Annotated in this window: 163 protein-coding genes, 2 tRNA genes, 2 other RNA genes, 14 pseudogenes and 3 other annotated features; of the genes and pseudogenes, 23 read left to right on the top strand and 158 right to left on the bottom strand. The window is 47.3% G+C overall.

The genetic code is table 11. The features are described 5' to 3' along the window. Positions 1-624 precede the first annotated feature (624 nt). The 20 genes and pseudogenes from DXA13_RS04605 to DXA13_RS04520 all read right to left on the bottom strand — a co-directional run bounded on the left by DXA13_RS04605 (position 625) and on the right by DXA13_RS04520 (position 26,177). A complete protein-coding gene (locus DXA13_RS04605) occupies positions 625-1,185 on the bottom strand; it encodes a YdeI/OmpD-associated family protein (protein WP_118242142.1) in 561 nt (186 codons plus the stop codon). 99 nt (positions 1,186-1,284) lie between these two features. After that, positions 1,285-3,695, bottom strand: a pseudogene (gene leuS / locus DXA13_RS04600) (leucine--tRNA ligase). Between the two features lie 146 nt (positions 3,696-3,841). Next, positions 3,842-4,121, bottom strand: a binding site (T-box leader). 90 nt (positions 4,122-4,211) lie between these two features. After that, positions 4,212-5,360: a lactaldehyde reductase gene (gene fucO, locus DXA13_RS04595; protein WP_118242122.1), complete on the bottom strand. Its 1,149-nt coding sequence runs from the start codon at positions 5,358-5,360 to the stop codon at positions 4,212-4,214. Between the two features lie 217 nt (positions 5,361-5,577). Next, positions 5,578-6,129: a TetR/AcrR family transcriptional regulator C-terminal domain-containing protein gene (locus DXA13_RS04590; protein WP_118242121.1), complete on the bottom strand. Its 552-nt coding sequence runs from the start codon at positions 6,127-6,129 to the stop codon at positions 5,578-5,580. A gap of 23 nt (positions 6,130-6,152) precedes the next feature. After that, positions 6,153-6,800: a GntR family transcriptional regulator gene (locus tag DXA13_RS04585; RefSeq protein ID WP_118242120.1), complete on the bottom strand. Its 648-nt coding sequence runs from the start codon at positions 6,798-6,800 to the stop codon at positions 6,153-6,155. A gap of 179 nt (positions 6,801-6,979) precedes the next feature. Further along, positions 6,980-7,141, bottom strand: a complete 162-nt coding sequence (locus DXA13_RS20900; protein ID WP_181995530.1) for an FxsA family protein — start codon at positions 7,139-7,141, stop codon at positions 6,980-6,982. Further along, entirely contained in the window at positions 7,123-8,838 is a 1,716-nt protein-coding gene (locus DXA13_RS04580) for a TRAP transporter permease (RefSeq protein WP_118242119.1), read from the bottom strand. The genes DXA13_RS20900 and DXA13_RS04580 overlap by 19 nt, the downstream gene beginning before the upstream one ends. Next, positions 8,835-9,890 carry a TAXI family TRAP transporter solute-binding subunit gene (locus DXA13_RS04575; RefSeq protein WP_118242118.1) on the bottom strand — a complete coding sequence of 352 codons (1,056 nt, stop codon included), beginning with the start codon at positions 9,888-9,890 and terminating at the stop codon, positions 8,835-8,837. Before DXA13_RS04575 ends, DXA13_RS04580 begins: the two co-directional genes overlap by 4 nt. A 101-nt stretch (positions 9,891-9,991) precedes the next feature. Next, a complete protein-coding gene (locus DXA13_RS04570) occupies positions 9,992-11,338 on the bottom strand; it encodes an FAD-dependent oxidoreductase (RefSeq protein WP_118242117.1) in 1,347 nt (448 codons plus the stop codon). Between the two features lie 229 nt (positions 11,339-11,567). After that, positions 11,568-12,542 (bottom strand): CPBP family glutamic-type intramembrane protease, encoded by a 975-nt coding sequence (locus DXA13_RS04565; RefSeq protein WP_118242116.1) that lies wholly within the window; start codon positions 12,540-12,542, stop codon positions 11,568-11,570. 361 nt (positions 12,543-12,903) lie between these two features. After that, positions 12,904-13,728, bottom strand: a complete 825-nt coding sequence (locus DXA13_RS04560) for a TRAP transporter large permease subunit (protein WP_181995529.1) — start codon at positions 13,726-13,728, stop codon at positions 12,904-12,906. After that, the gene (locus DXA13_RS04555) at positions 13,728-14,930 is read right to left on the bottom strand and encodes a TRAP transporter fused permease subunit (RefSeq protein ID WP_118242114.1); all 1,203 of its coding nucleotides are present in this window, start codon (positions 14,928-14,930) and stop codon (positions 13,728-13,730) included. Before DXA13_RS04555 ends, DXA13_RS04560 begins: the two co-directional genes overlap by 1 nt. Positions 14,931-14,963: 33 nt before the next feature. After that, a complete protein-coding gene (locus DXA13_RS04550; protein ID WP_118242113.1) occupies positions 14,964-16,067 on the bottom strand; it encodes a TAXI family TRAP transporter solute-binding subunit in 1,104 nt (367 codons plus the stop codon). Between the two features lie 124 nt (positions 16,068-16,191). Next, positions 16,192-17,580, bottom strand: a complete 1,389-nt coding sequence (locus DXA13_RS04545; protein WP_118242112.1) for an FAD-dependent oxidoreductase — start codon at positions 17,578-17,580, stop codon at positions 16,192-16,194. Between the two features lie 248 nt (positions 17,581-17,828). After that, complete coding sequence (locus DXA13_RS04540; RefSeq protein ID WP_118242111.1) at positions 17,829-18,677, bottom strand: AraC family transcriptional regulator; 849 nt, start codon at positions 18,675-18,677, stop codon at positions 17,829-17,831. 101 nt (positions 18,678-18,778) lie between these two features. After that, positions 18,779-19,974, bottom strand: a pseudogene (locus DXA13_RS04535) (glycosyl hydrolase family 18 protein). 206 nt (positions 19,975-20,180) lie between these two features. Next, positions 20,181-21,374, bottom strand: a complete 1,194-nt coding sequence (locus DXA13_RS04530; RefSeq protein ID WP_347559695.1) for an MATE family efflux transporter — start codon at positions 21,372-21,374, stop codon at positions 20,181-20,183. Positions 21,375-21,504: 130 nt separating this feature from the next. After that, positions 21,505-23,550, bottom strand: a complete 2,046-nt coding sequence (locus tag DXA13_RS04525) for a response regulator (protein WP_118242110.1) — start codon at positions 23,548-23,550, stop codon at positions 21,505-21,507. Positions 23,551-23,704: 154 nt separating this feature from the next. Continuing rightward, on the bottom strand, positions 23,705-23,845 hold the full coding sequence (locus DXA13_RS20895; protein ID WP_181995528.1) for a hypothetical protein: 141 nt from the start codon (positions 23,843-23,845) through the stop codon (positions 23,705-23,707). 229 nt (positions 23,846-24,074) lie between these two features. Then, on the bottom strand, positions 24,075-26,177 hold the full coding sequence (locus DXA13_RS04520; protein WP_118242109.1) for an elongation factor G: 2,103 nt from the start codon (positions 26,175-26,177) through the stop codon (positions 24,075-24,077). A 225-nt stretch (positions 26,178-26,402) separates the two neighbouring features. Between DXA13_RS04520 and aroF the strand changes: the two are divergent. From aroF to DXA13_RS04500, 4 genes and pseudogenes are all read left to right on the top strand, one after another. Continuing rightward, a pseudogene (aroF, locus tag DXA13_RS04515) lies at positions 26,403-27,415 on the top strand (3-deoxy-7-phosphoheptulonate synthase). 1 nt (position 27,416) lies between these two features. After that, positions 27,417-28,511 carry a prephenate dehydrogenase gene (locus tag DXA13_RS04510; protein ID WP_118242108.1) on the top strand — a complete coding sequence of 365 codons (1,095 nt, stop codon included), beginning with the start codon at positions 27,417-27,419 and terminating at the stop codon, positions 28,509-28,511. 50 nt (positions 28,512-28,561) lie between these two features. Continuing rightward, a complete protein-coding gene (gene aroA, locus DXA13_RS04505) occupies positions 28,562-29,845 on the top strand; it encodes a 3-phosphoshikimate 1-carboxyvinyltransferase (protein ID WP_118242107.1) in 1,284 nt (427 codons plus the stop codon). A 138-nt stretch (positions 29,846-29,983) separates the two neighbouring features. Continuing rightward, positions 29,984-30,733, top strand: a complete 750-nt coding sequence (locus DXA13_RS04500) for a GntR family transcriptional regulator (protein ID WP_181995527.1) — start codon at positions 29,984-29,986, stop codon at positions 30,731-30,733. Positions 30,734-30,893: 160 nt separating this feature from the next. Here the strand turns inward: DXA13_RS04500 and DXA13_RS04495 are convergent, their stop codons facing one another. The 8 genes and pseudogenes from DXA13_RS04495 to DXA13_RS21505 all read right to left on the bottom strand — a co-directional run bounded on the left by DXA13_RS04495 (position 30,894) and on the right by DXA13_RS21505 (position 37,251). Next, positions 30,894-31,595: a DUF2848 family protein gene (locus tag DXA13_RS04495; RefSeq protein ID WP_243008973.1), complete on the bottom strand. Its 702-nt coding sequence runs from the start codon at positions 31,593-31,595 to the stop codon at positions 30,894-30,896. A 72-nt stretch (positions 31,596-31,667) separates the two neighbouring features. After that, positions 31,668-32,435: a creatininase gene (locus DXA13_RS04490; RefSeq protein WP_118242104.1), complete on the bottom strand. Its 768-nt coding sequence runs from the start codon at positions 32,433-32,435 to the stop codon at positions 31,668-31,670. A gap of 87 nt (positions 32,436-32,522) precedes the next feature. Further along, the gene (locus DXA13_RS04485) at positions 32,523-33,437 is read right to left on the bottom strand and encodes an NAD(P)-dependent oxidoreductase (protein ID WP_118242103.1); all 915 of its coding nucleotides are present in this window, start codon (positions 33,435-33,437) and stop codon (positions 32,523-32,525) included. A gap of 30 nt (positions 33,438-33,467) precedes the next feature. Beyond that, on the bottom strand, positions 33,468-34,709 hold the full coding sequence (locus DXA13_RS04480) for an APC family permease (RefSeq protein WP_181995526.1): 1,242 nt from the start codon (positions 34,707-34,709) through the stop codon (positions 33,468-33,470). 2 nt (positions 34,710-34,711) lie between these two features. Further along, positions 34,712-34,870, bottom strand: coding sequence for a hypothetical protein (locus DXA13_RS20890; RefSeq protein ID WP_181995525.1), 159 nt, complete (start codon positions 34,868-34,870; stop codon positions 34,712-34,714). Between the two features lie 266 nt (positions 34,871-35,136). Beyond that, positions 35,137-36,135 carry a penicillin-binding transpeptidase domain-containing protein gene (locus DXA13_RS21515; protein ID WP_243008972.1) on the bottom strand — a complete coding sequence of 333 codons (999 nt, stop codon included), beginning with the start codon at positions 36,133-36,135 and terminating at the stop codon, positions 35,137-35,139. Next, on the bottom strand, positions 36,057-36,659 hold the full coding sequence (locus DXA13_RS21510) for a hypothetical protein (RefSeq protein ID WP_243008969.1): 603 nt from the start codon (positions 36,657-36,659) through the stop codon (positions 36,057-36,059). The genes DXA13_RS21515 and DXA13_RS21510 overlap by 79 nt, the downstream gene beginning before the upstream one ends. 26 nt (positions 36,660-36,685) lie before the next feature. After that, a pseudogene (locus DXA13_RS21505) lies at positions 36,686-37,251 on the bottom strand (biosynthetic peptidoglycan transglycosylase). Between the two features lie 544 nt (positions 37,252-37,795). Beyond that, positions 37,796-38,043, top strand: a binding site (T-box leader). A gap of 102 nt (positions 38,044-38,145) precedes the next feature. On the opposite strand from DXA13_RS21505, the gene DXA13_RS04470 reads away from it, so the two are divergent. The 3 genes from DXA13_RS04470 to DXA13_RS04460 are packed head-to-tail and all read left to right on the top strand — an operon-like array spanning position 38,146 to position 40,957. Continuing rightward, positions 38,146-39,246 carry an ABC transporter substrate-binding protein gene (locus tag DXA13_RS04470; protein WP_118242101.1) on the top strand — a complete coding sequence of 367 codons (1,101 nt, stop codon included), beginning with the start codon at positions 38,146-38,148 and terminating at the stop codon, positions 39,244-39,246. A 57-nt stretch (positions 39,247-39,303) separates the two neighbouring features. After that, on the top strand, positions 39,304-40,191 hold the full coding sequence (locus DXA13_RS04465; protein WP_118242100.1) for an ABC transporter permease: 888 nt from the start codon (positions 39,304-39,306) through the stop codon (positions 40,189-40,191). Then, complete coding sequence (locus DXA13_RS04460; RefSeq protein WP_118242099.1) at positions 40,184-40,957, top strand: ATP-binding cassette domain-containing protein; 774 nt, start codon at positions 40,184-40,186, stop codon at positions 40,955-40,957. The genes DXA13_RS04465 and DXA13_RS04460 overlap by 8 nt, the downstream gene beginning before the upstream one ends. A 183-nt stretch (positions 40,958-41,140) precedes the next feature. Here DXA13_RS04460 and DXA13_RS04455 read toward each other — a convergent pair whose 3' ends face one another. From DXA13_RS04455 to DXA13_RS04345, 26 genes and pseudogenes are all read right to left on the bottom strand, one after another. Further along, positions 41,141-41,713 (bottom strand): manganese efflux pump MntP family protein, encoded by a 573-nt coding sequence (locus DXA13_RS04455; protein ID WP_118242098.1) that lies wholly within the window; start codon positions 41,711-41,713, stop codon positions 41,141-41,143. Positions 41,714-41,914: 201 nt separating this feature from the next. After that, a complete protein-coding gene (locus DXA13_RS04450; RefSeq protein WP_118242097.1) occupies positions 41,915-42,712 on the bottom strand; it encodes an ABC transporter ATP-binding protein in 798 nt (265 codons plus the stop codon). After that, complete coding sequence (locus DXA13_RS04445; protein ID WP_118242096.1) at positions 42,712-43,629, bottom strand: ABC transporter permease; 918 nt, start codon at positions 43,627-43,629, stop codon at positions 42,712-42,714. Before DXA13_RS04445 ends, DXA13_RS04450 begins: the two co-directional genes overlap by 1 nt. A 234-nt stretch (positions 43,630-43,863) precedes the next feature. Then, a complete protein-coding gene (locus DXA13_RS04440) occupies positions 43,864-44,922 on the bottom strand; it encodes an ABC transporter substrate-binding protein (RefSeq protein ID WP_118242095.1) in 1,059 nt (352 codons plus the stop codon). Positions 44,923-45,097: 175 nt separating this feature from the next. Beyond that, complete coding sequence (locus tag DXA13_RS04435; protein WP_118242094.1) at positions 45,098-45,928, bottom strand: hypothetical protein; 831 nt, start codon at positions 45,926-45,928, stop codon at positions 45,098-45,100. Beyond that, positions 45,909-46,481 carry an RNA polymerase sigma factor gene (locus DXA13_RS04430; protein WP_118242093.1) on the bottom strand — a complete coding sequence of 191 codons (573 nt, stop codon included), beginning with the start codon at positions 46,479-46,481 and terminating at the stop codon, positions 45,909-45,911. Before DXA13_RS04430 ends, DXA13_RS04435 begins: the two co-directional genes overlap by 20 nt. A gap of 143 nt (positions 46,482-46,624) precedes the next feature. Next, positions 46,625-46,819, bottom strand: a pseudogene (locus tag DXA13_RS04425) (hypothetical protein); the annotation flags it as partial. A gap of 17 nt (positions 46,820-46,836) precedes the next feature. Continuing rightward, a complete protein-coding gene (locus tag DXA13_RS04420; RefSeq protein WP_118242092.1) occupies positions 46,837-47,400 on the bottom strand; it encodes a chromate transporter in 564 nt (187 codons plus the stop codon). Further along, positions 47,397-47,984, bottom strand: a complete 588-nt coding sequence (locus DXA13_RS04415) for a chromate transporter (protein ID WP_118242091.1) — start codon at positions 47,982-47,984, stop codon at positions 47,397-47,399. The genes DXA13_RS04420 and DXA13_RS04415 overlap by 4 nt, the downstream gene beginning before the upstream one ends. A gap of 10 nt (positions 47,985-47,994) precedes the next feature. Further along, a complete protein-coding gene (locus tag DXA13_RS04410) occupies positions 47,995-49,299 on the bottom strand; it encodes an MFS transporter (protein WP_181995524.1) in 1,305 nt (434 codons plus the stop codon). A 216-nt stretch (positions 49,300-49,515) separates the two neighbouring features. Further along, positions 49,516-49,827, bottom strand: coding sequence for an AzlD domain-containing protein (locus DXA13_RS04405; RefSeq protein WP_118242090.1), 312 nt, complete (start codon positions 49,825-49,827; stop codon positions 49,516-49,518). Then, positions 49,824-49,985: a hypothetical protein gene (locus DXA13_RS22780; protein ID WP_347559694.1), complete on the bottom strand. Its 162-nt coding sequence runs from the start codon at positions 49,983-49,985 to the stop codon at positions 49,824-49,826. Before DXA13_RS22780 ends, DXA13_RS04405 begins: the two co-directional genes overlap by 4 nt. Continuing rightward, positions 49,982-50,542, bottom strand: a complete 561-nt coding sequence (locus tag DXA13_RS04400) for an AzlC family ABC transporter permease (RefSeq protein WP_347559693.1) — start codon at positions 50,540-50,542, stop codon at positions 49,982-49,984. Before DXA13_RS04400 ends, DXA13_RS22780 begins: the two co-directional genes overlap by 4 nt. Before the next feature lie 68 nt (positions 50,543-50,610). After that, complete coding sequence (locus DXA13_RS04395) at positions 50,611-51,642, bottom strand: sugar kinase (protein ID WP_118242089.1); 1,032 nt, start codon at positions 51,640-51,642, stop codon at positions 50,611-50,613. A gap of 280 nt (positions 51,643-51,922) precedes the next feature. After that, positions 51,923-52,570 carry a bifunctional 2-keto-4-hydroxyglutarate aldolase/2-keto-3-deoxy-6-phosphogluconate aldolase gene (locus tag DXA13_RS04390; protein WP_118242088.1) on the bottom strand — a complete coding sequence of 216 codons (648 nt, stop codon included), beginning with the start codon at positions 52,568-52,570 and terminating at the stop codon, positions 51,923-51,925. Positions 52,571-52,591: 21 nt separating this feature from the next. Beyond that, positions 52,592-53,224, bottom strand: a complete 633-nt coding sequence (locus DXA13_RS04385) for a GNAT family N-acetyltransferase (protein ID WP_118242087.1) — start codon at positions 53,222-53,224, stop codon at positions 52,592-52,594. A 13-nt stretch (positions 53,225-53,237) separates the two neighbouring features. Continuing rightward, positions 53,238-54,281 carry a hypothetical protein gene (locus tag DXA13_RS21500; protein WP_243008968.1) on the bottom strand — a complete coding sequence of 348 codons (1,044 nt, stop codon included), beginning with the start codon at positions 54,279-54,281 and terminating at the stop codon, positions 53,238-53,240. Next, entirely contained in the window at positions 54,269-55,228 is a 960-nt protein-coding gene (locus tag DXA13_RS21495) for a M28 family peptidase (protein ID WP_243008967.1), read from the bottom strand. The genes DXA13_RS21500 and DXA13_RS21495 overlap by 13 nt, the downstream gene beginning before the upstream one ends. 115 nt (positions 55,229-55,343) lie before the next feature. Continuing rightward, the gene (locus DXA13_RS04375) at positions 55,344-56,075 is read right to left on the bottom strand and encodes a YebC/PmpR family DNA-binding transcriptional regulator (protein ID WP_118242140.1); all 732 of its coding nucleotides are present in this window, start codon (positions 56,073-56,075) and stop codon (positions 55,344-55,346) included. Positions 56,076-56,164: 89 nt separating this feature from the next. After that, positions 56,165-57,028, bottom strand: coding sequence for a hemolysin family protein (locus DXA13_RS04370; protein ID WP_347559692.1), 864 nt, complete (start codon positions 57,026-57,028; stop codon positions 56,165-56,167). Then, positions 56,995-57,465: a DUF21 domain-containing protein gene (locus tag DXA13_RS22775; protein WP_347559691.1), complete on the bottom strand. Its 471-nt coding sequence runs from the start codon at positions 57,463-57,465 to the stop codon at positions 56,995-56,997. The genes DXA13_RS04370 and DXA13_RS22775 overlap by 34 nt, the downstream gene beginning before the upstream one ends. 246 nt (positions 57,466-57,711) lie before the next feature. Then, positions 57,712-58,059 (bottom strand): type II toxin-antitoxin system PemK/MazF family toxin, encoded by a 348-nt coding sequence (locus DXA13_RS04365; RefSeq protein ID WP_118242139.1) that lies wholly within the window; start codon positions 58,057-58,059, stop codon positions 57,712-57,714. A gap of 202 nt (positions 58,060-58,261) precedes the next feature. Next, positions 58,262-59,467: an alanine racemase gene (alr, locus tag DXA13_RS04360; protein WP_347559690.1), complete on the bottom strand. Its 1,206-nt coding sequence runs from the start codon at positions 59,465-59,467 to the stop codon at positions 58,262-58,264. A 218-nt stretch (positions 59,468-59,685) separates the two neighbouring features. Next, positions 59,686-61,215, bottom strand: a complete 1,530-nt coding sequence (locus DXA13_RS04355; RefSeq protein ID WP_118242086.1) for an NAD(P)H-hydrate dehydratase — start codon at positions 61,213-61,215, stop codon at positions 59,686-59,688. Positions 61,216-61,233: 18 nt separating this feature from the next. Beyond that, positions 61,234-61,608 (bottom strand): holo-ACP synthase, encoded by a 375-nt coding sequence (gene acpS / locus DXA13_RS04350; RefSeq protein WP_118242085.1) that lies wholly within the window; start codon positions 61,606-61,608, stop codon positions 61,234-61,236. After that, the gene (locus DXA13_RS04345; RefSeq protein WP_118242084.1) at positions 61,605-62,270 is read right to left on the bottom strand and encodes a redox-sensing transcriptional repressor Rex; all 666 of its coding nucleotides are present in this window, start codon (positions 62,268-62,270) and stop codon (positions 61,605-61,607) included. The genes acpS and DXA13_RS04345 overlap by 4 nt, the downstream gene beginning before the upstream one ends. A gap of 159 nt (positions 62,271-62,429) precedes the next feature. Here DXA13_RS04345 and abc-f point away from each other — a divergent pair, with 159 nt between their 5' ends. Beyond that, on the top strand, positions 62,430-64,340 hold the full coding sequence (gene abc-f / locus DXA13_RS04340) for a ribosomal protection-like ABC-F family protein (protein ID WP_118242083.1): 1,911 nt from the start codon (positions 62,430-62,432) through the stop codon (positions 64,338-64,340). A 30-nt stretch (positions 64,341-64,370) separates the two neighbouring features. On the opposite strand, the gene DXA13_RS04335 is transcribed toward abc-f, so the two are convergent. Both DXA13_RS04335 and DXA13_RS04330 read right to left on the bottom strand, forming a co-directional pair. Further along, positions 64,371-65,135, bottom strand: a complete 765-nt coding sequence (locus DXA13_RS04335; RefSeq protein ID WP_243008966.1) for an effector binding domain-containing protein — start codon at positions 65,133-65,135, stop codon at positions 64,371-64,373. Positions 65,136-65,256: 121 nt separating this feature from the next. Next, the gene (locus DXA13_RS04330) at positions 65,257-66,105 is read right to left on the bottom strand and encodes a hypothetical protein (RefSeq protein ID WP_118242081.1); all 849 of its coding nucleotides are present in this window, start codon (positions 66,103-66,105) and stop codon (positions 65,257-65,259) included. Between the two features lie 223 nt (positions 66,106-66,328). On the opposite strand from DXA13_RS04330, the gene DXA13_RS04325 reads away from it, so the two are divergent. The 3 genes from DXA13_RS04325 to DXA13_RS04315 all read left to right on the top strand — a co-directional run bounded on the left by DXA13_RS04325 (position 66,329) and on the right by DXA13_RS04315 (position 68,102). Further along, complete coding sequence (locus DXA13_RS04325; protein WP_118242080.1) at positions 66,329-66,526, top strand: hypothetical protein; 198 nt, start codon at positions 66,329-66,331, stop codon at positions 66,524-66,526. Between the two features lie 233 nt (positions 66,527-66,759). Then, positions 66,760-67,683: an aspartate carbamoyltransferase gene (gene pyrB / locus DXA13_RS04320; protein ID WP_118242137.1), complete on the top strand. Its 924-nt coding sequence runs from the start codon at positions 66,760-66,762 to the stop codon at positions 67,681-67,683. Continuing rightward, entirely contained in the window at positions 67,677-68,102 is a 426-nt protein-coding gene (locus DXA13_RS04315; protein ID WP_118242079.1) for an aspartate carbamoyltransferase regulatory subunit, read from the top strand. The genes pyrB and DXA13_RS04315 overlap by 7 nt, the downstream gene beginning before the upstream one ends. A 171-nt stretch (positions 68,103-68,273) precedes the next feature. Here the strand turns inward: DXA13_RS04315 and DXA13_RS04310 are convergent, their stop codons facing one another. From DXA13_RS04310 to DXA13_RS04230, 17 genes are all read right to left on the bottom strand, one after another. Then, positions 68,274-68,933, bottom strand: a complete 660-nt coding sequence (locus tag DXA13_RS04310) for an N-acetyltransferase (RefSeq protein WP_118242078.1) — start codon at positions 68,931-68,933, stop codon at positions 68,274-68,276. 98 nt (positions 68,934-69,031) lie between these two features. After that, positions 69,032-69,892, bottom strand: a complete 861-nt coding sequence (locus DXA13_RS04305; protein WP_118242077.1) for a YARHG domain-containing protein — start codon at positions 69,890-69,892, stop codon at positions 69,032-69,034. A 22-nt stretch (positions 69,893-69,914) separates the two neighbouring features. Further along, positions 69,915-70,229 (bottom strand): hypothetical protein, encoded by a 315-nt coding sequence (locus DXA13_RS04300; RefSeq protein WP_118242076.1) that lies wholly within the window; start codon positions 70,227-70,229, stop codon positions 69,915-69,917. After that, the gene (locus tag DXA13_RS04295) at positions 70,223-71,599 is read right to left on the bottom strand and encodes a hypothetical protein (protein ID WP_181995523.1); all 1,377 of its coding nucleotides are present in this window, start codon (positions 71,597-71,599) and stop codon (positions 70,223-70,225) included. Before DXA13_RS04295 ends, DXA13_RS04300 begins: the two co-directional genes overlap by 7 nt. Continuing rightward, positions 71,563-71,844, bottom strand: a complete 282-nt coding sequence (locus tag DXA13_RS04285) for a zinc-ribbon domain-containing protein (protein ID WP_181995522.1) — start codon at positions 71,842-71,844, stop codon at positions 71,563-71,565. The genes DXA13_RS04295 and DXA13_RS04285 overlap by 37 nt, the downstream gene beginning before the upstream one ends. Positions 71,845-72,043: 199 nt before the next feature. Then, an RNA gene (rnpB, locus tag DXA13_RS04280) (RNase P RNA component class A) lies at positions 72,044-72,393 on the bottom strand. 110 nt (positions 72,394-72,503) lie between these two features. Next, positions 72,504-74,408 (bottom strand): complex I subunit 5 family protein, encoded by a 1,905-nt coding sequence (locus tag DXA13_RS04275; RefSeq protein ID WP_243008965.1) that lies wholly within the window; start codon positions 74,406-74,408, stop codon positions 72,504-72,506. A 242-nt stretch (positions 74,409-74,650) separates the two neighbouring features. Continuing rightward, complete coding sequence (locus DXA13_RS04270; RefSeq protein ID WP_243008971.1) at positions 74,651-74,866, bottom strand: hypothetical protein; 216 nt, start codon at positions 74,864-74,866, stop codon at positions 74,651-74,653. Then, positions 74,839-75,438 (bottom strand): hypothetical protein, encoded by a 600-nt coding sequence (locus DXA13_RS20715; RefSeq protein ID WP_147347986.1) that lies wholly within the window; start codon positions 75,436-75,438, stop codon positions 74,839-74,841. The genes DXA13_RS04270 and DXA13_RS20715 overlap by 28 nt, the downstream gene beginning before the upstream one ends. 17 nt (positions 75,439-75,455) lie before the next feature. After that, on the bottom strand, positions 75,456-76,049 hold the full coding sequence (locus DXA13_RS04265) for a hypothetical protein (RefSeq protein WP_147347985.1): 594 nt from the start codon (positions 76,047-76,049) through the stop codon (positions 75,456-75,458). A gap of 59 nt (positions 76,050-76,108) precedes the next feature. Continuing rightward, entirely contained in the window at positions 76,109-77,515 is a 1,407-nt protein-coding gene (locus DXA13_RS04260) for an L-fucose isomerase (protein ID WP_118242070.1), read from the bottom strand. Positions 77,516-77,530: 15 nt separating this feature from the next. After that, entirely contained in the window at positions 77,531-77,995 is a 465-nt protein-coding gene (gene rpiB, locus DXA13_RS04255; RefSeq protein WP_118242069.1) for a ribose 5-phosphate isomerase B, read from the bottom strand. 16 nt (positions 77,996-78,011) lie between these two features. Continuing rightward, positions 78,012-79,025 carry an NAD-dependent epimerase/dehydratase family protein gene (locus DXA13_RS04250; protein WP_118242068.1) on the bottom strand — a complete coding sequence of 338 codons (1,014 nt, stop codon included), beginning with the start codon at positions 79,023-79,025 and terminating at the stop codon, positions 78,012-78,014. 45 nt (positions 79,026-79,070) lie between these two features. Further along, positions 79,071-80,366: a TRAP transporter large permease gene (locus DXA13_RS04245; RefSeq protein WP_118242067.1), complete on the bottom strand. Its 1,296-nt coding sequence runs from the start codon at positions 80,364-80,366 to the stop codon at positions 79,071-79,073. Then, positions 80,353-80,826 carry a TRAP transporter small permease gene (locus DXA13_RS04240; RefSeq protein WP_118242066.1) on the bottom strand — a complete coding sequence of 158 codons (474 nt, stop codon included), beginning with the start codon at positions 80,824-80,826 and terminating at the stop codon, positions 80,353-80,355. Before DXA13_RS04240 ends, DXA13_RS04245 begins: the two co-directional genes overlap by 14 nt. Positions 80,827-80,995: 169 nt before the next feature. Beyond that, positions 80,996-82,090, bottom strand: a complete 1,095-nt coding sequence (locus DXA13_RS04235) for a TRAP transporter substrate-binding protein (RefSeq protein WP_118242065.1) — start codon at positions 82,088-82,090, stop codon at positions 80,996-80,998. 52 nt (positions 82,091-82,142) lie between these two features. Next, entirely contained in the window at positions 82,143-83,633 is a 1,491-nt protein-coding gene (locus DXA13_RS04230) for a fucose isomerase (RefSeq protein WP_118242064.1), read from the bottom strand. A 342-nt stretch (positions 83,634-83,975) separates the two neighbouring features. On the opposite strand from DXA13_RS04230, the gene DXA13_RS04225 reads away from it, so the two are divergent. Genes DXA13_RS04225 through DXA13_RS04215 form a run of 3 tightly spaced genes read left to right on the top strand, consistent with a single transcriptional unit; the run spans position 83,976 to position 86,406 of the window. Then, positions 83,976-84,617: a GntR family transcriptional regulator gene (locus tag DXA13_RS04225; RefSeq protein ID WP_118242063.1), complete on the top strand. Its 642-nt coding sequence runs from the start codon at positions 83,976-83,978 to the stop codon at positions 84,615-84,617. Between the two features lie 26 nt (positions 84,618-84,643). After that, positions 84,644-85,471: a transketolase gene (locus DXA13_RS04220; RefSeq protein ID WP_118242062.1), complete on the top strand. Its 828-nt coding sequence runs from the start codon at positions 84,644-84,646 to the stop codon at positions 85,469-85,471. After that, entirely contained in the window at positions 85,471-86,406 is a 936-nt protein-coding gene (locus DXA13_RS04215; protein ID WP_118242061.1) for a transketolase C-terminal domain-containing protein, read from the top strand. The genes DXA13_RS04220 and DXA13_RS04215 overlap by 1 nt, the downstream gene beginning before the upstream one ends. A 177-nt stretch (positions 86,407-86,583) precedes the next feature. Here the strand turns inward: DXA13_RS04215 and DXA13_RS04210 are convergent, their stop codons facing one another. From DXA13_RS04210 to DXA13_RS04095, 27 genes and pseudogenes are all read right to left on the bottom strand, one after another. Beyond that, positions 86,584-87,564 (bottom strand): proton-conducting transporter membrane subunit, encoded by a 981-nt coding sequence (locus tag DXA13_RS04210; RefSeq protein ID WP_243008964.1) that lies wholly within the window; start codon positions 87,562-87,564, stop codon positions 86,584-86,586. Continuing rightward, positions 87,561-88,058 (bottom strand): hypothetical protein, encoded by a 498-nt coding sequence (locus DXA13_RS21490; RefSeq protein WP_243008963.1) that lies wholly within the window; start codon positions 88,056-88,058, stop codon positions 87,561-87,563. The genes DXA13_RS04210 and DXA13_RS21490 overlap by 4 nt, the downstream gene beginning before the upstream one ends. Positions 88,059-88,072: 14 nt before the next feature. Next, on the bottom strand, positions 88,073-89,551 hold the full coding sequence (locus DXA13_RS04205; protein WP_118242060.1) for a proton-conducting transporter membrane subunit: 1,479 nt from the start codon (positions 89,549-89,551) through the stop codon (positions 88,073-88,075). A 10-nt stretch (positions 89,552-89,561) separates the two neighbouring features. Then, complete coding sequence (locus DXA13_RS04200) at positions 89,562-91,079, bottom strand: proton-conducting transporter membrane subunit (protein WP_243008962.1); 1,518 nt, start codon at positions 91,077-91,079, stop codon at positions 89,562-89,564. Positions 91,080-91,093: 14 nt separating this feature from the next. Beyond that, positions 91,094-91,453 (bottom strand): cation:proton antiporter subunit C, encoded by a 360-nt coding sequence (locus DXA13_RS04195; protein ID WP_118242135.1) that lies wholly within the window; start codon positions 91,451-91,453, stop codon positions 91,094-91,096. An 8-nt stretch (positions 91,454-91,461) separates the two neighbouring features. Continuing rightward, positions 91,462-92,391, bottom strand: coding sequence for a hydrogen gas-evolving membrane-bound hydrogenase subunit E (gene mbhE, locus DXA13_RS04190; protein ID WP_118242059.1), 930 nt, complete (start codon positions 92,389-92,391; stop codon positions 91,462-91,464). A 1-nt stretch (position 92,392) separates the two neighbouring features. After that, positions 92,393-92,635, bottom strand: coding sequence for a hydrogenase subunit MbhD domain-containing protein (locus DXA13_RS04185; RefSeq protein ID WP_118242058.1), 243 nt, complete (start codon positions 92,633-92,635; stop codon positions 92,393-92,395). Beyond that, positions 92,622-92,942: a monovalent cation/H(+) antiporter subunit G gene (gene mnhG, locus DXA13_RS04180; RefSeq protein WP_118242057.1), complete on the bottom strand. Its 321-nt coding sequence runs from the start codon at positions 92,940-92,942 to the stop codon at positions 92,622-92,624. Before mnhG ends, DXA13_RS04185 begins: the two co-directional genes overlap by 14 nt. Beyond that, complete coding sequence (locus tag DXA13_RS04175; protein ID WP_118242056.1) at positions 92,939-93,271, bottom strand: monovalent cation/H+ antiporter complex subunit F; 333 nt, start codon at positions 93,269-93,271, stop codon at positions 92,939-92,941. The genes mnhG and DXA13_RS04175 overlap by 4 nt, the downstream gene beginning before the upstream one ends. Further along, positions 93,268-93,747 carry a Na+/H+ antiporter subunit E gene (locus tag DXA13_RS04170; protein WP_347559697.1) on the bottom strand — a complete coding sequence of 160 codons (480 nt, stop codon included), beginning with the start codon at positions 93,745-93,747 and terminating at the stop codon, positions 93,268-93,270. Before DXA13_RS04170 ends, DXA13_RS04175 begins: the two co-directional genes overlap by 4 nt. A gap of 342 nt (positions 93,748-94,089) precedes the next feature. Further along, on the bottom strand, positions 94,090-95,709 hold the full coding sequence (locus tag DXA13_RS04165) for a peptide ABC transporter substrate-binding protein (protein WP_181995521.1): 1,620 nt from the start codon (positions 95,707-95,709) through the stop codon (positions 94,090-94,092). A 23-nt stretch (positions 95,710-95,732) separates the two neighbouring features. After that, a complete protein-coding gene (locus tag DXA13_RS04160) occupies positions 95,733-97,421 on the bottom strand; it encodes an ABC transporter ATP-binding protein (protein WP_118242054.1) in 1,689 nt (562 codons plus the stop codon). A gap of 33 nt (positions 97,422-97,454) precedes the next feature. Then, positions 97,455-98,411, bottom strand: a complete 957-nt coding sequence (locus DXA13_RS04155) for an ABC transporter permease (RefSeq protein ID WP_118242053.1) — start codon at positions 98,409-98,411, stop codon at positions 97,455-97,457. Further along, positions 98,408-99,391, bottom strand: coding sequence for an ABC transporter permease (locus tag DXA13_RS04150; RefSeq protein WP_243008960.1), 984 nt, complete (start codon positions 99,389-99,391; stop codon positions 98,408-98,410). Before DXA13_RS04150 ends, DXA13_RS04155 begins: the two co-directional genes overlap by 4 nt. A 35-nt stretch (positions 99,392-99,426) precedes the next feature. Continuing rightward, on the bottom strand, positions 99,427-99,750 hold the full coding sequence (locus DXA13_RS22770) for a hypothetical protein (protein WP_347559689.1): 324 nt from the start codon (positions 99,748-99,750) through the stop codon (positions 99,427-99,429). Positions 99,751-99,758: 8 nt separating this feature from the next. After that, positions 99,759-101,081 (bottom strand): nucleoside kinase, encoded by a 1,323-nt coding sequence (locus tag DXA13_RS04145; RefSeq protein WP_347559688.1) that lies wholly within the window; start codon positions 101,079-101,081, stop codon positions 99,759-99,761. A gap of 83 nt (positions 101,082-101,164) precedes the next feature. Further along, positions 101,165-101,974 (bottom strand): Nif3-like dinuclear metal center hexameric protein, encoded by an 810-nt coding sequence (locus tag DXA13_RS04140; RefSeq protein WP_118242052.1) that lies wholly within the window; start codon positions 101,972-101,974, stop codon positions 101,165-101,167. Then, the gene (locus DXA13_RS04135) at positions 101,961-102,677 is read right to left on the bottom strand and encodes a class I SAM-dependent methyltransferase (RefSeq protein ID WP_118242051.1); all 717 of its coding nucleotides are present in this window, start codon (positions 102,675-102,677) and stop codon (positions 101,961-101,963) included. The genes DXA13_RS04140 and DXA13_RS04135 overlap by 14 nt, the downstream gene beginning before the upstream one ends. A gap of 39 nt (positions 102,678-102,716) precedes the next feature. Continuing rightward, positions 102,717-103,829 carry an RNA polymerase sigma factor RpoD gene (gene rpoD, locus DXA13_RS04130; RefSeq protein ID WP_118242133.1) on the bottom strand — a complete coding sequence of 371 codons (1,113 nt, stop codon included), beginning with the start codon at positions 103,827-103,829 and terminating at the stop codon, positions 102,717-102,719. Positions 103,830-103,871: 42 nt separating this feature from the next. Then, a pseudogene (dnaG, locus tag DXA13_RS04125) lies at positions 103,872-105,651 on the bottom strand (DNA primase). A 15-nt stretch (positions 105,652-105,666) separates the two neighbouring features. After that, on the bottom strand, positions 105,667-106,674 hold the full coding sequence (locus DXA13_RS04120; protein WP_118242132.1) for a deoxyguanosinetriphosphate triphosphohydrolase: 1,008 nt from the start codon (positions 106,672-106,674) through the stop codon (positions 105,667-105,669). A 182-nt stretch (positions 106,675-106,856) separates the two neighbouring features. Continuing rightward, positions 106,857-107,228 carry a S8 family serine peptidase gene (locus tag DXA13_RS22765; protein WP_347559696.1) on the bottom strand — a complete coding sequence of 124 codons (372 nt, stop codon included), beginning with the start codon at positions 107,226-107,228 and terminating at the stop codon, positions 106,857-106,859. A gap of 510 nt (positions 107,229-107,738) precedes the next feature. Continuing rightward, positions 107,739-108,574, bottom strand: a pseudogene (locus tag DXA13_RS22760) (S8 family serine peptidase); the annotation flags it as partial. Between the two features lie 235 nt (positions 108,575-108,809). Then, a pseudogene (locus DXA13_RS04110) lies at positions 108,810-109,725 on the bottom strand (SufD family Fe-S cluster assembly protein). A 1-nt stretch (position 109,726) separates the two neighbouring features. Continuing rightward, positions 109,727-110,461, bottom strand: a complete 735-nt coding sequence (locus DXA13_RS04105) for an ATP-binding cassette domain-containing protein (RefSeq protein WP_118242050.1) — start codon at positions 110,459-110,461, stop codon at positions 109,727-109,729. A gap of 20 nt (positions 110,462-110,481) precedes the next feature. Next, a complete protein-coding gene (locus DXA13_RS04100) occupies positions 110,482-111,468 on the bottom strand; it encodes a diaminopimelate dehydrogenase (protein ID WP_118242049.1) in 987 nt (328 codons plus the stop codon). A gap of 95 nt (positions 111,469-111,563) precedes the next feature. Next, positions 111,564-111,647: transfer RNA gene (locus tag DXA13_RS04095), tRNA-Leu, on the bottom strand. Positions 111,648-111,848: 201 nt separating this feature from the next. Between DXA13_RS04095 and DXA13_RS04090 the strand changes: the two genes are divergently transcribed. Both DXA13_RS04090 and DXA13_RS04085 read left to right on the top strand, forming a co-directional pair. Next, positions 111,849-111,932 (top strand) — tRNA-Leu (locus DXA13_RS04090). 395 nt (positions 111,933-112,327) lie between these two features. Beyond that, positions 112,328-112,576, top strand: coding sequence for a hypothetical protein (locus DXA13_RS04085; protein ID WP_118242048.1), 249 nt, complete (start codon positions 112,328-112,330; stop codon positions 112,574-112,576). A 152-nt stretch (positions 112,577-112,728) separates the two neighbouring features. Here DXA13_RS04085 and rplT read toward each other — a convergent pair whose 3' ends face one another. Genes rplT through infC form a run of 3 tightly spaced genes read right to left on the bottom strand, consistent with a single transcriptional unit; the run spans position 112,729 to position 113,837 of the window. After that, positions 112,729-113,085 (bottom strand): 50S ribosomal protein L20, encoded by a 357-nt coding sequence (gene rplT, locus DXA13_RS04080; RefSeq protein WP_118242047.1) that lies wholly within the window; start codon positions 113,083-113,085, stop codon positions 112,729-112,731. 30 nt (positions 113,086-113,115) lie between these two features. Further along, positions 113,116-113,313, bottom strand: coding sequence for a 50S ribosomal protein L35 (rpmI, locus tag DXA13_RS04075; protein ID WP_118242046.1), 198 nt, complete (start codon positions 113,311-113,313; stop codon positions 113,116-113,118). A 29-nt stretch (positions 113,314-113,342) separates the two neighbouring features. Then, positions 113,343-113,837, bottom strand: a complete 495-nt coding sequence (infC, locus tag DXA13_RS04070) for a translation initiation factor IF-3 (protein WP_118242045.1) — start codon at positions 113,835-113,837, stop codon at positions 113,343-113,345. A gap of 387 nt (positions 113,838-114,224) precedes the next feature. On the opposite strand from infC, the gene DXA13_RS04065 reads away from it, so the two are divergent. Then, positions 114,225-114,845: a hypothetical protein gene (locus DXA13_RS04065; RefSeq protein ID WP_118242044.1), complete on the top strand. Its 621-nt coding sequence runs from the start codon at positions 114,225-114,227 to the stop codon at positions 114,843-114,845. Between the two features lie 209 nt (positions 114,846-115,054). Here DXA13_RS04065 and DXA13_RS04060 read toward each other — a convergent pair whose 3' ends face one another. Further along, the gene (locus DXA13_RS04060) at positions 115,055-115,369 is read right to left on the bottom strand and encodes a DUF1540 domain-containing protein (RefSeq protein ID WP_118242043.1); all 315 of its coding nucleotides are present in this window, start codon (positions 115,367-115,369) and stop codon (positions 115,055-115,057) included. Between the two features lie 174 nt (positions 115,370-115,543). Here DXA13_RS04060 and DXA13_RS04055 point away from each other — a divergent pair, with 174 nt between their 5' ends. The 3 genes from DXA13_RS04055 to DXA13_RS04045 all read left to right on the top strand — a co-directional run bounded on the left by DXA13_RS04055 (position 115,544) and on the right by DXA13_RS04045 (position 118,379). Further along, entirely contained in the window at positions 115,544-116,416 is an 873-nt protein-coding gene (locus DXA13_RS04055; protein WP_118242042.1) for a hypothetical protein, read from the top strand. Positions 116,417-116,519: 103 nt separating this feature from the next. Next, positions 116,520-117,065: a hypothetical protein gene (locus tag DXA13_RS04050; protein WP_118242041.1), complete on the top strand. Its 546-nt coding sequence runs from the start codon at positions 116,520-116,522 to the stop codon at positions 117,063-117,065. 117 nt (positions 117,066-117,182) lie between these two features. Further along, a complete protein-coding gene (locus tag DXA13_RS04045) occupies positions 117,183-118,379 on the top strand; it encodes an NADP-dependent isocitrate dehydrogenase (protein WP_118242040.1) in 1,197 nt (398 codons plus the stop codon). Positions 118,380-118,528: 149 nt separating this feature from the next. On the opposite strand, the pseudogene thrS reads toward DXA13_RS04045, so the two are convergent. From thrS to DXA13_RS04005, 8 genes and pseudogenes are all read right to left on the bottom strand, one after another. Continuing rightward, positions 118,529-120,458 (bottom strand): annotated as a pseudogene (gene thrS / locus DXA13_RS04040) (threonine--tRNA ligase). A gap of 134 nt (positions 120,459-120,592) precedes the next feature. After that, positions 120,593-120,799, bottom strand: a binding site (T-box leader). A 77-nt stretch (positions 120,800-120,876) separates the two neighbouring features. After that, on the bottom strand, positions 120,877-121,638 hold the full coding sequence (locus DXA13_RS04035) for a NifB/NifX family molybdenum-iron cluster-binding protein (RefSeq protein ID WP_118242039.1): 762 nt from the start codon (positions 121,636-121,638) through the stop codon (positions 120,877-120,879). A gap of 414 nt (positions 121,639-122,052) precedes the next feature. After that, complete coding sequence (locus tag DXA13_RS04030) at positions 122,053-122,616, bottom strand: YcxB family protein (RefSeq protein ID WP_118242038.1); 564 nt, start codon at positions 122,614-122,616, stop codon at positions 122,053-122,055. Between the two features lie 4 nt (positions 122,617-122,620). Continuing rightward, positions 122,621-123,187 carry a YcxB family protein gene (locus tag DXA13_RS04025; RefSeq protein WP_118242037.1) on the bottom strand — a complete coding sequence of 189 codons (567 nt, stop codon included), beginning with the start codon at positions 123,185-123,187 and terminating at the stop codon, positions 122,621-122,623. Positions 123,188-123,223: 36 nt separating this feature from the next. Further along, positions 123,224-124,825, bottom strand: coding sequence for a hypothetical protein (locus tag DXA13_RS04020; protein WP_118242036.1), 1,602 nt, complete (start codon positions 124,823-124,825; stop codon positions 123,224-123,226). 132 nt (positions 124,826-124,957) lie between these two features. Beyond that, a complete protein-coding gene (locus tag DXA13_RS04015; protein ID WP_118242035.1) occupies positions 124,958-126,028 on the bottom strand; it encodes a branched-chain amino acid aminotransferase in 1,071 nt (356 codons plus the stop codon). A 157-nt stretch (positions 126,029-126,185) separates the two neighbouring features. Next, complete coding sequence (locus DXA13_RS04010) at positions 126,186-127,574, bottom strand: MATE family efflux transporter (protein ID WP_118242034.1); 1,389 nt, start codon at positions 127,572-127,574, stop codon at positions 126,186-126,188. Positions 127,575-128,147: 573 nt separating this feature from the next. Next, positions 128,148-128,462, bottom strand: a complete 315-nt coding sequence (locus tag DXA13_RS04005) for a DUF3837 family protein (protein WP_118242033.1) — start codon at positions 128,460-128,462, stop codon at positions 128,148-128,150. Positions 128,463-128,648: 186 nt separating this feature from the next. On the opposite strand from DXA13_RS04005, the gene DXA13_RS20885 reads away from it, so the two are divergent. Further along, positions 128,649-128,801, top strand: a complete 153-nt coding sequence (locus DXA13_RS20885; RefSeq protein WP_181995520.1) for a hypothetical protein — start codon at positions 128,649-128,651, stop codon at positions 128,799-128,801. Positions 128,802-128,939: 138 nt separating this feature from the next. Here DXA13_RS20885 and DXA13_RS04000 read toward each other — a convergent pair whose 3' ends face one another. Further along, a complete protein-coding gene (locus DXA13_RS04000; protein WP_118242032.1) occupies positions 128,940-129,380 on the bottom strand; it encodes a hypothetical protein in 441 nt (146 codons plus the stop codon). Between the two features lie 259 nt (positions 129,381-129,639). On the opposite strand from DXA13_RS04000, the gene DXA13_RS03995 reads away from it, so the two are divergent. Beyond that, entirely contained in the window at positions 129,640-130,026 is a 387-nt protein-coding gene (locus DXA13_RS03995) for a hypothetical protein (RefSeq protein ID WP_118242031.1), read from the top strand. A 60-nt stretch (positions 130,027-130,086) separates the two neighbouring features. On the opposite strand, the gene DXA13_RS03990 is transcribed toward DXA13_RS03995, so the two are convergent. From DXA13_RS03990 to DXA13_RS03885, 22 genes and pseudogenes are all read right to left on the bottom strand, one after another. Next, on the bottom strand, positions 130,087-130,305 hold the full coding sequence (locus tag DXA13_RS03990; protein WP_118242030.1) for a helix-turn-helix transcriptional regulator: 219 nt from the start codon (positions 130,303-130,305) through the stop codon (positions 130,087-130,089). Positions 130,306-130,494: 189 nt separating this feature from the next. Beyond that, positions 130,495-130,835, bottom strand: a transfer-messenger RNA (tmRNA) gene (gene ssrA / locus DXA13_RS03985). Positions 130,836-130,993: 158 nt separating this feature from the next. Further along, positions 130,994-131,458 carry an SsrA-binding protein SmpB gene (gene smpB / locus DXA13_RS03980; RefSeq protein ID WP_118242029.1) on the bottom strand — a complete coding sequence of 155 codons (465 nt, stop codon included), beginning with the start codon at positions 131,456-131,458 and terminating at the stop codon, positions 130,994-130,996. 35 nt (positions 131,459-131,493) lie between these two features. Further along, a pseudogene (gene rnr, locus DXA13_RS03975) lies at positions 131,494-133,640 on the bottom strand (ribonuclease R). A 195-nt stretch (positions 133,641-133,835) separates the two neighbouring features. Further along, a complete protein-coding gene (gene secG, locus DXA13_RS03970) occupies positions 133,836-134,063 on the bottom strand; it encodes a preprotein translocase subunit SecG (protein WP_118242028.1) in 228 nt (75 codons plus the stop codon). A 70-nt stretch (positions 134,064-134,133) separates the two neighbouring features. Beyond that, complete coding sequence (eno, locus tag DXA13_RS03965; RefSeq protein ID WP_181995519.1) at positions 134,134-135,405, bottom strand: phosphopyruvate hydratase; 1,272 nt, start codon at positions 135,403-135,405, stop codon at positions 134,134-134,136. 88 nt (positions 135,406-135,493) lie between these two features. Then, entirely contained in the window at positions 135,494-137,017 is a 1,524-nt protein-coding gene (locus DXA13_RS03960; RefSeq protein ID WP_347559687.1) for a D-alanyl-D-alanine carboxypeptidase family protein, read from the bottom strand. Next, entirely contained in the window at positions 137,004-137,828 is an 825-nt protein-coding gene (locus DXA13_RS03955; RefSeq protein WP_347559686.1) for a fructose-6-phosphate aldolase, read from the bottom strand. Before DXA13_RS03955 ends, DXA13_RS03960 begins: the two co-directional genes overlap by 14 nt. A 431-nt stretch (positions 137,829-138,259) precedes the next feature. Beyond that, positions 138,260-140,678: pseudogene (gene pheT / locus DXA13_RS03950) on the bottom strand (phenylalanine--tRNA ligase subunit beta). 156 nt (positions 140,679-140,834) lie between these two features. Further along, complete coding sequence (pheS, locus tag DXA13_RS03945) at positions 140,835-141,854, bottom strand: phenylalanine--tRNA ligase subunit alpha (RefSeq protein WP_118242027.1); 1,020 nt, start codon at positions 141,852-141,854, stop codon at positions 140,835-140,837. A gap of 389 nt (positions 141,855-142,243) precedes the next feature. Beyond that, positions 142,244-143,413, bottom strand: coding sequence for a lactonase family protein (locus DXA13_RS03940; protein ID WP_181995518.1), 1,170 nt, complete (start codon positions 143,411-143,413; stop codon positions 142,244-142,246). 5 nt (positions 143,414-143,418) lie between these two features. Further along, positions 143,419-144,465: a beta-propeller fold lactonase family protein gene (locus DXA13_RS03935; RefSeq protein WP_181995517.1), complete on the bottom strand. Its 1,047-nt coding sequence runs from the start codon at positions 144,463-144,465 to the stop codon at positions 143,419-143,421. 55 nt (positions 144,466-144,520) lie between these two features. After that, on the bottom strand, positions 144,521-146,053 hold the full coding sequence (locus DXA13_RS03930; protein ID WP_118242024.1) for a tripartite tricarboxylate transporter permease: 1,533 nt from the start codon (positions 146,051-146,053) through the stop codon (positions 144,521-144,523). A gap of 28 nt (positions 146,054-146,081) precedes the next feature. Then, positions 146,082-146,558 carry a tripartite tricarboxylate transporter TctB family protein gene (locus tag DXA13_RS03925; protein WP_118242023.1) on the bottom strand — a complete coding sequence of 159 codons (477 nt, stop codon included), beginning with the start codon at positions 146,556-146,558 and terminating at the stop codon, positions 146,082-146,084. Positions 146,559-146,689: 131 nt separating this feature from the next. Then, positions 146,690-147,718 (bottom strand): tripartite tricarboxylate transporter substrate-binding protein, encoded by a 1,029-nt coding sequence (locus DXA13_RS03920; RefSeq protein WP_118242022.1) that lies wholly within the window; start codon positions 147,716-147,718, stop codon positions 146,690-146,692. Positions 147,719-147,739: 21 nt separating this feature from the next. Beyond that, positions 147,740-148,399 (bottom strand): hypothetical protein, encoded by a 660-nt coding sequence (locus DXA13_RS03915; protein ID WP_118242021.1) that lies wholly within the window; start codon positions 148,397-148,399, stop codon positions 147,740-147,742. Beyond that, positions 148,400-149,143 (bottom strand): 4Fe-4S binding protein, encoded by a 744-nt coding sequence (locus DXA13_RS03910; protein WP_118242020.1) that lies wholly within the window; start codon positions 149,141-149,143, stop codon positions 148,400-148,402. Positions 149,144-149,159: 16 nt separating this feature from the next. Beyond that, the gene (locus DXA13_RS03905) at positions 149,160-149,816 is read right to left on the bottom strand and encodes an RraA family protein (protein WP_118242019.1); all 657 of its coding nucleotides are present in this window, start codon (positions 149,814-149,816) and stop codon (positions 149,160-149,162) included. 166 nt (positions 149,817-149,982) lie between these two features. Beyond that, on the bottom strand, positions 149,983-150,621 hold the full coding sequence (locus tag DXA13_RS03900; RefSeq protein WP_118242018.1) for a GntR family transcriptional regulator: 639 nt from the start codon (positions 150,619-150,621) through the stop codon (positions 149,983-149,985). A 93-nt stretch (positions 150,622-150,714) separates the two neighbouring features. Then, a complete protein-coding gene (locus tag DXA13_RS03895) occupies positions 150,715-152,037 on the bottom strand; it encodes a YARHG domain-containing protein (protein WP_243008959.1) in 1,323 nt (440 codons plus the stop codon). A 41-nt stretch (positions 152,038-152,078) separates the two neighbouring features. Beyond that, positions 152,079-153,838: pseudogene (locus DXA13_RS03890) on the bottom strand (ABC transporter ATP-binding protein). 1 nt (position 153,839) lies between these two features. Then, a complete protein-coding gene (locus DXA13_RS03885) occupies positions 153,840-155,579 on the bottom strand; it encodes an ABC transporter ATP-binding protein (RefSeq protein ID WP_118242017.1) in 1,740 nt (579 codons plus the stop codon). A gap of 277 nt (positions 155,580-155,856) precedes the next feature. Here DXA13_RS03885 and DXA13_RS03880 point away from each other — a divergent pair, with 277 nt between their 5' ends. Next, entirely contained in the window at positions 155,857-156,714 is an 858-nt protein-coding gene (locus DXA13_RS03880) for a YihY/virulence factor BrkB family protein (RefSeq protein ID WP_118242016.1), read from the top strand. Here DXA13_RS03880 and DXA13_RS03875 read toward each other — a convergent pair. The 23 genes and pseudogenes from DXA13_RS03875 to DXA13_RS03770 all read right to left on the bottom strand — a co-directional run bounded on the left by DXA13_RS03875 (position 156,693) and on the right by DXA13_RS03770 (position 176,499). Further along, a complete protein-coding gene (locus DXA13_RS03875; protein ID WP_118242015.1) occupies positions 156,693-157,742 on the bottom strand; it encodes a galactose ABC transporter substrate-binding protein in 1,050 nt (349 codons plus the stop codon). The genes DXA13_RS03880 and DXA13_RS03875 overlap by 22 nt on opposite strands. A 25-nt stretch (positions 157,743-157,767) precedes the next feature. Continuing rightward, on the bottom strand, positions 157,768-158,739 hold the full coding sequence (locus DXA13_RS03870; RefSeq protein ID WP_118242014.1) for a substrate-binding domain-containing protein: 972 nt from the start codon (positions 158,737-158,739) through the stop codon (positions 157,768-157,770). Next, the gene (locus DXA13_RS22755) at positions 158,739-159,752 is read right to left on the bottom strand and encodes a sensor histidine kinase (RefSeq protein ID WP_347559685.1); all 1,014 of its coding nucleotides are present in this window, start codon (positions 159,750-159,752) and stop codon (positions 158,739-158,741) included. Before DXA13_RS22755 ends, DXA13_RS03870 begins: the two co-directional genes overlap by 1 nt. Next, positions 159,725-160,528 carry a cache domain-containing protein gene (locus DXA13_RS22750; protein ID WP_347559684.1) on the bottom strand — a complete coding sequence of 268 codons (804 nt, stop codon included), beginning with the start codon at positions 160,526-160,528 and terminating at the stop codon, positions 159,725-159,727. Before DXA13_RS22750 ends, DXA13_RS22755 begins: the two co-directional genes overlap by 28 nt. Before the next feature lie 6 nt (positions 160,529-160,534). Continuing rightward, entirely contained in the window at positions 160,535-161,533 is a 999-nt protein-coding gene (locus DXA13_RS03860; protein ID WP_118242013.1) for a galactose ABC transporter substrate-binding protein, read from the bottom strand. After that, the gene (locus tag DXA13_RS03855; RefSeq protein WP_118242012.1) at positions 161,530-163,146 is read right to left on the bottom strand and encodes a response regulator; all 1,617 of its coding nucleotides are present in this window, start codon (positions 163,144-163,146) and stop codon (positions 161,530-161,532) included. The genes DXA13_RS03860 and DXA13_RS03855 overlap by 4 nt, the downstream gene beginning before the upstream one ends. Beyond that, on the bottom strand, positions 163,143-164,201 hold the full coding sequence (locus DXA13_RS03850) for a histidinol-phosphate transaminase (RefSeq protein ID WP_243008958.1): 1,059 nt from the start codon (positions 164,199-164,201) through the stop codon (positions 163,143-163,145). The genes DXA13_RS03855 and DXA13_RS03850 overlap by 4 nt, the downstream gene beginning before the upstream one ends. A gap of 76 nt (positions 164,202-164,277) precedes the next feature. Next, positions 164,278-165,220: pseudogene (gene cbiB, locus DXA13_RS03845) on the bottom strand (adenosylcobinamide-phosphate synthase CbiB). Positions 165,221-165,261: 41 nt separating this feature from the next. Then, the gene (locus DXA13_RS03840; protein WP_118242011.1) at positions 165,262-165,648 is read right to left on the bottom strand and encodes a bifunctional adenosylcobinamide kinase/adenosylcobinamide-phosphate guanylyltransferase; all 387 of its coding nucleotides are present in this window, start codon (positions 165,646-165,648) and stop codon (positions 165,262-165,264) included. A 58-nt stretch (positions 165,649-165,706) separates the two neighbouring features. Further along, positions 165,707-166,474, bottom strand: a complete 768-nt coding sequence (locus DXA13_RS03835; RefSeq protein WP_118242010.1) for an adenosylcobinamide-GDP ribazoletransferase — start codon at positions 166,472-166,474, stop codon at positions 165,707-165,709. Between the two features lie 68 nt (positions 166,475-166,542). Next, a complete protein-coding gene (locus DXA13_RS03830) occupies positions 166,543-167,079 on the bottom strand; it encodes a bifunctional adenosylcobinamide kinase/adenosylcobinamide-phosphate guanylyltransferase (protein WP_118242009.1) in 537 nt (178 codons plus the stop codon). Continuing rightward, positions 167,076-168,191 carry a nicotinate-nucleotide--dimethylbenzimidazole phosphoribosyltransferase gene (gene cobT, locus DXA13_RS03825; protein ID WP_118242126.1) on the bottom strand — a complete coding sequence of 372 codons (1,116 nt, stop codon included), beginning with the start codon at positions 168,189-168,191 and terminating at the stop codon, positions 167,076-167,078. The genes DXA13_RS03830 and cobT overlap by 4 nt, the downstream gene beginning before the upstream one ends. 29 nt (positions 168,192-168,220) lie before the next feature. Further along, the gene (locus tag DXA13_RS03820; RefSeq protein WP_243008957.1) at positions 168,221-169,669 is read right to left on the bottom strand and encodes a cobyrinate a,c-diamide synthase; all 1,449 of its coding nucleotides are present in this window, start codon (positions 169,667-169,669) and stop codon (positions 168,221-168,223) included. Positions 169,670-169,724: 55 nt separating this feature from the next. Further along, positions 169,725-170,285, bottom strand: coding sequence for a precorrin-6Y C5,15-methyltransferase (decarboxylating) subunit CbiT (gene cbiT, locus DXA13_RS21485; protein ID WP_243008956.1), 561 nt, complete (start codon positions 170,283-170,285; stop codon positions 169,725-169,727). Further along, positions 170,282-171,079, bottom strand: coding sequence for a precorrin-6y C5,15-methyltransferase (decarboxylating) subunit CbiE (cbiE, locus tag DXA13_RS03815; protein ID WP_118242008.1), 798 nt, complete (start codon positions 171,077-171,079; stop codon positions 170,282-170,284). Before cbiE ends, cbiT begins: the two co-directional genes overlap by 4 nt. Next, positions 171,076-171,789, bottom strand: coding sequence for a precorrin-6A reductase (gene cobK / locus DXA13_RS03810; RefSeq protein WP_118242007.1), 714 nt, complete (start codon positions 171,787-171,789; stop codon positions 171,076-171,078). Before cobK ends, cbiE begins: the two co-directional genes overlap by 4 nt. Next, on the bottom strand, positions 171,789-172,877 hold the full coding sequence (locus DXA13_RS03805; RefSeq protein WP_118242006.1) for a cobalt-precorrin 5A hydrolase: 1,089 nt from the start codon (positions 172,875-172,877) through the stop codon (positions 171,789-171,791). The genes cobK and DXA13_RS03805 overlap by 1 nt, the downstream gene beginning before the upstream one ends. A gap of 109 nt (positions 172,878-172,986) precedes the next feature. Further along, positions 172,987-174,026, bottom strand: a pseudogene (gene cbiD, locus DXA13_RS21480) (cobalt-precorrin-5B (C(1))-methyltransferase CbiD). A gap of 75 nt (positions 174,027-174,101) precedes the next feature. Beyond that, a complete protein-coding gene (locus DXA13_RS03790) occupies positions 174,102-174,329 on the bottom strand; it encodes a small, acid-soluble spore protein, alpha/beta type (RefSeq protein ID WP_118242125.1) in 228 nt (75 codons plus the stop codon). A 107-nt stretch (positions 174,330-174,436) separates the two neighbouring features. Then, positions 174,437-174,634, bottom strand: a complete 198-nt coding sequence (locus DXA13_RS03785; RefSeq protein ID WP_118242124.1) for a PspC domain-containing protein — start codon at positions 174,632-174,634, stop codon at positions 174,437-174,439. A 16-nt stretch (positions 174,635-174,650) separates the two neighbouring features. After that, a complete protein-coding gene (locus DXA13_RS03780; protein WP_118242003.1) occupies positions 174,651-175,451 on the bottom strand; it encodes a DUF4097 family beta strand repeat-containing protein in 801 nt (266 codons plus the stop codon). After that, a complete protein-coding gene (locus DXA13_RS03775; protein ID WP_118242002.1) occupies positions 175,448-176,182 on the bottom strand; it encodes a DUF1700 domain-containing protein in 735 nt (244 codons plus the stop codon). Before DXA13_RS03775 ends, DXA13_RS03780 begins: the two co-directional genes overlap by 4 nt. Then, the gene (locus tag DXA13_RS03770) at positions 176,182-176,499 is read right to left on the bottom strand and encodes a PadR family transcriptional regulator (RefSeq protein WP_118242001.1); all 318 of its coding nucleotides are present in this window, start codon (positions 176,497-176,499) and stop codon (positions 176,182-176,184) included. Before DXA13_RS03770 ends, DXA13_RS03775 begins: the two co-directional genes overlap by 1 nt. Positions 176,500-176,600 lie beyond the last annotated feature (101 nt).

Genomic DNA, 176,600 nt, shown 5'->3' with positions numbered 1-176,600 from the left:
GCGGCACGCGCCCAAAAACCGGTATGCGCAGGTATAATGTCCGCTCTGCGGTCATTATACCATCTTTTTCCTGATGGCGTAAATGGAGGATTTCTTACGATTTTCAGTCTGATTTTTAAACCTGAAAACTTGTCGGCAGAAAAAGAGTTATATCGGACAAAAACAGAGGATGCAGTAGAAAAGACAAACTCATTTCCCTCGTCTTCATATGGAGCAGTTTCTCGTCCGCGCATGAACAGAAGCTGGAGCCGAGGGCGTGTCTGAATTTACTTTCCTGAGCATCCTCTAAACAATAAATAGGAGGTTTTTTATTCCGTCTATCTGCGCCCGCAAAAGCGCGCAGCCGCTCCGCTGCGGAACATCTGTAAAGGCCGCGCAGAGGCCCTTGGCTGGAGGTTGGGGGCGAAGCTCACACTAAGCAGATTTTACAGGTTTTTGCAGAGGCGAAAAAAGGGTATTGCAAAATTCAAATCAGCTGTGCCACCGATACAAGATTCCGTTCCTGGCGATAGCCAAGTCGCTGCATCTGTTATCGGCGGCAGCTCTGTTTTTCTTTTTGCAACACCCTGCATTAGGAACGCCTAAAGAGGAAGTACGCCTTTTAATGAGAAGGCGTACATAGGATTACATCGGTTTTAGTTTTCTGTTGAGCCTATCCACCATCCATGAGATTCGCTTTTCCCGCCCGGCATCTGTCTTTGCGTCAAAATATGCCCGCGTGTAGGTTTTCTTTACTGATAAAGACATCGCCTGAAAATTTTCATAAGCGGGCTCGTATACTTTTAGTAAACCAGATAAAAAGGCTATCTGTTCTTCTGTCACCGTCGGGGATTTAGGGGCATCCCATTGTCCGTTTTTCCTGGCGTCCTCTATTTTCTTCCTGCCAAAATCGGTCATAAGTCCTTGTTCTTCAAGGCTTTTAACCAGTGCCTTGTTCTTCTCCGACCACTTACTATTCTCCCTGCGTAAAGAAAAATATTTCTTGTAAGTTTTGTCATCAATGCTTTGCATCTGTCCGTCAATCCAGCCAAAGCAGAGGGCTTCTTCAAGCGCTTCGCTTGCCTTTATTGTTTTCGGCCCGCCCGCTTTTCCAAACAGCAGCCAAACGCCAGCATTTGACAGGCAATGGTCCGAAAGCCATTGCCTGAATTCTTTTCTGTTTTCAAATTCCATTATGTCACTCACTATGTGCCCCTCCCCTCGTACGTCTTCTCCGCCCAAGGCGAACAAACCCATAGCTTCTTAAAGAACAGGCGGAATTCATCTTGACCTGACTAAGCCATTTTACTTGCAGACAAGATTAATGATCTTACCAGGTACGTAAATCTCTTTTACAACATTTCCTGTGATCTTGTCTTTTGCAGCCTCTTTTCCTGCGGCAATCGCATCCTCTTTGGACACATCGGCCGGAAGGTTCACAACTGCCCTCGTCTTTCCGTTCACCTGCACTGCTATTTCGATCTCGTCATCTTTCATTGCCTCTTTGTCACACTCCGGCCAGGATGCGTGGAATACGCTATCTGTTCCGCCCAGTTCTCTCCAAAGCTCTTCGCCAAGATGAGGTGCAAATGGCGCCAGAAGAACTACAAATGTCTTTAAAGTCTCCCTATCGATGCCGCCTTCTTTTTTAGCCAGATCAATCAGCTTATTGTTGTATTCCATGAAACCAGATACAACCGTATTCAAGCTGAACTGTTCAAATCTCTGTTCAATGTCGAAGACCAGTTTATGGCGGATCTTAACCATTTCCTTAGTCTCTTTGATATCCTTGTCCCTGCTTTCCATAACCAGGTTATAGAAACGTTTTAAGAAGCGGGACACGCCGTCGATTCCCCTGTCATCCCACTCTGCATCCAGTTCAGGCGGACCAACGAACAGTTCGTACAGCCTTAATGAGTCACAACCGTAATCACGTACCAGATCATCAGGAGATACCACATTTCCTTTCGACTTGCTCATCTTGATGCCGTTCTTTCCTGTGATCATACCCTGGTTGAACAGCTTCTTAAACGGCTCGTCAAAGTCGATTGCTCCGATATCGCAGAGAAACTTCGTATAGAAACGTGAATACAGAAGATGAAGCACCGCATGCTCTACTCCGCCGATATACATGTCAACAGGAAGATATTTATCCGCCTTTTCTCTCGATACCAGTTCCTTGTCATTTTTGCTGTCTACATAACGGAGGAAATACCAGGAAGAACCGGCCCATTGGGGCATTGTGTTCGTCTCTCTCTTAGCCGGTGCTCCGCAGACTGGGCAGGTGGTGTTTACCCACTCGTCAATCGCAGCTAAAGGTGATTCTCCCGTACCTGTCGGCTGGTAGCTCTCTACCTCCGGCAGCTTTAACGGAAGCTGGTCTTCCGGCACAGGAACATTTCCACAGTGCGGGCAGTGAATGATCGGGATTGGTTCGCCCCAGTAACGCTGACGGGAAAATACCCAGTCACGGAGCTTGTAGTTTACAGTTTTATGCCCGATTCCCATCTTTTCGATAATAATCGGCGCCTCTTTTTTCAGAACTGCCGATTCCATTCCATTCCATTCACCAGAATTGATCATAGTTCCGCTGGCTTCTGTATAAGCTTCTGTCATATCTTCGATTTCCATGCCGTCCTTGGCAATAACCTGGATAATCGGAATGTCAAATTTCTTTGCAAATTCGAAGTCTCTGTCGTCATGGGCCGGCACACACATAATCGCTCCTGTACCGTAATCAGCCAGAACATAATCGGACAGCCAGATCGGAACCTTTGCACCGTTTAATGGGTTAACTGCGTAGGTACCTGTAAACACGCCTGTTTTTTCCTTGTCCTGCAGACGGTCTACGTTAGACTTCATGGAAGCGTCGAAAATATACTGCTCTACTGCTTCTCTCGTCTCATCTGTAGAAAGGCTCTTGGCCAGTGCATGCTCCGGAGCCAGAACCATGAGGTCGCACCGTGAAGAGTATCCGGCCTTGTGGTATAAACAGTAATCTTCTCATCTCTTCCCTCAACCGGGAAATCAACTTCCGCACCGTAAGATTTTCCGATCCATTCGGTCTGCATCTTTTTAACCTTCTCAGGCCAGTCCAGTTTATCCAGATCATCCAGCAGGCGGTCCGCATATGCAGTGATCTTTAACATCCACTGGCGGAGATTTTTCTTCGTAACCGTCGTTCCGCAGCGCTCACAGCAGCCGTTTACAACTTCTTCATTTGCAAGGCCGGTCTTACAGGAAGGACACCAGTTAATCGGGAATTCCTTCTCATATGCGAGGCCTTTTTTAAACATCTGCACAAATATCCACTGGGTCCACTTGTAAAAAGCCGGATCCGTCGTATTGACTTCCATATCCCAGTCGTAAATCGAAGCGATTTCATTGATCTGTCTCTTAATATTTCTTACATTTTCCGCAGTTGATATTGCCGGGTGAACACCCATTTTAATCGCATAGTTCTCAGCAGGAAGGCCAAACGCATCCCACCCCATTGGATGGATGACATATTTTCCCTTTAAAAGCTGATAACGGCTCCATACATCGGAAATAACGTAGCCTCTCCAATGTCCTACGTGAAGGCCGCTTCCTGACGGATATGGGAACATATCCAGACAGTAATACTTCTCTTTCTTTCCGTCGTTTACATTAATCGGGTCCTTTGCCCAGTTCTCACGCCACTTCTTCTCAATGGCTGTGTGATTGTACTGTGCCATGATTTTTTCCTCCTTCATTCGGTGCAAAACACACACGTCTTTCTCTTTTCCGCAAAGAGCACGTTCCCAAGCGGAGTATTGTTCCAGCTCAGGATTATTTTCCTGTGCAAGAATAAAAAGCCCGGCATCTCTACAGAAATTTCTTCCATAGAGACGCAAGGCTTTATAACTTACGCGGTACCACTCTATTTCATACAATTGTATGCTCTCATTCGGATGTTTCAATCCGTTCCCGATAACGGCGGGTTCCGGCCTCTCCTACTGCGGCTTCATTTCGTTCCGGCTGTCCGTACTGGGCAGACAAAACGCTTGCCTTTCAGATGGCTACTCAAGGGCCAGTTCGGCTGTTTTCCTCATCTGCCTTCCACCTCCCGGCAGCTCTCTGTATGATTCCCACGGCTTACTACTCCCTGTCTCAGTATTTGTACTGAGGTCTAATTTATCACACATAACCGCCGGTGTCAACTCATAAAAGACAAATTCGCCCTGTCTGTGCAGGTTTTAAGCCAATCAATCTCACATCAGAGACCGATAAAGCGCTGCGATTTCTTCTGCGCTTGTATCTCTTGGATTGCCTGGACAGCATGCATCTGCGAAGGCCGATTCTGACAGGAACGGAACGTCCTCTTCCTTTACAATCGCTTTTAAATCAGCCGGAATTCCTACATCCTGAGAAAGCTTCTTAACCGCCTCTACAGCAGCCTTTCTGTATTCCTCCTGGGTCATGTCATCTACGCCCTGCACACCCATAGCACGGGCGATCTCACGGTATTTTTCTCCTGTAGCAGGAGCGTTGTATTCCATAATGGTCGGAAGCAGGATTGCGTTTGCCACACCGTGGGGAGTATCATAGACGGCTCCCAGGGAGTGCGCCATAGAATGAACAATTCCCAGACCTACATTGGAGAATCCCATTCCTGCCACATACTGACCGAGAGCCATTCCTTCACGTCCCTCTTTGGTGTTTTCAACAGCTCCCCTTAAATGCTTTGCAATAAGCTCAATCGCTTTAATATGGAACATGTCCGTCATTTCCCATGCGCCCTTTGTAATATAACCTTCGATCGCATGAGTCAGAGCGTCCATACCAGTGGATGCAGTCAGGCCTTTCGGCATGGATGACATCATATCAGGATCAATCACTGCGATTACCGGAATATCGTGAGTATCGACACAGACAAATTTCCTCTTCTTTTCTACATCTGTAATAACATAATTGATCGTTACTTCTGCTGCTGTACCTGCTGTCGTAGGAACAGCGATAATCGGAACACTTGGATTCTTAGTCGGCGCAACACCTTCCAGACTTCTGACGTCTTCAAATTCCGGATTGGCAATAATAATTCCTACTGCCTTTGCAGTATCCATAGAAGAACCTCCGCCGATTGCAATCAGGTAGTCTGCTCCGGATGCCTTAAATGCAGCGACGCCCGTCTGTACATTTTCAATCGTCGGGTTTGGTTTGATATTGGAGTACACTTCATATGGCAGGCCTGCTCCGTCCAGAACGGCGAGTACTTTTGCTGTTACGCCAAACTTTACCAGATCAGGATCTGAACATACAAATGCCTTTTTGAAACCTCTCGTTTTTACCTCTGCCGCTATTTCACTGACAGCGCCTGCTCCGTGATAGGATGTTTCATTTAATACAATTCTGCTGCTCATAATCAAATCTCCTTTTCTTCTTTTCTTTCATGAGGGGATCGCTTTTTCGCTTCCGTCCCGCCTCTTTTTGCATGACAAAACTTTAACACATCAGAATGGCAAAAAACAAGTGACACATCAACGAATGTGTCACTAATGTTACATTCCCCTTCATATGTAACCCGCCTTTCTGTCACATTGCACAACTGATATCACAATTTGACTGCCCGGCAGGCTGTTACTTCCTGAGAAAAGATAAAAGGCTGTTTAATTTTTCAGGGAGCGCTTCGATCAGCAGGTCCGCCATTTTTTCCGGCTCATTTTTCATCCCTGTACGCACCCATTCCACTGTCATCTGAATCGATCCCTGGCAGTACATCCGCAGAAGAAATTCCACATCATCCTCCAGCGGCATCTTAAGCTTCTCCGTCAAAATTTTCCGGTAAAACCGGAGAATATATTCATAGTCATATTTAACAAGCGAATTGTAATCATTGGATCCGAACGCACATGCAAAAAATACTCTTTCATCCCGAATGAACTGGAATTTCTTTGTAAGGCCCTCTCTCAGAGTCAGACTCACTCCCATTTCCTCAAAAGACTGCTGTACCAGTTTTTCAAAATACCAGTTCACCAGATCATACTTGTCCTTAAAGTTGCGGTAAAAGGTCTGTCTGGTCAGATCACATCCTGTTACTATGTCTTTTACCGTAATTTTATCCAGCGGCATTTCTGCCATCAGATTTTTAATGGATGACGCCAACCGGTATCTCGTCTTATCGTTATCCATAGCTTCCTCCATCAAGCCGTGCGTTACGCTTCAATATTCTCCAGTACATAAACAGCAGAGCGGCGGATATGGTTCCTCATAAGTGTCTCTGCCAGCTCGCTGTCCTGCCGCTCAATTGCCTCTAAAATCGCCCTGTGCTCATCAAGAGACTGCTTTCTTCCCTTTTTCTCTCTCAATCCGCCGTGGCGAAATCCCTGATTAAAGCTCCTTTGCGTTTCAATCAGCTGAATCAGATAAGGGTTGTTGCTGTATTTCGTGATTGCTTCATGGAAGTCCCTGTTGCAGTCTTCCAGCTGTTCGATATCATCGCTGTCCATCAGTTTTTCCACCTCGTCCAGAGACCTTTTCAGCTTCTCGCACGCTTCCTTGTCCATGTTCTGTGCAGCAAGGTTCGCTGCAACGCCTTCCAGCGCCGACCTCAGCGTTGACTGCTGTGCCAGATTCTGCTTTGCGAATTCTGAAACCATAGTCCCTTTTCTCGGAAGAGTAATCAGGAGACCGGCCGTTTCCAAACCTCTGATCGCCTCTTTGATCGGCGTCGTGCTGATACTCAGCTCACGGCTGATATCCCGTTCTGATATCCTGTCTCCCGGCTTCAGTTCTCCATTTATTATTCTCATCCTGAGAATGTCCGTCACCTGTTCCCGGATGGATTTCGTATTTATATTCATTTAAAAATCACCTTTAATCTTTCCAATTTCATCTATGTTAGTATACCATATCTGCCTCCCGGATACCAGACTTTTCCAGCAAAATACCCGCAGAAGACCAAAAGCGGTCTTCTGCGGGTGATCCCGGCGCGTCTTAATTCTCCGGGAAAGTCTGATCTGTACTGCGCAGAGAAAGACTGCTAAATCTGCTGTGCCGCCTTTCCTTTGATTCTGTGTTTCTGCAGTACGATAACAATTCCTCCCAGCAGAAGGCCTATGACATCCGTATAAACGCCCGGATAAATCAGTGTAACGGCCGCCGCTCCCAGCATCATTCGCTCCGTCAGACTCGTCTTATCCAAAAGCCATCCGCGCTGGCGCCTGCCAGGAAATATACGCCGATAAATGATGTCGCAGCTACCAGCACCAGTTCAAACACGCTGCTGCCGATCAGAAGAAGCCCTGTATTATATGCGAACATAAACGGGACAATATATGCGACAATTCCCAGTCGGAATCCTAAAACTCCCGTCTTTAAAGGCTCCGATTCCGCCAGACCGGCCGCCGTATAGGAAGCCAGGGCTACGGGAGGGGTGATATTGGCTACGTTTGCAAAATAGAATGCGAATAAATGCGCCGCAATCAGCGGAATATCCAGTTTTACGATTGTCGGCACCATCAGGGAAGCCACAACGATATAAGATGGCGTTGTAGGAAGCCCCATTCCAAGAATGATTGTGGCGATGGCTGTCAAGATTAAAACGATAAGCAGGTTTTCCTTACCGATCGCCAGCATAATCGACGTGAATTTCAATGCGAGGCCGGAATAATTGACGATTCCTACTACGATACCGGCAGTAGCGCATGTAACAGCCACTCCTACGGCGCCTTTTGCACCGGAAGTAATCGCCTCACAGATCGCACCAAGGCCCATTCTTTTTTCCGGATTCAGCCAGGATACGACTACAATACTGGCGATTGCAAGAAGGCATGCATAAGTCGGACTGTATCCGAATGCCAGCATGATGACAATTGCCGCCAAAGGCAGCAGCTGATAAGAACCTCTCAGCAGTTTCCTCTTTTCCGGCATATTTTCCAGTGATATGCTGGAAAGGTTTAACCGCACCGCTTCAAAATGGACCATAAAAAATACAGCACTGTAAAAAAGCAGAGCCGGCAGTATGGCACATTTTAGTATCTGCACATAGGGAATACCTGTAAAATCGCACATGACAAACACGGCCGCTCCCATAACTGGCGGCATAAGCTGCCCTCCCGTGGATGCAACTGCTTCCACAGCGGCGGCAAATTCCGGCTTATATCCCGTCTTTTTCATTAGAGGAATCGTGATCTGTCCGGTTGTTGCAACATTCGCAATCGCACTTCCGGAAACGCTTCCAAACAGGGCGCTGGATATAACGGACATCTTCGCAGGACCGCCTTTTGATTTTGCCGTCAGCGCACAGGCCAGGTCCATAAAATACTCCGCAACGCCAGCCTTTTCCAGAAACGCTCCGAATATAATAAACAGGATTACAAACGTAGCTGATGTACCAAGCGCCATTCCAAAGATTCCTTCTGTCGTATAAACCAGGAGGTCCGCCATTTCCAGCCTGGTAAATCCCTGGTGGCCGAATATGCCCGGTATGTACTGGCCTACTGCCGCATATATAATCGTGATGACCGCAACGATCGGCAGCGCCATTCCGAGAGACCTTCGCGTACCTTCCAGCAGGACAATCACCAGCATAACCGCAAATACATACTGAAAGCTTTTCAGTTCCTGTACATAGGGCATTCGGTTCAGCAGGTTGGAATAATCCAGTATCATATAGCCAAGAGGCAGAACGGTACAGATAAGCGCCGCCCAGGTCCATATTTTTCCTGCCTTGCTGTCCGGATGCTTCTTAGATGCCGGTTTCAACAGCAGAATCAGCACCATTGCAAACAGAAGATGACCTTCCCTCAGCCTGTAAGGATCCAGATTTCCCATGAAAGATGTATACAGATGAAATATACCAAATATCAATGCTATGCATGAGATTATTTTTTCTTTCACTTAATGACTCCTTTTTCTCTGAAATAGCGTTCCGCTCCTGGATGGAATGGAAGCGCCAGCTCCTGCCCCATTTTTTCTGCCGTCAAATCCTTAAATGCCACATGCGCTTCCTGAATTGTAGAAAGATGTTCAACGGTCGATTTCACAATTTCATATGCCAGTTCTTCATCCATGCTTTCATTTACAATCACATGAACAGCTCCGCCGAATGTAGTGATGTCTTCATTCTGGAACTCATATGTTCCGGCTGGAATCACACGTTCTACATAACCTTTGTTCATCTCAAGTACCTTTTTCATCTCATCTGCGCCGATTGAGATAATCTTAATATCCCTGGATGAAGCCAGATCGGTCAGAATAGCTACTGGCGGCGCATTTGCAAATGTAAAGGCATCGACGATTCCGTCTTTCATCTGCTGTACAGAATCGTCATAACTGTTTACATTCGACACTTTTTTCAAGTCGGAATACTCCATCCCATATGCCGCTAAGACTTCTCTGGTCATCTGTTCCGCCTGGTTTCCTACCGTCTGAGTGGAAAGTGATTTCCCCTTCAAATCTGCTACACTGTTGATTCCGGAATCTGACAGAACCACGAGGTGGAATGCCTCATCATAAAAATACATCAGGTTTCTGACTTTATCGCACGGTCCCTGAAACGGTTCTTTTCCTTCAACGCCCAGAATCGTACCCGGCAGTTTTGCAAATGCGATGTCACAGACACCATCCTGAACCGCTTGTACGTTGGACTGTCCCTGTCCTGGCGTTACGGTTACATTGGTCAGTCCCGAAATATCCTGAGGCAGAAATTCTGCCATGGATGCGGATACGGGATAGAAACATCCGGAAGTTGCGCCGCTCCGGTATTTCAAATCAAAAGATGCCGCTTTTTCTGCACCGCCGTCCTGTTTCTGACCGTTCTGTTCTGTTTTTTCCTGACTGTTCTGCGGAGTCTCCGTCTGTTTGCCGCCGCATGCCGTCAAAGCCAATGAAGCTGCCAGCAGAACACCTAAAAGCACAGATGTCCCTTTCCTCAAAATGTTTTTTTGCATAACCCTTCCCCTTTCTTTCAACTTCTCTCACGTTCCCTTTGCTCATCTCTTCTGTCTTTAATTTCTTCTGTCTTTGTTTACTGTCCCTATGTATTTGCCGCCTAATCCAGAATAGCGCCCTGTTTCAATAGTTCCTCCTGCAGTTCCCTGACAGATACCTCATGGAGTCCCTGCTGTTTTCTGCATGCCATTGCGGCCGCCGTTCCTGCCGCCTGTCCCATACACATACAGGCTGACATCGTTCTGGCCGATGCAAGCGCCTGATGGGTAACGGAAATGCAACGCCCTGTCACCATCAGATTCTCATATCCGGGCAGCAGCATACAGCGCAGCGGAATACCGTATGTGCCGTCTCCTCCAATCGGCTTAAACACCACATTTCCTCCATCAGGATCGTGCATATCCATCGGATAGCCGACGAGACAGATATTGTCGTCAAACTTCCTTCCCTCTTTTATGTCATCTTCGTTCAGCGTGTATTCCCCGATAAATCTTCTGCTTTCTCTTACACCCAGGAATGTGCCCCCGATTAAATTGCACTTTTCAAAGCCGGGTATGTATTTCTTAACGAAATGGTACATCTTCTCAATCTGTAGACGCGTGTCGATCAATGCACCGCTGCTCTCCCTCAGTCTTGTCCCGTCGACGCCGATCACCCTGGAAATATTCAGGTAGATATCATTTTCCAGGGTACACAGACAGAACATCTGATGGTTCCTGTCGGTAAATATTTCCTTTGCTTCCGGCGTATCATCCCATTTTCCGAGCCTTGCAACAAAATATACGGGGTATTCTTTTTCAGATCCGGGTCGTTTTGCCATCAGCACAGACTGATCTGTCGGAACTTCATGCACCATTTTCAGCGTATCCACATTTGACACGCGCATAGCCAGGCTTACAGGCTGCATTTTGCCGTCCGCCTCGCGGCCTTTTTCATATTCCGCTCCGGCCATGCACGCCGCGTCGCCGTCGCCCGTCGCATCGATCACCATCTTTGCCCCGATGATTTCCGTTCCCTCTTTGCTCTGAATAATAACTCCCTTTATCTTTTTATTATCCATAATGACGTCATTTACAATCGTTTCAAAAAAAACATCTACGCCAGCTTCTTTTGCCATTTTCATCAGCTCGATCTTAACCATCTCACTGTCAACCGGCGTGATTGTGTATAAATGACCGCCTTCATAGCGCAAATGTCCCAGTGATCCTCCGTTTTTGACAAGACGGTCAATCAACTCCTGCGCAATTCCACCGATTGCTTTCTTCCCCGTATTTGCATAAAATGAATGCGGAAAATATCCCATGGCCAACACGCCTCCAAGAAACGGACCTTTTTCCAGCAGCGCTGTTCTGGCTCCCTGTCTCGCAGCAGATATCGCTGCCATCGTTCCTGATACGCCGCCCCCGCATACCGCTACATCATAAGTGCCCTGTGTAGTTAACGGCATTCCCTTACCTCCTTCTGATATGTGATGTTTGATGTTAGATATCTGATATATCAGTTATGAAAATATATTACCACTCCTGTCATTATTTGTCAATAGAAAAGAGCCGAAAATGCGGCTGAACTTTCAGACCGCCTCTTCGGCTCTCAATTTCCGTACAGCAGAGTTTCACTCCGGCTTTAAAATAGAAACTCTGCTGTACAAATCATAAAAAATAAAATCATTCCCATATTTAAAAATACGGTACGTAAGTAAAACGGCCCGGTATCGGCTGTACCGGCGGAAGGAAGTGAACCTTCTTCTGCAGGCAGACACAGATCAATAGGATAATTCCCACAAAAGCCATCACAATCAGTCCCAGACTGTAAAGGATCAGCATCATATAAGAAATCCAGTGGCTGCCCAGTACCCCCATCGCGCCTGCCATATCTCCTGCCGTCATCAGTTCCATGAATTTGGCATATTCCATGTTCTTCATCAACCCGCCCGCCAGAATGGAACTCATGCCGTTGATCGTCATATGCATGAATATGGTATACCTGATTTTACCTGTTCTGATATATACATATGCAAAAATCATTCCAAGACCGCAGGCATAGAAGAACTGATAGAAATTACCGTGGACCAGGCCGAACAGCACTCCTGATACGATGACAGCCTTCACTTCTCCGAAACGGATCGTCCTGTCGATCAGTATTTTACGGAACATGATTTCTTCCATGACAGGTCCAAGGACGACCGCAAACAAAAGAATAATCAGAAAATTGCTTTCCATAATCATGGTAAACACATCATTCATCTGCTCCGTCTGCATCCCCTTGTTCAAGGAAGACATAAGAATATTACCGATCAGGTTACCGGCCTCCATAACTCCGATCGAAATCAGAAAGCAGATAAAAAACTGCAGAAATCCCCACTTTTCTTTCTCCCGTTCTTCTTCACAGGCGCTGTCTCCATATCCGGTGGGAAGACGTTTTACCAGCTGCCAGAACAGCGGAAATCCCACGGCATACATGGATATCATAGACAGAACGATCCTTCTGTTTTCACCGACAAAAAGCTCCCGGCTGTCCGTCCACCGTGCAATCATGAGTATGATAATCTGAAATACGAGGGCTGCTGATAAAAACAGGAAATAAGATAATCCCATTCTGGAAAATATCCGTCCCGCCTCTTTTCGTCTCTGAGTTCTGTCGTCCATATCCATACCGTTCCTCCCAGGGGCGGCCAGTTTTATCGGCCATCCTCTTTTGATTTTCTCCCTTCTATTTTACAGAACATCTCTCTATCCGTCAATACGGCGCAGAAGGGGGCGTATCTCCTGTCCTTATATTACCACAATTTTGTCAAACCGTAAAATCTTGTCTTTCCTGCAGAATTTCGTCCTCCTGGGCACTTCTGATTTTTCCTGCATTTTGCGTTGATGAACTGTGGGTAAACTGTTTTGAATGAAAATCCATTCCTGTTGGATGAAAAAAGCGGGTTCCACACGCTCAATGACTGAACCTCCGTCAGAGAGCCGGAACCCGCTTATATGTTATGAAACGTAAATCTGTTTGCCGCAGTTGCTATGACAGCAGGGCCGAAGAGCTTCGCAGCATTTTTTCTTTTCTCTGGTAAATCACGATCACAGTAACCAGTAAAATTCCGGCTACATCCGTAATATGGCCTGTGGAGATAAAGCAGATTCCCGCTGCTACGGCGGCGATTCTCTGCCATGCGGACATACGGTTATACATCCAGCCCTCAATCGCGGTAGAGAGAATCAAAATGCCGAATAACGCAGTAACGACTTTAATTGCCGTAGTGAATCCGGCTCCAATAAACAAAATATCAGGCGAATAGATAAATACAAACGGTACGATAAATCCGCCAAGAGCCAGTTTCAGCGCCTGCCATCCCGTTTTATTCGGGTTGGAACCGGCAAGGCCGGCAGCGGCATAAGCCGGAAGTGCTACAGGAGGGGTTACATTTGCCATCAGTCCAAAGTAAAATACATACATATGCGCTGCCAGCACGGGAATTCCGAATCCGTTAATCAAAGCAGGCGCAGCGACTGTCGAAAGGAGCATGTACACCGAGACGGTAGGCATACCCATACCCAGTACAATACATATCATGGCAATCAGTATGAGCGTAATCAGAAAACTGCCGCCTGCGGCGTTCAGTATAACCGTACTCAGCGTCTGAGTGATACCGGTCAGATTGCACACGCCCATAATCATGCTGATTCCACAGCAGGTGGCCCCGATCGATAAAAGCCTTTTTCCTGATTTCATCAGGCATTCGATGATATCCTTCAGGCTCATTCTGGTGTCCTTTTTTAAAGCCGCAATTATAATTGTCAGAGGAATTGCCCAGAATCCGACATAGCTTACCGTATAGCCGATCATCAGCATCGTAATAACAAACACGAATGGGATAAAGAGATAGCCTTCTGTTTTAAGAATATAGCCAAGCTTTGGAGCTCCTCTTTTGTAAGACCGCTCAGTCCAAGTTTCCTGGCTCTTAAATGTACCATGGTAAAGCAGCCGATGTAGTACATGAGCACCGGGATCACAGCCGCCATGCAGATATTGGTGTATGGAATACCGGTAATATCCGCCATAATAAATGCGGAGGCTCCCATAATCGGAGGCATGAGTTGGCCGGCAGTAGAAGCCACCGCCTCCACCGCCCCTGCAAACTCACTTTCATAGCCTGTCTTTTTCATCAGAGGAATGGTAAACGCTCCCGTCGTAATGACATTGCTTACCGCGTTTCCGCTGATGGTACCGAACAGCGCGCTGGTCACTACGGAAACCTTTGCAGGCCCGCCTGCTGAAGAACCGGCGATAGAAAGGGCAAAGTTATTGATAAAATTTCCGACTCCCGATTTTTCCATAAAGGTGGCAAATGTGATGAACAGCCCGACCATTCCGGCCACGGTTCCGACTGTCGTTCCAAAGAAGCCTTCATTTGTCATAAGCAGATAGGAAGCCAGACGGCGGAAGGATACGCCCGGATGGGCCAGCGCCCCCGGGGCATGCTGTCCAAAGTAAGCGTACAGGAAAAATGTACTGATAATAACAGCCATTCCGGCGCCTGCTACTCTCCTTACCCCCTCCAGTACACAGACTGCCATAACTGCAAACAGAACCTGTTCCAGACCGTTGGCGATTCCGGACCCTAATCGAATGCGGTCATTGTTGACAAGCATATATCCGCATACCGTCAAAGTAGCGGCAATCAGTACAATATCGTACCATTTCGGAAGCTTTCCGGCATTCTTTTTAAACATGGGATATACCATAAAGGTCATCGGAAGGCAGAACGTCATGAAAATCGTTCTGTGAAGAGTCGCCTCAGGCGTCCCGAATCCGCTTGTTATTACGATATAAAGAGACATTACGGCTCCCAGCACGCCTACGAGTTTATCTCTCCAGTCAGAACCTTCCTTCTCTGCCGCAGCTTCTTTGTCATATTTATTCAGCAGCTTTTTTTGTGTTTCTTCATCAACCTCCTCTACAGAAGCCATAGAGATGCTCTGGTTGCGGTTCGGCTGTTTGTCTTCCTCTTTTCCTTTGCTGTCTGCGTATTTTAACTGCTGCTCCATGTAATCCCCTCTTTTCCTTTTAACTCCGTCCGTTTATTTTTTCCAGCCCATTTCGTCAATCAGTCTCTGCGCGCCCGGATGAGGAACTGCATAAGTAGAATCGTAGTTTGTAAATGCTTCCTCAGGAGTAATGTTATTAAACATATCGTGATATCCGCCCAGCACGTCCCAGTTTTCTACCAGAATTTTCGAAATCGCATAAACCATATCTTCATCTGCGTCACTGGTACATACAAGTCCGCAAAGGTCACCTACTGTCAACAGGTCTTCCGTTACCTTTCCATCATAAGAGCCTGCCGGAATCGTCATTGCGGTGACTCCAATATTGGCATCTACACATTTTTTCTGTTCCTCCTCTGTAAAGCCGATCAGTTCGATCTTATCGGTAAGGAACAGCTCTGTATAAGCGGAAAGCGGAATTGTACCTCCGATAATAGCCGCATCCGCCAGCCCGTTGGTGATTAAATCGCAGCCTTCCTGAATCCCCGAGTACTCTGCTTCAAACGCATAGCCGTCCTTCTCTGTATACATGCCCATAGCAGTCATCATGCTTCTGATCTGACTTTCCGTACCGCTTCCCGCGGCCCCAACTACGACCTTTTTCCCCTTTAAATCTTCAATGCATGTGATGTTCGTACCTTTTCTCACTGCAATCTGCTGGCGGTTTACACTGTACTGGCAGATCAGCTTCATGTCCACATCAGAAACTGGGTCTGCTGCGTAAGAGAACATTCCTTCCTGACCAAACAGGATATGATGCTGGCCGCCCCATCCGAACTGGGCCTCTCCTGCTTCAAACAGATACATATTCTGGCTGGCTCCCGGTGTAACCTGGGCTGTAAATGTAGCCGGAGTTTTATCGGTAAGGAGCTGGCAGATTGCGCTGATGCTCAGGTATGCATTTCCTCCTGATGAAGCGCCCTCTACAGTAACAAATTTCGGCCAGTTTACATTCTGCACCTCTTCTGAGTATTCAGCGCTTTTTTCCCCGGCTGCCGGGGCGCTGCCTGAATCCGAAGAGCTTTCTGCCGCTGAGTCTGAGCTTCCTGCTGCTGCCGGTGCATTTGAACAGGCAGCCAGTGACATGGTCATCATTCCTGCTAAAACAGCTGCTAAAATACGATTGCTTTTTTTCATCTTTTTTCCTCCTTAAATCGGGTCTTTTTATCTCTCTCGGTCCCCCGCTCCATAAAGCAGGCGGAATCCGCCTTGAACTGACGGTCAAGCCGCAGTAAATCAATCTGGATTTTCGTTCACTTAACTATTGTCTGTAAGACACCTCTGCGTCAAACCATACATTTCCCTGCTTTAACGCATCGTGAAGGATTCCATATTTCAGGTCTCTTATATTTTTAATTTCCTTTTGTACGCAGAGCGCCGCAGCCGTACCGGCCGCCTGACCCTGAGCCATACAGGAAATCGTATTCCTTGTTGACATGTGGGCATTTTTATCAGAAGTCACCATCATGCCTGTGGCAAACAGATTGGCCAATCCCTTTACTACCATCGCCCTGTATGGGAAACCGTATGTTTTACCGCCTTTTATCTGGAACATCGGAGCCCAGTCGTGGAAGCCGTAAGAGAACACATCGTCGTCAAAATGAGTTGCATTGATGATCTCTTCATTGGACAAATCATATTCACAGCTGATACAGCGGGCGCGGCGGATAGCAATGCAGGGGCCGGAGCGTGAGATAAAAGCGTCGGAAGCACCCGGTATCGTATTTTTCAGGAGCTTTAATGCTTTCTGCTGCCTGTCTCTCAACTCATACTCAGCTTCAGCCAGTGCATCTCTGTTCGTAGGACTTGCCGGCATCTGGAAATTGAGTTTTATGAACATCAGATAATCATCGTGAAGCGTAGTTGTTACCGTATGCATTCCCAGACCTTTTACCTGCTGATCCAGCTCTGGTGAGATTATGCTCCAGTCTCCATCCACCCGGATGATCTGGTTGGTCCTTCCGCTTCTCGGCCCTCTGCCGTACTCGATCAGTGCCCCGTTGTCTTTTAAAAAGCTGTAATATTTATCAATATTGATTCCTGCGATCCCCATGCTGTTGGCTACCATGTAATCATTGGGCTCTGTGTAGGAGGCACCTGCCCTCGCACATAAATCACCGTAGCCTGTTGCATCGATAAATACCTTCGCCTTCACCGCCTCACAGCCCTGATGGCTCTCCGTAATGACACAATTTACGTTTTCTCCATCCATTACCACATCCACTGCCATCGTATTTAAAAGGACATCCACTCCTTCTTCCCGCAGCATCTGGAGAGCGATATACTTGTAAATCTCTACATCTACACAGAGCGTATCGGAATCGTAATCAAACCTCATGATCGTTTCGTTATGTCCGGAAGCTCCTCCCGCCTGAGTGAGGCGCTGTATGAACTCTTCCGGAATTCCCCTTACAACCTGGCGCTTTTCCACGCCAGGAAAAGCCTTCCACAGATTATAGGAGCTGTGCAGGCCGCAGCCGCCTTCTGCCGCAATCCCGCCGACATATCCTTTACTCTCGATTACAGCCGTCCTGGCGCCTCCACGCGCAGCCGCCACTGCAGCAATCACGCCTCCCGTGCCGCCTCCGCATACGACCACGTCATATTCCCGCGCAGCGATCTTCTGTTCCCCTCTGATGACAAACTCCATATATATCCTCCTCGTTTTTCATGTATAATCGATCAGGAGACGTATTATTTCCCCTGTACAGCCGGCCGGCATTCGTAAAAGTTATCGTTTAGCTATGTATACATTTTAGCAACAGGGGAGGGGCTTTCATAGTCAGTTAGTTGCAAAACAATGGCACTTTTTTGTCTTTTTTGTGCAAAAACACAAAACCCCCTGTACCGTACAGGCATTTTTATGCCTTTCCAATACAAGGGGGCAGTCATTTTTAATTATTGGTTGAGTTTTAAAGATTTTCTGTATTCGCTGGGCAGGCAGCCATACCGTTTCCGGAAAGCCTTTGCAAATGCCTTGCTGTTGGGAAATCCCTGATTTACAGCAATCAGACTGATCGGATGGTCCGTACCTACAAGCTCCCGGTAACCGTTTTCCGATCGCAGATCCAGTAAATACGTTTTATAATTCATTCTGGCATATTTCTGGAACATTCTGGACAGATAGGAAGGAGAAAAATTGAACTCCTGAGCTACGCCCTCCAGCGTGATATCGTCGGTATAGTGCTGTTCAATGTACGTGATAATATCAGACATCTGCTCCAGATGGTACCGCTGTTTCACCAGCCCCTTATCTTTTTCTTCTGCCGCAAATTCCGTCATCATCAGGTACAGGATGCTGTAAAACAGAGACTTTACCCTGAGCGTATAAAATTCCCCGCTTTCTGAGTACGCATGATACATTTCCTCCAGAAGCTCCATCAGGCGGTCGGATTCCGGTCCTTCTTTTTTACAGAATACAATCTGTCTGTTGTCATCCAGGTATCCGTCAAAGCACTCCAGCGGAATCTGAAGAAAGATCGTTTTATTCGGATGTGGGGCATGAATGGAGTGAATCACGTTGGGATTTACGATCATATAATCTTTGGCCTGCAGATGGTAATTCGTCGAGTAGATATAAAAATCCAGACTGCCTTCCATAACAAGCAGAATCTCTACCCACTGATGCCAGTGTTTGCGTACCCTGTAATTTCTTCCGTCTTTCCCCCGAAAGGGAAATAATTTAAACTGAAAAAACTGTTTCGGAATAATATGCTCGTATTGTACTTCATCCGGCCTCTGCTCCATAGCTTTTCCTCCTGGAATTTACTGTATCTCCTGTCTTCTGGTCCGCGCTCTTCTGTTTCGTCCGATTCGTTCCCTTCTACAATATTTTACATAAAATTCCATTAACCGTCAATAGAGCGGTTCCGCACATCACCCGTCTGATCTGACTGTTTATTAATGAGAAACTGATCCTCCATCAAAAGCCAGCTGGCCCGGAACAGCTGCATGAGCTGCCAGTATCCTGCGCCTTTCAATCCGTATTCCTCTACCAGATTTAGTTTAGCCCTTACAGAACGCGGGTCTTCAAACCATACTTCATGCTGTATTCCATACTGCCAGTAGTGAAAATACGGCGACTGGGCCGTCTCGTCAAAGCGAATCGGCACACCATATCCGATTGCCAGCTGAACCGCCTCGATGTTCCCCATGGTTCTCGCCTTTGTCGTTCCCCGCTCGTAGGGGAGCGGCCAGTCATAGCCATAATTCGGCATGCCCAGGATGATCTTGTTTCCCGGTATTTCCGTCAGTGCATAGTCCAGGACACGACGCACCATATTAAGAGGCGCCACGGCCATAGGCGGACCGTAAGTATACCCCCATTCATACGCCATAACAAATACCTCATTTGCGGCTTCTCCCAGGGCTTTATAATCTACGCCTTCATACAGAAGTCCCTGCTGGTTTCTCGACGTCTTAGGCGCCAGCGCCACAGATACGCGATATCCGAATTGATTCATCACCCTGGTCAGACGCCCTACAAACGCGGAAAATTGATCCCTGTCTTCCGGCAGAATATATTCAAAATCCACGTTGACGCCGCCATATCCTTTTTCCGTGACCGTCAATCCCAGATTCCAGATCAGACGTTCCTGCGTCTCCATATTGTTTACCAGCCCTGTAATGAGCATATTGTTGAAATGGCCATCCTCACCCAGCGGCGTCAAGGTCAGCATCGGCCGGACCTGATACAGGTCCGCCTCGCTGATCATCCAGCTCTCATCCATAAACGGCGGTACCAGTTCTCCTCTTTGTGTAAAACCATAGGAAAATATGGACAGTTCTGTCAGATGGGGCAGTGTCTGATTCAGAACCCACGGCTGATGAACGGATACGCATAGCCGCCGGAGTCGATTCTCCTTTTATTTTGTATTTCCTCCCCTGCTCTCTCAGCTCCCCTCCGTATAACAAGCGCCTGACCAACAGCCAGGCGGTAAGGATACACCAGCTGGTTATCAAAAATGATATCCTGGACGTCTGCTCCAAACTGTGAAGCGATCTCATCCACGTTATCACCTGTACGAACCACATATATTTCCATCCAAAGTCTCTCTTCTGACCTTCTCTCCTTATCATATGACGGAAATGCCGTGAAATTTAAATGTTTTTACGTTTAAAGCCGTTTTGTGTATCGGCTCATCAATAGAATAACAAAGGCTGCCACGATCAATTCTGTTATGGGCATGGAAAACCAGATTGCATTGGCACCGGCTGCTGCAGGGAGGGCGTAAATCATAGCCCCGCTAATCACCATGCCCCTGGAAACCGATACGGCAAAGGACGTTCCAGGTTCATAATCGACTGGAAATAATAAGTGGAAAAGATGTTCAGCGGAAGCAGGAGAAAGGATATACCGTAAGCTCTTACGATAAAAGGAGCAATCGCCAGCACGCCCTCTGTAGGAACCATAAAAATCCGTATAATTTCTCTCGGAAAAACAGCTGCCAGCATGGTCCACACGGCGCTGAAGAATGCCGCCGTAAACAGCGCATATTTCAGTGTTTCTTTGATCCTGTCTCCCTTTCCTGCTCCGAAATTTATGGAAAACAGCGGCTGGGAAGCCTGTCCGACACTGTATGCACAGCATTGTACGATTGTGCTTATATTGACAATGACGCCGTAAACAGCCAATGCATCGGCCCCCAGATACCTCATAATCTGACGGTTAAAGAGCATCGTCAGGATGCCCATTGCAATATCAATAAAAAATGTAGCAAATCCTGTCACCGTAATTCTTTTAAGCTTTTCTGCCAACTGTTCCGTCCGTATAAGCTTCAGTGTATTCTTTTTTGAAAAGAAATGGGATACCATTACGGCAAATGTAATCGCAGCCCCCATAGCGGTAGCAAGACCGGCCCCCTTTATTCCCATATCCATGGTAAACACAAAGAAATAATCGCCGAAAATATTGAATACTCCGCCAGCCAGCACAGCGCCCGTAGCGAGCCCAGGGTTTCCGTCATTTCTTAAAAATGCAGCCAGCATCTGGTTGAAAAGAAATAACGGCACGGCAAATTTTACAGGATGGAGATATTCTCTGGCATATGGAAGAAGCACTTCTTCCCCGCCGAACATACAGAGCAGCTGTCTGTCAAAAAATACGATGCCGATCCAGCTGACGGCAGCAAAAAACAGCGTTCCGATCAGGGACGCTGTAAAGTATGCATTTTCATTTCCATCGTTTTTATTCCGCTCTCCCTTTTTTCCTCTCTCCGTGCTGAACAGAACGGAACCGCCGATTCCCGTCAGCAGCCCCAGGCTGTATATAATGTTCCACACGGGAGCTACAACTGCAAGGGCCGCTGTTCCTACCGGTCCCTGATACTGTCCTACCATAGCCATGTCGACAATTCCATAAATTGAGCTGATCAGCGCGCTTCCGAAAGCAGCCGTCAGATATTTAAAATAGATGGTCCTCACTTTCCCATTCAAGAGATCCATTTCTGATAATCCTCCTTGCAGGCAGGTTTTTCCGGTGGTGAAAAAGCCTGCCGTATTTCTGCAAGACAAGTATACATGATTTGTTTTAGAAAGTCAAAGTGCTCTGCCGATCCTTCATTTCGTCTGCTTTTTACTTTATAAACCGCGTAATCATCTGCTTCAGTTCCTCTACATCCAGCGGTTTGGCAATATGGCCATTCATACCAGCTTTTTTTGCCGCCTCCACATCTTCCGTAAATGCATCGGCCGTCATTGCCAGAATCGGCACCGTAAGCGCATCGGTTCTGGGAAGTTTCCTTATTTTTTCCGTAGCCATGTAGCCATCCATCACAGGCATCTGTACATCCATCAGAATCAGTGCATACTCATTTTCTGCCGATGCCGCGAACACTTCCACTCCCTGAGCGCCGTCACGGGCACAGTCGATCACTGCTCCTGCAGATGACAGAATTTCCTGGGCGATTTCCAGATTCAATTCATTATCTTCGACAAGAAGAAATCTCTTTCCCGAAAAATTATATGCCTGTTTCTTTTTGACCTCATATCCTACGGCAGTCTGACCCATCAGGCACTTCTTCAGATTATGTACGAGAGTGGAACGAAACAGCGGTTTCTGAAGAAAACCGTTGATCCCGGCTGCGCGCGCCTTCTCTTCGATATCCGTCCAGTCATACGCTGATATCATCATAATCGGCAGCGTTTTCCCCATCTTTTCCCGGATTTTCCGGGCAGTATGCTCGCCGTCCAGCCCAGGCATCTTCCAATCCAGTATTACCGCGTCATATCCATTTCCCAGTTTGTACTGTTCTTCCACCATGTCTACCGCTGCCGCTCCGGAATCGGCCCAGTCCGCTGCCGCTCCGCATTCATTCAGCACATGGACCGCGTATTCGCAGGCGTACCTGTCATCGTCCGCAACGAGGATTCTTGTATGGGGAATTCCTATATCCTCGGTCTGTGCCGGGTCGATCTGCAGCGGCAGTTCTATCGTAAAAACAGATCCTTTTCCCGGCTGGCTGCGGACAGTGATTGTACCTCCCAGCATATCCACGATCCTCTTTGTGATTGCCATACCCAGGCCGCTTCCTTCTGTTTTATCTACCCTGCTGTCCTGCTCACGGACAAACGCTTCGAAAATCCTCTCAACAAACTCAGGTTTCATTCCGATTCCCGTATCTGTAAAAGTAAACGTGAACAGTGCCTGTTCCGTTTCGTCCTGCGAGGACTCATGTTCCTCAATATCCATAACGATCGTACCGCCTTTTGTGGTAAACTTGCAGGCATTTGAAAGAATATTGAGAAACACCTGACGTATGCGCAGTGCGTCCGTATAAAACTGCTCATGTACGACGTTGTGCAGGCGTACAGAAAAATCAAGCCCCTTTTCCTCAAATTCCGGCCGCATAATCGTCACTATGTTTTCTGTCAGCTCCGGAAGAAACATACTGCTCACATTAGCAGTCATTTTCCCGCTTTCTATTTTGGACATATCCAGTACGTCATTGATCAGACTCAGCAGATGCTGGCTGGAGAGGGAAATTTTTTTCAGGCAGTCCCTCACCTTTTCAGGATTTTCCAAATGTGCAGAAGCGATCTCGGTCATTCCGACAATCGCATTCATCGGCGTACGGATATCATGAGACATGCGGGAAAGGAAATCCGACTTTGCCCGGTTCGCCTTTTTAGCCTGACGGAGTGCTTCTGCCAGATCATCCTGAATTTTTGCCCGTTCTTCCTGTACATTATCCATCAGATCCGTAATATCCTGAAAGGTACTGTAAATAACCCGGCAGCCGTCTATATAATCATCTGTAAACGTGCCGATTACCCGGATCCAGTGCCACAGGCCGCCCTTTACCGGCATACGGCAGGTTGCAAAATACTGCCGTTCTCCTTTTTCCAGAGCCGCCATGAGGGCATCGGATATCTTTTCATATTCACTTTCATAACCCTCATAGTATTTCCCAACATTCTTAAAAAGCCTGTGATATTCCTCTCTGGTATATCCTGTACTGGAATAAAAATAATCATTCGCCCAAAGGACTGTAAAATTTTCATCCAACAGATGTTTGCTGACACTGACTCCAAGTGAGTTCATCAGTGTATTATATTCATCAATCGTATTCAGCTGGGGATTATATGCTCCGCCGTATACGTGTTGACTGTTCGTGTCCATACGATCCTTCCTCCTGTCATGACCGTTTACCCGGCTATATGGAATTTGTTTTTCTATCCTTCATCATTCTATCACATTCATACCATTATCATCTTATCACACTGCATTTCAAAAGTCCACTGTTGCGCCGGTTTCCTCCCTTGTTTTTCAGCTATCACCATTCGGTTTCCTTCAGATTTTCCGTCGCCGGAATCCCCCTTGCCATTGCTATATCCTTCCCATCACCAGGTGGATTCGGAGACCTGCACTCCGTAAGAACGTGCGCATGTCCGATCATATGGGGCACGCTGTCCATAGCGGAGCACATCTTACTTTCCGTGAATCAAGCACTTTAATCCTTTACGAGAAGAAGGTCTTTCCTGGAAAGCCAATAAATAAAAAAGAGGCAGCAAAGCGGAACACTCTCGCTTTGCTGCCTCCTACTATTTTATTACTATTGCTGATATAGATACGATATGAATTGACTTTTACCTTCGCTAATAAAAGGATTTTACTGACCGCCGTGTTAACCGGCTGTCTTGCGATTAAACGTCTGCAGAATCCACCTTGGAAGCTCTTGCTTCTACTTCCTTTTTCTGCACATCGCCAGGTGCCTGCTCATAGCGGCTGAACTCATATTCATACAATCCGATGCCGCCTGTCATGGAACGCAGGTCTGTATTGTAGCCGAACAGTTCAGACATTGGAATGTCGGCCTCAATGATCTGTTTGCCGTGATGATTGGAGTTCATTCCAAGGACACGTCCTCTTCTTCTGTTTAAATCTCCCATTACATCGCCTGTGAAGCGATCCGGAACCGTTACCTTCAAAGAGGCTATCGGTTCGAGAAGGACAGGATTTGCATCCATAAAGCCTTTCTTGAATGCCATGGTTGCCGCCATCTTAAATGCCATTTCAGAAGAATCTACCGGATGGTAAGAGCCATCTATAAGAGTAGCCTTCACTCCGACAACAGGATATGCCGCAAGCGGCCCCTTCAGTACACATTCCTGAACACCTTTTTCAACAGCCGGGAAGTAGTTCTTCGGAACTGCACCGCCGAATACTCTCTCTTCAAATACATACGGCTTCTCCAGATCCCCGGATGGTTCAAACTCCATCTTAACATCGCCGTACTGGCCGTGGCCGCCGGACTGTTTCTTATATTTACCCTGTACTTCCACTTTCTTTCTGAGCGTCTCGCGGAAAGCGAACTTCGGTTTGCTCAGCTCGATCTCCACCTTATAACGGTTCAGGAGCTTGCTGACTACGACTTCCAGCTGCTGGTCTCCGATTCCGTAGATGAGGAGCTGTCTGTTCTCTTTGTCATTGACTGCCCGAAGTGTCAGGTCTTCATCCATCAGCTTTGCAAGTGCGCTGGATACTTTGTCATCGTCGCCCTTTGTAACCGTCTTGTATCTCATATATGTATATGGCGTGGAGATTTCCGGTTTGTGATATACGATCGGAGCAGACTTCAGAGCGATCGTATCTCCGGTCTGTGTTACGCTCAGCTTGGCTACTGCGCCGATATCTCCGGCCTTCAGTTCCGATACTTCGATCGCATCTTTACCTCTCAGAAGATAAACCTTCGCCACTTTTTCTTCCGTATCTTTATTTACATTATAAATAACGCTGTCCGGCTTCAGAATTCCTGTACAGATTTTCATCAGGGAGTATTTGCCGATAAACGGGTCTACAATTGTCTTAAATACTCTGGCTGACAGGGATACGCCTTCATTATATTTGGCGGTAAAACGTTCTCCTGTAGAAACGTCCACGCCGACACATTCGTACTTATCCGGTGATGGGAAATACTTGTCAATCGACTGAAGCAGTACGTTAAAGCCCTGGCAGTTGATTCCTGAACCCATCATAACCGGAACAATGCTGCCGTCAATTACATGCTGGCGCAGCGCATTGGAAATCTCTTCCTGAGTAAATTCTTCGCCTGAGAAATAGCGCTCCATATATTCTTCGCTCGTCTCAGCTACTGCTTCGATTAAAGCGTCTCTTGCAATGCTCAGATTCTTCTGAACATAGTCCGGAATCTCACATTCTTCATAATCGCTGAGGTTTGTAAAGCGGCGTCCAGCCATCTTTACTACATTTACAAAGCCTACAAATTTCTCATTCTCACGGATTGGAAGCTGGAACGGTGCGATCTTTCTGCCGAACTCTTTTTCCAGCTTGATCACGAGCTCACGGTAGCTCGCCTGATCATCGTCCATGTTTGTTACAAAAATGATCCTTGGGAGGTTGTATTTTTCACAGAGTTCCCATGCCTTCTCTGTACCGACTTCAATTCCGGCCTTGCAGTTCACAACGATAATCGCTGCATCTGCCACGCTGATCGCTTCCTCTACTTCGCCTACAAAGTCGAAGTATCCCGGGGTATCCAGAAGGTTAATCTTAATCATTCCATCTTCGCCTTCATATTCAAGAGGAATCAGGGATGTAGAAATCGAAAACTGTCTCTTTATCTCTTCTTTATCGTAGTCACTGATCGTATTTCCATCAGTTACTTTACCCATTCTCTTTGTAACGCCTGTAAGAAGCGCCATTGCTTCTGCTACGGTCGTCTTTCCTGCGCCGCCATGGCCCAATAATACTACGTTGCGGATTTGTTGTGTACCATATACATTCATAAATTATACCCTCCTGTACAATATTTTAGCCTATGATGATATTCTACTAAAAAATCTGAAATTTTACAAGCAAAATATGCAATTTACACAAATTTTTTATAAATTTATTTATTTTACAAGTTAAGCTTTTGAAGTTTAACGTATTGAATTATTGACAATCCTCTTTCTTTCATATACAATCACTTTCATAGTTGTTTCTGAACACAAATCAAAGGAGTATACATTATGATTATTATTATGAAGCCGAACGCTTCGAAAGAAGCTGTTAAAAAGATTACGGATTTAATTGAGTCCAAAGGACTTCATGCCCATCTGTCGGAAGGAACCCAGGTTACAATCGTCGGAGTTGTGGGAGATAAGAGCCTCCTCTCAGGGGCTAACCTGGAGCTGTCGGAAGGCGTGGAAAAGATCGTTCCTGTCACAGAATCCTATAAGCTCGTCAACCGCAAATTCCATCCGGAAGCATCTACCGTACGCGTAGGCAATGCGGAAATAGGACCGAATACCATGACCATCATGGCCGGCCCATGCGCTATCGAATCAAAGGATCAGCTGCTCGAAACGGCATACGCCGTAAAAAAAGCGGGGGCAACTATCCTGCGCGGGGGCGCGTACAAGCCCCGGACATCCCCTTACTCCTTCCAGGGACTTGAGGAAGAGGGGCTGCAGTATATGAAGGAGGCCCGTGAAGCGACAGGGCTTTCCGTCATTTGTGAAGTTACCAGTCTCCGTGCCATGGATACGGCAGTCAAGTACGTGGATATGCTTCAGGTCGGTGCCCGTAACATGCAGAATTTTGAACTTCTGAAGGAAGTCGGCAAATCCGGTCTTCCCGTACTATTAAAACGCGGCTTGGCTGCTACGATCGACGAATGGCTGAACGCTGCCGAATACATCATATCCGAGGCAATCCAAATATCGTATTATGTGAACGCGGAATCCGAACATATGAAACCTCTACGAGAAATACCCTGGATTTAAGCGCAGTGCCGGTCATCCGCCAGAAGAGCCATCTTCCGATTATCGTGGACCCGAGCCACGCAACAGGCGTAAGGGCTTATGTAGAGCCGCTGTCGAAAGCTTCCATCGCAGCAGGCGCGGACGGTCTTATGATCGAGGTTCACCCGTGCCCGTCCTGTGCGCTCTCAGACGGCCCGCAGTCTCTTACCTTTGAAGATTTTGAAAAACTGACGTCATCTCTCAGACCTTATACGGAGCTTGCAGGAAGGAAGTTTTAATATGGAAACCACCATCGGTTTTATAGGCCTTGGACTTATCGGAGGTTCCATCGCCAGAGGCTTGAAGCGATCGCACCCGGATATCCGGGTAATGGCATACATGCGTACCAGATCGAAACTGGAACAGGCGCAGAAAGACGGAATTGTCGATGATATACTGGACGGTGTTGATGAGAGGTTCGGCGCATGTTCCATGATCTTTCTATGCACTCCCGTGGAATATAATGCCGGTTACCTCTCTCAGCTGAAACCTTTTCTAAAGCCGCACACCATCGTAACCGACGTGGGCAGTACGAAAACAGCCATCCATGAAGCTGTCGTTTCCCTGTCCATGGAAGAATGGTTTATCGGAGGCCATCCCATGGCCGGTTCCGAAAAGACCGGCTACGAAAATTCTACGGATCACCTTCTGGAAAACGCATACTACATGATCACCCCGTCTTCCAGATCCACAGAAGATCAGATCAGCCGCCTTGTAGCCGTAGCTGAGGCTCTCGGATCTATTCCTAAGGTGATTGATTATCATGAGCATGATTTTGCCGTTGCCGCGATCAGCCATCTGCCTCATATCGTTGCTTCCAGCCTCGTCAACCTGGTCAGAGACTCCGACAGCAGCGAGGAAATCATGAAACAGATTGCAGCAGGAGGTTTCAAGGATATCACAAGAATCGCTTCTGCTTCCCCGGAAATGTGGGAACAGATCTGCATGACGAATACAGCTAATATTATGGATATTCTGGAAAAGTACATTCATTCCTTAAATATCGTGCTGGATCAGCTGAAAGCAAGGAATTCCGAAGCTGTGTACCGGCTTTTCGACAGTTCCCGTACATATCGTAATTCCATATCGGATGTGAGCCGTGGCGCAATCGAACCGGAATATGCATTTTCCGTGGATATCGTGGACGAGGTCGGTTCGATCTCCACCCTTTCCGTCATACTCGCCGCAAAAGGCATCAGCATGAAGAATATCGGAATCAACCACAGCCGTGAACATGGAGAAGGCGCTCTGCGGATCGCCTTCTACGACGAAGCTTCTATGGAAGCCGCCTGGGAACAGCTGACCCGGTACAAATACGAATTGATGAAGATGTAAGATAGATGAAGGTATAAGATAAAAGATAAGATAGATGAAAAGGAGTATTTATGAAATTTCATAAAAGTTCCAATTTAAAGGGAGAGCTCTCCATACCAGGCGATAAGTCCATATCACACCGCGGCGTGATGTTCGGTTCCATTGCCAGAGGTACGACAGAAATTACGAACTTTCTTCAGGGAGCCGACTGCCTCTCTACGATCTCCTGTTTTCAGAGAATGGGCATTGAAATTGAAAATTCCGGCGGCTGTATCACCGTCCGTGGAAAGGGCCTCCGTGGACTGCAGAAACCGTCGCCTGGCACCATTATGGACTGCGGAAACAGTGGAACGACTATCCGCCTGATTTCCGGTATCCTTTCCGCCCAGGATTTCGACGTGATTCTGACCGGCGACGCTTCCATACAGAAAAGGCCGATGAAACGGATTATGGACCCACTGGCCACTATGGGGGCTAAAATCACCAGCATAAATGGCACTGGCTGCGCCCCTCTTTCCATTCAGGGAAGCAGTCTTCACGGAATTCACTACCAGTCTCCCGTCGCTTCGGCTCAGGTAAAATCTGCTGTTCTTCTTGCAGGTCTTTATGCCGACGGTGAGACGAGAGTTACAGAACCGTATCTTTCAAGGAATCACACGGAACTCATGCTCTCTTCCTTCGGTGCGGATGTGAGGACGGAAGGCACTACTGCTGTTATCCATCCAGCAGAAGAATTATACGGTCAGCAGATTGAGGTTCCGGGGGATATCTCCTCTGCCGCTTTCTTTCTGGCTGCAGGCCTCCTCGTTCCGAATTCAGAAATACTGATTAAAAATACAGGGACCAATCCCACAAGGGACGGCGTTCTTCGCGTTTTCAAAGACATGGGCGGAGATATTTCCTTCCTCAACGAACGGTCCGGCCCAGGGGAACCGGCAGCCGACCTTCTCGTAAAGTCATCGTCACTCCACGGAACCGTGATTGAGGGAGCCATTATTCCCACCCTGATCGACGAGCTTCCTATCATTGCTGCCGCTGCCTGCTTTGCGGATGGGACGACTGTGATCCGTGATGCAGCGGAACTGAAAGTAAAGGAATCCAACCGGATTGAAGTCATGGTCAAAAATCTTTCCGCCATGGGTGCGGACGTAGTAGAGACAGAGGACGGAATGATCATACACGGCGGTAAGCCTCTTCACGGAGCCGTAATCGACAGCCGCCTCGACCATCGGATTGCCATGACATTTGCTGTTGCAGGCATCCTGGCCGACGGGGAAACAGAGATTCTGGACGCTGACTGCGTAAATATCTCCTATCCCGGATTCTACGAGGATCTGGCCCGTCTGCAGCGGTAGTTGGGGCTGGAGTTTAGAAATCAGGAAAGCGGAAATGGCAATCTGTTTTTCAATGTAATCTCCTTTAATCTTATTTGGTTGACTTCTTGTAAAACAAGTTATATAATTATTACAAATTATAATAAGGATGGAATTATTTTGAAAAGATTTATTAAAAAGCAGACGCCTCTCTATATTAATGTGCGCAATGCTATATTGGAAGCCTTAAAATCAGGCGAACTTGTACAGGATGGACGCCTTCCATCAGAAGATACTCTGGCCAGCACATTTTCCGTAAGCCGTCCGACAATCCGAAGTGCTTTGCAGCTTTTGGAAAATGACGGTTTAATCAGCAAACGCCATGGCAGCGAAACCGTGGTCAATAGTATCTGTCTCAATTTGAGGATGCGGATTGACGAGGCACAAGGTTATTGGCAGCTGATCGAAAACAGTGGACATAAGCCCGGTCTTCTTTCTGTTTCCTTAGAGCCTGTTCAGTTGAAGGGTTCCATATTAAAACGAATGGATCTTTCAGAAGAAACTCCAGGCTACCTTCTCAAAAAAATATACACGGCTGATGGCAGCCCTGTTATTTTTAATAAGGAATATATTCCTGAAAACCAATGGTATAGAATTCCAAAGCATGAAGAACTTGGACAGGATTCCGTTAATATTTTCGATTTGTCTGATCTATATTTCAAACAGCCAATCAGCTACAGTGCCTTGGAAATCAGTTCGATCGTCCCGACCGCTGAAGTTGAAGAGGCTATGAATTTTTCCTCTGATACCAGTTTTGTCTATCTGGAAGAGTTACATTACAGTGCGGAAAACGAGCCCGTAGCCTTTTCAAAAAGCGTAATCCGAGATTCTCTGATCCGTGTTCAGGTAGTACGCAGGAGATTTACGTAGGAAACTTCTTTACGGCATAAGATTCTGGTAGATATACCTCTCATTTTGATTTCATGTCAGAAGCGATGCCCCTGTTTTTTTAATGCAAAAATCCAGACATTCGGCCGGCTCTGGCTTCAGTCTGGATTTTATTTTTGTTACATAGGAATTCCAGTTTTACTTAAATGCAAGTGTACTGAACCTCAGACTTCATTATGTTGACTTTATATTCCCACTCGATTTCTCTGTTCAAAACAGGATCTGTCATTCGCAGCAAACATGCTTCTCCAAAATGGAACATACTGTTTTCCAGTAAAATCGTACCGCTGAAGTAAAAACACCCATCTTCATGAGGAAGCCCTCTCTTTTTTATTTCATCAATTATCACATCTATGCTGCTCAAAAAGGCTACTGCTCCAATCTGAGCGAAACATTCACTTCCATCTTTAATTACTTTGAGTTCCAGGCAAATACGATCCCAATGAGATGATATGTCACTATATTTCCATGCAACATCAGCAACTGGTTTTGCACAGATCTGCTTAGAAAAACTGCTGTGTATTGCCTCTAATATCCTGTCTGCATGGTCAGATCCTAACGTAATATATAACTCATTTTTCCAATAAAACAGTACATACTCCACTTCTCCGGTCGTATGCTCCCCTAACACATCAATTGATTTTTCCTGTGTTAAAAGAATAGGAGAAACCGGAAAAAATTCCATAGGCGGATCCCCTTTACACATCCGCTTAATTCCATTCTTCTCCAGCTCAGTCAGATGTGCCTCACGTCCTTCCGCTGTCCGGCCAGAATCTCCAATACAAAATACAGCCTTGGGCCGTACATGAATTTCCTGATTTTCTCCCACACTGAATACAAGCATTGCCATATTGTTTCCTCCTCTTGTTTGCTGCCGTTAGTTATAAGAAATGTATTTCACATTAATCGTCTTCCATCAAACGAACTCCTTATTAATGTTCCTTACCAGCATCTGGTGTACCTCTTTCCATGCCAGTTCTCCTTTTTCCCGAGAGGCCATTCGGGCCTTCCACAAGGTGCCTGACTGGGGCACATATCGGGATTGAATCGGCAGTACATCGTAATAGGGATAATCTTCTGCACAGTCATTCACAGCTTTGTCAAACTGGACCAGTTCAGGCACTATATACATCATTAATGAGGTTTCAAAAATAGAGGCATGTTCAATCGCCCATGTCGGGAACTGTCCTTCAAATATTTTCTCCATGCTCTCTTCTTTCAGCGTATCAAATGCACTTTCAAATACCAGTATCTTTAAATCCGGATACTTTTCCTTCATCTCTTCACATACAAGAAAAGCTGCTTCATATACAAATCCTGAATTTTCCATATGCCAGTTCAACAGTACAATTTTTCGGAATCCGCTTCGTACGAATTCTCTTAAAATATCAGTAATAAGAGCAATTAATGTAGTACCTCTCAACGACGTTGTAGCCGGAAAAGTCTGACCTCCTCCTGAACCTGGACGTGACCGAAAACCATAAGCAATTGGCGGTGCTACCAATAAATTTGTTTCTTCCGCTATGCTTAATCCCATTCTTTTCGGCAGAATAACGTCTGTACTGATCGGCAGATGATATCCATGTTGTTCCGTTGCTCCAATCGGCAGCAACACTCCTGTATTGCTCTGAATCGCTTCTTCGACCTCTTTCCAGGTCATTTCTTCCATTAAACGTGTACGCATATAAGCACCTCCATATTGATCTATTTTCCTCATTTCATATAAATACCTGATTACACTGCCCGGGCGGTGCAATCAGGTATAAAAAAATTACCACGGATGTTCCTGTAAGTACTTCACGTACTCTTCCAGACCAGCTCTAAGGCTTACTTTCGGAATATAACCAAGATCCCTCTTCGCTGCTTCAATAACAAAAATACCATTATAATCCCCGCCGTAATCTCCGCCTCCAACGTTAAACCGAGCTCCCGGAATGAGTTCTTTTAAGATGTCCAGTACCTCATAAAATGTCGGCTGATAGCCACTCGTAATATTATAAACGGCAAGATCATTCTTCTTTTCAGACATGCAGGCCAGTACAACGCCCTCCGCTGCATCTGTTACATGTACCAGCTGGATCTTCTGATCTCCACCATTCTCCAGATCATAGGTTTCACCATCTATCGCTGCCTTAGCCGCATCCCTGATATATTCCTGCATAACCTGACCAGGACCATATACCTGACCAACGCGCAGGGAAATAATATCCATTCCAAAGCATTTGTTGTATGCACGGCCCATCATTTCATTCGCAGCCTTTGTCACCCCATATGGAGTTGTCGGGCAAAGAGGATGATTTTCTGCCATCGGAGAACCATCTGAATTTCCATATGCACATTCAGAACTGAACAAGACGACTCTCTTTACCCCTGTCAGGCGGGCAGCCTCCAAAACGCCCATCATTCCCATCACATTCGCATCCACTGTTGCATACGGTACTTCCAGACTCCAGTCCGGGTGAGACTGGGCCGCCGTGTTGATAATACGGTCTACATGATATTTTTCGATTGTTTGAATTAGCCTTGGGATATCGGATAATTCACCAAATACAAAAATATTTCTTGGCTCCTCATTCGGTAGTTGCATATCACGGCAATAGTTAATCACCGTATGCCCCTGATCCAGAAGCTTCTGCACAATATAACGTCCAAGATAACCTCTTCCGCCTGTGATTAAAATATTCATACAAGATTCCTCCTTATTTTATAATATTATTTATTTAGTTTTCCTTTTTTTTTTTGGCCTTATAAAAATAAAATAATATGCTAACGCTATAATGCAGACAACAGCACTCAATCCAATATCTCTTAAATTTTGCATACAAATAACTGCTGTAAGAGAAATAATTACCACAATTGCCGGTAATGGATAAAGCGGCATCTTAAATGGACGGTAACCATCCGGATCCTTTTTTCGATCTAAAAACACGCCGACCGCGATCAATACATATACGAGCGCAACTAGTACCCCCACAAATGTAATCAGATCTACAAGAGACGAGGCAAATATTAATACCATAGAAACTACTGCAATAATCAGGCTGGCAACCCAAGGACTTCTGCTCTTCGGAGACACTTTTGTAATAAAGCGGTTGATGCTGTTCCCCCAAAGCTCATCTCGTCCTGTTGTATACAGGACTCTTGCCATATAAGCGTTGAGAGCTACAAGACCGATAAAGGAAGCCACTATAATTCCCAGAGAAATAATCACACTCCCAAAACTGCCGAGAGTCGCATTTGCCGTATAAAGATAGGGAGACGGGGCTCTCAGATATTCCGCTATGTCAGGAGCTGCAATCATGGAAGAGATAATCGGAACCAGTATGAAGGCACAGGCACATACAGCTGAAATAATAACTGCTTTTGCCACGTTGATACTTCTACCCTTTGTTTCTTCCGCGAAGCCAAGAGAGGCATCATAGCCGTTAATTACTCCCTGACAACTCCCTGCAGCAAGCAGGATTGTACCAATTCCGACCGGCACCAGTGTACCTGTGCCGTCCAGCACAACAGGATTTGTCAGAATCTCTCCCATAGAACGCTGCGGCTGCAGAAAGTTCGCGCCGATATAGATACAAACGATCACTCCCTGTATGGCCAGCAGAACCAGGCTGACTTTAGAACTGGTACCAATATCTTTGATCGCCAGGGCTACCGCAAATACCAGTACAATAGCTGAAATAATACTGGTCATCAGTGGAGTCTGCGGAATCTGGGGAAAAAGCAACTGAACATACGTACCGATTCCAAGTGCAATTCCCGGTGTAAAGGTTACTGCCTGCAGCAAAGTAAGACATACTGCAATCATAGCGATTGGTGCTGGCAACAGGTATTTAATATAAGAGTAAAGACCTCCTGATACAGGATAACGCGCTGCCAGTTCCCCAAGTACCAAAGCGTTGAACACCACGATAATACTGACAATAATACCGCTCCATGCACTGCCTGTTCCACCCAAAGCTACTGTTGATAGGCTAATACGAAAACCGCCATGATCGGTGCTACATTTGCTACTGACATTACTACATTCGTTCCAGTTGTCAGGTACCGTTCCAGTTCCTGCTTATACCCCAGTTGTTCCAGACGTTCCTGGCTGGAAATGTCCTTCATGTCCATCATCACTCCCCCATTCAATTTTCACAGTTTGTTTTCTTGTTTACTTGTTTTACAAGTTAACTATATCACAAGTTTGTATCATCTGCAAGTACTTTATCATAATCATCATATTTTATAAAAATTAGATCATTATTTGTGCAAAATAACCGATTTAAATCAGACTGTATGTGTGTCCTGATTGGATCAAAAGAATAGCAGACTGCAGAAAAGGTCCGCGGCAATAGCCGCGGACCTTTTCTGCAGTCTGAATGAATGCTTACATACTATATTCAGTTCATAGCCGCTTTCAGCGCACCCTTCATCTTATTTCTAAGCGTCGTTCCATATATCTGATCGATCAATCCCTGAGCCTGATTCGAAAGCATCTGGCGCGTTCCCTCATCGGCTCCCGCCATCTGGTCGATACAAGCCTGAGCCTGGTCAGCCAGCGTATGGTCCTGGCGGTAATTTCCTACCGTATATCCAGGAGAAAGCTCTTCCGACGCATCTCTTCCCGGAAGGTAGTTGCCGTCGCCTGCCACGTATGCCTCTGACTGGCCGGTCAGTACTGCTGCCTGCTCAATCGGCTGTCCGAATTCTGCCGGTTCCAGCCCTTCTACAAATGCGCTCATCGCGCTCTTCCAGATCGAAGCCGGGTAAGTGGCTCCCCACAGATTAGACAGCCTTCTCGGCTGATCATATCCAACCCATACGGCCATGCTGTAGTAAGGAGTAATTCCGCAGAACCATCCGTCTTTGCTGTTATTCGTCGTTCCCGTCTTTCCAGCCGCCTCCACCGGGCTTCTCCACCCCATGCTGCGGGCCGTTCCCTTTGAGATAACGCCTTTGAGGATATCCACCATGGTAGACGCAGCATATTGGCCGTATACCTGAACTTCTTCACTCTCTCTGTAAATGTTTTCGCCTGTATTGTCCTTCATCATCATGATGCAGGTAGGTTCCTTGTAGATACCGTTATTGGCCAGAGCGGCATATGCACCGGCCATCTCCTCTGTCGTTACTCCATATGTAAAACCGCCCAGAGAAGTTGCCATATAATAATCATCAGGAACAATATTGTCAAACCGCATCTTCGTCAGATACCCCATCCCGACTTCCGGTGTAATATTGTGGTATACAGACCATGCGACTCCATTCTTGCTCTGTTCTACGGCCTGACGCAGCTCCATCGTATCTCCCGGCAGTTTCTCTACATCAGCGCCCTTTTCCTTTGCTGCGTCGATGTTGATATTCCTGACAGGCGTCTCCGGCGTATATCCGTTGTCCAGCGCAGGCGCATAAACGATAATCGGCTTAATGCTGCTGCCCGGCTGGCGGAAGCCTGGAACGCCCGGTTCAGGTTATACGTATCTGCTTCCTGCCCTCTGCCTCCGACAATCGCCACGACTTTGCCGTCCCTGTTATCGACCACCGTAGCGGCGCCCTGAAGCTCGTAGATTCCGTTTTCTCCTACATTCCCGTCAAAGGTCAGAACATTGTCGATCGACTGCTGGAGGATCAGCTGCTTCTCCGGATCCAGCGATGTATAAACACGGTATCCTCCTGTATAAAGTTCCTCTTTGGCCACAGAATACGCCTCATCGTATGCGCTCTTATAGTCATTATATTCATCATAGGAACGGAAGCCATAGCGGAATTCAAAGCCGTCCTTTCTCATCAGGAACCGCACCGCACAGTCAATCGCATACGTCGTCTCATAATTCCGGAATTCATATTCTGCCTTCTGAATTACGATTTCTTCCTTCATGGCCGTATCGTACTGCTCTTCCGTAATATAGCCCAGATCTCTCATATCCCCCAGAATCTTATCACGCCGTTTCAGGCATTCTCAGGATGGCGGTACGGATTATAAAAACTGGGTGAGTTTGGAATCGCACATAAGTATGCGATCTGGCTCAAAGTGAGCTCAGAGGCATTCTTTCCAAAATATCCTCTGGCGGCTGACTGAAGCCCATAATATGTATTCGCATAGCTGATGTCATTGATATAAAACTCTATAATCTGTTCTTTCGTATATTTTTTCGTAAGCTCCATGGAAATGAGGATTTCCTTAGCTTTTCGTTCGATTGAACTTCCCTTGTAAGGAAGCGGTTTCTCGCCAGCTGCTGAGTAATGGTGCTCGCTCCATGTACTTCCTCACCGTCCGTTTTAAAATAATTCAACGCAACACGGATAATGCCGCGAAGATCGTACCCGGAGTTATCCCAGAACGTTCTGTCCTCAATGGCCACAAATGCATTTACTGCATTTTCCGGTATCGTGTCATACGGCAGGTAATCCGAATCTTCATCCTTCGTCAGCTTTGCAATGACGTTTCCCTGTCTGTCATAGATAAAGCTGGATTCCTGAAGGCGGAACGTATCCAGAGAACTGTCTGCCACCATCTGCACTGCTTCCTTCTTATACTCCGTATACAGCGGATAAACCTTATATGCACCGATTCCGATCACTGCTACCAGTACCACTACACAAAGAATAAACAGTGAGCGGAACAAAAATCCCAAAAGTTTAAACAGCGGTCTGAAAATAATCTTCAGATATTTAAAAACGATGCAGAAAAAGCGGACAGCTATGTTCGGCCTGCCATAACTTTCTTCGCCATCATCCTCTTCTTCCCATTCCTCAGATTCCCCTTCCGGCATTTCTTCCATATTTGATTCGTATGCTTCCCCTGCAGCTCCCTCCTGGCCTGCTTCTGCCTGTCCCTCATCCAGGCCATTATCCTCCAGAGGTCCATCAGGCTTCTTCTGATCTTCCTGCCCCTCCGGCGCCATTTCTTTACGTGTATCCATAGTTTCCCCTTCATTATACTTTTCGTATTGAATTTGGTGCTGTTTTATATTTTATCATATTTCCTTTCATTCTTCCAGTTGTATTTTTTCTGTTGACAAATGGCTTCCATTGTATTATGATAAGGCCTAAGAATACAATAAACCGTTGAAAAAGAGAAGTAAGTTTTCAGGCAAGATTACAGAGAGCCGCAGGTGGTGGAAATGCGGTATGGCGCCGGGAACCGAATGGACTTTTGAGGGCGGTCCTGAACGAGAGAGCGATTTCTTTCCAGTATGGACTGACGGCTTCCGCAACCGTTACTTGTGCGGCATATATGTCAGTATATGAAGAGTGGACTTTCAGTCAATTTGAGTGGCACCGCGGATAGGTTATTCGTCTCAAGCATAAGATATTTATGCCTGGGGCTTTTTTTTATTTCAATAAGGATTTGTCCTTTGAAATAAAAATCTGAATAAAAAACATTTATTTTAAGGAGGATATTTATTATGAAAAAATCAATTGCAGCATTACTAATTACCGCTATGGCAGCTTCCATGATGGCAGGCTGCGGTTCCAATGCAAAAACAGAAACGACGAAAGCAGCTGAAACTTCGGCTGAAACCTCTGAGAACGCATCGGAAGAGATATCGGAATCATCCGAGAGCGCTGCAGAAACAGAAACTGCTGCCGGAAATTATACAATCGGAATTGAGCAGTTTGCCGTCCACGGCTCACTTGATAACTGCCGTGAAGGATTCCTGGCCGGCCTGGCTGAGGAGGGCATCAAAGAGAACGAAAACCTGACTGTAATCTATGAAAATGCACAGGCTGATCCTGGTATTGCAGCACAGATTTCCAACAACTTTGCAGCTAAAAAGGTCGATCTGATTTGCGGTATTGCTACAGTTTCCGCTCAGAGCGCATATGCGGTAGGAAAGAAAAACAACATACCTGTTATCTATACTGCAGTAACGGATCCTGTAGCTGCAGAGCTTGCCAATGAAGACGGTTCATCCGTAGGCGAAATGACCGGTACAAGCGATAAGCTCCCTGTGCAGCAGCAGCTGGAAATGATCCGTGCAATTCTTCCTGAAGCAAAGACCATAGGAATCATGTATACCACCAGCGAAGTGAATTCTTTGTCCGCAATCGAAGAATATAAGGCACTGGCTCCCGAATACGGATTTGAAATTGAAGAAGGCGGCGTTACGGCATCTGCTGATATCCCGCTTGTAGCCGACAGACTTCTGGAAAAAGTTGACTGCCTGACCAATTTAACCGACAATACGGTTGTCTCTTCTCTCCCGCTGATCCTCAACAAGGCATCCAAAAAGAAAATCCCTGTATTCGGAAGCGAAATTGAACAGGTAAAAATTGGCTGCCTCGCCGCTATGGGGCTGGACTACATCGATCTTGGAAAGCAGACCGGAAAAATGGCTGCGAAAGTATTAAAGGGCGAGGCGAAAGCGAGTGAAATGAACTATGAAATCATTAAAGAAGCCGCTTTTTACGGAAATACAAAGGTTGCTGAAGACCTGGGAATTACGTTCCCGGAAGATCTGACTTCTTCTGCAAAAGAACTGTTTGATACAATTTCCGAAAATTGATAATAAGTCGGAACGATTATAACCCCTTCTTATAAAAAGGGAACTGGAGGCATAACAATGCAGATTTTTCTTGGTATTCTTGAAGAAGGCCTGGTTTACGCCGTGATGGCGCTGGGCGTATATATAACATACAAAATCCTGGACTTTCCGGATTTGTCGGTAGACGGTACCTTTCCTATGGGTGCCGCCCTTACCGCAACCCTGATTATTGCAGGAGTTCCGCCTGTGCTCACTCTCCCGCTCTCCTTCCTTGCAGGTGCGGCAGCCGGCTGTGTAACCGGTTTTATACACGTGAAGCTAAAAGTACGTGATCTTCTTTCAGGAATCATTGTTATGACTGCACTCTATTCCATTAACCTGCGCATTGCAGGCGGAAGGTCCAACGTACCGATCTTCAGTCAGGAAACGATATTTGACAACTCCTTTTTAAATGCTGCCATCCCGGAATCCATGGCTCCGTTTACGATCGCCGCCATCCTTCTGATCGTCGTGATCATATGCAAAATTCTTTTGGACCTGTACCTGAAAACCCGTTCCGGCTTTCTTCTCCGGGCGGTTGGCGACAACGATACGCTCGTTACCTCCCTTGCCATGGACAGAGGAAAAGTAAAGATTATCGGCCTGGCTATCGCAAACGGTTTTGCCGCTCTTGGCGGCTGCCTCTACTGCCAGCAGAAAGTCGGCTTTGAAATATCCATGGGAACCGGAACGATTGTCATCGGCCTGGCTAACGTTATTATCGGAACACAGCTGTTCCGCCACATGAGCTTTGTAAAGGCGACAACTGCTGTAATTGTAGGCTCTATCCTCTATAAGGCATGTATCTCCTTTGCCATCTCCTTCGGGCTGGAAGCCTTTGATTTAAAGCTCATTACAGCCGTACTCCTGCTTGTCATCCTGGTGATCAGCAACAGCAATAAAAGGAGGGTAAAGAACCATGCTTGAATTAACCAACATCAATAAATACTATAATGCGGGAACTGTAAATGAAATGTGTCTGTTTCAGGATTTCTGCCTCACTGTCGGAGACGATGAATTCGTCTCTGTGGTTGGAAGCAACGGTTCCGGCAAAACCTCCCTGCTGAATATTGTCTGCGGCAGCATTCCTCTTGACAGCGGCCGTATATCCATCAACGGAACCGATATTACGAAAATGCCTGAATTCAAGCGCCAGCGCCGCATCGGCCGCGTTTATCAGAATCCGGCCATGGGAACATGTCCCAATATGACGATCCTGGAAAATATGTCCTTAGCGGACAATAAGGGAAAACCGTTTAATCTCCTTCCGGGAACAGATAAAAAACGGATTGACTACTACAAAGACCAGTTAAGGACGCTTGGACTGGGGCTGGAAGACAAAATTCACGTAAAAGTAGGTGTTCTTTCCGGAGGTCAGCGCCAGGCTATGGCTCTTCTCATGTCTACCATGACGCCCATTGAGTTTCTGATACTGGATGAACATACGGCTGCCCTCGATCCGAAAACAGCTGAAACCATCATGGTTCTGACGGATAAAATTGTCAAGGAGAAAAAGCTTACCACCATTATGGTTACTCACAACCTTCGCTATGCGGTGGAATACGGAAACCGCCTGCTGATGATGCATCAGGGAACGGTCGTTATGGATAAAGATGAGACGGCAAAGTCAGCCATGCAGATCGATGAAATTCTGGAGAAGTTCAATGAGATCAGTATTGAATGTGGAAACTGATCGGAGATGTATCGATGTACTGCAGCATTGCGGCATTACAGCATGCAGGATAAATATACGTGTTCACAAATATTCAACAGGCCGTCAGCTCAGTGCTGGCGGCCTGTTTTTAGTTGACTGGTATCCGTATCGATTTTACGTCTCATTGTAGTGTTTCAGCTTTTTCATAGAAATATGTTCCCATTACAAAATGCCTGTATGTTCCAGCAGGATCTTGATTCCCAGAAATACCAGGATTGTTCCTCCTGCCAGTTCCGCCCTGGACTGATACCTTGCGCCAAATACATTTCCCGCCTTTACACCGGCTATGGACAGGAAAAACGTAGTGATTCCGATAAATGAAACAGCCGGAGCGATCTCAACATCCAGAAAGGCAAAAGTAATGCCGACAGCCAGGGCATCGATACTGGTAGCTACAGCCAGCATAAACATTTCCCTCGGTTCCAGAGTCGCGTCTTCTTCGCCGCAGCATTCGCACTCGTCTTCCGTCAATGCCTCTCTGATCATGTTGACGCCGATAATTCCAAGGAGAATAAATGCGATCCAATGATCGATAGCGGAAATCGCTCCCCTGAACTGTATTCCCAGCAGATATCCGATCAAAGGCATTCCAGCCTGAAATCCGCCGAACCATAGTCCGACAATAATGGATTTTCCCAAGGTGATCTTTTGCATGGCAAGCCCCTTGCATACGGATACTGCAAATGCGTCCATAGAAAGGCCTACAGCCAGAGTAAATAATGTCAGCAGACTCATTTATCTTTTCTCTCTTTCCCAGTTTCTCTACATTTTTCATTCTATTTAAAATGAAGCAGCCGGTCTGTTCATTCTAATCATATTCAGGCGGACGCTGCAATAGTAAAGGAAGGTGCCATGATCCCTGACACCTCCCCGGTATTGAAACGTGAAATATAGTCTATCACACTGTATTCTGTTTTTCAAGCGCTTTTTAATCTCTTATTTCGCGAGCATCATCCTGTCGTTGGCGAACTCCTCTCCACTGGCCGCTTCGAACTTCTCCAGCAGGTCCTCGACCTCCAGATTCTTCTTTTCTTCGCCGGCTACATCGTAGATTATACGCCCTTCATGCATCATGATCAGGCGGTTGCCGATCTCAATGGCATCTCTCATATTGTGGGTGACCATCATAGCGGTCAGTTCCTGCTCATTTACGATCTTTCTTGTGATCTCAAGAACTTTTGCCGCCGTTTTCGGGTCAAGGGCCGCCGTATGTTCATCCAGCAGAAGGAGCTTTGGTTTCTGCATGGTAGCCATCAGAAGGGTCAGCGCCTGCCTCTGTCCGCCGGACAGAAGGCCTACCTTGCTCTTCATACGGTCTTCCAGACCCAAGTCCAGAAGGGAAAGCTGCTGCTTGTAATAACCTCTTTCCTCTTTGGCAATCTGCCATGAAAGGCCTCTTCTCTTTCCTCTTCTCATAGCCAGACCAAGGTTTTCCTCGATTTCCATTCCTGCAGCCGTACCCATCATCGGATCCTGAAATACGCGTCCGATATACTTAGCCCGCTTAAACTCAGGTTCTCTGGAAATATTGTGGCCGTCGATTACGATTTTACCGCTGTCGATCGGATATACGCCTGCTATCATATTCAGCATTGTGGACTTTCCCGCACCGTTTCCTCCGATGATCGTTACGAAATCTCCAGGGTTCAGATGAAGATGAATGCCGTTTAACGCCTTTTTCTCATTAATCGTTCCGCGGTTGAACGTCTTTCTTACATTAGTCAGAGTAAGCATTATTCCTCTCCTCCTTCCGAATATGACCGTTTTTGACGGTACCTCGCCATGGTAACCGGTATACTGAGAGCGACGGCAACCATAATCGCGGAAATGAGCTTCATGTCGTTGGCATCCAGACCGAGACGAATCACTACGGCACGGATGATAAAGTAAATAACGGAACCAGCCACAAGGGATGTCAGTTTACTGCCAAAGGAACGAAGCCTTCCGAACAGCACTTCACCGATGACAATTGCCGCCAGGCCGATGACGATTGCGCCCGTTCCCATGTTGATATCCGCATATTTCTGGCTCTGACAGACAAGAGCCCCTGAAAGGCCTACAAGGCCGTTGCTGATCATGAGCGCCATCAGCTTTGTCATTCTCGTATCGACTCCAAGGGCACGGATCATATTTTCATTATTTCCCGTGGCGCGCAGAGTACAGCCGATCTCTGTTCCGAAGAACCAGTAAAGAAATATGATTATAATAACCGCAATTATAATGCCGATTACCATAGAAGCCTGTGCCTGTGTCACGCCGGCGGATTTGGAAAAACTGCTGATCAATGTATTCGCCTTAGGCAAGGGGATATTGCTCTTTCGTCCCATAATCCTCAGATTAATTGACCAGAGCGCAATTTGCGTCAGAATACCGGCCAGAATCGCCGGAATTTCAAAAACCGTATGCAGGATTCCCGTAACCGCTCCGGCGAGAACTCCGGCAATAAGCGCTACACCAAGGGCCAGCGTCGGGTCCATGTTCTTATTCACAACCATTACCGCACAGACGCAGCCGCCCAGTGCAAAACTTCCGTCAACAGTTAAATCTGCAATGTCCATCAAACGGAATGTTATATATACGCCTAATACCATCAGCCCCCACAAAACGCCCTGTCCTACGGCGCCCTGAAGGGAAACAAGCCATCCCTGCATATTTCCTTCCTCCAGATACCTTCCTCATTTTGTCTTTAAACTTCTGAAACGCCAGTTCCACTGTCCGGCCGATTACAAGTCTTTACTTTATCACTTTACTCCGACAGATTATTTCCTAAAAAGCAAGATAAGAAGCAGATTCTACAGGCCAAACACGGCTGATGCCGCTCCGGCCTTCCAATCTGCTTCCTGTCATATAAGCCCTCGTGGCTTTTATGTCATTCTCTGCAATACTTATTTTAATACGGATAAATCAATTCCCAGTGTTTTTTCTGTCTCTTCATTGATCTTCAGTTCACACTTTGATGCATCCAGATAGCCGATAGGCATTGTGGTAATATCTGCGCCGTTTACAAGGATGTCGATTGCCTGTTCGCCAGCCATATATCCCAGCTGATAGTAATCAATCCCATATGTAACGAGGCCGCCTTCATCAACCATGCCTCCCTCGCCTACTACGGTAGGGATCTTATTCTCGTTTGCAACCATGGAAACAGTAGACATACCTGCTGCGATCATATTGTCTGTCGGTGCATAAATCACGTCTACATTTCCTACCATGGATTCCACGACGGTCTGAAGTTCATTGGAATTCGAAATGGTATATTCTTTGTATTCCAGTCCTGCTGCCTCACATGCTTCCTTGGCAATCTCAACCTGAAGCTGAGAATTGGATTCTGCATTACAGTAAAGAAGGCCGACCGTTTTAGCTTCTGGAAGAATCTTCGGAATCATATCGATCTGATCCTTAACAGGTGTCAGGTCCGATGTACCGGATACGTTGCAGTTTGGCTTCTCGTTGCTTTCAACCAGCTCTGAAGCTGCCGGATCCGTAACAGCGCTCAGCAGAATCGGAATATCCGAGGTAGCACCTGCAACCGCCTGAGCTGCCGGTGTAGCAATTGCAAAGATCAGATCGTTTCCTTCATTTACCAGTTTTTCCGCCATTGTCTGGCATGTGGACTGGTCTCCGGAAGCATTCTGGTAATCTTTCTCATACTTGATTCCAGCCTCGTCAAGTGCTGCAAAAAAGCCTTCATTTGCCTTGTCAAGTGCCGCATGCTGCACAAGCTGAAGAACCCCGATCTTGTAGGTCTTTCCATCCGCTGCCTCTGCTTTTTCACTCGTTTCTTCCGCCTCTTTTGCTTCTGTGCTCTCTGCCGGGCCGGCTGCTTCTGTCTCAGTAGCTGTTGTTTCTGCTGAAGTTTCCGCTTTGTTTCCTCCGCATGCCGTCATGGATGCTGCCATCAGGCCAGCCAGCACAAGCGCCGCTAATTTTCTGGATTTTCTCATAATCTAATCATCTCTCCCTTTTTTATCTGCAGAGTCTGCAGATATTTTCTTTACGAATTGATGATTATCATACTACAACTTTTTCCCTTCGTCAATTTCATTTCATTAAATTTTTGAAGTTTAACGCTTTAAATCGTAAGATTCGTCATTTTGCACAAATAAATTTTGGGAATCTTTACCTGTTCAGACCCGCATCGATGGTTTCTTTTGCCATTCCAATGAGAGAATCTCCTGTAATCGGCACATCCCCGCTGGAAAGCAGCAGATACTCAGCTCCACCGTTATCCCATGTTACGCTGTACATAATCGTTTCCTGCGGATCGGCCGGCGTTCCGTCCTCATGATCCGGAAGGCCGTAGGAGATAAAGAGTCTACCCGCCGCTTCTTCTTTCTTCATGTTTTCATCCGGTTCATAGTCCGCCGATACAAACAGGTATCTGTCCTCATAGTAATAGATCGTAAAACCTTTGTATTCCTCCGTACGCACCGCCCGTTCTCTGTTATTCTGATTATCCTCGAACGGCTTCATAGCGGACATGGTCACTCTGCTGCCGCCTTTTTTATATTCCAGAGAGAGCTCCGGTTTTACTTGAACGACATTACCGGCATCATCATACCCCTGTACGTCCGCCAGAAATCCTTTCTGAAAGGCCAGTCCGTTGGAATAAGTCTCTACTGCGTCCGGCTTAAATCCCAATATTCCTTCTGCACCTGCCACCTGTGAAAATTCTGTATAATTCGGCTTATCGTTTTGTACACTGGTCCTCATACCGACGATTTTACCTGCCGCCATTACTCCAAATGCTGCAAACACACACATAGCGGCCGCTGCTATTATTATCTTCTTTCCTGACTGAAATCTCATAATATTGCCCCTTCCTTTCTCCTGTTTCACGGCAGATATCTCCGCCATGATCTTCTCCTGTCTCTGCCTGCTTAAAGAAACCTTCTGCGCCTCTTCGATGAGGGTTTCCCTGATTTGTCTGTCAAACGGTTCTTCTCTCATATCTCTCCTCCTCTTCCGGCTGCAAAAGCCTTTCTTTAAGATTTTTTCTGGCATTGTAAAGCCTTGACTTCACCGTTCCTTCCATGCAGCCCATCACCACTGCCGTCTCTTTCGTCGAAAACTGGTTGAAGTAATAAAGGACAACAGCTGTACGCTGTTTTACATCCAGTTCCTTTATGGCCTCGTAAAGCCTGCGGTTGCTTTCCTCTTCCACGATTCCATCCAGCAGTTCTTTTTCACCGCTTTTGGCATCAGCTCCCCACAGCTCTTCTACCGGCTGTTCCCTTGCACCCTTCTTTATGTGGCGCCATGCAGTCCTGGTAAGAATCTGAAACAGCCATCCTTCAAATCGTTTTGCATCCTTGAGCTTCTCTCTGTATAAATAGCATTTGACAAAGGCCTCCTGTACAATATCCTCACTGTCGGCCACATTACATGATATCAGATAGGCTGCGCGGAATGCTTTAGACTGATATCTGTCAAACAGCCAGGCAAAGGCGCTTTCATCTCCCTGCTGCATCTTTCTTACGATCTCAATCTCCGTCTCATCCATCGCAAATCTCCTTTCTTTTTTGGTGCACCTGTATATAAGAGTCATGAAGCTGAAAAATGGTTCAATAATTAAAAAAAATAAGGAATTGAGTTCCAGGCGGTGGCCAAGTTACTGAATTCCTTATTTTTTTCTGTGGTGGTCGCTCACCTCAATATCTTTGCGGGAGCGACTGGTCTGATGTATTTCCAGAAACGTTCTGCATCGTGATAGAAGTAAATGATTCGGCCGGGGGAGGTATCGTAGGTGTAGCCTGTACCTGCAAAATCAAACGAAGCCATTGCCTTTTCGATCTTTTCCTCTACGCTGCGGTTTTCCTGCTCATAATCGAAAGGCCCGTGCACTCCGCCTGAATCCGTCACGGGAAAATCAGGCAGAGCGCCGTTTCGGCGGCTCCGCACAGGATCATAACCGTTATGGGATTCGCATTTTTCCAACGAAGGAGAAGGAAAGCTGCTGCAAAAATACATGCTTCCCTCAGATGGAAATGATCCATGGATACGGCTCCTGCCGTTCCAAAAAATGTAGCTGCGATAATTGTAATGCCCGCTCCTGCGATCATTGCGACTACTGCTGGACGCAAGGACTTTAAAATACCCTGAAGCAGGCCTAAATTCCTGTATTTGAAATAAAGCCATGCAATAGCCGAGACGAGAATGCAGGACGGCAGAATACAGCCGAAGGTAGCCGCTGCCGCACCCTTCAATCCTGCTATTTTCAGACCGACGAAGGTAGCCGAATTAATAGCGATCGGCCCCGGAGTCATCTGCGAAATCGTAACCAGATCCGTAAATTCTCCCATACTCAGCCAGCCGTGGATATCCACAACCTGATTCTGTATCAGGGGCATGGCGGCATAACCGCCTCCGAAGCTGAATGCCCCGATCTGGAGAAAACTGAAAAAAAGCTGGAGATAGATCATGCGGCGCCTCCCTTCGTCTTTTTCGGCCTTCCTGAAATCTTCGTTCTGAGGGCGCCGATCACCCCGCAGGATAAAATAATAACGATCACGTTCACGTTCAGAAAACAGGTCAGAATGAACGCCGCTGCCATGATTATATCGTTAAAAACGTCTTTTTCCTTTATAACGCCTTTCCCCATATCATAGACGACGGATGCAATCACCGCACCGACTCCGGCCTGCATTCCGGCCAGTACCATTCCGACAATTTCATTGGAACGGAACGCGGCATAGCAGGCGGATATGGCGGACAGGATAAAAAACGGCGGCAGAACCGTACCGAGAACTGAAACGAGAAGTCCTGCTGCACCGGCCACCTTATACCCGATTACGATCGCTCCGTTTACGGCAATAGGACCTGGAGCAGACTGAGCGATTGCCACTAAATCCAGCATTTCCGCCTCATCAATCCAGTGATAATCATCCACGAACTTTCGCTTCATAAGCGTAATAATTACGTATCCGCCGCCAAAAGTAAATGCGCTCAGCGTCAGTGTGGACAGAAACAGTCGAATCAAAAGCTTCTTTTTCCCAATCTGCTCCATATAACCTCCTTTATCTCTTCTTTTCCAGATTCCAAATATGCCTGTCTCTTCGGAAAATCAGGCAGACCAGTACGCCTGTACAGGCCAGGAAGAAAAACAGTACCGCAGCTCCGGAACCTTTTCCCTCCCCAAATATGCGGACCATGAAACTTCCAGGTTCCATCCGCCTCATCATCGGTTCAAACAGACAGTCCGTCAGAAAACCTCCCATAAAATATCCCAGAGGAATCGTAAAAAACTGCAGCGTATTTCTTGCGGAATAAACGCGTCCCTGCATGGACACGGGGATGGTTTCCCGAAATACCACATCCATGCTGGCATTCATAAATGGTATAAACAGCCATCCTAAAAACGCTCCGGAACACCATACGGGAATACTTTTTCCAAATGCCAGGAAAAAATTCTCTGTACCCATAGAAAACAGCAGACCGTTGCAGATCACCTTTATCCGGCTTTTCGGCGGTTGGCTGAACGATACCAGGATGCTTCCTGCCACATTTGCCAGGCCTGCGCACATGTTCACCAGCCCCAGAGCCGTCCGGCCTCCTTCTTCCCGTGACAGCAGCATGGCCGGAAGCGCCGCCTCATACATCGACGCGATGAAATTGACTGCTGCAAGAAACAGAATCAGGTCCAGTATCCCCCTGTTATTTCTCAAGTATTCCAAACCAGACCGGACTGCCTTCATAACCGGCTCCCTCTCCTCTCCCCCGCCTGATGGAATACGGATCAGAAATGCCAGAGAAAGGAAGGCCGCAGAAAATGTAAACAAATCAAAGAAAATAACGGCTTCGATTCCCGCAAACGACAGGATGGCCGCGGCGCAAATAGGCGTCAGTACGGTGACCAGGGAATTTGAAAACGCCCGCATTCCGCTGATTCTGTGATAATATTTCTTAGGAACTAAAAGGCTGACCGCCACATCGGAAGAAGGCTGCTGCACCGTATTCATAAGGCCGTTCAGTCCATTCAGAATATAGAGATGCCAGATTTCCAGCACGCCCATCCGAAGGAGCACAAATACAAACACCGTCGTAACAGCTGCAAAGCTGTCACAAATCAGCATGGTAATTTTCTTGTTCCATCTGTCGCTCAAAGCGCCTGCAAAGATACTCAGTATCACATAGGGCGCATAGGAACAGATGGAAAGAAGGGCTGTCGTAAGGGCAGAACCCTGTTTTTCATAAGACCATATCACAAAGGCAAAGCTGGTCATAGCGCTTCCAAAAGCCGAAAATGACTGTGTAATCCACAGCAGCAAGAAGCTGCCCAGCCCGCCAAACATTTTTTCTGTTTTATTTAATAATTCGATCATGACTTTGCTCCTTTTCATTCATTTCCATAGTTCGGATTTTACTGAAAATGCAAAGCCGGCCGGACGATTGACGGCGGGAACATCCCGTCATGTCTCCATGCAGCCTCGTCCCGGAATCAGACTTTGCATGGAGCTGTTTCAATGCAGAGCTTCATTATTTCACCTCCTGTTTCAATTTTATCATCTATTTCTGTTTTCCATTTGCTGCCTGCTTTATCATAAACCGACCGCCTGTACAATCCAGGCCGCCAGAGACGCACCTACAGCGACCGTCAGCAGACCTCTGTTGAAATAAGCCAGCACAACCGCAACGGCGCAGCCTGCTGCTGCGGAAATTTTGGACCCGGTTGCTGAAAAAATAGCCGGAAATGTCATGGCTGACAGCACAGCATACGGTACATAAAACAAAAAGGACTGTATAAATATATTTTTTATTTTTTTCTTAAATATCACCATTGGAAGGACCCGGATCAGGTACGTGGTCCCGGCCATAATTGCAACACAGATTAAAATATAAGTCAGACTCATTCTTCTTCCTCCTGATGCTCCTGCGTTTTCAAAGGAAACAGCAGGGCGGCCACCGCACTGGCGGCTACCGTAATTACGATAATTCCCCAGCCTCCGGAAAGAGCTGATAACAGGGGAAGATATGTAAAGCACACGCTCATTGCCACTGAAATCATCACGGTGAACAGTACCGCCTTTTGATATCTGGCCGCCGGTATAATAATCGCGATAAACATGCCGTACAGGGCAATTCCAAGGGCTGAGGACACACTTTCCGGAAGTATGCTTGTAACGGCGCCTCCCACGAGGTGCCGCCCGTCCATCCAATGACGGGAAGCAGGATCAGACCGGCCATATAGGAAGCAGTGACCATACCAGGGTGCTGAATGGCAACGGCAAATATCTCATCTGTAATGCCGAAGGAGATTCCAAGCCTCTTGGGATATGTCATTTTTTCATTTACCTTCTGCGACAGCGACAATGACATGAGAAAATATCTGATATTGATTACAATCATGCTGACTATCAGCTCCAGATAAGTTCCCCCGGCCAGCATCAGATTCACACCGGCGAACTGTCCTGCGCTCGTTAAATTCGTCAGTGAAATCATGACAACGACCCAAAGGGGAATCCCTGATAATACTGCCATCATTCCGAAAGCCGCCGACACAGAAAAATACCCCAGACAAATGGGGATTCCGTGGCGCATGCCCTGTATAAACTCATTCCTGTTCATCTTACTTACCTTCCTTGTCTTCCGTGTTCCTTACATCTGCCGTATCTTCCGGCTTCCTGCTTTCACTGCTAACGGTCCACCCGTCCGGAACCGTCTCCACCCGCCAATTTTTCTACCTCTTCCCTGCTTACCAGATTAAAGTCTCCATGTATCGTATGCTTTAATGCCGAAGCAGCTACCGCGAACTCCAGCGTCCCCCGGATATCCATCCCTTCCGCCAGTCCGCTGATAATCCCTGCCGCAAAGGCGTCTCCGCCTCCGACGCGGTCTACAATCGGATGTATCGTATATTTCGTCGAGTAATAAAAATCCCCAGTCTTTCCGTCCAATATACAGGCGGACCAACCGTTGTGGGACGCCGAGTAGCTTTCCCTCAAAGAACTCACTACGTATCGGAAGCCAAACCGCTCTTTCATTCTTTCAAACATAGTATGGTAACCGTCAAGTTCCAGGCGGGCCGCAGCAGCATCGCTTCCCTCCGGTGTAAATCCAAGAACCTTTTCTGCATCTTCCTCGTTTCCAATACAGACATCCACATACTGCATGAGGTCTGTCATAACGTTCTGCGCCTCTTTTGGAGACCACAGTTTTTTTCTGTAGTTTAGATCTACGGAAACCGTAACCTGATGGGCTTTTGCCGCCTGAAGTGCCTTTTTTGTCAGTTCAGCCGCTCTTTCCCCAAGGGCCGGCGTAATTCCTGTAAAGTGAAACCAGTCCGCTCCCTCAAAAATCTGATCAAAATCAAAAAGCTCCGCAGGAGCCTCTGAAATGGAGGAACCGGCCCTGTCATAGATGACGTTGGACGGCCTCATAGCCGTTCCGCTTTCCAGAAAATAAATCCCCAGCCGTTCGCCCCATCTGGCAATATGGCTTGTCCCTACATGATATTTTCTGAGAGCGGCCACGGCGCATTCTCCAATAGGATTGCCGGGAACAGCTGTTACATAATCCGTCTCGTGGCCGTAATTTGCCAGGGATACCGCCACATTCGCCTCTCCACCGCCGTAATTCACCTCAAATTCATCCGCCTGTATGAACCTCTCATGATTCGGTGTTGAAAGCCTCATCATGATTTCTCCCATAGTTACGATTTTCGCCATGTCCTATACTCCTCTCAACTTCTTCTCAATTTCTGCCCGGACGGCATGGATTATTCGCTAAGTGCTTTGCATGTATCGCACGTAAACGGCCATAAGACGGCCGTTAAGTCTCGTAACAATACAAACCACTAAGCTCGACAATACCTCGCTAAGTGCTTTGCATGTATCGCACGTAAACGGTCATAAGACGACCGTTAAGTGCTCGTAACAATCAGGGGCTGCAGCTGCTTTTGGCTGCACCCCCTGAGCATGTGTTGTTTTCCTTTCGAATGCGCCGGAATTACTGGCCTCTCGCTTTTTTAACGACCTCTACGAATTCCCTGGCCTTCGCGGTAACTGCCGCGTAGTCGCCGGTTTTGGCGCCTTTCGTCAGGCTGCTGCCCGTACCGACTGCACAGGCGCCTGCCTTCATCCATTTCTCTACGTTATCCACGTCCACGCCTCCCGTAGGCATGAACTCTCCCTGGGGAAGGGGTCCGCGGAATGAGCTGATCGCGCCAGGCCCCAGCACGTTGCCCGGGAATATTTTCAGGATATCACAGCCGGCTTCCATGGCAGTGACTGCCTCTGTAGGCGTCATTACGCCAGGTATGACAGGAATACGATAGCGGTTGCATGTCTTAACCATATCCAGATTAAATCCCGGTCCGACGATATAGGACGCTCCTGCCAGAATCGCCATTCTGGCCGTCTCCCCATCCAGAACCGTACCGGCGCCGATGACAATTTCCGGCCTGCTGCTGTATTTGTCAACCATCGCTTCAATAATCTCCATCGCTTTAGGGACAGTCATGGTGATTTCTATAAAATGGATGCCGCCTTCCACAATGGCGTCGATCACCCGTTCGCCTTTCTCCTTGCTCTCCGCACGCACAACGGCTACAAGCCCCTCTTCTTTCATCTTCGCAATAACCTGTTCTTTTTTCATTCGCCTTCTCCTTTCGCCTCTCTATAGCTCTCTTACCATACAATACTGTTTCAGCCGGAAGTGTTTCTCCACAATTCCGAATATTTTAAATCCAAAATGCTGGTAAAGCGTTACATTTTTTTCATTATGGGTTTCCAGGGAAATCATCATTTTCTTATTCTCCGCATATGCGATCGCTTCATTCATCAAATACGCAGATATTCCATGATGCTGCATGGACGGCCTGACAGCCAGATAAATGATATGAAGCCGTTCCTCCCTATGAAGCTGGTCCGTCCAGCTGGAATTTAGATAATCACGTCCGATTACAAAATTCCAAAACGTCTTAAAGCTTCTGTCTTCTTTAATCAGATATTCATCCGTCTTCAGGGAAGCTTTTGCCTCAGTGAGAAAATACTGAACCGGATTATATTCCTCTGAGCCGTCCGATACGACCAAGATACCGTTCAGTTTTGGACTGTCCGCGTAAATCTTGCAGATTTCGAAAAATTCCGTCAAATCGCATTCGAATAATTCCGGGAGCAGCCGTTTCCTTGTCTCTTCATCAGGAATCAGGCTCAGATACAGGGGATCTTCGGCAAAGCACTGCGTCAAAAGCTCCCTGAGCTTCGGCAGGTCCTCTTTCTGCACCCGGTACAACTTCTGGCTTTCCATTATTACACCTCTTTTAAGCCTTTTTCATTTCGTCAATCATGACGTCTACTGCCTGTACCATATATCGGATGTCATCATCATAACATATTTGCTGTTTTTCTTCTACCGCTTTCAGAATGTTTCTTTCTTCTGTAAAATCGGTCTGCCCGTGTTTCACCTTGTTTCTGAGTCCGGCAACCACGCCGAACAGATTCTCGTGATGGACAATTCTTCCGGCTCCCCACTGCAGCCTGTCTTTTTCCTGAGTCAGGACGTATTCCGTAAAGTGCAGAAATACTTCTTCGTCAAACTGGAACGCATAGGAATTATTATCGATCTGATAAATAGCTTTCAATGCTCCTTCTCCGTCCATCTGTTTCAGACATTCCTCTGCTTTTTGCAGGTATCGCAGATTGTTCTGCACGGCCTCCTGCGGAAACAGAACAGAATCTTTCCAATCCAGCCTCACAAAGGAATCCTGTCCTTTTCGGAAGAGGCGCAGCAGACGGCGCTGAAGATTCATCCGTTCGCCTCTGCTGATCTGCTCTTCCCTTCTGTTAACTGCAGTTACGCGGCGGTACAGTCGGTCTCCCATTATCTCCGCCTCATCCAGCCGGTCCATCAGACGCCGCAGACCTTCCTGATCTTCCTTGCCAGTCACCGGCTTCACACTCCTTCTGACCGCCTGGAACAAGCGTTTCAGATTTACAGGTGCAACGGAGAGCTCGTCAAAGGCCATGACAAGGAGGCCGAACAGTTTGTGGTTAAAGAGATATACGTCTTTATCATAATAGCTGTCGTTGTCAAACTGGGAATGATAGTGGGTTTCCATAAAACTCCCTGCACTGAATTCGTTCACCATAGACGGAACTCCGGAAATTGCAATGGAGAAATCATCCGACCATGTTTCTACCGGTTCCCTCACTTCGATGCCTTCCGGATATATCCTTTTGACGTCCAGTTCATCCGGCAGATTCTCCAGAAATGCCTTCAGAAATCCGTAATATTCATATGTTCCTCTGACAGCCCCCTTCTTTCCATGTACATGGGCCGGAAGTTCAAAATTCAGATTTGCCATGACTTCCCCCTGCCACTGAGGCTGATTTTAAACATCTGCTGCCAGGCGCCGGTGGACCAGTCGTACTTGGAATCCACAATCCCCCATTCTTCCGCGGCCATAGCGCAGAATATGAGCGTTTTTTCCGGTCTGTATCCGATTTTCAGAAAGGCCTCGGCGATTCCCAGCATCATGGCAACTGCACAGTTGTCATCCTGGAATCCGCTGTAGTAAGAATCATAGTGGGCTGTCAAAAGTATTTTATTGTCTTCTTCCTCCCCTGGGATAATACCCCAGACGTTATAGGAAAGCTGATCCTTTCTGACAGATGATTCCGCATCAAACAATACCACGATCTCCTCTTCCTCTTTCAGGGCGGTCTTCAGAACATTGGCATCCGCTCTGGACATGGAGAATGCCGGAGCGTCTGCCGGCCCGGCAATATCCTGGGCATTCAGGGAGGTATCATCAATTTCTCCGTACCCGTTTTCCTGTACCGCCACAAGAGCCGCCGCTCCTTTTAAATGCGCCTGGTAAACGGGAAAGTTAATCCACCATTCCTCTCTCTGGTTGATATCCACAAGTACAATTTTCCCTTTCACATCACGGCCTTTGTACTCCTCTGCCGTTCCCTTTCCCAGGTAAACTACGGGGAACTCCTGAAAGCCTTCCGTATGGAAATCCGTCTGATAGGCTCCCAGCTGAAATTCAAACACCCTTCCCGTATGGTCTTCATATCGCATTACGGCCTTTTTAAATTCCCAGGAATCCAGATGTATTTCATCCTTATGGATGTCGGCAAGCCCGATCCGTTCCATCTCTTCACGGATCATCTCCCCCGTCATCCGTTCCGCCTCTGAACCTGCTGTTCGAAAGCCAAGAACAGGATTCGTCCTGTAGGTTTCCATTTTTTTTGCAAAGCGATAAGAAGCGTCTGCATCCACCGCTTCGAAAAATTTCCGTTTCATGTCTTTCATCTCATTTTCCCCATCTTCAAGTATAAACTCGTTTACAATTTACAGGGAGTGCTGCAGAAACCTGCAGCACTCCCCTGATTATGTGTATTCTGTTATTTCCGACGGATTATTCCTCGTCCCAGTTATGGTAAGTAGCCTGAACGTCGTCATCCTCATCCAGAAGGTCCAGAATTCTGTTGATCTTCTTGATATCTTCTTCCGAAGTAAGCTCTGCCCATGTCTGAGGAATCATGGTTACGTCTGCCTCAGCCATCGGAATACCGGCTGCTTCCAAGGCTTCGCGTACAGCACTGAAATCTTCCGGTGCCGTCAGCACTTCATAGCTGTCCTCTTCTTCTGAAAAGTCCTCTGCGCCTGCATCGAGAGCCACCATCATCAGCTCGTCCGGATCCATGTCGCATTCTTCCTTGTCTATAATAATCTGGCCTTTTTTATCAAACATATAGGATACACAACCAGGTGTTCCTACATTGCCGCCGCCCTTTGTAAACGCACTTCTCACATTTGCGGCCGTACGGTTTTTATTGTCAGTCAGAGTGTCCACGATAATCGCAACGCCGCTCGGACCGTATCCTTCATATGTGATTACTTCATAGTTAACGGAATTGGCATCTCCAGCCGCTTTCTTAATGCCTCTGTCTATCGTGTCGTTCGGCATGTTGTTGGCTTTTGCTTTCGCGATCACATCGCGCAGCTTGCTGTTGTTTGCAGGATCTGGTCCGCCTTCCTTGACTGCAACTGCAATTTCTCTTCCAATGACGGTGAAGACTTTGCCCTTCGCTGCATCATTTCTCTCTTTCTTATGTTTAATATTGGCAAACTTGGAATGTCCTGACATAACGTATTCCTCTCCTTTTCTTTCCTCTTTTTTCATCCATAAATGTACATCTTTTGTATTCTATCATCATTTTCTGCCAATGGCAAGTATTAATCAGACGCTTCCTTTATTACTTTCACGATGCTGATCATCTTGTTTTCCACCTTAAGCACCTTAAAGCGGTATCCTCCGTAAATAATCTCCGGCTTCTCGTCCTCTCCCGGAATCCGGTCCAGTTTTGAAATCAGAAATCCATTGACCGTCTCATATCCTTCCTCATCCTCCTCGTCGAAGGTAATCTCCAGTGTGTCTCCCAGTTCGTCCAGAGATGCCATACCGTTTATGATATAAGAGCCGTCTTCCAGAGGCCTTATAAATTCTTCCTCTTCATCGTATTCATCCAGAATATTTCCTACGATTTCCTCCAGAATATCTTCCATCGTTACGATTCCGGCCGTCTGACCGTATTCGTCAATCACGATTTCCATATGGATCTTCTGAGACTGCATCTCCTTGAACAGCGTGTTAATATTACGGCTTTCCGGTATGAAATGAGCCTCTCTCAGAAGCCCCGGCACATCCCTCAAAGGCATGTCTGCATATTTCTGCTTTTCAGAAAATACGAGAGCATCCCTCATATGCAGAATACCGATTATATCGTCAATATCTTCTCCGTAGACGGGAAAACGGGAATTATAACCTTCTTCCAGAATAAAATGTACGGCGTCCTTAAGAGACATCGTTCCGTCCAGCGCCACCACATTTTTTCTGTGGGTCATGATTTCTTCCGCTTTCTTGTCATCCAGTTCAAAGATATTCGTGATCATCTCCGCTTCGCTGGCCTCCAGAACGCCCTGTTCATGCCCTTCGTTCACCATGGACATGATGTCTTCTTCCGTCACATTCTCCTGACTGGCCGACATATCGATCCCTACGAGCTTCAGGCATACCCAGCAGATCCTGTTACAATCCACACCACCGGCCGAAGCAGGCCAGCAGCGGCCAGCACCGGCTTGATCACTGCATATCCCCATGCCTTTGGGTTCTTGGCTGCGCATCTTTTCGGGATCACGATTCCGAAGCTTACAATCAGAATAATGCAGATAATTCCCTCCAGCCCCTTTAATACGGCAGAAGGAAAAGGCACTCCAGGAAGCGTGCCTTCCAGCAGATAGGCTCCCACGGCCATGGCAGCAAGATTGGTAAGCACCTGGATTGCATTAACGAACCTGGTTGGCCTGTTTACAATACGAAGGAGCTCTCTTGCCTTTTTGCTTCCGCTTTCCATCTCTTCTTCCAGTTCCGATGTGTTTACGTTCTGAATGGCTGCCCCGAAACCATAAAAGCATGCCTCCAGCAGAACGAAAATGAGGAAAATCAGTATTTTTATCCCCGAATACTCACTGTCCATGATATAATTTTACTCCTTTGGATTTACCTTTACAACTTGAAGGAGTGCCGCAGATACCTGCAGCACCCCTTTGTCTCTGTAGTATATTAGAAATATAGCAGATTTGTCTTTTTTCGTCAATCGTTTCCGTTTGTGCGGACTTTCTGTGCTGCGCAAAAAGACCCAGAAACCATACGGAATATGCTTCTGAGTCTTTTTCTTTTCTTAACCGGCATTAAAAGCCTTTTTTTCATTTCTGCCTCCGGACTATGTAGTAAGATCAAGGCTGATCATTAATGCACAGTCCACTTTCTCCTGAAGTTCATCATCAATATGGCATATTTTTTCCTTCAGCCTTTGTTTATCAATGGTGCGCAGCTGTTCAAGAAGAATGACAGAGTCCTTCACCATGGCACATTTTTTCGTATCCAGTTCGACATGAGTCGGAAGCTTTGCCTTATTCATCCTGGACGTAATCGCCGCACAAATGACTGTCGGGCTGTGCTTGTTTCCAATGTCGTTCTGTATAATAAGCACAGGCCTCACTCCGCCCTGTTCTGAACCTACCACAGGTCTTAAATCTGCATAATAAATATCTCCGCGTCTGATTATCACTGTCTCACACTCCGTCAATCGAATTCCTTCTTTTAGTATTGCCCCTGCAAAGAGCGCCTATTCACAAAAAATCCGACTGCTTTCGCCATATTCTGCCAGCACATTTTTCCGACGCGGTCCTGTTCGAAGACCGCCCGGTTACGTGCGCCTTATTTATCATATGACAGTGACCTGTGACCTGTGTTTTTCCTAATCTTTAAAACTATTCAAAGAAATAATCCTTTGCATCGACCGGTTTTCCGTCCGTATAATAGACTCTCGGAATCCGTTTTCCCACGGTACAGAGTATTTCATAATGAAATCCGCCGCTTAGTTCAGCCAGCTCTTCCACCGTAATCTCCTCATTCCCGTCCTTACCGATCAGGGTGACGCAGTCCCCTTCTTTTACATCTTCAATTGCGCTTACATCGGCCATCATCTGGTCCATGCATATCCGGCCAAGAATCGGTGCCCGCTGCCCGTGAATCAGAACGCTTCCGACGCCGGACAGGCTGCGCAGATATCCGTCGGCATATCCGATCGGCACCGTAGCGACTATCGTCTCCTTTTCCGTAACAAAGGTGCCTCCGTAGCTTACCGGCGTTCCCTCCGGCACCGTTTTCACATAGCTCACAAAGCTCTTCCAGCCCATAACCGGCTGAAGGGGAACCAGTTTTTTAACTACTTCATCCGACGGATACAGGCCGTAGATGGAGATTCCGGCGCGTACCATATCCATATTCATACTCTTTAAATCAATGATTCCGGCGCTGTTGGCACAGTGGCGCACAGGTATATGAATTCCACTCTCTTCCAGCTCCGATATAAACGAAGAGAATTTGACATACTGTTCGTTTGTACATCCTTTATCTGTCTCATCCGCCCTGGAAAAATGCGTAAATATGCCCTCCAGTTCAACTCCGGGAAGGCGGCTCATCTTCCGGACCATTTCGAGGGATTTACTGTCGGGCATCATACCGATACGGCTCATTCCCGTATCGACCGCCAGATGAATTTTCCCCTTCTTCCCCATGCTCACTGCTGTTTTTGACAATTTCTCAGCTTTTTCATATTGGAAAATGGTTGGACGTATATCATATTCCAGCAGTTCTGAGAATCGGTTCTCTCCCGTCACTCCGAGGACCAGAATCGGTTTATCAATCCCATGACGTCTTAAAATAATGGCTTCATCAGCCGTTGCTACCGCCATAAACTCCACATAGGGACTGATCGTCTGGGCTATTTTAACCGCTCCGTGGCCATATCCGTCAGCCTTTACAATTCCGATCATTCCTACGCCGTCTTCCAGATTTTCCGCCATGGATTTCATGTTTCCTACCACAGCGTCCAGATCTACCGTCAGGTAGCCCCTTTCATATCGTTTTATCCTGTATGAAAGTGCCTCTGTATCTATATTTGAAATTTCCATATCTGCTTCATTCCTCCCGGATGATATAACTTTTTTATAAAATAAAAGCATGTCGGTTCAGCACGATGCATGTTCCCAAATGGCTTACGGTCATGCAAAAAGCATATGGGTCCCCAATGGAAATGTGAGCACAAAAACCTGCCAGTATACAAGCTTGGCTCTCGTTTTTGCACTCACATTCCCGCCGTCCTGAACAGTTATCTGAAATCATACCACAACTAGCCCAGTTTCTTCAATACATTTCCTGCTTCATCTGCAATTTCATGCGCCAGAACTCCATACGCTCCTGCCTTCGCAGCCGCTCTCTCCCCGCACAGGCCGTGAAGATAGACGCCCATACGGGCTGCTGCCGATTCTTCCATTCCCTGAGCAATCAGTGCTGCAATCATACCGGTCAGAACATCGCCGGAACCGCCCTTTGCCATGGCACTGCAGCCGCTTTTATTCACGGATATCTTTCCTTCCTTATCGGCTACTACAGTGGCTGCGTCCTTTAAAACACAGGTAATTCCGAACTTCCCTGCGTAATTGACAGCCGTTTCCAGCAGGTTTTCCCGTATCTCCGATACCGTCTTTCCAGTAAGCCTTGCCATTTCGCCAAGATGAGGCGTAATGATGACATTTTCCGTATAATACCCTGTCAGTTCCGGGTATTCGGCGATTGTATTCAGGCCGTCCGCATCCAGTATAACAGGGGAACAGACGAAGCTGAGGACATTTTCCACTACTGTTTTGACATAGTGCGCCTGGCTGAGGCCGGGTCCCAGAACAACGGCGTCCGCCTGCCGGCACTCCCGTTCCACCAGAATGGAAAAGCGGTTCCTTTCTTCCGGATTTTCCATAATAATGCCGGTATTATATGTAATTACAACAGCCTCCGGCAGCTTTTCCTGAATAACAAGTCGGTTTTCCTCAGCCGTCAGTACCTTCACCAGTCCTGCGCCCGCCCTGTATGCTGCCAGTGCGGAAAGATAAGCCGCCCCTCCCATGTTCTTTGCGCCTGCAACAATCAGTACTTTTCCAAAGGTTCCCTTGTTGGAATAAGAAGGACGGCGCGGTATTTCTGCCAAATCTCCTTTCTCCATTGCAAATGCAGCCGCTCCTATATGCTCCCTGCTCTTTTCCGGAAAACCGATGTCAGCCACAATCACCTTTCCGCTGTAATCCCTGCCAGGATAGAGGGCCGTTCCCAGTTTCTCATATCCGAATGTCACCGTCACGTCAGCCGGCAGAGCACAGCCCATCACGGCTCCACTGTCCCCATGGATTCCGGAAGGAATATCGACAGCGATTGTTTTCTTTGGAGAAAGGTTCTTAAGCACCTCAATCAGTTCTTTATATTTTCCCTCAATCGGTCTCCCAAGTCCTACGCCGAACACCGCATCGATCAGAATATCACATTTTCCAGGAAGGAATTCACCGAATTCCATGACAGGTACATCCAGCTTTTCCGCTATGTCCAGCTGCAATCTCAGCTCCTTTGTACCGCGTTCCCTGTTTCCGGCCAGCAGGACAGACACGCGGTATCCTTTTTGCTTCAGCATCCGCGCGGCTGCAACACCATCTGCTCCGTTGTTGCCCGTACCGCATACGGAAAGTATCTCGTCGGACAGGTTAGAGAGCTTCTCAGCCTCCTCTGCCACCTTCATGGCCGCCCTCTCCATAAGCACAAGAGAGGGAATACCGATTTCTTCAATCGTATATCTGTCAATCTCCTTCATCTGTCTGCTGCTTACAAGATACTTCATACGCTCCTCCTGTTTTCTTTATATTTTCGTCTCTGCCCGTTCCCCTACGGCAAAGGCCATGGCGTATTCTTTTGTATTCGTTATGGATACCTCTATTCTGATCATCCCCATGGATCGAAAACATTCGTCTGCCCCGCCATACAGTCTTACATACGGTTTCCCTTTCTCATCCCGCAACACCTCGATATCGCATGGGGAAAAAGACCGGAAACCTGTTCCAAACACTTTCGAAACCGCCTCTTTGACAGCAAAACTGCCGGCCAGCCGGGAATAGTTATCCCCGGCCTGCCGGCGTTCTTCTTCTGTATAAACGCGTTCCAGGAAAGACTGCCTCTCACACGCCTTCCTGATCCTGCTGATTTCGACCATATCGGTCCCGACACCTGCTATCATGCCTTCTTATTTTCCTCTTTTTCCTTCTGCTGATCCTGAAGGCTGCATACGCGGTAAGAAAGCCTCATCAGGCTTTCGGAAAGATGAACATTCTCTACGACGACATCGTCCGGAACGACCAGATCTACATGAGCGAAATTCCAGATTGCCTTGATTCCTGCCTTTACCAGCCTGTCTGCGATCTCCGGCGCTTTCGTCTTAGGAATGGTAAGCGCAGCCATCTGAACGTTATTTTCTACAATAAAATGGTCCAGATCATCCACGCCGCGGATTTCGATTCCACGTACCACCAGTCCGATCAGGCGCGGATTAATGTCGAACATTCCTTTTATCACAAAACCACGTTTTTCAAAATTTGCATAATTGGCAATCGCCTGTCCCAGATTTCCTGCACCGATAATAATTAAGTTATGCTGTCTGTCTATTCCCAGGATTTTTGCGATTTCCGTATACAGGTATTTGACATTATAACCATATCCCTGCTGTCCAAAGCCACCGAAATTATTAAGATCCTGACGTATCTGGGACGCTGTTACCTTCATCTTGAGACTAAGCTCATTCGAGGAAATCCTTTCCACTCCGTCTTCCATAAGTTCTCCTAAATAACGGTAATACCTTGGAAGCCTGGAAATGACTGCCTTTGAAATATCTTTTTCTGCCACAACAATCGCCCTCCTGCCTAGAAATACTAAAAATACTTTGCTACATTCTATTATAGCTATATGTCAAATAAATGTCAAACAATTTGTATCCTTGAAAAAATACACAACCTATATTATACTTAACCTGACTTTTACGTAAATGAACAGGAGGAATTCTCCATGATATTATCATGCAGCAACATCAGTAAGGCTTTCAGCGGCAATCAGGTGCTGTCGAAAGTCTCTTTCCATATAGAGGATCATGAAAAGGCGGCGATTGTCGGAATTAACGGAGCCGGCAAATCCACCCTGTTAAAAATTATTATCGGTGAGCTTTCTGCCGATGAAGGGGAAGCCGTCCTCGCAAAAGGAAAGACCATGGGTTATCTCGCCCAGCACCAGGACCTGTCCAGTTCCCGTTCCATTTTTGACGAAATGCTGGAAGTAAAGCGTCCTGTCATCGAAATGGAGGCGCGAATCCGCTCCCTGGAGACGGAAATGAAACATGCAGAAGGCGATCAGCTGGAGGAGCTTCTCTCCCAATACAGCAGGCTGAATCATGAGTTCGAGCTCCAGAACGGATATGCATGGAAAAGCGAAGTAACCGGCGTCCTCAAAGGCCTGGGCTTTTCAGAGAATGATTTTTCAAAATCCATCTCCATGCTTTCCGGAGGTCAGAAGACACGTGTATCTCTCGGCAAACTTCTGCTGACCCGTCCGGACATCATTATGCTGGACGAGCCGACCAACCATCTGGACATGGAATCGATTACGTGGCTGGAAACATATCTTCTAAATTATCCGGGAGCCGTCATCATCGTCGCCCATGACCGCTATTTTCTAAACCGGGTGGTAAGCAAAATTGTGGAACTGGACAACGGTCACTCCACAGTCTTCTCCGGCAATTATGACGATTACCGCCAAAAGCGCTCCATGATCCGCGACGCTCAGATTAAAGCCTGGATGAATCAGCAGCAGGAAATTCGACATCAGCAGGAAGTGATCGCAAAATTAAAGTCATTCAACAGGGAAAAATCCATTAAACGGGCGGAAAGCCGGGAAAAAATGCTGGATAAAATCGAACTGCTGGACAAGCCGGCAGAAGTCAACGACGAGATGCGCATTCGCCTGGAGCCAAATATCACCAGCGGAAATGACGTTCTCACGGTGCGCAATCTGAGCAAATCCTTTGGTAATCAGACGCTTTTTTCCCATGTTGACATGGATGTCCAGCGGGGAGAACGGGTTGCCGTCATCGGCGCGAATGGTACGGGTAAAACTACAATCCTTAAGATTATCAATGAACTTATGGAGCCTGATACCGGCGAAATCACCTTGGGGTCCCGTGTTCACATCGGTTATTATGATCAGGAGCATCAGGTTCTTCACATGGAAAAAACGCTCTTTGACGAGCTTCAGGATACATATCCGAACATGGATAACACTCAGGTCCGCAATATACTGGCTGCATTTCTCTTTACAGGGGACGACGTATTCAAACGCATCTCCGATTTAAGCGGCGGTGAACGAGGCCGCGTCTCCCTTGCCAAGCTTATGTTGTCAGAAGCCAATTTCCTGATTCTCGATGAGCCGACCAACCACCTGGACATCACCTCCAAAGAGATTCTGGAGGATGCTCTCGTTAATTACACTGGAACCGTGCTGTACGTATCCCACGACCGATACTTTATCAACCGGACCGCTACCAGAATTCTGGATCTGACCGGCCGGAAACTGATTAACTATATAGGAAACTATGATTATTATCTGGAAAAGAAAGAATTGATGGAGCGCATATACCTCTCTCCTACCGATGAAAAAGAGGAAGCAAATGCGGCAACTGATACAAAGTTGGACTGGAAGGCTCAGAAAGAGGAGCAGGCGCGTATCCGAAAACGCCAGAACGAGCTGAAGAGGACGGAAGAAGAGATTCTCATGCTGGAGGACCGTGACGGCGAAATCGACCTTCTTCTCGTACAGGAAGACGTCTATACGGACCATGTCCGACTGGCTGAACTGAACCTGGAAAAGCAGGCGATTGCCGAACAGCTGGAAAATCTGTATAAAAAATGGGAGGAGCTTGCCGAATAGGCAGGCTCCTCCTCTTTCTCTTAATTCTTCTCATTTTTTCTCAACCGCTACCCATATTTCACAGCAGTACTCCGGAGACGATATGTCTGTCGACGGATATGCTTCGAAATCAGTTCCGCCGCAGGGCTGATACTCGCTTGACGGGAAAAATTCGCTGGAAATCTGCTGATACAGCCGCTGGAACGCCTCCGGCATCTTTCCTGCACATCGGAACACAACATAGGTATGCGCCGGGATTTCCTCTACAACGAGGTTTTCCTCTTTTATAGGTGCGCCGTTATACACCACACCAATTGCATACGGATACGCTTCCTCTGACGCATCCGTTCCGAAGCTGGCTCCTACAACGCAGCCGCCGAAAATATTGTCCTCAGAAATGTACTTACACAACGACTCAATCGTACCGTCCATGCTGCACTGCCGCCAGAATTCCGCTATCTCTGCAGCCGTAAGCTCCTGACTTCCGGAAACTTTTTTCTTTCTCATAATCAGTTGGACTGATTTCTTCGTTTCGATTCTGTAATCCATCGTATTTCCTCCGCTTAAGATAAGTTTTACAGAAAGTCGTGAAAAGGATTTTAAACCTGCATTTTTATTCTTTACCTGCGAAGGCGATATCCCGTGGAAGCGGGTAAATGCCCTGCCGAAGCTTTCCGGCGTGTCATAACCATACTTTAATGCAATATCAATGATTTTCTGACCGGAGTTTACTATTTCACTTCCTGCAAGCGACAGCCTTCTGTTCCGAACGTATTCTCCCAGCGTAAACCCGCACAGAATACTGAATACCTGCAATCCAATCCATCCTCTCGCCCCTTCCGTATGTACTGATCTTAACGGATCACAGATACTTTTTCCTGACTTTTTGTGCTGTGAGATGACGTGTTACTGCCATGTGTTACGGCAGCACGGCGCATTACTGAAGGAGATCCTTCAAGACGGCATACGTATCAGGGGCCGCCTCTTCCAGCTCTTTCGTCGTCTCCGAATCCCAGTAAAGCTTGCACAGGATGCCGAAGTAAAAAGCCGGGTCGTCTTCATAATAATTCGGGATATCAGCCATCTCTGCTACCGTCATCTCATCCCCCCACATAACAGCCATATCCTCATTTCCCTCTCTGTACAGTCCCAGCGTATAGCCGATATATTCTCCGAATCCTCTGACCAGATCATCAGGCTTTGTAAATTTCAGCTTCTTATATGTAGGATCCAGCTTGTGATATACATAATAGATTCCAAGGTTCGTATCAGGCGCCTCCAGATACGCCTTTTTCGTATAATACATCAACTCCCAGTCTTCCTTCACAAATCTGGTTACCCACTTCTGCGGCACGTAGTACAGGGCATCCGTGATCATATCTCTGTCATACATGGTGACATCGCCATTTCCTATGAGTCGTATATCATGCTCGTCCACATGGACGCCATTCTCATTCATATAATGAAGCCCTACATACGTGCCGGCTGCCAACTGCCCTGTATTATAAAAGAAATACTGTTCTCCGTCTATGCTTCGGTAACCATCGTTTACCATGTTTCCCAGAACTGTAAAATAATACCAGTCTCCCGTGTAGCGGAGCCACCCGTAATGCAGTTCTCCATTCTTATCATAATAATACCGCTTACCTGTTTTAATATCCGTATACCAGCCGTGATACGGTTTTTCCTTCGCCTCATCACTACTGTCGGCTCTGGCACGGCACGTTGGAAATATTATAAAAAGAGCCAGTAAAAGGATCACCGCTCTTCGCCTGTTCCATCTCATAAAGCCCCTCCTTTCAGCAAGGATTCTGCTTTTTTCCTGTTCACTCCGTGCCCCGCATCATGCTTTACAATGCGCAGGAAACGAAATGACGCCTGTAAACAGCAGCGCTTTTCTACTTATTTTACTATACAGTTTTTAAAAAGTATAGTACAATCTTCTTACGATATTTTATAGGCGCCGTTGGAACTGCAGTATTTTTTATATAGAAAGGACTAAGCAGATTATGAATGGAAAAAGAATTCTGGCACTGACAGCCGTCGTACTCATTGCGCTGCTCTATCTCGCAACTCTGATCCTGGCATTTACAGGAAGCCCCAATACGCCTCGGCTGCTCATGGCCTCTCTCTTCTGCACGATCGTTATTCCCGTAATCATTTATGCCTGGCAGATGGTATTAAAAATTAGAGATAAAGAAAATTGAAAAACCGGTAGACATTTTCCGACATATAGACTATAATGGAAAAAATGTCAGGGAGGATTTCGTATGTTCCGAAGTAAACCGATCAATTTTGAATATGTGCCATCACTTTTCACAGAGGTATTATTGTTCCACTGTGAGAGGAGATGGCTTTTCTTTTGTACGGATCCTGTAGCTTCTTCTGCCTTGATTTTGGCCGGAAGACGATCTCTGAAGATACTTATAAGGAGGATATTATGAGACATTTACTGAACCCACTGGATTTAACCGTGGATGAAATCAACGATCTGCTTGATTTGGCCAATGATATCGAAACACACCGCGAAAAATATGCACATGCCTGTGAGGGCAAAAAACTGGCGTCGCTTTTCTATGAGCCCAGTACAAGAACGCGTTTAAGCTTTGAAGCCGCCATGCTCAACTTAGGAGGCAGCATACTCGGATTCGCTTCTGCGGACGCCAGCTCCGCTGCAAAGGGCGAAAGCGTTGCGGATACCATCCGTGTCGTATCCTGCTATGCAGATATCTGCGCTATGCGCCATCCGAAGGAGGGTGCTCCCAGGGTAGCTTCCCAATTTTCCCAGATTCCGGTCATCAATGCAGGGGACGGCGGCCACCAGCATCCGACACAGACGCTGACCGATCTTCTGACGATCCGCTCATTAAAGGGCCGTCTGGACCATCTGACAATTGGCCTGTGTGGAGACTTAAAGTTCGGACGTACCGTACACTCCCTCATTAATGCACTCGTAAGATATACCGGAATCCGCTTCGTCCTCATCTCACCTCAGGAGCTGCGTGTTCCCAGCTATGTAAGAGAAGATGTATTAGTCGCAAACAATGTGGATTTCCTTGAAGTCGATAATCTGGATGCCGCGCTTCCTGAACTGGACATCCTTTACATGACTCGTGTGCAGAAGGAACGTTTCTTTAACGAAGAAGACTATATCCGTTTAAAGGATTCCTATATTCTGACAAAAGATAAAATGAAACTGGCCAAAGATGATATGTACATCCTTCACCCCCTTCCAAGAGTCAATGAAATTTCCGTACAGGTTGATTCAGACCCAAGGGCTGCATACTTTAAGCAGGCACAGTACGGTGTGTACGTCAGAATGGCACTTATCATGACTTTACTGGAGGAGGGAAAATCATGTTGAATATCAGCGGATTAAGCGAAGGCGTTGTCCTGGATCATATCCAGGCAGGAAAGAGCATGGAGATTTACCGCAATCTCGGCCTTGAACATCTGGAATGTCAGATTGCCATTATTAAGAATGCAAAAAGCAACAAGATGGGCCGCAAGGATATTATCAAAATCGAAGGCAGTCTGGACACCTTGGATCTGGACGCTCTTGGATACATCGATCATAATATCACGGTTAATATCATCCGCAACAATACGATCGTGGAAAAAAGGCAGCTGAAGCTTCCAAATCGTATCACCAATGTGATCCACTGCAAAAATCCGCGCTGTATTACTTCTATTGAGCAGGAACTTCCTCATATTTTCTATCTTGCAGATGAAAAAAACGAAGTTTACCGCTGCCTCTACTGCGAGGAAAAATACGGAAAATAAACTTTCTAGACGTTCTTTCCCATGTAATGAAAAGAGGGTGCTGTAAAAAGGAATAGAGCATTGTCACTGATACCAGATGTAGTGACTTGGGCCACTGCCCGGAACGGAACTGGTATCAGTAGCATAGCTAATTCGACTTTTTACAACATCCTCTTTTTTAATTGCACCCGCTTATTCCATCCCATGTTCCTGTACATTGGAATGGCTGTATATATAGAATCCTTCCTGACTCGTCTGGTACTTTTTCTCCAGCTTTTCGAATTGCCCGTCAAACAACTGAGCCTCCTGTTCATCCACATCAAATACAGGACTGTCACGGTAAACCCATTTTCTTCCGTCCAATGCCCCTGCTTTCAGCTCTTTTACCATCATAGCCGTTGGAAATGTCCCATTTTCAAGGCATACATTATACTTTTTACAGCTCTTAAAACCGCGGCTGATATAATTATTCGGGTCGCCGAAAATTACGATCGTATCATAGCCAAGCTCGATTGCTATTCTAAAAGAATATTCCATCAGTTCTTTGCCATATCCCTTCCGCTGATATTCCGGCAAAATGCTGACAGGTCCAAAGGTCAGTATCTCTTTTTCATAGCCCGATTCATCCACTAACTTTGCTTTTGTATACATGATATTTCCGACAACCTTCTGATTCCGTTCAATGACCAGATCCAGTTCCGGTATAAAATCTTTATGCGGCCTCATGATATGAACCAGATAATGTTCGATACATCCGGGAATATATAAATTCCAAAATGCTTTTCTTGTTATTTCCTCCACCGTCTTGTAATCGGCTTCCGTCTCATTTCTGATTGTAATACGCTCATCCATTTGATATTCCTCATTTATTTTTATTTTATCATGCCCCGAATAACACAAAAAATTCCTGCCGCCCTATGATCGCCACTCGCCAATCCTTCCTAAAACATTTAATTAAACAGCTTTTCTATATCTTTGATTAACAGAAGGTTCTTTTTCTCATAATCATTCAGTACGTTGGCATTGAAATTCTCGGGTGCCACCGTTCCATAATACCATGTTTTACTGTTAAAATAATTCTGAAGGTCCTGATCGCTGAACGTCCTTCCGTGACGTGCATAGATTTCATTCCTGGCAAGCCGGAGCTGGTCTTTCGTAAATCCCGCGAAATCTGCCGATGTCAGATATCTGCTGGAACTGTACGGCATTACATAATCGCTGCTCTGCACGGCAGGAGCCGTCTGTGGGATATTGCCGGAAAAAGTCGGCTGGTTAGCAGGAGGAACATAAGCAGTTGTAGGCGGCACATATGCAGTTGTAGGCGGGATATACGCCGGTGTAGTGGGGACATTAGGTTCCGTCGACGGAAGGGATTCCATACCCATCGATGACGTTTCCTCCGCCGCTGTTTTTGCCTTCTCTGTCTGTTTCTCCGTTTCTTTTATCTCTTCCTTTTTCTCCCTCGATCCCACCATTACCGTTTTGGGCTGGGGACGAAGGAAAAAATACGCACCTGTGCCCACTGCGCCGACCATGCATATTCCAAATATGACCAGAAAAATAACGAGCCCTGTTTTCCCTCTTCTTGGAGGCGGATTCACGCCTCCCTGTTTCTGAAACTGCGAACCGTTTATTCCCTGTCCGCCTGTTTCCGAATCAGACTGCAGCGTCGTTCCGCACCCGCTGCAGAACTTCGTTCCTGCCGGATGAATCCTTCCGCAGGACGGGCACGTAATTTTCATAACATTTCCACATTTTGGACAAAATTTTGCGTTTTCTGATACCTCGCTTCCGCATCTTGGACATCTCATTTCCCTTACCTCCTATACCACGCTACGGGCATTCTTTGGCATTGCCAATGCTGAAAAAACCGGATACGTCGGAATCTACCATTTTAAGCTCTTTTCCTCCGAAATATTTCAAATCCCCTCTGCTTCTGTCTAAATTGTAATCTGTCAGCATTAGAATAGATTTTTCTCCGATAACATCATAAAATGTCACATCATCCGTTATATTCTCCGCCTTTTTTCCTCCGACCATCGTCAACGTGCCTCTGTACTTATCCATACTTCCGTCTGTAATACATACGACTTTATCACTGTCCGGAACCGCAGTCACAGAACCGCAGGCCACGTCCGAGATCACCATTTCCCCATCGCGGTATAGATCTCCCGAATACCCATAGCGGTCAGATCCTTATAATAATATATGGAACCGTTGAACAGATCTTCCAAATTTTCCACATCTTCGTCAATCGTCTTTATTTCTCCGAATTTGCCTTTTCCATAATTGATGGTGACGAGATCCCGTTCTTCTTCGTCATTTAAGCCTTCCAGAGCATAGATCAGCTTATTATCCTTATCGTTTTTGAACCTCTGAAGAGAATCTGCATTCAGAGCCTTGCTCTCCCCGCCTGCTATAAGGTATAATTCCAGATCGTCCTGAGCTTCCCTGACATAACTCTCCACGTCTCCGGCCGTATAGATTTCCGACAGGCGCAGCTTAGGTATATCCTCTTCTTCCGGCTGTCCGTAAATCATCACGCCCTGTCCGCTGAAATTGATCTGCTTTACCCTGTTGCTGATCAGCTGTTTTTCTTTGCCATTAAAATAGTACAGCTCCTTCGTGCCGTCCTGGATTTCCCTCTCCCGCAGATCTTTCCGCAAGCTGTCATACCGATAAGAATCATATGTGTCCTGACCGACATCATCGGCCACATAGTCAGCCGCAGTCATGATCTGGTCTGCTTCCGCTGTATAGTAAAAGGTCAAATCATCTGCATTCATCCCCTTGACATCGAGAATATCGCCTGCCAGCTTAACCTTCTCTCCCTGCTTTTCAATCAGATAAACGGCGTCATTCTTTAAAATAATGATTCTGCTGAAGTCGTCATTCGTATCCAGTATCTCCGATACACCGCTTTCGAGTTTCTTCTTTTCACCCTTTTTTCCCGGTTTCTGATAATAAAGTTTATACTCCTCTCCATCCTGTATCTCCCATATGACGGCCCCGCCTTCCTTCGCAACTTTATAGTATGCCACATCGGAATCCAGTTTGATCTTTTCTTTTCCGTCCCAGGCGTAAAGAGCGTCATTCTTTTTCTGATAAATGACCATTCCTGATTCTTCTACCTTAAAAGACTTCACGTCGCTGTCGATTTTTTCGCTGTCCTTTTTGCTCCCGATCTTTTTTTTCATCAGGCGGAAAGCGCCGCCAGAGTCGATCCGGTCCGGATAATAGCAGTATTTTCCGTCCTTCGAAAATTCAAGTACGTTCGTTGGTATCATAATCCCAGAAAAGCTGTAGTCCCGGCTGTCTTCTGCCAACTCATCCGTAAACTCCACAGGATCTTTTTTCAGCTTCTTGAGATTTGTGTAGTAGAGACCGTCATCCTTTATGTAAGCCAGCTTTTCCCTGTTGGCTTTTTTCGATCCTGAACCGGAAAATGCTCCGATTATCAGTCCGCCGATTCCAACTGCCGCTATAAGCACGACGCTATTGCCGCCGGTATCAGCCACTTTTTCTTACCGCCTGCCGCAGGCAAAACCGCCGCTCCGATCTGCTGCCCGCAGTTCGGACAAAATACGGTATCCGCTGTTACCTGCTGGCCACAGTTTGGACAGAACACCATACTCTGCTGGGTTCCCCCATACTGGCTGAACGCCTGCCCCTGTGGTTCCGGCTCCTTTTCACATTTTGCTCCGCAATTCGGACAGAATAAGCTGTCGTCTTCCAGATCCGCACCGCACTGTATACATTTCATACTCATTTTCCTCCCTGATAATTACTCCGGATTTTACTGATAATTTTACCATGTTTCGACAATAAAGTAAACAATTTCAAGGAAAAGAGCGGCAGATGAAATCCTCCTCCATTGGTCATACTATCGCGGCAGCCGTTTTTAAATTTTTCCAAAAAAAGAAGCATGCCTCTGCACACTTCTTCTTATTCAATCCTTATAATGTTCGAGTAAGACGATAAGCCGGGTTATGTCGTTGGATGGTCATCTATCTAGGACCGGCGTCACCGCCGGCCTCAAGCAGCCTACCCGGAGCGGACGGGCCGCCCTGTGCTCCCTGTTCGGCCTTGCTTCAAATGGGGTTTACATATGCCCCGCCTGTTACCAGTCGGGCGGTAGTCTCTTACACTGCCTTTCCACCCTTACACAGCTTACGCTGTGCGGTTTATTTCTGTTGCACTATCCCTGGAGTCGCCTCCGCCAGACGTTATCTGGCATCCTGCCCTGTGAAGCCCGGACTTTCCTCTCCCGCAGCCTTTCGGCCTCTGCGGCAGCGACCATCTGTCTTACTCAAACGGTTCTTTCAAACCTTCGGGCATTATATCATGAAATTCTTTTTTTGTCCAGACAGGCTCAGAAAAAGAGGACATATGCGATCATCAGAACGAGGCCCAGACCAAACGTCAGGAAGCTGTATTCCATGGTAGACCGCACCATGTGAGGATTTTCACCGCCTGTGTCCCTTCGAAAAATCCCGTATCCTCCTTCGGCCGCACCGTTCTCATCCGCTCTTTCCGTTTGAGAATAATCGTCAGTCCACCTTCACACAGCGCGTTGACAACGCGGGCAAAAAATGCTCCCCAGAACGGCAAAAATCTCAGAACTACCGGGCGGTAGACGGTTTCCTCCAGATCAAGTCGCGCAGGCCATCGTTCCACATATATCATGGTCCCATCTTCTGCCCGTTCCATCAGCATGCCGCGGATCACTACGATATATACGATGCTGCCGATCACCATGCTGATCACGGCGCCCTTCAGATTTACCGCTGAAAAATAGGCCACCTGGTGTTCCGGGCTTATTCCGCCCATAAATCCCTGTCCAAGATCGGCAATCCTGTCCATCGTCAGACCGGGCAGCATTCCCAGGGCAGGAAGCAAGGCCGCTGACAAGCCGAGGGCAATCCTGCTTTCCATATTGATGTAAGCGGCCTTTTCCCTGCCGCATTCCTGCCCGCCTGCCGGCTTTTCAATAAATATGGCGATAAACAGCTTCGTCATATAAGCTACCGTAAGCCCGCCTGCCGTCAGGAACAGCCATTCCAGCACGTGGTAGGGCGCCGTATTCCATCCGCGCTCCCCCGCCATTGCAATATATTCCACAATACTCTCGTGAAGCAGCGTCTTGCTGACGTATCCGTTCCACAGCGGAATACCCATAATCCCCAGCGTCCCCATGGCGAATACGGCTGTCAGAAAGGGTTTTCCCCTGCCGTATCCTCTGATGTCATTTAAATTCAGCTTGTGAAGGTTCATATAGATACAGCCTGCTGCCATAAACAGCACCAGCTTGATCAGAGAATGATTCACCATATGCAGAAGGGTTCCTCTCACCGCCAGCGCATTGTGTTCTCCCAGAAGGCCCTGCATCCCCACGCCCACCAGGATAAAACCGATCTGGGACATGGATGAGCATGCCAGCGTTCGTTTCAAATCCATGGTAAATACAGCCAAAACAGCTCCCAGCACCATCGTTATGGTTCCCAGCACCAGAATCATCCGCCCCCACTGGACGTCATGAAAGAACATGGTACTGCTGATAACGAGAACACCGAACATGCCGGCCTTCGTCAGAATTCCTGACAGAAGGGCGCTTGCGGGAGCCGGAGCTACCGGATGGGCATTGGGGAGCCACACGTGCAGCGGGTACATGCCGGCCTTTGCCCCAAATCCCACGAGAATCAGAATTCCGGCGGTATAGAAAAGAGGTCCTCTTCCGATTTTATCCGCCAGCATTCCGATCTGCCCCATATCCAGCGTTCCGATTTTTGCATATATCATAAAGAGTCCAAACAGAGCGCTCAGACCTCCGATCACGGCGATTGCCAGATACGTTCCTGCGGCTTTTTTAGCCATCTTAGTTTCTTCATGTATGACCATCACAAAAGATGTCATGCTCATAATCTCAAAAAACAGGAAGGTAGTAAACAGATTGCTGCTCAGGAACACGCCGATCGTAGCTGCGCATGTCATCAGCATAAAAAAGTAGTACCTGTTCCTGTTTCTGTAATGCCTGAAATACTCCTCAGAAAACAGGGTCGTCATCATCCACATAAATGCTGCGATCATCCCATAGAGCCAGCGGAATCCGTCCGCTTTCAGATAAATTCCGCCTTCGCAGAATCCGGCCCACGTAAATTCTGCCGTGCTTCCATGAGGATAGAGAAACAGCAGCCATGTAAACTCCATTACCATAGCCGCCGAGGCGAAATGATTTCTCCAGGCCTTGTCATATTTTCCTATGATATAGCTGATCACAGCCGCCGCAAACGGCCAGAAAACGGCCCATGCTATCCTGTAGTCCCCCATGTTTCTCCCCCTGTCTTTTCCGCGTTTCTTCTATCATCTTACGTTACATTTTAATATATCCCCTTCTCTTTTACAATTCTTTTTTTCCTATTATGCCTCTATCGTCTTCCGATTACCCTGTAAAACCGGAAATCCCCGAACCAAATGCAGCTGATAGAAATTGCTTTGCGCCTTTGTCCTCCTAAAAAATTACTGGCGCATGGCACTCACAACAGCCCGCATATGGTTCGGGGTATAGATTTTTACAGATGATAATACCTGATTCCTTTCATCCTGCAGAACTCTTCCAGGTCGGCGGTATAATCGCCCTCCACACAATGAATGTGATTTGAGCTGTACACTTTCATAAATTCATTTAAGTCTACGTGGTGCTCTACAAAGGATGTCGGCCTGTAAGGAGAGTATTCCTTAATCTTTTCCCTGTCCTCCTTCACCGTATTTCCTGTAAAGAAAGCCATTTCATACTGGTCGTTCTTTCTGAACAGACGCATATATGTAAACGTCCCTGCCCCGCATACAACTGCGTTGCAGCGCCTCCTGCCATCCCAAAGCCATGGGGCATAAGGTGAACTTCCTTCAAATTTTCCTCCGAATTCTCTGATAAAGCCGCAAAGTAAGAAGCCATGGAACCGCAGTTTGCCAACACAAAGCGCTCAGGCGTAATCTGAGCGATATCCTGCAGAGCCGTAGGCCTGCCGCCTGATATTAACTTCAGTATCTGCATGGACAACGCGCCGTCTGCATCCGCCTCGCAGCTGCATGCCACCGGACATTTTCTTCCGTCTGCGTCATAAGGGTCATTCATCATCTGAACGTTCAGGCACTGAAGGCAATAGTGGTTGCTCAGTTCTGTCTGACATTTGATACCGATAAAATCCAGTTCGTATGCATCGATAATGCTCCTGGTCGCCAGATAACTGGCCGCCATTTTTTTCAAATGTTCTCTGGAAAAATTCCTGCTCTCGTCATACTCGACCCTGCCGTATTTCTCTTCAATAAAACGGACGCAGCCATCGATTGCCTCATCCAAAATCCCGGCTCCCCTGTTTACAATTTCGAACTGGTCGATGTGCTCGATATCGACTCCGAAGATCTTTTCCCACAGAGCCAGATCCGCTGTTCCTGTGCTGATCCCCAGGCTTCTTCCTCCGATACATCCGAGGTCTGTCCGTTCAGCTCCTCGATAGCGTTTGCAGCGTTGGCCCAGGAAGTCAGCTCCCTGACCGCCTCTTCTTCACCGCCGTCATATGGAATTCGTTTATACTCCACGCCGATCTGGTCCATAGCTCCTGCCGCCGCCAGAAATCCCAGCTGGCTCAAACTGTCCTTGGCCTGGTTTCCCACCAGGGCCATCGGCTTATTGATTGCCTTTGCCGTATGGGCCACAATAGAAGGATTTATAAAAATAGGAATGTATAGGATAACCGGCCCTGCGCCTTTGTTGACCTTCTTTGCAATTTCAAGCCCCTGCCGCTTACTTCTGATTTCACATTTATCTACATAATCTACATCAAATATCTCTGAGAGCCTATCCAAATGCTTTTTAAGCTCCCGCTCCTGGATCTCTCTGCGGGCTTGATAGACATCCTCCCGCATCTTTGTCTCCGAAAATAAAATCAGCTGTATGTTTCTCTTCTTCATATTCTTTTTATTCTCCACGCCTGAGCTGCTTCCGTACATACATCATAATCGCAGACCGTTCATTCATGTATGTAGTTAAATTCAATTCCCTTCATCTCGCAGAAGTAGCGGATCTCTTCCACATAATTCCCCAGAACTCCATGAATGTGGTTGCAGTCATAAGACTCAATCACCTTCTCATAAGAGACATCCGGCTCTACAAACATATGAGGCCACTGTTCACACGTTGCCTTCAGCATGCTTTCCGGCATTTCCTTTGCCTGCCCCGTAAATACGGAAAACACAAATTTACCGTCTGTATGGGTAATCCTCCCAAATGTCATCTGTCCGCCTGCCGCAATATATTCCACATGACAGCCTTTTCCGGCATACTTAGGGATAATCGGCTTTAACGTAACCTTCTTTAAATTTTCCTCCGGCACGCTGCTCTGTCCTGCATACCAGGTTGCCATTGCGCCGCAATTACAGAAATAAAATAGATTTTTCTTCTTGCTGTAATAACGGAAATCGGAGAAAATCACCGGCAGACCGGAAATCTCCTTCATCACCTGCATAGTAAGTCCGCCCTCAGCGTCCGCTTCACATGTAAATACCCTTGTTTCCTTCGGTCCGTCCCAATCATAGGGGTCATTGAAAAATGCGGCAGCCAGACATTGCGTACAGTAATATGCGCTTAATTCATAATGGCATTTCACTCCCACAAAAGCATAGTCCTTTTCCTCACAAATGTCTTTTGTCGCATAATAATGACGGATCTGCTGTCTTAGGGATTCCTCCGTCAGCTTATCGGAATCGTAAGCGATGCTCACTCTGTCTTTCAGCCATTGTGCCGCCCGTTCTACCTTGTCTTCCGGAACCAGTTCCGCCCTTCTTAAAATTTCCGATTGATCCATATGGTCGATATCCACACCGAACACCTGCTGCCACCGGTCGGCAGAAGCAGTCCCCGAACCCATGCCGATACTCCGTCCGCCAATCAGTCCAAAGGTCTGCCCGGCCATATCTGTAACCGCGTGAGCTGCCCGCAGAAAATGCATGCACCGCGCCAGCACATTTTGGTCCTCAATATCTCCCCATACCTTTTCGCAATAATAGCCGCACTGCCGCATCAGGCTGCTGGCTGCCTGCAGACCGCCAAGTCCGGGTAGTCCTCCGTTAACATTGGATATCACAAGCACCGGTAGCTTCAGTACGCTGGCCGCAATCAGCGAAAAATTCGGAAATGCAAATACAGGTACATTAAATATGACCGCATCCGGCAGCTCTGCCTTTAATTCCAGGGCATATTCCCTTGCCTGACCGTTTCCGGAAACGGTACGGTCACTCCCGCATATAATGACCTCTCCCGTCTTTTCCAAAGCTGTCCGAATCCTTAACGAACAGTCTGCAATATATCCGGATAGATCTTCATGGACGCTTGCCCTGCCGTCAGAAAACGATAAAATACCAACACGAATTTTCGACATCTTCTGCCTCCTTCATCATTTTTTTTCAAATTCTTCTATTAAATCCAGACTGATATTATGGCGGCCTCCGATAAATCTGGCATTCAGCCATTCATCCAGTATCTCTAGGGCCAGGAAATCACCGAGAATCTTACCGCCCAGGCAGAGGACATTGGCATCCGTATGTTCCCTCGCCGTTCTCGCCGCATAACAGTTCTCCACCAGGCTGGCCCTGATTCCAGGATATCGATTTGCCATCATCGACATCCCGACGCCTGTGCTGCATATCAAAATGCCTCTCTGGAACTCTCCGCTTAAAATCCTCTCTGCCACTTCCTTTGCATAGTATGGATAGCGGACGACCTCTTCCGTATCTGTTCCGATATCCTGATATGCAATTCCCTGCTCATCTAAATATTTCTCAATACTTTTCTTCAACCGCACTCCGCCATGGTCACAGCCAATAATTACCGGAGCTTTCGGATCAAAATCTCCTCTCACTTCTATCCTCCATTTTTCAGATGAGCTTTACCAGCTTATCTCTGAATTCCTGATAACACCTGCAAATTTCGTCCTCTAGCCTGTCCCTTTCTTCATCATACGGGAAATCTGTTTCTTCCCACCAGTCCACAAGCTCCTTCACTCCGTCCACAAGCCTTACCTTCGGCTCATATTCCGGAACCGCCTTTTTAAATTTATCCATCGAGAACACAGAAAAATGTACTTTTTCAAAATTCAGATGAGCACATACGGAAGGAAGCATCTCCCGCAGAAGCACTGTTGGCACATATACGAATTTCGGCTCTCTTCCCACAGCTTCTCCTACAGCCTTGTACAGATCCTCCCACATTACAATCTCCGTATTCGTAACGTGGAAACAGTCATTATACGTTTTTTCATTGCCGCAGCTTAAAAGGAATCCCTCTGCCAAATCCTGTACAAAGGTAAAACTCCAGGGAATCACACCTTCCCCAATCATCACCACCGGCTTTCCTTCCCGTATCCTTCTCACCACATTTCGATTCTGGCGAAGAATGCCGAAGTTCGCAGCCCCGGGGCCAAACGTCAGAGAAGGACGGATAATGGTAATTGCCGCATTTACTTTTCCCATCCGGGACACAAGATACCGCTCTGCCTCTGCCTTCTGGAATCCATAGGTGAATTCCCTCTTTGTATCCAGGCATTCCTCGTCTTCCCGGATCGGATAGCTCTTGTACGGCCTGTCATAAGCGGCAATGCTGGAGGTGACAATAATCTGCTTCACCTGATTTCCAAATACCTCCACAGTCTGTTCGGCAGCCTCTCGATCAAAACAGGTCATGTCGATCACCGTATCTGCGGCAGCAGACGCCATTTTTGCCTTAAAATCCCCTTTGTCATTCCGATCCCCATTTATTACAGTCACTTCTGGCGGTACCTCACACTTTTTGCTGCCACGGTTAAAGATTGTAACCTTATGGCCCGCTTTTACAGCCTGGTTTACAATTTCCCTGCTGATAACACCGGTTCCTCCAATAATTAATAAGTTCACAGCTCCATCCCCTTCCCTATCATGTTCTTATTCGAATCGGATTCATCACGTTCCTAACAGATTTGGCAGGAATGTGGAAATCTGAGGAATATAAGTAATCAAAACCAGCGCAATTCCCATCATGATGTAAAACGGAATCATCGCTTTAGAAAGCTGTCCTACGGTACGTCCGGAAATGGCGCTTCCGATAAACAAGGTATTTCCTACCGGCGGTGTAATCAGTCCGATACCCAGATTTAAAATGAGCATAGCACAGAAGTGGCATGGCTCCATCCCAAGATTGGTAACGATCGGAAGAAGGATCGGTGTAACGATCAGAATAATAGCCGCCATATCCATTACCATTCCGCAGATCAGAAGGAAAACGTTTATCATAAGAAGAATCACAACCGTGTTATTGGTTATGGACATAATAAGTTCCGTCACATAGGTCGCCACATTCATATAGGTAACCAGCCAGCTGAAGCAGTTGGAAAGTCCGATGAGAATCAGAATAATCGCACTTGTCTTTAAGGCTTTTGCAAATATCTTCGGGATATCCCTGAGCTTGATTTCCCTGTAAATGAAAATACCCACAATCAATGCATATACGACTGCAAATGCCGCAGCTTCCGTTGCAGTAAAGATGCCGCCAAGAACGCCTACTACCACAATAAGCACCGTTCCCAGCCCCGGGAGAGCTTTTACAAAGCACTGGAAGGCCACCTTCAGGTTGAATTTTTCTCCCTTTGGATAATTTCTCTTAATCGCTACAATATAGCTGTACACGCAAAGGACAAATGCCAGCACGAAGCCTGGTACAATGCCTGCCATGAAAAGCCTTGCAATCGATACGTTGCCTGCCGCCAGAGCAAACAGTACCATGTTGTGGCTTGGCGGAATCAGCATGCCTTCTACAGAACTTGCCATTGTAACGCAGGTGGAAAAGTCTGTGTCATATCCGTCTCTTTCCATCATAGGAATCATCATAGAGCCGATCGAAGCCGTATCTGCGGCAGAAGAACCGGAAATTGAGCCAAAAAATAAGCTGGCAACGATATTCACGTGTGCCAAGCTTCCTCGAATCCATCCTACCAAGCTTTTGGAAAGCCCGACCAGCCGGTCTGTAATTCCTCCGGCGCCCATTACCTCACCAGCAAGAATAAAGAAAGGAACTGCCATCAGAGAATACACATTCATCCCCTTAATAACCTGCATAGTCATCGTCTGTAAATCTACTCCGATATAAAAACACGTAACAAGGGACGCAGCCATAACTGCCAGGAAAATATGTACTCCCGCTAAGAGCAGACCGAAGAAAATCCCCAATAATAAAGCGACTGCTACACTATCGATTTGCAATTATATCACCTATCCTTCCTATCATCGCTACAATGAGCATCCCGATTCCTACCGGCTCTGCCATATATAAATAAGAAAGGGGCAGACGGGAACCTGTCATTTTTGTCATTCCTGCAAGACCAACCAGATGTACACTGTATTTAAAGAACACTAAAAGAGCTACAAGGCCGATTCCATGTACGATCAGCTCCAGACCCTTGTGCATTTTCTTAGAAAGGAACATTCCCCAAAAATTGATGCGGATATGGCGGTCCTCTTTTAACGCAACGGCCGCACTTAAAAATCCGAACCATACCATACACAGAAGCGCCAGTTCATCTCCCCATCGCGGTGCATTATGCAGCACATAGCGCATAAATACACTGTATGCCACAATGCATACCATGCCCCACATGAAAACAACGGCAACTCCTTCTACCAGTTTAAAAATGATGTCATATATTTTCTGAATTGTTTTCACCTTTAATCACCCATTCCTTTAGAATCTGACGCAGCGCAAATACGGCTGCGTTTCGGGGGTACTTAAAACCGGGGGATGCCCCATGACTGAATCTGCAATCGATTTCAGCATTGCAGCATCCCTTCCGGCCGTCTGATCATGATTTGTCAAAACCGTCAGACTACTGTAACTACTGACCTACTTTTTCAATCTCTGCGATCATATCTTCAAAGCCTTCGCCGTACTCAGCGGTAACGTTCTTACAAGCTTCTTTCCATGCGTCTTCGTCTTCCGGGTAACAGAAAGTTACGCCATGTTCTTCACAAAAAGCGATCTGATCTTCCATTAAAGCATCGCCTTCCTTAGCAAAATAATCGCCTGCCGTCTGCCATGCTTCCAATACCCAGCCCTTCTGCTCGTCATTCAGCTTAGCCCATGTCTTTTCAGAAATAACAACCGGATAAGCCGGAATCATACCATTGTTCATTACAAAGTACTTACATACTTCGTACAGCTTGTTGGAAACGAAAGAATCCAGCGTATTTGCAGCTGCATCGATAACGCCTGTAGACAGAGAAGTATAAACTTCAGAGAATGCCAAAGGTGTCGGATTCATGCCAAGTGCCGCCTTATAATCCAGGTACAGGTTCGCTTCCACGCTTCTCATCTTCAGCCCCTTTAAGTCTGCTAACGTCTTAATTTCCTTCTTCGCCGTAAAGAACGCGCGTGGCGTATCAACCAGCCAGCCTACGCCTACAAAGCCAGTCCCGGAATCTGTAATGTCCTGAAGAAGCTTATCGCCGATTTCACTATGCGCTACTTCGATCGCATGCTGTCTGTCTCTGAAAATGTAAGGAAGGGATGGGACTGCCATGCTGGCGATGCCATAGTCATATAATGCGGATGCATCACAGCGGTACATATCAAGAGTACCTAACTGAACCATCTGCATGCATGTCGTTCCGTTGCCAAGCTGCGCCGCCGGGTAATACTGAACCTGCATGGTTCCTCCGGATAAATCTGCCAGGGCGTCTGCAAAAGAGGTTCCGATGGCCTGTCCCAATAAGGAGCTGGCCGGCTGGCTGTCACAGATGGAAAGAGTGATCACATCTCCGCTGGCTGCCGCTTCTGTAGTATCCGTTCCCTTCTCCTCTGCTGCTTCTGTCTCCTTCGCAGCCTCTGTTGCTGCCGGAGCAGCCGTTGTCTCCGTCTTTGGTGAGCCCCCACATCCCACGCAAGATGCTGCAAGCCCCACTGCAAGTAACGTTGCTAATACTTTTTTCATTTTTTACCTCCATAAGTAATTTTTTTATTTCTCATATGCGAAAGACTCCCTTTTACACATCCTTATAAAATGGATTTTCCTTTGCATAATGAATACTGGCTGGCTGGTTATACCCGATATAGGGAATATCCAGATATTCAAATATGTCATAAACCGCTTCTGAGCAATCCTCAAATGTAATTGCCGCATGATGTGGAAAGTGTTTATCCAGCAGCACATACCGGTAAAACCGTTCCATCTCTCTTACCCCAATCAAACCGTAATTTCCATAAGTATTTACTTCTACAGGGAGGATTTCTCCACTTACCACATAGGACAGCAGGCTTCCGTCAGGAGCTCCATGAAGGCGGAAAACCGAAGACGGCCCTGGTATCATCCGCCCCTCTAATGTCCCTCTGTTTAACTCCTTTCCTGTTTCAGGCGCATATGGGTCTTTTCTGTTCAGTTTATATTTAAGCTCAGGCCGGATCAGATAACAGGAATTTGTGTTTCCGCAGTGGAACGCCATAAATAGTTCTCCCTGACGATATGGGTAACCATCTTCCTGCACCTTTTTATAAATGTCATCGGGAACGGCGTTATTAATATCCATCAGCGTAACCGGTTTTTCTCCGGCGCACAGGCCTATAAACTCTGATAATGCCCCGTAAATATCGGTCTCACAGGCTACCGGAATCCCCTTTCCTGCCAGTCGGCCGTGCACATAACAAGGGAGGAAGCGGAACGCCTGCTGAAATGCCGGCCAGCATTTATTTGCAAATACCACATATTTTCTGTCTCCCTTGTTTTCTTCCATCCAGTCTAAAAGGGTCAGTTCATACTGGGCCATAGCAGGAAGAGTCTCTTTATACTTATCGCTGCCCAATTCCCTGGCCATATCCTCTGCAACAGCCGGAATCCTCTTATCTCCTTCATGGCGGTTAAATGCCAGCAGCAGATCCAGCTCGGAGTTCTCCTGAATTGCCACTCCCAGCCGGTATAGCCCGTTAATCGGTGCATTACATGCGACAAAATCGTCTGGTCTCGGCCCGAATGAGATAATTTTTAAAGCCTTCAGCCCTACGACGGCTCTTGCCACCGGAAGGAATTTTTTCATCGCCTTTACGATACCTTCGCATGTTCCCACCGGATATCTGGGAATATATGCCTTCTGCCCCCGAATCCCCAGATTATAGGAACAGTTAAGCATACCACAGTAGGAATCCCTCCTGGAATCATACATCCGTTCATCGCATTCTTCTGTTACCCCTGCAAACATCACCGGGCCGTCAAAACGTTCCGCCAGGATTGTCTCCGGCGTCTCCGCTCCAAAATTCCCCAATACAACTGCCAATGCATTGCATTTCTCTCTTCTCAGGAAGTCTAATATATCAGAGATATTATTTTCCCTTTCCACAAGAATCGGGCAAACGGAAACATCCATCTTTTCATTTGCCGTAAATTGTTTCAAATCAGCTGCGGAATCGGCGGATAATTGTTCAGAAAAATTGTTTCTGCTGCTCATTACCAGTCCTAATCTGATTTCCGGATAATTTTTTTCCATAAAATCGCCTTTCTAACATGCCACTTTTGCCGTAGTACTTTCGTCATATCTGTAATATTTATGTATCTAATATATCATAATCCCCCCCCCCCACAATTGTCAATTTTTCACTATATTTTCGTATTTTTTTGTGCATATTGACGAATATTGTCATTTTCAAAAATTTTTATCGCATTAAAATCTCACTTTTTTTCATGTTTTTTTTTATATTTTTATTGATTTTATCTCCATCAATCGCTATACTTATAGAGGATTCATTTTAAGATTACTTGGTATATGGATTGCTTTATATCTGTGATATATTACACTCTTTCCAATTAAACAGAAGAAGGATATTACATCATGTCGAAAACGGATTATGCTTATGATATAATTAAAGAGCAGATTGTTTCTGGTAAGTTGAAGCCCTCAGAAGAGCTTTCCGAAAAGGTATTTCAGGAAAAGCTGTCTGTCAGCCGCACTCCTATTCGGGAAGCCTTTCAGACCCTCCATCACGAAGGGTTCATTGAGATCCATCCCCGAAAGAGTATTCTCGTAGCCCCTGTTACCTTTCATCTTCTGGAACAGATTTTTGATACCAGGATCATGCTGGAGCCACAGCTTTTCAAGCGGGCCTGCGGAAAGATCGAGGATGAAAAGCTTCTGGATATGAGATGGAGGCTTCTGAATCCCCCTGATCACATGAGCAGCCATGAACAGGAAATTTACTACAATAACCTGGACCTGGAGCTGCACTCGTCCGTGGTGCCTTATATCAACAACCTGTTTATCGAGAACACATTTCGGATCGTTCAGGACCATGAGACAAGAATCCGGAATATTCTCTTTAATATTGACACCAATTCTCCTGTTATCGAAGAGCATGTTTCCATTATTAATGCTCTGCTTCAGCGTTCCGAATCCGAGATCGTATCCCAGGTAACCATACATACGGAAAACGCTCGCAAAAAGGCGTTCTTATATTTTTTTGACCACACTATATAATTTTTTATTGAAAGGAGATTTTCGAAATGACCAACGAAAAGAAACAGGAGTTGGATGCTCTTTGTCTCAAGTTCAGAAAAAATCTGATCGAGACATTGCATGGCATCCAGACAGGACATCCAGGTGGCTCTCTCTCCGTTTGTGAGATTCTAACCACACTATACTTTAACGAGGCAAATGTGACCCCGGAAAATATCGATGACAGAAGCCGGGACAAAATCATTCTGTGCAAGGGACATGCAGCTCCCATGCTGTATTTAAATCTTGCAGAAAAAGGATTCTTCCCGGAAGAAGAGATGAAGACTCTCCGCCAGATCAACAGCCGCCTTCAGGGACATCCATGTTCTAAGGAAACGCCTGGTGTAGAAGCTTCTACCGGTCCTTTAGGCGCAGGCTATCCATTTGCTCTTGGTATTGCCCTTTCTGACATGCATGACGGTATTGACGCCTATACATATGCGATCTTAGGCGATGGTGAAATCAACGAAGGTGTCGTATGGGAGACTTGCATGAACGCTTCCAAGTTCAAAGCCGACAGGCTGATTACGATCCTCGACTGGAACGGCGTACAGCTTGACGGTACTTCTGATGAAATCATGCCTATGGGTGACATCGCTTTAAAGTTCAAAGCTTTCGGCTACAATACGGTTGTATGTGACGGACACGACTGTGCGGCGATCAGCGCTGCTATTGCTGCTGCAAAGTCTGTCAAGGGTGTCCCGAGCATTATCCTGGCAAAAACCGTCAAAGGCAAGGGCGTTTCCTTCATGGAAGGCAAAAACACATGGCATGGAGCTCCGATTAAGGACGAACACTACGAAGCAGCGATGAAAGAATTAGGAGGTGCACAGTAATGGCTAAAGCGATTCGCGACGTATATGGAGAGACAATTACAAAATACGGTGCAACCAATGAAAACATTGTTGTGTTGGATGCAGACGTATCCGGTTCTACAAAATCTGCAGTTTTCGGAAAGGAATTCCCGGACCGTTTTTACAACTGCGGTATTTCTGAGTATGCAATGATGGGCATGGCTGCTGGTATGGCTAAGAGCGGCAAGATTCCGTTTGTGAATACATTCGCCGTATTCCTTACTACTCTCGGTTCCCTTGCTGCAAGAACTTTCATGTCTTACTCCGGACTGAATATCAAGATGATGGGCGGCTACGGCGGTCTGTCCGACGCTTTCGACGGCGCTACCCACCATGCATTAGAAGACATCGCCCTGATGAGAACCCTTCCAGGAGTTACTGTTATGGTAGCTTCCGATGCCGGGATTACAGACTGGATGGTTAAGACAGCCATCGAAGTAGACGCCCCTATGTATATCCGCCTTTCCAGAGATGCAGCGCCTGACTGTCATCCGGAAGGAGCAGAATTTGAAATCGGCAAAGGCATGGTTGTAAGAGAAGGTACTGACGTAACCATTATCGCATGCGGCCTTATGGTAAGCACAGCGATCGCTGCCGCCGAAGCTCTTGCAGCGAAAGGAATCCATGCAAGAGTTGTGGACATGTACTGCATTAAGCCGATCGACGCAGAATTAATCGAAAAATGCGCCAGGGAAACGGGCGCAATCGTCACCGCTGAAGAACACAGCGTTATCGGCGGACTTGGCGGAGCTGTTGCCGAGGTTCTGGCAAAAGCCGGCTGTGCCGTTCCAACAGAGATGATTGGAATGCAGGACCGCCATGGAGAATCCGGCCCATACGCCGATCTTCTGAAAAAATACGGTCTGGATGCAGACGCAGTTGCTGCTGCCGCAGAGAAGGCAGTTTCCAGAAAGTAATTTTTTGATCGGTCCAATTCCGTTCATGAAGGGAGGACGGCAAAGATTTTATAAGACGCTCTTCCCTATATAAGAACAAGGTCTTTCCTGGAAAATAAAAAATGGGAGGCTGCAAACCTAGCTAACGCTGGTTCGCAGCCTCCCATTTTATACTGTATTGGGATATACTGATGTTTTTCAAAGCATTCCGGATGCAATTCTGTCGAAAACTGCCGTCATTTTTCCGGCATTGAGCGCCAGAAGAACACAGACGGCTGTGATCGTAATGACGGGCAGTTTCATCATCCAGTTCGGATCATGTTTTTCATCCCATATCTTCTCTTCTTTTCCCTTCTCCGGAAACCACGCCGCAGCGATCACCGTCGCCATGTAAAACAGGGTGAGAAGCGCCGAAAGGATCAGCGCGCATACACCAAGATTCCCAATCAGGACTCCCGACCCGGCCGCCGCTATTCCGATCCGGCATTTACTGATGAAGCCTCCCAAAGGCGGAACCCCCACCAGTGCCAGCCCCATGACGGAAAAGCAGAAAAATATGACAGGCATGGATTTCCCTGCCCCCTTCATCTGGTAAACGTATTCCTGCTCCGTCTTATAAAGCACCGCCCCTGCGCAGAAGAACAGCGTGATTTTCATAAATGCGTGAAAAATCATGTGGGTCAGGCCGGCTGACAGACCGGCCGGCGTCATAAGCGTAATGCCCAGCAGGATATAGGAAAGCTGGCTGACCGTGGAATATGCCAGTCTCCTCTTCAGATGCTGGGTAAAAAACGCTCTTCCCGATCCATATATAATCGTTGCCCCCGCCACGCCGATTACGATGGCCTGAGCCCAGCTTCCATAGAGGAAATCAGGGCCGAATATCCAGTATATCAGCCGCATGATAGCGAACACGCCGCCCTTTACAACGGCTACCGCATGAAGCAGGGCCGACACCGGCGTCGGCGCCACAGAAGCCGTCGGAAGCCAGCTTTCAAATGGAATAATGGCTGCTTTTACACCGAAGCCAAAAAAGGCCAGCAGAAAAGCGGCATACATATGAGTCGCTTCTGTTCCCGAAATCCCGCTCTCCAGCACTCCGCCCCAGACGAATTCCATTGTAGTGGAATAGTGATAGATCGCGATCAGGCTGACAAACGCCAGCGCCGCCCCTGTCATGGAAAAGGCAGATATTTCTTGCCTGCATAGACGGCCTTTTTATCCATGGAATGCATTACCATGGGAAGGGTGATAAAAGTCATCAGCTCATAGAAAAAATACATGGTAATGAGGCTTCCTGCAAAGGCAATGCCGGTTACCACTCCATATGTAATGGAAAAACAGCAGAAAAATTTATTTTCCCGGCCTTCGTGCTTCATATATTCAAAGGAATACATGGTCGTCAGAGGCCATAAAAAAGCGATCATCGCCGCAAATACCCGGGAAAGCCCGTCTGCTCCAAGGGAAAACACCATTTTGTTTCCAAAGGAAAAGAGCACCAGACGGCCAACCGGCGGATAAAGCGCCAGCAGGAAAATGGCGGCTGAAGTCAGGGTAACGCCTGTTCCTGTAATCCACCAGAGAACGCCTCTCTTTTTCGGGCGGATGAGAAGAATGACCATCCCTGTCAGAATCGGAAGAATGATCGGCACAAGCAGCCAGATTTCTCTCATATCTTCTCTCCTTTCTATACGATCATAGACGCGGCTGTTTCCCTCAGTGCGGTGAACAGAGGCGTTCCGAACATTCCTATGAGGAACAGGGCGCTGCTCATCACGATCAGAGGCACCTTCATAAGCAGCGTCGGCTCTGCACTTTTCAGGCTGCCGTAGTCATAGTCATTTCCAGGGAAAAATCCCTCAATAAAAATCGGGAACAGATATCCTGCCGTCAAAAGCGCGCTGATAAGAAGGACGGCCGGACCGAGATAAGAAATTACACCGTAAGAGCCCTCAAGCGCTCCAACGGCCAGATGCCATTTCGCAAGAAAGCCGCCGGCAGGCGGAATTCCCACAAGCGAAACAGCGGCCAGGGTAAAGCACCACATGACAACCGGCATCTCTTTACCGATTCCTCTGAGGTCATAGACCCACTTCTTCCCCGTCTTATAGATCACAGCGCCAGCGCAGAGAAACAGCGTATTCTTTGTCAATGCATGGAATACAACCTGAAGCAAAGCCCCGTAAAGTCCTTCCGGCGACAGCAGAAAAATACCGAACAAGGCGTAGGAAAGCTGGCTGACGGAAGAATAGGCCAGGCGTTTTTTCAGTTTTTTCTCCTTATATGCCAGCATGGACCCCATAAAAACCGTTATGAGAGCCATGGAAAGCAGAACTGTCTGTACCCAGCTTCCCGCCAGGAATTCTACCCCGAAGATGTAATACGCCATGCGGATGACCGCTACGATTCCCGCCTTCGTAATCAGCCCGGAAAGCACGGCGCTTCCGGGAGCCGGTGCCACCGGATGTGCCGTGGGAAGCCACGGATGAAGAGGCATAAGGCCCGCCTTTGCTCCAAATCCTGCGATGGACAGAAACGCCAGCACATGAAGAAAGTTTTCGTGGCCCGCCGCTTTTTCCGCCTCCAGCACGCCGCCCAGAGCGAAGTTCATATCCGATGTATAGTGGCTCAGGAAAAAGAAGGATCCCAGCGCAAGGGAGGCTCCGAACATGGAATAGGCCAGGTAGACCATACCCGCCCTGATCGCCTGTTTTTTTCTGGAATGAAATACAAGGGGAACACTGGCTAAGGTCATCAGCTCAAAAAATGTATACAGCGTTACGAAATTTGCCGCACAGGCCACCCCGATCAGCGCACCGGATGACATGAGAAAACATCCGAACAACCGGTACTCTTCCTCTTCATGGAGCATGTATTCGAATGAAAATACGGCCGCCAGCAGCCAGACCGATGGAACGAGAACAGCCATTAAAAGACCCAGCCCGTCCAGGCGGAGGCGAATCTCCAGACCCTGGCACAGCTGCCAGATTCCGGCCGTCTTTCCAAAGGCTGCCATTCCGGCCAGCGCCACAAATAAGATTTCCGTTCCAAATGCGAGGAACGAAAGGCAGCGCACCGCCCGCCTTCCCGGTTTTACGGCCCAGATCAGCGCTCCGGACGTTATCGGGAATACGACCGGAAGCAGCAAATACAGAATATCTCCCATAATTCCTCCTCTATCCGAATTGAAGCAGGCCGTCTCCGATAATCTGGATAATCGGCTCATAACATGTTCCCAGAAATACATTGGCTGCTATAAAAACGGCCATAGCCCCATAGAAGGGCATTCCAGCGTGATAAAACGGCTTTTTTACCGCGTGGTCGTGCTCATTGATCTCAGTCCCCACATCACCTGCGGAAAAGACAATCATCATGAGCGGGATGTAATACATGGCGTTCAAAACCGTACTGACTGCCAGCGCTCCCAGGGTGACGATGGATTTTTCCGAACCGAACGAAGCCATTGCGAATGTGATCTTGGAGATGAATCCTGAGAAAAAAGGAATGCCGATCATCGCCATACCGCCCACGATAATGCCGAGACCTGCGGCAGGATTCTGTCTTCCTACTCCTCTCATGCTGCTGATTTCCGGTTTATGGCCGTTCGCATCCATCAGGCTTCCCGCCGCTGTAAACAGCATGGGCTTTGTAGCCGCATGGGAAATGATGTGAAAGGCTGCAGCCGTATATCCTGCGATATTTCCCATACCGATTCCCATGAATATGTAGCCGATCTGAGAGATCGACGAGTAAGCAATTACTCTCTTTATCGTCTGCTGCTGCAGCGCCTTTACAGACGCCATGACCATTGCAAACGCCCCAAAAACAAAGAGTACATCGTCCATGTGAAAGAGAACTACCGTATCCAGTCCGAATACGCGGAAAAATATTTTGAGCAGAAGAATGATGTAGCCCTTCAGAACGAGTCCGGAAAGGACTGCGCTGGACGCCGACGTGGCGCTTCCATGGGCTCCCGGCAGCCAGGAGCTGAACGGATATAATGCGCTCTTCACCGCCAGGCCCACAGTTATCATGGCCAGCCCCATTTTAAGCGGCAGCACGTCTCTCCCAGAGGATACGATGGTTTCGATCGAGGCCTTCATCGGTACCATTAAAAGATGGCCCGTCTGGCTGTACAGGATGGCTATGGCAATGAGAATCAGGCCGCTGCCCAAAAGGCTCATGATCATGTACCGGATCGTGGCCAGAATCGTTTCCCCGTTCTCCTTTGCCATCACGATCGCGCATGCGGAAATCGTGTTGATTTCTATAAATACATATGCGGTAAACAGATCGTTGGTATAGATCAGAGCCAGAAGCGAGCAGAACAGCAGATTCATCATAACGTAATACAGAGGCGCCTTCTCCGGTCTGATATCCGTTTTCAGCGAACGCAGATTGCCTATGACAGAAAGCAGCATGACGATGGAAAATACAGAGGCCATAAGTGCTTCAAACGCTCCCGCCCTCACTTCATTCCCCCATGGGGCCGGAAAATGGCCCATGATGAACGTAAAAGAATAACCGCTGATCGTTTCGTACAGAAGGACGAATGACAGAATCCCCACCGCCGCAATCAGAGCAATGTGCAGCCGTCTCGCCCGCTTTTCGTTATTCAGCAAAGGCGTCACCACGCCTCCGATCATCATCAGAAACAGGCTGATAAAGGGAATGTTGTCTGCAAAATGAATCATGACAGCACCTCCCCTTAATCCTTGAACAGCATGTCATCCAGATTGACCGTGCCGTAATAATTGTAAAATTTCTGGATCAGAGCCAGCAAAATGGCCGAAACGCTGACCGAAACTACGATTCCGGTGAGCACAAGCCCGCCCGGCAGGGGATTGACAAACCTGTCTGCCAAAGCAGGTTCTCCAGGAACGGCAATGGGCACTCCCCTTCCTGCAATATATCCCTTTGCTGCCAGAAAAAGGTAAACGGACGTATCCATGATATTGAGTCCCATGACCTTTTTAATCAGATTTCTCTGCAGAAGCAGCATGGCAAAGCCGATGCTGAACAGGATTACAGAGGCCGATTCATAATAATTTGTAAAAAGCATTTCTATTCTCACGGCTACACCTCCCCTTCCCGGAACAGAGAATAAAAGCAGTATACCGTACCGGCTACCACCAGTCCGACACAGATATTCAGAATGAGAATCAGGCCGCCGCTGAAAATGGCTCCCGGCCTGCCCAGGGGAATCCCTGATTCCAGGTGATTCCCGCCGCAGAAAAAGGAATACCCTTTGGAAATACCGTAGATGAGCAGCGCGCCGCTGCTGATATATGTAAAGGTTCGGAAGCTGAAAAAGCGGTGTATCCTTTCATATCCAAAAGCATTGGCATATAAAATCAGGCCTGCTCCTATCACTGTTCCACCTGAAAATCCTCCTCCCGGGGAAAGATGCCCGTTCAGAATCACATAGATGCCAAAGAGCAGGATGAACGGGATCAAGATGACAGACACCTGTTTCAAAATCATGTCCCCACCGCCCCCGCACAGCGGCTCTTCTTTTTTTCCTGCCCGGTCTTCCTTTTTTTCACCGGTTCTCAAAAGTGTCACAACGCTGATAACAGAAAGGAACAGAACTACGGATTCTCCAAAGGTATCGAACGCCCTGTAATCCAGGATGACACCTGTTACGATGTTCGTAGCCCCCGTCTCATCAAGCCCCTTCGAAAGATACCGTTCTACAACCTCATTGTTGGACGGGTTGTCCGCCCTGCCGAATTCCGGAAGGTGGGATACGACGAGCAGCAGCATGCACATGCAGGCCAGGCAGATCAGCCTGGTGGCTATCCTGTAGACCCGTGTAAACACAGGCACGCCGTGAAGGACAACGTATCCTTCCGCACGGTGTTTCAGACGCTTGCCCGTCCTCCTTTTCTTCGATTCTTCAAAATATATCCCATCTTCCTTAAATTCCTCCGGATCGAAGGGATCCCCGTTTTCCACCCAGTTTACAAAGGTCCTGTAAAAATGACGGTACTTATCGGAATCCATACTACTCCCCCTTTAACGCTCCAATTTTCTTCAGTGTCACAAAGATCAGTATCCCCGTGATTCCCGCTCCTACGGCTGCTTCCGTGATCGCCAGGTCAGGCGACTGAAGGAGGGCCCAGATGATGCTCATAATCAGACTGTATGCCATAAAAATAATCGCAGCCACGAAAAGGTTTTTGCTTCTCAGTACGCAGAACGCACATATGATTAGAAATACCAGCAGTATAATCTCAAATATCTTCACGGTATATCACCTCGCATTCCTTTTCGATCTCTTCATTGCTGTCCATCTCCGCTTCTGCGATCATATGAGAAGCCACAGGGCTTGTCAGCCAGACAAAAATAATAATAAGGGCAATTTTCCCCGTCTCCATATTCCATCCGTTTGATATCATCAGTCCGGTCAGGATGAGAAGGCAGCCCAGCGTATCGCACTTGGCCGCGACGTGCATACGGTTCAGCACATAACGGAACCGGAATATGCCGAATGTAGCCACGCACAGCACAAACGTTCCAAGCACCATTAAAACGCTTCCGATTAAGTATGTCATACGTTTTCTCCTCCTTCTTTCATTACCGGCTTATCCTCTTTTGCCGTCTTTTTCTTTTTTCCGCTCTCCGCCAGAAGCCTGGTCAGCGCGACTACGGTCAGGAAACTGATCAGTGCGTAGATCAGGCAGATATCCACCAGAAAACTTTCTTCAAAATATTTGATCAGGAGCGCGATCATAAGTACCGTTTTGGTGCTCACCATATTGACAGCCACCAGCCTGTCGGAAAACCTGGGCCCCATCGCAGCCCGGATCAGACAGAAAATCATGTTGATGCTGATGATAGTCATAATAATAATCAGAATCATATGAAATGTTTCCCTGCTCATTCTTTTCCGCCTGCCTCCTCTTTCTTCTCTATTATCACGCCGGAGCCTGAAGCCTTCAGCGCCGTATCTTCGATCTGATGAAGGATACGAATCATATGCCAGATGGGAAGGCTCTCCGCCATCTCTCTCTTCAACGCGTGAATGCACAGCATGTCCTCCACAATGGAGACGGTAATCGTACCTGGTGTAAGTGTAATCGTATTGGCCAGCGCCGTTCTGGCTCCTGCCGTCTTCAGGTCCGTCTTAAAATAAAAAATAACGGGATCAATGTTCATTCTGGGGGAGAGCACAATCCTGATCACTTCCACGTTTGCCTTCACTACTTCCCAGACAGCAATCCCCGCATATTTCATAATCAGCGGTATCACTTTAAAAATGGCCCTGTCGTAGTCCATGCGGTATCCGAGAAACCGGCAGCAGAACCAGTAGACGGCGCCTGAAACAGGTATTCCCAATATCAGTATTTCCGGCGTCAGCTTCCATTCAACAATACAAAGATCAAATATAAGACTGCAAACAACTCCTCTTCCCCCTGCTCTTTAACATTTTTTTAACACAATGGATAAAAAATCCCTTCTGTAGAAAAAAAGGACTGATCTCTGCTTTTATGCAGGCATCCCGCCCTTTTTCATTTTCTTTCAGAATTCCTGAGCCGGCTGCAGCCAGTTTTCCGCATTTCTGCAGCCGGCTCAGGAATTCTGTTCAATAAAAAGGACCGTATTGATTTTGTGCAAGCACAATGCTCAATTCCAGTCCTCTTTTTCTGCATGTCTCATTGCTCACTTGGTTATTATACCTTATCTGACATGAAGAATCAATTAATCTATTTTTTCACATTTTCGAAAAATCCTGTTAATTCCTGTAGGGTGAAATTCCATTCCCTTTACCGTTTTTCTGACCATATACGCATTTGCCTTCTGGCAGACAGGAAAAATCACAGCCTGCTCCATAACTATTTTCTCAGCCTCTTTTAAGGTATTCCACCGCTTTCCCTCTTCTCCGTGAAGATAGCCTTTATTTGCATACCGGATCATGGCATCATATTCTGCATCGGACCAGGAGCCATAATTATACGGGGAATCCGTCGTCCACATTTCCAAAAATGCCGTTGGGTCCGCGTAGTCCCCTCCCCATCTCACAAGTCCCAGTTCATAGTCCCCATCCTTCATTCTGGAGAGCCTGACCTTTTTCGGCACCCTCTCGATACGGATCATCATACCAGGGAGCGTTTTCTCGACCTGATTCTGAAAAAACTGTGCGATGAGAGAGGCTGCTTCCGTATCTTCTACCAGCAGTGTATAAGAGATCGTATCACCTTCGCCCAATCCCAGCTCCTCTCTGGCCTGTTTCCAGTATTCTGCCGCAGCTGTCCTGTCGTACTCCAGATAAACCGTGCCGTCATCCCGCATATCCGCACCGTCCGGCCCCTTTCCCAATCCTCTCGGCACCGCAAAACCGGCAGGTACTGAGCCGTCTTTCATGATCCGCTCCGTGACCGCCTCTTTATCAAAGCTGACGGCCAGCGCCTTCCTTATCTTTTCATTTTCCAGCCCTTTCGCCTTCTGGTTAGGAGAAATATACCACAGGGAACCGAGAAAGAAGGAATGAAATTCCGGATCGATTTTCAACTGGTCTGCCTGTTCTCCGTTTAACGGAGCCACATCCAGATCGCCGTTCTGATAAGACAGAAGCGCCTGCTGAGAGTCTTTTATTACCTGATAGTGGATTTTTTCTACCTTCCCTTCTTCCCCCTTATAATATGGATTTTTTACAAGAGAAAATGAAACTGCCGACGGGTTGTATTGTTCCATCATAAAAGGGCCGTTGGTAAGAAGCCGTTCAGGCGTCATTGCATATTCATTTCCGCATGCTTCAACAAACGCTTCCTTCGCCGGAAAAAACAGCGGAAACGCCAGCATCGATTGAAAATACGGCACAGGCCTGTCCAGGGTAATCTCCAGCACCTTCTCGTCTACCGCCCGGATTCCAAGTTCATGTAAGGGCAGTTCCCCCCTCGAAACGGCTTTCGCGTTGGCGATTCCTGCAATGTCCAGAAGATATGCGTTTTCATTCGCTAGCGCCGGATCCGCCGCTCTGTGAAAGCCGTACACGAAGTCATCTGCTGTAACAGGGCTTCCATCTGACCAGCAGGCTTCTTTCAGATAAAATGTATGTACCAGTCCGTCGTCAGATACCTCTTCTCTCTCCGCCATGGCAGGAACGGCAGTTTCATCTTTGTCTATGGCATATAGCCCTTCCATAATACTCCCGATCACCTCCAGAGAAGCGCTGTCGACCGCCGCCTGGGCATCCAGCGTTGAAACCTCCGCATCCAGCGAAAGCTTCAAAACCGGCTCACTCTCTGACGGCTTCCGGCATGAAACGAGAAACATACCGCATAAAACCATTATTAAAAATGAAATCATTTTTTGTCTCATTCCAGATTCCTTCCTCAGTTCCATCACGGTTCCATCCGCTCCTTTTTCCGTTCGTACCCATGAGCTGCATTCAGGAGCATTCTCGTATATTCATGGGACGGATGCTCAAAAATTTCCTCTGTCCGCCCTTCCTCAACGATCTTACCGCTGCACATGACCCCGATTCGGCCGCATATTCGGCGGACCACATTCAAATCATGGGAAATAAAGAGCATGGCCATTCCCGTCCGCTCCTGTATCTCCTTTAATAGGCCTGCCACCTGAAACTGCACCAGCGGGTCCAGAGCGCTCACTGCCTCATCTACAATCACAAGCCTGGGATTTCCTATGATCGTCCTGGCAATCCCCACCCTCTGGCGCTGGCCGCCGGACAGCTGGTGTGGATAGCGGTATAGGATTTCATCAGAAAGCCCCACAGCTTCCAGCGTTTGGCTGACACGTCTCTCCCTCTCTTCGTTATTCATTTTCCCGGGAAGGATGTCCAGCGCCTGAGCCACAATATCAATGATACGTCTCGCCGGATTCAGGCAGGCGGCCGGATCCTGAAAGATCATCTGAACCTGGCTGTAAAGCTCCCGCTTTTTATTCATGGTAAGCCGTCCGGAATAATCTTTTCCATCAAACAGGATCGTTCCCTTTACCGGCTCATGGATATGCATGATAATACGGCCTATCGTCGATTTACCCGCTCCGGACTGTCCTACGAGCCCGTATATCTCTCCCGGCCAAATGCGGAAACTGACGCCGTCCACAGCCTTCACCCCACCGCCTTTTTTTCCTCCGAAATACTGCTGCAGGCCGTCTACCTCCAGAAGAGGACTGCCCGATGCGGCTTCCCGCAGTTTCAATTTTGGCGCCTCTCTGATTTCTCCTGCGGCGGCCAGAAGTTTTTTCGTATACGCATGCTTTGGATTTTTAAACAAACGAGACGGCGCGCCGCTTTCCACAATTTTTCCGTCGTACATGACTTCTACATAATCGGCGTTTCTGGCTGCCAGATCCAGGTCATGGGTCACATAAATGACGGCCATTTCGCGTTTTCTCCGCTCCTGCTCCACCAGTTCAAAGACCTGCCGCCTTGTCATGGAGTCCAGAGATGATGAGAGTTCGTCACATATGAGCAGGTCCGGTTTGGGAATCATGGCGAGAAGCATGGCGATTCTCTGCCTCATACCGCCGGACAGCTGGTGTGGATAAGAGGCCAGAATGCGTCCGCTGCCATCCATACCGGCCTCTTCCACCAAATGCGCCGCCTCTTCCAATGCAGCTTTTTTACCTATTTTTCTGCCAAGGCGGAGCCCTTCTGTCAGTTGGCTTCCAATGGTCATGGTCGGATTCAGACAGACAGCCGGATCCTGAAACAGCATAACAATTCTGTGGCCATAGACTCTCTTTCTCCGTTCTTTCTTTCCCATATGAAGAATATCTTCCATGCCCTTATCTTGGCCGAAATCGAAAAGTATCGTTCCTTCTGCAACAGTTCCCGTTCCGGAAAGGCCCATGCATGCCCGCATAAGGGATGTCTTTCCAGAGCCGGATTCTCCCACAATCGCAACAGCCTCTCCCTTTTTCACAAAGAAATCGGCACTCCGTACCGCCTCTGTCTCCCCGGCGCCCGACGGAAAACGAACGGTCAGATTCTGTACGGCCAGGAGCACGTCCTCTTTCAGCCGATTATTCAATTTCCATTTCTCGTCAAACTGTTTTTCCAACTGCCTTACTCCTTCTGCTGTTCTACTGCTGTCCTATCCTTCTCTGTTCTTTCTGTCCGCCATATCCCTGAGCCCGTCCGCCGTCAGATTAAAGCCCATCATAACGGCAATCAATACAAAAGCGGGTGGAACGATCATATACGGATGGATGGTAAAAACCTGAAATCCCTCGCTGATCAAGGTTCCCAGCGAAGCATAAGGCGCCGGTATGCCGAGGCCTATAAAGGCCAGAAAAGCCTCTGTAAAAATGGCATTCGGAACGGACAGAAACGTCGTTACCAGGATCGGACCTGTCATATTGGGAAGAATTTCTCTGAAAAGCAGGCGTAGATGACCGGCGCCCTGCGTTCTGGCCGCTATGATGTACTCCCGTTCCTTCAGCTCCAGCACTTTAGCCCTCGCTACGCGGTTCATTCCAATCCAGCCGGTAACCGCTATGGAAAGGGCAATTGCCAGAAATCCCGGACGGAGAACGAGAATCAGCAGCGTAGCGATCACAAGGCTGGGAATTCCGCTTATAATTTCCGTCAGGCGCTGCATGATAAAATCCACGCGGCCGCCGAAATAACCGCTGACCATTCCATAGACCACTCCGGCCGCCATATCTGCTGCAACAGCCAGTAATGCGATCAGCAGCGATATTCCTGTTCCCATCCATGTTCTGGTAAAAATATCGCGGCCCAGAACATCGCTTCCAAACCAGTAATACGTATCACCCAGGCCGTTTTCCTCATATCGGTTTCGCTGCTTTCGTCCTTCCGATGTCACGACCGTCTCCGTTCCGTCAAATATCCCCAGCCGTTCCAATCCCGGAATTCTGGGAGCCAAATTCTGTTCTTCTATCCTCTGGTCGTCAAACGTATACCCGCTCACAGCCGGTCCCGCCGCTGCCAGGCACAGGACAGCCGCTAGAATCCACAGCCCGGCCGCTGTTTTCCTATTTAATTTTCTTCTGAATCTGCCTTTGCCTTCCGTCTTTCCTTTCATCATGTTCTGCCTCTCCCTGTCTGCCTTTCTCCTGTAATCCTGATCCTTGGATCCAGAAGTTCATAGAGGAGATCCGCAGCCAGCATAACGGCAATGTAGACCGCACTGTATACGAAAGCCAGGCCCGCCACCACATTATAATCATTTGCCTGAATAGCCGTCACCATCAGGCTGCCTGCTCCCGGAATGGAAAATATCTTCTCCACCGCCAGTGAACCTGTCATGACTGCCGCCGTCATCGGTGCCAGTACGGCAATGACAGGAATCAGCGCATTTCTCATTCCGTGTACAAAAATCAGGCGGCCTCCCGGCAGCCCCCTGTTCTCAGCAAACATCATATAGTCGGATTCCAGCACTTCGATCATCTCAGCTCTCATGACCCGTGCTGCCGCAGCCATCATGAACACCCCCAAGGCCAGAGCCGGAAGAACGGATGACCAGCCGGCTGCCTCCGCCTTATAGAGCAGAGGAAACCATTTCAGCCGAAATCCAAAGGTATAGGAAAGCGCTAACGCCAGCACATAAGATGGGAGACTGACACCGATCACGGCTATGGCTCCCGCAATCAGATCAGCCGCCCTGTTTTTCTTTACGGCTGCCGCCATGCCAAGCAGAATCCCCGCCGCCCCGCCGGTCAAAATGGAAAGACCGCCGATTTTCAGAGACACAGGAAGGCGTTCCGCCAGCAGAACATCAACCGGCATATTTTTAGCCACAGAATACGATATCCCCAGGTCTCCCCTAAGCATGCGTCCCGCATATGTAAAAAATCTCACAAAAAACGGACGGTCCAGTCCATACCTCACATTCAGTATTTCCAGCTGGGCCGCCGTCAGTTTCTCATCATTAAAAGGTGAACCGGGAAGAAGGTCCATAAGCAGAAAGAGAATGAATAAAACAGCAAGCAGCGATGCGCCTGCAATCAGTATCCTCTTTGCAATATATCGTCCCATTAATTTGTCACCACGCTTTTCTTCCGTCATTTCTCATTTCTACCAATGCCTCTTAACCTTGCGGCTTATACCTGGAAGCAGCTTCCCCCGATAAATTCCCGCATCAGGGAATTTTGAGGAATGAGGCCGCTGTCGATACCCAGGAAGTAGTCCAGGAACTTGAGAAGACGCTTGGCCTCTACATATTCTTCACAGCCTTTCTCGATCTGGAACAGCAGCGGTTCTGCAAAGATTTTCAGCACAGCCGCTTCGTAGACGAGCGCCGAATTGAACATGACATCTGCCTCTTCCTGGAACGGAAAGATATTGGATTCTTCGCCTTTTCTGACGGAAGTCCACATCCGAATCGTATCTTTCGCGCTGTTTCCTCTCGTTCTGGCGTCTCTCACAATCCTTCTTAAAAGGCGTCCGTCCGTAGTAGGATCCTGTTGTGCTCATCGATGTTCAGCTGGTTCAACGCACTGATGTATATTTTGAATTTATTATCCTTTGACAGGGCATAGGAAAGTCTGTCGTTCAGACAGTGGATCCCCTCCATAACCAGGATATCCGATTCCCCCATTGTGAGGAAATCTCCCTTGTATTCCCGTTTTCCCTTTTTAAAGTCAAACCGCGGGATCTCCACCGTTCTGCCGTTTAAAAGGTCATTCATATCCTGATTAAGCTGCTCCACGTCAATACATTCCAAAGCCTCAAAATTGTAATTTCCATTTTCGTCCCTCGGACTGTTTTCTCTGTCCACAAAGTAGTCATCCACCGATATGGCGTGAGGCGTCAGGCCCTGCGCCCGCAGCTGGATGGACAGCCTTTTGGAAAATGTCGTTTTGCCCGACGAAGACGGTCCTGCAATCATCACGAACTTTTTATCGGGCTGGGAGACGATTTTGCCTGCAATATCGGCAATTTTCTTCTCCTGAAGGGCCTCCTGAATCAGAATCAGCTCACGGCTGTTTCCTCTGCTGATCTCCTCGTTCAGCCGCCCGACATAAGCCACGCCCATCCGTTCTCCCCACTCATCGGATTCCTTAAGAATCGAAAAGAGTTTATCCTTAGGCTCAAATTTCGGCAGTTCATCCGAAGATCCGTACATGGGAATCATGAGCACAAAGCCCTTTTTATAGAGGATCAGGTCAAAATTCTTTAAATACCCCGTATCCGGCACCATATAACCGTAAAAATAATCCTCGTATCCTTCCAGGCTGTAGATGTTGACGCGTGAAACTCGGCGGTAATTAAAGAGTTTTTCCTTGTCATGCATTCCATATTTCTTAAACAGGGCAATCGCATCGTCCGTATTCACACTTCTCTTTTTGATCGGAATCTTCTTTTGGACCAGTTCTTCCATCCGCAGCTTCACCTGCTGAAGCATTGACTCATCCAGTGCGAATTTTCCCGCCGCCTCTCCATACAGGCCGCTCCCAAGCGTAAATTCCAGAGTGATCTTATCAATATTTTCCGATCCGGCCACATCGTGAAATGCTTTCAGCAAAAGCAGGATCGTGCTCCTCTGATATGTCTGGACCCCAGGCTTATCCTGCTTCGTAAGGAATGTGATATTACTACCATCCTTCATTTTTTTCCAGAGTTCACGCAGTTTTCCATCCACGGATGCCAGTAGAATATCATCTTCATATCTGTCCTGAAATTCCCTTGCCGCTTCCAGAAGCGCGGCACCTTCTTCATACGTCCTCGGTTCTCCATTCACCGTTACTGATATCATACGGTCAGAAATCCTCCTTTTCTCAATTGTCAGCTTTGCTGCACCTGCCTGCTGCTATCCCGGTTCCATTTAAATCCCTCTGCCTATGCGAAACTTACAGGAAAATGAACTGGCATTTCGGTCACCTCTGCTTCGTCCTTTAAATGCTCCTTCAGATACCCTGCCATAAAACCAATAAATATATATTCCAGTCCATAATGGCCTGCATCGATAACAGCCATATTCCTGGCCGCCGCGTCGATCCCCTGATGATGGCTGATATCTCCTGTCACCAGGATTTCCGCCCCCTTAGCCAGACTGACTTCGATTTCGCTTCCACCGGATCCCGGGCAGACGGCAATTTTCTCCGCCTTTCCTTTTCCCTCATCCAGTCCATAAACCGTCACAAAATTCAGCCCGAACTTTTCCTTCACATATTCTGCCGCTTCCCTTACCGTCATCTTCTCCGGAAGCAGTCCAAATTTGCCTATGCCATAGGGCACTTCTCCGTCCGCCGTCCTCATCAGGCCCATCTCCTCCAGAGGCTGCGTCTCCTTCATCCCCAGCAGACCGGCCGCCAGATCGGCCATACACCCCGGCGCGCTGTCAAAGTTCGTATGCATGGCATAATAGGAAATGTCGTTCCTGATCAGCTTCAGGATCCTTCTTGTAATAAAGTCCTGATCGTTGATCTTCTTTACCGGGCGGAAAAGAAGCGGATGGTGTGTAAGCAGCAAATCCACTTTCTCCTCCGCCGCTTTCTCAACTACTTCATCCGTGGCGTCCAGTGCCACAAGGATTTTCTTTACTTCCTTATCGCTGCGCCCTGCAAGCAGGCCGGGATTATCCCATTCGCATGCACATGATACCGGCGCCAGCTCCTCTAAAATGGTTATAATTTCACTGCATTTCATCCTGTGCCTCCTTTATGCGCTTCAGTTCTTCTTCCAGGCTTCGGATACGCAGAACCGCTCTTTCCGTCATCTGTGCACCGCCGCTTTGGAGCTCTTCGAGCAATTTTTCTTTTTGGCCGCGTTCCCATTCCAGATACCCGGAAAGAACCTGGTTCCTGTCCTGAATCAGACATTTTCCATAAAAGTCGTAGATCGTCTTTTCTCCCGTACAGTTCCGGAGAGCCTCCGCCCTCCTGCCTGCCGCCATTACGGTATAGTACTTCCCCTCGTCCAGAATCATCGTCTCTTTTTCGATTGGAAATCCATTCTCCCTAAGATAAATTCTCACCTTATGTAGATCGGACTGGGGGGAGAGAATCCATCTCTTCACGGTCGGCCACATATGGCGCCCCTCTGAGAGAATTCTTATCATCAATTCTCCGCCCATTCCGGCAATAACCGCCGTATCGGCCTCGCCAGGCCGAAGTTCTCTCAGGCCGTCGCTCAGACGCGTTTCAATTACGTTCTTCAGACCATGGGAACGTATATGTTCTTCTGCCCTCTCGAGAGGCCCCGTTCTCACATCCATGGCTACTGCATGGGTAATTTTTCCCTGTTCTGCCAGATAGATCGGGATATAACCGTGATCCGTCCCGATATCAGCAACAATGCTCCCTTCTGGTACGAAGGAAGCAACTGTTTTTAAACGATATGATAAATTCATCCTGTTCTCCGCTCCGGTTTTCCCGCTTATCCTCTGTAATTAATCCAGATAATCCTTCAGCTTTTTGCTGCGGCTTGGATGGCGCAGTTTTCTCAGCGCCTTCGCCTCGATCTGCCGGATTCGTTCACGTGTGACATTGAATTCCCTGCCCACTTCCTCCAGCGTTCTCGGCCTTCCGTCAATCAGTCCGAAACGCAGCTTCAACACCTTCTGTTCCCTCTCTGTCAGCGTATCCAGCACTTCCATCAGCTGTTCATGGAGCAGCGTAAATGTAGCTGCATCCGCCGGCACTGCTACGTGCTCGTCCTGAATAAAGTCGCCCAGATGGCTGTCCTCTTCCTCTCCGATCGGCGTCTCCAAAGATACCGGTTCTTGAGATATCTTGAGAATTTCTCCTACGCGTTCCACCGGCAGGTCCATCCTCTGCGCGATCTCTTCGGAAGACGGTTCCCGGCCCAGCTCCTGAAGAAGCTGCCTGGACACGCGGATCAGACGGTTAATCGTCTCTACCATATGAACCGGAATACGGATCGTTCTGGCCTGATCGGCAATCGACCTCGTAATTGCCTGACGAATCCACCATGTTGCATATGTGCTGAACTTATACCCCTTTGTGTAATCAAATTTTTCCACCGCTTTAATCAGACCAAGATTTCCCTCCTGAATCAGATCCAGAAACTGCATTCCACGGCCTACATAACGCTTTGCAATGCTGACTACCAGCCTTAGATTTGCTTCTGCCAGCCTCTGTTTCGCTTCTTCATCCCCCAGTTCCACCCGCTTTGCCAGTTCAATCTCCTCTTCCGTAGAAAGAAGCGGAACCTTTCCAATTTCTTTCAGATACATCCTTACAGGGTCTTCCATGCTGACGCCTTCCGGCACGGAAAGGTCGATATGTTCAATATCGATATCCTCTTCCTCCTCCAGCTCTTCTTCCAGAAACAGATCCGGATCGATATCTTCTTCGTCCGGGCGCAGGATATCCACCCCGTTGTTTTCCAGGAAATCATATATCTTATCCGTTTTCTCACTGTCCAGGTTGTCATCTTTAAAGAAATCCAGGACTTCCTGGCTCTCTAAAATATTTTTCTTTTTCTTCGCTTCAGCAAGAAGACTTTTTAATTTTCCTTCTAATTCTGTATCTCTTTCCATGATATATTCCACCCCTTCCACTGCTGCCTAATAGTGTTTCCTCTAATCCAGGGAAATATGCAGTGTTTTAAGCGCCGCCTGCGCCTCAATGATTTTCTGCAGCTCCGCGATGTCCCTGACATTTCTGCTCAAATGATCCAGGCTGTTCTTTCTCACCTTCAGGACCGTTTCCGAAAAAGCCTTCTTCTGTTCTTCATTATCCAGAGATTCATTCAGGCTGGCATTGAATAATGCCGCTGCCTCCCTGTATTCATCCTCATCGTTAATAAAATGGTTTAAAATGCCCGCCGGATTCAGATTTCCGGCTGCATGGCCTGCAAACACCATCGCGGCCACCTTGTGGTAAAGCGGCTCCAAAAAATCATTCTCAGTAATTACCCCCTCTATTTTATCAAAGAGTACCGGATTTTCAATCAGCCATGTAAGGAGCAGCCTCTGAGACTTTCTGATGCCATCCTCCTTATCCTTCCTTCTGCCTCCCGGCTCCCTCGTTTTTACCTCCTCTTTTCCGGCAGCTGCCGCTCCTGCTCCTGTTCCCAGTCTGCTGCCGAGGCTGTTGACCAGCCGTCTTAAATCTTCGTACCGTATAAAGTACTCTCTTGCTGCTGCCTGTATGTAATTATCCCGTTCCAGGGGCTCTTCAAATTCCAAAAGTTTTCTCGCAAGCGCATTATGGAACGCCGTCTCCTGTTCCGGGTCATTCCTGTCATAATTTTTTCTCATGACATCGATCTCGAAATAAAAGCTGTTTCTGGCGGCCTCAATCCGCTTTCTGAACTCATCCGCCCCCAGATTCTTCATGAATTCATCAGGATCCTTATACGGCTCCATACTGAGTACCTTTGCAGAAATGCCCACTTCCTTGAGAATCGGAATCGCCCGCAGAGCCGCCCTTATTCCGGCGTCGTCGCTGTCATATGTCAGGATCACCCTGTCCGTATATCGCTTTAAAAGCACTGCATGCTGAGAAGTCAGCGCCGTTCCAAGCGAAGCCACAGCATTTGTAAAACCGGCCTGATGCATGGATATCACATCCATATATCCTTCACAGACCAGAATCTGTTTTTCTCTCGATGTTCTGGCGTAATTCAGGCCGTAAAGATTTCTACCTTTATCGAAAATCCTGGTCTCAGGCGAGTTCAGATATTTCGGCATACCGTCTCCCATGACACGTCCGCCGAAGCCGATCACCCGGTTGTTCACATCCATAATCGGAAACATGACTCTGTTCCAGAACTTGTCCCTGCCGCCACGTTCCTCTATGGTGACAAGGCCTGTCTCCTTTAAAACCGCGTCGTCGTAACCTTTTGATTTCAGATACTGATACAGGTCGTTGCTCGTTTTATTCGCATATCCAAGGCCGAACCGCTTCATCGTCTCCTCGCTCAGCTGCCTGTCCGCCAGATATCGGTAGCCGCTTCACCCTGAGGCTGCCTCAGCTGGTAGTAAAAATAATTAGCCGCCAGCTATTGATTTCCAGAAGCGTCTGGCGCAGATCATCCCTGGCTCTCGCCTCTTTGGAATTATCGTCTTTCGGCAGTTCAATTCCCGCCCTGTCGGCCAGCATCCTTAATGCTTCACTGAAGGTATAATTCTCATATTCCATAATAAATGTAATCACGTTGCCCCCTGCTCCGCAGCCAAAACAGTAATACATCTGCTTTGACGGCGAAACGGAAAACGACGGTGACTTTTCATTGTGGAACGGACAGAGGCCAAAATAATTGCTTCCTTTCTTCTGAAGCCTTACATAACCAGAAATCACGTCCACGATGTCATTCCTCATTCTCACTTCTTCTACAAGTTCTTCTGGATAATACATGACTTCCTCCGCCGTTTAAACTTTCCATGCCTTCGGCACGAACAGCTCTTCAAACGTATCAATTGCGTAGCTGTCGCTCATGCCTGCAATATAATCGCAGACCACGCGTGTTTTCTTCTCCCCCATCTCTTCCATCAGATAATGGTACTCAGGAGGGAGTTCTTCCACATGATCCATATAGTGTTGATACAATGCTACAATCAGCTTCTGGGCTTTACCTTCCTCAGCCTTGGCCTTGGGATTTTTATAAACATGGTCAAACATCCATGTTCTCAGCCCCTGCATCGTCTCCTCCATGCCCGGTGACATTGCGATAAACGGGTGATCCTGGCTGTTCCCGATAATATCGTGAATCATGGTATTCAGCCTCTCCCGGACGCTGTGTCCTAAAACATCCGTATAACAGGAAGGCAGATCCTTTTCTGTAATGATCTTTCCCCGTATGGCATCATCGATGTCGTGGTTAATATATGCAATCTTGTCAGAAAGCCTGACAACGCCGCCCTCCAGGGTAGATGGATGACCGCTTGTTCTGTGATTTAAAATTCCGTCTCTGACCTCTTTCGTCAGGTTCAGGCCGCGCCCGTCCTTTTCCAGAAGCTCCACGACGCGCACGCTCTGTTTATAATGGGCGAAACCGTCCTCGCAGATATCATTCAGGATCTTCTCTCCTGAATGGCCGAACGGAGTGTGGCCAAGATCGTGGCCGAGAGCAATGGCTTCCGTCAGACTTTCGTTCAGGCGAAGCGCTTTTGCAATCGTCCTGGCGATCTGGGATACCTCCAGGGTGTGTGTAAGCCTGGTACGGTAATGATCCCCTTCCGGGTCCAGAAACACCTGTGTCTTGTGTTTCAGGCGCCTGAATGACTTGCTGTGCAGGATTCTGTCCCTGTCCCTCTGGTATTCCGGCCGGATGTCGCAGAGAGGTTCCTGTCTGTCCCTCCCTTTCGTATTTCTGCTGAGAGAGGCATAAGGACTCAGATACTGTTCTTCTAACATTTCTGCCGTTTCTCTTATGTTCAATCCGACACCGTCCTTTCTGACCACAAGGTCCGAAAAGGCCCTGTTACTATTATATGGGCCGACAACCGAAACTTATGCATATTGTATCATATTTTCTTGCTTTTTTATACTGCTTTTTCTTATTTAACCATTTTTTTACTATTTTTTCATAATTATTAGCAATTTCCCGAAATTTTGTGATTTTAATAGGGAATGCTGTCTCTCAAACACAGTGCACCATATCCCATCATTGGATTCGGCCATTCTGTAAATCCCGGAAGTTTTCTTGCTCCCCGCTGCAGAAATGCCTTTACCTTTTCGCCATAAAGATATGGGTCATGCCCCTGGATGATTCCCCATTCCATCATAAGCGCTGCACTTCCGGTCACAAATGGGGCTGCAAATGACGTTCCTGTAAATATGCCGTATCCCCCTCCGCTCCTGGGAGCTTCGATCTCGTTTCCGGGAGCCGCAATGTCCGGCTTCACCTGATTTGTCACTCTTGTAAAGCCCCTTCCGGAAAAATCGGAATAGGACTGAAAAGAAGCGTTGTACGCGCCCACGGTAAGTGCCATGGCGGCTGCCGACGGAATCGTAAGCGTCGTATCCGGTACGGACCGCAGAAAATGGGTCGCCTGGTTTAAAGTTCCTGCCGACGGAAGCCACATATCATATCTTCCTACGGTTATATTCTGAGGTTCCAAAATGAATTTCCAGTTCCCGCTCTCCACATAGTCACGTTCAGGTATAAAATCGAAGTAAATCTCCTGCGCCTGGCTGTATGGACTGGGAAAACCATAATAGATCAGAATTCTCGTATCCAGATATTCCATTCCCTGCATACCCAGGCTTTTTCTGACAGGCCCGATTCTCTGCCCGGAAGGTGTCATGAGCGTTACCGTAAACTCATCCACATACGATTTCCAAAGCTGCACCCCGAATCCCGTCTCATATGGCCCTACGATCAACTCCACTTCTTCCGTCTGCCTGACCCTCAGCATACCCATTACGTGCCCGGCGGCAGCGCCTTCATTCCCTGTTCCGATCACGATTACATTCCTTCCAAAATTGGAAATCGTATTGATATACGTTTCCAGGAGGCTGCTTCCGTCATGGGAACCATATGTATTCCCAAGGCTTACGTTTACCGCCACCGGCTTTCCGTAAAAGACAGCCCTTCGGACCACAAAATCAAGGGCCCTCATAAGGCTTGTAGTCCATGGGAATTCTCCTTCTCCTCTTCTTCCAAGTTTCACTACAAGCAGCTCACTCTCCCAGGCAACGCCGCGATACCGGCTGCTTCCTCCCGTTCCAGACGACGACCGGCCGTTTCCGGCCGCTATTCCTGCCACCGCTGTTCCATGGCCGCCTGAGTCCACCGAAGGCACCACCTGCCGGGCCTGCTGTCTGCTCCCTTCAAGAAGCGCCTCGTCGATCTCTTCTTTTGTATACACCCGGTCCTGCCCCTGATCCCAGAGTTCCAAAATTCTGCTGGTTCCGTCCGGATTGCGGAAATCATCGTGATAATAGTCAATTCCCGAATCGATAACGGCCACTAAAACGCCGCGTCCGCTTAATCCAAGCCGCCCCTGCTGGACCGAATTAATGCAGGATACCGCCTTCCCCTGGCTTACCGTGTAAAACAGAGCTTTTGGCTTTTCAATATATTCGATTTCCGTCAGCGTACTTAAATAATCAATCTCACTTTCCGGCACGGTCAGGATAGCATAGCCTCCCGTCAGTTTCTCCACCCGATTCCCCGTTCCTCCAAAAAATCTATATTTCCCGAAAAACGCACAACCAGTTCCCACTGCCTCTCTTCGGGGAAATAGCCCACGGCAAGCGCCTCCGACCGTTCCCGTTCTTCTGATCCGGCCTCCAACGACAGATTCAGTAAATTTTCTCTTTTTTGACTGTTCATGAAATACCGTCCACATACGGTCCTTATTGTATAAGTATGCGAAAATCACCTCTGCCATTCCATACTGTATACCAACCGGTACCGCCCGGTTTTTCCCTCTTTATGTTCCTGTACGGCCGCCCAACCGGAGGATGAAAAAAACGGCAGTGATGCATATACTCCGCCTCGAGTCTGTACTCACTGCGAATATGGCATCACCGCCGATTAATTCCGTCGATCATTTAATCCTTATCAATTATTTTAAAAATCCGCTGACAATCTGCGCTTCTGCTTCTGCCTCCGTAAGCCCCAGAGTCATAAGCTTCACGATCTGCTCTCCAGCGATCTTTCCGATTGCAGCTTCGTGAATCAGAGCCGCATCCGGGTTGTTTGCCGTAATCTCCGGAATGGCGCTGATCTTTGCCGATTCCATAATAATGGAATCGCATTCGGAATGGCCGGCGCACTTCGCATTTCCGTGGAGCTTGGAGATAAATACCTGCGTGGACTCCTCCTTCGCTACAGAACGTGAAATGATGTTTGCGCTGGAACCGTCGCCGTTTAAGTTCACTTCGAATTCACTGACCGCGTCCTGGCTTCCATGAGTCAGAAGACGTTCTCTCACCGTCATTTTCGCTCCGGCGGCCAGATTGGCCAGGGTACTTCTTTTTGTGGAATCAACTCCTTTGATCTGAACCATTTCCATCTCCAGTTCGCTGTTCTCTTCCATGGTTACTTCCGTACGGGGATTCATAATCCTCTTTCCCCTCCCGTCGCCGTCTCCATAGTGCTTCTCCACATACCTGACCTTTGCGTTTTTCCCTACGAAAATCGATGGATTCCGTCATGTCTGGAATCGGAATCACCTCCATTGTGAATTCCGCATCCGGCTATGATCACTACGTCCGCGTTATCGCCAATATAAAAGTCATTGTAAACCAGCTCCGTAAGGCCGCTCTGGCTTAACACAACAGGAATATGCACGCTTTCATGCTTCGTTCCAGGCTTTATTTTAATGTCGATTCCGCTGCCGTCATCCTTGCTGACAATGTCGATATTCGCCGTCGTATTTCTTCCTGACAGCTGTCCGTTTGAGCGGATATTATATGCCCCTGCCGGCACCTCATGAGGCCGGCTACTTCTTCCAGAAGCGTCTTTTGAATCTCATCCATATCACTCGCCCTCCCGATAGAACTTGCATACATCAACGGCAGAAGCCGTTCCCAGAAGTCCTGGAAGGACTTCATCTTTCGGCCCCTGTTTCAGGATCTGTCCGTCTGCAATCACAACGATTTCATCCGCAATATTAAGGATCCTCTCCTGATGTGAAATGATCAGAATCGAGCCCTGAATTGCTTTTCTCATCCGTTCAAACACCTGGATCAGATTCTGGAAGCTCCACAGGTCAATTCCTGCTTCCGGCTCGTCAAATACGGAAAGCTTCGTGGCCCTTGCCAGTACGGTAGCAATCTCTATCCGTTTCAGTTCGCCGCCGGAAAGGCTGGCATTGACTTCACGGTTAATATAATCCTTCGCGCAAAGCCCTACCTCCGACAGATATCTGCACGCTTCTGCCGCAGTCAGATTCTGCTTTGCAGCCAGACGAATCAAATCGAGCACCTGCACCCCTTTAAACCGCACCGGCTGCTGAAAGGCGAAGCTGATTCCCATATTGGCTCTGTCTGTAATACTCATATCCGTGATATCTGTACCGTCGAAATAGATCTTTCCTCCCGTCGGCCTCTCAATGCCGGCAATCAATTTTGCCAGCGTAGATTTTCCGCCGCCGTTTGGACCGGTAATTACGACAAACTTCCCGTCATCCAGGGTCATGCTCAAATCCTTGATAATTCCCTTTTCTCCCCTGTCCTCTTTGACATCAAAAGAGACGTGTTCTAATGTAAGCATATTTGTCCTCCAAGCAGTATTTACAGCAGTTCTTTTCTCAATTCCTCTCCAGTCTTTGAAGACAGATAAGACGGCGCAATATCCAGCACGGTCCTGCATCCGGACTGTCCCTCCGCACAGAGTCTGTATGCGGCGCGGGCATAAGCCACCAGTACGCTGGATGTGAATTCCGGATTGGATTCCAGCTGCAGGCGATATTCGATTACGTGCTTCTTATCTTCATTCCAGCCTGTTTTTCCGCTGCGGATCACAAAGCCGCCGTGGGGAATACCGCTGTGGTTTTTCTTTAATTCTTCTTCACTGATGAAATGAACGGTTGTGTCGTAATCCGCAAAATAGTTCGGCATGGTTTTGATCTCACGTTCAATTCGTTCCGTATCCGCGCCTTCTTTGGCTACGACAAAGCATTCTCTCGTATGTTTCTCTCTCGTCGTAAGTTCCGGATTGCTGCCGCTTCTTACGGCCTCCAAAGCCGCTTCCACAGGAACCGTATACTGTCTGGCATCTTTCACGCCATCGACTCTTCTGATTGCGTCAGAATGGCCCTGGCTCACGCCTTTGCCCCAGAATGTATAGTTGCCGCCGTTCGGAAGCACTGCCTCCGCATAAGCGCGGTTTAATGAGAACATACCAGGATCCCAGCCTACGGAAATTATTCCAACACGACCACCCTTCTTCGCTGCTGCATCGACCACTTTAAAGTGATCCGGTATCTTCGCATGAGTGTCAAAACTGTCCACTACGTTGAACAGCTCTGCATATTTAGGAGTCTGAACAGGAAGGTCTGTCGCGCTTCCTCCGCACAGGATCATAACATCAATGTCTTCTGTCATTTTCTCCGCATCATCCACATGATATACCTTAGCCGTATCAGTAAGAATCTTAACATCTTTCGGATCTCTTCTCGTAAAAACAGCCTTCAGCTCCATATCCTTATTCTGTTTTACCGCACATTCTACTCCGCGTCCCAGGTTGCCATACCCTAAAATCCCGATTCTTATTGTCATTGTCCTCTCTCCTTTTCTGCTCGTATTCTGCTGATTATAACAATTGAAATAGGCGCATTCCTTCTGGAATACGCCTTTGTACACTTTTGTACCAATGCGGGAGATGGGACTTGAACCCACACGAGCATACACCCACAAGATCCTTAGTCTTGCCTGTCTGCCAATTCCAGCACTCCCGCTTTTTGTTTTCTGTCGTTTGCTTCTCGCTTTCGACGTCCGTTAGTATATCATAGGCATTTTACTTTTGCAAGAGTTTTTTACAATTTTTTGTAATTTTTTTAATCAGGAAAATTTTTGAAAAAATTTAGAAAATAATGTTGACAAACACACAATTATATTTTATAATGACCTACGTGCTTGAGAGAAACAACAAGCAAAACGCAGAAGTGGCGGAATTGGCAGACGCGCACGGTTCAGGTCCGTGTGGTAGCAATACCGTGAGAGTTCAAGTCTCTTCTTCTGCACGACTAAGACCGTATCCGATGGATATGGTCTTTTTTTGCTTCTTTACAAATGTTACTGCCGTCAGTCAGTTTCGAATGTTTTACATCTTCTGCTCCATTACAGGTATGCAAACACTTATCCAGCAGGCTAACGCCCAATTGTAAACATAAGTTTCCTCCATTTTCATTATTTCATTGATTTGCTTGCATTTTTATAGTACCATATCCGCATAGCAGATACGATGCCTCTGGCGGAATTTAGCACCCGGATTTTGGCGGCAAACGGCAAAACCGGCATGAACAGGTATAATGCCCGATGTGCGGATATTATACCATGTAATCGTTGACAACAGTCATTCGTTCGTCAGACTTCGGTTTAACCGGCTGACATATCAGGATTATATGGTGGTGACAAAATGAAAAAATTAGAAATTTCTTTTTTTGATACAGATGAAAAAGCTGTGATTGATGAATCTTCATTGGTTATAGCTCTTGGCAATGAAACTTCATCTGACGGTTTAACAGAATGCTTTATATTAGAAGTTAATGAGGACTTGCCAGATCAATTATTAAAACGCCCTTTCATGTTTTATATCTATGATGATTTACCAGTCTTAAAGTTATATAGGAGTGCATATATTTCCGCTTATCAATGGAAAAGTTAGGGCAGTTCACCGGCCCAACTATCAAAACGAACCGTTCTGTGCTTTTTGCGGCCCGGAACGAGCGCAATATTTTTTGTATCGCAGAGTCTTTCTCTATGATACAAAAAAACCGGAGGGCGTATTCGCCTTCCGGATCGTATGTGTATGTTAAATTAAGCCAGTTTGCTCTTAGCTAATTCAGCTAATTTTGCAAAACCTTCTGCATCGTTGATTGCCATGTCAGAAAGTACTTTTCTGTTTAAATCAACGCCGGCCTGCTTTAAGCCGAACATAAACTTGCTGTATGATAATCCATTGATTCTTGCTGCTGCATTGATACGAGCGATCCACAGCTGTCTGAACTGTCTCTTTCTCTCCTTACGTCCTGCATATGCGCTTGTAAGTGCTCTCATTACAGACTGTTTTGCTACTCTATACTGTTTGGAACGGGCTCCTCTGTAACCCTTAGCCAGCTTTAATACTCTATTGTGTTTTTTCTTTGCGTTTAATCCGCCTTTAATTCTTGCCATCGGTCAATTTCCTCCTTCTTAATCTCAAACCTACAGATATGGTAAAATCCGCTTCATTACTTTTGCGTTTGTTGCATCCGTAACGATATCTTTTCTAAGATTTCTTTTCCTCTTTGTAGATTTCTTAGTTAAGATGTGAGATTTGTAAGCTTTATTTCTTACTAATTTTCCTGTTCCAGTTTTTTTGAAACGCTTTGCAGCAGCTCTGCTTGTTTTTAATTTAGGCATTGTAATTTCCTCCTTGATAATTGTCTATTTTAACGTTTTGCAGTTAAAAACATGACCATGCTTCTTCCTTCAACTTTGGATGGTTTATCGATCACTGCAATGTCGGAAAGACTCTCTGCAAAATCATCCAGAATGTATCTTGACTTCGACATGTGAGCCATCTCACGGCCTCTGAAACGCAGGGTAACTTTGACTTTATTGCCCTTCTCCAGAAACTTTCTGGCAGCACCCGTCTTAGTATTCAAATCGTTCGTGTCGATATTCGGAGACAGGCGGACCTCTTTTACCTCGATTACCTTCTGTTTCTTCTTAGCTTCTTTTTCTTTTCTCGCCAATTCATAGCAATACTTACCATAATCGATAATCTTGCATACAGGCGGTTTTGCCATAGGAGCGATTTTTACCAAATCCAGCTCTGCTTCCTGCGCCATCTTGTAAGCATCCTTCGCAGACATGATTCCAAGCTGCTCCCCATTTTCACCAACCAGTCGTATTTCCTTATCCCTGATTTGTTCGTTGATCATTAACTCGCTAATAGCCGTGCACCTCCACAAGTGAAATAAATAAAAACTAAATGAATTAAAAAAGCAGATAGAAAAGTTCTATCCGCCGCCTGTTTATGCTGCCATCCCATAAAAATACACCGCAGCGGACTTTTACAGAATAACTTCATACTATGAACCCGGGATCACTGACTCGTGCCAAGGTGAGGCGGACAACCTGCTTTCCTGTACGTTGTTTTCACAACTTGTTATAATATACTATGTCTCTCTTTAAAAGTCAACTACTTTTTTCTCACATTCTCTTCTTTTTTTCTTTGCTTTTTCCTCTCATATGAGTTAGAATAAACCTTATTTGGTCTTTCAAAAATAACTGTTGAATTTCACACCTATGGTATCAGGAGGATTTCCATGAAACATCGTTTACTCTACTCTTTCACAGCCGCTGCATTCCTGTGTCTTTCAGCTGCTTTTCCCATATATGCAGATACGGTTTCCAACAGCCTGCCGGCAGCACAGGGAAATCCTGCACCTTCTTATCAGCAGGGGAGGCTCGAGGGCACTACATTTTCCAATCCATGGGCGGATTACCGCATGACCTTTCCTGAGGGAACCTACTTCAATCCCGATTCCCTCGTTTCCTATATGAGCAGCTATACGGGAATGGATTACGAATTTGCAGCAAGCCTGTATGGAGACATGACCCTTTATCCATGCATAAATATCTCCTTTCAGGATGCGCTCATACCGCTGAAGGAATGTGTACAGAACCTCCTGGATCTATACAGCGAAAAGGATTATGACTATACGGTAAAGACCGGCGTCTGGGTCGGCGGCCATCCTTTCACCCATGTTCAGGCTACATCTGAAACCACCGATATTTATATCGATAACTATCTCCGCATCATTGATGGAAAACTGATGTGGATCTGCATAAAATGCCCGAAGGAAGATGACACGGCCAAGGCAGCTGTCAAGCAGATCGTCGATTCCGCTACGACTTTCTCTCCATCTGCCGAAGACGGGCAGTAGATACCGGGCAGCTCTGAATGCAGACTCCGGATTCGACAATACAATTTATGTAAAATATCGTTCTATGCTTTTTCGCATAAAACGATATTTGGGCTGAGGCTGTTTTCCTGGTTGTCTAGGCCCTTTTTTATTCTGCTCGTTTCCCCAGCATAAAACGCATGGATATCGGCTTGACCCGGCGGGCAAGCCGCTGCAAATCGTTCCGCTCGTTATCTCGCCTCAAAGGTGGCGCATTCCGTCTCTCCTGCTTTCTTTGCATCCGTTCCGCTAATGCCTACATGCTCTGCCTTGCAGAGACATTTTTCATTATAGACACAATTCGTCGCGTCACATTCGATTTCCAGTCTGCTTTCCGGAGTCTTAAAAAGGTTTTTAAATGTGCCCTCCTTTTTTTCGTCAAAGCTTCCGCAGCAGGTGTCACAGCATTTCTTTGCCTTTTCGCCCTCTACAGCGATGGTTCTCTTACAGCAGCAATTATCGGCATTATGAAGGCAGTTCGTTACATTACAGTCTAATTTTGTCATAAAAAGCTCCTCCTTAAACTTTCATCTCACTATTTCAGCAACACAGTTAGTATGTGTTCGGAAGCCGAAAATATTCCCACAGCTGTCTTTTCTTTACTTGACGGCTTTTTTATGATGTGTTATAGTCATTAAAGATGACAACCTGTCATATTTAAATTAAATGGAGATGATTTTATGAAAATAAAGACACGTTTTAAAAGCAATATTTTTCCAGGTTTGAAACCTTCTTCAGTCATGTGCACCGCTTTCTTTACCGCCCTTTTTTCTTCCGCCTTATTTTTCTCAACTGCTATGGCCGGATGGGAATCTGATGCAGAAACCGGTTCCCGCCGTTACCAGCTGGAGGATGGCACCTTTGCTTCCAACCAGTGGATCAGCTCGGACGGCAGCTGGTATTATATGGATGAAGACGGCTGTATGGTCTCAAATCAGTCCCTGGATATAAACGGAGTCTGCTATGCCTTTTACGGTGACGGACGCCTTATGCGCAATGACGATATTACAGATGTTGAGCTTGGGTACCTCAATTATTACAGCAGTACCGATATCTTGTGCACTGCTTCCAGCAAATGGGCTAATTACACGCTGGAACTGCCTGGCAACACGAATTTTATCAGCTATTTGAATCTGACCGGCAGAAAGCCGATCTATGAGTTTCTGGCAACAATACCGAGTACGGGAACACTCCCTGTATCAGTTTCTTCCTGTTATTTCCAGGCGAACGAAGCAGATACCGACTACAACGATTTCATAATCCAGCGCTGTGCAGATGAAAATTTTGCTCTGCTCTCCTCCGAACCAGTTACCTTGGGAAATGAGGAAACATATCAGAAGCTTTCCTTCGTATACGATCGTGACGGCGTATACGGCCGCCCTATCTACCGCGACTGCTATATCCGCAAAATAGGAGATTTCTGTCCTGTACTGACCTCGAATATGAAACTCCGGCTGCCGGGCTCGTTGCTCGGCTGGTTGACAATCTCGCCCCCTATCGCTGATCCCATCCCTTACACATCAGGACAGCGCCGGACTTCGCTTTTCCTGTAATAAACATGTCCTTATTGGCATATGATTAAGATAGCATATAAAATAGGAATACCTTTATCAGCAGGCATTCCTGCTCTTATGAATATGAAAAGGAGATGTCTTTATGAAATCGAATATACGAAAACTAACCCTGGCTGCGGCCGCAGTATGTATATTATCTGCCGGTTCCGCGGCCTTTTCTTTTGCTGGTCCATCTGCACTGCCTGTACAGTCCTCTGATTCCTCCTGCTTTACCGTAACAAACAGTCTCGACGGCTATTCTCTGAAACTCCCATCGTCCTCTTATTTCTGTACAGATTCTCCTCTGTCCGGCAATACCTATGACTTCTATGCACAGCTTCTTGGAATCGACGATCCATACCCAACAGCCGCATCAGGCAGTTCAGAACGCCTTCCCGGCCTTACTCTGGAAGAATATATCGCACGCAATACGGAAAGACTTTCTTCCCTTGGATGTACGGTTACTCCACCTATGCGCGCTGAACTCGGAAGAGGCGTCAGTTTATATAAAATCTCCTGCATACAGGACAATTTTCAGGAGGATTATTACATAAATCAAAATGGGGACCGTTTTTCTTTTCTCGTCTTTCGTTACCGACGCGGCGACGAGGCGTTGATACAGATGATCCGCAGCACTCTTTCTTACTGAGGCAGCTGGTAATTAAGGAAAATGGTCTGAGAAAATTTATCAGACAGGCTTGTGTGAAATCTCAATTCGTCGTATACTATAGCTTAACACGAAGAATTTCAAGGAGGACAACAACACATGGACAAGATTAAGATGACCACGCCCATCGTCGAAATGGACGGCGATGAGATGACCAGAATTCTCTGGCAGATGATTAAGGATGAACTGCTCCTGCCATATATTGATTTAAAGACAGAGTACTACGACCTGGGACTTCAGCACCGAGACGAGACTAACGACCAGGTAACTGTGGATTCCGCCAATGCCACAAAGAAATATAAGGTTGCTGTCAAATGTGCTACCATTACCCCCAATGCTGCCCGCGTAAAAGAGTACAATTTAAAAGAGATGTGGAAAAGTCCGAACGCTACGATCCGGGCAATTTTAGACGGAACCGTATTCCGCGCACCGATTGTAGTAAAGGGAATTGAACCGTGCGTAAAGAGCTGGAAAAAGCCGATCACCATCGCCAGACATGCATACGGCGATGTTTATAAGAGCTCTGAGATGAAGATTCCCGGAGCGGGAAAAGTAGAGCTGGTATATACGTCCGCCGACGGAACCGAGACAAGGGAGCTCGTACATAACTTTGACAGTGCAGGTATTGTTCAGGGGATGCACAATCTGAATCAGTCCATCGAAAGTTTCGCTAAAAGCTGTTTTAACTACGCGCTCGATACGAAGCAGGATCTGTGGTTTGCTACAAAGGATACGATTTCCAAAAAGTATGACCATACATTTAAAGATATTTTCCAGGATATTTTCGATGCAGAATATGCTGATCAATTCGAAAAGGCCGGCATCACCTATTTCTATACGCTGATCGACGATGCTGTTGCACGTGTTATGAAGTCAGACGGCGGTTACATCTGGGCATGCAAGAACTACGACGGAGATGTTATGAGCGATATGGTTTCCTCCGCTTTCGGCTCTCTTGCCATGATGACATCCGTGCTCGTTTCTCCTTACGGTGATTACGAGTATGAAGCCGCTCACGGAACGGTTCAGCGTCATTATTACAAACACTTAAAAGGCGAAGAGACTTCTACCAACTCCGTGGCAACGATATTTGCCTGGACCGGCGCACTTCGCAAACGCGGTGAGTTTGACGGTAATCAGGAACTGATGGACTTCGCTTCCAGGCTGGAGAAAGCTACAATCGACACGATTGAAGCCGGCGAAATGACGAAAGATCTGGCGCTGATTACTACGCTTCCAAATCCGACTGTTTTAAACAGTGAAGCTTTTATTAAAGCGATCGCTAAGAGACTGTAATCGTTTCTATCACAAAAAGAGGGTCTTACAAAAAGAAATAAAGCATTGCCACCGATACCAGATGTAGCGACTTGGTCACTCACTGTCTGGAACGAAATCTGGTATCAGTGGCACAGCTAATTCGACTTTTTGCAAGATCCTCTTCTATTTTATTCCTGAGTCTTCTGGACTGTACGGATTTCTCTGGACTGAATCTCTTCTGTCACATCATTTATAAATGTTTCCAGATTCTTCTGTCCTTCGTCGCCTGCAAATCTGCTTCTTACTGCAACGACGCCCTCCTCTTCTTCTTTCTGTCCTACAACCAGCATATATGGAATCTTCTCCAGCTGTGCGGAACGGATCTTATAACCGATTTTTTCTGAACGCGTATCTATTTCAGCGCGGATTCCTGCTTCATCCAAAGCATTTTTAACCTTGTCTGCATAATCTACGAACTTGTCAGAGATCGGCAGGATTTTAACCTGCACAGGAGCCAGCCATGTAGGGAATGCTCCGGCAAAATGCTCTGTCAGAATTCCAATAAAGCGTTCGATCGAACCAAATGCCACACGATGAATCATAATCGGCCTGTGCTTCTCTCCATCAGCTCCCATATATTCCAGTTCAAAACGCTGCGGCAGCTGGAAATCAAGCTGTATTGTACCGCACTGCCATGTTCTTCCGATCGCGTCCACCAGATGGAAGTCAATCTTCGGTCCATAGAACGCACCGTCTCCTTCATTGACTACATACTCAAGGCCCAGTTCATCCAGTGCACTTCTCAGGCCTTCTGTTGCCATCTCCCAGTCTTCATCGCTTCCCATACTGTCTTCCGGCCGTGTGGAAAGTTCTACATGATATTTAAAGCCAAACAGAGAATAGACGTCATTAATCAGCTTTGCGACGCCCATAATCTCACTCTTGATCTGATCCGGCGTCATGAAAATGTGGGCATCATCCTGCGTAAAGCAGCGGACACGCATAAGTCCATGAAGCTGACCGGACTTTTCATGGCGGTGTACAATTCCCAGCTCGCCGAGACGAAGAGGAAGATCTCTGTAGGAACGCGGTTCTGAGGCATATACGAGAACGCCTCCCGGGCAGTTCATCGGTTTGATCGCATAGTCTTCTTCATCGATTACCGTGGTGTACATATTGTCTTTATAATGGTCCCAGTGGCCTGATGTCTCCCACAGCTTTCTGTTTAGGATAATCGGGCTGGACATTTCCACATAGCCTGCTTTTTTATGGATTTCTCTCCAATAATCAAGCAGTGTATTTTTCAGAGCCATTCCTTTCGGAAGGAAGAACGGGAATCCTGGTCCTGCCTCATGCATCATGAATAAGCCGAGTTCCCTTCCCAGTTTTCTGTGATCGCGCTTCTTCGCTTCTTCCATCATAGTGATATAAGCTTCCAGATCTGCCTTTTTACCGACGCCGTTCCATAAATACGGGTGAGCATCTTATTGTGCTCGTTGCCTCTCCAGTAGGCGCCTGCAATACTCGTCAGTTTATATGCCTTCCCCACATCCTTCGTATTCATCAGATGAGGTCCTGCACAGAGATCCACAAACTCTCCCTGGCTGTAAAAACTGATTTCTGCGTCTTCCGGAAGATCCTCAATCAGTTCTACCTTATATGGCTCATTCTTCTCTTTCATAAAGGCAATCGCCTCCGCTCTCGGCTTTGTAAAGCGCTCGATCGAATGTGCTTCCTTTATGATTTTTTTCATCTCGGCCTCAATCTTTTCCAGATCTTCTGCCGTCAGAGGATTCTCTGAATCTACGTCATAATAAAATCCGTCTGCTATGGACGTCCGATTGCCAGCTTGATCTCAGGATACAGACGCTTAATTGCCTGTGCCATTACGTGGCTGGTCGTATGTCTTAACGCAGCAAGTCCTTCCGGATCGTTTGCCGTACAGATATTAAGGGTGCAGTCCTTGTCGATGACTGTTCTCAAGTCTTCCGTTTCACCATCCACAACGCCTGCACAGGCAACTCTTGCAAGGCCCTCGCTTAAATCTTTTGCAATGTCGAGAATGGACATTGGCTGTGCATACTCTTTTACAGAGCCGTCTTTCAATGCAATCTTCATATTCTCTTCTCCTTTAATTGTACTTTTTCATGTTACCGCAGGGCGACCCTGCCCGGAGGGATTCTTTGTTACATAGAATAGTTCGGAGAATTTTCCTATGTAATAAAAAATCCCCTGTTATGCACGGATACATAACAGGGGACGATATATCATCGCGGTTCCACCCCGGATTGAACGGACAGTACGTCCGAACCTCTTCGTTCTGATTATAACGGAATCACCGTTCCCGATTAAGGGACGCTCAGGGATGGTCTTCAAATATCATTTCCGCAGAATGATCTCACCTGTTCATTCCTCTCTGTCCGTTCCTGATACTCTACTGTTCCCTTCAACGCATTGACTTATAACATGTCTTGATTATATCATAGCTTTCTTATTTGTCAAGATTCTATGCCAATTACGCCAGGATCATTTTTCTTTAGTGGCCGCAGCTGCCGTGGCAGCCATGGCCGTGGTGGCCGCCGCAGTCATGGTCTTCCCCATGGTGATCGTGGTGGCTGCAGCTCGTATCAGGATCATATGCCAGACTTCCTGCAAGGAATGCCTCTGCCTGATGATCTGCATTTCCACATGCGCCGGGATAGAGTTCTATTCCTGCTTCAGCTAAAGCATTTCTGGCGCCCATCCCAATTCCTCCGCAGATCAGAACATCGACCCCTGCCGCTTTCAGAAATCCGGCCAGTGCACCATGGCCGCTTCCTTCCGTATTTATCACTTCCGAAGAAATTATTTTTCCGCCTTCCGCCTGATATACTTTGAACTGTTCCGTATGCCCAAAGTGCTGAAACACCTCGCCATTTTCATAAGTTACTGCAATTTTCATCTGAATCTCTCCTCTCTTTCTTTCACTGCTTTCATACCAGTTTCCGCCTGCCGCTGCCCTTTTGGAGATCACATAATCTCCGCCGCAGATTTCCAGAGCGGAAGCTTCCACCAGAAATCTGGCCATTTTCTTTCTGGCCGCCGTATAGATGCTCTGAACCGTGCCTCTGCCCACATCCATCTGCATTGCACATTCTTCCTGTGTACATCCCGCATAATCAATCAACCGGATCGTCTCATACTCTTCTACCGTCATTCTGATTACGTGAATGCGCCGTCCTTCTTCCTGACCGTCAGGGACGAACTGGCTGCAGGCCGGCAGGCCCCTCACTCTCTTTGATTTATTTGGTCGCGGCATATCATCCTCCTGACCTTTGTAAAATACAGTTATTTATTGGCATATGCTAATAAATAGATTACACCATTTATTTGCATATGTCAATAATCTCTTCAAAATCTTTTATATTCTTCATTTCTCCCGTTCCTCACTCCATAAAAACGGGCGGGAATCAGCTTGATCCAGAGGGCAAGCCGCAGCAAATAGTTCTGCTCAGCACAAAGTTTTCCTCTCATAGGCGCATTTTATGTTATCAAAAAGAGAGTATTGCAGAATAAAAAATCATTGCCTACGCACCGTTTGAAGTGACCCGGCTGTTGCCGTGATCGAAATCTGGTATCGGATGCATATCTGATTTTACTTTTGCCACACTCTCTCTTTATTTTTAGTTTAATTCTTTTTAATTACATTCTGTTTGCTCCAAAGGTGCTCTTTTCAGATCTTGTCCAACCGCCCTGTCTTCCCATCCAGAAATTTTTTAAGCTTATCCGGTTTTCCCTGACGGAACCCGTTCTTATCTGCAGCAACAGTCACATCGCCTCCAAAGGTAATAAAGATATACTTATCTCCCTCTTCCACCTTTTTCAGTCCGGTATACTCGTACCTGCTGGATATTTCCTCCGTATCAATCACACAACAGTCTTCATACCAGTGGATTTCTTCTTTCTCTCCGGCTTTCCCTGACTGCTGCATTTTCTGCTGAGCCTTTAAATGCAGGGTCTTTTCTTCCCTTTTAAACGCATTCTTTAATTCCAGAACAAACGCTGCGGCCGCGGCTGCAAAACCGATTGCAAAAAACGCACGGGCTGCCGGAATGAGTTCTGTTCCCGTCCCTCTGCTCACAATTACTGCACGGACTGCCGTCACAGCAATCAGTGCAAGAATACAGAATGTCGCGTAATACTTCCGGAACACATTCAGCTTCCAGCCGTTCTGCTTCATAAGTTCTCTGTACAGCTCTTCATCATGACGTGTTACAGTACAAAATTTTGTCTCCATATTTTTATCCTTTCACCGCGGCATATTCCGTCTTCAGTCCCGCCTTTTCTTCTATAAATTCACGGAATTCCCTTGCTGTTCCTCCAGTAATCTCATCTTTTCTGAAATAATAGATGGTATTGCTCCTGGTAAATAGCATGAACATGTCAGGCAGTTCCAGCATAAATACAAGGAACGAATATTTCATGGTCTCCTCAATATACCAGCGCTTCATTTTCACACAGTCCTCATAAAACACGTAGGACTGGTCAATATTTCCCTCCATCTCATCTACGATTTTACGATAAGCCTGCCCTATTTTCATTTTTCTCGTAGCCCAAACAAAAAAGAGCGGCAGAAAGACCAATACGAGCACGCCGAAAATGAAGCTGTAAATCCTCCCGGCTGCGCCGCGGGCAAACAGCATTCCTGCCCCTGAAAGCGGAATTGAGACAAGAAAAAACGCCCATATTTTCCACCCTCCGTTCTGGAAAGAATATTTCCGGAATCCTTTGCTTCCATACTGATAAATCTCCTCTGTCATTCTGGTCTGAACAAAAAACCGTTCTGCTCCCGTCTGTTCTGTATCCAATTGATTGTTCTCCTTTCTCATGTACCCTTAATATCTTTATTTTCCCAAGGTATGATTCAATTTCCGCACAGCACCTGTCAGGCTCATTTCATCTCCCGTAATGCTGTAGAGCTCACCGTCCGTTTCAAATCCGTATACCTTTACATCATCGATAAACGCCTCACCGTCAGCAGCAAAAGAAATGCTTTCTCCCCTGGTCAGATATTCCAGATATACGTCTTTTTCTCCCGAAACCGTAACATACTTGGTCTCCTGTCCAAGGGTAACCCATATCTGTCTGGATCCGTCAGTTTTCGCCTTAAATCTGACTTTTACTGTTTCGCCTTCCCCCAGTCGATTCCCTAAATCCTGTCTGATACTGCTCTTAGGTGAAAGCTTTGCCATATTAGTACCGTTGATCTCTGTGACTTCACAGCCCTTCTCGAAGCTCCACCCGGATGTCCCAAGGCCAAACTGTGCATTGTAAAGGGCATTATTGCCATAATTCCTGTAAGTCCAAACACCGTATCCCATGGTGTATGCATGAAGAACCGGCGCCATCCCTTCCACAAATACGGCTTTCTCTTCCTGCTTAAGCTGCGCGTTATGTTCAAATCCTGGAGTATTGTCCGTATACAGCAGCTGATCGATATAAATTCGTTTTCCGCCGCTGTGCGTGTTTAAATCACTCAGTATATGTTCCATAGCACGGTTCGCTTCTGCCGCCGTGATTCTGGTATATGGTTCCTGAGCCATGGAAACACTGTACATGGCAGATGTATAAGAGGCTCCCTGCGCGCTGAAGGTCGACACATGTGCTGCTCCTACAGAATCTCCGTCTATCCCCGGCACAGGATCTACATCCAGCCGCACCTCCATAGATAAATCTGGAAATACCGTTTGACTTTCTGCTAAAAGCCGGTTAAGGAAGTCGTCATAATACTCATAGAAAATACGAAATGCCGGTTCTGTTATGGATGGAACCCAAATTTCTCCATAATTATCGACATCCACTCCAAAATTGTCCCGCAGTTCCTCCAGCGTATAATGTGTCTGTACGTAATCCTGATATCCGATCATTTCAGCCTTGTTCACACTGGATCTGCCTTTTCTTCCTCTTTTGGCTGTCTCCACATAGTTCCAAAAGTCTTCCCATGTAAGAAAGCCGCCGTAAAAGTTGCTGTGCGCACTTCCGGCTTCATATATCTTCTTTACATAATCCAGCCAGGCAGCCCTTACGGTCTCATCATGCAGAAGCTGCTCATACCTTACCAGTGTATTTCCCCCGCTGTAATCCCATGTGTACCCTACGCGGAAGCTGACCCAAAGGCCATGGCGTTCTGCTGCTTCCATCACACGGTCCAGTTTTTGCAGCGCGTATTCCTCGTATCTCGCTGGCGCCATCTGCGGCTGGAATTCCTGCCAGGGAATCACGAGTATAATGCTGTTAAATCCATCTGCTGCAATCTGTGCCAGCTCTTCATCCATATGGATGCTTTCGCTGTTCCAGAAATTTACGACCCAGTCATCGGAATAATAGGTTGCCGATTTCAAATACGCAGGCCGTTCCGCCGCATAACTTCCGAATCCTCCTGTAACCGATAAAAAGACAGCTGCCGCCAATATCGTCGCTGTCGTTTTGCTCTTCCCCCATTTCATAATGCATGTGCTTCTCCTTTTCCCCATATGGAATGCATTTTACCACACATCAGCGTCAGAATCAATACGCCTCGTTTCCTCCCCCTGAGGCAGCAGCAAAAAAAGTTCCGCGCTTTCCGGCGCGGAACTTTTTTATTTAACTTCTACACTCCAGCCTTCTGGTCCCTCAATCTCACCTAACTGGATACCCGTAATCGTGTCATAAATTCTCTGAGTCAGCTCACCGATCTTATTCCCTCCGATTGCCATTTTCTCATTTTCATAGCGAAGTTCACCGACTGGCGATACAACTGCAGCCGTACCGGTTCCGAAACACTCTTCCATTTCTCCGCTCTCCGCAGCTTTTACAACTTCGTCAACGGAAATTCTTCTCTCTTCTACCGGGATTCCCCACTGTTTACACAGTTCAATTGCAGAAGCTCTCGTTACACCCGGGAGGATACTGCCATTCAGCATTGGGGTAACGACAACGCCGTTTATCTTAAAGAAAATATTCATCGCTCCGACTTCTTCGATATATTTTCTCTCTATTCCATCCAACCACAGGACCTGAGCGTATCCGGCCTCATGAGCCTTCACCTGAGAAGCCAGAGATGCGACGTAGTTGCCGCCTGTCTTTGCCTCGCCGATTCCGCCCCTTACAGCCCTTACATAATCATCTTCAATCCATATTTTTACAGGGTCCAGTCCGCTTTCATAATAAGCTCCCACAGGGGACAGAATAATCATGAATTTGTATGTATTGGACGGCCGTACACCAAGGAATGGATCCGTAGCAATAATGAATGGGCGAATATAAAGAGAGGTTCCCGGTTTTGTCGGAATCCAGTCCTTTTCCATATCTACAAGCTTCATCAGTCCATCCATAAAAAGCTCCGGCGGAATTTCCGGGATGCAAAGCCTCCTGTTGCTTCTGTTTGCACGTTCAATATTCTTATCAGGACGGAATAAAAGAACTCTTCCATCTGCTGCCTTATAAGCCTTTAAACCTTCAAACATCGTCTGCCCATAGTGGAACACCATAGCCGACGGATCCAGAGACAGCGAATGGTACGGCACAATCCTTGGATCATACCAGCCCTTTCCTTCTTCGTAATCCACTTCAAACATATGGTCCGTGAAAATCGTGCCAAATGCCAATGGATTATCCTTTCCTGGTTTTTCCTTTGGGCATGTCGTTCTTTCAATTCTAATCGTCTGCATAATAATCTCCCTTTCTCATACTGGCAGATTTTCCGGTCACTTATCCGGTATGTGTGTCAGCAATACTAAAATTATTTCCCATTATTAATCAAAATAAGTTATCTGTCAATAGTATTTCTTCTATTTTAAAAAATGGAATTATACACATAACTGCGAGTTATAGTTCGGTACTGTGCATGGTCTTCTCTCTTTCCTTTCTCGTCAGTTCCGGCCATACGGTAAACAGCATGGTTCCATAACAGGCCAGGCCTCCCAGAAAATTGGATACGGGCTCTGCCATAAAGACACCGTTTGTCCCCAGGTCGAACATATGAGGCAGAAGAAGCGTCAGCGGCACAACAATAATAACCTTCCGGAATATGGAAAAAAATACGGCCCGTTTTGATTTTCCCAAAGCGACGAAAACGGCCTGCCCTGCAAACTGAAGCGCCATCATGAAGAATCCAAAATAATAGATTTTCATGGCAACGGCCCCCTCTACCACCATGGCGCCCTCTTTATCAAAAATGCGGATAAAAAATTCAGGGAATGTGTGAATGGCCCCCCACATGATAATTGTATAGATAATCTCAATGACCGATATGACGATAATCGACTGCTTAACCCTCTTATATTCCTCCGCCCCATAGTTATAGCCAATGACCGGCTGCGCTCCGTTATTCAGCCCGTTAACCGGCATGGTGAACACCTCACGGACGGAGTTGACCACTGTCATGATTCCTACATAGAGATCGCCGCCAAACTGCTGGAGGCTGGCATTACATACGATTTGGACGAGTGAATTCGTAAAAGACATGGTGAATCCGGAAAGGCCCAGGCCCATAATAGACATAACACGTTCTTTTTTCAGGCGGAACCGTGTCCTCTTCAGCTTCAGAATCGCCTTATCACTGACAAGGAAGTGTATAATCCATACAGCAGATAGAGCCTGTGAAATAACGGTTGCAAGAGCAGCTCCCTGTACGCCCATATGTAGTCCAAAAATAAAAATCGGATCCAGAATAATATTGGCAACGGCCCCCAGCAGGACGGTCATCATTCCCGTTTTTCCAAATCCCTGAGAGTTGATAAAACTGTTCATTCCAAGGCCGGTCATTACAAAAATACTTCCCAAAAGATAAATGGTCACATAATGATCCGCATATGGAAATGTCACATCACTGGCTCCAAACAGATAGAGCATGGGCCGCTTAAAAAACAGACCGACAGCCGTAAGCACAATGCCAAAAAGGATCATCATGACAAATGAGTTGCCCATGATATACTCTGCTTCTTCCAGATTCCCGCGTCCCCTCTCGATGGAACAGAGAGGCGCGCCTCCCATTCCAAACAGATTGGCAAACGCGATAACCATCGATATAATCGGAAGGCAAAGCCCGATTCCTGTCAACGATACCATCGCTTCATTCGGTATCTGACCAATATAGATTCTGTCCACAATATTGTATAATACGTTAATGAGCTGGGCCAAAGTCATCGGCACAGCCAGACTCATAATATTTTTTATAATACTTCCCTTAGAAAAATCATTCCTAGTTTCAGCCATAATCCGTCCCCTCAGCTATCTTCCATTGCTTAAATATTTTCCTTATCATTCCCGTCCTATCGTTCCAAATACAGCATTTTCCCTTCAGACAGAATGTACGATTTCCATTTCAGAAACCGCCTGTCCAAAGCGGCAGATCCATAATCATCCATTCTCATTCACCGGAGATTTGAACAGGGGTAACGGGCGGTTGCACCAATCCCCATTCTCCCTCCTTATGATACGTCAAAGAGTTTTGATATGATTATTAATATTTTCGTAATTGAATTTCTCCCAGAATATGTTGAGCTGCAAGGGTATTGATGACATTATCCCTGTAATCCGAACGAATTACAGAAAGGATGTTAAAGGATTTTATAATAATAAAAAGGATACCGCTCAGGCCAAACCGTTCGCCATGTACCGAATCATTTAGCCTTTTAAATATGTATAAAATTCTAAATTGTATAATCAATACAGTATTATATAAATAATACACTGTATTATCCAACTATGCAACCCGAAACTACAGGTTTTTCCGTTTCTTTCTCTCCAGTATCTGTCACGCACAGTGCTTGTTGCAGGTGTTATCCTTTATCCCGCTTCATACCCCAGTTTCATTGTCACCTGCGAATCATCGTCCATGACTTCTCCAGGGCTGAATATATAGGTTTCAATTACATATTTCACCTTTTCCTGTACATCTGGATTATTCCCAAAGGCCTGCAGCCCCTTATCTCTGAACTCCTTAATATCCATGCCGTTCTCAGCAACAGGCAGGGGCAGACCAGCCTGTTTATAAGCCATCCCGACAGCACAGCTGAGCTCCTTATAATTAATCAGTCTGGCAGGCGGATCAAAGATCGTCGTTTTCAACTGCGTTGCCGTCAATGTCAATTCATATACCATAAAAATAAGACCATCCTTTTATATGTGATGATCCTATTATAATCCATGAACGGTAATCTTTTCAATGGGAAATGATATAGAAGAAGGGGCAGAAATAATGGTATTCCTGATCACATTTTTTGTGGTACTGCAATTTCGTTCATACTTTTTATATAACCGGTCATACTATTCCAGGAGGTGATAACCGTGGCATCTTATGTTTCCCCTGAATTGCGGGATAAGTTTGAGTCCCTGTCAATCGATTTAAAAAATTCCATTCTGGAACGCAATGTACGGCTGGAAAATGTTCATGATTTAATTCGTGTACTGGAAGAGATTGTTCATGAATCAGAGGGATAAATTCCTCTCGTTTTTCTGCAATCATTCACACGTTCATTTGTGTAAAAAAGGAATATCGCTTCTGGCAGAAATCAAAATGATTTTCTGCCATTATGCGGCATTCCCTTTTATTATTATAATTTACTTCTATTTCTTTTTTTATTTTCCCAAAAACTGCCTCATGTCTTCCGTTAGCCTCTCCTCCAGTTTGATTAATCTTTTCGTAATATCTCTGGATTCTTCATCAGCGTCATTATACTGGTTCAGGTATTTATACAGAGACTTCACTCCCATATTGCAGCCATCCGTTATTAAATCAGCAATCGTACCGTCCGATTCATTCATGACTAGCTTTACATTAATCTTCAGCCAGGACATACTCTTTGCGGCTGTATTGGGCTCTTTCCCTTTATCGTGATAATCATCTAATAATTTTTGTAACTCCTCCTGGATTGCTACGTGCTCATCCTTATAATTCATCAAATAGTGCTTTAACGTTTCATCACAAACATATTCCAAAACATTATCGATTGCTGAAATTCCCATTTGAATACCTGCATCACACTCTTGAAGCAGCATTATTGTTTCCTGTTCTACCATTTTTAACTCCCTCTATTTATTTGATAGAATAAGTATGTCTGTTTTTGCTATAATTATCCTGCACCCGTTTTCGTCTTCTAAATCGCACATGAAATTTCATACTCCCATACTACATTCTTTGTAAATTCAGTTTTCAGAATCATACAACGTATTTTATAACTGATTTTAAGACCATTTAAGAATTTTTGTCCCTATATCGGGACACCTTTTGCAATTAAGATATGGTACACTGAAAAAAGAAGAAGGGAGTGTAACTACCATGTATGATATCCGTAAATTAAATGTAGGAGATACATTTTATTGTGTATATGATTTTAATTGCATTAAAAAACTGTCAATCCTCGTTCCCTTTAGAAAAGATCGAAATACTTTGGGGGCTCTCTGTGAAAAAAATGGAGAAAAAGAGTTTATTGCCTGTGACCTGACTGATTTTGATATGTATTTTATAGATAAAACAGAAGCAGAAGAAGCTTTTAAAAAAGCTCTGAATGCCAGGATCAAAGAATTATCAGACATTCCAACTCTATTAGAAGCGTTATTTGAAGAATATTCCAAGCATACCAGTAATTATGAATTAAGTTCCCTCATATACAGGAATGCGATTGAAATGGCCAAACTGAAATTAAATGATAAAATTTATGTGTAAAACATAAGAAACTTAACTGGCTGAAATCAAACTATGGCTCTCATATTGTTCAAACGTATGTCAATCGTTCTCCTCATTTGCATATTTCACATCCGAATCGAATAAGTCGACAATCCCCATATGAAGCCCTTCTGCCAGCATTTCCATTTCATCCATTGACGGACTTACCATCTCATTTTCAATACGGTTTACGGCAGAACGAGAAATCCCCGTTAAAAGTTCTACCTCCCGTATCGTTAATCTTTTTTTTCTACGAATTTCTTTCAGCAGTATCTTCATGATTATATATCATAACTCATAAAGAGACTATTTTTTGCTGGAAATTTCTGGAAATCACCAAACAATCATTGTCCGGTCAAGAGTCCGGAATAAATTTATCAATATAGATTTTACAACTATATTCCCCCCTATGATCCCTATGAATGTGCGCAGAAAGTAAAAAAGAGCCCGGTAATTACCGAGCCCTTTGAGTGGAGTAGACGGGATTTGAACCCGTGTCCAAAAACCAATTCCCTGTTCTTCTACTATCATAGTCAGTCTTTTGTCATTCCCTCCGGCGTCCGGGGGCTGACACCCTGACGCGTTCAGTAGCTTCATAATACGCCCACATGCTCAAAGCTTTGCATGAGTCGTTTCCCACATAGTCGATGCCAGGTTCTTAAAGTGTGGGTGCTCTAAGGCTGACAGGCTGCCCTTAGGCTGCCAGTACTAAATCGTTTTTAGCGTTTATATTTAAGTTTGCCATTTAACGCATTGCATGCGGATAGCTTCACCAGCTGCATGGCCCCTGTCGAAACCAGTACTACCCCTTACTGCAGCTTTACAGCTGTTAATAATTCTATCATCCGCCGCCTGGAATGTCAACGGGCGGCGGAAACTTTTTCACCTGCATAAAAACCAACAATATTCCAATTTATGCATTCCTTCAAGACCTGCATATATCCGATCTGATGTGCCGGTGCCCGCTTTATCGAAGTTTCATTTTATAATCCCGCTCGATTTCTCTCTTCTGGTCCTTCTTCGCGATGTCCTGCCTCTTATCATATAATTTTTTACCCCGTGCCAGTCCAATCTCAACCTTAACAAGGCTTCCTTTAAAATAGACCTGCAGCGGTACTATGGTCATACCCTGCTCCGCCATTTTCCCATCCAGTTTTATAATTTCTCTCTTGTGGAGCAGAAGACGTCTGACGCGGAGCGGATCCTTGTTAAAAATATTTCCCTTCTCATAGGGGCTGATATGCATGCCATATATATATATTTCCCCTTTTTCAACGCGGATAAATGACTCCTTAATGCTGCATTTGCCCATACGGATCGATTTTACTTCTGTTCCATAAAGTTCGATTCCCGCTTCAAACTTTTCGTCGATAAAATAGTCATGATAGGCTTTTTTATTGTTTGCCACAAGTTTAAAACTGTCTTTTCCCATATATCCTTCCCTCCTGCTGCTCCGGATGTCTGCGCTTACGCAAATCCTCTCACCGGAACAAAGTCGATGGTTCTCGCAAACTTATCCGTTCCGACAACCTGAACCCTGATCTTCTGACCAAGCTTATACGACCGGTTCGTCATCTCGCCGCGAAGCTCCAGGTGTTCTTCATCAAAAATATAATAATCATCGCGGAGCTCATTGATATGGACAAGTCCTTCCACTGTGTTCGGGAGCTCCACATAAAATCCCCAGTTCGTTACGCCGGAAATTACGCCGTCGAATTCTTCTCCGATCCTGTCTTCCATATATTCGCACTTCTTCATCTTCTCTGTCTCGCGTTCAGCCTCATCTGCTCTTCTTTCCAGCGCAGAAGTCTGTACGGCAACGTCAGGAAGAATCCTGCTGTAATGACCGCTTCTCTTATCAGACAGCCCGCCTCTCAGATTCTCCTTTATAATCCGGTGAATCTGCAGATCCGGATATCGGCGGATCGGCGATGTGAAGTGAGTGTAGTATTTTGTGGCCAGGCCGAAATGGCCGCTGTTTTCCGTCGTATATTTAGCCTGCCGCATGGAACGCAGGGTCAGCCTGCTCAAAAGCGCCTCCTCCTGTGTTCCCTCAATCTTCGTAAGAAGCCCCTGCAGTTCCTTCGGATGTATTTCTCCCTGATGGAGCTTAATGGTATATCCGAAATTGTTGATGAACAGAGCCAGGCGTTTCATCTTCTCAGGATCAGGGGTTTCATGGCTTCTATATAGAAACGGAATTTCCTGCCAGAAGAAATCCTCCGCTATCGTCTCATTTGCAGCCAGCATGAAGTCCTCAATCAGCTTCGTAGCGGCATTGCGGTCATATGGCTTGATATCCACAGGTTTTCCCTTTTCATCCAGGATAATTTTGCTCTCAGGGAAATCAAAATCGACAGCGCCGCGCTTTCTTCTTTGTTCTCTCAGAATATCCGCCAGCTCTTTCATCAAATCGAACATCTGGACAAACTCCCTGTATTCATCCATAGCGGCTGCATCTCTGTCAGTAATCACTGCATTGACAGCCGTGTAAGTCATTCTCCTGTCCACATGGATGACTGATTCAGCAATTCTGTGACCGATAATTCTGCCTTTGGAATCAATGTCCATCAGGCAGCTCATGGCAAGCCTGTCCTCACCGGCATTCAGAGAGCAGATACCATTTGACAGTTTGTGGGGAAGCATGGGGATCACCCGGTCTACCAAATAAACGCTCGTTCCTCTTTTCAGTGCTTCCCTGTCAAGCGGACTTCCTTCTGTTACATAGCTGCTCACGTCTGCAATATGGACGCCCAGGTGATAAACACTCTCTCCATCACCCTTTTCTTCCTTGGAAACGGTCACGGCATCGTCCAAATCCTTCGCATCTTCTCCGTCAATCGTCACGGTCTGAAGTGCTCTCAGGTCCAGCCTTCCCGCCTTGTCCTTCTCATCCACATGATCCGGTATCGTTTCCAGCTGACGCATCACATCCGGCGGAAATTCCTCCGGCAGGCCATAAGCTCTGACAAGCGACATGATATCTGTTCCAGGATCATTAATATGGCCGATAATCTCTGTAATCACACCTTCCGGCTTCTTCTTTGCATCGCCGTAATCAGTCACCTTCACCATAACCTTGTGACCGCTGACAGCCCCCAGGTCCTTTCCCTGAGCAACGAAAATGTCTCTGCATATTTTTAAATTGTCCGGTATTACAAAACCGAAATTTTTGCTCTTCTGATACAGTCCGACGATTTCCTTATTCGCACGCTCCAGGACACGGATGACAACTCCTTCTGCCCGGCGTCCGTTTTCCTCTTCTTCGATGATGATCTGACTTTGTCACCGTGGAGGGCACTTTCCGTCTTATCAGCCGGGATAAAGATATCCTTCTCCATTCCTTCTATCGTTACGAATCCGAAACCCTTTGGATGGCCGCAGAAAATACCGGTTAATGCGAATGTTTCCGGCTTTCCATATTTTCCTTTCTTGGAAATCCCGGCTTTTCCCTCTGATACGAGTGCATCCATGACATCCTTCAGATCTTTTCTCTGGTCCTTTGGAATATTCAAAAGAAGGGCCAGCTCCTTCAGCTTCATCGGTACGTAAGACGGATCCCGGAGCAGTTCTTCCATCATCTTTTTTCTCTGTTCTAATACTTGTTCTTCCATAAAATCCTTTCTCAGTCCCGCAGAACGCCTTATCTTCCGGCGGGTTTATCTTTCCTGCTCTTTCCTGCTAAAAATACAAAGCACCGGTCTAAAAAGCGCAGCGTTCTTTGCCTGCGTCACACATAAGCAGTCAGTAGCGGCTACAAGGTGCTCATAACAAACAAAACACCCTTGTCGCCAAGAGTGTTTATCGTCTTACAGTACATTGAGAACAACTGCCAGCAGCAGGAACAGCCCGGCTGCAAACTTTGTAAATTTTTCAAGCGCCCCTTCCATGGAACGTCCTTTATTCTTTCCCCAATAAGTATCTGCCATACCTGCTACAGATCCAAGTCCTGCAGACTTGCCCTCCTGCATCAGGACGATTACGGTCAACACAACTGCCAGTATAACGAATATAACTGTTAAAAGCATTTTCAGCATAATAGTACACCTCCTATAGTCAAACACCGTAATCATACCATACTTTTTGAGGAATATCAACCATCTTTTTCTAGATTATTTCCTCTTCGATACGAAGCAGCTGGTTATACTTAGCCGTTCTGTCACTTCTGCATGGAGCTCCAGTCTTAATCTGCCCAGCATTCACTGCCACTGCAATATCAGCAATAAATGTATCCTCTGTCTCACCGGAGCGATGGGATATAACCGTCTTATATCCAGCCTTTTTTGCCAGTTCAATTGCTTCCAGACTCTCTGTAAGCGTTCCGATCTGGTTGACTTTAATCAGAATGGCATTGGCCGCATGAAGAGTGATTCCTTTTGACAGCCTCTCTGTATTCGTGACAAAAAGGTCATCACCTACCAGCTGTACACGGCTGCCTAATTCTGATGTGAGTATCTGCCAGCCGTCCCAGTCTTCTTCATCCAGTCCGTCTTCAATCGAGCAAATCGGAAATGCATCCAGCAGCTTACGGTAATAATCCACCATCTCTTCTGCGGAACGGCGCACTTCTCTTCCTGCCATCTTGCTCTCTCCCGGAAACAGGTACATCCCCGTCTCTTCATCGTATAATTCACTGGAAGCAGCATCCATGGCGATTTTAATATCCTTGCCAGGCTGATATCCGCTCATCTTGATGGCATCCACCAAATAGGTCAGCACTTCTTCCGTATTTTTAAGGTCTGGGGCAAATCCGCCTTCGTCTCCTACGGCTGTGGCATGGTGGCCGATTTCCAAAAGTTTTTTCAGAGTATGGTATATTTCCGCACACATCTGAAGCCCTTGTGAAAATGCCTTCGCTCCCACCGGCATTATCATAAATTCCTGAAAATCCACCGTATTGGCTGCATGAACGCCGCCGTTTAAAATATTCATCATAGGAACTGGAAGCTGACGTGCATTCACGCCGCCAAGATAACGATACAGCGGTATTCCAAGTCCTGCCGCAGCCGCTCTGGCCGTTGCCAGGGATACTCCCAGTATGGCGTTTGCTCCCAGATTTTCTTTGTTGTCCGTTCCGTCTGCTTCACAGAGCAGATGGTCAATGTGCTTTTGATCCAGGGCATTTTCAAACATGACGGCTTCAGCCAGAACAGAATTGACATTGCCTACTGCTTTTTTTACGCCTTTTCCATGATACCTGTGATCATTGTCTCTGAGCTCCACCGCTTCAAATTTTCCTGTAGAAGCGCCTGACGGTACATCCGCGCGGCCAACGGCTCCATTTTCCAGAGTCACATCTACTTCAACCGTAGGATTTCCTCTCGAATCCAGCACTTCTCTTCCCTTAACTTCTGCAATATCAAATCCTGTATACAACATAAAAACGGCCTCCTCATATTCACATTCTATGGCAACTGCTCGAAACAGTTACATTCTATGAATATAAGGATAGCCATTTTCCTGATTTCTATTCGTCAGAAGGATTTCCGCTCTTTTGGCTCTTGCGTTCATTCATCATACGTTCAAATTCTTCCTGAGAGCAGCCCATTTCTTCCAGACGCCTTCTTCTCTTTTCTCTGCGAATTCTCTGTCGTTCCCGTTCTTGTTCCTGTTTCTTTCTGTACCAGAAGAAGCCTCCTGCTGCAAGTACGGCGCATAAAACTACGATTCCGCCAATAATCATCACGCTCATCGGAACTGCCGGACGGTTCGCTGTATTTGGATTCTTTCCGTCTTCGCCCTCTGCCGACGGAGTCTGACCATCATCCTGTCCTTTTGACTCCTGCCCGTCACCATCGCCCTGATTCGCCGCTTCGGCGCTCATTTCACGGGTCGTATAAATCCATGCGCTTCCGATTTTCCTCTCATTGTATGTGTAATCGATTCTGGCTACTGCCTGTTCCGGATGATTATCCGGAAGTTCTGTGACCAGAGTTTTTTCCGCATCGGAGAATGAAGCTTCTTTCGGCAGGCTGATCACAGCACTTTTGTCAATATAAAGCTCTGACGGCTGAAATGATTCTCCTTCTGCTGAAAGAGCTTCTTCTCCCGTCACATAGGATGTTTCATTTTCTGAAATGTTCACATTCTGGAATCGTCGGAAACCGAAGTCAAGAAGTGTTTTTGTATCCGAATAATGCGTCTTCTGTGTACTTTTAAGCGTTACGGCAATCAGTCGTCTGTCGTCCTGCTTGGCATACGTAACAAGTGTCTGACCTGCAATCGACGTATATCCTGTCTTTCCTGCCACAGCAGCCGGATAATAATTTTCACTAGAAGTATCCTCTGTGACCACAAGCTTGTGTTCCATTTCAAACGTTCTTCCGTTTGGATTGTTGATCGTAGCCGGAATGCTGTACTTTTTCGTAGAATCAATTTCCAGGAGAACCGGATTTGCAAAAGCTGCCGCTCCGATCAGAGCCATATCATAAGCCGTCGTAAGCTGTGTATCATCATTCAGGCCGGAAGGATTTGCAAAATGACTTTCCGTACAGCCCAGTTCCTGCAGTTTTTGATTCATCAGCTCTACAAAGGCGTCTCTGCTGCCGGCTACATGCTCTGCCAGAGCATTGGCCGCCTGATTGGAAGACTGAAGAAGCATAAGGTAGAGACAATCTCTGACTGTCAGCTTGTCTCCTTCTTCGATATTCAATTTATTTCCGCTCCCGCCTTCCACATTGTAGACTGCATCGTTGGAAAACGTGACCATATCATCAAGATTGGCCCGCTCTACAACTACGAGAGCTGTCAGCAGCTTCGTAATGCTGGCCGGCGCTTTCTGCTCATGGATATTCTGCGCAAAAAGAACTGCTCCGGAATCCATGTCCATTACGATGCCTGCCTCTGACTGAACCCCTGTATCGCTGGGCCATTCCGGCTTCGCATATGCTGGAAATACTGTGTTCAGCACCATGAGAATTACCAGAAACCACTGTATCAAGCGTCTCTGCTTGCTTCTTTTTCTGTCCGTATCTCTGTTAAACCATCTCATGAATCTTCACATCACCGAAAATATCCTTCCAGTCCTTTCTGAAATCATCTACCGCCTTTCCAATCGCTGCCATATTCATGGCATCATGGAGAAGCTGGGGCTGCACCGTCGCTGTATGCGCTCCTGCACAGAATGCTGCATTTACCTGAGCCATATTTTTAAAACTGGCGGCCAGTATTTTCGTTTGATATCCCCATCGTTCAATCATCTCTGCAAAACAGCCGATAGTTTCCGCAGCGTCTATGTCCATATTTTCCATTCTGTTGAAATACGGGGCTATGTAATCAGCTCCCGCTTCCATTGCGAGATACCCCTGAGCCTTCGTATAGACAGCCGTAGCCGTTATCCCCGCCCCCTTACTCTTCAGATATCTCATAACTTTTAATCCCTCTTCCGTAACAGGAATTTTTATAAACACATGTTCATCCACATTCTGAAGAATTGCCTCTGCCTCTTTCGCTATGTCTTCTGCTTCAAGTGCCGTAACCTGTATATGAAGGGAACGTTCCTTTCCAATCACACTTCTGATTTCCCTGAAATGACTGAAAAAATCGATCCTTCCTTCTTTTTTTAAAATTGATGGATTGCTTGTAACCCCTGTAAAAGGATAAATTACCCCATATTTTCTGATTTCTTCAATATTGGCCGTATCAAACAGATACTCCATATCTTCTTTCTCCTCCTTCGTTCCTGTCAATATGGCAAATGACCAGCTTCCCGACAGACTGCCTTCGGCTGATTCTTGCGCCCTGCTTTCTGCGGCATACGCAGAAACAGGTATGCGCAGGTATAATGTCCGCTTTGCGGTCATTATACCATATCCGCTACGCGGATACGCTGCCTTCGGCTGATTTTTGCGCCCTGCTTTCTGCGGCATGCGCAGAAACAGGCATGCGCAGGTATAATGTCCGCTTTGCGGTCATTATACCATATGTCTTTTTATTTTTCTACCTTTACAGGCTGATTCTCTGCTGTAAACAGTATCCTTTTTCCGGTAAACACAACAGAAAAGGCTGCAAAAAAGATGATTTTCCCTTTGCAACCCATCTGCGCTTTTAATCATATAAATATAGTTTTACCGCCATTCTCTGCCTCTTCCCCATGCAGCCCGCAGCACCAGAGCCGGAACAGCTTCCGCCACTCCTGGCGGAAACCACGCCATAAGATCAAGAACAGATGAAGTGACATGCCACTGCCTCGGAACGGAGTCTGTTTTAAGTCTGTTCCTAGTCTGGCCTCACTTTATGCTCTCAGTTCAATTCCTAATTCTCTGAGGCCGTGAAGGATTTTCTCCATCACTGCATTTACTTCTTTATCTTCCAGCGTATGATCGTTTGCACGGAATGTAATCGAATATGCGACGGATTTATGACCTGCCAGGATCTGAGCGCCTTCGTAAATGTCAAAGAGCTCATAGCCTTCCAGAATCTTTCCGCCTCTCTGAGCGATTACATCCTCGATCTGGCCTACCATGATTTCCTTCGGCACAACCATGCTCAAATCACGGGTAACTGCAGGATATTTTGCAAGTCCCATATATTTTCTGTCGAAAGTAACGAATTTGCCTACACTTGGCATATCCAGAACTGCCACGTATGCTTTTTCGCCGATCTTGTAATTGTCTGCCACGTCCGGATGAACCTCTCCCAGATACCCTACCGTTGTTCCGTCATAAACGATATCTGCCTTTCTTCCCGGATGAAGGAACGGATGAGCACAGTCCGGATTATAATGAGGTTTCTTTTTCATACCGATCTTATCGAAGAACTCCTCGATCACACCCTTCATCGTAAAGAAATCTCCCGAGCCATACATTCCCAGCGTAAATTGCATGCGCTCGTCCGGAAGCTCTGTCAGGGGAAGAGACTTCGGAAGATAGATATTGGCCAGTTCATAGAGGCGCACATCCTTATTTCTTCTGTTGTAGTTTGTTCCCAGTGAGGTGAGCATACCATTTAACGGAAGGGTTCTCATCACGCTGAAATCTTCCCCAAGAGGATTTGTGATTGTCACTGTCTGACGGAGCTTGTCATCGGCAGGGATCAGCAGCTTGTCAAAGGCCTTAGGGCTTTCGAAGGAATACGTCATACTTTCTGAAAATCCACAGAATTCTGCGATTTCCCTTGCCATATCTTCCACCCTGAGTTTTTCGGAAACCTTACCTGTCGTTGCTTCTCCGGATGGCAGCGTTGTCGGAATATTGTCATAACCATAGAATCTTGCCACTTCCTCTGCCAGATCGGCCATTCGGTAAAGATCCTGGCGAAAGGTAGGTGCGATCACTTCCTTAGACGACGCGTCATATTTTAAGTCAACCTTTTCGAAATAGCGGATCATTTCTTCTTCCGGAATATCCGTTCCCAGCAGTTTATTGATCTTGTCCGCATCAAATGGAACGCGCACCTTATCTCTCCTGACAGGGTAAACATCGATAATTCCTCCTACGACTTCGCCTGCTCCCAGCTCCTCAATCAGCTGGCATGCCCTGTCGATCGCCTCTTTTGCGTTGTTCGGGTCCAGTCCCTTTTCGAATTTTCCTGATGCATCCGTACGAGGCCGATTCTCTTTGAAGAAAGGCGGATATTCGTTCCGTCAAAGCAGGCCGCCTCGAATACCATAGTCTTTACATCATCCGTAATCTTGGAATTCTCACCGCCCATGATTCCTGCAACGCCGACTTCCTTCTCACCATCGTTGATCATCAGCACATTTCTGTCCAGATTTCTGATCTGGCCGTCCAGCGTCTGGAATGTGTCTCCATCTTGTGCACATTTAACAACGATCTTTTTGCCCGCAATTAAATCATAATCATAAGCGTGCATTGGCTGGCCGTACTCTTCCATAACGTAGTTGTAATATCGACGATATTGTTGATGGGACGGATTCCGCTGGCCGCCAGCCTTCTCTGCATCCATTCCGGTGAAGGAGCCAGCTTTATATTCTTAACCATTCTTGCGCAGTAACGCGGGCAAAGCTCCGTATTCTCTACAGAAACTTCCAGATAGTCGTGAATATCCTCAGAATTGCCTGTTTCCTTTATTACAGGAGGATGGAATTCCTTTCTGAATGTAGCTGCCGCCTCTCTGGCTACCCCCAGAACGCTGTAGCAGTCCACGCGGTTGGATGTAATCTCATATTCGAAGACGACATCGTGCAGGCCTAAAATTTCAACTGCATCCGCGCCTACTGCCGCATCCTCCGGAAGGATGTAAATGCCGCTCTCCGGTGCGTCCGGATACATATTTCTGTCTGAGCCCAGTTCTTCGATGGAACACATCATACCGCAGGACTCGATTCCTCTTAATTTTCCTTTTTTGATTTTTATCCCATCTTCCGGAAGCGGGCCGCCGTCGTGGCCGCCTGCTACCTTTCCGCCGTCCAGGACAACCGGAACTTTGTCTCCTTCTTTTACATTTGGAGCTCCCGTTACGATCTGGATCATTTCTGTACCAATATCTACCTGACAGATAATCAGCTTATCTGCATCCGGATGCCGGTCGATTTTCTTAATCTGACCGACAACGATTTTTTCCAGATTCTTATCTAAACATTCAAATCCCTCTACCTTTGTTCCTGAAAGCGTCATAGCATCTGTATATTCCTGAGCCGAAGGATCAAGGTCCGGGACATAAGCTTTAATCCATGATAATGCTGTATTCATGATGAATCTCCTTTTCTTTTATTCTCGCGAAGGCAACGGGCTAAGGTCAAATTCACTTGACGTCGGCGACTGACCACATGGTCAAATCTCCGTAGCTTGCCGCACTTTCAAATTATATTCCCCGTAGCTTTTAGCGGGGTATTGGACTTCCTGTTATCAGAACTGCTTTAAGAAACGGATGTCGTTTTCATAAAGCAGACGCATATCGTCAATTTCATACTTCAGAAGCGCGATACGCTCAAGACCAACGCCAAAAGCAAAACCTGAATATTCTTCAGGATCAATGCCGCTCATTTCCAATACGTGCGGATGTACCATGCCGCAGCCTAAAATCTCAATCCAGCCGGAACCCTTGCAGAAACGGCAGCCTTTTCCACCGCATTTGAAACAGGTTACGTCAACTTCAGCACTCGGTTCGGTAAATGGGAAATGGTGCGGACGGAATTTAACCTTTGTCTCCGGCCCGAACAGTTCTTTCGCAAACTCTGCCAGAGTTCCCTTTAAATCAGCAAATGTAATTCCTTTATCGATTACAAGGCCCTCGATCTGATGGAAGGATGGAGAATGAGTCGCATCGACTTCGTCGGAACGGAATACACGGCCTGGCGCAATCATACGGATCGGCAGCTTGCCCTTTTCCATTTCACGCACCTGACACGGAGATGTCTGGGTTCTCAGCACAATATCTTTATTCACATAAAATGTATCCTGTTCATCCTTTGCCGGATGGTTTGCCGGAATATTCAGCTTCTCGAAATTATATAAATCATATTCTACTTCCGGACCTTCCACAACCTCATATCCCATGCCAATGAAAATCTTTTCTACTTCTTCAAGGGCAATCGTATTCGGATGGCTGTGGCCTACATTGCTCTTCTTTGCAGGGAGTGTCACGTCGATGACCTCTCTCTTCATCTGCTCTTCTCTGGCCTTTCTTGCAAGAGCTTTTTTCGTTTCTTCCAGCTTCGCTTCGATCAGTTCTCTGGCCTCATTGACCATCTGGCCAACCTTTGGCCTTTCTTCTGGAGCTACGTCTTTCATGCTCTTAAGTACACTTGTCAGCTGCCCTTTTTTGCCCAGATAAGCAACGCGGATATCATTCAGCTTTTCCAGTGCTTCAGAAGCTTCAATCTGCTTTATGGCTTCTGCTTTGATTTTTTCTAACTGCTCTTTCATAATATTCTCCTTTATCTCATATTGAATTGACAAATAAATAGTTCCGAAAAAAACAAAAACCTCGTCTCTTCTTTCGAAGGGACGAGGTAAAATCGCGGTACCACCCTAATTCCCATCCTTACGGACAGGCACTTATCTCTGCGTAACGTGCAGCCTGCGTCACGGCCTACTACCATCACAAATCATGATCGTTCAGCTGTGCGGCTCCAGTGGGAATTTCATCATCTTATCTGAACTTAGGAAAGCTTACAGCCGGTGGCCCTCCCTCTCTGCAAGAAGATAACATGCTACTTAAACACCTTCAGCGCCTTTATTTCTTTATTTTGTAAGGTCTAAGCTACATTGTAACCACCGAAATGGAAATTGTCAAGTGTGAAATCTGAGATTATTCATCTATTATCTGCGGTCGGATAAGAGTATACGCGGTAGTCGCTGGTTACCGGTTTAAGGTTTCCCTTTCGGAATGATTCCTGCTGCCTGACCATACAGACTGGTTTCGTAAAAATCAGGCATGTAGGAGTAGGCGTTTTTATGATCTGCCCGGTAAATTGAAGTTTTCCGCTCTTTTGGTCAATCAGAAAGGTAGTTACCGTACCACTTTTTTCATTTGCAGCGTATAGATAATTTCCTCCCGGCTCAATGCAAAAAAAGCGTGGAATCTCTCCATATGTATTATGCCATTCAACACTGGTAAGCCAACCCGTCTTTTCATCAATTGAATAGACAGCAATCGAGTTGTGCCCCCGATTGCTGGCATAAAGGAACCGGCCGCTTGGATGAACAGCGATTTCTGCTCCCTTATTAAACAGTCCCACATAGTCCTCAGGGAGATTGGCGATAATCTGAAACGGAACAAGTACCCCCTCCTTTAACCGACAGCTGACAATCCCTGCTGAAAATTCGGTCAGAAGATATGCAAAACTGCCGTTGGGTGAAAAAGCCAGATGTCTGGGCGTTCTGGCCGCTCTCGTGCGCATGGCGTGAAGAGCAAGCAGTTTTCCTGTTCTGCGATCGAACGAAAACGTATGCACCATATCCTCTCCCCGGTCGGGCGCGAATACGTATTTTCCATCTGGAGAAAATATAACTTGATGAGGCATGGAGTTCGGCTGTTCCGTAGCAGTCAGAGGGCCCAGTTCTCCCTGAGGCGTTACCGCTTCGCACATCGGTCCTAAGGAACCGTCTGTCTCAACAGGAAATACTGCTAAAAGCCCAGTGGTTGCAGCTGCCACCAGCACATATTTCTCCGATGGTTCCAGCGTCAGATGGGTACCGTTCCATCCGCCCAGATATCTCCTATTGATAAGTTTTAATGTCCCCCGCTCCTGATCCACTGCATATGCACTGATTTCATCGTGATTTGCATGTGTGCAGTAAAGCCTTGTCTGCTTTCTGTTTATGACAAGAAATCCGGGATTTACTGCTTCTTCCTCCTGGATCAGCGTCCATTCCCCCGTCTTGTCATCGATCTCAAACACACGGATCCCCTTTGCTTTTCCGCCCCTCTCACTCGTAGTGTTCGCTCCTGTATATACATGGCCTGCCAAAGATTCATTCATTTTCCTCAACTCCCTTTTCCCATATGGAACAGACATACAATACCCTCGAATTCCGGACTGCTCCACCGCACTGCATCACCGGTTCCTGCCTCAATCCTCCAGATTTCTTTTTCTCCCCCGATCCAAAAAGCGTCTCTATCCCTTTCGTCACGGCACATAGCCCTTTTCCCTGCTATCTTCAGCCCTCCCTCTGCTCCAACAGAAAAAGGTATCCATTTTCCATTCCGCAGTCCGTCATTCACCTGAAATACTGCTGCACAATCCAGTCCGTCGCAAAGCCATACCGCATAATGCTCTCCGCACAGCATGTGATGGCATGAAACGTTTAGTCCCGTATAGTACTGTGGAAGCGGCTGAACAATCTGAAATGGAATGAGGCTTTTCTCCCCATATTTAAAACATGTTATGCTTTCAATTCCGTTACTTAAAGCCAGAACAACATGTTTCCCCTCTGCCGTCATAATTTCAGAAGGACAGCTCGCCGGCCTGAGGGAGATGGAGGAACCGAAAATGATTTTTCCGTTCTTTTCAATCTCTGCCATCGTAATCATATCATTCCCCTGATTGCATACAAAGAATCCTGTTCCGTCAAAATCAGCTGCCAAACCTCCTGCATAAGACCACAGTTGACGTCTTCTATCAGGTCCATGTCTACCGGGAAGTGGCTTCTGATCCTGAATGCTTCCTATACTGCCATCCTGATTCAAATGAATGGCGGTAATCAGACCACTTCTTCCATTTGCCGCTATCAGACAGTGTTTGTCTGAAAGAGCGAGAATACAGGACGCCTCTCCTCCCCCTGAAGCCGATTCCCCGGTCTTTTCCCATCTCCCTTCGAATCCTTTCTGTTTAAATGACAGTATCTTGTTCCCAAAAGCAGCATAACAAATTGTAGTGCTGCCCATTTCCCGCAATACTGTAATACAATCCGGCCGTGCTTCAGATATTTTCTGAATCCATTGTATCGTTTCTGTTCTGCCCCGTTGAAAGCTGATTTCGTATAAACCATCATCTCTGCCGATCAGGAAACATTCCTCTATCTGACTGCCCACTAAGCTCCCCCTTTCATTATCACTATCATTTACAGCACAGCAGTTGCGCCCTTTATCAATGGCCGGATTTACGGCCTAAAAACGTTTTAACTGCCGGATATCCCATACTCATCAGCAGGATCAAACCGAGTCCGACGCAAATCGGCCGATGTAAAAAATAGCTGATTACATGGCCTCTGGACAAGGTGATTGTTCTTGTCAGTCCCATTTCCGCCATATTGCCCAAAAGCATTCCCAGAACAAACCCGGACAGTGGATATCCTGCTTTTCTGATAAAATAACCGATAATTCCAAAGAGAACTACGATATATATATCAAATACGCGGTTGGAAATCGAATACGCGCCTAGTATAGATAAAACAGTGATTAGAGGGCATAGCACTGCAATCGGAATTTTAGCGATCATCGTTACACATCTGGCCAGGATCATACCAACAGGAAGAAGAAGGATACCCGATAAAATAAATCCAAATATGATCGGATAAACAGTCTCTGCCTGTGTGGTAAAAAGGGCCATCCCCGGCTGCAGCCCATGGATCATCAAACCTCCCAGCAACAGGGCTGCTGCTGAACTTCCTGGTATTCCCAATGTCATAAGAGGAATCATGGCTCCGCCAGTCACCGCATTATTTGCCGCTTCCGGCCCTGCTACGCTTTCCAGGTTTCCTTTATCAAATACTTCCTTATCTTTTGCATGGCGTCTCGCTGAGTTATAGCCTAAAAAGCCTCCGATATCTCCGCCAGCTCCCGGCAGAATTCCGCATGCGATTCCCAACATGCTGCTCCTGAGGATTGTAGGAAGAATACACATAATCTCTTTCCCTGAAAGGAATTTTTCTCCCGTAATCTGGGCCGCCAGCTTCTCTTTTTCCTGTTCTCTCGGTCCCATATGTTCCATCAGCATCAAAACTTGGGAAATAGAGAATACACCTAATACTACAACCGTAGTTTTCAGTCCGTCCATCAGATAAATACTGCCGAATGTAAATCTGTCTGTACCTGACAGCGGCGCCATACCAATGGTACTGAGCATCATGCCAAAAAATCCTGCTGCAAATCCTTTTATCATCATGCCTTCCGTCATACTGGCAATGATGCCAATTCCAAACAGCGCGATCATAAAATATTCAGGTGAATCAAATAAAAGTCCAATCCTTGCGAGCAGAGGCGATATAAACAACAATGCCAGCCCGCTAAACACACTTCCCATCATAGAGGAAAATAATGACACATTCATCGCCTTCAGAGCCTCTCCCCTTTGAGCCATTTGATGACCCCCGATAATCGTTGCCATATTTGCCGGGGTTCCGGGCGTATGGATCATAATAGCCGTCAGCGATCCTCCGGCGATTGCCGCCGTATAGATTGCCATAAGCATGGTCATCGCCGGTACAGGCGACATTGCATATGTAAATGGGATCATAACTGATATACCCATCAGAGAATTGAGCCCGGGAAGTGCACCTATAATCATCCCGCCTACCATCCCAAGAAGAAGTGCTGTCATCATTTGTACCGACATCAATTCATGTAGAAATACCGGAAATGTCTCCAGTATATATGAATACATTTGCCCCAGCGATAACATTTTCTCCCCTCCCTTCTTCTCTCAAGCTTCAGTAAAAACATCCGTGAGGAATACGTACCATCAGTTCCTTTACAAAGAGAAAATAGACAAAAAGCTCCGTCCCAACTGTAACGGACAATATCACGGCCCATTTTTTGTAATTCAGGAATCGCATCAGAGCAATCAGGAAAATCCCTGTAGCCGTAAAAAATCCCACCAAAGGTATGCAGATTCCGTAAATCAGAATGAAAGCAAAGCCGATGAGCGGTCCCTTCAGCCTGGATAAGCTGATCACGAGTTCCTGTTCATCCCCCTGTTTCAAAGCTTCCTTTAATGCTTTTGTCTTTTTTAAAGCTTCCCGCATATTCCACAGCGAAAAAATAAAAACGAATGCCGATGTCATTATTGGGAATACTTTCGTCACACCCTCATACATAATTCCTTTTGTAAAAAAATAAAGACCGGCTGCTAATAAGAAAACGGCTGTAATGACATCCTGATGAATAACAATTTTTAGTTTTCTCATAAACCTTTCCCCTTTCGGCTATCTCGTCTTTACCCATTGATAAATTTCCTCGATTTCCTTTTGCTGTTCCGCCATAAATTCCTCATATTCATTTCTGGCCATATACGTTATATCCAGTGAGTTGTCTTTCATCATATTCTGAAACTCTTGATCTGCTGCAATCTGCCCAAAGCACTGGGACAGGTATCTACGATATCGTCGTCCGTGTCCGGATGCATACCGATTCCTACACACAGAGCGCTTTCCACCTCAATTCCCAGTTCTTTAGAGGACGGCACATCCGGAAGAAATTCAGAACGTTCTTCCGAAAGAACTCCCAGCACTCTTACTTCCTTATCCTTGTATAGCGTCTGTATGCCTCCGACTGTACAGAAAAGAATATCTGTATTCTTCCCCAGGAAAGAAGCATTCGTATCCTGCTGTCCCTGAGTATTCACTACCACCAGCTGATCCAGGTTCACACCCTGTTTTTCGTAATACCGTATCAAACGATAAAGCGCGATTTCACCATCTCCGCCGACAGAGTTTACCCCCATCAGAATCTCCTGATCCGGATGATCCTGGAACCATTCAAACAATTGCTTCAGATCTCTTACGTCCTTAAAACGTTCGTCATCTGTGCGAACCGAAACAGTAACGGCATCTGCCTGCAAATTACACACCAGCTTATAGTCAGTCAGCGGTATGCATCCCGCCGCTTTCGATTCGGAATAATAGTTCATTGCGTTGGGGATGAGAATATTGCAGTAAGCTCGTCCATTACTTGCCTCTGATGTCAAATCGGCATAGATAATCGGCTGCGGCACGCTGTTTGTATTCGGTGTAATCGTCACTCCCAGTATTTTTTCCAGCTCTGCTGCATATGCCCTCATGGTCCTGTCATTCGCGCTCCCTGCAGACGCCTTAATGAAAATCTGAAAATCACCACCAGGATACCCTTCTGGACAGTCTAATGTTCCCAATCCAGCGTTCCCTTCGCTTTTTTCACCAGCAGCCCCTGTCAGTACAGCTTCACTGCTGCTATCTGTCGCCTGTTCTGTTTGCTTTGTTTGCTCTGTCATATCTCTTTCTTTCGTTGTCTCGTTACTCTGCCCGCTGCAGCCTGCCAGAGTCCCTACGATCATTCCTATCATTACTGCCGTTAAAATTCGTCTCTTCATTTTTCTTCCTCCCCTTTCGGATTATTCCTCGTCCATTGAGTGCCTTTTATTATCATTGTCAGGAACCATATTCTTCAGTAGTTTCAATGCGCGCTCGGGATTGAAAAATCCGCATACACATGGTTCTCCCATTTTCACTACCCCCTGCTCCGGTGTCATTCTTCCATCTTTTACACGATTTATCACATATTCCACAAGACTTGCACTGATCAGGCCATGTCCGCACATCGTAACGAACTCCAGAACCTCTTCGCTCGGAAGCTTTTCTCTTTTCCCCCATATGTCAATTGACAAGTTTACGGAATGCGGTTTAATCCCTATTTCTCTGCACTCCTTTTCAATATCCTCTATTGTCCCCTGCAGTACAACAGACAGGCCGTAGTCCTTTTTCTGCAGTTCCTTTACTGCCTGCCAGACCTTTTCCTTGCTGAAATAATTACACCGAATCCTGGGAATAGATGTCAGGTTCTCCCTGATCTGCTCTTTTGTCACTCCTGACAAAATCGTTCCCGTCTCATTAGAACCGATGTTACTGGGTCCCAAGTTCCACAGCATGTCCAGAATATCGGCAACATATGGGATTGCTCCGTCGTTGTTGATTCCCTTTGCCGAAGTAACGAGTATAATATAATCTTGTCTCAAATCTTCCGGATTTCCTCTGCGGTGTAATGAGTGCGACATTTAATTTCCCCCTTTCTCTTTGCAAATCTTATAAGGACGGCCCATTCCGAGATTTACCTTTCCATTCATCCTGGGAGGCATCCCAAGCTTTTGCAATACGGGCAAAATCGGAAGCGTACCATCTTCGTCATAGCAGCAAATGACGTCCAGGGAAAATACAGTATCAATCTCCCCTGCGATTTCTTTAATTTTTTTCAGCACCTCTTCCGCCTGTTCAATCGGTATTTTCGTTTCGATTATTGCCGACACAACTTTTTCTTCCCTCAGGTCCTCTCTTACTTTCCCTGATTTTTGATCTTCCAGAATCTGGGTGGTCGGATTGCACTCTTCAAAATGTACTCCCATCTGAGCCAGCGGAGCAAAAACTTTCTCTAATTCAGACAATTTTGTTCCTAAGCACGGTCTGCCCATTTCTACAGCGATTCCCAGCTCACCCCTGCAGACCCTTCCTGTAACGTCGTTTGTCTTTACCTCTTCTGTTCCCCTGCCCGCAATTCCGGTAGGCGTACTGACCGACGGATCACTGAAAAAACGACGGTATCTTCTCACACTATTGCGGTTTTCCTCTGGTTCATAGATCGCATGACCAGGGCACTTTACAACACGTTCTCGAATACAGTTTCCACATTCCAGACACTGGTCCTGATCAATCACCGCTACTCTGTTCTGAATAGAAATTGCCGTTACAGGGCAGTAAGGAATACAGATTCCGCATCCAATACATTTTTTTTCGTCAATTCTCATCCTTCTCCTCCTTAAACTATATACGCTTATCGCCTTTCTGGGCAACGATTCCTGCACATTCCTTCATTGTCTTACCACTGTTGATCGCTTCCTCCATGGACAATTCCAGAACTGCAATTCGTTCCGCCTGATAAAGAACATCTCTGATTCTTCCTTTTGGTATCACAATTACCCCGTCTGCGTCTCCTGTAATGTAATCCCCCGGCCTTACAACAACACCGGCACAGTTCACCTGCGTCTGATAGGCAGTAATCTTAAAATTACCTGGCATAAACCGTATTTCCTGTCCACGGGAAAATACAGGCTGCCCATAATTTCTGATTACCGTCGTGTCCCTGTTCTTTCCATCCAGAATGATCCCTGCGCTCCCCATCTGTCTGCTGGCATGCTGCATGTTTTCCCCAAAAATAGCATAAGGACAATTATTGGCAGCCAATACGATTACATCACCTGGTGTAATCTCATCCAGCAACTGGTAATAGCTGTAACTCTGTGCTTCTCCAGCATCCGTTTCCAGCGTATAAGCCATTGTGAATGCCCGCCCGCAAATTCGCGATTCCTGGTTCACTGGATGCATGCTTTCCATCCATCCGTCAATCCCAAGAAGTCTCATGGAATCTGTAATGACTCCTGTCTCCAGCCTGCTTAACTGTTTTACATATTCATCCATCATCTCTTCATCCCCTCCATTTTAACTCTGATTACCTCAAATCCCCCTTCCATTATTTTACATTTTCAGTATACTTCCGATACTCAACCTGTATACAAGTTGGAGTAAATAAAAACGGATTTATACAAACCATAACTTCCTCTACGATTACATAAATCCGTAATATATTTTAAATATATAGCTGATCTGTCATACTTCTGATCACATGGGTATTATGACGATCCAGAAGCTCCACCGCTCCATCGATATTTCTCTTTTTCAGTAACTCCAATATTTCCTGATGCTCAGATACTACCTGTTTCATTCGAAAAGGCGCGCATGCAGACCGGTAACGAATGAAACATGTTCTGTCTCGAAATGACTGCAGTGTATCCTCCATGAACTGGTTATTATAATTCATATGCAGCGCACTGTGAAAGTCCGGGTCCAGATTTAAGTAATTAATAACATCCCCTGCTTCAACTGCCCGCCTCTGTCTGTTCAAAATATCTTCTGCCTTCGAAAAGTCTTCTTTTTCTGATATACGGAAAGACTTCTGCACCAGATAGCGTTCTACTACCATTCTATGCTCATACAGCTGAAATGTCTCCTGCAATGTTGGTGTCTGTATCACTATTCCCTGATTCGGTACGATACGAATCAGCTTTTCCTTCTGCAGCCTCTGTAAAGCGGCGCGTATGGGAGTCCGGCTGATATTCAGCTTTTGTACAAAATAGCTTTCAGACAGCATATCCTGTCCTTCCCCTTCATAAGACAATAATTCTTCTTTAATTTTTCCATATGCAATGTCAGCTTTGCTCTCTTTCAAGGCCTTCCCTCTGCTTTCCGATATACCGCTTGTATACAGGTTTTATTATATCATACAATCTTATTTCGTGTCAAATAATTTTTTCTTCAGCCTCTATTCCATCCCCTTAATCAGCTTCACATTCGCCCTTTCAAACTCATTCAGCATATCTTCGCTGAAATTGCCCGGTTCGATTGTCCCCATATACCATGGCTTGCTGTTAAAGTAATCCTGAAGCTCCTGCTTCTGAAATTTTCTTCCATGCCTTGCATAGATTTCGTTCCTTGCCAGAGAGATCTGTTCTCTTGTCAATCCGGAAAGGTCGGCCGGCGTCAGATACGTACTGCTGCTCTGAGGAAGAATGTAGTCTCCAGAAGATGCGGCGGCAGCTCCGCTGTTCCCGCTTCCGAAAGCCTCCGTTGTACCGGAAGCACTGCTCGCAGTACCGCCGCTCTGTCCGACCAGACTTCCCCGGATCACGCCGCGTTCCAGCAGATACTTCTGTGCTCCGTTCGGATCAGACGACCCGTACATTTCATCTTCATTTACCACTGTGCTGCACTCCCCAAACAGAAGCATTTCAAAATTCGTTTCTCCTGTCAGATAGTATTCATCCCAATACCCCCACTGATTGTCTACGATGTCGAATCCAAAGGAACGCAAGTCTCTCTGCCATCCTTCCATCCATGAATCGTCAGAGCCTTCCGTACTAACGTTATAAATTTCCGTTAAGCCACCGTTATACTGATAAAGCCTGATCTGCGGCGATGTGCCGTCTGCCCAGGTCCATACGTGGCCTCCTCCGGCCATATAAATAAGAGCCTGATTCCCTATGGTTTTCAGGCCGACCATATAGTTTTCCCCGTTATATCCTGAAAAACAGTCTGCGAAAGAAATGCTTCCTGTTCTCATGATCTTTTTCTGGCCCATGTTGCTGTACACATCCAGACAGATGTTGTTTTTTCCATTGCCGGTTCCCAGGCTTCCCTCCAGATAAATCACGAGGAGCTCTGCATTCCCGTCTCCATCCAGATCCCTCTGGCATGTGCTGATAATGCCGTCAGACAGCTGTGCAGTCATGGGAGCGGCATACCAGTAGCTGCTGTCATAGTAATTGGCTTCAAAGCCATACTGAAAGGTGCGGTTGTCGGCCGTACTAAGGCGGGGGATCAGTTGATCGCTTATAAATTTATCGTAGACTCCGCCTTCACTTTCCGTCTCTTCCGGTCCGGCAGACGGCTGCTCTGTCTCTGTGGTATTCACTGATTCACTTTCATCTTCTGTCTCTTCGCTGCCGTCCTCTTCCTCGGTCGGCTGCTCCTCGCTTACCTGAGCTGCCTCCCTGTCCGCCTCTTTTGCTTTGGTGCCACAACTCCCCATCATCCCTGCCACTGCTGCTGCAGCCAAAATCGTAATAAGTTTATTCTTCATCTTCATACCCTTTTTCCCCTTTTTCATATACTGGACCTTCGTCCCCACTATACAACCGCAAACTGGCTGTTGTACAGGTCTGCATAGAATCCCTTCTTCTCCAGAAGTTCCTCGTGATTTCCCTGCTCGATAATCCGGCCGTCCTTCATTACGAGAATCAGGTCCGCCTCTTTTATGGTAGAAAGCCGGTGTGCAACGATAAAGCTGGTACGTCCTTCCATCATCTTGGCGAATGCCTTCTGGATCCTGACTTCTGTCATCGTATCGATAGATGATGTAGCTTCATCCAGAATCAGCATAGGCGGAAGGCACAGCATGACACGGGTAATACACAGCAGCTGCTTCTGTCCCTGGGACAGATTCCCGCCGTCCTCTGAAATCATGGTATCATATCCCTGAGGCATACGTTTAATGAAACTGTGGGCATGGGACTGCTTTGCGGCTGCAATGATCTCTTCTTCGGAAGCCTCCGGGCGTCCATAGGCGATATTTTCCCTGATCGTGCCGGATTTCAGCCATGTTTCCTGAAGAACCATGCCGTAATTCGTCCTAAGGCTCTTTCTTGTCATGCTGCGCACATCCACACCATCCACAAAAATACTTCCCCTGTCCACGTCATAGAACCGCATGAGGAGGTTGATTACCGTGCTCTTTCCGCAGCCGGTCGGACCGACGATCGCAATTCTCTGTCCCGGTTTAACAGAGAGATTCAGATGTTCGATCAGCTTTACATCCGGATTGTAGGAAAAGCAGACATCGTTCAGTTCTACCTGCCCTTTTATATTTTCCAGTTCTTTTGCATCCGGCTCTTCCTTCAGAATCGTTTCCTCATCAATCAGTTCAAAGACACGGGCTGCGGAGGCAAGTGCGTTCTGCAGCTCCGTAACGACTCCGGAAATTTCATTAAATGGCTTTGTATACTGGTTGGCGTAGCTCAAAAACGCCGAAAGCTGCCCGACGGTAATCAGTCCTCTCACCGCCGCAAAAGCTCCGGCTACGCCTACGCTGGCATACACAAGCCCGTTTACAAAACGGGTGGCCGGATTGGTTATGGACGAAAAGAAAATAGCCCGCAGGCTGTATTTCTGAAGCCTGGCATTGATCTCTTCAAACCGTTCCTGGGCTTTTCCTTCATGGCCGAACGCCTGCACCACCTTCTGGTTCCCAGCATCTCGTCCACGAGAGCCGTCAGTTCCCCTCTTGTCTGCGACTGAAGGCGGAACATGGTAAATGTCCTCTTGGCAATAAAACTGGCCACGAGGAGAGAAACCGGCGTGAGGACGACGACGACGGCAGTGATAAACGGATTGACGGAAAGCATGAAGCCCAGCGTTCCCAGTATGGTCATAACGCCTGTAAACAGCTGGGTAAAGCCCATCAGAAGGCCTTCGGAAAACTGGTCGATATCAGCGATGATTCTGCTCAGAATATCTCCATGCTGATGGGAATCCACATATTTTAACGGCAGCACTTCCAGGTGGTTGAATGCCTTCGTTCGGATGTCCATTACGACGCGGTAAGTGATCTTATTGTTGATATGGTTCATAATCCACTGGGAGATTCCGGTGATGCAGATGATAACTGCAATCTTCTTCAGTATTACAAGCAGTCCTGCAAAATCCACATTTCCCTGTCCGACAATCAGGTCGATTCCCTGTCCGACGAGAATCGGCGCATAAAGCGTGGTCGCTACCGTAACCATTGCCAGGATCAGTGAAAAGATCACCCATATTTTATATTGACTGATATAAGAAAGGATGCGCTTTAAGGTTGTTTTCTGCTTATCATCTATTTTTACTCTTTTCATCCTACTGCACCTCCTCTTTTGAAAGCTGAGACAGACAGATTTCCCGGTAAACCTCACAGTTTTTGAGAAGTTCCTTATGGGTGCCGCAGCCGGCCATCATGCCGTCGTCCAGTACGATGATTTTGTCCGCGTTCTTAATCGTCGTGGCCCTTTGAGATACGATGAAAACCGTCATATCCTCCGTACCTTCCCGGATCGCCTTTCTCAGCCTCGCATCCGTAGCGAAATCAAGCGCCGACGCGCTGTCATCCATGATTAGAATTTCCGGCTGCCTCACAAGCGCTCTGGCGATCGTGAGTCTCTGCTTCTGTCCTCCGGAAAGGTTCTTTCCCTCCTGGGTAATAGCCAGTTCCAGCCCGTCGCCCTTACCGTCCACAAATTCTCTGGCCTGGGCAATGTCCAGAGCCCGGTATATTTCTTCGTCCGTAGCGTCTTCCCTGCCCCATTTCATGTTGTCGCGGAGCGTTCCCGCAAACAGCACCGCTCTCTGTGGAACGACGCCGATTTTATTTCTCAGTTCCCTCAGTGCGTAATCTTTTACATCCGTTCCGTCCACCTTGACCGCTCCCTCTCTAACGTCGTAAAAACGCGGGATCAGATTGACAAGAGAGGATTTTCCGGAGCCCGTACCGCCGATAATACCGATGGTCTCGCCTTTTCTGGCCTTTACGGATATTCCGGAAAGCTCCGGCTCCTTTGAGCCGTCATAATAGAAACGGATATCGTCAAATTCCACCTTGTATTCTTTGCCGTCTGAAACTTCCGCGCCCGCAGTTCTCCCCGCTTTTTCCTCAATGCTCGTCTTCTCTTCAAATACCTTCTGTACGCGGTTTGCACAGGCCAGCGCTTTTGAAATATTGATAATCAGATTGGCCAGCTTGATCAGTTCCACAAGGATCTGGGACATATAGTTCCAAAGCGCCACAGTTTCACCCTGACTGATGATCCCCTTATTCACCTGATCGCCTGCAATCCACACGAGAACCAGAATGCCTGCGTTGATGATAACGTACGTCAGGGGGTTCATGAGAGCCGAAATCTTTCCCACAAACACCTGTATTTTTACAAGGGTATTGTTCTCTTCTTCAAACCGCCTGATTTCATCTTCCTGTCTGTTAAAGGCGCGGATGACACGGACTCCCTCCAGATTCTCCTTCGTCGTCAGCATAACCTTGTCCAGCTGCCTCTGTACCTTTTTATACAGCGGCATGCTGATCAGCATGATACCGAATACGACGACGGAAAGTACGGGTATGACAACGACAAATGTAAACGCAGCTTTTACGTCGACCGTAAAAGCCATGATCATCGCGCCGAATACGATGAACGGCGAACGCAGAAACAGGCGCAGAAACAGGTTTAGTCCCGTTTGCACCTGATTGACGTCGCTGGTCATTCTGGTAATCAGGGTTGAGGTTCCCATCCTGTCTAATTCCGTATAGGACAGGCTGTTGATATGGGCAAACAGATCGTTTCGAAGGGCGGTGGAAAATCCAACTGCCGCCTTGGCGCTGAAATACTGAGCCGTCAGAGACGCGGCAAGCCCTACGATCCCCAGAAGAATTAATATTCCACCCATTTTCAGGATGTAACCACCATCCTGGTTTTTAATACCCACATCGATGATTTTCGCCACCACAAGCGGGATAAACAGCTCAAAGGTGGCCTCCAGCATCTTAAACAGCGGGCCAAGGACACTTTCCAGTTTATATTCTTTCAGATATTTCAGCAATTTCTTCATCCTTCATCCTCCGCAGTTTCTGTATATATTTTAAGATTTACCATACATTATATTATTGTTTACTCTATAAACAGTAATGTCATATGCAGGTCGAACAGTCACAGCACATTATACTAAAAAAGTACCGCCTCTACAAGTATTGTTGCTATTTTTTTCCCGAAATGATAGTATAATACAATATAACAGTCCCGCGCTCTACATTTCAGAAGGGAGGCTGTACCAGGCTGTACCAGACTGTCCGGTTGTGATATTACGCTAATAGAAAGGGCTTTCCTCCATGATTCCTTTTATTCTTGTATGCAAACGAATTTCAGATAAATTCATTAAAGACGAGATGACCGTTTACGCGGCTCAGGCATCTTTTTTTATCGTGCTGTCATTTTTTCCTTTTATCATGGTACTGATGACTCTTGTTCAGTTTGTCCCCCATCTATCAGCCGATATGCTGATAACGGTCCTGGCCGCCCTGATTCCGAATATCAATAAGTCGCGCCCTCTCCTTGAGAACGCCATCTCGGACCTCTATATCCACTCTCCCGGCGTGATCCTGTGGATCACCATACTGACCGCCCTCTGGTCGGCCTCTAAAGGTATGATGAGCATGGAACGGGCGCTGAACAGAATCTGGGGTCCTCAGGAAAAGCGAGGCTATATCATGTCACGCTTAATCTGTACGGGATATACATTTATATTTCTGATCATGTGTATCATGTCCCTTTTGCTGCTCGTTTTCGGCTCGGCCATACAGAACTTTATCGCTCATACGATTCCGATTATTTCCGAGATTACACAGAATATATTAAATTTGCGCACGTTGCTCGCTGTAGCTATTCTGATTACTTCATTTACCAGCCTCTACGCGATTCTTCCGAGAAAAAAGCTAAAGTTAAAGCTCCAGTTGCCTGGAGCTGTATTTTCCAGCCTGGGCTGGATCCTGTTTTCTTTTGGTTTCTCAATCTACTTTAATCATTTCAGCCGTTTCTCCTACACTTACGGAAGTCTGACTGCAATCGTACTCCTTATGTTGTGGCTGTACTTCTGCATCTGTATTCTCTTTGTCGGGGCGGAAATCAATTATTTCTACGTCCGCTACAAAGAAGGCAGCTTCCATCCCTATGGCTTCGAGGACTGCTGAAAAGAAGTGAGTGCTTTTTGAGGGCAGCGATAGTACCGTCCATCCTGGATGTCTATCCTGTCCTCTACTTTTTCTCCAAATGCCAGCGCTACCGCCGACTGGAAAATCGCGTCCGCATACGTGTGAATATCCTGATTCACCGTTCCCAAAAGCTTCCCGGCTTCCAGCGCTTCCATTCCTACCGGTGTCCCGTCAATTCCAACGACATAGATTTTTTTCATGATTCCTTCCCTGTCAATGGCGTCAATCGCCCCCAGGGCCATATCGTCGTTATTGCAGATCACCAGTTCAATCTCATCCGGATATTCTTTCAGCCACTGTTCCATCAGGGCAGACGCCTGATTTCTGTCCCAGTTGGCGATGCCTCCCGTCAGTTTTTCAATCGGCACCCCTTCATCTCTTATGGTCTGCACAGACCACTCTGTCCGGATCAGGGAATCCTGATGGCTCGACTCCCCCTCCAGAAGGACATACTTCACTACCCCGTCCCCGTTCTCATCCAGAAGCTCTTGATTATTTCTGTAAAAGTCCGCTACAATTTCCCCCTGAAGCACCGCGGACTCCTTTGCATCTGCTCCGATATAATACAGCTTGTCCCACCGGTTCATATCCTCTTCTACCGGTTCTCTGTTGAAAAACACCACAGGAACGTTGGCATCCATGGCCTGGCCAATGATGTTGGTCGCCGACGAACGGTCAACCGGATTGACGCACAGTACATCACAGCCCAGGGAAATAAATCGCTCGATCTGGTTGTCCTGCACATTCTGATTTTCCTTCGCGTCTGAAATGTCCATGGTCACTTTAATTCCCGTTTCCTTCTCGTAATTCTTGGCGATCGCTTCCAGCTCCGCCCTCAGGCTGGAAATAAATGTATCATCCCACCGATAGACAGAAACTCCAATGCGCACCGCATCCTTTTCCTCTGTCTTTTTATCCTCCTTCATATGGAAAAAGAAGACCGCACACACGCAGCATAATACTGCAGCCGCCAGTAATGTTACACCGAATGTTCTCTTTTTTTTCATATTACCTCTCCCGCTGCCGTTCCAGTTACTCAATTGGATACAGCATCTTTTCAAACCTCTTTGCCCTTAAATCCTTTTTTTCTATATAGTTTGCTTTCAGAGTTTCCGTACTCTTGCTTCCTGGATTGTTGATCATCTCCACAGCCCTCTGTATGCTCAGGTACCCGGCGTCATACTGATTGCAGACGACGATCCCGTCCACGATCTCCTCATCCATACGGTTTAAAACGGCTGTCGTTGCCCCGATTCCATACAGTCCTGAAACACTTCTCTGATATGCCGTGCTCCCCGCCAGAATCTCCGACGCCTTCGAAAGGCTGTCGCCGTCCAGCGCGATAATTGCAGACGGTCTCATTTCCGGGTAAACAAAGCTTTCGATCAGTTCCCTGCATGTGTCTTCACTCTGGCCTGCCACCAGGCTGTAATCGTACCCCGCTCTTTCCAATACGGCAGTAGCTCCCTCATAAACCTGGCGGTTCGGACCATAATCCAGACCGCTTGTCAGCAGGTAAACAGGAATATCTCTCCCCAAATGGCGGATCAGCCCCTCAGCCACCAGTTCCCCCGCTTCATAATAATCCATGGAAATATCAGAAACGGCAAGATCTCCGGCAGGCTGGGAATCGATCATCACAACCGGGCGGTTCAGCTGCTTTCCTTCCACCATTTTTCTGATATCCTGTTCATTTACGGGGGCCAGGACGATTGCCTTTGCCCCGTCCTCGATCTCACGTTTAATCATCATCTGCTGCTGCAGAGAATCATTATCCTCATAAAGAGTGATAAAATTTACATCGGCGGAATATTCCTTGGCTGCCTGATCCATCCCCTTTTTAAAGTTCTGATAAAAGCTGTCGCTGTCATCCCGTATGATGACGGATATGGGGAGAATCTCCGGTACCCGTTCCTTAATCAGCAGGTTGGTCGATGACATCAGGAACAGAAGAATCAGCACGATTACAGAGCAAACCCACCCGATTTTTTCTCTCTTTGACATTATCTCCCCTCCCTCTGCAGGATTTCCTGATATAAAACGGCCGGAAGATGAAGAATCACCGTTGTGCCTTCATCCGGCTCCGACTCAATCGTCAGACCGTAATCCTCTCCGAAGTACAGGCGGATTCTCTCATTTACATTGCGCACTCCAATGCCGGATCCCCTCTTGGAAGGCACGTGGTCAGAGTCCTGAAACAGGCGCTCAACCTGTTCTTCCGTCATTCCCAGCCCATTGTCCCCGACGCTGAAATACAGGTCCTTCTCTTCCCTCCAGACGCGTATGTGGATTTCGCCGTCTCCATCCATAAATTCCATTCCGTGGTAGATGGCATTCTCTACCATTGGCTGGAGCATGAGCTTTAAACTGGCCAGTTCCAGCACATCATCCGGAGCATCAATATCATAGGTGAATTTATTTTTAAAACGCATCTGCTGGATCATGAGATAATTGCGCACGTGTTCCAGCTCATCCCTCACCGGAATAATACTCTTTCCCTTGCTGAGGCTGATTCGGAAAAATCTGGCCAGTGCCGTTACAACGCGGACTGCGTCTCCCTTTTTCTCATTTTCAATCATCCACACGATAATATCCAGCGTATTGTACAGGAAGTGAGGATTAATCTGGGACTGGAGGGTGTCAAACTCGCTTTTTCGTTTCGATTCATGCTCCGCTACGATATCTTTCATCAGCGCCCTGATCTGAGTCGCCATATTTTGTATGGATTTTCCCAGATGGCGTATTTCATAGGAGCCGCCCACATATACCTTCGTGTTCAGATCGCCTGCTTCCAGCTCATTGACCGATTTTTCCAGCTCTCTGATGGGATCCGTTATCTTAGACGAAATATAGGCGTTAATCATGGTCAGAATAAAGAGAAACAGGGCCACAATAAAGACGATGAACAGCTTCGTTTTCAGCCTGCTCAGGGAAAATCCTGTCATGGGCGTGACGCCGACAATTCTCCATCCCGTATATCCCACGGTCTTCACCGTAACGACACGTTCCCGCCCCATAAATGTTTCCCGATGGCTTCCGTCTCTGTATGCGGCCGCTGAAAATTGTTTTCCTGTGCCAGGCCGGAGTCGATCAGCTGAGCCTTAGGGTGATAGATGATCTCCCCGCTTCCGCTGATCAGATACAGATATCCGTCATTGCCCAGCTTGACATCACTCAGCATCTGTTCCAGACTGCTGTAACGCAGATCCAGCATCAGAACGCCCTGGTTTGTAAACGGCCCTTCCGTAATCTCTACAGCCCTGCACATGGAAATGACCCACCGGTACTGTCCGCTGGCATTGTCGAAAATATACTGAACATGAGGGGTAGAAAACCAGATATTTTCCGGCCTGGCGAGAGCGCCCTCAAACCACGCTTCCTTCGTCACGTCCACTCTCGTCTTGAGCCTTGCGGCCGGCACGGATTCCATGATTGTCCCCTCTTTTGAAAACAGTACGATATTATCCACGCTCTCCTTGTTATTATCGTAAAGAAGCGTGATCTCCTGGCTGATAGAGCCATCTGAGAGATTTGCATTCTTTATGGTACCATAATAGAGAGAATCCGACAGCTTCATGATCGTTCTCAGATACGTGTCCACAGAACGCCCCACCTGTCTCACCAGATTCCTGTTTTCCTCTTCGATTGCAATGGAAAGCTGCGCCGACATCTGCTGATACATTGCAATGCCGATCAGCACGGCTGCTACCAGCGCAGTTACTGTAAAATAGGTGAATATGGTATAGCGGATACCCATATGCCCGATTTTTTTCTTAAACGGGAACCTCTGCATGCTCTTTTACTCCCCCATAACGATTTTAATATAGCCTGCGCGGCTTACCCTGTCATACTTTTCTCCACCGGCCATTTTAACGGCTGCGTCAGCTGCCATATGAGCCTGGGATTTATAGTCATTTAAAACGGTGCCCGTCATTCTTCCATCTCTTACCATGCCTACTGCTGGTTCCAGGGCGTCTACTCCCATAAGATAGATATCCTTTCCCACCGTGCGTCCCGATCTTTTCAGAGCCCGCTCCGCGCCGATGGCCATGGCGTCATTGCCGCACAGGATCACTTCCGCCTCATCTTTGTACTGCGCCAGCGCTTCCGCAGCAAGGCGCTCCCCTTCATCTTCCTGCCAGTTGCCTGCCTTTTCAAAGAGAGTTTCAACCTCGTATCCGCCGTCTTCCATCGCTTTTTTCGCATATTCCGTACGGTACGCAGCCTCCTGACTGCCGGCCTCTCCCGTTATCACGATGCACGAAATGATCCCGTCGCCGTTGATATCTCCGTGATCCGGCATGCTGAGCACGATTTCGCCCTGATACGTCCCGGCCTGGGTCTGGTCTGTTCCTACGTAGCACGCGCCGATCTTCTCTGCCTTCCATCGTTCAATCTCCGATTCCGGCGGCTCCCGGTTGATAAATACTGCCGGAATTCCAGCCTCCGAACAGAGATCTACCATTCTTTCCGTCCTGGAAGCGTCCACAGGATTTATAATCATAACATCGGGAGCTGTTTTTATAAATTCCTCCAGCTGTTTGTCCTGAACGGCCGCGCTACCGCCCCCGTCTGCGATTTTCACCTCGGCGCCATACGTTTCGTCCAGATATTTTTTCAGTTCTTCCCTGTAAAGGGTCATGAAATCATCGTCATAATCATAGATGCTGATTCCGACCGTTATGGACTCTCCCTCTTTTTCCTGTACGGCAACGCCGGGATTGGACGGCGAACCGCTGCAGGATGTAAGAGGGAAAATGACGCAGCAGAAAGCTGTAACCAGCCATTTTATTTTCATTTTGCACCCCTGTATTTTGTAGGCGAAACTCCAAATTTCTTTTTAAACACATAGCTGAAATAATTCTGTTCCTGGTAGCCTACCTTGGAAGCAATGACATATGTCTTGTCATCCGTCTTATTCAGCAGTTCCACCGCCTTATTCAGCCTTACATCCGTCAGATATGCGATATAGGCCTGTCCCGTTTCCTTTTTGAACATCGTGGAGAAATAAGCCGGGCTCATATGGAGATGGCGGCATATTTTCTCTACGGACAGCTCCGGATCATGGTAATTATCCAAAATGTACTGTTTTGCCTCCTGAATGACATTCCGCGTCGTATTCGTACGCTCTTCGCTGATCGCCTCATTGATCCTCACGGCAGAGGTTGTCAGCCATGTACAGAAATCTTCCCGTTTCTGAAGGCTGCTTATGATTTCAAAGTAGTCCCTGTCCGAACCGAACATCTCGGTAATATTTAAGTCATACTGCTGAATGAGCTGAATAACCGTATTCATAACGCTTAAAATATACGCCTGGTACTGGCGGAAATGGACCTTTGCATCATCCATCTTTTCCACCACGCCGAATACCGTCCGTTCGATCTTTTCCCTTGGTCCAAACTTGATGGCCGCTATGAGCTCTGATTCTTCCTGCGACGAAAACTGGAGCTTGCCGCGGCTGACCGGTTCTACGTCATTGATATAGATCACGCTTCCCTCGCCTACGATCGCCCGGTATCCCAGCGCATCCATCGCCGTCTGAAAGGAGCGCTTCATATCCCTTAAATCCAAACAGCTTTCTCCCACGCCGATCGTAACCTTTACTTCCAGAATTCTCGCGCATTCCTTGCATATATCCACAAGCAGCTCCATCATCCCCGTCTGAGTATTCTCGCCGTCGATCGCCGCAATCAGCACCATTTCCGTCGAGGAATTGAACATGGTGAACCGGCAGTAATCTTCCAGCTTTTCTTCCATAATCTTTTTTACCGATATCGGAATCAGCTCCCTTTCTCGATGAAGGGACAACGTCTCCCGTCCGCCTCTGCCGTCCCGTTCCACGTCGGCTACAGCAATAAGCCATTTCTTCGCGTCGAGAATATCGATCCCGTACTCCAGAAGCCTCCTGTCAATCTCTTCTTCATCCGCCTCGCCCCGGACCATATCGTTCAGATAGTGCTCTCTGATGATCGGCAGGCTGTTTCTGTAGCTTTCCCGCAGAGTATTCACATTCCGCTTCTGTTCAATCTCCTCGTCCAGATTCTTTTTTATTTTCTTCAAAATCGCCGTCAGCTCTTCTACATTGACCGGCTTCAGAATATATTCCGTCACATTTAGTTTGATGGCCTTCTGGGCGTACTCAAAATCGTCGAATCCAGAGAAGATCACCACTTTTGTAAATGGGTATTTCTGGCTGATTTTTTCAGTCAGCGTGAGGCCGTCCATATAGGGCATACGGATGTCCGTCAGCACGACGTCCGCTTCCAGATTCTCCAGCTTTTCAAGAGCGTCTTCGCCGTTTTCCGCGTCACCCACCACCTGAAAACCAGCCGCCTCCCAGTCGATCTTCTTAATAATACTCTTGCGCACCTCTTCTTCGTCATCCACCAGCATAATTCTGTATAAATTCATCGTATGTCCTCCAATGCGGTCAGCAGTTTCTCGTTGCTCTTCCTGTCCTTCACACAGATGCGGTAATATCCCCGCTGAAGGCCCTCATAATTATGGCAGGACCGGATCAGGATTTTGCGCTTCTTCATCTTCTCATACAGGCTGTTTTCTCCATCTTCGTCATCCGGGACCCAAAAGAACAGGTAGTTAGCCTTGGAATCATATACTGTAAATGAAAGGTCTGAAAGACCTTTTTTCAGATATTCCCGTTCTTCCCGTACAAGCAGCCGCACCTGGCTGACGTAATCCTTTTCCTTCAGCGCTGCCGTCCCCGCCTCCTGTGCAATTCCCGACACGCTCCATGGCTGTCTTACCGCCTCCATGGCAGAAATCAGCTCCTGACTGCCTGTTATCCCATATCCCAGACGGAAGCCGGCCATAGCATAGAGCTTTGTAAACGCCTTCAGCACGAAAAGCCCCTGGTAATCCTCGATGCTTTCCAAAACGGAGCTGGCCTCCGGATCATCCAGAAATTCATTAAAGCATTCATCCACTACGAGAACCGTCCGGTTCCTGCTGCACGCCTCTGCCATCTTTTTCACCGTTTCCTTCGGCAGAGCAAAGCCCGTCGGATTATTGGGATTGCACAGAAATGCAATATTTATGGAACTGTCCAGCATGGATATCCACCGCTCTGGATCCAGCTGAAATCCTTCTTCTTTTTTCATGACGCACGTAACGATCCGTGTGCCAGCCGCCTTTAACGCTTGCTCATATTCCAGAAACGACGGCGCAGTAAGCAATGCTTTTTTCGGCTTTACGGCCTGAATGATCTGAAAGATCAGGTCGGCCGCACCATTCCCGCATATAATCCGTTCTTCCTTCACCCCATGGTGAACTGCCAGAGCCTTAATCAGCTTCCTGCACTGGCTGTCGGGATAAACGGAAAACGAATCCAGCCCTGCCATAACCGCCTGCCTCACTCCGTCCGGCAGTCCCAGCGGACTTATATTTGCGGAATAATCCAGTTCTGTTTCCTGGCTGTATATATCTCCTCCATGCAGGTATTCTGCCACGTTTCTCATCCTTTCTCCATACTGGCGGGACGGGACGATAGGCATCTAAGCCGCCCTGAACCGTTATCCTGAAGCCTTAAACTGTCATCCATACTGCCGCAGACATCAGCAGCGCCAGACATGACGCCAGATACATCATCCTGTTGGCGCGCCTGATATCCTCCGCCTCTGCCGGGCGCTTCCTGTCGCCGATCGTCGGTTTCTTTACCACCCGGCCGAAATAAACGGCGTCACCTGCCAGCTGCAGCCCCAGCGCTCCTGCGCAGGCCGCCTCTGTCTGGGCGGAATTGGGGCTCTTATGGTTTCTCTTATCTCTCCAATAAATTCTCCATGCCCCTTTCCCGTCAAATCCCAGAAGAAATGAGGAAAAAACCATGAGAATACCCGATATTCTGGCGGGAATCCAGTTCAGCACATCGTCCAGCCTGGCTGCCGCCCTGCCGAAATATTCATACTTTTCATTGTGATAACCGACCATGGAATCCATGGTATTTACTGCTTTATAAAAAAATCCAAGAGGCGCGCCTCCCACTGCCATGAAAAGCAGAGGGGCAATCACGCCGTCCGATGTATTTTCCGCTACTGTTTCGACCGCAGCCTTTGTAATGCCTTCTTCCGTCAGGCACGACGTATCACGGCCTACGATCATGGAAACCGCCGTTCTCGCCGCCTCCACATCTCCTTTTTTCAACGCCTTATATACCTTCATGCTCTCATCTCTCAGCTCTCGCCGCCAGAAGCTGATAGCACATCACGCTTTCCAGTGCAAGACGTACCCAAAAACCGGCCAGGCCGGCCGCCCACAGAAGGATTACAGCCATACCTGACGCTGCTCCTGTTACAACGGCACAGAGAAGAATTCCTCCTGCCGTCTCACCTGCCCTTGTGGCAGGGACTGCTTTTCTTATTATTTTTTCTGATCTGCTGATCAGACTGCCAATACTCCTAACCGGATGGTACCATCCATGGGGATCTCCCAGCAGCAAATCCAGCAGAAAACCGATTGCCAATGGCGCCATCATTCTTTCCCGTCTTTCTGTTCTGCGTCTATTTCCGCCGTCTATTTGATTCTCTGTCCGATTCCCGCCACCACACGGTACACCTCTTCTGCACGGGCTGCCAGAAACTGTCCCGTTCTTCCCGCCGCCTCACGGTATCTACGCTCCTGCGCGTCCTGAGGCACAATTCCATATCCGATTTCGTCCATGATAATGACAACATCCGGATTTTTTTCGATTATGCCAGCTGTAAATCCAATAATCTCATCCTCTTCCCGGCCTTCCTGAACCATCCTCAGGATGTATTCATGAAACGCCAGAACCGCCTGCCGGCTCTCAGCCTCTTCATACGAGCTGTCTCTTCCGTCCGCAAAGGACTGAATTCCTTCCATGGCAGACAATACCCACCTTTTCTTTCCCTGCCAGGCTCCTCCTGTAACAAACTTCATTTTCTTTCACTCCTGCTGTCTGCTCTGATCTGCCAAAGTCCATATGTCTACCGCCCCTTTATATCCCGGCTTTTGTAATCACGACAATTACAAAAAGGAGAATCAGTTCTTCCAGCTGAAGGAAATAACCTGCAATATCTCCTGTAATTCCGCCGAACTGCTTCTTTCCCAGCCAGTAGTAATGGATAAATCCCAAGGCTCCCGCTGCCGCAAGAATAACTGCCGCCGCCGGCCCTCCGGCCGCAAAAAACCAGATAACCGCCAGGACCAGATATGCAGCCATCGCCGCCGTAACGGCTCCCGTCCTTGCGCCGTCGGCAAACATGGCCGCAAGGCCGCTCTTTTTAGCCTTCGGAAATCTCACTACGGACAGTCCGCTGAATGCCCGGCTCATCACGGGAACTCCGGCCAGGAGCAGAATGCCCCTTTCATTTATTTCCGAAAAAAGTCCGGCCGTAAGTATCATATATGTCACACATCCGATCACAGCAAATGCTCCTGCATGGGGATCCTTTAATATCTCCAGCTTTTTTTCCATCGGCTGGTAAGAAGAAAGGGCATCCACCGTATCTGCAAAACCGTCCATGTGGATTCCGCCTGTCACCAGTATAGGCAGAACCGTTCCAAAACACGCCGTCGCCATAGCCGAAAGCCCGGCCCCAGCTGCCGCCCTCCACATGATGAGATACAGGATTCCGATTACCGCTCCCACCAGGGGGAAGAAGCACATGGCATATTCCATCCGCTCTTTCGTCCAATCCGTCCTGGGCATTGGAATCTTGGAATACATGGAAAAAGCGATCGCCATACTTCCGAATATCTTCACTTTTCGTCCTCTCTTTTCTGTCCTTTTCCATTTAACAGTATAGGGCTTTTTTTACTGCCCGTCAAACTCTATTTCAGACCTACCGGGATTCCATAAACGACTTCCACCACCTCGTCCGCCATCGATGCCATCGTTTCATTTATTCTGCCCAGAAGACGCCTGTAGCACTCTGTCTCCCTGTCGTACCGGTTTCCGTCGGAAAACACCTCGTTCGTGACTACAACAAGATTTTCCGACTGTCTCAAAAGCTCTTTTACCCCCATGATGATTTTTTCCGCGGTCTGCTCCGCCCGCTCTCTTTCCCTGTCTCTTTGAATCTCCGTTCCGCCAAACAGTTCATTGGCGGCCAGATTGGACATGCATTCCAGCAGTACCGTGCTTCCCCCGGGTATATCTGCCTCGTGGATGTCCCGATATTTTTCCACCGTGACGAATCCCTTTTCCGCCCGCATGGTTCGGTGGCGTTCAATTTTCCTCCTGCACTCCTCATCCCATGGAATCATAGTCGCCAGATAGATCCGTCCCCTTCCCTTCAACGAAAGCACCCGTTCTTCCGCATAAGCCGATTTCCCGCTTCCGCTCCCGCCAGTGACTACCGTCATCATTCGTCCTGTTCCCCTTCTTTCTCGCTCTTTCGGTTTTCATCTTCCGGAAACTCCTGATATTCTTCCACATGAATATCCTGAAACGTACTCATCTTCGTATAGATGGAAAGAGCCATGTCCAGCAGGGGCAGAAATGCCAGCGCTCCCGTGCCTTCTCCCAGGCACATTCCGGCTTCGATGGCCGGGGTCAGGCCGAGGGCGGAAAGGACCATCTTTCCTGCAGGCTCTGCCGATACGTGGGAAGCGATCATGTAATCAGAGGCTTTTGGGCAGATTGCAGCCGCCGCCAGGGCAGCTGCGCCGGAGATAAATCCGTCCACTACCACAGGAATCCGTGAAACCGCACCGCCAAGGCAGACGCCGGCAAGTCCGGCAAGATCCAGCCCCCCCACCTTGGAGAGTACGTCCAGGCCGTCGTAAGGGTCCGGTTTTCTCTCCCTGATTCCTTCCCGGATTACGGAAATTTTCCTATGCAGTCCCTGGTCGGAAAGGCCGGCTCCCCTTCCTGTCACTTCTTCCGGATTCCTTCCCAGAAGAACGCATGCCACTGCGCTGCTGGTGGTCGTATTGCCGATCCCCATCTCTCCCATTGCAATGATGCCATATCCTTCTTCTTTCAGTTCTTCCACCAGGCGGATCCCCGTCATCACCGCCTCCTCTGCCTGTTCCCTCGTCATAGCGGGACCTTTCAGAAAGTTGTTCGTTCCCCACATCACCTTTTTGCTCAGCAGAGGATGAACGCTGCCGCAGTTTTCCAGAGTTCCCGCCACTCCGATATCGACCGGAAATACGTCCGCTCCGGCGTGTCCCGCCATAATACAGGAACAGGTGTCTCCCTTCGTAAAATTTTCCGTCACAATCGCCGTCACTTCCCGGCCGGTCTGTGTAACTCCTTCTTCCACGATTCCATTGTCGGCGCACATGACGACAAGGGCCTTTTTCCCCAGCGAAATGTCCGCGCTGCCCGTCATACCGGCAATTTTAATGATATCCTCCTCCAGAACTCCCAGGCTGTGGAGCGGTTTCGCCACCGCGTTCCATCTGGCAGCAGCCAGAGCCTTTGCCTTCTCATCCGACGGTGATATCATTTTCAGTTTCTCCATTAACTCCATATTTTCCAACAACTTCCTTTCCTTCCCTGTCACTTCTTCTCCGTCCGGCAGCCTTTGTATCTCCTGTATTTCCCATATTCCACACATGACCGTACAAATCCTTTTGCATAAGACGGCCCAGATGGGTAATACAGGTGGGGAAAGCCTGCCGTTATATTTAATTCTGTACGGATACAGTCCCATCCTTTTTTTCCAGCTGGCTTTTCCGCATGAAAAGAACTGCCGTTTTCCGTACTGTCCCAGTAATGGAATTCATGGCCCCGTATGGTATCTCCCGCTTTCATAAAACCGCCATTCTTGCCGGCCGTCAGTTCAATATAGCCGAATCTGTTGAGCTTTCCCGTACGGAATCCCTTTCCCTTCAGCACTCCTGCCATGGGATAAAAACGGCCGTCTTCCCCTTCCAGCTCTTCCTGAAGGTAGAGGAAACCGCCGCATTCGGCACTGATCGGCATTCCGTTTTTCGCCGCCTCTCTGACCGCCTCATTCATCGCGCTGTTTTCTGCCAGCTCACGGGCGCAGCTTTCCGGATATCCGCCGCCCAGAAGAAGTCCGTCCGTTTCTTCCGGAAGCTTCCCATCACGCATCGGGCTGAAATACAGAAGCTCCGCTCCCAGTTCCTCCAGCATGGCCAGATTTTCCTGATAATAAAAACAGAAGGCTTCATCCATGGCAACAGCTATTTTTACCGTTTTGTTCTCAGCCGGAGAGCTGCTCCGGTTCTCATCGCCCGCCAGATCTACGTCGTCTTTCAGATTTACGCCGTCCGTCTGGCTTTCGCCGCTGGACAGGCTCTCCGCTTCTGAAGCAATGGACAGCAGGCGGCCGATATCCAGATAGCGTTCCATCCCTTCCGCCAGGCGTTCTACCGTCTCCCTCACATTTCCAATCTCATCCGGCAGCATAAGGCCCAAATGGCGGCTTTCCCATCTCCAGTCGTCCAGTGCAGGCAGACAGCCTAAAAATGCTACTCCCTGTTCTTCCACGCATGATCTCAGCCGGCTTTCCATCATGGGATTCGTCCTGTTGGCAATCACCGCGGCGATTCTGCTGTCCTTCCGATATTCCCGAAAGCCCTTGATGACCGCCCCCATGGAAAGGCTCATCCCTTTTCCATCTATGACCAGTATCACCGGTGTTTTTGTAATCCGGGCAATATCGTAGGAACTGGCCCGGGTGCTGTTTCCTCCCAGGCCGTCATAATATCCCATTACGCCTTCCATTACGGCAATATCCGTATTCTTCATTTCGTTCCGGATACGTTTCCTGATCGCTTCTTCCCCTGAAAAATAAGAATCCAGGTTGCCTCCCGGCACACCCAGTACCTGCCTGTGGAACATGGGATCTATGTAATCCGGCCCGCACTTATAAGCGCGTACCGATAAATTTCTGTTTTTCATAACGGTTAAAAGGCCGCAGGTCAGAAGCGTCTTTCCGCTTCCGCTTTTTGGCGCGGCCACCATAATTCTTCCGTACATGTCACATCACCTCTGGTTATTTTCATTTTTTCCAACCAATATTCATCAATTTGATTTAATTCTCATTTCCTCCAAATGAAAGGATATAGACAGGATTTTGTCCCTGCATGAGGTGATATGCTCCTGCTTTTCTCGCCTTCGCCACCTGTACGGATACGATCTCCGGCTCGATGCCCCGGCGCTTCAGGCTCTCCACCGCCAGACAGAGGCTTTCTACAGCGATTACATTTATGACAATTCTGACCGACGGATTCTTTTCCAGTAGCACGTCCAGGATTTCATCCACATTACCGGATGTGCCTCCCAGAAACGCATGGGTAGGCGCGGCCAGGCCCTCCATTGCTTTTGGAGCCGTCCCTTCTATAATTTCCATATTTTCTGTCTGAAACTTCTCCCTGTTAGCCTTCAGAAGCCGGATGGCCTCCGGATTTTTTTCTATGGCAAATATTCTGCCGCTTTTGATAACCTGTCCGCTCTCTATGGAAACAGAGCCTGTCCCGGCCCCCACGTCGTAAAGGACAGAAGACTCAGACAATTCCAGCTTGGAAATAGATACGGCACGCACCTCGCTTTTCGTCATGGGCACGTCCCCTCTCAAAAACACCTCATCTCTCATCCTTTATTCCTCCTGCATTCCTTTTCCACCCAGACGGCGGACAGCGGGGCAAATTTCAGCTCTTTCAGCTCGCCTGGCCTGCCGCTCCTGATCCTCTCGTCTTCATAAGAAAGCCGTTCTCCTACAAAGACGGTGTACACGTCTCCTCGCCTAACCTCTGCCATCTGAAGCCGCCTGCACAGTTCATTAACCCCGTTCTTACCGCCTGAGAGAAGAAAAACAGCGTTCTTTTCTTCCATCCGTTCCAGTTCCTCTTCGATCCTGCATTCCCGGCCATGGCTGCTCAGAAGAAGAACGTTCTGCCACTCTCGTTTCAGCCTGGAGGCCATATAGGAAACCGTCGGTATTCCCGGTATAATCTCCGTCTCAAATCCTTCCTCTCCTTTTTCCCGCCTTTCACTGATATACGCCTCCAGGCCGGAGGCGCCGCTGTAAAAGCCGGTATCACCGGAATAGACGACAGCCGCCCGCATAATTTCCGGATGGCATTTCAGCCAAGAAATGACCGCTTTCGGCACATATTCCCCTATGAGCTGATGATGGGAGGCATACGCTTTTACACTTTCTAACATCCTGGGCGCGCCGAAGACAGCCTGGCTCTCCCGGATACAGGATATGGCTGCGCCCGTCAGCTGGCCCGGTCCGCCCATACCGATTCCCACCAGGAAGATTCTCCTCTCATTTAAATCCTTTTTTTCTTCCGGCTTTTCCCCTGACTCTGATCTTCCGTTTTTTTTCTCTTTCCGGCCCGTACCGTACTCTGACAGCACCTTTTCTGCCTCGGCTACGCTCACGCCTCTTCTTTCACCGGACGGCCGATTACCACCGCCTGTATGCCCAGTTCTTCAGCTGCGCTGATTTTTTCCGCAAATCCCCCGGCCGCTCCCGCTTCCTTTGTCACCAGAAAGCGAATGTTCAGCTGGCGCATCATGGCCGCGTTCATCTCCCTGGAAAACGGTCCCTGCATGGCAATCACGTGCTTTCCTCTGATGGAAAGACTGCTGCACTTTTTCAGCACCTCCACAGAAGGAAGGACTCTTACAAACAGCCGTTCCTCATACCCCGGGACCTTCGTAAATGTCTCCAGCTCTTTACTTCCCGTAGTCACCAGAATATTTCCCGCTCTGCCGGAAAGATAGCCGGCTGCTTCCTCTGCGGAACGGACAGATACGATCCCATCCCACCCTGACGCAGATTCTTCTCTGACGATGCGCAGCCTTCTGATTCCCAGAAGCCCGCAGTTCTTTTTTATGTATTCTGATACGCATGCCGCGTAAGGATGGGTGGCATCCACCACCATATCCGGCTGAATTTCTTCCATCCACGCTTTCATCTCAGCTTCCGTAAGCGCTTTCTCCTGAACTTCAAGCAGCGGGCTTTCCGGCAGCAGACTGCCTCCATATTCGGAAACTGCGCTGTAAACAGCCGCAATTCCATTGTCTATACAGGATTCCGCCAGGCGGCGCCCTTCGCTCGTTCCTCCGAAAATCATGATTTCTGCCATTATTCTCTCCCTGTCCTGATTTTCATTTCTTTTACCGCAGCTGCGGCGGTGACTCCGTTCATCCGTATCTTTCCTGCCGTCAGACGGCCGTACCGTCCTTCCCTGTCTGCGGCTGCCAGCACTGCCGCCCGTTCGCAGACATTACCTGTACCCACCGTGTTCCTCACAAATTCCGATTCGTGAAATTCACCTGGAACGTGCTCCAGCTCCTTAGCCGTAAATGTCACAAATTCTGTACCCAGCCGCTCTGCGAGAGCGGCAATTCCAGGCTCATCTGCCTTTTTGTCTATGCTCGCTACGAGGCAGACACTCCTCTCATCAATTCCCGCTTCCGTCAGCAACCGCTCTGCCGCCTCCCAAACAGCGCCGGCAGACACCTGTTTTCTGCAGCCGATCCCCAGAACCACATTTCTTGGTATCAGCTTCAGAATCTTTCTGTTTTTGCTTTCCAGACGATTCACCGTAACTGCAATCGACGGAGTTCCCTCCTTCTCCGCTTCCTCCTTCGAGATGAAAAAGAGTTCATCCGGAAGCCGCCCCTCGATTGGAAAATCACTGATGATTCCGATTCGTTCCCCTTCCAGGATACGTGCTGAAATTTCCTTTGCCATCATTCGGTCTGTCAGAATCAGCCCATTTTCTCCTGCAAACACGTCCACTGCAAACTTTCCATTCAAATCGGTAGCCGTAGTGATGACAGGAACAGCTCCCAAAGCCTCTGCTGCCTCCGCCGCCAGTTTATTCGCCCCGCCCATATGTCCGGAAAGGAGAGGTATGGAAAATTTTCCCTGCTCATCCACCGCCACAACGGCAGGATCCGTCATCTTGTCACGCAGACACGGTGCAGTCAGACGGACAGCAATTCCAGCTGCCCCCACGCAGATGATTCCGTCCGTATCCTGAAAACGCTTTTCCATCCAGCTGCCTGCGTTCTCATCCAAATTCTCAATTCGCCCGTCGATCATAGATTCCGTCCGGAATTTATCTTTTATGTATACCCTGCATGAATGCCTGTCTCCCAGAGCCTCCAAAAGCTTTTGTGAGACAGACGCTCCTGATCTTGTAAAACTGATGACAGCTACCTTCATTCTTCTCCTCCTGCTTCTCCCAAAACGCCCAGTTCACTGGAAAACACGATTACGTCCATCGAGAGCCTCCCGTTCGTCCACAAAGCGATCTGTTTTCTGATCCTTTCTGCTATGACAGCTCCCGCCTTCCGCCTGATTTTTCTTTCCTCCAGAAGGATAGCGCCTCTTCCGTCGTGTTGGAAGAAAGGATCTTCTTTCTGAGTTCTTCCACTTCCTCCGTCCCCATCTCTTCGCTCGCCAGACATTCTTTCGTACAGTCCCACAGGATTTCCATCCTCCTGTCTCCATATTTGGAATGGGTATTTTCCACACCGCCTGCCGCCTTAATCAGCTTGCCTGCATGTCCTGCAAACAGTCCCCTGGTAAACCCTTCATCCGCTGCAATCCTCATGGACTCCGCTAAAAAATTGCTGCATTTAACAGCCGTCTCCAGCGAAATCCCCTTCTGTTCTTTTAAAAATGTCTCACCGTAATTTCCTGGTGTCAGGATCAGATACCGGCAGCCGCCGGCAGCTTCATATGTATATCCAGACGGATAGTTGCCACGAGGGCATCTTCACTCATCGGTTCCACGATGCCCGTGGTTCCCAGGACAGAAAGCCCGCCCTCGATTCCCAGTCTGGGATTAAACGTCTTCTCAGCCAGTTCTTTTCCCGCCGGTATCTCCACGGTAACGAGTAGCGGCTCCGTTTCCCCCCATTCCTCTTTCATCCGGAAGACCTCTTCCAGAATCATCGTTCTGGGCACAGGGTTGATCGCGTGTTTTCCCACAGGACAGGACAGACCCTGTTTTGTCACAATTCCAATCCCTTCTCCTCCCGTCACATAAACGCCGGGATATGCTTCACTGCCATACCACCTGTCAGCCTGCTGCCCGACCCGAAACAGCGGAATCCGTTGTACTGCCGCACAGATCAGAGTCCTGTTCGTAACATCAGGATCATCGCCTGAATCCTTTATGACCGCACAGCGGACAAAGTCTCTTTTCTTTTCTGTATTTTGTATCTTCAGCACGGTCTCTCTGCCGCCTGGCGTCATGATATGCACCTGATCCATACGCTTTCCGGAACACAAAAGAAAAGCCGCTGCCTTGGCAGCAGCGGCAGCACACGTTCCGGTGGTAAATCCGCTCCTTGGCTTTTTCTCCATCTGTTTCTCCCATCTGTTTCTTCCGGAAATCTTACCCGTAACTATCCTACATTATATGTGATTTTCTTTTGTCTTTCAATCATTCTTTTCAACGGCTTCTTTCTTCAGCTCTCTCTTACGTTTCGTAATCAGGCCGCCGATTCGGCCGCTCTCCTTGGCCGTCAGGCTTCTCCAGCCGCCCTGGATCACCTTATCTCCCAGCCCCAGTTCCGTTGCTATTTCAAATTTCAGCATATCCTCCGGTTTCAGATCCCTTGGGTCGAACCCCGTTTTTTCCGTTTTTTTCTTTTTATTTTCAGACATAATAAAAGGCATACTCCTTTCCAGAATTAAGTCCTGACAGGACGGCGCAAGGCCTTCCTTACAGTACTTCTTCCGAGAGTATGCCCGTTTCTATGCCCAATATTCAATCAGCAGTACGTATCCTTAGGGGCCTTTGGAATAATCACAAGCGCAGCGAGATAAAACAGAATTCCCGGTCCGCTGATACATAAAACGGCAAATATAAGCCTTACGATCGTAGGGTCTACATTAAAATATTCTCCAATCCCCCCGCAGATACCCGCCAGCATCTTATTTGTTTCCGAACGGTATAATCGTTTTTCCATCATCTGTTCCTCCATATCATTCTTCATCCTTAAATTCAACTGCAATCATGCCTGTATCACATTCCAGCTTCATTTTCCTTCCGGAACCGTTGCTGGAATTCCACTCTCCGCCTTTACCGTCTCCATAATACTGACCGCCAAGCAGGATTCCTCCCATTTTTGCCTTGACTGTATAGTCAAAATCGCTCTCTGCCTGATTTACAAAAATGTTCAGCTCACCGGACTCACATTCCACTTCCATCTCTCTTTCAGCCGTAACCTGAGAAAATTCTGCCACACCGGACTCGACCTCGATATCCAGCTTACCTGCCGACACGGACTCTACATCAAGCACCCCGTCCTTAACCTTGAATTCTGCCTCCTGGAATTCATAACCTTCCGGTACAAAGACCTGAATCTGTCTTTTTTCACCGATACGATTGCTTCCTGCAGGCTGCATCTTTACCTTCAGTTCACCTGCTTCTTCCTCATAGCAGGAAGACCGGCCTGTTTCATCAGAAATAGATACGGTAATCGCCGGACCTTCTGCTCCCTGTACCACCTGTACGGCGCCTCCGTCCACCTCGATCTCCATCTTTTTTATCCCCTCGAATACGATTTCCGATCCGTCCTCACTGAAAGAGGAAGGCGGTGTCTGAGGGACCGGCTGTATATGGTACGTACTCTCTTTCATAACCTCTGCGGCAATCTCGTTTTTTGCCCTTTTAATCTCTTCATGCAGTCTGGTATCCAGAGCAAACGCCACGGTAAGCACAGCCGTTCCAATTACAAGGCATGCCGTTCCGGCAATCAGTGATATCTTCGTAAATTTCTTCATACGCGTTTTCCCCTTTCCCTGTGAAAGATTCTGTCACACAGATCCCCTGTTTTCCGAAAAATCCAGGGAGCAGCCGTTCCATAAAACCACACGGCCAGAACCATGGCAAAGCATCCGCCTCCGATCAGGAGCAATCCGATCCCTATCAGCATAAGCCCCTCAAAGAACGCGCCGAACATAGTTACCAGTCCGAAAAAACAAAACGCTACGCCTCCCAGAATAATACAGCCAGCCACCAGTCCGATACAGATAAAGAAGAAACAGATTCCCATAATGCTGCCTACAATCGTCGCTGCCACTCCTGTTCCCATCTTCAGAAGAGTCGGCGCCACGAGGGCGATACAGAGTGCTAGTAAAATAAATTTAAGCGTTGGGTTCATTCTGTCCAACTTTCTTTCCTGTTTCTTATCTGTCTGCTTATTTCCATAAACTTCTTTTTCCTCCGGCAGATCCATCCTCTTCTGAATCTGATAGTTCGGGTCCTTAAAACGGTCGTCTCCATATCCCGTCTCCGTAAATTCTCCGCCCTCTTCCATATTTCCGCTGATCCCTGCCCGTATGATTGCGGCAATCCGTTCCGGGCTGCCGAATTCGCTGATCACACGTTCTTCATTCTCAGGGCCGGCCTCATCCAGATAATCCCTGTAATACTGCAGGGCATCTTCTTTTTCTTCTTCTTTTATGTCCTGAAGAAGATATTCCAGTTCCTTCATAAATTCTTCCTGCCTCATCAGATTGCCACCTCCAGAATCTTTGTAATCTTTCCTGAGTATTTTACCCATTCCCCTTGATATAAATTAAGCTGCACCCTGCCTTTTTCCGTTATTTTGTAATATCTCCTGTTTCTGCCGTCAATTGCCAGATCATAGACCTCCAGACATTCCTCTTTTAAGAGGCGTCTCAATACCGGATACAGGGTAGACTCTGATATATCAATAACATCTCTCACATCCTGGGTAATCTTATACCCATATGTTCCGTTCAATTCCCTGGATACTACAGCAAGGACGATCGCATCCAGAAGTGCTGCTCCCGTGTTGAATATCATGTGCTCTCCCTTCTTTCTTCCCGGCTCATGCCGGTTTTTAATTGTGTTTTAAATCCCACAATATTATTTAATTATATAATATGATTTTAAATCTCATATTA

The sequence above is a fragment of the Clostridium sp. AM58-1XD genome (assembly GCF_003464085.1).
In the GTDB taxonomy this organism is placed as follows: Bacteria; Bacillota; Clostridia; order Lachnospirales; family Lachnospiraceae; genus Lachnoclostridium_A.
This window is presented reverse-complemented; position numbering and strand designations above follow the sequence as displayed.

Excerpts from the sequence above, each read along its gene's own strand:
- fucO (WP_118242122.1), bottom strand. The coding sequence starts at position 5,360 with ATGAGCAGCAGAATTGTATTAAATGAAACATCCTATCACGGAGCAGGC.
- DXA13_RS04590 (WP_118242121.1), bottom strand. The coding sequence starts at position 6,129 with ATGGATAACGATAAGACGAGATACCGGTTGGCGTCATCCATTAAAAAT.
- DXA13_RS04585 (WP_118242120.1), bottom strand. The coding sequence starts at position 6,800 with ATGAATATAAATACGAAATCCATCCGGGAACAGGTGACGGACATTCTC.
- DXA13_RS04575 (WP_118242118.1), bottom strand. The coding sequence starts at position 9,890 with ATGCAAAAAAACATTTTGAGGAAAGGGACATCTGTGCTTTTAGGTGTT.
- DXA13_RS04570 (WP_118242117.1), bottom strand. The coding sequence starts at position 11,338 with ATGCCGTTAACTACACAGGGCACTTATGATGTAGCGGTATGCGGGGGC.
- DXA13_RS04565 (WP_118242116.1), bottom strand. The coding sequence starts at position 12,542 with ATGGATATGGACGACAGAACTCAGAGACGAAAAGAGGCGGGACGGATA.
- DXA13_RS04560 (WP_181995529.1), bottom strand. The coding sequence starts at position 13,728 with ATGATCGGCTATACGGTAAGCTATGTCGGATTCTGGGCAATTCCTCTG.
- DXA13_RS04555 (WP_118242114.1), bottom strand. The coding sequence starts at position 14,930 with ATGGAGCAGCAGTTAAAATACGCAGACAGCAAAGGAAAAGAGGAAGAC.
- DXA13_RS04550 (WP_118242113.1), bottom strand. The coding sequence starts at position 16,067 with ATGAAAAAAAGCAATCGTATTTTAGCAGCTGTTTTAGCAGGAATGATG.
- DXA13_RS04545 (WP_118242112.1), bottom strand. The coding sequence starts at position 17,580 with ATGGAGTTTGTCATCAGAGGGGAACAGAAGATCGCTGCGCGGGAATAT.
- DXA13_RS04540 (WP_118242111.1), bottom strand. The coding sequence starts at position 18,677 with ATGGAGCAGAGGCCGGATGAAGTACAATACGAGCATATTATTCCGAAA.
- DXA13_RS04530 (WP_347559695.1), bottom strand. The coding sequence starts at position 21,374 with ATGGATCTCTTGAATGGGAAAGTGAGGACCATCTATTTTAAATATCTG.
- DXA13_RS04525 (WP_118242110.1), bottom strand. The coding sequence starts at position 23,550 with ATGGACACGAACAGTCAACACGTATACGGCGGAGCATATAATCCCCAG.
- DXA13_RS20895 (WP_181995528.1), bottom strand. The coding sequence starts at position 23,845 with ATGGACAGCGTGCCCCATATGATCGGACATGCGCACGTTCTTACGGAG.
- DXA13_RS04520 (WP_118242109.1), bottom strand. The coding sequence starts at position 26,177 with ATGAATGTATATGGTACACAACAAATCCGCAACGTAGTATTATTGGGC.
- DXA13_RS04510 (WP_118242108.1), top strand. The coding sequence starts at position 27,417 with ATGGAAACCACCATCGGTTTTATAGGCCTTGGACTTATCGGAGGTTCC.
- aroA (WP_118242107.1), top strand. The coding sequence starts at position 28,562 with ATGAAATTTCATAAAAGTTCCAATTTAAAGGGAGAGCTCTCCATACCA.
- DXA13_RS04495 (WP_243008973.1), bottom strand. The coding sequence starts at position 31,595 with ATGCTTGTATTCAGTGTGGGAGAAAATCAGGAAATTCATGTACGGCCC.
- DXA13_RS04490 (WP_118242104.1), bottom strand. The coding sequence starts at position 32,435 with ATGCGTACACGTTTAATGGAAGAAATGACCTGGAAAGAGGTCGAAGAA.
- DXA13_RS04485 (WP_118242103.1), bottom strand. The coding sequence starts at position 33,437 with ATGAATATTTTAATCACAGGCGGAAGAGGTTATCTTGGACGTTATATT.
- DXA13_RS20890 (WP_181995525.1), bottom strand. The coding sequence starts at position 34,870 with ATGATGGACATGAAGGACATTTCCAGCCAGGAACGTCTGGAACAACTG.
- DXA13_RS21510 (WP_243008969.1), bottom strand. The coding sequence starts at position 36,659 with ATGAGAGATCTGGGCTATATTACGGAAGAGCAGTACGATACGGCCATG.
- DXA13_RS04470 (WP_118242101.1), top strand. The coding sequence starts at position 38,146 with ATGAAAAAATCAATTGCAGCATTACTAATTACCGCTATGGCAGCTTCC.
- DXA13_RS04465 (WP_118242100.1), top strand. The coding sequence starts at position 39,304 with ATGCAGATTTTTCTTGGTATTCTTGAAGAAGGCCTGGTTTACGCCGTG.
- DXA13_RS04460 (WP_118242099.1), top strand. The coding sequence starts at position 40,184 with ATGCTTGAATTAACCAACATCAATAAATACTATAATGCGGGAACTGTA.
- DXA13_RS04455 (WP_118242098.1), bottom strand. The coding sequence starts at position 41,713 with ATGAGTCTGCTGACATTATTTACTCTGGCTGTAGGCCTTTCTATGGAC.
- DXA13_RS04450 (WP_118242097.1), bottom strand. The coding sequence starts at position 42,712 with ATGCTTACTCTGACTAATGTAAGAAAGACGTTCAACCGCGGAACGATT.
- DXA13_RS04445 (WP_118242096.1), bottom strand. The coding sequence starts at position 43,629 with ATGCAGGGATGGCTTGTTTCCCTTCAGGGCGCCGTAGGACAGGGCGTT.
- DXA13_RS04440 (WP_118242095.1), bottom strand. The coding sequence starts at position 44,922 with ATGAGAAAATCCAGAAAATTAGCGGCGCTTGTGCTGGCTGGCCTGATG.
- DXA13_RS04435 (WP_118242094.1), bottom strand. The coding sequence starts at position 45,928 with ATGAGAGAAGAACCGTTTGACAGACAAATCAGGGAAACCCTCATCGAA.
- DXA13_RS04430 (WP_118242093.1), bottom strand. The coding sequence starts at position 46,481 with ATGGATGAGACGGAGATTGAGATCGTAAGAAAGATGCAGCAGGGAGAT.
- DXA13_RS04420 (WP_118242092.1), bottom strand. The coding sequence starts at position 47,400 with ATGATCTATCTCCAGCTTTTTTTCAGTTTTCTCCAGATCGGGGCATTC.
- DXA13_RS04415 (WP_118242091.1), bottom strand. The coding sequence starts at position 47,984 with ATGGAGCAGATTGGGAAAAAGAAGCTTTTGATTCGACTGTTTCTGTCC.
- DXA13_RS04410 (WP_181995524.1), bottom strand. The coding sequence starts at position 49,299 with ATGATCGAATTATTAAATAAAACAGAAAAAATGTTTGGCGGGCTGGGC.
- DXA13_RS04405 (WP_118242090.1), bottom strand. The coding sequence starts at position 49,827 with ATGAGTCTGACTTATATTTTAATCTGTGTTGCAATTATGGCCGGGACC.
- DXA13_RS04400 (WP_347559693.1), bottom strand. The coding sequence starts at position 50,542 with ATGAACAGGAATGAGTTTATACAGGGCATGCGCCACGGAATCCCCATT.
- DXA13_RS04395 (WP_118242089.1), bottom strand. The coding sequence starts at position 51,642 with ATGGCGAAAATCGTAACTATGGGAGAAATCATGATGAGGCTTTCAACA.
- DXA13_RS04390 (WP_118242088.1), bottom strand. The coding sequence starts at position 52,570 with ATGAAAAAAGAACAGGTTATTGCGAAGATGAAAGAAGAGGGGCTTGTA.
- DXA13_RS04385 (WP_118242087.1), bottom strand. The coding sequence starts at position 53,224 with ATGGAAAGCCAGAAGTTGTACCGGGTGCAGAAAGAGGACCTGCCGAAG.
- DXA13_RS21500 (WP_243008968.1), bottom strand. The coding sequence starts at position 54,281 with ATGGCAAATCTGAATTTTGAACTTCCGGCCCATGTACATGGAAAGAAG.
- DXA13_RS21495 (WP_243008967.1), bottom strand. The coding sequence starts at position 55,228 with ATGAAACGGAAATTTTTCGAAGCGGTGGATGCAGACGCTTCTTATCGC.
- DXA13_RS04375 (WP_118242140.1), bottom strand. The coding sequence starts at position 56,075 with ATGTCAGGACATTCCAAGTTTGCCAATATTAAACATAAGAAAGAGAGA.
- DXA13_RS22775 (WP_347559691.1), bottom strand. The coding sequence starts at position 57,465 with ATGGACAGTGAGTATTCGGGGATAAAAATACTGATTTTCCTCATTTTC.
- alr (WP_347559690.1), bottom strand. The coding sequence starts at position 59,467 with ATGGAAATTTCAAATATAGATACAGAGGCACTTTCATACAGGATAAAA.
- DXA13_RS04355 (WP_118242086.1), bottom strand. The coding sequence starts at position 61,215 with ATGAAGTATCTTGTAAGCAGCAGACAGATGAAGGAGATTGACAGATAT.
- acpS (WP_118242085.1), bottom strand. The coding sequence starts at position 61,608 with ATGATAGCAGGTGTCGGGACCGATATGGTCGAAATCAGCAGGATCAGG.
- abc-f (WP_118242083.1), top strand. The coding sequence starts at position 62,430 with ATGATATTATCATGCAGCAACATCAGTAAGGCTTTCAGCGGCAATCAG.
- DXA13_RS04330 (WP_118242081.1), bottom strand. The coding sequence starts at position 66,105 with ATGAGATGGAACAGGCGAAGAGCGGTGATCCTTTTACTGGCTCTTTTT.
- DXA13_RS04325 (WP_118242080.1), top strand. The coding sequence starts at position 66,329 with ATGAATGGAAAAAGAATTCTGGCACTGACAGCCGTCGTACTCATTGCG.
- pyrB (WP_118242137.1), top strand. The coding sequence starts at position 66,760 with ATGAGACATTTACTGAACCCACTGGATTTAACCGTGGATGAAATCAAC.
- DXA13_RS04315 (WP_118242079.1), top strand. The coding sequence starts at position 67,677 with ATGTTGAATATCAGCGGATTAAGCGAAGGCGTTGTCCTGGATCATATC.
- DXA13_RS04310 (WP_118242078.1), bottom strand. The coding sequence starts at position 68,933 with ATGGATGAGCGTATTACAATCAGAAATGAGACGGAAGCCGATTACAAG.
- DXA13_RS04305 (WP_118242077.1), bottom strand. The coding sequence starts at position 69,892 with ATGAGATGTCCAAGATGCGGAAGCGAGGTATCAGAAAACGCAAAATTT.
- DXA13_RS04300 (WP_118242076.1), bottom strand. The coding sequence starts at position 70,229 with ATGGTGATCTCGGACGTGGCCTGCGGTTCTGTGACTGCGGTTCCGGAC.
- DXA13_RS04285 (WP_181995522.1), bottom strand. The coding sequence starts at position 71,844 with ATGAAATGTATACAGTGCGGTGCGGATCTGGAAGACGACAGCTTATTC.
- DXA13_RS04275 (WP_243008965.1), bottom strand. The coding sequence starts at position 74,408 with ATGGGGGACTACAGGATAGCATGGGCCGTTTTCTGGCCGTTTGCGGCG.
- DXA13_RS04270 (WP_243008971.1), bottom strand. The coding sequence starts at position 74,866 with ATGGCTTTCTTTACAGGAAATACGGTGAAGGAGGACAGGGAAAAGATT.
- DXA13_RS04265 (WP_147347985.1), bottom strand. The coding sequence starts at position 76,049 with ATGAAGAAGAGAAACATACAGCTGATTTTATTTTCGGAGACAAAGATG.
- DXA13_RS04260 (WP_118242070.1), bottom strand. The coding sequence starts at position 77,515 with ATGTCGAAAATTCGTGTTGGTATTTTATCGTTTTCTGACGGCAGGGCA.
- DXA13_RS04235 (WP_118242065.1), bottom strand. The coding sequence starts at position 82,090 with ATGAAAAAAGTATTAGCAACGTTACTTGCAGTGGGGCTTGCAGCATCT.
- DXA13_RS04230 (WP_118242064.1), bottom strand. The coding sequence starts at position 83,633 with ATGGAAAAAAATTATCCGGAAATCAGATTAGGACTGGTAATGAGCAGC.
- DXA13_RS04225 (WP_118242063.1), top strand. The coding sequence starts at position 83,976 with ATGTCGAAAACGGATTATGCTTATGATATAATTAAAGAGCAGATTGTT.
- DXA13_RS04220 (WP_118242062.1), top strand. The coding sequence starts at position 84,644 with ATGACCAACGAAAAGAAACAGGAGTTGGATGCTCTTTGTCTCAAGTTC.
- DXA13_RS04215 (WP_118242061.1), top strand. The coding sequence starts at position 85,471 with ATGGCTAAAGCGATTCGCGACGTATATGGAGAGACAATTACAAAATAC.
- DXA13_RS04210 (WP_243008964.1), bottom strand. The coding sequence starts at position 87,564 with ATGACAGGGGCGGCGCTGGCGTTTGTCAGCCTGATCGCGATCTATCAC.
- DXA13_RS21490 (WP_243008963.1), bottom strand. The coding sequence starts at position 88,058 with ATGAGAGAAATCTGGCTGCTTGTGCCGATCATTCTTCCGATTCTGACA.
- DXA13_RS04205 (WP_118242060.1), bottom strand. The coding sequence starts at position 89,551 with ATGGGAGATATTCTGTATTTGCTGCTTCCGGTCGTATTCCCGATAACG.
- DXA13_RS04200 (WP_243008962.1), bottom strand. The coding sequence starts at position 91,079 with ATGATTCATTTTGCAGACAACATTCCCTTTATCAGCCTGTTTCTGATG.
- mbhE (WP_118242059.1), bottom strand. The coding sequence starts at position 92,391 with ATGGATTCCGATAAGTACCGTCATTTTTACAGGACCTTTGTAAACTGG.
- mnhG (WP_118242057.1), bottom strand. The coding sequence starts at position 92,942 with ATGACATACTTAATCGGAAGCGTTTTAATGGTGCTTGGAACGTTTGTG.
- DXA13_RS04175 (WP_118242056.1), bottom strand. The coding sequence starts at position 93,271 with ATGAGCAGGGAAACATTTCATATGATTCTGATTATTATTATGACTATC.
- DXA13_RS04165 (WP_181995521.1), bottom strand. The coding sequence starts at position 95,709 with ATGAGACAAAAAATGATTTCATTTTTAATAATGGTTTTATGCGGTATG.
- DXA13_RS04155 (WP_118242053.1), bottom strand. The coding sequence starts at position 98,411 with ATGATGAAAGGAAAGACGGAAGGCAAAGGCAGATTCAGAAGAAAATTA.
- DXA13_RS04150 (WP_243008960.1), bottom strand. The coding sequence starts at position 99,391 with ATGACGGAAGAAAAGCGTGGTGACAAATTAATGGGACGATATATTGCA.
- DXA13_RS04145 (WP_347559688.1), bottom strand. The coding sequence starts at position 101,081 with ATGATATCAGTAACGGTGAATGGAGAACCGAGGACGTATGAAGAAGGT.
- DXA13_RS04140 (WP_118242052.1), bottom strand. The coding sequence starts at position 101,974 with ATGAAATGCAGTGAAATTATAACCATTTTAGAGGAGCTGGCGCCGGTA.
- DXA13_RS04135 (WP_118242051.1), bottom strand. The coding sequence starts at position 102,677 with ATGAATTTATCATATCGTTTAAAAACAGTTGCTTCCTTCGTACCAGAA.
- rpoD (WP_118242133.1), bottom strand. The coding sequence starts at position 103,829 with ATGGAAAGAGATACAGAATTAGAAGGAAAATTAAAAAGTCTTCTTGCT.
- DXA13_RS22765 (WP_347559696.1), bottom strand. The coding sequence starts at position 107,228 with ATGGCACTTACCGTGGGCGCGTACAACGCTTCTTTTCAGTCCTATTCC.
- DXA13_RS04105 (WP_118242050.1), bottom strand. The coding sequence starts at position 110,461 with ATGCTTACATTAGAACACGTCTCTTTTGATGTCAAAGAGGACAGGGGA.
- DXA13_RS04100 (WP_118242049.1), bottom strand. The coding sequence starts at position 111,468 with ATGACAATAAGAATCGGGATTTTAGGGTATGGCAACCTGGGACGCGGA.
- DXA13_RS04085 (WP_118242048.1), top strand. The coding sequence starts at position 112,328 with ATGAAAAAATTAGAAATTTCTTTTTTTGATACAGATGAAAAAGCTGTG.
- rplT (WP_118242047.1), bottom strand. The coding sequence starts at position 113,085 with ATGGCAAGAATTAAAGGCGGATTAAACGCAAAGAAAAAACACAATAGA.
- rpmI (WP_118242046.1), bottom strand. The coding sequence starts at position 113,313 with ATGCCTAAATTAAAAACAAGCAGAGCTGCTGCAAAGCGTTTCAAAAAA.
- infC (WP_118242045.1), bottom strand. The coding sequence starts at position 113,837 with ATGATCAACGAACAAATCAGGGATAAGGAAATACGACTGGTTGGTGAA.
- DXA13_RS04065 (WP_118242044.1), top strand. The coding sequence starts at position 114,225 with ATGAAACATCGTTTACTCTACTCTTTCACAGCCGCTGCATTCCTGTGT.
- DXA13_RS04060 (WP_118242043.1), bottom strand. The coding sequence starts at position 115,369 with ATGACAAAATTAGACTGTAATGTAACGAACTGCCTTCATAATGCCGAT.
- DXA13_RS04055 (WP_118242042.1), top strand. The coding sequence starts at position 115,544 with ATGAAAATAAAGACACGTTTTAAAAGCAATATTTTTCCAGGTTTGAAA.
- DXA13_RS04050 (WP_118242041.1), top strand. The coding sequence starts at position 116,520 with ATGAAATCGAATATACGAAAACTAACCCTGGCTGCGGCCGCAGTATGT.
- DXA13_RS04045 (WP_118242040.1), top strand. The coding sequence starts at position 117,183 with ATGGACAAGATTAAGATGACCACGCCCATCGTCGAAATGGACGGCGAT.
- DXA13_RS04035 (WP_118242039.1), bottom strand. The coding sequence starts at position 121,638 with ATGCCGCGACCAAATAAATCAAAGAGAGTGAGGGGCCTGCCGGCCTGC.
- DXA13_RS04030 (WP_118242038.1), bottom strand. The coding sequence starts at position 122,616 with ATGGAGACAAAATTTTGTACTGTAACACGTCATGATGAAGAGCTGTAC.
- DXA13_RS04020 (WP_118242036.1), bottom strand. The coding sequence starts at position 124,825 with ATGAAATGGGGGAAGAGCAAAACGACAGCGACGATATTGGCGGCAGCT.
- DXA13_RS04015 (WP_118242035.1), bottom strand. The coding sequence starts at position 126,028 with ATGCAGACGATTAGAATTGAAAGAACGACATGCCCAAAGGAAAAACCA.
- DXA13_RS04010 (WP_118242034.1), bottom strand. The coding sequence starts at position 127,574 with ATGGCTGAAACTAGGAATGATTTTTCTAAGGGAAGTATTATAAAAAAT.
- DXA13_RS04005 (WP_118242033.1), bottom strand. The coding sequence starts at position 128,462 with ATGGTATATGAATTGACATTGACGGCAACGCAGTTGAAAACGACGATC.
- DXA13_RS04000 (WP_118242032.1), bottom strand. The coding sequence starts at position 129,380 with ATGGTAGAACAGGAAACAATAATGCTGCTTCAAGAGTGTGATGCAGGT.
- DXA13_RS03995 (WP_118242031.1), top strand. The coding sequence starts at position 129,640 with ATGTATGATATCCGTAAATTAAATGTAGGAGATACATTTTATTGTGTA.
- DXA13_RS03990 (WP_118242030.1), bottom strand. The coding sequence starts at position 130,305 with ATGAAGATACTGCTGAAAGAAATTCGTAGAAAAAAAAGATTAACGATA.
- smpB (WP_118242029.1), bottom strand. The coding sequence starts at position 131,458 with ATGGGAAAAGACAGTTTTAAACTTGTGGCAAACAATAAAAAAGCCTAT.
- secG (WP_118242028.1), bottom strand. The coding sequence starts at position 134,063 with ATGCTGAAAATGCTTTTAACAGTTATATTCGTTATACTGGCAGTTGTG.
- eno (WP_181995519.1), bottom strand. The coding sequence starts at position 135,405 with ATGTTGTATACAGGATTTGATATTGCAGAAGTTAAGGGAAGAGAAGTG.
- DXA13_RS03960 (WP_347559687.1), bottom strand. The coding sequence starts at position 137,017 with ATGAGATGGTTTAACAGAGATACGGACAGAAAAAGAAGCAAGCAGAGA.
- DXA13_RS03955 (WP_347559686.1), bottom strand. The coding sequence starts at position 137,828 with ATGACCGCAAAGCGGACATTATACCTGCGCATACCTGTTTCTGCGTAT.
- pheS (WP_118242027.1), bottom strand. The coding sequence starts at position 141,854 with ATGAAAGAGCAGTTAGAAAAAATCAAAGCAGAAGCCATAAAGCAGATT.
- DXA13_RS03940 (WP_181995518.1), bottom strand. The coding sequence starts at position 143,413 with ATGAATGAATCTTTGGCAGGCCATGTATATACAGGAGCGAACACTACG.
- DXA13_RS03930 (WP_118242024.1), bottom strand. The coding sequence starts at position 146,053 with ATGTTATCGCTGGGGCAAATGTATTCATATATACTGGAGACATTTCCG.
- DXA13_RS03925 (WP_118242023.1), bottom strand. The coding sequence starts at position 146,558 with ATGAGAAAACTAAAAATTGTTATTCATCAGGATGTCATTACAGCCGTT.
- DXA13_RS03920 (WP_118242022.1), bottom strand. The coding sequence starts at position 147,718 with ATGAAGAGACGAATTTTAACGGCAGTAATGATAGGAATGATCGTAGGG.
- DXA13_RS03915 (WP_118242021.1), bottom strand. The coding sequence starts at position 148,399 with ATGTCGCACTCATTACACCGCAGAGGAAATCCGGAAGATTTGAGACAA.
- DXA13_RS03910 (WP_118242020.1), bottom strand. The coding sequence starts at position 149,143 with ATGAGAATTGACGAAAAAAAATGTATTGGATGCGGAATCTGTATTCCT.
- DXA13_RS03905 (WP_118242019.1), bottom strand. The coding sequence starts at position 149,816 with ATGATGGATGAATATGTAAAACAGTTAAGCAGGCTGGAGACAGGAGTC.
- DXA13_RS03895 (WP_243008959.1), bottom strand. The coding sequence starts at position 152,037 with ATGAAGATGAAGAATAAACTTATTACGATTTTGGCTGCAGCAGCAGTG.
- DXA13_RS03885 (WP_118242017.1), bottom strand. The coding sequence starts at position 155,579 with ATGAAGAAATTGCTGAAATATCTGAAAGAATATAAACTGGAAAGTGTC.
- DXA13_RS03880 (WP_118242016.1), top strand. The coding sequence starts at position 155,857 with ATGATTCCTTTTATTCTTGTATGCAAACGAATTTCAGATAAATTCATT.
- DXA13_RS03875 (WP_118242015.1), bottom strand. The coding sequence starts at position 157,742 with ATGAAAAAAAAGAGAACATTCGGTGTAACATTACTGGCGGCTGCAGTA.
- DXA13_RS03870 (WP_118242014.1), bottom strand. The coding sequence starts at position 158,739 with ATGTCAAAGAGAGAAAAAATCGGGTGGGTTTGCTCTGTAATCGTGCTG.
- DXA13_RS22755 (WP_347559685.1), bottom strand. The coding sequence starts at position 159,752 with ATGGGGCGGGAACGTGTCGTTACGGTGAAGACCGTGGGATATACGGGA.
- DXA13_RS22750 (WP_347559684.1), bottom strand. The coding sequence starts at position 160,528 with ATGCAGAGGTTCCCGTTTAAGAAAAAAATCGGGCATATGGGTATCCGC.
- DXA13_RS03860 (WP_118242013.1), bottom strand. The coding sequence starts at position 161,533 with ATGAAAATAAAATGGCTGGTTACAGCTTTCTGCTGCGTCATTTTCCCT.
- DXA13_RS03855 (WP_118242012.1), bottom strand. The coding sequence starts at position 163,146 with ATGAATTTATACAGAATTATGCTGGTGGATGACGAAGAAGAGGTGCGC.
- DXA13_RS03840 (WP_118242011.1), bottom strand. The coding sequence starts at position 165,648 with ATGAAGTTTGTTACAGGAGGAGCCTGGCAGGGAAAGAAAAGGTGGGTA.
- DXA13_RS03830 (WP_118242009.1), bottom strand. The coding sequence starts at position 167,079 with ATGATGACGGTAGTCACTGGCGGGAGCGGAAGCGGGAAATCGGCTTAT.
- cobT (WP_118242126.1), bottom strand. The coding sequence starts at position 168,191 with ATGGAGTTAATGGAGAAACTGAAAATGATATCACCGTCGGATGAGAAG.
- DXA13_RS03820 (WP_243008957.1), bottom strand. The coding sequence starts at position 169,669 with ATGTACGGAAGAATTATGGTGGCCGCGCCAAAAAGCGGAAGCGGAAAG.
- cbiT (WP_243008956.1), bottom strand. The coding sequence starts at position 170,285 with ATGAGAGATGAGGTGTTTTTGAGAGGGGACGTGCCCATGACGAAAAGC.
- cobK (WP_118242007.1), bottom strand. The coding sequence starts at position 171,789 with ATGGCAGAAATCATGATTTTCGGAGGAACGAGCGAAGGGCGCCGCCTG.
- DXA13_RS03805 (WP_118242006.1), bottom strand. The coding sequence starts at position 172,877 with ATGAAGGTAGCTGTCATCAGTTTTACAAGATCAGGAGCGTCTGTCTCA.
- DXA13_RS03790 (WP_118242125.1), bottom strand. The coding sequence starts at position 174,329 with ATGTCTGAAAATAAAAAGAAAAAAACGGAAAAAACGGGGTTCGACCCA.
- DXA13_RS03785 (WP_118242124.1), bottom strand. The coding sequence starts at position 174,634 with ATGGAAAAACGATTATACCGTTCGGAAACAAATAAGATGCTGGCGGGT.
- DXA13_RS03780 (WP_118242003.1), bottom strand. The coding sequence starts at position 175,451 with ATGAAGAAATTTACGAAGATATCACTGATTGCCGGAACGGCATGCCTT.
- DXA13_RS03775 (WP_118242002.1), bottom strand. The coding sequence starts at position 176,182 with ATGAGGCAGGAAGAATTTATGAAGGAACTGGAATATCTTCTTCAGGAC.
- DXA13_RS03770 (WP_118242001.1), bottom strand. The coding sequence starts at position 176,499 with ATGATATTCAACACGGGAGCAGCACTTCTGGATGCGATCGTCCTTGCT.